Origin of the sequence: Pseudidiomarina donghaiensis, from assembly GCF_900116895.1 — a bacterium.
In the GTDB taxonomy this organism is placed as follows: domain Bacteria; phylum Pseudomonadota; class Gammaproteobacteria; order Enterobacterales; family Alteromonadaceae; genus Pseudidiomarina; species Pseudidiomarina donghaiensis.
In genome coordinates, this window is the sequence record NZ_FPCF01000003.1 from 57672 (window position 1) to 228008 (window position 170337).

Annotated in this window: 146 protein-coding genes, 2 tRNA genes and 1 other RNA gene (1 of these 149 cut by a window edge); 99 read left to right on the forward strand and 50 right to left on the reverse strand. The window is 47.8% G+C overall.

The genetic code is table 11. The annotated features are described in order from the left end of the window. From tkt to BM334_RS07385, 5 genes are all read left to right on the forward strand, one after another. On the forward strand, nucleotides 1-1704 hold the 3' portion of the coding sequence (gene tkt, locus BM334_RS07365; protein ID WP_092840209.1) for a transketolase. 309 nt of this gene lie to the left of the window's left edge; only the last 1704 of its 2013 coding nucleotides appear in the window; its start codon lies beyond the left edge, outside the window; it ends in the stop codon at nucleotides 1702-1704. Next, nucleotides 1701-2729, forward strand: coding sequence for an erythrose-4-phosphate dehydrogenase (gene epd / locus BM334_RS07370; RefSeq protein ID WP_092840212.1), 1029 nt, complete (start codon nucleotides 1701-1703; stop codon nucleotides 2727-2729). The genes tkt and epd overlap by 4 nt, the downstream gene beginning before the upstream one ends. Nucleotides 2730-2748: 19 nt before the next feature. Beyond that, nucleotides 2749-3933: a phosphoglycerate kinase gene (locus BM334_RS07375; RefSeq protein ID WP_092840215.1), complete on the forward strand. Its 1185-nt coding sequence runs from the start codon at nucleotides 2749-2751 to the stop codon at nucleotides 3931-3933. Between the two features lie 37 nt (nucleotides 3934-3970). Then, nucleotides 3971-5035 (forward strand): class II fructose-bisphosphate aldolase, encoded by a 1065-nt coding sequence (gene fba / locus BM334_RS07380; RefSeq protein ID WP_055439633.1) that lies wholly within the window; start codon nucleotides 3971-3973, stop codon nucleotides 5033-5035. Nucleotides 5036-5128: 93 nt separating this feature from the next. After that, nucleotides 5129-5926: a DUF481 domain-containing protein gene (locus tag BM334_RS07385; RefSeq protein ID WP_256209410.1), complete on the forward strand. Its 798-nt coding sequence runs from the start codon at nucleotides 5129-5131 to the stop codon at nucleotides 5924-5926. A 41-nt stretch (nucleotides 5927-5967) separates the two neighbouring features. Here the strand turns inward: BM334_RS07385 and BM334_RS07390 are convergent, their stop codons facing one another. Continuing rightward, entirely contained in the window at nucleotides 5968-6714 is a 747-nt protein-coding gene (locus BM334_RS07390) for a TerC family protein (protein WP_092840217.1), read from the reverse strand. 169 nt (nucleotides 6715-6883) lie between these two features. Here BM334_RS07390 and BM334_RS07395 point away from each other — a divergent pair, with 169 nt between their 5' ends. From BM334_RS07395 to tgt, 7 genes are all read left to right on the forward strand, one after another. After that, on the forward strand, nucleotides 6884-7564 hold the full coding sequence (locus BM334_RS07395) for a TIGR00153 family protein (protein ID WP_092840220.1): 681 nt from the start codon (nucleotides 6884-6886) through the stop codon (nucleotides 7562-7564). 15 nt (nucleotides 7565-7579) lie between these two features. Next, complete coding sequence (locus tag BM334_RS07400; RefSeq protein ID WP_092840225.1) at nucleotides 7580-8848, forward strand: inorganic phosphate transporter; 1269 nt, start codon at nucleotides 7580-7582, stop codon at nucleotides 8846-8848. A gap of 119 nt (nucleotides 8849-8967) precedes the next feature. Next, the gene (locus BM334_RS07405; protein WP_092840229.1) at nucleotides 8968-9510 is read left to right on the forward strand and encodes an RNA polymerase sigma factor; all 543 of its coding nucleotides are present in this window, start codon (nucleotides 8968-8970) and stop codon (nucleotides 9508-9510) included. Then, nucleotides 9507-10070, forward strand: coding sequence for a hypothetical protein (locus BM334_RS07410; RefSeq protein WP_092840233.1), 564 nt, complete (start codon nucleotides 9507-9509; stop codon nucleotides 10068-10070). The genes BM334_RS07405 and BM334_RS07410 overlap by 4 nt, the downstream gene beginning before the upstream one ends. Nucleotides 10071-10092: 22 nt before the next feature. Then, nucleotides 10093-10998, forward strand: coding sequence for a hypothetical protein (locus tag BM334_RS07415; protein WP_092840236.1), 906 nt, complete (start codon nucleotides 10093-10095; stop codon nucleotides 10996-10998). A gap of 154 nt (nucleotides 10999-11152) precedes the next feature. Then, complete coding sequence (gene queA / locus BM334_RS07420) at nucleotides 11153-12199, forward strand: tRNA preQ1(34) S-adenosylmethionine ribosyltransferase-isomerase QueA (protein WP_092840239.1); 1047 nt, start codon at nucleotides 11153-11155, stop codon at nucleotides 12197-12199. 54 nt (nucleotides 12200-12253) lie between these two features. Then, nucleotides 12254-13369 (forward strand): tRNA guanosine(34) transglycosylase Tgt, encoded by a 1116-nt coding sequence (tgt, locus tag BM334_RS07425; protein WP_092840242.1) that lies wholly within the window; start codon nucleotides 12254-12256, stop codon nucleotides 13367-13369. On the opposite strand, the gene BM334_RS07430 is transcribed toward tgt, so the two are convergent. After that, the gene (locus tag BM334_RS07430) at nucleotides 13362-13991 is read right to left on the reverse strand and encodes a MarC family protein (RefSeq protein ID WP_092840245.1); all 630 of its coding nucleotides are present in this window, start codon (nucleotides 13989-13991) and stop codon (nucleotides 13362-13364) included. The two genes, tgt and BM334_RS07430, sit on opposite strands and share 8 nt — an antisense overlap. A gap of 352 nt (nucleotides 13992-14343) precedes the next feature. On the opposite strand from BM334_RS07430, the gene rpsU reads away from it, so the two are divergent. From rpsU to BM334_RS07480, 10 genes are all read left to right on the forward strand, one after another. Next, entirely contained in the window at nucleotides 14344-14559 is a 216-nt protein-coding gene (rpsU, locus tag BM334_RS07435) for a 30S ribosomal protein S21 (RefSeq protein WP_034733010.1), read from the forward strand. A 153-nt stretch (nucleotides 14560-14712) separates the two neighbouring features. After that, on the forward strand, nucleotides 14713-16464 hold the full coding sequence (dnaG, locus tag BM334_RS07440; protein WP_092840249.1) for a DNA primase: 1752 nt from the start codon (nucleotides 14713-14715) through the stop codon (nucleotides 16462-16464). 167 nt (nucleotides 16465-16631) lie between these two features. Next, entirely contained in the window at nucleotides 16632-17015 is a 384-nt protein-coding gene (locus BM334_RS07445) for a DUF3192 domain-containing protein (RefSeq protein WP_241970948.1), read from the forward strand. A 159-nt stretch (nucleotides 17016-17174) separates the two neighbouring features. Next, complete coding sequence (rpoD, locus tag BM334_RS07450) at nucleotides 17175-19019, forward strand: RNA polymerase sigma factor RpoD (protein ID WP_092840252.1); 1845 nt, start codon at nucleotides 17175-17177, stop codon at nucleotides 19017-19019. A 131-nt stretch (nucleotides 19020-19150) separates the two neighbouring features. Beyond that, complete coding sequence (locus tag BM334_RS07455) at nucleotides 19151-19945, forward strand: amidohydrolase family protein (protein ID WP_092840255.1); 795 nt, start codon at nucleotides 19151-19153, stop codon at nucleotides 19943-19945. A gap of 93 nt (nucleotides 19946-20038) precedes the next feature. Continuing rightward, nucleotides 20039-20114 (forward strand) — tRNA-Ile (locus BM334_RS07460). Nucleotides 20115-20138: 24 nt separating this feature from the next. Then, nucleotides 20139-20690 (forward strand): YaeQ family protein, encoded by a 552-nt coding sequence (locus tag BM334_RS07465; RefSeq protein ID WP_092840258.1) that lies wholly within the window; start codon nucleotides 20139-20141, stop codon nucleotides 20688-20690. Nucleotides 20691-20844: 154 nt separating this feature from the next. Next, nucleotides 20845-21267 carry a hypothetical protein gene (locus BM334_RS07470; protein WP_092840261.1) on the forward strand — a complete coding sequence of 141 codons (423 nt, stop codon included), beginning with the start codon at nucleotides 20845-20847 and terminating at the stop codon, nucleotides 21265-21267. A gap of 6 nt (nucleotides 21268-21273) precedes the next feature. Then, a complete protein-coding gene (locus BM334_RS07475; protein WP_055439520.1) occupies nucleotides 21274-21582 on the forward strand; it encodes a helix-turn-helix transcriptional regulator in 309 nt (102 codons plus the stop codon). Between the two features lie 161 nt (nucleotides 21583-21743). Beyond that, nucleotides 21744-23090, forward strand: a complete 1347-nt coding sequence (locus BM334_RS07480; protein ID WP_198677368.1) for a sodium-dependent transporter — start codon at nucleotides 21744-21746, stop codon at nucleotides 23088-23090. Nucleotides 23091-23138: 48 nt separating this feature from the next. On the opposite strand, the gene BM334_RS07485 is transcribed toward BM334_RS07480, so the two are convergent. From BM334_RS07485 to BM334_RS07495, 3 genes are all read right to left on the reverse strand, one after another. Then, nucleotides 23139-25325 carry an OsmC domain/YcaO domain-containing protein gene (locus tag BM334_RS07485; RefSeq protein WP_092840265.1) on the reverse strand — a complete coding sequence of 729 codons (2187 nt, stop codon included), beginning with the start codon at nucleotides 25323-25325 and terminating at the stop codon, nucleotides 23139-23141. Between the two features lie 236 nt (nucleotides 25326-25561). Beyond that, complete coding sequence (locus BM334_RS07490) at nucleotides 25562-26221, reverse strand: LiaF domain-containing protein (RefSeq protein ID WP_092840268.1); 660 nt, start codon at nucleotides 26219-26221, stop codon at nucleotides 25562-25564. Between the two features lie 154 nt (nucleotides 26222-26375). Further along, nucleotides 26376-26915, reverse strand: a complete 540-nt coding sequence (locus BM334_RS07495; RefSeq protein WP_092840271.1) for a DUF3750 domain-containing protein — start codon at nucleotides 26913-26915, stop codon at nucleotides 26376-26378. Nucleotides 26916-27049: 134 nt separating this feature from the next. On the opposite strand from BM334_RS07495, the gene BM334_RS07500 reads away from it, so the two are divergent. Beyond that, on the forward strand, nucleotides 27050-27241 hold the full coding sequence (locus BM334_RS07500) for a hypothetical protein (protein WP_092840274.1): 192 nt from the start codon (nucleotides 27050-27052) through the stop codon (nucleotides 27239-27241). A 42-nt stretch (nucleotides 27242-27283) separates the two neighbouring features. On the opposite strand, the gene BM334_RS07505 is transcribed toward BM334_RS07500, so the two are convergent. Continuing rightward, nucleotides 27284-27778, reverse strand: coding sequence for an Mpo1 family 2-hydroxy fatty acid dioxygenase (locus BM334_RS07505; RefSeq protein WP_092840278.1), 495 nt, complete (start codon nucleotides 27776-27778; stop codon nucleotides 27284-27286). 64 nt (nucleotides 27779-27842) lie between these two features. On the opposite strand from BM334_RS07505, the gene BM334_RS07510 reads away from it, so the two are divergent. Then, nucleotides 27843-28898: an AI-2E family transporter gene (locus BM334_RS07510; protein ID WP_092840282.1), complete on the forward strand. Its 1056-nt coding sequence runs from the start codon at nucleotides 27843-27845 to the stop codon at nucleotides 28896-28898. A gap of 46 nt (nucleotides 28899-28944) precedes the next feature. Here the strand turns inward: BM334_RS07510 and BM334_RS07515 are convergent, their stop codons facing one another. Continuing rightward, nucleotides 28945-30117, reverse strand: a complete 1173-nt coding sequence (locus tag BM334_RS07515) for an ammonium transporter family protein (RefSeq protein ID WP_092840285.1) — start codon at nucleotides 30115-30117, stop codon at nucleotides 28945-28947. A gap of 9 nt (nucleotides 30118-30126) precedes the next feature. Beyond that, nucleotides 30127-30465 (reverse strand): P-II family nitrogen regulator, encoded by a 339-nt coding sequence (locus BM334_RS07520; RefSeq protein WP_092840288.1) that lies wholly within the window; start codon nucleotides 30463-30465, stop codon nucleotides 30127-30129. A 286-nt stretch (nucleotides 30466-30751) separates the two neighbouring features. Here BM334_RS07520 and rcsF point away from each other — a divergent pair, with 286 nt between their 5' ends. Genes rcsF through glpQ form a run of 3 tightly spaced genes read left to right on the forward strand, consistent with a single transcriptional unit; the run spans nucleotide 30752 to nucleotide 33255 of the window. Continuing rightward, nucleotides 30752-31114: an Rcs stress response system protein RcsF gene (gene rcsF, locus BM334_RS07525; RefSeq protein ID WP_092840291.1), complete on the forward strand. Its 363-nt coding sequence runs from the start codon at nucleotides 30752-30754 to the stop codon at nucleotides 31112-31114. 12 nt (nucleotides 31115-31126) lie between these two features. Next, nucleotides 31127-32170, forward strand: coding sequence for a cysteine synthase A (locus BM334_RS07530; protein WP_092840295.1), 1044 nt, complete (start codon nucleotides 31127-31129; stop codon nucleotides 32168-32170). Then, complete coding sequence (gene glpQ, locus BM334_RS07535; RefSeq protein WP_198677369.1) at nucleotides 32152-33255, forward strand: glycerophosphodiester phosphodiesterase; 1104 nt, start codon at nucleotides 32152-32154, stop codon at nucleotides 33253-33255. Before BM334_RS07530 ends, glpQ begins: the two co-directional genes overlap by 19 nt. Here the strand turns inward: glpQ and BM334_RS07540 are convergent. Both BM334_RS07540 and BM334_RS07545 read right to left on the reverse strand, forming a co-directional pair. Beyond that, complete coding sequence (locus tag BM334_RS07540) at nucleotides 33233-33724, reverse strand: GNAT family N-acetyltransferase (protein ID WP_092840298.1); 492 nt, start codon at nucleotides 33722-33724, stop codon at nucleotides 33233-33235. The two genes, glpQ and BM334_RS07540, sit on opposite strands and share 23 nt — an antisense overlap. Before the next feature lies 1 nt (nucleotide 33725). Then, nucleotides 33726-35189, reverse strand: a complete 1464-nt coding sequence (locus BM334_RS07545; RefSeq protein WP_092840301.1) for a RimK family ATP-grasp domain-containing protein — start codon at nucleotides 35187-35189, stop codon at nucleotides 33726-33728. A 163-nt stretch (nucleotides 35190-35352) separates the two neighbouring features. On the opposite strand from BM334_RS07545, the gene BM334_RS07550 reads away from it, so the two are divergent. Both BM334_RS07550 and BM334_RS07555 read left to right on the forward strand, forming a co-directional pair. Beyond that, on the forward strand, nucleotides 35353-35859 hold the full coding sequence (locus BM334_RS07550; RefSeq protein WP_092840304.1) for a TIGR03546 family protein: 507 nt from the start codon (nucleotides 35353-35355) through the stop codon (nucleotides 35857-35859). Nucleotides 35860-35864: 5 nt separating this feature from the next. Beyond that, complete coding sequence (locus BM334_RS07555; RefSeq protein ID WP_241970949.1) at nucleotides 35865-37652, forward strand: TIGR03545 family protein; 1788 nt, start codon at nucleotides 35865-35867, stop codon at nucleotides 37650-37652. A gap of 40 nt (nucleotides 37653-37692) precedes the next feature. Here the strand turns inward: BM334_RS07555 and BM334_RS07560 are convergent, their stop codons facing one another. Genes BM334_RS07560 through BM334_RS07570 form a run of 3 tightly spaced genes read right to left on the reverse strand, consistent with a single transcriptional unit; the run spans nucleotide 37693 to nucleotide 41846 of the window. Continuing rightward, entirely contained in the window at nucleotides 37693-38871 is a 1179-nt protein-coding gene (locus tag BM334_RS07560; RefSeq protein ID WP_092840307.1) for an E22 family MetX-like putative esterase, read from the reverse strand. After that, nucleotides 38868-40535 carry a long-chain fatty acid--CoA ligase gene (locus BM334_RS07565; RefSeq protein WP_092840310.1) on the reverse strand — a complete coding sequence of 556 codons (1668 nt, stop codon included), beginning with the start codon at nucleotides 40533-40535 and terminating at the stop codon, nucleotides 38868-38870. The genes BM334_RS07560 and BM334_RS07565 overlap by 4 nt, the downstream gene beginning before the upstream one ends. A gap of 15 nt (nucleotides 40536-40550) precedes the next feature. Beyond that, the gene (locus BM334_RS07570; protein ID WP_092840313.1) at nucleotides 40551-41846 is read right to left on the reverse strand and encodes a GntP family permease; all 1296 of its coding nucleotides are present in this window, start codon (nucleotides 41844-41846) and stop codon (nucleotides 40551-40553) included. Between the two features lie 243 nt (nucleotides 41847-42089). Here BM334_RS07570 and BM334_RS07575 point away from each other — a divergent pair, with 243 nt between their 5' ends. Together BM334_RS07575 and BM334_RS07580 are read left to right on the forward strand one after the other, a co-directional pair. Beyond that, the gene (locus BM334_RS07575) at nucleotides 42090-44321 is read left to right on the forward strand and encodes a TonB-dependent receptor (RefSeq protein ID WP_092840316.1); all 2232 of its coding nucleotides are present in this window, start codon (nucleotides 42090-42092) and stop codon (nucleotides 44319-44321) included. A 103-nt stretch (nucleotides 44322-44424) separates the two neighbouring features. Further along, a complete protein-coding gene (locus BM334_RS07580) occupies nucleotides 44425-45087 on the forward strand; it encodes a response regulator (protein ID WP_092840637.1) in 663 nt (220 codons plus the stop codon). Here BM334_RS07580 and BM334_RS07585 read toward each other — a convergent pair. Both BM334_RS07585 and BM334_RS07590 read right to left on the reverse strand, forming a co-directional pair. Beyond that, nucleotides 45065-48442 carry a hybrid sensor histidine kinase/response regulator gene (locus BM334_RS07585; RefSeq protein WP_092840319.1) on the reverse strand — a complete coding sequence of 1126 codons (3378 nt, stop codon included), beginning with the start codon at nucleotides 48440-48442 and terminating at the stop codon, nucleotides 45065-45067. The two genes, BM334_RS07580 and BM334_RS07585, sit on opposite strands and share 23 nt — an antisense overlap. Nucleotides 48443-48445: 3 nt before the next feature. Continuing rightward, on the reverse strand, nucleotides 48446-49072 hold the full coding sequence (locus BM334_RS07590; RefSeq protein ID WP_092840322.1) for a trimeric intracellular cation channel family protein: 627 nt from the start codon (nucleotides 49070-49072) through the stop codon (nucleotides 48446-48448). A 197-nt stretch (nucleotides 49073-49269) separates the two neighbouring features. Here BM334_RS07590 and yajC point away from each other — a divergent pair, with 197 nt between their 5' ends. From yajC to BM334_RS07640, 10 genes are read left to right on the forward strand one after another with little or no spacing between them, the layout of a single operon-like run. Beyond that, the gene (yajC, locus tag BM334_RS07595) at nucleotides 49270-49605 is read left to right on the forward strand and encodes a preprotein translocase subunit YajC (protein ID WP_055439540.1); all 336 of its coding nucleotides are present in this window, start codon (nucleotides 49270-49272) and stop codon (nucleotides 49603-49605) included. 19 nt (nucleotides 49606-49624) lie between these two features. Further along, on the forward strand, nucleotides 49625-51472 hold the full coding sequence (secD, locus tag BM334_RS07600; RefSeq protein WP_092840325.1) for a protein translocase subunit SecD: 1848 nt from the start codon (nucleotides 49625-49627) through the stop codon (nucleotides 51470-51472). A gap of 10 nt (nucleotides 51473-51482) precedes the next feature. Further along, entirely contained in the window at nucleotides 51483-52430 is a 948-nt protein-coding gene (secF, locus tag BM334_RS07605) for a protein translocase subunit SecF (protein WP_092840328.1), read from the forward strand. 38 nt (nucleotides 52431-52468) lie between these two features. Then, the gene (yaaA, locus tag BM334_RS07610; RefSeq protein WP_092840331.1) at nucleotides 52469-53248 is read left to right on the forward strand and encodes a peroxide stress protein YaaA; all 780 of its coding nucleotides are present in this window, start codon (nucleotides 52469-52471) and stop codon (nucleotides 53246-53248) included. A 20-nt stretch (nucleotides 53249-53268) separates the two neighbouring features. Next, nucleotides 53269-54123 (forward strand): DUF3014 domain-containing protein, encoded by an 855-nt coding sequence (locus BM334_RS07615; protein ID WP_092840334.1) that lies wholly within the window; start codon nucleotides 53269-53271, stop codon nucleotides 54121-54123. Continuing rightward, entirely contained in the window at nucleotides 54123-54728 is a 606-nt protein-coding gene (locus BM334_RS07620; RefSeq protein ID WP_092840337.1) for a lysophospholipid acyltransferase family protein, read from the forward strand. Before BM334_RS07615 ends, BM334_RS07620 begins: the two co-directional genes overlap by 1 nt. Before the next feature lie 50 nt (nucleotides 54729-54778). Then, entirely contained in the window at nucleotides 54779-55243 is a 465-nt protein-coding gene (gene ribH, locus BM334_RS07625) for a 6,7-dimethyl-8-ribityllumazine synthase (RefSeq protein WP_092840340.1), read from the forward strand. 12 nt (nucleotides 55244-55255) lie between these two features. Further along, nucleotides 55256-55675: a transcription antitermination factor NusB gene (nusB, locus tag BM334_RS07630; RefSeq protein WP_092840343.1), complete on the forward strand. Its 420-nt coding sequence runs from the start codon at nucleotides 55256-55258 to the stop codon at nucleotides 55673-55675. Between the two features lie 10 nt (nucleotides 55676-55685). After that, on the forward strand, nucleotides 55686-56678 hold the full coding sequence (gene thiL, locus BM334_RS07635) for a thiamine-phosphate kinase (protein WP_092840346.1): 993 nt from the start codon (nucleotides 55686-55688) through the stop codon (nucleotides 56676-56678). After that, entirely contained in the window at nucleotides 56675-57151 is a 477-nt protein-coding gene (locus tag BM334_RS07640) for a phosphatidylglycerophosphatase A family protein (RefSeq protein ID WP_092840349.1), read from the forward strand. The genes thiL and BM334_RS07640 overlap by 4 nt, the downstream gene beginning before the upstream one ends. On the opposite strand, the gene dxs is transcribed toward BM334_RS07640, so the two are convergent. Genes dxs through xseB form a run of 3 tightly spaced genes read right to left on the reverse strand, consistent with a single transcriptional unit; the run spans nucleotide 57113 to nucleotide 60147 of the window. After that, complete coding sequence (gene dxs / locus BM334_RS07645) at nucleotides 57113-58993, reverse strand: 1-deoxy-D-xylulose-5-phosphate synthase (protein ID WP_092840352.1); 1881 nt, start codon at nucleotides 58991-58993, stop codon at nucleotides 57113-57115. The two genes, BM334_RS07640 and dxs, sit on opposite strands and share 39 nt — an antisense overlap. A gap of 3 nt (nucleotides 58994-58996) precedes the next feature. Then, a complete protein-coding gene (gene ispA / locus BM334_RS07650) occupies nucleotides 58997-59908 on the reverse strand; it encodes a (2E,6E)-farnesyl diphosphate synthase (RefSeq protein WP_241970951.1) in 912 nt (303 codons plus the stop codon). Beyond that, nucleotides 59905-60147 (reverse strand): exodeoxyribonuclease VII small subunit, encoded by a 243-nt coding sequence (gene xseB, locus BM334_RS07655; protein ID WP_092840355.1) that lies wholly within the window; start codon nucleotides 60145-60147, stop codon nucleotides 59905-59907. Before xseB ends, ispA begins: the two co-directional genes overlap by 4 nt. 126 nt (nucleotides 60148-60273) lie before the next feature. Between xseB and thiI the strand changes: the two genes are divergently transcribed. Further along, the gene (thiI, locus tag BM334_RS07660) at nucleotides 60274-61797 is read left to right on the forward strand and encodes a tRNA uracil 4-sulfurtransferase ThiI (RefSeq protein WP_092840358.1); all 1524 of its coding nucleotides are present in this window, start codon (nucleotides 60274-60276) and stop codon (nucleotides 61795-61797) included. 9 nt (nucleotides 61798-61806) lie between these two features. Further along, on the forward strand, nucleotides 61807-62172 hold the full coding sequence (locus BM334_RS07665) for a VanZ family protein (RefSeq protein ID WP_092840361.1): 366 nt from the start codon (nucleotides 61807-61809) through the stop codon (nucleotides 62170-62172). Between the two features lie 4 nt (nucleotides 62173-62176). Here the strand turns inward: BM334_RS07665 and srmB are convergent, their stop codons facing one another. Further along, nucleotides 62177-63379 (reverse strand): ATP-dependent RNA helicase SrmB, encoded by a 1203-nt coding sequence (srmB, locus tag BM334_RS07670; protein ID WP_092840364.1) that lies wholly within the window; start codon nucleotides 63377-63379, stop codon nucleotides 62177-62179. 47 nt (nucleotides 63380-63426) lie between these two features. Here srmB and BM334_RS07675 point away from each other — a divergent pair, with 47 nt between their 5' ends. Then, complete coding sequence (locus BM334_RS07675) at nucleotides 63427-64152, forward strand: tRNA1(Val) (adenine(37)-N6)-methyltransferase (protein WP_092840368.1); 726 nt, start codon at nucleotides 63427-63429, stop codon at nucleotides 64150-64152. Nucleotides 64153-64154: 2 nt separating this feature from the next. Here BM334_RS07675 and BM334_RS07680 read toward each other — a convergent pair whose 3' ends face one another. The 3 genes from BM334_RS07680 to BM334_RS07690 are packed head-to-tail and all read right to left on the reverse strand — an operon-like array spanning nucleotide 64155 to nucleotide 68486. Beyond that, nucleotides 64155-65828: a DUF8614 domain-containing protein gene (locus tag BM334_RS07680; protein WP_092840371.1), complete on the reverse strand. Its 1674-nt coding sequence runs from the start codon at nucleotides 65826-65828 to the stop codon at nucleotides 64155-64157. Between the two features lie 17 nt (nucleotides 65829-65845). Then, nucleotides 65846-66745, reverse strand: coding sequence for a recombination-associated protein RdgC (gene rdgC, locus BM334_RS07685; RefSeq protein ID WP_092840374.1), 900 nt, complete (start codon nucleotides 66743-66745; stop codon nucleotides 65846-65848). Nucleotides 66746-66755: 10 nt separating this feature from the next. Beyond that, the gene (locus tag BM334_RS07690; RefSeq protein ID WP_092840377.1) at nucleotides 66756-68486 is read right to left on the reverse strand and encodes a sensor histidine kinase; all 1731 of its coding nucleotides are present in this window, start codon (nucleotides 68484-68486) and stop codon (nucleotides 66756-66758) included. A 134-nt stretch (nucleotides 68487-68620) separates the two neighbouring features. On the opposite strand from BM334_RS07690, the gene BM334_RS07695 reads away from it, so the two are divergent. The 9 genes from BM334_RS07695 to BM334_RS07735 all read left to right on the forward strand — a co-directional run bounded on the left by BM334_RS07695 (nucleotide 68621) and on the right by BM334_RS07735 (nucleotide 77041). Beyond that, the gene (locus BM334_RS07695) at nucleotides 68621-69883 is read left to right on the forward strand and encodes a mechanosensitive ion channel family protein (protein WP_092840380.1); all 1263 of its coding nucleotides are present in this window, start codon (nucleotides 68621-68623) and stop codon (nucleotides 69881-69883) included. Between the two features lie 81 nt (nucleotides 69884-69964). Beyond that, the gene (locus tag BM334_RS07700) at nucleotides 69965-70753 is read left to right on the forward strand and encodes a DUF3450 domain-containing protein (RefSeq protein WP_092840383.1); all 789 of its coding nucleotides are present in this window, start codon (nucleotides 69965-69967) and stop codon (nucleotides 70751-70753) included. Nucleotides 70754-70755: 2 nt separating this feature from the next. Continuing rightward, the gene (locus tag BM334_RS07705; RefSeq protein WP_092840387.1) at nucleotides 70756-72123 is read left to right on the forward strand and encodes a MotA/TolQ/ExbB proton channel family protein; all 1368 of its coding nucleotides are present in this window, start codon (nucleotides 70756-70758) and stop codon (nucleotides 72121-72123) included. Between the two features lie 8 nt (nucleotides 72124-72131). Next, the gene (locus BM334_RS07710) at nucleotides 72132-72677 is read left to right on the forward strand and encodes a MotA/TolQ/ExbB proton channel family protein (protein WP_420849456.1); all 546 of its coding nucleotides are present in this window, start codon (nucleotides 72132-72134) and stop codon (nucleotides 72675-72677) included. A gap of 12 nt (nucleotides 72678-72689) precedes the next feature. Further along, on the forward strand, nucleotides 72690-73097 hold the full coding sequence (locus BM334_RS07715) for an ExbD/TolR family protein (RefSeq protein ID WP_055439561.1): 408 nt from the start codon (nucleotides 72690-72692) through the stop codon (nucleotides 73095-73097). 2 nt (nucleotides 73098-73099) lie between these two features. Further along, nucleotides 73100-73708 (forward strand): energy transducer TonB, encoded by a 609-nt coding sequence (locus BM334_RS07720; protein WP_092840390.1) that lies wholly within the window; start codon nucleotides 73100-73102, stop codon nucleotides 73706-73708. 10 nt (nucleotides 73709-73718) lie between these two features. Continuing rightward, nucleotides 73719-74990: a tetratricopeptide repeat protein gene (locus BM334_RS07725; RefSeq protein WP_092840393.1), complete on the forward strand. Its 1272-nt coding sequence runs from the start codon at nucleotides 73719-73721 to the stop codon at nucleotides 74988-74990. Between the two features lie 137 nt (nucleotides 74991-75127). After that, nucleotides 75128-76072, forward strand: a complete 945-nt coding sequence (locus BM334_RS07730) for a porin (protein WP_092840396.1) — start codon at nucleotides 75128-75130, stop codon at nucleotides 76070-76072. Nucleotides 76073-76114: 42 nt separating this feature from the next. Next, nucleotides 76115-77041 (forward strand): AEC family transporter, encoded by a 927-nt coding sequence (locus BM334_RS07735; RefSeq protein ID WP_092840399.1) that lies wholly within the window; start codon nucleotides 76115-76117, stop codon nucleotides 77039-77041. Here the strand turns inward: BM334_RS07735 and xseA are convergent. After that, nucleotides 77019-78344: an exodeoxyribonuclease VII large subunit gene (xseA, locus tag BM334_RS07740; protein ID WP_092840402.1), complete on the reverse strand. Its 1326-nt coding sequence runs from the start codon at nucleotides 78342-78344 to the stop codon at nucleotides 77019-77021. The two genes, BM334_RS07735 and xseA, sit on opposite strands and share 23 nt — an antisense overlap. A gap of 98 nt (nucleotides 78345-78442) precedes the next feature. Here xseA and guaB point away from each other — a divergent pair, with 98 nt between their 5' ends. The 5 genes from guaB to purL are packed head-to-tail and all read left to right on the forward strand — an operon-like array spanning nucleotide 78443 to nucleotide 86960. Next, nucleotides 78443-79912 carry an IMP dehydrogenase gene (guaB, locus tag BM334_RS07745; protein WP_092840406.1) on the forward strand — a complete coding sequence of 490 codons (1470 nt, stop codon included), beginning with the start codon at nucleotides 78443-78445 and terminating at the stop codon, nucleotides 79910-79912. 6 nt (nucleotides 79913-79918) lie between these two features. Continuing rightward, on the forward strand, nucleotides 79919-81493 hold the full coding sequence (guaA, locus tag BM334_RS07750) for a glutamine-hydrolyzing GMP synthase (protein WP_092840409.1): 1575 nt from the start codon (nucleotides 79919-79921) through the stop codon (nucleotides 81491-81493). Nucleotides 81494-81532: 39 nt separating this feature from the next. Then, a complete protein-coding gene (gene mltF / locus BM334_RS07755) occupies nucleotides 81533-82900 on the forward strand; it encodes a membrane-bound lytic murein transglycosylase MltF (RefSeq protein ID WP_417663827.1) in 1368 nt (455 codons plus the stop codon). Beyond that, nucleotides 82900-83022: a hypothetical protein gene (locus BM334_RS12825; protein WP_256209411.1), complete on the forward strand. Its 123-nt coding sequence runs from the start codon at nucleotides 82900-82902 to the stop codon at nucleotides 83020-83022. Before mltF ends, BM334_RS12825 begins: the two co-directional genes overlap by 1 nt. Before the next feature lie 41 nt (nucleotides 83023-83063). After that, nucleotides 83064-86960 carry a phosphoribosylformylglycinamidine synthase gene (purL, locus tag BM334_RS07760; protein ID WP_092840415.1) on the forward strand — a complete coding sequence of 1299 codons (3897 nt, stop codon included), beginning with the start codon at nucleotides 83064-83066 and terminating at the stop codon, nucleotides 86958-86960. 79 nt (nucleotides 86961-87039) lie between these two features. Here purL and tadA read toward each other — a convergent pair whose 3' ends face one another. The 3 genes from tadA to BM334_RS07775 all read right to left on the reverse strand — a co-directional run bounded on the left by tadA (nucleotide 87040) and on the right by BM334_RS07775 (nucleotide 94200). Continuing rightward, on the reverse strand, nucleotides 87040-87495 hold the full coding sequence (gene tadA, locus BM334_RS07765; RefSeq protein WP_198677370.1) for a tRNA adenosine(34) deaminase TadA: 456 nt from the start codon (nucleotides 87493-87495) through the stop codon (nucleotides 87040-87042). Nucleotides 87496-87617: 122 nt separating this feature from the next. After that, on the reverse strand, nucleotides 87618-90734 hold the full coding sequence (locus BM334_RS07770; protein WP_092840421.1) for a TonB-dependent receptor: 3117 nt from the start codon (nucleotides 90732-90734) through the stop codon (nucleotides 87618-87620). Between the two features lie 220 nt (nucleotides 90735-90954). After that, nucleotides 90955-94200 (reverse strand): TonB-dependent receptor, encoded by a 3246-nt coding sequence (locus tag BM334_RS07775; protein WP_092840425.1) that lies wholly within the window; start codon nucleotides 94198-94200, stop codon nucleotides 90955-90957. A gap of 277 nt (nucleotides 94201-94477) precedes the next feature. Here BM334_RS07775 and BM334_RS07780 point away from each other — a divergent pair, with 277 nt between their 5' ends. From BM334_RS07780 to BM334_RS07805, 6 genes are all read left to right on the forward strand, one after another. After that, complete coding sequence (locus BM334_RS07780) at nucleotides 94478-95614, forward strand: endonuclease/exonuclease/phosphatase family protein (protein ID WP_241970952.1); 1137 nt, start codon at nucleotides 94478-94480, stop codon at nucleotides 95612-95614. Between the two features lie 84 nt (nucleotides 95615-95698). Beyond that, nucleotides 95699-96385, forward strand: coding sequence for a phosphate regulon transcriptional regulator PhoB (gene phoB / locus BM334_RS07785; protein WP_092840431.1), 687 nt, complete (start codon nucleotides 95699-95701; stop codon nucleotides 96383-96385). A gap of 18 nt (nucleotides 96386-96403) precedes the next feature. After that, nucleotides 96404-97705, forward strand: coding sequence for a phosphate regulon sensor histidine kinase PhoR (gene phoR, locus BM334_RS07790; RefSeq protein WP_092840435.1), 1302 nt, complete (start codon nucleotides 96404-96406; stop codon nucleotides 97703-97705). Between the two features lie 157 nt (nucleotides 97706-97862). Continuing rightward, nucleotides 97863-98858, forward strand: coding sequence for a PstS family phosphate ABC transporter substrate-binding protein (locus BM334_RS07795; RefSeq protein WP_092840438.1), 996 nt, complete (start codon nucleotides 97863-97865; stop codon nucleotides 98856-98858). A gap of 127 nt (nucleotides 98859-98985) precedes the next feature. Next, nucleotides 98986-99159, forward strand: a complete 174-nt coding sequence (locus BM334_RS07800) for a type II toxin-antitoxin system HicA family toxin (RefSeq protein WP_092840442.1) — start codon at nucleotides 98986-98988, stop codon at nucleotides 99157-99159. A 36-nt stretch (nucleotides 99160-99195) separates the two neighbouring features. Beyond that, entirely contained in the window at nucleotides 99196-99606 is a 411-nt protein-coding gene (locus tag BM334_RS07805) for a type II toxin-antitoxin system HicB family antitoxin (protein ID WP_092840445.1), read from the forward strand. A gap of 15 nt (nucleotides 99607-99621) precedes the next feature. Here the strand turns inward: BM334_RS07805 and asnC are convergent, their stop codons facing one another. Beyond that, nucleotides 99622-100068, reverse strand: a complete 447-nt coding sequence (gene asnC / locus BM334_RS07810) for a transcriptional regulator AsnC (RefSeq protein ID WP_092840448.1) — start codon at nucleotides 100066-100068, stop codon at nucleotides 99622-99624. Nucleotides 100069-100302: 234 nt separating this feature from the next. Between asnC and asnA the strand changes: the two genes are divergently transcribed. From asnA to phoU, 5 genes are all read left to right on the forward strand, one after another. After that, a complete protein-coding gene (asnA, locus tag BM334_RS07815; protein WP_092840452.1) occupies nucleotides 100303-101298 on the forward strand; it encodes an aspartate--ammonia ligase in 996 nt (331 codons plus the stop codon). 111 nt (nucleotides 101299-101409) lie between these two features. After that, nucleotides 101410-103653: an ABC transporter permease subunit gene (locus BM334_RS07820; RefSeq protein WP_092840455.1), complete on the forward strand. Its 2244-nt coding sequence runs from the start codon at nucleotides 101410-101412 to the stop codon at nucleotides 103651-103653. 14 nt (nucleotides 103654-103667) lie between these two features. Beyond that, nucleotides 103668-105323, forward strand: coding sequence for a phosphate ABC transporter permease PstA (gene pstA / locus BM334_RS07825; protein ID WP_092840458.1), 1656 nt, complete (start codon nucleotides 103668-103670; stop codon nucleotides 105321-105323). An 11-nt stretch (nucleotides 105324-105334) separates the two neighbouring features. After that, nucleotides 105335-106153, forward strand: a complete 819-nt coding sequence (pstB, locus tag BM334_RS07830) for a phosphate ABC transporter ATP-binding protein PstB (protein WP_092840461.1) — start codon at nucleotides 105335-105337, stop codon at nucleotides 106151-106153. 14 nt (nucleotides 106154-106167) lie between these two features. Beyond that, complete coding sequence (phoU, locus tag BM334_RS07835; RefSeq protein ID WP_055439581.1) at nucleotides 106168-106884, forward strand: phosphate signaling complex protein PhoU; 717 nt, start codon at nucleotides 106168-106170, stop codon at nucleotides 106882-106884. A gap of 9 nt (nucleotides 106885-106893) precedes the next feature. Here the strand turns inward: phoU and serA are convergent, their stop codons facing one another. The 3 genes from serA to BM334_RS07850 are packed head-to-tail and all read right to left on the reverse strand — an operon-like array spanning nucleotide 106894 to nucleotide 109439. Beyond that, the gene (serA, locus tag BM334_RS07840; protein ID WP_092840464.1) at nucleotides 106894-108141 is read right to left on the reverse strand and encodes a phosphoglycerate dehydrogenase; all 1248 of its coding nucleotides are present in this window, start codon (nucleotides 108139-108141) and stop codon (nucleotides 106894-106896) included. Nucleotides 108142-108143: 2 nt separating this feature from the next. Beyond that, on the reverse strand, nucleotides 108144-108806 hold the full coding sequence (gene rpiA / locus BM334_RS07845; RefSeq protein WP_092840467.1) for a ribose-5-phosphate isomerase RpiA: 663 nt from the start codon (nucleotides 108804-108806) through the stop codon (nucleotides 108144-108146). Between the two features lie 45 nt (nucleotides 108807-108851). Then, the gene (locus BM334_RS07850; protein WP_198677371.1) at nucleotides 108852-109439 is read right to left on the reverse strand and encodes a 5-formyltetrahydrofolate cyclo-ligase; all 588 of its coding nucleotides are present in this window, start codon (nucleotides 109437-109439) and stop codon (nucleotides 108852-108854) included. Between the two features lie 70 nt (nucleotides 109440-109509). On the opposite strand from BM334_RS07850, the gene BM334_RS07855 reads away from it, so the two are divergent. Beyond that, nucleotides 109510-111090 carry an amidohydrolase family protein gene (locus tag BM334_RS07855; protein ID WP_092840470.1) on the forward strand — a complete coding sequence of 527 codons (1581 nt, stop codon included), beginning with the start codon at nucleotides 109510-109512 and terminating at the stop codon, nucleotides 111088-111090. Nucleotides 111091-111194: 104 nt separating this feature from the next. On the opposite strand, the gene ssrS is transcribed toward BM334_RS07855, so the two are convergent. Both ssrS and BM334_RS07865 read right to left on the reverse strand, forming a co-directional pair. Next, nucleotides 111195-111378: non-coding RNA, 6S RNA (gene ssrS, locus BM334_RS07860), on the reverse strand. 12 nt (nucleotides 111379-111390) lie between these two features. Further along, a complete protein-coding gene (locus tag BM334_RS07865; RefSeq protein ID WP_241970953.1) occupies nucleotides 111391-111708 on the reverse strand; it encodes a cell division protein ZapA in 318 nt (105 codons plus the stop codon). Between the two features lie 137 nt (nucleotides 111709-111845). On the opposite strand from BM334_RS07865, the gene BM334_RS07870 reads away from it, so the two are divergent. From BM334_RS07870 to BM334_RS07885, 4 genes are read left to right on the forward strand one after another with little or no spacing between them, the layout of a single operon-like run. Continuing rightward, a complete protein-coding gene (locus BM334_RS07870; protein ID WP_092840473.1) occupies nucleotides 111846-112433 on the forward strand; it encodes a UPF0149 family protein in 588 nt (195 codons plus the stop codon). A 25-nt stretch (nucleotides 112434-112458) separates the two neighbouring features. Continuing rightward, nucleotides 112459-113781, forward strand: a complete 1323-nt coding sequence (gene pepP / locus BM334_RS07875; RefSeq protein WP_092840477.1) for a Xaa-Pro aminopeptidase — start codon at nucleotides 112459-112461, stop codon at nucleotides 113779-113781. Beyond that, on the forward strand, nucleotides 113766-114968 hold the full coding sequence (gene ubiH, locus BM334_RS07880) for a 2-octaprenyl-6-methoxyphenyl hydroxylase (RefSeq protein ID WP_092840480.1): 1203 nt from the start codon (nucleotides 113766-113768) through the stop codon (nucleotides 114966-114968). The genes pepP and ubiH overlap by 16 nt, the downstream gene beginning before the upstream one ends. 3 nt (nucleotides 114969-114971) lie before the next feature. Beyond that, nucleotides 114972-116120: a UbiH/UbiF/VisC/COQ6 family ubiquinone biosynthesis hydroxylase gene (locus BM334_RS07885; RefSeq protein WP_092840483.1), complete on the forward strand. Its 1149-nt coding sequence runs from the start codon at nucleotides 114972-114974 to the stop codon at nucleotides 116118-116120. Here the strand turns inward: BM334_RS07885 and BM334_RS07890 are convergent, their stop codons facing one another. Then, nucleotides 116121-116978 (reverse strand): LysR family transcriptional regulator, encoded by an 858-nt coding sequence (locus BM334_RS07890; RefSeq protein WP_092840486.1) that lies wholly within the window; start codon nucleotides 116976-116978, stop codon nucleotides 116121-116123. It lies immediately after the preceding gene. A gap of 208 nt (nucleotides 116979-117186) precedes the next feature. On the opposite strand from BM334_RS07890, the gene gcvT reads away from it, so the two are divergent. The 8 genes from gcvT (at nucleotide 117187) to BM334_RS07930 (ending at nucleotide 124842) form a co-directional block, all read left to right on the forward strand. After that, on the forward strand, nucleotides 117187-118269 hold the full coding sequence (gene gcvT / locus BM334_RS07900) for a glycine cleavage system aminomethyltransferase GcvT (RefSeq protein ID WP_092840492.1): 1083 nt from the start codon (nucleotides 117187-117189) through the stop codon (nucleotides 118267-118269). Nucleotides 118270-118336: 67 nt separating this feature from the next. Continuing rightward, nucleotides 118337-118726, forward strand: a complete 390-nt coding sequence (gene gcvH, locus BM334_RS07905; RefSeq protein ID WP_055439592.1) for a glycine cleavage system protein GcvH — start codon at nucleotides 118337-118339, stop codon at nucleotides 118724-118726. Between the two features lie 94 nt (nucleotides 118727-118820). After that, a complete protein-coding gene (gene gcvP, locus BM334_RS07910) occupies nucleotides 118821-121706 on the forward strand; it encodes an aminomethyl-transferring glycine dehydrogenase (RefSeq protein ID WP_092840496.1) in 2886 nt (961 codons plus the stop codon). Between the two features lie 161 nt (nucleotides 121707-121867). Further along, nucleotides 121868-122119, forward strand: a complete 252-nt coding sequence (gene brnA / locus BM334_RS07915) for a type II toxin-antitoxin system BrnA family antitoxin (RefSeq protein WP_092840499.1) — start codon at nucleotides 121868-121870, stop codon at nucleotides 122117-122119. Between the two features lie 107 nt (nucleotides 122120-122226). Then, the gene (locus tag BM334_RS07920) at nucleotides 122227-122793 is read left to right on the forward strand and encodes a DUF7010 family protein (protein ID WP_241970954.1); all 567 of its coding nucleotides are present in this window, start codon (nucleotides 122227-122229) and stop codon (nucleotides 122791-122793) included. 177 nt (nucleotides 122794-122970) lie between these two features. Beyond that, nucleotides 122971-123153, forward strand: a complete 183-nt coding sequence (locus BM334_RS13030) for a hypothetical protein (protein WP_110076781.1) — start codon at nucleotides 122971-122973, stop codon at nucleotides 123151-123153. A gap of 130 nt (nucleotides 123154-123283) precedes the next feature. After that, a complete protein-coding gene (locus BM334_RS07925) occupies nucleotides 123284-123568 on the forward strand; it encodes a helix-turn-helix domain-containing protein (RefSeq protein WP_092840502.1) in 285 nt (94 codons plus the stop codon). 5 nt (nucleotides 123569-123573) lie between these two features. After that, nucleotides 123574-124842, forward strand: a complete 1269-nt coding sequence (locus BM334_RS07930; protein WP_092840505.1) for a type II toxin-antitoxin system HipA family toxin — start codon at nucleotides 123574-123576, stop codon at nucleotides 124840-124842. Nucleotides 124843-124882: 40 nt separating this feature from the next. On the opposite strand, the gene BM334_RS07935 is transcribed toward BM334_RS07930, so the two are convergent. The 4 genes from BM334_RS07935 to BM334_RS07950 form a co-directional block, all read right to left on the reverse strand. Continuing rightward, nucleotides 124883-125710, reverse strand: a complete 828-nt coding sequence (locus BM334_RS07935) for a MipA/OmpV family protein (RefSeq protein ID WP_092840507.1) — start codon at nucleotides 125708-125710, stop codon at nucleotides 124883-124885. Nucleotides 125711-125857: 147 nt separating this feature from the next. Continuing rightward, nucleotides 125858-126781 carry a histone deacetylase family protein gene (locus BM334_RS07940; protein WP_092840511.1) on the reverse strand — a complete coding sequence of 308 codons (924 nt, stop codon included), beginning with the start codon at nucleotides 126779-126781 and terminating at the stop codon, nucleotides 125858-125860. 5 nt (nucleotides 126782-126786) lie between these two features. Further along, on the reverse strand, nucleotides 126787-128649 hold the full coding sequence (locus BM334_RS07945) for a GNAT family N-acetyltransferase (protein ID WP_241970955.1): 1863 nt from the start codon (nucleotides 128647-128649) through the stop codon (nucleotides 126787-126789). An 81-nt stretch (nucleotides 128650-128730) separates the two neighbouring features. Further along, complete coding sequence (locus tag BM334_RS07950) at nucleotides 128731-131646, reverse strand: ligand-binding sensor domain-containing diguanylate cyclase (protein WP_092840514.1); 2916 nt, start codon at nucleotides 131644-131646, stop codon at nucleotides 128731-128733. Between the two features lie 170 nt (nucleotides 131647-131816). Between BM334_RS07950 and BM334_RS07960 the strand changes: the two genes are divergently transcribed. The 5 genes from BM334_RS07960 to aceK all read left to right on the forward strand — a co-directional run bounded on the left by BM334_RS07960 (nucleotide 131817) and on the right by aceK (nucleotide 139499). Beyond that, nucleotides 131817-133352 carry a S10 family peptidase gene (locus tag BM334_RS07960; RefSeq protein ID WP_417664773.1) on the forward strand — a complete coding sequence of 512 codons (1536 nt, stop codon included), beginning with the start codon at nucleotides 131817-131819 and terminating at the stop codon, nucleotides 133350-133352. 17 nt (nucleotides 133353-133369) lie between these two features. Then, nucleotides 133370-133531, forward strand: coding sequence for a YqaE/Pmp3 family membrane protein (locus BM334_RS07965; RefSeq protein WP_092840520.1), 162 nt, complete (start codon nucleotides 133370-133372; stop codon nucleotides 133529-133531). 17 nt (nucleotides 133532-133548) lie between these two features. Beyond that, nucleotides 133549-136731, forward strand: a complete 3183-nt coding sequence (locus tag BM334_RS07970) for an amidohydrolase family protein (protein ID WP_092840523.1) — start codon at nucleotides 133549-133551, stop codon at nucleotides 136729-136731. An 87-nt stretch (nucleotides 136732-136818) separates the two neighbouring features. After that, nucleotides 136819-137760, forward strand: a complete 942-nt coding sequence (locus BM334_RS07975; protein WP_092840526.1) for a LysR family transcriptional regulator — start codon at nucleotides 136819-136821, stop codon at nucleotides 137758-137760. Next, complete coding sequence (aceK, locus tag BM334_RS07980; protein ID WP_092840530.1) at nucleotides 137757-139499, forward strand: bifunctional isocitrate dehydrogenase kinase/phosphatase; 1743 nt, start codon at nucleotides 137757-137759, stop codon at nucleotides 139497-139499. The genes BM334_RS07975 and aceK overlap by 4 nt, the downstream gene beginning before the upstream one ends. Nucleotides 139500-139522: 23 nt before the next feature. Here the strand turns inward: aceK and nhaD are convergent, their stop codons facing one another. The 3 genes from nhaD to aceB form a co-directional block, all read right to left on the reverse strand. Continuing rightward, complete coding sequence (gene nhaD, locus BM334_RS07985; protein WP_092840533.1) at nucleotides 139523-140962, reverse strand: sodium:proton antiporter NhaD; 1440 nt, start codon at nucleotides 140960-140962, stop codon at nucleotides 139523-139525. A gap of 173 nt (nucleotides 140963-141135) precedes the next feature. Continuing rightward, the gene (gene aceA / locus BM334_RS07990; RefSeq protein WP_092840536.1) at nucleotides 141136-142473 is read right to left on the reverse strand and encodes an isocitrate lyase; all 1338 of its coding nucleotides are present in this window, start codon (nucleotides 142471-142473) and stop codon (nucleotides 141136-141138) included. A gap of 50 nt (nucleotides 142474-142523) precedes the next feature. Further along, complete coding sequence (gene aceB / locus BM334_RS07995; RefSeq protein WP_241970960.1) at nucleotides 142524-144086, reverse strand: malate synthase A; 1563 nt, start codon at nucleotides 144084-144086, stop codon at nucleotides 142524-142526. A gap of 163 nt (nucleotides 144087-144249) precedes the next feature. Here aceB and BM334_RS08000 point away from each other — a divergent pair, with 163 nt between their 5' ends. Further along, nucleotides 144250-145593: a M24 family metallopeptidase gene (locus BM334_RS08000; RefSeq protein ID WP_198677372.1), complete on the forward strand. Its 1344-nt coding sequence runs from the start codon at nucleotides 144250-144252 to the stop codon at nucleotides 145591-145593. On the opposite strand, the gene BM334_RS08005 is transcribed toward BM334_RS08000, so the two are convergent. Further along, entirely contained in the window at nucleotides 145575-146366 is a 792-nt protein-coding gene (locus BM334_RS08005) for an SDR family oxidoreductase (RefSeq protein ID WP_092840542.1), read from the reverse strand. The two genes, BM334_RS08000 and BM334_RS08005, sit on opposite strands and share 19 nt — an antisense overlap. 9 nt (nucleotides 146367-146375) lie before the next feature. Next, nucleotides 146376-147656, reverse strand: a complete 1281-nt coding sequence (locus tag BM334_RS08010) for a gluzincin family metallopeptidase (RefSeq protein WP_092840545.1) — start codon at nucleotides 147654-147656, stop codon at nucleotides 146376-146378. 213 nt (nucleotides 147657-147869) lie between these two features. On the opposite strand from BM334_RS08010, the gene BM334_RS08015 reads away from it, so the two are divergent. After that, the gene (locus BM334_RS08015; RefSeq protein ID WP_092840548.1) at nucleotides 147870-149477 is read left to right on the forward strand and encodes a beta-helix domain-containing protein; all 1608 of its coding nucleotides are present in this window, start codon (nucleotides 147870-147872) and stop codon (nucleotides 149475-149477) included. Between the two features lie 79 nt (nucleotides 149478-149556). Further along, nucleotides 149557-152274 carry a TonB-dependent receptor domain-containing protein gene (locus tag BM334_RS08020; RefSeq protein ID WP_092840552.1) on the forward strand — a complete coding sequence of 906 codons (2718 nt, stop codon included), beginning with the start codon at nucleotides 149557-149559 and terminating at the stop codon, nucleotides 152272-152274. Nucleotides 152275-152341: 67 nt separating this feature from the next. Here BM334_RS08020 and BM334_RS08025 read toward each other — a convergent pair whose 3' ends face one another. From BM334_RS08025 to BM334_RS08045, 5 genes are all read right to left on the reverse strand, one after another. Continuing rightward, complete coding sequence (locus BM334_RS08025; protein WP_092840555.1) at nucleotides 152342-152614, reverse strand: YebG family protein; 273 nt, start codon at nucleotides 152612-152614, stop codon at nucleotides 152342-152344. Nucleotides 152615-152734: 120 nt separating this feature from the next. After that, nucleotides 152735-152810, reverse strand: a tRNA-Phe gene (locus BM334_RS08030). A 105-nt stretch (nucleotides 152811-152915) separates the two neighbouring features. Beyond that, complete coding sequence (gene speA, locus BM334_RS08035) at nucleotides 152916-154823, reverse strand: biosynthetic arginine decarboxylase (RefSeq protein ID WP_092840558.1); 1908 nt, start codon at nucleotides 154821-154823, stop codon at nucleotides 152916-152918. Further along, nucleotides 154823-155758: an agmatinase gene (gene speB / locus BM334_RS08040; protein WP_241970956.1), complete on the reverse strand. Its 936-nt coding sequence runs from the start codon at nucleotides 155756-155758 to the stop codon at nucleotides 154823-154825. Before speB ends, speA begins: the two co-directional genes overlap by 1 nt. 112 nt (nucleotides 155759-155870) lie before the next feature. After that, on the reverse strand, nucleotides 155871-156905 hold the full coding sequence (locus tag BM334_RS08045) for an ATP-dependent 6-phosphofructokinase (protein WP_092840564.1): 1035 nt from the start codon (nucleotides 156903-156905) through the stop codon (nucleotides 155871-155873). 98 nt (nucleotides 156906-157003) lie between these two features. On the opposite strand from BM334_RS08045, the gene BM334_RS08050 reads away from it, so the two are divergent. Further along, nucleotides 157004-158068 (forward strand): Ldh family oxidoreductase, encoded by a 1065-nt coding sequence (locus tag BM334_RS08050; protein ID WP_092840567.1) that lies wholly within the window; start codon nucleotides 157004-157006, stop codon nucleotides 158066-158068. A gap of 10 nt (nucleotides 158069-158078) precedes the next feature. Here the strand turns inward: BM334_RS08050 and pdxH are convergent, their stop codons facing one another. Together pdxH and BM334_RS08060 are read right to left on the reverse strand one after the other, a co-directional pair. Beyond that, nucleotides 158079-158717 (reverse strand): pyridoxamine 5'-phosphate oxidase, encoded by a 639-nt coding sequence (gene pdxH, locus BM334_RS08055; protein WP_092840570.1) that lies wholly within the window; start codon nucleotides 158715-158717, stop codon nucleotides 158079-158081. 14 nt (nucleotides 158718-158731) lie between these two features. Further along, nucleotides 158732-160408, reverse strand: a complete 1677-nt coding sequence (locus BM334_RS08060; RefSeq protein ID WP_092840573.1) for an amidohydrolase — start codon at nucleotides 160406-160408, stop codon at nucleotides 158732-158734. A 192-nt stretch (nucleotides 160409-160600) separates the two neighbouring features. On the opposite strand from BM334_RS08060, the gene BM334_RS08065 reads away from it, so the two are divergent. From BM334_RS08065 to glnB, 4 genes are all read left to right on the forward strand, one after another. After that, nucleotides 160601-161227, forward strand: a complete 627-nt coding sequence (locus BM334_RS08065) for a LuxR C-terminal-related transcriptional regulator (protein ID WP_092840576.1) — start codon at nucleotides 160601-160603, stop codon at nucleotides 161225-161227. 1 nt (nucleotide 161228) lies between these two features. Continuing rightward, nucleotides 161229-161750: a DUF1285 domain-containing protein gene (locus BM334_RS08070; RefSeq protein WP_092840579.1), complete on the forward strand. Its 522-nt coding sequence runs from the start codon at nucleotides 161229-161231 to the stop codon at nucleotides 161748-161750. Nucleotides 161751-161827: 77 nt separating this feature from the next. Then, the gene (locus BM334_RS08075; protein WP_092840583.1) at nucleotides 161828-163483 is read left to right on the forward strand and encodes an NAD+ synthase; all 1656 of its coding nucleotides are present in this window, start codon (nucleotides 161828-161830) and stop codon (nucleotides 163481-163483) included. Further along, a complete protein-coding gene (glnB, locus tag BM334_RS08080) occupies nucleotides 163470-163808 on the forward strand; it encodes a nitrogen regulatory protein P-II (RefSeq protein WP_055439864.1) in 339 nt (112 codons plus the stop codon). The genes BM334_RS08075 and glnB overlap by 14 nt, the downstream gene beginning before the upstream one ends. Before the next feature lie 21 nt (nucleotides 163809-163829). Here glnB and BM334_RS08085 read toward each other — a convergent pair whose 3' ends face one another. Next, nucleotides 163830-164582, reverse strand: a complete 753-nt coding sequence (locus tag BM334_RS08085; protein WP_092840586.1) for an outer membrane protein assembly factor BamD — start codon at nucleotides 164580-164582, stop codon at nucleotides 163830-163832. Nucleotides 164583-164701: 119 nt separating this feature from the next. Between BM334_RS08085 and rluD the strand changes: the two genes are divergently transcribed. The 4 genes from rluD (at nucleotide 164702) to pssA (ending at nucleotide 169969) form a co-directional block, all read left to right on the forward strand. Then, a complete protein-coding gene (gene rluD, locus BM334_RS08090; protein WP_092840589.1) occupies nucleotides 164702-165670 on the forward strand; it encodes a 23S rRNA pseudouridine(1911/1915/1917) synthase RluD in 969 nt (322 codons plus the stop codon). 2 nt (nucleotides 165671-165672) lie between these two features. Then, a complete protein-coding gene (pgeF, locus tag BM334_RS08095) occupies nucleotides 165673-166368 on the forward strand; it encodes a peptidoglycan editing factor PgeF (RefSeq protein WP_241970957.1) in 696 nt (231 codons plus the stop codon). A gap of 75 nt (nucleotides 166369-166443) precedes the next feature. Further along, nucleotides 166444-169017, forward strand: a complete 2574-nt coding sequence (gene clpB / locus BM334_RS08100; protein WP_092840595.1) for an ATP-dependent chaperone ClpB — start codon at nucleotides 166444-166446, stop codon at nucleotides 169015-169017. Nucleotides 169018-169120: 103 nt separating this feature from the next. Further along, nucleotides 169121-169969 carry a CDP-diacylglycerol--serine O-phosphatidyltransferase gene (gene pssA, locus BM334_RS08105; RefSeq protein WP_092840598.1) on the forward strand — a complete coding sequence of 283 codons (849 nt, stop codon included), beginning with the start codon at nucleotides 169121-169123 and terminating at the stop codon, nucleotides 169967-169969. Nucleotides 169970-170337: the final 368 nt, after the last annotated feature.

Consider the following 170337-nt stretch of genomic DNA (forward strand, 5'->3'; position numbering starts at 1 on the left):
CACCCAGAATACGGCTATGCACCCGGTATTGAAACCACCACCGGGCCGTTAGGCCAAGGTGTCACCAATGCAGTAGGCATGGCGTTAGCAGAAAAAGTTCTTGCCGCGCAGTTTAATCGTCCAGAGCACGACATTGTCGATCATTATACCTACACCTTTTTGGGTGACGGTTGCTTAATGGAAGGTATTTCGCATGAAGCCTGTTCACTGGCGGGTACCTTAGGCCTTGGCAAATTAATTGCGTTTTATGACGACAATGGCATTTCGATTGATGGCGAAGTCGAAGGCTGGTTTAGCGATGACACGGTGAAGCGTTTTGAAGCCTATAACTGGCACGTTATCGCCGATGTTGATGGCCACGATACTGGCGCCGTAAAAGCCGCTATTGAGGCTGCACGCCAAGTGACCGACAAGCCAACCTTGATCATTTGTAAAACCATCATTGGCTTCGGCGCACCAAACAAACAAGGCACAGAAAGCTGTCATGGCGCCCCCTTAGGTGCTGACGAAATTGCTGCCGCACGCAAGCAATTAGGTTGGCAGCATGGTCCATTTGAAGTGCCAGCCGATGTTTACGCTGCTTGGTCGGCTAAAGAGCAAGGCAATGCGCTTGAACAAGACTGGAATAAGCGCTTTGAGGCCTATGCAGCGGTGTATCCAGAGCTTGCAGCTGAACTTAAGCGCCGTTTAAGCGGTGAGCTGCCAGCTGATTTTGCGCAGCAAGCCAACGACTACATTGCCAAATTACAGGCTGAGCCGGCAGATATTGCCAGCCGCAAAGCATCACAGAACGCCTTGAACGCTTATGGCCCGTTATTGCCAGAATTATTAGGCGGTTCAGCTGACTTAGCGGGCTCGAACTTAACCTTATGGAGCGGTTCAAAAGGTGTCAGTAAAGACGACGCCAATGGTAATTATATTTTCTATGGCGTTCGTGAATTTGGTATGTCAGCCATTATGAACGGTATTGCGTTGCATGGTGGTTTTGCGCCGTACGGCGCGACCTTTTTAATGTTTATGGAATACGCCCGTAATGCAGTGCGCATGGCCGCACTCATGAAGCAGCGCAGTATTTTTGTCTATACCCACGACTCTATTGGCTTGGGTGAAGATGGCCCGACCCATCAGCCGGTGGAACAAATTGCTAGCCTGCGTATGACACCAAACATGAGCACTTGGCGTCCGTGTGACCAAGTTGAGTCTGCAGTGGCATGGAAATATGCAGTGCAACGTCAAGATGGCCCAACGGCGTTAATTTTTAGCCGTCAAAACCTGGCGCAACAACAGCGCACGACTCAGCAAGTGGCCAACATTGAACGTGGTGGTTACGTGCTGGTTGATTGCTCGGGCACCCCAGAGCTTATTTTAATTGCCACCGGTTCAGAAGTGGCATTAGCCGTGCAAGCGGCGAATACCTTGCAACAGCAAGGAACACAGGTGCGCGTGGTATCTATGCCAGCAACCGATGTGTTCGACCAGCAAGACGCCGAATACCGTGAAAGCGTGCTCCCAAGTTCAGTGGCTAAGCGTATCGCGATTGAGGCCGGTATTGCCGATTACTGGTTCAAGTATGTTGGCTTGCAGGGGCGTATTGTCGGTATGACTACCTTTGGTGAGTCGGCACCGGCTAATGAATTGTTTAAGCACTTTGGTTTCACGGAAGAAAACATCGTGACCATTGCTCAGGAATTACTAAACGCATGAGTCAAGCTCCCGCAAAAATAGCGATAAATGGATTTGGTCGTATTGGCCGGAACATTCTGCGGGCGCTTTACGAGCGAGGTTATCGCCAGCACATTGAAGTGGTTGCAATTAACGAGCTTGCGCCGGTAGAGGCGATGACCCATTTGCTGAAGTACGACACCAGCCATGGTCGTTTCCAATACCCGGTAGTGGTTGAAAGTGCACACCACATGCGCGTTTGTGATGACCTTATTCGCGTGTCTGCGGATAGTGAAATTCGTGACCTTGAGTGGGCTCAATTGAATGTTGATATGGTGCTTGATTGCACCGGCGTGCACGGCACCCGGGAGCATGGTCAAGCCTATGAGGATATTGGCGTGCCACGCGTCTTATTCTCGCAGCCAGGCGCGCCAGATTTAGACTTTACTGCAATTTTCGGGGTGAATAGCGACGACTTGTCGGCAGAGCACCGTTGGGTATCGAATGGCTCTTGCACCACCAACTGCATAGTGCCGGTTATTCAGGTACTCGACCAAGCGTTTGGTATCGACAGTGGAGCTATTACCACCATTCACGCGGCGATGCATGACCAGCAAGTGATTGATGCTTATCATAGCGATCCGCGCTTAGCGCGCGCCGCAGGGCGTTCTATTATTCCAGTGGATACCCGCTTAGCGCGCGGCATTGAGCGCATTCTGCCGAAGTTTGCTGGGCGCTTTGAGGCCATACAAGTACGCGTACCAACCACCAACGTCACGGCGATGGACTTAAGCGTGACCGTGAACACGCCAGTGACCGTTGAGCAGGTCAATCAGGTGTTGGCCGAAGCCGCGCGTGGGCACCAGGCGCAAATTCTCGGGTTTGTAGACGAGCCCCTAGTATCGATAGATTTTAACCATGATCCGCGCTCAAGCATTGTTGATGGTACGCAGACGCGCGTAGCAGACAAGCGCCTGATTAAAGTGTTGTGTTGGTGCGACAATGAGTGGGGATTTGCAAACCGAATGTTAGACACTGCGCAAGTCATGCTTGCGCAGAACAATTAATCAGCGACGAGGCAAAGGTATGTCATCCGTTATTACAATGTCAGATTTAGATCTTGAAGGCTTGCGCGTATTAATTCGCGAAGACCTGAACGTGCCGATTAAACAGGGCAAGGTCACTTCCGATGCGCGTTTACGTGCGGCAATCCCAACTATTCAAGCGGCATTAGACGGCGGCGCAAAAGTGATGGTGATGTCGCATTTAGGCCGACCAGAAGAAGGCTCTTTCGATGCTGAAGCGTCATTGCAGCCGGTTGTTGATTACTTAAACAATGCTTTAGACGTTCCTGTGCGCCTAGTGAGTGATTATCTAAATGGCGTTGAAGTGAATAGCAACGAAGTGGTGGTATTCGAGAACGTTCGTTTTAACAAAGGCGAAAAGAAAAACGACGACACGCTGGCACAGCAGCTAGCGGCCTTGTGTGACGTGTTCGTCATGGACGCATTTGGTACTGCGCATCGCGCCCAAGCGTCAACCCACGGTGTGGCGAAATATGCCGATGTGGCCTGTGCGGGGCCACTACTTGCGGCTGAACTTGATGCATTAGGTAAGGCACTGGCGAACCCTGCGCGTCCGTTGGTGGCTATTGTGGGTGGTTCGAAAGTTTCGACTAAACTAACGGTGTTAGAGTCGCTTTCAGGCGTTGTTGACCAGCTTATTGTCGGTGGCGGCATTGCCAATACCTTTATTGCAGCCGCTGGCCATAATGTTGGCAAATCATTGTATGAAGAAGACTTAATCGATGAAGCCAAGCGTTTGGTTGCTGCCGCACAGGCTAAAGGTGGCGATATTCCGCTACCCAGCGATGTGGTTACCGGTAAAGAGTTTAGCGAAGCAGCCGTAGCCGAAACCAAAGCTGTCAACACCATCGCAAATGACGATATGGTGTTTGATATCGGGCCAGATACCGCCGCAGCCTTTGCTAAAATTTTAGAGCAAGCCGGTACAATTGTATGGAATGGCCCGGTGGGCGTCTTTGAATTTGACCAATTTGGTGCAGGCACAAAAGCCCTAGCTAACGCCATTGCGAATAGTAAGGCATTTTCAATAGCCGGCGGCGGTGATACCCTTGCAGCCATTGATAAGTATGGTATCGCTGATAAAATCAGTTATATCTCAACCGGTGGCGGCGCATTTTTAGAGTTTTTAGAAGGTAAAAAATTACCTGCAGTCGCGATTCTGGAAGAACGCGCATTAAATGGCTAACTAGCCAAACCCAATAGGATATTAGGAGAACCTACAGATGGCATTAATTTCATTACGTCAGTTGCTCGACCACGCAGCTGAAAACAACTACGGTGTTCCAGCATTCAATGTGAACAACCTTGAGCAAATGCGCGCCATTATGGAAGCAGCAGATGCAACAGATAGCCCAGTAATCGTGCAGGCTTCAGCTGGCGCACGTAGCTACGCGGGCGCACCATTTTTGCGTCACCTTATTTTGGCTGCCATTGAAGAGTGGCCGCACATTCCTGTGGTTATGCACCAAGATCACGGTACCTCACCAGCCATTTGTCAGCGTTCAATTCAATTGGGCTTTAGCTCGGTTATGATGGACGGTTCATTAAAAGAAGACGGCAAAACGCCTGCTGACTATGATTACAACGTACGCGTTACGCGCGAAGCCGTCGCCATGGCCCATGCTTGCGGCGTGTCTGTGGAAGGCGAAATTGGCGTGCTTGGCTCACTTGAAACCGGTGAAGCTGGTGAAGAAGACGGCGTTGGTGCGGAAGGCAAGTTAACCCATGACCAATTGTTAACCGACCCAGAAGAAGCAGCAGAATTTGTGCGTGCAACCAATGTTGATGCCTTAGCGATTGCATGTGGTACTTCGCACGGTGCATACAAGTTCTCACGCCCACCAACCGGTGACATTTTGGCCATTGACCGCATTAAAGAAATCCACAAGCGTATTCCAAACACCCATTTGGTGATGCATGGTTCTTCATCAGTACCACAAGAGTGGTTGAAAGTGATCAACGAGTTTGGTGGTGAAATTCCAGAAACCTACGGCGTTCCGGTTGAGCAAATCGCCGAAGGCATCAAGCATGGCGTACGTAAGGTCAACATTGATACCGACTTGCGTTTAGCATCAACCGGTGCCATTCGTCGCCACTTGGCGCAGAACACCAGTAACTTTGACCCACGCAAATATTTGAAAGCATCAACCGATGCTATGTACGAAATTTGTAAAGCACGCTACGAAGCGTTTGGCTGTGCCGGACAAGCCAGCAAAATTAAGCCGGTGTCGCTTGAAGAAATGTTCAAGCGCTACGAACGGGGCGAATTAGACGCTAAAGTGAATTAATTCAGGGTTAGTTAATGGCGTCTTATCGGTTATAATTGCACCAATAAGGCGTCTTTTGGCGTTTACAAACGAAAAAGAATTAGGGGGAATCGCGTGCGCTTCAAAAATTCAGTCATTGCCGTAGCGGCAACTCTTACAGTTTGTGCAGTAATGCCTGCCTCTGCAAGTATCTTCATGTATGACGACGCGAGCGATCTAGACACCACAGAGAAAAAAGAGTGGGATGCTAGCGCGGAAGTGGGGTTATTATTTACTTCGGGTAACACTGAAACTGAAACCTTTAAAGCCAAATTGAATTTGGCCCGTGACTTTGAGAACTGGCGTCACAAAGGTGTCATTGATTATTATCGCTCTGAGCAAGAAGATCAGGCTACCGGTGATACTATATTGACCGGTGACCGTACCTTCGTGTCGGGTCAAAGCAACTATAAATTTGAGCCTGACAGCCGTTCGTCAGTCTTTATTTTCGGCTCGTACGAAGAAGACAAATTTAGCGGTTATGAATATCAAGGTACCTTAGCTGTGAGTTATGGTGCGCGCTACCGTTATAGCGAAAGCTTATATGCCGATTATGAGGTGGGCCCTGGTTACTCAGTCAATAAGCCGATAGTAAACGGAGTACCGCAAGAACAAGAAAGTAGTGTGATTGTTCGTGTTGCTGGAAACTTGGTTTGGGATATCAGTAAAAACTCAAAATTCAATGCATTGGCTTCATCTGAAGTTGGTGAAGATAATACGAAAACACGTGCAGAAGTATCCATTTCTGCAAACGTGAATTCGTCTTTAGCGTTAAAATTTTCAGTGGCAGGAAATCACAACTCGTATCTTGAAGATTCGAGCAAAGAGAAGCTTGATACTGAAACAGCGGTTACTTTGGTATATTCGTTCTAAAATTCTCGCAATAAAGCGTGAACGCAACGCGGGCGGCGAGATTATTTCTCGTCGCCTAAGCGTTTCTTCAAATGCACCGGCTGGCGCTGCTTGCGTATCTTCAAGTTCAATAACTCTACGCCCAAACTAAATGCCATGGCGAAGTACACATAGCCTTTTGGCACGTGGAAGCCTAGGCCTTCCCCCACCAATGTAAAGCCAATAAGTATTAAGAAACTGAGCGCTAACATTTTTATGGTTGGGTGTGCATCAACAAAGTCGCCAATAGCTTTTGCTGCGAACAACATCACCAATACTGCCACAACAACTGCAATAATCATGACGCTGACATGCTCTACTAAACCCACAGCGGTAATGACAGAGTCTAATGAAAAGACAATATCTATTACGGCAATTTGCGTGATAATTGCGCCGAAGGTTGCCGCCTTACCAGAGCTTTTTTGCTCTTCAGAACCTTCCAATGAATGGTGAATTTCGAGGGTACTTTTGGCCAGTAAGAACATGCCACCGGCAAGCAGTATCAAATCGCGCCCTGAAAAGTCTAATTCAAAGACTGAAAATAACGGTTTCGTTAAGCCCATAACCCAAACAATAGCGAGTAACAGAGCAATACGCATGCCCATGGCAAGCATTAAGCCAAGTTGCCGTGCTTTTTGCCGTTGCGACTCAGGTAGTCGGCCGACCAATATCGAGATAAAAATTATATTGTCGATACCTAAGACTATTTCGAGCAAAGTTAAGGTAAGTAGGGCGAGCCAAGCTTCGGGCATCATTATCCATTCAAACATGAGTGAACATCCTTAATTTTTTCATGACTCTAATACAGTAATTAGGTTATTGTTTAACCACAATACGTAATTTAGGCTTTGCGTGAGAAAAAAATCTTCGTTAGTATTCGCGCACCTGAATTCAGGTTAAAATTTACGTTAATTTCCGCAGCAACAAAGGCGAACTTTTATGTCTGCAAATTCGTTTCTTGGTATGTTTGCCAAGTCTCCGATTAAACCGATGATCGAACATATTGATCAGGTTCATGATTGTGCAATGACGCTAAAACCATTCTTCCAGGCGGTATACAATGAAGACTGGAGTGAAGCAGAAATTCACCGCAAAGAAATTGTCAAAAAAGAAAAAGCAGCTGATGATTTAAAACGCGAAATACGATTGAACCTACCTGGTGGCTTGTTTATGCCGGTTGAGCGTACTGACTTATTAGAGTTAGTTTCTCAGCAAGACCGCATAGCGAATAAAGCCAAAGACATTTCTGGCTTGATGACCGGCCGCGAAATGCAAATTCCTAAATCAATGATTGAAGGCTTTGATGCCTATTTGGCGCGTTGCTTAGATGCAACCGATAAAGCCAAGGAAACCATTGGTGAATTCGACGATTTGCTTGAAGTGGGCTTTAAAGGCCGTGAGCGCGACATCGTTGACAGAATGATTTCAGAATTAGACGAAATTGAACAAGACACTGATGCTTTACAAGTAAAATTGCGTCGTCAATTACGCGCGCTCGAAAATGATATGAGCCCGCTGGATGTGATGTTCTTGTATCAAATTTTAGATTGGGTTGGTGATCTAGCTGACCTAGCCGAGCGCGTGGGTGCCCGTTTCGAGCTCATGCTTGCACGAGTCTAAGTCGGAGTAGATAGAATGGATATTTTAAGCACATATAGCATGACTTTGATCGTGCTGGCTGCGGTATTTGGTTTATTTATGGCCTGGGGTATTGGTGCCAATGACGTCGCCAATGCCATGGGTACGTCGGTTGGCTCAAAAGCTCTAACCATCAAACAAGCCATTATTGTGGCGATGATTTTCGAATTTGCCGGCGCCTATTTAGCTGGTGGCGAAGTAACATCAACCATTCGCAAGGGCATTATTGAGTCAGCATACTTTGTCGACACACCTGAATTGCTCGTGTTCGGTATGATTGGCTCACTGCTTGCTGCCGGCACGTGGTTGTTGATGGCCTCGTGGGCGGGTTGGCCGGTGTCAACAACTCACTCAATCATTGGTGCTATCGTCGGTTTCTCGGCGGTTGGTGTTGGTGTTGAAGCCGTGAATTGGGGCTCGGTGCTGGGTATTATTGGTAGCTGGGTTATCACGCCAATGATTGCTGGTCTCATTGCTTATTTTGTGTTCTTAAGTGCGCAAAAACTGATATTTGACAGTGAAAAGCCACTCGATATGGCGAAGCGTTATGTGCCGTTTTATATGGCTCTAACTGGCTTCATGATCTCGCTAGTGACCATTAAAAAAGGCCTGAAACATGTCGGTATTGAATTAACCAGCTTTGAAGGTTATTCGCTAGCAATTGGTATCGGTATTGCAGTTGGTATTTTGGGCAAAATTTTAATCATGCGATTGAAATTTGATCCTGCTGCCGACAAAAATATGCATTACACCAACGTGGAAAAAGTTTTTGCAATATTAATGATCGTTACTGCCTGTGCAATGGCATTCGCGCACGGTTCAAACGACGTTGCGAACGCCATAGGGCCATTAGCAGCGGTGGTAAGTATTGTTGAAAGCGGTGGTGAAATATCATCGAAAGCGAAACTTGCTTGGTGGGTACTACCTGTTGGTGCGTTCGGTATCGTACTTGGTTTAGCAATGCTGGGGCGTCGTGTTATTGCAACCATTGGTAAAGGCATTACGCACTTGACCCCAAGCCGCGGTTTCGCAGCTGAGTTGGCTGCAGCAACGACCGTAGTTATTGCTTCGGGTACTGGTTTACCAATTTCAACCACCCAAACATTAGTTGGCGCAGTGCTAGGTGTTGGTATGGCTCGTGGTATTGCGGCACTGAACTTAGGCGTGGTGCGTAATATAGTTGTGTCGTGGGTAGTAACCCTGCCAGCGGGTGCAATTATGTCGATTATATTCTTCTTTATTATCAAAGCGGCGTTCGGTGCTTAGCCAACAGCTGTAATAAAGTCGCAAAAAGAGCACTTCGGTGCTCTTTTTTTTGCGCTTAGAAAACTTTTTTGCGGCCTTGTGCGACTATATAAGCAACAACATTATGGGAATTACTTACTGTGTTCGCACCATCAGACCAACGTTTGGTAAAGCAAGCGTTGATAAATAACAAGAAAGCTTGGTTGCAGCTGATAAGTCGTTATGAGCGGTTAGTCTATAACTATGCGCTGCGTATGGTTGGTAACCGTGAAGACGCCCTGGATTTAATGCAGGATGTGTTTTTGTCGGTGTTTCGCAACTTAGCAACTTGGCGTGGCGAAAGCTCTTTTAAGAACTGGCTGATGAGCATTGCGCATTATCGTTGCATTGAACATTATCGGCGGCGCAAGTTTGCCACTGATGACTCTGAAGTAGCTGACCAAGCCAGTGACGACGATTGGCATAACCCAGAGCAAGTATATGCCGGCCAACAACGCGGCATGCAGCTATTTAGAGCCATGCAAAAATTGCCGTTGGACCAGCGTTTAGTGGTGGAGCTGAAATTTTTCCAACACATGCACTTGGCAGATATTGCCCAACAATTAGAGATTCCCCTGAGTACCGTGAAGTCGCGACTGTACGGGGCGGTGAGTAAGTTACAAGAATGGGTGGAGGTTGTATGAGTAAGCCACAAGACTTTCAACAATGGCTAGAGGAAACCACAGCCGAGTTGCGTGAAGAACCTGTTCCGCACTGGCCACGCGAATCAACATTTCGGGCGAACCCTACCCACAGTCAGCCCTGGTGGCAGAAACCATGGCTTTCGCTGACCTCTTTGGGTGCATCAGCTATTGCTGTGATATTGGTCGTGGGGCAGGTGCAATTTAACAGCAATCAACATGGCTTCTCGGTTAGCTTTGGCGGTGCCGATGAAGCGAAATTAGAAGCTATGATTGCCGAGCGGTTAAGTCAATATGGTGCGCAACAGCAGGTTGTTCTGGCCAATTACGCCAACACCTTGCGGAGTGACTTTAGACAAGATTTTCGTACCGAAATGGCGCAAGCCAATCAACAACTCGCTGATTATATGCTGGCAGTAAATCGCCAAGAACGTGAAAGCGATCTAGCCGAGCTGATTCGCTATGTGAATGAGCAACGCCAGAGTGATCAGTATTATTTTGCTAATCAACTGCAGCAGTACGCAGATGGTTGGGTACAACAAGTCAATTACAGTGAGCAATAGAGGCCATTGTTAGGAGCTACTTATGTTACGCAAACAAGCACTTTCATTATCACTTTTGGCGTTAACTGTTGCCGGCTGTGCAACGGTAGTGGCGCAAGCTCAGCAAAATAGTGCCGCAACGCGCGATGCTTTAAAGCAAGAGCTTGAAGTAATGAATAGTATTTTTGAAACTAAATTAGCGCAGCAAAACGAAGCGAAGCAGCAGCGTCGTGGGCATTTTCGGTCGCAACGACTGAGCTACAATTACTTGGCTGGTCAAGGTGTTGTGTACCGGGTTAGTTTTGGCCGTCAGTTTGAAATTGATTTCGACGTTGATTTTGATTTTGATTTCGACGCGCCAATGCCGCCTGATGCACCAATGTCGGAAGTGATCATTGAACGACAAGTTATTGAAGGCGACATAGAAGAAATGGAAATGGCCTATCACCAAGTTGCGGAAGCCGGCCTAGAAGTGGGCGATTTGGTTCGTGACATGCATGATAAACGTCGAAAAGTTCGCGACCTTGAATTTGCCCTCAATAGTGCCGATGGCGCTGGGCGCAAAACCATCGAAGAGCAACTGAGCGCAGCCAAAGAGCAATTAGCGGCGGCGCGAACTAAATTGGAAGAACGCAAACAAGCATTGCGCGCTGCAAGTTCGGAAATACGTGAAAAACAAGCGCAACGTCGTGCTGAACGGGCGCAGAAACTGCAACAACAAGTCGATACGTTTGAACAAACGTTAGCAAACACGCTGTGTACCTATGGCTCAACGCTCAAATCGTTGCCTAATAATGAGCACATCAGTTTTGTACTGCAAGGAGCAGGCAAGCAAGACGCGGGAGGACGAGATAAAATTTATATTTTTAGCAAGTCGAGCCTAGTTGCTTGTCAAAAAAATAATGCAGCGAGTGATCTGTTGTCACAAGCGGTGACGTATTCATTTTAACCGATCTCCCTGATCGGTTGTCATCTCGTTTTTTGCGCGCCTACCTAGGCGCGCTTTTTTTTGTCTTTCATGATGCAAGCGACACCTTCAGTGCTTTTTTTCGACAGTTAAAAACGGTAAAGTACGCGCCAACTGAATAAGCGATGAAACTTCCATGAATGTAAAAGACTTTAGCTTTGACTTACCCGATGAATTAATTGCCCGCTACCCTCAGGCCGAGCGCAGTGCTAGCCGCTTGCTGTGTCTCAATGGCACCACGGGTGAGCTGGCGCATGAACAATTTAAAGATATTATCGCGCATATTAATTCGGGCGATTTATTGGTGTTCAATGATACTCGGGTTATTCCTGCGCGCTTGTTAGGCGAAAAGGTGTCGGGCGGTAAAGTTGAAGTATTAGTCGAACGCATTATTAACGAGCAGCGCGTGTTGGCGCACCTACGCAGCAATCGGTCACCAAAACCAGGTGCTAAGATGATTCTTGAAGGTGCAGTAGAAGTTGAAATGGTAGGACGCCAGGATGCACTGTTTGAATTGCAATTTAATACTGCAGAGCCGGTACTTCAAGTACTTGAGCAGTACGGCCATATGCCGTTGCCGCCGTATATTGACCGGCCTGACGAAGACAGCGACCGTGAGCGCTATCAGACGGTATACAACAAGAAACCTGGCGCTGTTGCAGCGCCAACGGCGGGTTTACACTTTGACGACGCTATATTAAGCGAGCTACAAGCCAAAGGTGTCGAATTTGCTTACGTAACGCTGCACGTGGGCGCGGGTACGTTTCAGCCGGTGCGTGTGGACAATATCGAAGAGCACCACATGCACAGCGAGTATGCTGAAGTGCCACAAGAAACAGTTGATGCCATCGCTGCTGCGCATGCACGCGGTAATCGCGTTATTGCTGTGGGCACGACCTCGGTTCGCTCGTTGGAGTCGGCGGCACAAGCGGCTAAACAGCAAGGGCTGTCGTTGCAACCATTCTTTGCTGACACCGATATATTTATTTATCCAGGGTACGAGTTTCAGCTAGTAGATGCCATGATCACGAATTTTCACTTGCCTGAGTCGACACTGATTATGCTGGTATCAGCCTTTGCGGGTCGTGACCATGTATTGAATGCATATCAACAAGCCGTGCAAGAGCGCTATCGTTTCTTTAGTTACGGCGATGCAATGTTTGTGACCCGAACTGCGCGCTAAGGTATACTAGGCGCCTCGGACTGTTTTTCCGTGAATTGATAAATCGGTGAATAAATGAAATTTGAATTATTAAAAACCTCGGGCAAAGCGCGCCGAGGTCGTATGGTCTTTGATCGTGGCGTGGTAGAAACGCCAGCCTTTATGCCGGTAGGCACAGCCGGTACTGTGAAAGGTATGACCCCTGAAGAAGTGAAAGCAACCGGTGCGCAAATTTGTTTGGGCAACACCTTTCACTTAATGCTGCGTCCAGGTACGTCAATTATTAAGCAGCATGGCGATTTGCATGACTTTATGAATTGGGACAAACCCATTCTGACCGATTCAGGCGGCTTCCAAGTATTCAGCCTAGGCGAATTGCGTAAAATCACTGAGGAAGGCGTTACCTTTCGTTCACCAATCAATGGCGAAAAGATTTTACTGACCCCTGAAAAATCGATGGAAGTGCAGCGTGATCTTGGTTCCGATATTGTCATGATATTTGATGAGTGCACACCGTATCCTGCAACCCAAGCCGAAGCTCGTAGCTCAATGGAGTTATCATTACGTTGGGCTGAGCGCTCAAAGGCGGCGCATGGCGACAACCCGTCTGCATTGTTTGGTATTATTCAAGGTGGCATGTACGAAGAGCTACGAACCATTTCCTTAGAAGGCCTGACCAACATTGGTTTTGATGGCTATGCCATTGGTGGTTTGTCAGTCGGTGAGCCAAAAGAAGACATGATGCGGGTACTGGATTACATTACGCCGCAAATGCCTACCGATAAACCACGCTATTTAATGGGCGTCGGTAAACCAGAGGATTTGGTTGAAGCTGTGCGCCGTGGTGTTGATATGTTCGACTGTGTTATGCCGACTCGTAACGCCCGCAATGGTCATTTGTTTGTCAGCAATGGCGTGGTAAAAATTCGCAATGCAGTTCACCGCACAGATACTGGGCCGCTAGACCCTGAATGTGATTGCTATACCTGCCAAAATTACTCACGGGCCTATTTGCATCATTTAGACCGTTCAAATGAAATGCTCGGTGGACGTTTGAACACCATTCATAACTTGCACTTTTATCAGAAAGTCATGCAAGACTTGCGCGATGCCATTGAAAACGATCGCCTAGAAGATCACGTCGCTGAATTTTATGCGAAACGTGGTTTGGAAGTACCCGCGCTTAAATAGCGCGGGCAATATCTAAAATGTAAGGCTTGATGCCGGCGAAGAAAAACTCGACGGCAATCAACATCACAATTAAACCCATCAAGCGCATTAAAATCTTACTTCCACTGCGACCGAGCTTTGCCAGTAATTGGCGGCCAGTAGCCAACACAAACGCGGTTAAAATACATACCGCAATAATTGCCGCAAATAAACTGACGGTGTTTGAGGTTGCGGGGCTTTCCTGAATAAACAAGATAACCATTGTAATGGCGCCGGGGCCTGCGACCATAGGAATGCCAATGGGGGTTACCGCCACGTCTGAGCCAAAGTCACTCTCGGTTTCGCCATCTACGCGTTTTGGTACCGTCCGCCCGCGTAACATTTCAAAGCCCATCACGAAAAATAAAATACCGCCGGCCACACGAAGACCATTCACCGAAATACTAAAAAAGCTAAAAATAGCCTCGCCAATTAAGGCAAACACACAGAGCGCAATACATGCCGTAATAGAAGCGCGCATGGCAACCCAGCGAGCAGCCTTAGGCGTCATTGCTTCTGTTAGCGCAATGTATATAGGAATGGCAGCGATGGGGTTAATCATTGTGAATAATGACGTGAATTGGAATAAAAAGGTATCTAGCATCGTAGGCTCCGGTCAAAGATGCGGCGGTGAGAGGCATATAGTGTACAAATTAATCACCGAAACTGCATGATTTTTATTATTATTTTAGACCACGCTAAAGTAAGCGACAATAACTGTCGCAGGGGTGTGGCATACTGATATTGTTATGTTTTCATAACGCTCTTAGAGGCGTTGCCGCACCCCATGCAAGTCCTGTTTCAGCCTGTCTTGCAGTGGCAACGCCTCTATCCCACCAAATTGGCATACTTCCCTTATTAAAATTGATCTTAGGCTTTACATCAGGATCTGAAGTCGCTACAATTCAGCACCAATTTTAACCCAACAACCGAATTTTCATTGAGGTGAGATTTTAATGCCAGTTGTTAAAGTAAAAGAAAACGAGCCGTTTGACGTAGCTTTGCGTCGCTTTAAGCGCTCTTGCGAGAAAGCAGGTGTATTATCAGAAGTTCGTCGTCGTGAATTCTACGAGAAGCCAACTTCAGAGCGTAAGCGTAAGAAAGCAGCTGCAGTTAAACGTCACGCGAAAAAATTGTCGCGTGAAAATGCACGTCGCACTCGTCTGTATTAAGACACTGGTACCGTAGCGGCACAGCCGACAGCGGTGTCACTACAACACAGACCTCGAAGAGCCGGATTGAGTTTTCTCATTCCGGCTTTTTCTTTATAATCAGTTCATATTTATTCAATTTGAACTTATGTGCACCTAAGCACCGGGCAGGCCATGGCAGGTTTAATTCCTAAGAGCTTTATTCACGATTTAATTGAGCGCGCAGACGTTGTTGAACTTGTGGATAGCCGTGTGCCATTGAAAAAAGCAGGCCGAAATTACCAAGCTTGTTGCCCATTTCATAATGAAAAATCGCCAAGCTTCACGGTTGCGCCCGACAAACAGTTTTATCATTGCTTCGGTTGCGGCGAGCATGGTAATGCGCTTGATTTTTTGATGAAGTTTGACGGCTTAGAATTTCCGGAAGCCGTGGAAGAACTGGCACACATGCTGGGCCTTGAAGTACCCCGAGAAACCAGTTCAAATCCGGCTGCAGATGCGCGCAAGCGTGCTCAAGAAAGCAGTGATTATGAACAAATGGAGCTTGCTGCGAAATTTTTCGCACACCAACTGCGGCAACATTCAAACAGCACTCGTGTTATTGAGTATTTGAAAGGCCGCGGTTTAAGCGGTGAAATTGTGAAGCAATTTCAAATTGGCTACGCGCCAGATGGCTGGGACAGTCTCTTAAGTTCGCTAGGCAAAGATCAGCGCAGCAAAGATCAGTTAGTGGCTCTAAAGCTTGTGAATCGTAATGATCAAGGCCGCTATTATGATTTCTTCCGCGATCGGGTGATGTTCCCTATACGTGATCGCCGTGGTCGTGTGGTTGGTTTTGGCGGACGTATTCTTGAAGGCGACGGCCCCAAATATTTAAACTCTCCAGAAACACGTATCTTCCATAAAGGCCGCGAATTATACGGCTTTTATGAAGCTCGTCAGGCCAACCGAGAGCTGCAACAAGTGGTTATTGTGGAAGGGTATATGGACGTGGTGGCGTTGGCGCAGGCTGGCATTAGCTACGCAGTAGCCTCACTCGGAACAGCAACCACAACCGAGCAACTGCAAATGTTGTTTCGCGCCACCAGAAAGGTCGTTTGCTGCTACGACGGCGATCGCGCCGGTCGAGATGCTGCCTGGCGAGCCTTAGAGAACGCCTTACCATTGCTAAACGACGGTATTGAGCTGAGCTTTTTGTTTTTACCGGACGGAGAAGACCCTGACACCTTAGTGCGCAAAGAGGGTGCTTCAGCTTTTACGGAACGTTTAAACCAGGCGCAAAGTTTTACGGATTACTTTTTTGCTCACCTAACAGAAACCATTGATGTGCAGTCAGACGCAGGTAAGTCACTATTATTAAAGCAGGCTAAGCCGCTGATAGAACGTGTAGCTAGTGAGTTTTACCGCGACACGCTCATGGAGCGTTTAGCGCGCTTGTTACGGCGTGAAACCTCGCAACTTGCAAGCCAGATTAAAGCGCCAACGGCCGCCAAGGCACCGCAAGATGGACTGAAAATGACGCCCATGCGAAGAGCTATCGGGTTATTGGTACAGCACCCCTACCTAGGCCAAGAAATTCCGCTGCATCATGAACTTCGCGGCTTAAAACAGCCCGGTATTGAGTTGTTGCTTAAACTACACGAACAAACCCAAGCACAAGCTTTAACCAGTGCTCAGTTGCTCGAATTGTGGCGCGGCGAGCCTGAAGAAAAAGCACTGCGTCAACTCGCTCGTTGGCAACATCACCTAGAGACCGACCGGGTCAATCAAGAATTTTTTGATATTTTTGCGTACTTCATTGATCAATTTGTTGAACAGCGAGCCAATGAACTTCTTGAGAAAGAACGCACAGCACCTCTCAACCGCACGGAAAAGCAAGAGTATTTAACCTTGCTGCAATACCTAAAAGATCGTGAAAAACGCTAATTAGTTGTGATTTACGAAATTCCAAGGCGCGCAGCAATCTATAAAAAGACTTTATAAACAACAAGATACAATATTGGCACATGGTTTGCATTAAACCACATGAAGACTAAATGAAATAACCATTTAAAATTCAACAGTGCTAATTAAATTAACAACAGGAGTACCCCATGCACTATATGAAGAGTTTAGCTGTCGCGTCGGTCGCAGTGTTATCGCTAGGTTTGCAAGGTTGTGTTATTGCCGTCAACGGCGATGGTGAAGAATACACGACAAGCAGTTATGAAAGCCAGGAAGAGAATAACCGCGAAGCCATTGCTTCATTTACCGATGGTATTGAGTTAGCGGCCGTGCAAAAAGAGATGGGCACACCTAACTTTTCAGACTTGGTTACGGTAGACGGTGTTCGTTACCGCGTGCTTTATTATCGTACGCACCGTAAGCATGCTGATGGCAATACCACCCGTGATGAATGTACGCCATTAGTGTTTGCAGACGGCGTGTTAATTGGTACGGGTGAACTTGCGTTAGAGCGTATTCCACAGAATAACTGATTAAATTCTGGCTCAAATCGACAGTATCTGCTACAATTTCCGGTCTTGAATTTTATACCTCACGCACTTATATAAAGGCTGAGCTAAAAAGTCTTTTCATTAAGTCGCCGTAAGTTTAAGACCGGTTACTTTTCTATTTAAAACAGGTGGTAGATCTGTATGCAGCAGAGTCGTCAATCACAGCTCAGGCTTCTTATTGCCAAAGGCAAGGAGCAAGGTTATCTCACTTTCTCGGAAGTGAACGATCACCTACCTTCTGAGATCGTTGATTCGGATCAAATCGAAGACATCATCAGCATGATCAATGACATGGGTATTAAGGTGTTTGAAAACGCACCTGATGCTGATGAATTGATGATGAGCGAAGATACAGCTGATGAAGACGCAGCTGAAGCCGCCGCGCAAGCATTGGCGAGCGTGGATGGTGAGTTGGGTCGCACCACAGACCCAGTGCGTATGTATATGCGCGAAATGGGTACCGTTGAGCTGTTGACTCGCGAAGGTGAAATCGACATTGCGAAGCGCATTGAAGATGGTATTAATCAGGTTCAATGTTCGGTTGCGGAATATCCAGAAGCAATCAATTTCTTATTAGATCAGTGGGACACTTGTGAAGCCGAAGAAATGCGTCTAACCGACATCATTTCAGGCTTTATCGATCCTAACGAAGTAGACGAAGCCCCTGTTGCAGCGACGCACATCGGTTCAGAACTCAGCGAAGATCAACTTGAAGACGAAGATGATGACGTTGATGACGACGACGACGATAGTGATGATGATGCGAACGAAGGTGGTATTGACCCAGAATTTGCCCGCCAAAAATTTGGCGAGCTACGCGATCAGTATGAAAAAACCCGTAAAGCGATAAGCAAGCATGGTCGTGATCACGCAAAAGCACGCACTGAAATCGAAGCGCTAAGCGACTTGTTTAAACAGTTCCGTTTGGTACCAAAGCAGTTTGATCGCTTGGTGAAAGATATGCGCGACATGATGCATCGTGTGCGTGTGCAAGAGCGTTTAATCATGAAAATGTGCGTTGAGCAGGCGAACATGCCAAAACGTAATTTCATGAAGCTGTTCGCAGGTAATGAAAATAGCGTGGCATGGCTTGATCAAGCCATTGCCGATGGCGAAGCTTATTCTGAGTCATTAAGCACTCTGAAGCCAGAGCTTGAGCGCTGCATTCATAAGCTTGCAGAAGTTGAAGTTGAAACTGGCTTAACCATTGCGAAAGTTAAAGATATCAACCGTCGTATGTCTATCGGTGAAGCGAAAGCACGCCGAGCGAAAAAAGAAATGGTTGAAGCAAACTTGCGTTTGGTTATCTCCATTGCGAAAAAATACACCAACCGTGGCTTACAATTCTTGGACTTAATTCAAGAAGGTAACATTGGTTTGATGAAAGCCGTTGATAAGTTTGAATACCGTCGCGGTTATAAGTTCTCAACCTATGCAACTTGGTGGATTCGTCAGGCGATTACTCGTTCAATTGCAGACCAAGCGCGTACCATTCGTATTCCGGTGCACATGATCGAAACGATCAACAAGTTGAATCGTATTTCGCGTCAAATGCTACAGGAAATGGGCCGTGAGCCAACGCCAGAGGAATTATCTGAGCGTATGGTGATGCCAGAAGACAAAATTCGCAAAGTATTGAAAATTGCTAAAGAGCCTATCTCAATGGAGACACCGATTGGTGACGACGAAGATTCGCATCTTGGTGATTTCATTGAGGACACAACCCTCGACTTGCCAGTTGATTCTGCCACCGCAGAAAGCTTGCGTAATGCCGTTCGCGAGGTACTTGGTGGCTTAACTCAACGTGAAGCAAAAGTGCTACGTATGCGTTTCGGTATTGATATGAATACCGACCACACTTTGGAAGAAGTTGGTAAGCAATTTGACGTCACCCGTGAACGAATTCGTCAGATTGAAGCGAAAGCATTACGTAAATTGCGTCACCCAAGCCGTTCAGAGCAGCTCAAGTCGTTCCTCGACGAATAAGCCTGTAAATAATCTGAACGTTTGTAGGTAAAAAACGTCTTAAGAAGCTCTAGCCCTTGCGGTTAGGGCTTTTTTATTTTTAGCGCGAATTTTGTTAAAATAACGCCTAACTTCGCTGAAAAGGATGAAATATGATCGCAGTTGATCAGAACAACACCGAAAAACAGCAACCGCGTCGAATTATCGATGCCCATTTTCATATCTACAACGACTCGTTTCCGTTGATAGAGAATCAAGGCTTTCTGCCTGCACCGTTTTCCATTGAAGATTATAAGTATCGTACGCAAAACCTAAACGTCGTAGGTGGCGTGATAGTTTCTGGCTCTGTGCAGGGCTTTGACCAAAGCTATTTGAAGTCAGCATTGGCCGACATGGGCGATCAGTTTGTCGGAATAACAAACTTACCGAGTAGCGTATCAGACGAAGAAATTCTGAAGCTTCGCGATCACGGCATTCGTGGTATTCGGGTAAATCTCAAACGTGGCGTTGTGAGTGGTTTAGATAACTTGGTCGATTTTGGTCTGCGCATCTGGGACTTAGCCGGTTGGCACCTCGAAATGTACGTCGACAGTCGTGAACTTGACGAAGTGGTTCCTAAGCTACTAAAACTTCCGAAGGCCTCCGTTGATCACTTGGGTATGGCGCGCTCAGGTTTGTCGCAAGTGCAAAAACTGGCCGAGAATGGTGTACACATTAAGGCGAGTGGCTTTGGGCGTACCGAAGTTGATGTTGCGAAGGCGGTAAAGTCGCTGTACGCCATTAATCCAGACTGTTTGATGTTCGGTACCGATTTACCATCAACGCGCGCTGAGCGTCCGTTCAATGTGCGTGACATTGAAACTGTGTGCGAAGCCTTAGCCGATGACCAGGCTATTGATAAAGTGTTTGCCGGCAATGCGGCAGACTTTTACCATATAAACCTGTAAAAAAACCCCGTTTGGGGTCATGACAAGCGGGCCGAAATTTCATATACTTGCGCCCGCTTTGTTAATCCGAAGGGATTAACCACCTTCCTGAATGGCCCCTTAGCTCAGTGGTTAGAGCAGCCGACTCATAATCGGTTGGTCCCCAGTTCAAATCTGGGAGGGGCCACCATGAATCCAACCTCTTGGAACTCAAATGGCACTGCAAGCAACTCCATATAAAATCACTCTCGATATTTCTGATACCGATCGTGGCGTTTATGAAAGCGTAAAGTTTACCGTTGCCCGTCATCCGTCTGAGACAGAAATTAGACTCGCCTCGCGTATATTAGCTTACGCAATTTTCTACCACCCACAGCTAGCTTTTGGGCGCGGCCTTTCTGATAGTGATGAAGCTGCTTTGTGGGAGATTGATTTAACGGGAGAGATACAGCATTGGATTGATGTTGGTCAACCCGATGCGGAGCGTGTCATTAAAGCTAGCCGCCGAGCACCACAAATGTCGGTGGTCGTTTATGGCAACGCACGATTATGGCGAGAAAAAACAATCCTACAGTTTGGACATTTAGATAATGTGCGTGTGCTAGCTTTAGCACAAGAAGAATTAGCCATTATTGCTGCCAAGTTGACACGATCAACACATTGGGGCGTAATGATTAGCGATGCCCAGTTGTATATTAGCGACGGTGATCAACAAATGCCCCTGCCGTTAGAGTGTTGGCATGGTGAACTACCAACTGCGCCATAATATTGCCAACGTCACTTGTGAACAGTAAAACCGAGCAGTGTCGTGTCACTGTCATACGACAATGGTGCAACTGACGCTTAACTGTCGTCACACATTGCAGTAGGCCATGCTGTAATACGGTTATCTAAACTTGATAACTGCGAAGGAAATACCTATGACCACTTCAGATATGACCAAACCCAATCACAGTGTTAGCTTCTTTGATATTGGCGACCATGTTATTCGCGTGGAAGCATCCTATTTAACCGGCAAAGAATCTGTTTATGTCGACGATAAGCTAATTTCTGAAAAACTAACCTGGCGCTTTACCTCAGAACACAACTTTGAGTTAGAGGGCAAGCAGATAAGAGTACGCTTGAAAGTAGGGAACCTATTCACGGGGCCAGTTTCAATTACCTTGTGGGTAAATGGCGAAGAAATTGACTCAGATGTTTGGAATATGAAGCGTATTCTAAAAACCACAGGCAGCAGCCAAAATTGGTGGAAAACCATACTTACTATTTTTGTCTTAGGGCTTATTGGCGGTGTTATCGGCTATTTTATTGGCGGCGCTTTAGCCACTGCGTTAAAAGGGTAAGTTACCATGCAATTGAACGGTTCATTTATTCGTGAAACGCGCACTGAGCGAGGCTGGACGCAGCAACAGCTCGCCGATATTTGTGGTTTGAGTTTACGTACTATTCAACGGGTCGAGCTGCATGGTATTGCCTCGCTTGAAACCAGTAAGGCGCTAGCGAGTGCTTTTGAAATTGAGCGTACTGAGCTTGAACAATTGGAGCCAACTAACGTTCAGCCGAAAGCGAATTTGTCTGCGATGCCAATGTGGTTATTAGCCATGACATTTATATCCGGCCTTTTAACTGGGATGGTTGCTATTAAGTTGCTGACATAGCCCTCCTTACACTTGAGCAGCCATGAACGGCTGCTCACCCTTTTTTCTTTGATATCTGTCAAACAAGTCTATTCATTCGGTTAAAAAATCTCTAAAGTGTAGCCACGACTTTTTTCGGGTCTGTTTCATATTATAAAAAGATAATAACGAGCTAATAAATTATGACGGCAATGACAGAGAACCGTGGATCTTGGGGATCAAAAATCGGGTTTATTTTCGCTGCAGCAGGTTCTGCAGTTGGGTTGGGTGCTATTTGGAAGTTTCCATACATTGCTGGTGAGAACGGCGGTGGGGTGTTTCTTCTGGTTTATTTAGCCTGCGTATTTAGTGTGGGCGCTGTCATGATGTTGTCAGAAATGATGATTGGCCGACATGCCAACAAATCAGCGACATCAGCATATCGCGCACTTGGTGGCGGTAAGTGGCATTACGCCGGTTGGATTTCGGTGTTGTGTGTGTTTCTTATTCTTGGCTTTTATTCGGTTGTCGGCGGCTGGACTATCGCCTATGTGTTCGAAGCTGTACGCGGTGATGTCTTGACTACTGACGGAGCCGAGCTAGAAGCGGCGTTCACCAGCTTCATTGGCGCGCCATTACCGGCCATGGTTTATACCTTCTTATTCTTGTCGATCACCGCGGGTATTGTTATTGCCGGTGTGCAATCAGGCATTGAGCGTATTTGTAAAATTCTCATGCCGACCTTGTTTGTGCTGATGCTATTTTTAGTGGTGCGCAGCTTAATGCTACCGGGTGCCATTGACGGCTTGATGTATTTAATTACGCCAGAGTGGTCAAAGCTAAGCATGCGTATGGTGCTTGATGCACTGGGCCTAGCGGTATTTTCATTGTCAGTGGGTGCTGGCTTGATGATTGCCTATGGCTCATACTTGGGTAAAGAAACACGGGTGATCAACTCAGGTCTGTGGATTGCCTTTCTAGCGATTATGGCGTCAATTCTGGCTGGCTTAATGATTTTGCCGGCGGTATTTGCCTTTGACGTTGACCCAGCGGCAGGCCCAGGTTTGACCTTTATCACCATGCCAGCGTTGTTTGCGCAAATGGCTGGTGGCCAGTTCTTAGCCATCGTCTTTTTCTTATTGTTGTTGTTTGCTGCAATTACCTCGTCTATTTCTATTCTTGAGCCGGTGGTTGCTTTCTTGATTGACGAATACAACATTGCCCGCAAAAAAGCCACGTTATGGGTCGCTGGCACTAACTTTTTAGTGCTAGGTATTCCAGCCGCGTTGAGCTTTGGTGCTATGGCCGAAGGCATTAGTATTTTTGGTAAAACGCCGTTTGATATTATGGACTTTATCGCCTCGAATATTCTCATGCCGTTAGGCGGCATGCTCGCGGCAGTATTTGTCGGCTGGCGCATTTGGCCGGTTATTCGTGGTGAACTTGAAAAAGAGTGCCCGAACTGGTGTATCAAAGTCTTCCGTTTTATTGCCGGTATTATGTCGCCGGTATTAATTGCGGCGGTAGCTTATTTCTTAATCTTTGCCTAAGCGTACTTAGGGTTAAAAAAAACGGGCCTATTTGAAAGGCCCGTTTTTTTATGCAGTTGCTTTTGCTGCGCGTGCAGCATGTAGTTTTTTATAGCTTTCAATCAACCGCAAATGTCGATCTAATCCTTCAAGCTTCATGCTGGTTGGGGTTAGGCCTGGGAAGCGCACGCTGCCGTCTACCGCGCCGACCACTTCTGCCATGGTGTGTTCACCAAACATGCGGCGGAAATTCGGCAAATAGTCATCTAACTGCATCTCATCATCTAATTCAATTTCTAACACGGCACTGACTGCACGATAGAATAAACCGCGCGCAACGGTGTTCTCGTTATACTGCAAGAACGCTTCAACCAGCTCGTAGGCTTCTTCATGGCGGCCTAAGGCTAAGTAAATTAACAGCTTCAGTTCAAGAATGGTTAGCTGGCCCCAAACCGTATTCTCATCAAACTCAATACCAATTAAGGTAATAATATCAATGTAGTTATCCAACTGGCTTTCTTCGAGGCGCTCAACCAGTGAACTTAACTGCTCGTTGTTTAAACGATGCAGATTGAGAATATCTTCGCGGTAATCCAGAGCTTTGTTGGTGTTATCCCAAACTAAGTCTTCAATTGGGTAAACTTCTGAGTAACCTGGCACCAAAATGCGGCATACGGGGGCACCAAGCTCGGTATAAACTGCCATGTAAGCTTCTAAGCCGAGCTGGCTTAAAATACCAAATAAGTTATCGGCTTCTTCTTGGTTTGTGCCTGAGAAATCCCATTGGCAAAATTCGTAATCGCTACGCGCGCTGAAGAAGCGCCATGAAATCACTCCAGAGGAGTCAATAAAGTGTTCGACAAAGTTATTGGGCTCGGTAACCGCCATACTATTGAACGTCGGTGGCATAAAGTCGTTTAGCCCCTCAAAACTCCGGCCTTGTAGCAGTTCGGTAAGGCTTCGCTCTAATGCCACATGAAAGCTTGGGTGTGCGCCAAAAGAAGCAAATACACCACCCGTGCGAGGGTTCATCAATGTGACACATGCTACCGGGAACTGGCCACCTAATGACGCGTCTTTCACTAATACAGGAAAGCCTTGCGCCTCAAGTGCTGCCACAGCCTCGACAATTTCTGGATACTGCGCTAAAACCTCGGCGGGAACATCCGGCAAAGCAATCTCTTGCTCAATAATTTGCTTTTTTACCGCGCGCTCAAAAATCTCCGACAAACATTGTACTTGCGCTTCAGGCAAGGTGTTGCCGGCACTCATCCCGTTACTTAAATAGAGGTTCTCAATAAGATTTGACGGAAAATAAACCGTTTCACCGTCAGATTGGCGCACAAACGGAAGCGCACAAATACCGCGGTCGCTGCGCCCCGAGTTGGTGTCAATTAAGTGAGAACCTTGCAGCTCATCATCGGGATTGTAAATGGGCAAGCAGTAGTCATCTAATAGCCCCTCTGGAAGGCTATCTTCGTCGTTTAACGCAAACCATTTTTCATTCGGATAATGAACAAATTCGGCGTTGGCAATGTCTTGCCCAAAAAACTGATCGTTATAGAAGAAATTACAGTTTAGCCGCTCAATAAACTCGCCAAGCGCAGATGCCAAGGCGGCCTCTTTGGTAGCGCCTTTGCCGTTGGTGAAGCACATCGGCGAGGCCGCGTCGCGTATATGCAGTGACCATACGTGCGGGACGATATTGCGCCATGACGCGATTTCAATTTTCATGCCTAAATCGGCAAGTATTTGCGTCATATTGGCGATGGTTTTTTCAAGCGGTAGGTCTTTGCCTTCAATGTAAGTTAATGAGCTGCCTTCTGGCTTGCCCATGAGCAAGGCCTGCGCGTCTTCATCAAGGTTCTCGACGACCTCGATTTGGAATTCTGGGCCCGTTTGCACAACTTTCTTTACGGTACAGCGGTCAATTGAACGCAATATGCCTTGACGATCTTTCTCTGAAATATCTTCCGGCAATTCGACCTGAATTTTAAAAATTTGGTTGTAGCGGTTTTCCGGGTCAACAATGTTGTTTTGTGACAGACGAATATTCTCGGTTGGAATATCGCGCGATAAACAATAAACCTTCACGAAATAAGCGGCGCACATAGCCGATGACGCCAAAAAATAGTCAAACGGGCTTGGCGCGGAGCCGTCGCCTTTATAGCGAATAGGCTGATCGGTGATGACCGTAAAGTCATCAAACTTCGCTTCAAGACGCAGGTTATCGAGAAAGTTTACTTTTATTTCCATGACAAAATAGACCACTGATTGAAAATTCGGCGGCTATTATCGCGTTTTTAGCGGCAATTGTCTTGGTCAATTATTTATTTGCAAATGAGAATCGTTCTCATTAGGCTGTGTGTTGGACACGGGGGATGTATGCAACACACACGTATTAAGTTAACTCTATTTGCATTAATGGCTTTGCCGCTGGCATTTCATATTGTGCTTATTGTTGGCACGGTTCTACTTAGCGGCAACTCGCATTAATTGTTCGCTTTAGGCATACCTAAAGCTTCACGCATGCTATTGGCAAAGGCGACAAACTTTTCTTTCATGGTGCGTTTTACCGACACTTCTAGCGAGCCCAATACAGAATAGCCAGTAATGGTTATTTGTGGTGCCTGACGGTTAGCAATAGATGGTGCACGGTTTTCAGATGAACCAATAATATTGAACATGCGAGTCGTTACATTCACGTTTTCGGGAACATAAATATCTAGACTGCCTAAAACGTTGGCGACATTAACTTCAACGTGCTGGTGCTGAAAAATAGCATCAGTAAAGTCTAATTTTGCCGAGCCGACAATATCAACCACGTGAATTTTCTTTGGCACAACCCATTGTCCTTCGCGCACATTTGAGCCCAAAATACTGATGAGCTTGTCATCTTCCTCGGCTTGGCCTGCACTATAGTTTGGGGTAAACGAACGCTCTTTTTGCGCGTCATATTTTGAATCCGCTTCCAGCGGTAGGTCTTCAACAAGGTCAACTAATTGCCGATGTGACTCGGTTGCCATGGCTTCATCAAGCCGGCGCTCGAAAGCTTCGGCAGAGATAATGGCGTGGCTGTAGTTCACTATAAGTTTATCAACTGTTTCTTCGCGAACTTGTTCGATAGGGCGATCTTCTAACTTCACTGGCATGATGAATTCCTTGTGTTCGTTGTTATTGACTATAGCGGAATACCATGCAATTTCTAGACCATATTTTTTATGCTTTATAATTCAATGAGTTATATTCTTAAAGATTATTTCGTTTAGCGTGTTTTGCAAAAAAGTGGCGAAAACAACGACCATATCATAGGTCGTTGTCTGCATAGCCGCTACCAATAGCACTAAACGGTAATTGCAGCCCAAGCTCTGGCACTTGCAGGCCTATCCAGGCTGGAAATGTGTTGCTGTTAGGGCCGGGTACCGCTTCGTATTCATTAGCCCAAGGGTATCGAGTTACGGCTTCGTTAATTCTCGGAATTAGCGCTGCTGCTTGCTCGCCTTGAAGCGATAATATTTTTTCGGGCTTGGCACCATACCAATAGCGATCCGGCGTTGCAGTTTGGTAACTATATAGCGCTGGCTGTCCACGATTGACGCGCCAACCCACCACTTCATGAACGGTATATTCAGCCGCACCTTCTGGTTTTACGGCAATCCATGTGTGCACGGCAAACCAACCACGCCACCCAAAGGCATCTGCAGCGTATACTTCGATAACAGCTGCTTTTTCAGTCGTTGGGTGTGGAGCAATACCTGCCGGTTCTCGTGACGCGGTGCGCCAGTCTCCAGACGAGCATGCGATAAGTAGCGCACAACTGATGAATATAATTAAATTTTTTACCATTAACATTCCTATAAAAGCGTTCAATGTAATACTGCTACGTTGCAATCGTCACATTTGTTCAATTCGTGAACTATACTTATTCCTGCTTAGGGTGCATTTGATTATTTGTGCTTTAGCCTAAGTGGAGGTGAATTATGCGCATTGCAATGATAATAATCATCGGACTATTTTTGCTTGGATGCTCACAAACACCTAGCTCAAATGCAGGTACCAAAACTGTGGTTGATGCAACTTATATTGCGTCGGTAGAGCAAGCAGCTCAGAAGTCTGCTGTTGATGTCATATGGGTAAACCCACCAACCAAACAAGTGAAAGAAAACAACTAAACGTTAGAAGCCACAACAACAGATGTTGTGGCTTCTATTTTTTTATTTTGCGAATCGCGCCTCAATATCGCGGTGTAGTTGCTTTTTGCCACCCAAAAAGAATACGACTTCGGCAACGACAAACAGGGGGCCTATGGCTAGTCCCATAATATCATCAACAAAGGCTGGTTTTTTGCCTTCGAAATAATGACCGACAAATTGAAATATCCAACCAACAACAAACAGGCCAATACCCCAAATTAGCCATGTACCGGTTGGTAGCAACGCAATATGGCTGGCAAGCCAAACCGCGAGACCAAGGAGTACCGTCATAAGTATGCCAAGCATGACATCAAGTTTTAAGTAAAACAGCGCGGCAGCGGCACTAACTAAGATAGCTGGAGATAGCATCACATCTAGAACGGTCCATGAGGGGCGTGACAATAAGATGAGTATGGCGACGACAATCATGGGTATGCCGATTAAATGGGTCATAATATTACGGCTATCGCGGTGATAAGCAGCATAACCCGCTAAATGATCTGTGATTGTTTTCATAACTTGCTCACTGGTTGTTTTGTTGACAATATTAACCCGATTCTAACAAAGAACAAGGACTCCCATGCGAGAACAACTTGAACGTCGTTCGTTTTTGATTTTATTAGCAGCGGTAACCATCGCTTTTGGCTTTATTCTGGAGCCATTTTGGTCGGCCATCTTTTGGGCCTGTGCGGTGGCTGTCATTTTTTCACCGCTACAAAGTTTCCTTTCGAAAAAAATTGGTGAGCGGCCCAATCTTAATGCGCTGATAACCTTAACCATTTGCATGCTGATTGTTGTAATTCCAGTTATCTTTCTCAGTATGGCGTTTGTGCAAGAAGGTATTCAGTTGTATCAGCGCATCGACTCAGGGGAAATTGATCCGAAGCAGATGTTATTGCAATTGCGAGATGCTTTTCCGGTGGTTGATAAACTACTAGTTGAGTTAGGTATTAATCCCAATGACATTCGTGAACAAGTGACTTCTGCAGTTCAGGCTGCTTCGAAATTTTTAGCAAAAGAAACCTTGGCGATAGGGCAGAACACCTTTAGCTTTTTTATTAGCTTAGCGTTAATGATGTACCTTACGTTTTTCTTATTACGCGATGGCTCAAAACTGAAAGAGCTGCTCATTAAAGCCCTACCAATTGGTGATGAGCGCGAGCATGCACTATTTCAAAAGTTCGTTGAAGTCACCCGAGCGACAGTCAAAGGGAACCTAGTTGTAGCTATTGTGCAAGGTGCTTTAGGCGGCATTATATTCTGGATTTTAGATATTCCAGCCCCCTTGCTGTGGGGCGTGATTATGGCCTTTTTATCGCTGATACCAGCGGTTGGCGCGGCACTTGTTTGGTTTCCTGCAGGTTTGTATTTATATGCAACCGGGGCATGGGTTAGCGCGACGGTATTAATGGCTTACGGGGCTATTATTATTGGTTTAGCTGATAATGTATTGCGGCCCATTTTGGTTGGTCGCGACACAAAGTTACCGGACTATGTGGTGCTGTTTTCAACCATCGGTGGTATATCGTTATTTGGTATTAATGGTTTTGTTATTGGGCCCTTGGTCGCAGCATTGTTTATGGCTATGTGGCAGATTTTTATGACCGATTTTAATCACCACACCACCGACAATTAAACATAGATGAAGGGCTGCCGTGGCAGCCCTCATTTGCTTGAACAAGTTATCGGCCCTTGGCTGAAACAAACTCCGGATAGGCTTCGACACCGCACTCGGCGATGTCAGCCCCCGTATATTCATGTTCGACACCTAGGCGAATGCCGAATGCTCTATTTAGAAACCACCAAATAATTAAACTGCAGCTAAATACCCAAGTAAAGATAACTGCGGCGCCAATAAGCTGACTGGTTAAACTTGCACTCGCCGAAGTTAGAGCAACACAGACTAAGCCGTAAATGCCCACCACGCCATGCACTGAAATTGCACCCACTGGGTCATCTATTTTTAATCTATCTAAAGCAACAATGGACAACACAACAATGACACCAGCGCCGCAACCAATAAGGGTTGCACTAAGCGCACTTGGCGCGGCCGGCTCTGCAGTAATCGCAACAAGGCCGGCAAGCACGCCATTTAATATCATGGTTAAATCTGCTTTTCGCCAAATGAGTCGGGTTATCAAAAACGCTGCTAAAGCGCCGCCAGCTGCCGCCATATTTGTATTGAGAAAGATAGTTGCAACGCTATCGGCATTCTCAATGTTATGAATGGTTAACTGCGAGCCGCCATTAAAGCCAAGCCAGCCAAACCACAAAATGAGGGTGCCTAAGCTTGCCAGCGGCATGTTAGCGCCAGGTATCGGGTAAATTGCGCCACTATGACCGTATTTGCCTTTCCGTGGGCCAAGTATAAGCACCCCAGCCAGCGCCGCCGCGGCGCCGGCCATATGTACCACACCTGCGCCAGCAAAATCGATAAATCCTAGCTGGCTGAGGAATCCACCGCCCCATACCCAGCTGCCCGAAACTGGGTATATAACGGCTGTCATGATGACCGCGAAAATAAGAAACATCGATAGCTTCATGCGCTCGGCAACTGCGCCTGAAACAATTGACATTGCCGTTGCAACAAAGACTAACTGGAAAAAAATGTAAGCCTTGGGAGCATAGCCAGAAGGCGTACTGTCGCCATACATAATTTGATAACCGACGTTGAGAAAGCAAATACACGCCAAAGCGTATAGCAAAATATTCTTCACCAAAATTTCAGTGGTGTTTTTGCTACGAACGAGCCCGGCTTCGAGCATCGAAAAACCAGCCGCCATCCACATCACTAAGGCGGCGCTGACTAAAATGAAAAGCGTATCGATTGCATAGTTAAGTTCTGTTAAAGACATGATGAACTCCTAAACTGCAAAACGGTCGATTTCGCCGGTGCGAATACGTATGACCTTGGAAAGTGGCGTAACAAATATTTTGCCGTCACCGGTGTTGCCGGTATGGGCCGACTCTTGAATGGCATCAATAACGGCTTCAACTTGCTCATCAATGACGGCAATATCAATGCGAATTTTAGGGAGAAAATCGATACGGTATTCGGCTCCGCGATAGAGTTCTGTGTGGCCCTTCTGGCGACCAAATCCCCGTACTTCAGTAATAGTCATACCTTGGCATCCAAGTTCTTCAAGTGCTGCGCGCACGTCACTTAGCTTTGCGGGCTTTATAATGGCGATAATAAGTTGCATAGTGGCTCCTAAGTTTGATCATGACCTAAGCATGGTCCAGACTTAGTCAAGCAATTGCCGTGCCAATAAATTTCGTCGAAAAGTGACTAAAAAAACCGGAAATGCACAAATTTTGCACTGATTTGGTGCATGAATGCACGATATTGGGTAAGTTTTTGCGGCGGCTTAGTTTGTTGCCCGAGGCATGTGGTTTAAGCGCAGATAACTTATAATAAATCAATCTTTACAAGATGCTGCAAGCCCCGTAATGTATGGATCATACACGCTCGAGCTTTAAGGTTGCGCCATGAAAATCGTTTCTGTTGTTCTCGTTATTTTTGCCTTAGTGGGCTGTGCAACGAATCAGCCAAGTGAGCGAGGTTCAAATACCGCCGCGGCCGATTCAGTTGAATTTATGCGGCCGTATGAATTGTCTCGCACAGATGTCAGCGTAATTAGCCTTGGTGACGTGGAAGGGCGATCGTGCCAAGCAAATATCTTTGACGATAAACCAAGCCAAGAACAAGCTATTGTGCTGCTGAAAGTTGCAGCAGCAGAATTAAGCGCAAATCGTGTCGTCTTACGTACATGCCGTGAAGAAAAAACAGACTCGTGCCGCGCTAGCTGGGTTTGTCATGGACAAGCTTTGCAAGTTGAACCGTTACGTTAGGAAGGAGTTTTCATGCAAGTAGCCAAGCGTTCTGCTGAGTTAATTGGGCAAACAGACTTATTGCGATTGAACGCATTATCTGACCTAACTGGCTGCGAAATTTTCGTGAAATTAGAGTCACAAAACCCGGGTGGCTCGATTAAAGATCGCGCCGCCCTGCAAATTATTACCGACGCGTTAAAAAGTGGCGAACTTGAGCCAGGCATGACGGTGGTGGAGGGCACTGCGGGGAACACTGGTATTGGCTTAGCTTTGGTTGCACGGTCGTTTGGTTTGAACATGTTGGCGGTGATGCCAAATGATCAGAGCAAAGAAAAAGAACGCATGATCACCTTGCATGGGGCGCAGCTAAAAACTGTTGACCCAGTGCCGTTCAAAAACGAAAACCATTTTTACCACACGGCGCGGCGCTTGGCTGAGCAACGCGATGACTACTGGTGGGCAAACCAATTTGAGAATACCAGCAATGCTCAAGCGCATTATCTCACAACCGGCCCAGAAATATGGGACCAGACCAAAGGAGAGGTCGATATTTTCGTTTCGGTTGCAGGAACAGGCGGAACTATTGCTGGTAACTCGAGATATTTAAAAGAGCGGAATCCTGATCTGCAAGTGTGGCTGGCCGATCCTGATGGTTCCGGTATATATAGCTATTTAAAAACCGGCGAGTATGTAAGCCAAGGCAGTTCGTTTACCGAAGGCATTGGCATCATGCGTTTGGTTGAGAATTTCAAACAAGCGCACATTGATGCGGCTGTTAACTTACCTGATGCCGATCTGGTCACCTTATCGCGTTATATGGTTGAACAAGAAGGTTTGGTGCTAGGTAGTAGTTCGTGCTTAAACGTGGCGGGAGCCTTGCAAGCAGCGCTGCTGCATGGCCCGGGTAAAACCATTGTTACTTTTGCTTGTGACTTAGGTGAACGTTCGGCCAGCAAGCTATACAATAAAGAGTACTTGCAACAGCGTGGTGTTCGTACCGAGCCTGAACCCATTCAAGAGCTGTTAGCGCGTTATCGAGATCAAGGTGAGCAGGTTTGGTACAAGCAATCTTAAAACCCGGTAAGATGACAGTCGTTTTTGCAGCCTTAATAGTTTGGGCAACGACTTCACTTGCTGCTGCGCAAGAAACTGCGCAAGAAATACTTGAGTTACCAACACGTGAGCAGCCTTCTCGCGAGCAAACAATACCGGAGCTTTCAAAGCCGGAGTCGTTACGTCACTCGCTAACTATTATTGCGCATCGTGGGGCATCTGGGTATGCCCCTGAACACACCCTTCCTGCTGTGGCTATAGCTCACGCGCAACATGCAGACTTCATTGAACAAGACGTGGTACTAACGCGAGATCACGTGCCTGTTGTACTGCACGACTTGCGGTTAGATGCAGTGACCAATGTAGCTGATGTTTTTCCGGAAAAATATCGTCCAGATGGTCATTATTATGTCATGGATTTTTCGTTTGCAGAGTTACAACAATTGAAGGTAAACGAGCGGCGCAATAAAGACGGTAAGCAGCGTTACCCAGATCGATTTAGCAGCAAACTCGGTCATTTCCATATCATGTCGTTAGCGCAGCAAATAGAACTTATTCTTGGGCTTAACGCGAGCAGCGGTCGTGATACGGGAATTTATGTTGAGATGAAAAGTGCTCGCTGGCACAAAAAACAAAATTATGACCTCGTGGAATCAACTATGGGTGTGTTGGCTCGCTATGATTTTACCCAAGTTGATACGCCAGCACCGATATATTTGCAAAGCTTTGACCCAGAAGTGTTACGCCGGTTAAAGCGGGAGTTTCGAACTGAAATTCCGCTGATTCAGCTAGTTGCTGAGAATAGTTGGAATGAAAGTGACATTGATTACGATATGATGCGCACTGCAGCTGGTTTGGAGACATTGCGAAGCTATGCGTCCGGAGTTGGAGTGTGGTTAAATCATATTTTTTTAGGTTTTGATGATCACGGCAATCCGCAGTTTTCAGATATTGTCAAACATGCTCATGCTGCCGGGTTACTCGTTCATGTTTACACCCTGCGCGCAGATGACTTACCTGAAGGTGTTGCAAGTTATCAACAGCTTAAAACGTGGTTAACTGAGCTTGGCGTAGACGGTATTTTTACCGATTTTCCAGACCGTTAGCCTCTGACCACAAGCTTAAGCGCATGCGGTAGCCGTCGGTGCCGTCATCATAGTAGTCGGGAAGCACGTCAACGACCGCAAAATCATACTTCTCATAAAGCTTTATCGCAGGAGTATTATCTGTTTTCACTTCAAGGCTGAGCGCACTAGCACCGTGCTGTTTGGCGGTAAAAATAGCGAATTCAAGCAACTGTTTACCAATACCTAAACCACGAGCTGCTGGCGCGGTAGCTATTGAGTAAAGTCGCCAGATACGACTGTTGCGGCGTGTAAGCAGTAGTAAGTAGCCCATTAAGGTGCCATCGCACTCACATAAATAAACATGTGCTGAGTGGGCGTTTATTAATCGCTTGAAGCTTTTGGGCCCCATTCGGCTGTAATCAAAACAACGACTTTCAAGAGCAACAAGCGCTGCGACATCAGCGCTTGTTGCTTCGCGAAAGTGACAGTTTGTGGTTACTGTACTCATGTTATTTTTCATCAAGGCGACGGGCAAAGTCGCGCATAATAATGTGGTATAGCTCGTCACCTAACAGCAAATCTTCAACCCCAGCGTCAATCGAAGGGTTGTCGTTTATCTCAATGATAACTGGACCTTTGGGTGTGACCTTCATGTCGACACCATACAAACCATCACCAATAAGACGCGTGGCTTGTAACGCCGTGCGCACTACGTCTTTCGGTACCTGATGCACACCTACAGTTTCAAAACCACCAGACTTAGCTCGGCTGGTTGAGCTCGCATGGTTGTATATTTGCCAATGATTACGCGCCATAAAATATTTACAGGCATAAATTGGTCGGTTGTTTAAAATACCGATACGCCAGTCAAAGTCAGTTTTTACAAACTCTTGCGCAAGCAAAATCGTTGATTTATTAAATAACTCTGCAGCAACGCGACGAAATTCTTGCTCATTTTCGGCTTTTTCAACGCCAATAGAAAATGAACCATCTGGAATTTTTAGAACCACTGGATAGCCTAAACGCTCACCAATTTTTGCGTAGTCAAGTTCTTGTTGGCTAAGCAGCAATTCGGTGCGTGGTGTAGGAATATGGTGCTTGTCTAAAAGTTCTTTCAAAAATACTTTGTTGGCACATTGCAAAATAGAATGCGGTGCGTCAATAACCACCATGCCATTGGCTTCTGCTTTTTTTGCAAAATGGTAGGTGTAATGGTTTATTCGTGTTGTTTCACGAATAAATAAGGCGTCAAACTCCAATAATCGATTGTAGTCTTCAGCCGTAATCAGCTCGGCTTCAATATCAGCCTCTTTGGCTGCTTTAATAAATTTTTGCAGCGCTTTCTTATCGCTCGTAGGAATCGGTTCATTAGGGTCATGCAAAATTGCCAAATCGTAGCGGTACTCTTTGGGTGCGCGTGCTTTGCGCCAAACGCGTTTGCTAAAACTATCCAAGGCATCACCAAAAAAGGTTTGTTGGTCGTCAGACAAGTCTGGTAGTGCGCCTGCAATCAATTGATTAATAAACCAACGGCCTTGATAACTAAACTCCACCCAAATGATGGGGCATGGGTAGCGGTCAAATATCTGTCGTGCAAAGTTACTCAGCAATGGTTGTTCTGTTTGTCCAAAGCAAATCAGCACACGAACGGACTTTTCTTTGTCTGCGGCGCTTAGAAATTTATTCAGTGCTTTGTCAGTATTCGCCAGTAACAACTGATAATGGTTGAAGTTGGCTAAGTCGTTAATTGTTGTCACCGACGGCAGTACGCGCTGCCCCCTAGCTTCTGCTAACAAGCTAACGTAATAGCCGGTCGATAAATAGCTTAAATCGCCGCATAAATTGAGGATTTGAGTGCGACTTTTACTTGATGTTTGAAGTAAGTATTCACTAGCGGTAACGGTTGACTGGCTAGGGTAATACGGCTGCCAGTCGGTGATGTCATCAAGAATGATTAAAGCTGAGTTTTGCATGATTGCTCCAATGCTAATTTGCCGCGCATTTTTAGCTTAATTTAACCAAAACACAATAGCCCTACGAAATATATTTTTCGGTAAATTTTTACCTTGAAAAATAGCTCTATCGGTTCATGTAAGCTATTCTTGTTGTTACAAATATAGCGTGGAGTTTATTGATATGCTCACTTTGCTGGCAAAGTTTTTTAAAGCACTCAACTCTGAGTCTGGTGCATGGGCGTTAGCTTTTGCATTTGTGCTTGGTATGGTGATGGGTTTTACGCCATTATGGCGAGTGCACAATCTAGTTATCTTGCTGATTGCGTTATTATTTCGAATTAACCTAACTGGGTTTATTTTGAGTTTTGCCGTCTGTTCAGCGATAGCTTATTTACTAGACCCATGGTTTCATCAAGTAGGCTTTTACTTACTGTCGCATGAAAGCTGGCAACCGTTGTGGCAGTCGTTATATCAGTCAGCCTTTTGGCGGGTCATGCAATTCCACCACACTATTACCCTCGGTAGCTTTCTTCTAAGTATCGCATTTGCCCCTGTCTTATTAGGGGTGAGCTTCTATATCATCACGCAATATCGACGTCGAATTCAAACTTGGTTTAATAAACTTAAAATTGTACAAATGCTTAAGGCCAACAGGTTCTGGGCTATTTATTCAGAGTTACGAGGCTAATCATTATGACTGATACAACATCAAAGCCGCAGATGCGCCGCAGTGCTATTCGCTGGCCTGGCTTGGCTGCATTTGTCATTATTTGTGCGTTGTTAGCAGCGTTTACCTGGTTGCTGTTAGACACCATTTTAAAATGGACCTTTGAAACCTCGGTAGGCACGTTAAACGGAGCGGAAGTTAACATTGAGTCGGTTGAGCATAGCTGGAGTCCTTTAGGTGTCAAAATATCTGGAGTACAGGTAACCGACCCAGCTAAGCCAGAGATGAATCGGCTGGTGATTGGTGAAGTAACCGCACAACTAAACCTAGAGCAATTACTATTGGGGCGCCTACACTTTGAAAATGTGGTTAGTTCAGGTATTCGCGCGTTTCAACCGCGCCAAGCGCCGGGTGAGGTTTATGCCGCACCAACTAAAGAGGATGCGAAAGCCTGGGCTAAACAGGGGCTGGAGTCGCTTAATTTAAGCTTGCCTAGTGCCGATGATATTGTCGCGCGCCTTGATTTAAAAACGCCTGCGGCAATTGAACAAGCAAAAACATCTATTGCGCAGAGCAAAGCAACGCTTGAAGACATTAAGGCGAAGCTACCAACTCGTGAAAAGCTAGCTGAATATGAACAGCAATTGAAAGCACTTAGCGAAAGCAAAATTGAAACACCAACACAGTTACAGCAAAAGCGAGAAGAATTTGCAGCATTGAAGAAAAAGTTTGAGGCTGACAAAGCACAAATCAATGAGATAAAAGTATCTGCGCAAGAATCCTTGTCGCAGTTAAAGTCTGCATTTGCAGTAGTAAAAGCTGCGCCAGCTGCGGATATGGAACGCGCGCAGCAACTCATGCAGCTAAATAGCGAAGGTTTAAGCGAAATTACTGCGGTATTGTTCGGTGAACAAATGCGCCAATGGAGCGAATATATGCTACTTGCTTATGAGCAACTGGCTCCAATGTTGGCGCGCTCAGCTGACGAAAAGCTGATTAAACCACAACGCGGTGAAGGTATTTGGTTTGAGTTCAGCAATACGCAACAACCACCGTCATTTTTAATAAAAAAAGCCAAAACCGAATTTGCTTGGGGCGAATCGCTGTTGGACGTAGACTGGACAAATATCACTCATCAGCATGAGCAATTAGGCCAGCCTACGACATTTGTGGCGCGGGCAGCCAATTCGGCTTTATGGCAGCTGTTAAACCTGAATGGTGAGCTTGCTTTAACGGCGGATGGTATAGATGCAAAACAGCAGTGGCAAGTTCAAGGTATTCGGTTGAATAACCTTAAGCTGAGCGAGCAAACTCAGTTTACAGCAACCTTATTAGCGTCGTTGCTAGACTCTGAAGGTACAGTAACCTTGCAGAACAGTGTATTCGATGGTGGCGGAACGGTTCGGCTATCAGATATGAAGGTGTCAGCCAATGCCGATAATAAGTGGGCAGCAGTCGTTGCCGATGCGCTGACTCAGCTAAACCGATTAGATATTAATGCGGATATTGCAGGCCAGCTAACACAGCCATCGTTCAGCTTTGCTTCTGATTTAGATCGTCAGTTAGGTAACGCATTGAAAACGGCGGCTTTAGACGCTGGCAAAGCTGAGTTGTCTGGCCTGCAGAACCGTCTGCAAGAACAGTCAAGTGGCTTTTTAGGTGCCAACCAAGACGACTTGGCAGCATTTGAAGGCTTGCTGTCTGATGCTGAGCAACGAGACAAGAAGCTTCAAGACTTATTAAAAGCCAAGTTCGAAGGTGCTATTGAAGACAAACTAAAAGACAAGCTAAAAGGTATTTTGGGTGGTAATTAAACCGCAGAGAACACCGGTTGAACCGGTGTTCTCGACCCCATTAGTTATTGATAAACTCTGCTAACTCTTCTGCTTTAGACTGAATATTATAAACACCGTCCAAATGCCCGAAGGTTCCATCAATTTCAGCGTACTTAGGTTGCTTGCCTTGCTCTTCTAAAACATCCACGGCTTGCTTCGCTAAATAAGGTTGTAGCAACAAATCATTTTTTGCCGGTAGGAACAGTGTTTTTGCTTTTACTTGTGCAAGTCCCGTTGCTAAGTCTTTGTCATGACCGGCGACAAAAAGCTGATTTGCGCGAACTAAATAAAGAATATGATTTGCGTCCGCAAGCGGTGCACGCTGCGCAGCGCCACCGAACCAAAAGTCGGTTGCAGGTAAGCCATTTAATACACTTTCGAGTGCCGATTTAGGTAATACCTCTTGTGCCGGAGACATAGCGTTAAAGGCCACTGGATGCATGGCTTGCTGAGTAATCATGACTAAACTGTTGGTAACGCCAACTAATGGTGCTGGTCCACTGTAGTAATCCCCACCATTCCAGTTCGGGTCTAAACGAATAGGCCGTGCCCAATGTTCAAGAGCGGTTATAGTCCATGCGTCCATTGCTCCGGCACCAATTACCGACACCATGCGCTCGACCATGTCGGGGTAAGCTGCTGCCCACTCAATGGCTTGTAATGATCCCATTGATGCACCAACGACAGCATGCAGCTTCTTGATGCCTAAACTTTGCAGCAGGGCGTGTTGAACGTTGACAAAATCTCGAATAGTCACCACCGGAAAGTCTAAACCGTATGGTTTGCCGGTTTCAGGGTTAATAGATGCAGGGCCCGTAGTAACAACATGTGGTAAGTTGGGAAAAGCATTCACCAAAGTGTCAGAACTAATAACGTAGTATTTATTGGTATCAATCGCTTTGCCTGGCCCAATAATCGCGTCCCAGTACCCTGGTTGTGGGTCGTCTGGCGTGTACTTGCCAGCAGCATGACTATTACCCGAGAAAAAGTGGGTAATGAGAATAACATTGTCTCTATTTTCATTGAGCTTGCCGTAGGCTTCCCAGCCGACATTGACTTCAGCAATGGTTTCGCCGCTTACGGTACTAAAGTTTTTGCTGCTGAAGGTCTTCTTTTCAACAAGTAAGTCAGCATAAGCCGCAGAGCTACACGCAATACATGCAGCAACTAAAAAAGTTGTTAATAAACGCGAAATCATGATGATTGCTCCATCAGGTAATTAAAGTACTGCTTGCGCAGTTCATTCTTGATTAGCTTGCCGGTGCCGGTATGTGGCAATTCATCGACAATTAAAATGTCGTCGGGGGTCCACCACTTGGCTATTTTTCCAGCTAAAAACTCATAAATATCCTGCTTATTGATGGCTGCGCTGGTATTTAATACAACCAGAAGCAGAGGTCGCTCATCCCATTTAGGGTGTTTCACACCAATGACGCAGCTTTCTTTCACCGCGGGGTGTTGACTCGTAATGCTTTCAATTTCGAGCGAACTTATCCACTCGCCACCGCTTTTAATCACATCCTTCTTACGATCAACAACCTTCATGTATCCGTGACTATCGATAACGGCAATGTCACCCGTTGCTAACCAGCCATCGGGAAATGTTTCTGGATCATCACGCTGAAAATAGCGCTGTGTTATCCAAGGTCCGCGGACACGCAGCTCGCCAGAAGTTTCGCCATCATGTGGCAGTGGATTCCCGTTCGCATCGGCAATCATCATATCGACCCCATAGCAGGCTCGCCCAGCAGTGGTTTGAATGGCATATCTTTCGGTTTTAGGTAATGCCATTAGCTTAGCTGTTGGCGGTGCCGAACATGCTAAAGGACCAGTCTCGGTCATCCCCCAGATAGGCTGCCAATAAATGTTGTAGCACTCGTCATAAATTTTTACGAGCCCCAAAGGTGACGCTGCTCCACCGACACAAACCCGCTGCAATGAAGGAACCCGTTGCTTAGTTTCACTTAAATAGCTGTGTAGGGTTAACCAAATAGTCGGCACTCCAAGACTAACCGTAACCTGTTCTGAATGAATGAGCTCATACATCGCGTCACCCGACATGCCAGACCCTGGAAGTACCAATTTGCAGCCGGCTAATGGCGCTGCGTATGGAGCACCCCAGGCCCCCACATGGTACATCGCTACCATCGGCATGAGCACGGTGTCCTCACGTAAGTCTAGTAGCTCTGCGCTAGCGGTTGCTTGAGCGTGTAACACGGTTGAACGGTGAGAAGTTAACACGCCTTTTGGGTTGCCGGTTGTGCCCGAGGTATAACAGAGAAGCGCTGCCGTATTTTCGGAGAATACTGGCCAGTTAAACTGTTGCGGCTTATTTGCCAATAGCGCTTCGTAGTTGTGCACCGGTAAGGCTAAGTGATCAACGTTAGGTTGTGCTGTTTCGTCACATAACACAATAATGCCTTTGACCGTTTTTAGGTCAGTAGCAAACTCTTCAAGCAATGGCATGAAGCTAATGTCAATAAACAGCCAAGTCGCTTCAGCGTCGTTAATAATCCATCGAATTTGATCGGCAATCAAACGCGGATTTACGGTGTGAATAACCGCACCAACACCGCTTACCGCGTAATACAGCTCCATATGGCGATAAGTATTCCACGCTAAAGTGGCAACGCGATCACCCGGTTCTATATTCAGCTCAGTTAAGGCGTGAGCCAGCTGACTAGTGCGCTGGTAACAGTCAGCATAGGTGTAGCGATGAATATCTCCCTCTAAACGACGCGAGACGATTTCTTGCGTTGGATGTCGGCGTACTGCATGTCGCAATAGATCAATGATCAGCAGCTGACTTGATTGTGCATCACCTGGTAAGACTGGGTGTGTCTGCTGTGAGGTTTCAAACATACTGGTGTACTCCTTTTACCACCAAATGAACAAGCCAATGGCAACGGCCAAACCAACAAAAGGAACCACCACGGTTACGGCCGCAACTGGCCAATAAGCAGCCTGATGCGTTTCTTTACAGATACCGCGAATGGTTGTTACCACATAGCCGTTGTGCGGCAATGAGTCGAGCGCACCCGATGAAATTGCAACAATGCGGTGGAGCTGATCTGGGTTCACGCCGGCATCAATATAGTGAGGCCCTAACACGGGTAACGCGATGGCTTGCCCGCCTGACGCAGAACCGGTTAAACCCGCAATGACACTTACTGCAACGGCAGCACCGACAAGTTCATTGCCTGGTAGGTTTGTCATAACAGCCACAGCTTGCTCAAAAGCGGGAGTTACTTTGGCGATGCTACCAAAGCCGACCACTGCAGCGGTGTTACCAATGGCCACTAAAGCTCCGGTTGATGCTTCAGTTAGAGCTTGCGATATGTTGTGGAAATAGTTGCGGTTAATTATCGCAATGGCTAAGACACCACCTGATAATGCAATAATAAGAGCGTTTTGTTTAAGTTCTTCATGAAACAAGAAGCTCAAAGTTAACACCACAATGAGAGGTACCAAACCACTAATTGGGGACGGCAATTCGCGCTCAAGATTTTTGGGATCATCAGCACGAGATTCAAAAGTTTCACCATTAGCAACGGCTTTACCAATTAATCGGTTCAACCACCAATAACCGAACAAGGCCATAAGTACAGCAACGAAAAGACTAACTTCCCATGCTGCATATGGTGATGTGCCCAAGTATTGAATAGGTATCCAGTTTTGAATTTCTGGTGAGCCTGCTGAAGTCATCGTGAAGGTAACCGAGCCAAAGGCCAAGGCGGCTGGGATAAATCGTCGTGGCAGGTTGGCATCTTTAAACAAAGACAAGGCCATCGGGTAAACCGAAAACGCCACTACAAACACGCTAACCCCGCCGTAGGTCAAAATAGCGCAGGCCAGCACGACTGCAAGCATGGCTTGTTTGCGACCAAGCTTATTAATAATCCACTTTGCCACACTGTCAGCGGCGCCGGTATCTTCCATGAACTTACCAAAGATAGAGCCGAGCAAGAACATGAAAAACCATGCTGCGACGAATGCAGCAAAACCGTCCATGTAAGCACTGACAAAATTAAGTTCACCCTGAAATAGGGGCACGTTGCTACACAATGCAACAATGACGGCGCACAGCGGCGCACTAATAAATAAGTTCATTCCGCGTAACGTCAGAATGATAAGCAGGGCAAGCCCACCCACAAGACCAATCATGCTTAACATGCATTACCTCTTTAACCGGTTCGTTTCAGATGTGCCATGACCCGAAGCGCCGTGTTGGTGTTTGTATGATGCGTTAATCGTTTATTTTTTTACATAGTACTAACGTACAGAATACAAACACAAAACTTTCAGCTAGGGTACATAGGCCATGACAAAAGAATCGTTTGAGTTGCAGTATTGCAACAGAGATAACAACAAAACTAGACAGATACAACAACTTAACCATCTCGGGAGATTGACATCATGAATCAACCCATGTTTCGCCGCTCATTGTTAGCCGCAACTATTGCTTCAGTAATGGCAATGCCGGCTTATGCGCAGCAAGAAGATAGTAGCACCAGTGACGAGCTGAAAGGCCTAGAACGAATTCAAGTAACCGCACGCCGCAAAACAGAGAGCATTCAGGATGTGCCTGTTTCGGTGTCATCGTTTGGTGCCGGCGACCTTGAGTCTGTTGGTGTGGAAGATATTACAGAGCTACAACAGCGCATTCCAAACGCCACAATTCAAGTAAGTCGAGGAACTAACTCTACTCTAACCGCGTATATTCGTGGTGTTGGTCAGCAAGACCCATTATGGGGCTTTGAGCCAGGTGTTGGTGTTTATATTGATGATGTTTATGTCGCACGCCCTCAAGGCGCGGTATTAGAAGTATTTGATATAGAACGTATTGAAGTTTTGCGTGGGCCGCAAGGTACCTTGTACGGCAAAAACACCATTGGTGGCGCACTTAAATATGTCACCAAAGAACTGACCGGATATAACGAACTGTCAGTACAAGGAACAATTGGTAGCTACAATCAGCGCGATATCAAAATTTCAGGTCAGACAGCATTGACTGATAATTTTTATGTAGGCGCAGCTGTTGCCTCATTGAACCGTGATGGTTTTGGCGAGTACGTTAATACTGGCGAGGAAAACTACAATAAAGATCTCATGACCTATCGGTTATCAGCCAAGTGGCTCATTAATGACGACATGGATCTGAAGTTTTCATACGATAATACCGATGATAGCTCGAATTCCAAAGGTGGTTATCGATTATTAACCAGTGCTGTAACTGGTCAAGAACCTTATGCCGACGTTTATAATTCAAACACAGCGATGCCGGTTGATAACACCGTTGAAACCGAAGGTTGGTCATTAACCTACAACTGGAATATCAATGATGATTGGGCCTTCAAGTCAATTACCGCAAGCCGTGAAGGTTATACCAACACAAACATCGATTTTAACTCAACTGGCGAACCTATTTTTATGGTGCCAGCAATTTACGAAGACGAGCAGTTCACCCAAGAATTCCAGGTGAGTTATTCCAACAATAGAAACTTTGACTTCGTTGGTGGCGTTTACTTGTACGATGGTGAAGCCTGTGGCGTGTTCGGCACTGTGCTACCTATGTACCTAGCAGCTTTGGGTGGCGTAACCGTTGATAATGGCGGCTGCGTAGACACCGATAGCTTGGCGGTATACGGCCAAGGTAACTACGCAATATCGGATGACTTAACGTTAACCGTGGGTGGTCGTCTAACTAAAGACGAAAAAGAAGCAGATGTTTTCCGTTATACCTACTTGGGTGTTCATTATATTAACCAAGACCCGAATGCGGATTACGGTACACCGTTTGCGGTTAACTCTGAATTCACGACTAAGGCTGACTGGAGTAAGTTCTCGCCACATGTGGCATTGAACTACAAGTTATCTGAAGACGTCATGGTTTATGGTAGCTATAGCAATGGCTTTAAGTCTGGCGGCGTAGATATGCGAGCTGATCAGTCGCTTAACCCAACCATCAATGAACCCTACGATCCAGAAATTGTGGATACCGTGGAATTTGGTATGAAAACCGAATTAATGGATGGTCGTATGCGTTTGAACACCGCCGTGTTCTACTCTGATTACCAAGACATGCAAGTGACAGTGCAACGTGTTGTGCCAGCAGGTATTTCGTCACAAGTATTGAATGCGGGTGAGTCAACGGTTAAAGGCTTTGAGTTTGAAACCGTATTCGCCGCAACAGATAGCTTAAATGTGACTGCGATGTTGGGCTACATAGATGCCGAGTTCGATTCGGTGATTTATACAGAGCCAGCTACTGGCGACACAACCGACGTCACCAATGCGTGGTCGTTCCAAAATACACCTGAGTTAACCTATAACGTAGGCTTCAATCAAACATTTGATACATCGTTCGGTCAAATTGTTTGGTCTGGTAATTACGCCTACCGTGATGATACACAGATGTTTGAGGCACCGTCGGCGTTAGATCAAGAAGGTTATGGTCTGCTTAATACCAGTGTGGTGTGGTACTCCAACAACAGCAATTGGTCGGTCGGCTTGCACGGCAAGAACCTTACTGATGAAGAGTATCGCGTAGGTGGCTATAACTTCGGACCAACTTTCGGCGACGATGCTGTGGTTGGTTATTATGGCGACCCACGTACTGTTTCCCTGGCTGTGGGGTACAAGTTTTAACCCCACGCAGTGGTTACCTGATTTTCATTTCAGGTAACCACTGACTTTTCCCTTTGGACGCGCTAGCATGAGTCAATTGAATTCCACTGAATCAGGTTTAGTTATGGCGCGTGCAGTTATTGCCGATGATCACCCGTTATTTCGAGCCGCTTTAAAACAGGCACTAGGTGAAACCCTAGACGCTCCTATTCTTGAAGTCGCATCGTTTGAGCAGTTACTTGAATTGATTCGGCGCGAACCGCAAATTGAGTTGGTTCTACTAGATTTAACCATGCCGGGTAATCGCGGATTAACCGGCTTAACGTCGTTACGCAGTCGCTACCCCGACATATTGGTGGTGATTGTTTCGGCCAATGAGCAAGTGCCAACCATTCGTCAAGCAATGGCCTTCGGCGCTAGTGCCTACATACCAAAGTCGATGCCTTTAGCAGAGTTACAACAAGCAGTGCACACGGTGTTAGCGGGCGATACCTGGTTACCTGAACACTTGCGGGATGATGTCGAAGCGAGTGATGCCGGGGCGCATGCAGAGTTTGCGAGTCGTTTGGAACAATTAACACCTCAGCAGTTTCGTGTTCTTGAGTGTTTAGCCGATGGGTTACTCAATAAACAAATTGCTTATGAGCTCAATGTGCAAGAAACCACAATTAAACAGCATGTTTCAGCCATATTACGCAAATTAAATGTGATTAATCGCACACAAGCCGGTATTGTTTTCAAACAAATGCTCAATGCCAATGAATTTAGTCACGAAGCAGACGCTTAATTAAGCGTTTTAAGGCCGCCACCTTTATTGGCTTGGGAATAAACAGAGCCTGCTCACTAATAACTTGTTCACGCACGGTTTCGTCAGGATCTGCCGAATTAATTATTGCCGGAATGTGGTCATTTGCAAAAGCCTTTCGAACCACACGCAGCACGTCTATCCCCGTATCGTATTGTTCTAAGTGGTAGTCAAATACTAGTAAATCCGGACAGCTTAGCTGCCAAGGCAACTGCTCGCGGTTGGCTGCACTATGCACTGTAGCGCCCCAGCTTTCGAGTAACTGCGTCATGGCCTGTAATACTGCCGCGTCATTGTCGAGTAACCAAATTGTGCGATGTCGGAGAAAACTATCGTTTGCACCAATAGCCGTACGTCGCGGTTTAGCCAATTGCTGTTGCCAAGCAACCTTGGTAAAAGTTAGGCTAAAAGTTGTGCCGTGGCCAACTTCGGACTTGAGTGAGATAGGTATGTTAAGTAATCGACACATACGTTCAACAATAGCAAGGCCGAGCCCGAGGCCCGGATTTTCACCAGCTTGTTCTACCTGATGAAACTCTTTAAATATTTTATCTTTTTGATCGCTCGGAATGCCGCAACCGGTATCGATGACGTGTAATTGCGCACCCTGTTTATTGCGGCGTACACCAATAAGTACTTTACCGTGCTCGGTATAGCGCACCGCGTTGGAAATTAAGTTCTGCACGATGCGACTAATCATTTTACGGTCAGTTTGAAGTGTTAACCGTGTGGGTACATAGTCGATGCTCACGCCTTTTTCGGCAGCGATTATTCGTTGACTCTCAACTAATGGCTGAATAACTTCATGCAAATGAACTTGCTGATAATTTACTGGGAGATTTCCGGCTTCTAAACGCGTCATTTCTAACAGCATGGTTAATAATTCTTCCGCGTTAGCTAACGACTGTTGAATTTGTCGTGCCAATTTTGCCGGCTCATCATGCAAACGCTGGGTCAGCATGTCGCAGAATAAGGTTGCGGCATTAAACGGTTGCATCAAGTCGTGACTTACCGCGGCAAAAAAACGGCTTTTACTTTGGTGAGCTTGTTCTTCTGCTTGCTTCGCTACGACTAGTTCTGAGGTGCGTTCTGCCACGCGTTGCTCAAGCTCCGCATTGGCTTGCTCTAGCGCTCGTTGCGCTTGCACTAAATCGGTGATGTCTGTGTAGGTTGTAACAAAGCCTCCACCGGGCATCGGCGCCCCTTGCAATTCAATAACATGGTCACCTTGTTGGCGTTGATACCGGTAGGCGCTGCCTTGGCGCAGGTAGTCTAAACGCTTGCTGACTTCATCTTCTAAGTCTGCAGAAATATCGGCTTGAATGAGGCCGCGCTGCGCATTGTAACGCAACAGGTCAGCCACTGGCATGCCAGCTTGTAAAAAGCCGGCGGGGTATTGAAATACTTCAACATAGCGGCGATTCCAAGCGACTAAGCGTAGGTCTTGGTCAATAACACTAATACCCTGTGGAATATTCTCGACCGAGGCTTGCAGTAGCTCACGGTTAAACTTATACAGTTGCGAGGCTTCGGTGGCCCAGGTCACTACTTGGGCGATGGGCACACTGGGTTGCTGGGTGACAGTATCAAGCAAAATACGACTCGCAGCCGTTCCAATAACGGCTGAGAGCTCCCGTTCAATGCGGGCTAAGAGTGCGCTCGGGACGAGCTCATCGGCAGGTGCGGTCGATAAATCTTGATGTAAACGCTCACTTAACCGCTCAAGTTCGAGCGAGTCAAAAAAGCGCGCTAACAATTGCCGTAGGCGGCCCCAACTAATCGGTTGATGCTGATAAAGTTCTGGGTGCCCGCCGGTGGGGTCAGTAAACAAGCGGCGTTGCTGTTGGTCAATGGTGCTAACTGGGCTTAACCATGAAACCAACATGTAAAGTGCTAAGTTGGCGCCAAGACTCAGCAGCACGCCATAGCTTAATTGTAAATCGGACAGCCCCCGATTTAGTTGAATAGACGGCAGAAACAATAGCCATACCCACAAGCTTGTGCCGACTAAAATACCTAAACTTGCGCCAAGCCTGCTACCGCGTAACCACACAAGGCCACCCAACAAAGCAGGGGCAAGTTGGGCTAATAATGCCAATGAAAGCAAGCCAGCATTCACTAACGGTAGCGTGCTTTCGGTTAACTTGTGAAAGCCAAAAGCTAAAATGATGATAAGCGAAATAGTGGTACGGCGGATACGAAGAATGCGTTTGGGCGTAAAAGTGACATTTCTTAGCTTTCGTCGGGTATTGCGCAACCAAATTGGCATGACGACGTCGTTCGACATCATAATACTCAAGGCCAAGGTTGCAATAATGACCATGCTAGTGGCTGAAGCTAAGCCACCGATAAAGGCGATAACGGTCATTATTGCTGAGTCCGACTGTTGCAAAATAACGAGCATAAAGGCGTCTGAACTGGCCGCTTCTGGAACCAAAAGCAGGCCTGCAAGTGCTATCGGCAAGATAAATAAGTTAATGGCGAACAGGTATAATGGAAACGCCCAGCGCGCGGTGCGCAACTCTTCTGGGTCAGTGTTCTCAATATAGCTAACATGAAATTGTCGGGGCAGACAAAACATTGAAATCGCCCCCAGTAAAATATGCGTCAAGTAAACAAAACCGCCGCTTGTTTGACCTTGCAACACGGGGCTGACATCTTTAGCCTGGGCCGCCTGCAAAAATATGTCAGCCACACCATCGAACATGTTGTAGCTAATAAAAATACCCACTGCCATAAAAGCTAGTAATTTTACCACCGACTCAAAAGCGACAGCGTCCATGAGACCAGAATGCTGTTCAGCTAGGCTCATGCGCCGCGTGCCAAATAGAATGGCAAACATCATCATGGCAAGAGCCACTAATGCCGCCACGTCGCCAAACCAAGGCACTGGTTTATCAGCAAGCCCAGTTACAGTGGCAAAGCTGCCGCTAATAGCGCGTAACTGCAAAGCGATATATGGCACGATACCGATTAACGCAATTAACGCGACCGCAACGGCTAAACTAGGCGATTTGCCATAGCGGTGGCTGATAACATCGGCAATCGAGGTGAGGTTTTGTTGCTTACAAACGTGCAGTAACCGCATTTGAATACGGTGGGCAAACAAGAATACCGCCATAGCGCCAATATAAGTTGGCGCCACAGACCAGCCATAGAAAGCTGACTGGGTTATGGTGCCGTAAAAGGCCCATGTGGTGCAGTGAATGCCTTGCGCTAAGGCATAGCGGTAGGGTTTGACTTGGTTCGGCGGTTTACGCTCGCCGCGGTAGGCAATACTGTACAATACGGCAATGTATGCAATGGCCAATAATATTGCCGTACCGGTGCTTAACATGGGTTAACGATGCCCATCGTGATGTTCATGAAAAACAATGAGAGACCATTGCCATCGCAGTGCTCCTAAACGCAGCAGTACGGTGGTAATGCCGCCCACTAAAATAGCTAGCAGCTGTGAATAGGGGGCAATAAACACAAACACAGTGCCTCCAATTAAGCAGGCCGTAGCGTATAATTCCCCTTTTAGTACCATGGGAATATCTCGAGCCAATACGTCGCGTAACATACCGCCAAAGCAGGCTGTCATGGTTCCCATAATGATACAAATAAGCGGTGAGAAGCCTGCTTCTAAAGCTTTCAGAGCTCCCATAACGGTGAAAAAACCAATACCGACGGCATCGGCAAGTAATAACGTTTTTTGGTGAATGTAAGCTTTGTAGCGTAGCCATAAAATTGTGGTCAGTGCGGCCAAGGCAACGGTATATAAATAATTTGGGTCATATACCCAAAACACAGGCATATCAAGAATTAGGTCGCGCGTGGTACCGCCGCCAATGGCCGTGACTGTGGCTAGAACAATAACGCCGAAGCCATCCATGTTTTTGCGAAACGCCAACAAGGTCCCCGATATCGCAAACACAGCGACACCTAAGTGATCAATCCAATAAAATAAAGTGGTGAGTTCCATATTATCGTTGCGCTTCTTTAGCCGTTCCAATCGGTTACGTTTTGTACTTGTTCAGTGTACGTCAATTTTCTCCCTATTTAAGCAGAAATTCGTTAGAATGCCTGCCATTCATTAAAAATTGGAGAAAAGGGCTTGTTTGCTTTAAATTGAGCCCCATCTTTAACCTCAATAACTTAAAAATACATAAGGGGATACACATGGATTTCTTAATTCCAACAGCATACGCACAAGAAGCTGGCGCACCACAAGGTGGCGGCATGGAGCTTATTTTTATGCTGGTTATGTTCGGTTTGATCTTTTATTTCATGATCTACCGTCCACAAGCAAAACGTGTCAAAGCACACAAAGAGTTAGTTTCTAGCATTAGTAAAGGCGACGAAGTATTAATGAATGGTGGTTTTGTTGGTCGCATTACTAAAATCTCAGAAGACAAAGATTTTATGGTTATCGCGGTTGCTGAAGGTATGGAAGTCACTGTACAGAAATCAGCAGTTACTGCAGTTCTGCCTAAGGGTACGATGAAATCTCTGTAACAAGAGATAAGGATTTAACGTGTTAAATAAGTTTCCGCTATGGAAAAATCTGATGGTCATCGTCATTTTGGCGATGGCCGCGCTGTATGCATTACCAAATATTTATGGTGAAGATTATGCAGTGCAGATTTCGGCTAGCCGTAACGCAACCGTAGACACTCAAACCTTGGGTACGGTTGAACAAACGCTTGAAGATATCGCAATTCAACCTAAGGGTGTGGTGTTAGAAGAAGGCCAAATTTTAGTTCGGGTCAATTCTGATGCTGAGCAGCTACAAGCGCGTGACGCCTTGCTGCGAGCCTTAGGCACCAACTACATTGTGGCGTTGAACTTGGCCCCAGCAACGCCAGATTGGCTTGCTGATATTGGCGGCACGCCAATGAAGTTAGGCCTTGATTTACGTGGTGGTGTGCATTTCTTAATGGAAGTGGACATGGCCGAAGCTACCCGAAAAATTCAAGACCAAATGCGCGATACGGTGCGCGGTGAACTCCGTGAAGAGCGAATTCGTTCAACCAGTATTCGCCGTGATGATAGTGATGTCGTTGTTCAGCTGCGCACAGACGAAGACTACGCCGCCGCTGAGAGTTACTTAAATAATCGTTATCCTGGCTATACCCTTGTTGAAGACGAAGCGACTCGGACACTGCGTTTACGCATGACTGAGGCCAAATTAAAAGAAACGCAAGACTACGCGATTTCACAAAACGTCACTATTTTGCGTAACCGTGTTAACGAGCTGGGTGTTGCTGAACCAGTAGTTCAACGCCAAGGCGCAGACCGTATTGTGGTGCAGCTACCTGGTGTTCAAGACACTGCGCGTGCGAAAGAAATTTTGGGCGCTACAGCAACGCTTGAGTTTCGCATGGTTGATGACGAAAACAGCGTGTATGAAGCAGAGCAAGGCCGAGTGCCTTTTGGCTCAGAATTATTTCCGAACCGAAACGGCGGTAATACGCTGTTAAAAGAAGATGTTATTCTTACCGGTGATCATATTGTCAATGCCACGTCAGGTTTTGATGAGAATCAGCGTCCGCAGGTAAGTATTTCACTTGACGGTGCCGGTGGTGACAAAATGTCACTGGCTACGCGCGACAACGTCGGCAAACCTATGGCGACGTTGTTCATTGAGTTTAAAGCAACCGGTGAGCGCGACGAAAATGATCGTATTATTTTTGAGCGCAATGCCGAAGTTATTAACGTAGCGACCATTCAGTCACGCTTAGGCAATAACTTCCGTATTACCGGTATTAACTCGCAGCAAGAAGCACAAAACCTAGCGCTGTTATTACGTGCCGGTGCATTAATCGCGCCTATTCAAATTGTTGAAGAGCGCACCTTGGGGCCAAGCTTGGGTAAGGAGAATATCGAGCTAGGTACGCAAGCGATTATTTGGGGCTTTTTGCTGGTTATCATATTTATGGTGATTTACTACAAAAAGTTTGGCTTGGTGGCAAATCTAGCTTTGACAGCAAACCTAGTGCTTATTATTGGCGTGATGTCGATGATTCCGGGGGCAACCTTAACCTTACCGGGCATGGCGGGTATTGTATTAACTGTTGGTATGGCGGTTGATGCGAACGTGCTGATATTTGAGCGTATACGTGAAGAAATTAAAGCCAAACGTAGTCCACAACAAGCGATTCACCATGGTTATGATAGTGCGTTTTCAACCATTATGGACGCTAACGTGACCACGTTAATTGTCGCCATTATTTTGTTTGCTATTGGTACCGGCCCAGTGAAAGGGTTCGCGGTTACTTTAGCAATTGGCATTATCACCTCGATGTTTACCGCAATTGTCGGTACCCGTGCAGTTATTAATGCTGTGTGGGGTGGCAAGCGCATCGATAAGTTGTCGGTATAAGGGGAGAATTATGCACGAGATTATAAAAACCGATAAAACCCTGCCATTCATGCGCTTTCGGTTCGGCGCATGGGTGTTAAGCGCTGTTTTAGTCATTGCCTCAATTGTAAGCCTTAGTGTTAACCAATTGAACTGGGGGTTAGACTTCACTGGCGGAACCGTCATTGAAGTTGGCTACGAGAATTCGGCTGATTTACCAGCAATTCGTGACACCTTAGATGCCAATGGTTTTGGTGGCGCTGTTGTACAAAACTTTGGTACCCAGCAAGACGTGCTTATTCGTATTGAGCCGCAAGAGGGTGTGAAAGCCCAAGAGCTGGGGAATCAAATACTTAGCCTGTTACGGCAAAGTAGCGACGACCAAATTGAAATGCGGCGTATTGAGTTTGTTGGTCCGCAAGTAGGCGATGAACTGACTGAGCAAGGCGGTTTAGCCATGCTCACCGCATTATTGTGTATTTTGGTCTATATCGCGTTACGGTTTGAATGGCGTTTAGCTCTAGGTGCCGTGGGCGCATTGGCACACGATGTTATTTTGACGCTTGGGTTATTCTCGTTTTTAGGGCTTGAGTTCGACTTAACCGTATTAGCGGCGTTGTTGGCCGTTATTGGTTACTCGATCAACGATACCGTGGTTGTGTGTGACCGAATTCGGGAAAACTTCCGTAAGTATCACAAGTATACAGCGCAAGAAACCATTGATGGAGCCTTAACGGATACCATGAGCCGCACGGTCATCACCTCATTAACGACAATTCTGGTGTTACTTGCGTTGTTCTTTTTAGGCGGTCAGCTTATTCATGGTTTTGCAACGGCATTGTTGTTTGGTGTCATTATTGGTACCTACTCATCAATTTATATTGCGAGCTCGTTGGCATTTGCCTTAGGCGTAAGTCGTGAAGACTTAATGCCGCCGGAAATTGAGAAAGAAGGCGAAGACCTCGAGCCGTTGCCATAAGTTGCCACAAAGCAAACCAACGTTAATGGAGATAACCGATGCTAGTTGTCATTTCACCAGCTAAAAATTTGGACTACGACAGCCCTTTGCCGACTGAGCAACACAGCCAGCCGCGCATGTTGGAACGCGCCCAAGAGCTAGTGGATAGATGCCAAGCTCTATCGCCTCAGGAGCTTAGTCAGCTCATGAAAATTAGCGATAAATTAGCCGGTTTAAATGCCGCTCGGTTTGCCGAGTGGCATACGCCATTTTCACCTGATAACGCACGTCCGGCGATTTATGCGTTTGATGGTGATGTATATTCTGGGTTAGCCGCTGAGAAACTTTCTGAAGATGCGATTGCTTATGCTCAGGAACATTTACGTATATTGTCTGGTCTATATGGCGTATTACGACCATTAGATTTGATGCAGCCCTACCGTTTAGAAATGGGTACCAAGCTAGATACCGCCCGCGGCCATAATCTTTATGAGTTTTGGCGTGACGAAATAACCGATATGCTCAATGAAGATTTAGCCGCTATCGATTCTGACGTGGTGGTCAACTTGGCGTCGCAGGAGTATTTTTCGAGTGTGCAGCCAAAGCGGTTGAATGCTCGTGTTGTTACTCCAGTTTTCAAGGACGAAAAAAATGGTCAGTTTAAAGTCATCAGTTTTTGGGCGAAAAAAGCACGTGGCATGATGGCTCGTTTCATCATGAACGAACAGCCCACAACGGTGAGCGACTTACGTCAATTTAATGCCGCTGGATATCGGTTCAATGCCGATGAGTCGAGTGAAAACGAATTGGTGTTTTATCGTGCAGAACGTGATCAGTAGTTAGGTAAAAGGAGAGCCGAATGAGAGACTTTGGGCAAGACCAAGCACCAGCAGAAAACACGACCAATAAATTGAAGCTTATTGTGAGTGTTATTGTGGTGCTTGCGGTAGCGATAGTGGTTGTATTTTGGTTAGCCAAGCAGCAGTCACCTCAGCCTTTGCCGCAACCGTCGGTAGAACCTGAAGTGGCGCAGCCGGTCGCTGAAGAACCTGAACCCGCTCTGCCTGAAGTTAGCGAAACCGTTGAAATTGAAGACGAACCCGTCGCTGAACCAGTATCGGAACCCGAGCCTGTCAAACCATTGCCGACATTAAACAATAGTTCGAGTGCTGTGCTCGAAGAGTTGGCGGAGTTGGAGCAAGACACGGCACCACTAAAGGGTGAGCAACTAATTCGTGATACCGTTGTATTCGCCGACAACTTACGCCAAGGCATTGTGGTTCGCGATAAAGCCGTTATTGAGCCTCCTAAAGGGCAATTTCGAGTATTAGAACAAAACGGTAAGGTTTATATTGACCCGCGCAGCTATGATCGCTACAACACGGTTGTCGACTGGTTTGTTAGTTTAGACAGCAACGTCTTGGCTGAGCTCTTTACCCGCTATAAACCATTAAGCCAATCAGCTCTTGCCGAAGTTGGCTATCCAGATGAAAACCCTGAAAACGTGTTGCTTGACGCGATTGACGTCTTGTTAGCAACCCCGTCAGTAGGTACCGTCATTGAATTAAACGATGATTCGGTGATGTATCGTTATGCCGATCCGACACTTGAAGCATTACCGGCTGCACAAAAGCAAATGTTGCGAATGGGGCCAGATAACATTCGTCGGGTAAAATTGAAGCTTGAAGAGTTACAACAAGCCCTGCAGCAATAATGACAAACCATCAGAACATGATTCCGCCGGAATTAGTCGGTGATTTTCCGCTTCGTGGCAATGCCTTCAGCCGTTGGGTTGGGCGCGCTGGTATGCGTTTGCTTGGTGGTTGGCGTATAGAAGGCGAATTGCCGAACGTACGTAAGGCCATCATTCCCGTGGCGCCACACACCTCGAATTGGGACTTTTTTATTGGCGTGTTTGTCATGCTTGCGCTAGGGCTTAACTTAAGCTATCTCGGTAAGCACACCATATTTCGTTTCCCAGTGAACGGCTTATTACGCTGGCTAGGCGGCATTCCGGTTGACCGCCGGGCTGCAGCGGGTGTTGTTGAGCAAATGGTTCAGCAATTTGAACAACGTGAACAGCTGATATTAGCGCTTTCACCAGAGGGAACCCGCAAAAAAGTAGCCGAATGGAAGAAAGGTTTTCTACATATTGCAAAAGCCGCGCAAGTACCGGTGGTGCCGGTTGCGCTCGATTTTTCACGTAAAGTAGTCGACATTACCGCGCCGCTCATGATTACTGGCGACATTGATGCTGAGCTCGCTCGCGTTAAAGCAGCGCTGGCTCATGCGGTCGGAAAACATCCAGAACATGCCTGATTGGCAAAATTGTGCTATTATCGCGCCGATTTTAAGAAAAGGATTCAACCATGAACGTAATTGAAGGCGGAATTGCCGCTCCAGGTAAGAAATTTGCGATTGTCGTCTCGCGGTTTAACCACTTTGTGGTTGATAGCTTATTGGACGGCGCGTTAACCACGTTAAAGCATTATGGCCAAGTGAGCAGTGACGACATCACCGTGGTGCGTGTGCCTGGTGCGTACGAAATTCCGTTAACAGCTAAGCTGCTGGCAAAGTCAGGCAAATATGACGCGATTATCGCTATTGGTGCGGTCATTCGTGGTGGTACGCCACACTTTGACTTCGTCGCCGGCGAAAGCAACAGTGGCTTGGGCCGTGTTGCGTTAGAACATGAAGTGCCAGTTGCCTTTGGTATTATTACTACCGACAGCATTGAGCAAGCCATTGAACGCAGTGGCACCAAGGCCGGTAATAAAGGTTCAGAAGCGGCGCTAAGTGCGCTTGAAATGGTTAATGTACTGAGCCAAATTTAAGAGAGTTTATCAATGAAACCAGCTGCACGCCGCAAGGCACGTAAGCTCGCCGTACAGGCGATTTACTCATGGCAATTGTCGCAAAATAGCATGAGTGATATTGAAGCCCAGTTTTTGACCGACAACGATACCAGTAAAGTCGACGTTGACTACTTTTTAGCGTTAGTACGCGGTGTTGCTGGCCAGTCGTCAATGCTTGACGAAGCTTTAGAGCCGTTTCTCGATCGCCCGCTGAAAGATCTGGATCAAGTTGAACGTGCGGTTCTGCGCTTAGCGGCATATGAGCTGCGTGAACGTTTAGACGTGCCGTACAAAGTGGCTATTAACGAAGCCATTGAACTTGCGAAGTCATTTGGTGCTGACGACAGCCACCGCTTTGTTAACGGTGTACTTGATAAAGCCATTGATTCATTGCGCCCTGCGCGTAAATAAGTAGCCCAACATGGCCTTTGGCGAATTCGATCTCATCGAAACCTACTTTACTCATCGTCTGCCGCAACGGGACGATGTAACCGTTGGTATTGGTGATGACGGCGCAGTAGCTAGTGTGCCTGAAAAGTCTGACTTAGTGGTTGTCACCGACACCATGGTGCAAGGTGTGCACTTCGATCAAGACACACCTGCGCGCGCCATTGGCCATAAAATAGTTGCTGTTAATTTGAGTGACTTAGCAGCAATGGGGGCTGAACCCGCTTGGATTAGTCTCGCTCTTACCCTGCCAGAAATTAATGACGAATGGCTAACAGGGTTTGCGCATGGCTTGCGCGAAATTTGTGAGTATTACAATTGCCAACTTATTGGTGGTGACACAACCCAAGGGCCGTTATCGATTACCGTAACAGCGCACGGGTTTGTGCCTAATGGTAAAGCGATTCGCCGCAGTGGAGCGAAACCCGGCGACTGGCTCTATGTCAGCGGCACCTTAGGTGATGCCGGTTTAGCCTTAGCTGCGCGTCAGCATCGGCAAAAGCTCAACCCAGATTACGAACGCCGCCTAACCGAGCGTTTGTACTTCCCATCAGCACGAGTTGCGCTTGGCCAGTCGTTACGAGGCATAGCCAGTAGCGCTATTGATGTATCAGATGGTTTATTGGCGGATGTCGGGCATATCTTAAAAGCGTCGCATGTTGGTGCTCGTATTAGTGTCGACGAACTACCGTTGTCGCTTGCGGTAACCGAAAGCTTAAGTGCTGAGCAAGCCATTACTTATGCATTAACCAGCGGTGATGATTACGAACTACTGTTTACCGTGCCCGAAGCACAACGTGGGTTGTTTGACACGGTGACGGCTCATAGTCCGAGCAAACCGGTTTGTATTGGCCGCATTACCAATGAACCAGAACTTGTGCAATTGCGCTTTGGTGACGAAGCGTGGGAGCTCCCCGAAGGTCTTGCTGGTTTTGAGCATTTTCGTAAAACCGAGCTAAGCCAATGAAAAAAATGCTGCTTAACCCCGTGCATTTGTTTGCATTTGGATTTGGCAGCGGGCTGATGCCAAAGGCGCCGGGCACATTTGGTACCTTAGTCGCTATTCCTATCGTTTTTTTGCTACAACACTACTTCTCGCTAACCACCTATGTGGTCGTAACGGCAGTCGCCAGCATTTGTGGATTATGGATTTGCGGCTATACCGCAAAAGCACTTGGTGTGCATGACCACCCAGCCATTGTATGGGATGAAATTGCAGGCTACATGATTGCCATGATTGCGCTACCTTTCACCTGGTACAACGTACTTGGGGCGTTTGTGTTATTTCGCTTTTTCGATATTTATAAGCCAGGCCCAATAGGTTGGTGCGATAAGAATTTACATGGTGGGGCGGGGATCATGGTAGATGACTTGCTGGCCGGGGCGGCCAGCGCCATCGTTTTACATCTTCTGCATGCGGGCTTTAATTTGCTGTTCTAGCCCGGCCGCATCAAGCTTCAATTCAGCGCGAATTTCTTCTTGGCTACCGTGTTTAATAAACACATCAGGCAAACCAATGTGCAATACCGGTGTGGAAAGTGCTTGTGCTGCCAAATATTCACTCACAGCGCTGCCTGCGCCGCCTGCTATGGCATTTTCTTCAACGGTCACTAATAGGTCATGGCTAGCCGCTAACTCACTCACCAATGCCTCATCAAGCGGTTTAACGAAACGCATATCGGCAACCGAAGCATCAAGTTGTTCAGCACAGGCTTCTACGTCTTGTAATAAGGTACCGAAGTTTAAAATCGCAACCTTTTTGCCCTGGCGCGTCATACGTCCTTTGCCTATCGGTAACGCTTGCATTGTTTCGTCTAGCGCCACCCCAGTACCATTGCCGCGAGGGTAACGAACTGCAGCAGGGCCTTGATGCATATGGCCGGTATAAAGCATATTGCGACATTCGTTTTCATCGCTTGGCACCATAATAACCATGTTTGGTATGCAGCGCATAAAGCTGATATCGAATGCGCCTTGGTGCGTCGGGCCGTCGGCACCGACAATACCGGCACGGTCTATCGCAAACAATACGGGAAGTTCTTGCAAGGCGACGTCGTGAATCAGTTGATCATAACCACGCTGCAAAAAGGTGGAGTAAATAGCGACCACTGGGTGGTAACCACCAATAGCTAAGCCGGCGCCAAAGGTTACCGCATGTTGTTCAGCAATGGCGACGTCAAAGTATTGTGCTGGATATTTTTGGGAAAACTCAACCATGCCTGAGCCTTCACGCATAGCTGGAGTAACCGCCATCAGCTTGTCATCTTGCGCAGCCATGTCACACAGCCAGTCGCCAAACACCTGAGAGTAAGACGGTGTGGTTGGTTTTTTACTTGGCAGTGAGGTTTGGCTTGGGTCAAATTTGGGCACGCCATGGTAGCCAATTGGGTCTTTTTCAGCCGGCGCGTAGCCTTTACCTTTGCGTGTAACAACATGCAAAAACTGCGGGCCCTTAAGGCTACGCATGTTGCGCAGCGTATCAACCAGCAAGTTCACATCATGGCCATCAATTGGGCCAATGTAGTTAAAACCAAGCTCTTCAAAAATAGTGCCAGGGGCCACCATGCCTTTAACGTGCTCTTCGGCACGGCTAGCAATGTGTGAAATACCCGGCATGCCCTGCAGAAGCTTTTTGCCGCTTTCACGAATGGAAGTGTATACCTTGCCAGAGAGCACGCGTGCTAAATGGTTGTTTAGCGCGCCAACGTTTTCTGAAATAGACATGTCGTTGTCATTCAGAATAACCAGCATGTCAGGTTTTATGTCACCGGCATGATTAAGCGCTTCAAAGGCCATACCCGCCGTAATGGCGCCGTCGCCAATAATAGATACCACTTTTTGTTGAGTGTTATTGCGTTCGGCCGCAATCGCCATGCCAAGAGCGGCACTAATAGAGGTGCTTGAATGACCAACACTAAGGGTGTCGTACTCACTTTCTGGGCGCCATGGGAAAGGGTGCAAACCATCTTTTTGGCGAATGCTGTGCAGTTGTTCTTTACGACCGGTCAAAATTTTATGTGGGTAGGCCTGATGGCCCACATCCCAAACCAATTGGTCATATGGCGTTGCATAAACATAGTGCAACGCCACGGTTAGCTCTACAGTGCCAAGCCCTGACGCCAAGTGGCCACTACTTTGGCTAACCGAATTAAGCAGGAACTCACGTACTTCGGCACAAACCTGCGGTAGCTGCCGCTCGTTTAACAAGCGCAAGTCTGCAGGTGTATGAATGGCCTCTAGTAATGCAGGCGAAGACGTTGAGTGACTACGGTTTGACGACATGTATTAATGATCCCGATTCAGCAGATGATCTGCGAAAGCTTCCAGTGTTTCCGTATTGTAAGGAATTTTGGCTAAGGCATGAAGCGCTTTATGATGTAAATCGTGTAAGCGTTGCTGCGCACCATCAAGCCCAAGCAAACTCACATAAGTCGCTTTGTTGGCGTTGATATCGCTGCCTTGGGTTTTGCCAAGGGCTGAAGTTTCGCCAATCACATCAAGAATATCGTCGCGTACTTGGAAAGCGAGCCCTAGATAATGGGCAAAAGCGTCGAAATTGGCGCGATGCGCTTGCGCGCTATCATGGCCGGCTAGCACACCTAGCTGAACCGCGGCACGAATAAGTGCACCGGTTTTATGAATATGCACCTGTGCTAACTCGGACTCAGGTAGTTGCTGACCTGTAGCGGCTAAGTCGAGTGCTTGGCCACCGCACATGCCACGGTCACCACTTGCCTCTGCAAGCACATGAATCATTTCTAATTGGCGCCGCGGGTTGAGTGTCGCATCGGGGCGACTAATTAACTCAAACGCTAGAGTTTGCAATGAATCACCGGCAAGAATGGCGGTCGCTTCGTCAAACGCAATGTGACAGGTGGGTTGGCCACGACGTAAAGTGTCGTTATCCATAGCTGGCAAGTCGTCGTGAATAAGCGAGTAGGCATGCACACATTCGATAGCCGCTGCGGCATGATTCAAACTGGTTTCGCTGGCACCACAAAGCTGCCCCACTTGCAGCGTCAAAAAGGGGCGAACGCGTTTACCACCAAGCACCAGCGCATAGCGCATAGCCTCATTCAAACGCGGCGCTACGGCTTTGCGTTGCTCTAATATGCGCTCAAGTAACGCATTGATGTGTTCTTTAGAGTCATTGAGCAATGCGTTTATTGGCGTGGTTACCGGCGCAGTGGAGCTCACGCTTCGTCCTCATCCGTATTGTTGGTTTGGAAAGTGCCTAGCTGCTCACCATGTTGTTGCTGCAGCAATTGACTAACTTTCTGTTCAGCTTGTTGCAGTTTTTGTTGGCTAAGTCGCGATAACTTAACCGCTTCTTCAAATTGTTCAAGCGCCTTTTCTAGCGGTAATTCACCTTGCTCCAACTGCACCACAATGCGTTCGAGTTGTTGCATAGCTTGTTCAAAAGATAAATCGCTCATAGGGGTCGTGTATCCAGTACGGTGCCGAGATATGGCGGACAAGTTACCTTGATTCCGCAGCGCGGTCAAATCAGGTATAATGCCGCGTTTAAATACGATGTAACACTAACGGCCGTAAAAAATCTCATGAAATTTATTGTTCGACTCCACGCAGAAATCACCATTAAAAGTAAAGGCGTTCGTAAACGCTACGGTAAGGTACTGGTAAATAATCTGAAAAGTATCTTGCGCCGCAATGAAGTAAACGCCAAGGTCATTTGGTGTTGGGATCGAATTGAAGTGATTGTCCCAGAACAAAGCAGCGAAGCTCACAGTGAATTCGCGCCAAAAAGCGCTGAATTTGTCAGTGAGTTGCTACAGCGAGTTCCGGGTATTTCATGGTTTAGCCGCTCGTATGAATTACCGTTGCCCGAGGGTGAGCCAACCGACTTTGAGCCTATCATGGCGCAAGTTTTGAATCTTTGGCAGCCAACTATTAGCGGGCGTAAATTTGCCGTCCGAGTCAAGCGCAAGGGAACACATCCGTTTCGGTCACTTGATCTTGAGCGCTACTTAGGCGGCGGTATTTTAAAACATTGCGAAGGTACTCGCGTTGACTTACGTCGCCCAGATGTTGAAGTGCGCGTTGAAATAGACCATGACACGGTGCGTGTATTTGGAGATAAGCAACAAGGCTTGGGCGGATTTCCGTTACCCACCCAAGAAACCGTGCTGAGTCTGCTGTCAGGTGGCTTTGACTCGAGTGTAGCCAGCTTTCAAATGCTGCGCCGTGGTGCGCGTGTGCATTTTTGCTTTTTCAATTTGGGCGGAGCACAACACGAAACAGGAGTGCGGCAAACTGCGTATTACTTGTGGCAGCAGTATGCAAGCTCGCATCCACTGAAGTTTATAAGCGTTGATTTCGCGCCGGTGGTGGAAGAAATTCTCACAAAAATTGATAACGGCCTAATGGGCGTGGTGTTGAAACGCCAAATGTTACGCGCCGCAGAAATGGTTGCCGATAAGTTACATACCGCAGCTGTTGTCACCGGCGAGGCGCTTGGGCAAGTGTCTAGTCAAACGTTAAGTAACCTCAGTGTTATCGACGAAGCGACCAACAAGTTAGTGCTACGTCCGTTGATTACTATGGATAAGCAAGAAATCATTAACATTGCGCAACAAATTGGTACTGCGGATTTTGCCCGAAGCATGCCAGAATACTGTGGTGTTATTTCCAACAAGCCAACGGTAAAAGCACAACGTGATGTGTTGGCTGAAGCAGAACAATTGTTAGACAAGGCGCTGTTGGAACAAGTTGTTCGCCAATCGCGCGTAGAAGATGTAAGCCAGATTGGAGAGACCACCGAGGCACGTGTTACTAAGTTAGATACTGTTGCTGCGGTACAGCCAGAGCAGCATGAAATTATTGATATTCGCAGTAGCGATGAAGTGGAACGTAAAGCATTTAATGCGCCGAACGCGGCTGTCACTGTACGCCATATACCGTTTTTTAAATTAGCGACAGCCTTTGCCGAACTTGATCCAAACAAGACTTATTTGCTGTATTGCGAAAAAGGTGTGATGAGCAAGTTACAAGCTTTATATTTACAAGAACAAGGGTACACCAACGTGGCGGTTTATCAGCCATCAGCAGTAGCCGCCGCTGAATAAGGATTATTCATGACGTCAAGAAATGTCGCGCGATTAGTGTTTTTAGTGGTTCTTGTCGGTTCGACAATTGCATTCTTAGTGCAAATTTCTACCGGCACAGTGCCACGTTTTCAGCATTTAGACAAAGTGGTGCATTTTGCCGCGTTTTTTATTTTGGCGTTGACCTTTCATCGTGCCTTCCCAATTCCAATCTGGGTGGCGTTATTGTTGTTGATAGGCTACGGGTTAGTGATTGAGTGGGTGCAAGACATGCTGCCATATCGGTCATCAAGTGTCGGCGACTTGATTGCTGATGCAGCGGGTGCCACAAGTTACTACACCTATGTTTTTGTTCGCTTTCAATGGCGCCGACGGCAACAAAAGAAGTCGAAGTAGCGAACTACTTCGACTTTTTCTTCTTGGCTTTCTTTTTCTTTGATTTACCTGGTGTTGGAAACTTAAACTGCGGGCGCAAATCGTCAACAACGCGACGTTCAATTTTTGTTTTTGTATAACGCTCAATACGGCCTAGTAACTCAGCATCATGGGCCTCTACCAAAGCAATAGCTTGTCCGGTTTTGCCTGCGCGACCAGTACGACCTATGCGGTGCAAGTACACATCAGCTTGCTTCGGCATGTCATAGTTGACCACCAGCTCTATATCCTCAATATCAATGCCACGGGCGGCAACGTCGGTGGCAATTAATGTGCTGTCGGAAAACTTTTCCATGCGCGCAATAATGCGCTGGCGGTCAGCTTGTGGCATATCGCCACGCAAGGTCATGGTTTTGATGCCAGCAGATTGTAGTTTGCTTGCCAGTTCTTCAACGCGTTCACGGGTACGCACGAAAATAACCCGGCGGCCAGGGTACTGGCCGAGCAGGCGCTCAAGCAACTTAAATTTATGCTCGGCCGTGTCTGCTTGGTACCAGCGTTGCAAAATTTTGCCGCGTTCACGCTTTGGCGGCTCAATCGTGATAGCTTGCGGCTCTTTTTGAATGTCGGCCGAGAAGCGTTGCACACCGGTGCTATCAAGCGTGGCAGAGAACAGCAAAGTTTGCTGCAAATTGCGAGCTTCGTTGACTAATTGCTTCACCGCGCTACTAAAGCCCATATCAAGCATGCGGTCGGCTTCATCAATAATCAGCCATTCTACTTTTTCTAGTTCGTATTGGTCTGCGCCAATAAGATCGAGCAAGCGCCCCGGCGTTGCCACTAAAATATCATGGTTAGCTTGCAAGGCTTCGTGCTGTGAGCCGTAATTCACACCGCCAGTAATGAGCACGGTTTTCAGCTCTGTCGTTTCGCCAAAAGCATCGGCTTGCTCAGCAATTTGCTGGGCTAACTCACGGGTTGGCGCTAAAATAAGCACGCGTGCTGAGCCCGGGTGCCGGCGCGGAAAATCCAATAAATGCTGAAGCGCCGGCAATAAAAACGCTAGGGTTTTGCCGGTACCTGTTGGTGAGTTGACTAATAAGTCATGGCCTTCAAGCGCTGCTGGAATAACTGCTTGCTGTACTTTAGCGGGTTTGTTAAGTTCCGCTGCGCGAAGAACATCGATAAGTTCGTCATCGAGTTCAAGTTGTTCCCAATCGGGTGTCATGCTTATTTCCTGTTTAAAATACACTGTCACAAAAGGACAAATAGCCTATGGGCTTTCAATGTCGGCAATTTTACCTGAAAGATGATCGTTGTGCGATGAAAGTTAGCACCGACAGTTTGTTGCTTGGCGGCTGGGTGCGCACTGCGGGGGTAAACTATGCTGCTGACTTTGGTTGTGGCTGCGGTATTTTGGCGTTAATGCTAGCGCAACGCACCGATGCCAATGCCCGCATTGATGCCTATGAATATGACGCGGCAGCGACACAACAAGCGACTGAAAATGTGCATAACTCGCCTTGGCCAGACAAAGTGAGCGTGCAACAAACCGATGTATTGACCTTTGCAGATCCCAGTTACCGCTATGACTTGGTGATCATGAATCCGCCATACTTTGCCGCGCACTTAAGCAGTGCCAACAGTCAACGGCAATTAGCTCGGCAGGGCGCGGAACAAGAAATATGGCAGCCCTGGCTGGCACGTGCGGCGCAGTTACTCGCGCCTCATGGTCGTATTGCCTTGGTTGCTCCACAGCAGGCGCTAGCAAGAATCATTGACGCCACGCACTCCATTCAAACGCCGTTAGCGATTATTCGACGTTGTAACGTACGCAGTGTGCCACAGCGCCCCCCTTACTTGGTGCTACTTGAATTAACCAGACAAGGTTGTGAACAAGAATTGGAGCTTGAAGAGCTAACTATACGAGAAGAGAACAAATACACCGATGCATTTTTGCAATACACCGGTGCATTTTATCTAAAGGGTACGGGTAATTAAGCTTATATACCTAGTACGTCTTTACCTTGGCGGAAGGTAATATCGACTGGAATATCGGCTGCTGATAGGCGGTCTAGGTCGGCCTGTAACTCAGGGCCAATATTACCCATGGTGTCAAATAACTCGCCTACGCCTTGATAGTCGCCATCGCCTTGCAGAGTCAGAATTTTCTCTGACAGGCTATTCATGGCGGCGCGCATGGCGTCCATATTCACTGAGTATTGGCCTGCTTCATTGCGTGAAAACGCACCGGCTTGTTCAAAATAGTTGAAGCGAATCATATTCGCTTTACCGTGTGCGCTAGAAGCGCCAAAGCGCACTGAACGGAAAATACCGGCCAAGAAAGTGGTGTAGTAATCTTCCAATACGCCCTCAGTAATAACGCCAGCTTCAAGCAATTGGGTAACCATGTACAAACCTAAAATATCGGCTTTGCCTTCTTCCAACGCAGAAGCATGCTCTTTCAGCGCCTCACGCACGGTGCCTTCTTTACCAACTAGGTTTTTAATACCTAAGCCGTGAGCCACTTCGTGGAACATGGTGTTGGCAAAAAACGCATCAAAGGTAATGTGTTGGCGTTGTTCCGGCACAATCAGCTCATTGGCAATGGGGACCAAAATGGCATCAAACTTGGCGCGCATCGCATTTTTCAGCTGTAAGCGACGAGTCCCTTTTTGCAACTGCACTTCTTCATCGTTAGGCAGGTTAATCGCGATGGTTTTACTACCGGCGTTTGAGTGCCCTGCGTAATAAACCACATCATAGGCGTTTAACTGTGCGCCCGAGCCAGGCACTTCGGCTTTATAGGCATCGGCAACCGGCAAGTTGCGCTGCAATTCAGGCAGATGTTGAGCGTACATGGCTAGCTTCTCGCTCCACGCCATGTCTTTGATAAGCACATATGACTCGAATGCTGCTCGGTAGCCGTAAAGTTGATCTTCATAACTTTCAATAGGCCCAATAACCACGTCGATTTCGTTGTTGGTCATGTCCATCCAAGCAAAGTCAGAAGGCTGATATTGGTTACTTAAAAAGGCGTCTGCGCGCATGGTTAAGTAATTTTTAAAACCTTCGTCTTCGGCAAATTCAGCAGCTTCACGCAGCAGAGCAGCAGCGCGCTCAAGCTCACTCCGGTACGCTTCGTTGTATGGAATTGCGTAAAGCTCGCCTTGGTCGTTACGACGCACTAATGTGTATAAATCAATCTTGCCCGGGAACTCAGCGGCCTCAAATTCGGCTTTCGTCATGTCAGCCGGGTAAAAGTTAGCCCCAGCCGGCTTGGCGTCGAAACCTGTTAAGAACGGCTTATTGTTGTTTAAGCGGTCCCAAGGGCCGTAGTTAATATCAGCAAATTTAACCACGCGCTGGTCTTCAATACGACTTAACAAGCTCGATTTACTGGCGCCATAAGCTTGATGCCAGAACAAGTTGTCCATGATCTCAGAGGCTTCAATCAGTAACTCTACAACGTGCCGCTGACGGTCGGATAAGTGGCTTAGATCAGCAGTTAAATCAACTGGATAATAAATATCTAAGCGAGACTCAGCACTAGCGACCAAATTAGTTGGTGCCATCTCCACCTGAGCTGACTCAACCGGGGCTGGCTCTTGGCCACAGCCAGCCAGAATAAGGCTAAGTGCAGCAGCAGACAGCGTTGTTTTTAATGTGTTGTTCATGAGTAGTCCTTATCGTTCTAATTTGACTCGGTAAACAAACCAACAAGTTGCGGATAAAACGCGTGAATTTCGCCGGCAAGTAGGGCGAAATCAGCATCAATTTTTTGTTCCGGTGTAGCATCGACCAGCTTGTCTTGATCATCCAACAGAATATCAGTGGGTTTAAAGCGCTTTACCGCTAAGTCGTGCTCAAGTACAAACGAAACGCGTTCGTTCCAGTTTAGTCCTATTTTGGTGGCTTGTTTACCATGTGCTAAGTGCGTTTCTATTTCAGTGCCTGTCAATGCATGTTGACGCAAACGCACGATGCCGCCGTCTTCGGCACCGTCACGCAACTCAACTTCGTCACCCAACTCAAACTGCCCTGGGGCGCGGCCGGCTTTTAGCCATTGAGTAAAATACAATTCGGATGGGTTTTCGCTAAATAACGGCTTAACCGGTAGTGAACTGAAACTACTGCGTAGCATGCCTAAAAAGTCTTCGGCGCGATTGGCTGCTGAGGCGTCAACCACGACAATGTTTAATTCGGTGTCTAGCATGCCCCAAGTTGAACGAAAGCGGGTGAACGCTTGCGGCATCAGACGGTGCACAATGTCTTCTTTTAAATTTTGTTTTTCTTTGCCGCCGACTTTGCGACCTTGCTCGGCTTCAATTTGCAAAACGGCCTCGTCAAGCTCTGCGTTAACCACGGCGGCTGGTAGTACCTTCTCTTCTTTTCGTGCACAAAACAAATAGCTCGAGCCAACTTGGTGCGATAGCAATTCGCTGTGTGCACCAAACGGTGACGCCCAACCAAAGCTTGCCAGCTCTTGGCGGCCGCAAGGGCGAAAAGCGTTATCTTGTAGACGTTGTTCAATATTTTCAGGTACGACAAAATCTTCTGCCAGCGTATAAATACGCAAGTTTTTAAACCACATGAAAAATTCCCTAAATAAATGTGACGGCCAGAGCCATACGATAGGTCAGGCCTTGACCAGGTTCACTGTGTGCGTCAATGGTGCCGTTCAGTGTTTGGGTCACCAAATTGCGAATGATATGGGTGCCTAGGCCACTGCCACCTTGTTGCACTTTGGTGGTAAAGAATGGGTCGAATAACTGCTCTAATTGCTTTTTATCTAAGCCTTTACCGTTGTCTGAATAAGTAATCAATAGTTGGTTATCTTCACGCTCTACAGTAATCTTAATTTCACCATCTTGCTTGTTTTCAAAGCCATGAATCAATGAGTTAATGATTAAGTTTGTGAAAATTTGCGCTACTGCACCGGCCGGACAACGTACATCTAAGTCGTCCGCGCAAATCACCTCAATGTTGGGTTTCAGTGGCTTAAAGCGTGGTTTTAAGGTTTGAATAACCCCCTGAATATACTGTTTGATATTAATATCGCGCACGGCTTCTGAGGTTTGATCAACCGCCACTTGTTTAAAGCTACTAATCAGGTCAGACGCACGCGCTAAATTGCTTTCTAACAAGTCGAGCGACTCTTTGCTTAATTTAAATACTTTTTTCAATTGGGCTTGGGTGAGCTTCTTAGTGCTTAGTGCTTGCTCGGCGTCGGCGAGTTGATCACGAATATAAGTTGCTGCGGTAACCGAAATACCTATTGGTGTGTTTACATCATGGGTCATACCGGCTACTAAACCACCTAATGAAGCCATTTTTTCTGATTCAATCAATTGATCTTGTGCCCGCTCGAGCGCACTCAAAGACTCCTGCAAGCGGGTATTGATGTCACGCAAGTCGGACTCAATGAGGCGCCGCTGACGAACCTCATTTTCTAATGAACCCTGGCGCACCTCTAAGTCATTTTTCTGCCGCTCAATATCCACCAAAACGCGGCTTAAACTACTGGTTTTACGAGCCACTTCTTGCTCAAGAATATTATTGTGTTCATCAAGCTTTTGGTTGGCATGTAATAATTGTTTTTGCGTTTTTTCAAGGTTCTGCTGGTACTCTTTTAAGTTCTCGACAAGCTGGTTGTAAGCCTGTTCAAGCAACACAAACTCGGTGCTTCTGAGGTTGCGTAAATGTAATTTGGAGTGTTCTAAGTCGTCTAATCGAAAGTTCTTTATTTGCCCGATAAGATCACGCATGGGTCTGTTTAGCATGCGATGAAAAGCAAAACTAAACAGCATGATCAAAAACGTGCTTTTAATAATCGCTGAGCCAATAATGAAATATAAACTGACTTTAATACGTTCAATGGCAATATCGCGGGTTGTATACAGAGTTACGTCGCCGACCTGAGTAGAATTACCTGAGAATTCAAAAACTAATTTCGCGTAATAACCGAAAACGCCTTCGCGTTCGGGTAATTCGTAGCTGTCTGCGGCAACTGAAGGAAAGGTTCGTAATGGTGGTGTACGCCCAAGTTGACTGACAATGCGCCCAGTATCATCGCGAATCACCAAGCCGGCAATAGCCGGTATGTTAATCAGCCCGTCGGCAATAGCGTCAATTTGGGGGGTATTATATTCCCACAGCGAGCGGGCTAGGGAATGGCTAAAGGTACTTTGCTGGTTGTTGAGCTCTTGCACCAACATTTTTTTGGTATCGTAGTATTCACCGACCACCTGCACTGACGTCACTACCAGTGTCAATACGAAGTACACTGAAAGTACATTAGTAAGCAGCGATTTTGAAATACTCGACGTTGCCATGCGGGGTCCTTGAAAGCTTTCAAACAAGGTACTGGAATTTAGCGCGTTGCGCAATATTTACGGCGTTGTGAATAGTGCATAATTCCGCTATGTTAAAAGCCGCGTTGGGCAAAATATGGAAACCAAAGACACCTATGCAAGAGCAATTTGAACAGTGGCAGAAATTGCTGTCAGAACACCCCGATATGGACACTATCGTCAAGCTTGCGTTGTTATTGTTAGGCGCGTGGATAGCTAATTTTGTGGTCAAGAAAATTCTCATGCGGGGGGTGTTAACGGTTATTTCGTACACGCCAGCAGGGCATGATAAGCAATTATTTGAGCGCAACATTATTGCGCGCTTAGCAAATGTCGTTCCTGCGTTAGTGATTACCTATGGCGTTAGCTCGGTACCCAACTTACCGGAAGAAGTTGTGGTGGTGGTAAACAACGTATGTACAGCATTTATTATTCTCACCATCGGTCGTGCCATTAGCGGCGTTTTAACCGTGGTCAATACCGTATACGAACGTCAACCCGATGCGCATGAGAAGCCTATTAAGGGTTATATTCAAGTTGTAAAAATTGCAATTTATGCGGTCGCCACCATTTTGGTGGTGGCAGCGCTTATTGATAAGTCGCCGGTGATTTTGTTGTCAGGCTTAGGCGCTATGGCAGCGGTGCTCATGTTGGTGTTTCAAGACACGCTGCTGTCGTTGGTGGCAAGCGTGCAGATTACCTCCAATGACATTATTCGTGTTGGTGACTGGGTTGAAATGCCTAACCTAAGTGTTGACGGCGATGTAATTGATATCGCATTACACACCGTCAAAGTGCAAAACTGGGATAAAACCATCTCGACAATTCCGACCAAACGCTTTATTTCTGACCCATTTAAAAATTGGCGGGGCATGCAAGAATCGGGCGGGCGCCGAGTAAAGCGTAGTCTTATGCTTGATCAAAATAGTGTGCACTTTTTGTCTGATGACGAACGCGAGAAACTCAATCGGTTTCGTTTGCTTAAAGACTATCTCGCGAGCAAACAAAAAGAAATAGACGAGTGGAATCAAAAATTAAAAGATGAAGGAAAAGAGCCGGTAAATACCCGCCGTATTAGTAATATTGGTACCTTTCGGGCTTATGTACGTGCGTATCTGCAAAGTCACCCCCGCGTACATCAAGAAATGACGCTGATGGTGCGTCAATTGAACCCCACGGCGGACGGCTTACCATTAGAAATATATTGCTTTACGGCGACCACAGAATGGGTTGAGTACGAAGGCATTCAGTCAGATATTTTTGACCATCTTATTTCCATACTTCCAGAGTTCGGGCTGCGTGTTTTCCAGCATCCAAGCGGGGTGGATATGCGTGAAATGGTCACACAAATCAAACAAAACCGTCATATTGACACATAACTGACATCTTTCAGTCACCAAGCTGTCACATAACTGCAGTATCTTGCGCATCAACATTCATTAGATGCGCAAGGTATTGTTATGAAGCATTCCTTAATTTCTTCGGTAGTTCTAATCGCGCTCTGCAGCGCGCCGCTTTTCTCTCATTCGCTTGCTGCGCAAGAAACCTCATTAGAGCCTGTTGTTGATGCGGCAAATAAAATCAATAGCGCGGCTAAATCATCACAGCTAACCGTTGAGAAAATTGCTGACTTAACCCAAGAGCGAATTCAGCAGTACAAACAAATAACTCGCCAAATTCAAGGCCTAGAGGTTTATACCCAGCAGTTGCAAAAGCAAATCAATGCTCAGGTTGCAGAAAAAGACGAGCTGAACGCGTCGATTGATGAAGTGAGTGTTGTTGAACGTCAAATTACCCCACTGATGCTGCGCATGATTGACAGCCTAGATAAGTTTGTTCAGCTAGATGTGCCGTTTCTACCCGAAGAGCGCACTGAACGCGTAGCTAATTTGCGAGAGTTGATGGACCGCGCCGACGTAGATGTGTCAGAGAAGTTTCGCCGGGTTATGGAAGCGTTTCAGATAGAGGCTGATTACGGCCGTAACATTGAAGCCTATAACGGTGAAATGACAGTGGCTGGGCAACCGCAAGACGTTGAGTTCTTGCGGATGGGGCGCACGGTACTGCTCTACAAAACTCGTGATGGCTCGAGCATGGGCGTGTGGAATCAACAACAACGTGAATGGCAAGCTTTAGATTCAAGTTACGCCAGCAATGTCCAAGAGGCAATTCGTGTGGCGCGTAAACAGTTAGCGCCAGATTTGCTCATGTTGCCAGTATTCACCTCAACCTCTAGCACCGGAGAATAACCATGTTAAAGCAACTTTTAACCAGTATTTCAGCTGTTGCCTTGTTGCTAGTGGGGTCAAGCGCAAATGCAGCTATGCAAGAACCAATTAACTTGGACCAGCTACTGCAACAGTTACAACAAGGTCAGTTTGAGCAAACGGAAGAAAATAAACAGCGTGAGGCGCGCTTTCGCGCAGAAGCAAATGAGCAAGCGCGTATTTTGCGAGACACTATTGCCGAACGTGATCGTTTAGAAAAGCTCAGTGAAACCTTGGAAACGCAATTTGAGAGAAACGAAATTGAACTGGCGGAAGTCACCGACACCTTAACTCAGCGCATGGGTTCGTTACGAGAGTTGCTCGGCGTGCTGCAGCAAGTTGCTGGCGACACCAGCAGCAAACTGCAAACATCGTTTGTATCGGTCGAATATCCGGGCCGTAGCGAGCAGTTAAGTGCGCTAGCGCAAAAAATGGGTAGCAGTTCAAAACTAGCGTCAATTGCTGAAATTGAATCGGTTTGGTTGGCGTTACTGCAAGAAATGACTGAGTCGGGCAAGGTAAGCAAGTTCAACACCGAAGTGACTTTGGCAAACGGCGAAAAAGCCAATACGCAAGTAACTCGGGTCGGCACCTTTAACATGGTTGCTGATGGTCGTTATTTGGAATTAGTGCCGGGTACAGATACCGTTGCTGAGTTAATTCGTCAGCCCAGCGGCCGCTATTTAGATACAGTAAGCGCACTAGAAAATGCCGATAGCAACCCAGTTAAATTTGCCATGGACCCAACCGGTGGCTCAATTCTTGGTCTACTGGTACAAGCGCCTGACTTAGGCGAACGTATCGATCAAGGTGGTACCGTGGGGTACATCATTTTGGCCTTGGGAGCGATTGGACTCATCATCGCGTTAGAACGCTTTATTACGCTGACGCTTATGGGTGGTAAAGTGAAACGTCAAATGAAGCAAGACCAGCCAAACGACAACAACCCGTTAGGTCGCGTTATGGCCGTGCAGCGCAAGTACCCAGACGTTGATACCGAAACGCTGGAACTGAAACTTAGCGAAGCGATTTTGCGCGAAGTTCCCAAAATTCAACGTAACTTAACCTTTATTAAAATTATTTCGGTGGTTGCCCCGCTCATGGGTCTGTTAGGTACAGTAACTGGCATGATTAATACCTTCCAAGCCATCACGTTATTTGGTACCGGCGACCCGAAACTCATGGCCGGTGGTATTTCACAAGCTTTGGTGACCACGGTACTTGGTTTGGTGGTCGCTATTCCTATGACCCTATTGTTTGCCACGCTAAATACGCGTAGCCGCCATATTGTTCATATTTTGCAAGAACAAGCCTCGGGCATTATTGCGGAGCGCTCTGAGCGGAGTCACTAATTATGTTTCTGCTTGAATTCAGCAATGCCATTCAAGACTTCATCGAAACCGGCGGCAATGTGCTGCTGGTTATCGGGGTGCTCATATTTGTCATGTGGCTGATGATTCTTGAGCGGATTTTTTATTACCTGCGTGGTCATCGCCAAGCAACCAAAGCGGCGTTAACTAGCTGGAATAATCGCAGCGATAAATCGTCATGGCAAGCCGAGCAAATACGTGGCGCAATGATCTCGCGTGTGTCCTTAGCGTTAGGCGGTAACCTGCCTATTTTGCAAGCCATGGTGGCCTTGTGCCCGTTGTTAGGCCTGATGGGTACCGTTACCGGCATGATTGAAGTGTTTGACGTCATGGCCGTAGCCGGCACCGGAAACGCTCGCTCTATGGCGGCGGGGGTTTCTAAAGCAACTATTCCAACCATGGCAGGTATGGTCGGAGCCTTGTCAGGTGTGTTTGCCACCACCTGGTTACAACGCACCGCGAAACGTGAGCGGTTGAAATTAGAAGACCGTTTGTTACTCGATCATTCAGGCGAGCAACAGCTTGCTAAATCATAAAGGTAAAGCGCGATGAAACAGCATTTTGCAAATTTAGTTGACGAAGAAGAAGCGCAAATTGACATGACCCCCATGTTAGATGTGGTGTTCATTATGTTGATTTTCTTTATTGTCACCGCGTCTTTTGTGAAAGAGTCAGGTATTGACGTGAACCGCCCAGAAGCTGCCACCGCTGTGCAAAAAGACCGCGCCAATATTTTGGTTGCCATTAGCGATAGTGGCGAAATTTGGATTAACAAACGCCAAGTGGACGCGCGCGCTGTACAAGCCAACATTGAGCGTTTGTATGCCGAAAACCCGCAGGGTTCGGTGGTTATTCAAGCCGACAAAAAAGCCACCACAGAAACGCTGATTAAAGTGATGGACGCGGCTCGTGCGGCTGGTGTGTTTGATGTCTCAATTGCAACGCAAGAAGACTAGTTATGAAACGTTTATTGCTCGCACTAATTGTCGCGTTTGCCATTACCGCAGGGCTGTTTTATTTAATGCAGTCACTTATTGCGGGGGGCGAAGGGGCCATGTCTGAGCCGCCCAAGGGCAGCGTTCTTGATTTTGTACGGGTGAAACCTGAGGAAGTCGTTCAACAAAAAGAACGCAAGCCCCAGCGCCCACCAGAGCCTGAACAGCCGCCACCGGATATGCCGCAGCCACAAATGCAGAATGATGTTGCTGAGGCCGATGCTGCCGGGTTCGACTTTTCTGCCGAGGTGCAGGCCGATACCAGCCTTTCCGGAGGTATAGGCTTGGACACCAGTGACGGCGAATATTTACCGATTGTGAAAGTTCAGGCGGTCTATCCTCGGCGCGCGTTACAGCGTGGCATTGAAGGTTATGTGGTGGTTGGTTTCACCGTGACCAAACAAGGCACGGTGCGAAACCCGTATGTTATTGAAGCTCAGCCAGAAAATATTTTTGATCAAGCAGCCATGGACGCGGTATTGAAATTTAAATACAAACCTCGGGTCGTGAACGGTGAGCCGGTTGAAGTAGAAGGTGTACAAAACCGTTTAACCTTTGCGATTGACGGTTAGGAGAACAATCATGCGTTACTTACTTATTGGTGTAGCAGTGCTATCTATTTTCATGTCGAGCCCTACTGTTGGTGCTGAGCGCAAAAAGACACCTGCTTTGCGCGAGCAAGTGTATAGTCAGCTGGCTCGCGCGCAGCAACTTGCTGATGATGGTGACGTGAAAGCCGGGTTGGACGTACTCGCCAACGTTGAGGGCAAGCTAAGTAGCATGAATAGCTATGAACGCGCGATGCTGTGGAATTTTTACGCCTACATGTTTTATGGCCAAGACAATATTGCCAAAGCCATTGAGTATTTTGCCAAGGTGGTTGATGAAGAGGCTATTCCTGAGGCGCTTGAGCAAAATACCTTGTTTAGTTTAGCGCAGTTGTCCCTAGGCCAAGGCGAGTTTGAGCAGGCGATAGTGTTTTTAACGCGTTGGGAACAGCTCACCCCAGCTGACCAGCAACAAAAGGCCTGGGTTTTGAAGGCTCAAGCGTTGTATCAAAAAGGTGACTATCAAGCGGCATTGCCATCCATATCAAAAGCCATAGACGCGGTGGCCGCGCAGCAAAAAATTCCAGAAGAAAACTGGCTGGTATTGCAGCGAGCCATTTATTTTGAACTTGGGCAAACGGCTAAGGTTGCGAACGTGCTTGAAGACATGGTGCGTTATTACAATAAGCCAGAGTATTGGGTGCAGTTGGCTAGTGTTTACGGGCAGCTTGGCCAAGAAAACAAACAGTTGGCTATGCTTGAAACTGCTTTTCAGCAAGGTTTTTTAACCAAAGGCCAAGACTTGCTCAACTTAGCACAAACGTACTTCTTTAATGATTTGCCATACAAAGCAGGGCAAGTGATGGAAAAAGCCCTAACTACCAAAGCAGTTGAAAGCAATTTACGTAACTATAAACTGCTGGCGCAAGCCTGGGTTGCTGCTCGGGAAACTGATAAAGCGAACTTGGCGTTACAGCAGGCATCTGCACTTAGCAATGATGGTGAGTTTGACGCGCAACGTGCCACACTGTTATTAAACGCTGAACGGAATCAAGAAGCTCTTGTGGCTGCCAAAGCCGCGCTGGATAAAGGCGGGCTGAAGCAACCAGGAGCCATGTATTTGGTGATTGGTATGGCGGAGCTTAACTTGGAGAACTTCAATGCAGCTTTGCAAGCCTTTGCCAACGCGAAAAGTTATGAGGACGCCAAACAGTCTGCTAGCCAATGGGAACGTTATGCTAAAGCAGAGCAAGAGCAGCAGTCACGTTTACAAGAGCTGCGAGCTGACATGCAATCGTCATCTTAATGACATGTAAAAGCCATAAAACAATCAAAAAACTGACATATAGTCATGAAACTGTCACATTTCTGACATAACATACACGCCCATACTAAAGTGTGTACTACACTTTGCGAGTTTCCTTTACTTTAGTGGGGCAAGTTATGAACACCAAATTGACTGTGGCAGCAGTAGCGATAGCGGCAACTTTGTTTTCAGCGACAACATCTGCGCAAGACGAATCGGAATTATTCGATTTTTACGGCAAGATTAGTGTTGGCGTGCAGTTCAGCGATCTTGACGACGGCACCGACAACGATCGCGAGCTTGAATCTTACGCTTCCCGCTTTGGCGTAAAAGGCAGCAGTAACCTCGATGGGGGCTTAGAAGTCATCTACCAACTGGAGTGGGAAGTCGATGTTGCCGACCTTGGTGGGTCAGACAATATTAAGTCTCGTAATCAGTTTGTAGGTTTGCGCGGTAACTTTGGTGAAGTGACTGTTGGCCGTCGCGATACAGCATTGAAACTATTGCAAAGTGGATTTGACCCGTTTTCTAACTATGAAGGTGACATGAAACACATCTTCGCGGGTAAAAACCGTACAAAAAATACCATTAGTTATTTCTCACCTAAGTTTGATGAATTCCAACTTGCCGCTAGTTACGTTTTCTCTGAGGACGACTTGGTTGATGACGGTGTCTCAATGACCGCTACTTATGGCGATAAAAGCATGAAGAGCACTGTCTTCTACGCTGGCGTAGGTGTTGATGACAGTGTTAATGGCAAAGATATTGTTCGTGCTGTGGTTATGACTAAAGTAGGCTCCACAAAACTTGGCTTATTGTACCAAGACCAAGAAAACGTGGATGGCACTGGTCAAGCTGACGGCTTTGTGGCGAACGCGGTGCAACCGTGGAACGACTTTACCTTCAAGCTGCAATACCAAATGATGGAATTTTCGAATGGTGATGAAAGTTCGTTAGCAGCAGGCGTTGATTACAAGTTAGGTAAAAACACCAAGCTTTTCAGCTGGTACACTGGCCGCGACTTGGATAACGTCGACGCACAGCAACGTTACGTCGCAGTCGGTATCGAACATAAGTTCTAAGCAAGGTACACTAAGGCCATCTTTAAAACGGAAGTGTTATTGATGGCTAACTTCATATTTATTGCCGGATACGTCGTTATTGGATTACTGCTACAACGCAGCCGGCAATTTCCCCAAAACACCGGGCAAATTCTGAATGCTTACGTGATCTACGTGGCTTTGCCGGCTGTTGTGTTGCAAAAAATTCCGAGCCTGACCTTTGGCAAAGAACTGCTATACCCAGCATTAATGCCTTGGCTATTACTAGCGCTGACGGTACCGGTGTTATTGGCGTTAAGCAAATGGCTTAAGTGGTCGCGCTTAACCACGGGAGCCATGCTTATTGTGGTTCCACTGGGCAATACCTCGTTTGTTGGCTTTCCTATGGTCGAGGCGTTTTTTGGACCACAGGGCATACCCTACGCGCTGCTATATGACCAACTAGGCTCTTTTTTTATTTTGTCTATTTACGCCACCATTATTGCGGCAGTATACAGTCATGAGCCTGGCGCTGAAGCAAAACGGCCAAGCGCTGGGGCTATCGCGTTGCGAATTGCTAAGTTTCCGCCCTTTGTGGCACTGGTTGTTGCGTTATTACTGCGCGGTATTGAGTATCCTGCGGTGCTGAGCCAGTTTGTTGATTCCTTAGCGATTACGTTAGTGCCGGTGATTATGGTCGCCGTGGGTTATCAGCTGAAATTTCGTTTACCACAAGAAGACAGAGGCCCTTTGTATTGGGCGCTCGGGTTAAAGTTGGTGGCAACGCCCGTAGTGGCATTGGCGCTGTTATATAGCTTTGGTTTAGAACAACTGGCGGTGCAAGTAACCATTATGGAAGCAGCGATGCCGGCCATGATTTCTGCCGGCGCTCTGGCCATTATGGCAGGGTTAGCACCGACGCTCTCGGCCGCCATTGTGGGGTATGGCGTGTTACTGTGCTTTGTAACACTGCCATTGTGGTACGCGTTTATTCAGTTTTTGCTGCCGTAAAATCACCTTCAGCAACTTTAATTTGAAACGACTCACCAGCGGCCAACTGTTTAGGGTTGCGCACCACGGCACCGTCGTTTTTACGCACCACGGCATAACCACGCTCAATGGTTTGTAATGGGCTGACCATGTGCAACCCTTGGGTGAGCGCTTGAAATTGTTGACGCTGTTGCTTCAATAATTGCTGCATCGCCAACTGTAGCCGCTGTTGCAGCTGCTGCTGTTGTTGTTGCAAAGGCGCCAAACGACGTTCAGGGTGAACCGTTTGCAAACGGTTCGACAGCTGTAGCTGAGCGCGCTGCTGTTGTTGCAGTGCCCGCTGCACGCTTTGCTGCGCGCGCATGCTTAACTCATCAAGGCGCTGACCGTTTTGTTGTAACTGTCGTTGTGGATGTTGTTGTTGCAAGCGGACAGTGAAATGCTGCTGTTGTTGCTGGTGCTGACGAAAAAAGCGCGCCCAGGCTTGCTCAACGCGATGGCTTAAATGACTAATTCGGTGCAGGGTTTCGCGCTGGTCGCGACTAACAAGTTCAGCTGCAGCCGATGGGGTTGGCGCGCGTACATCAGCGACAAAGTCACAAATGGTAAAATCAACTTCATGGCCGACCGCCGAAATTGTTGGAATAGGGCAACTATGCAGTGCATAAGCTAATTGCTCGTCGTTGAAACACCATAAATCTTCCAATGAACCGCCGCCGCGCGCCATAATCAGAACATCAACTTCGTTGCGCGCAATGGCACGTTGTAACATGTGTAGTAGTTCGCCGGTAGCCGCTTGGCCTTGCACGGCGCTCGGGTAAATCACCACCTCGATACTGGGGTCGCGGCGCTGCAATACGGCTAAAATGTCGCGCACAGCAGCGCCTGTGGGCGAGGTAATCACCCCAACTTTTTTGATCGACTCAGGTAGCGGCTGCTTATGCGCGGGGTCGAACAGCCCTTCGGCCTGTAACTTGGCTTTCAGTTGTTCGTATTTTTGCTGCAGCAAACCAGCACCAGCGTCTTCCATATGCTCAATAATGAGCTGGTAGTCGCCGCGTGGTTCGTAAACGGTCAGTTTGGCTCGCACCAACACTTGCATACCGTGCTGGGGCCTAATTCGTACCCGCTGATTGGCATTGCGAAACATGGCTGCGCGAATTTGTGCACGCTCATCTTTCAGAGTGAAATACCAGTGGCCCGAGCTTGGTGCCGCGAAGTTTGAAATTTCGCCAACCAGCCAAACCGAGCCGAAACCTTGCTCAAGTACTTGTCGTACCTCGGTGTTTAATCCATAAACGGTAAAAATATGGGGCTGCTGCATGCGAAAACCTCGTGGTATAGTTGAAAAAACAGTTTACTGAAAAGCCGTTTGCGAGTAAAATCTGCCCGCAACATTAAGTCAGCCAGTGAGATGTTGCCATGCTACGAATTGCTCAAGAAGCCCTTACCTTTGACGACGTTTTACTCGTCCCCGGTCATTCAACTGTTTTACCCCATACTGCCGATTTGCGCACGCGCTTAACTCGCGGAATTGAACTCAATATTCCGATGGTTTCTGCAGCCATGGACACGGTTACCGAAGCAGCATTAGCAATTGCCCTCGCACAGGAAGGCGGGCTTGGTTTTGTGCATAAAAACATGACCATCGCCGAACAGGCCGCGCACGTTCGCAAAGTGAAAAAATACGAAAGTGGTATGGTGTCAGATCCTATCACCGTTAGCCCAGACACGACCTTAGGTGAAATTCGTGCGTTAGCCGTGGAACATGGCTTTCATGGTTTTCCAGTGGTCGAGAAGTCAGGTGAGTTGGTCGGCATTATTACTGGCCGTGACACGCGAGCAGAGCGTGACGACAAGCGTTTGGTTAGCTCCATCATGACCGCCAAAGAAAAATTAGTCACCGTAAAAGAAAACGCCAAGAGCGAAGAAATTCTTAACTTAATGCACCAACATCGCATTGAAAAAATCTTGGTGGTTGATGATGCGTTTCATCTACGCGGCATGATTACCCTCAAAGATTTCACCAAAGCCGAAAATAAACCAAATGCTTGTAAAGACGAACTTGGCCGTTTGCGCGTCGGTGCTGCCGTGGGTGTCGGCCCAGGCACTGAAGAGCGGGTTGAAGCTCTCGTTGAAGCGGGTGTTGACGTCTTGTTGATTGATACCTCACACGGCCATTCGCAAGGCGTGATTGACCGTGTTACTTGGGCCCGTAAAACCTATCCAGACCTTCAAATTATTGCCGGTAACGTTGCCACCGGTGCTGGCGCCAAAGCACTCGCCGATGCCGGCGTTGATGCGGTAAAGGTAGGCATTGGCCCAGGCTCAATTTGTACTACGCGTATTGTTACCGGTTGCGGTGTGCCGCAAATTACCGCCATTAGCGACGCTGTGGATGCGCTAAAAGGTACAAACATTCCAGTGATCGCTGACGGTGGAATCCGCTTCTCGGGTGATATCGCCAAAGCGATTGCCGCTGGAGCAGACTGCGTAATGGTTGGCAGTATGCTGGCCGGTACCGAAGAGTCGCCAGGTGAAGTTGAGTTGTATCAAGGTCGCTACTACAAGTCATACCGCGGTATGGGCAGCATTGGCGCCATGAATCAGCGCCACGGTTCGTCAGATCGTTATTTTCAAGCGTCCAATGAAGCGGAAAAATTAGTGCCAGAGGGAATTGAAGGCCGAGTGGCTTATAAGGGCCCAATCGCAACCATTATTCACCAGCAAATGGGCGGTTTACGCTCAGCTATGGGGTTAACAGGCTGTGCCACCATTAAAGAAATGCGTACTAAACCACAGTTTGTCAAAGTAACCGCTGCGGGTATGGGCGAATCGCACGTGCACGATGTGCAAATCACCAAAGAAGCTCCAAACTATCGAATGGGTTAAGCCAACATGCAAGATATTCATGCACATCGTATATTGATTTTAGATTTTGGTTCGCAATACACGCAATTAATTGCGCGCCGCATTCGCGAGCTTGGGGTGTATTGTGAGTTATGGGCGTGGGACGTTAGCGCCGACGATATCAAAAACTTTAAGCCAAACGGCATTATTTTGTCAGGCGGCCCTGAGTCGGTTACTGAAGCAAATTCACCACGGGCACCCGAATATGTCTTTGAAGCCGGTGTGCCGGTGTTCGGTATTTGCTACGGCATGCAAACCATGGCCGAGCAACTGGGTGGTAAAGTTCAAGGCTCACTAGAGCGCGAGTTTGGCTATGCGCAAGTTGAGCGCATTGCACCTTGCCCATTGTTTCATCACATTGAAGACAGCGTGCACGATAACGGTAATCCGTTGCTTGACGTGTGGATGAGCCACGGCGATAAAGTTATTGAGGCGCCTGAAGGTTTCGACATTGTCGCACAAACCCCAACCTGCCCAATTGCCGCTATGGCCGACGATAAGCGCGACTTCTATGGCGTGCAGTTCCACCCTGAAGTAACCCATACGCGTCAAGGCATGCGTATGTTAGAGCACTTTGTCGTGGAAATTTGCGAATGTGAACGTAACTGGACACCTGCTCACATTATTGATGACGCAGTTGCTCGTATTCGTGAGCAAGTGGGAAATAACAAAGTTGTGCTGGGGTTATCTGGCGGCGTGGACAGTTCCGTAACCGCGATGTTGTTACACCGCGCCATTGGCGAACAGCTTACCTGCGTATTTGTTGATAACGGCTTATTGCGTTGGCAAGAAGCTGAGCAAGTGATGGAAATGTTCGGCGACCACTATGGTTTGAATATTGTTCATGTCGACGCTGAAAACCGTTTTCTTGATGCCTTAGCTGGCGAGCAAGACCCAGAAGCCAAGCGCAAAATTATTGGCCGCGTATTTATTGAAATATTCGACGAGCAAGCAAGCCGTATTAAAGACGTGTCGTTCTTAGCGCAGGGCACTATTTATCCCGACGTTATTGAATCGGCAGGCTCTAAAACCGGCAAAGCGCATGTGATTAAATCGCACCACAACGTTGGTGGCCTGCCAGAAGACATGAAGCTAAGTCTGGTTGAGCCTTTGCGAGAATTGTTCAAAGATGAAGTGCGTAAAATTGGCCTCGAGTTAGGCTTGCCGTATGACATGCTATATCGCCACCCATTCCCAGGCCCAGGCCTTGGTGTGAGGGTATTGGCTGAAGTAAAAAAAGAATACTGCGACTTACTGCGCCGTGCCGATCATATTTTTATCAGCGAGCTACGTCATGCCGGTATTTACCATGATGTTAGCCAAGCGTTTGCGGTATTTTTGCCGGTTCGCTCGGTAGGCGTTATGGGTGATGCGCGTAAATATGATTGGGTGATTGCGCTGCGTGCAGTTGAAACCATTGATTTTATGACAGCCCGTTGGGCACATTTGCCGTATGAGCTACTCGAAAAAGTATCGAACCGTATTATCAACGAAATCGATGGCATTTCGCGGGTTGTGTACGATATTTCGGGTAAGCCACCTGCCACCATTGAATGGGAATAACGCGTGCTGCGCTGGTTGGTAAGCTTTTTAGCATTAGGTTTGTTACTAGGCTGCGCACCAGAGCCGCAGCCTAGTCAGCTTGACGCCATTAAAGCGCGCGGTGTACTGCGTGTTGGCACGCTATTGGGCCCAACCAGTTATTACCTAGATGCCAATGGCGAGGCCGGTATTGAATATGTACTGGCAAAAAATTTCGCCGATGACTTGGGCGTGGAGCTAGAAATGGTTTCACGCTACAACGTCAAAAACCTCATGAATTTGCTAGAAACACGAGAAGTTGACTTGTTAGCCGCTGGATTGGACCGCACGGAACCTCGTGCGCAAAAATTTCGTTTTGGCCCCCCTTATTTGGAAGTTGAGCAGCGCGTGGTGTTTCGTCAAGGATCTCGTAATCGGCCTCGCAGCTTAGACGAACTTGACGCAGAACTGGTGGTGGTTGAAGGGTCTAGTCACCATGATTGGCTTCTAAGTATTGCTGCTGACTACCCAGATTTACAGTGGCGCGCAACCGAAGAGCAAGACACCGCCGGTTTGCTACAACAAGTGATTGACGGCGACATTGCCTACACTGTGGCCGATAGTAATACCTTAGATTTGCAACGTCGGTATTTCCCAAACTTAAGTGTTGCCTTCACGGTTCGAGACAACGTGGATATCGCTTGGATGCTGAATCAACACGTTGATGGCTCCTTGTATGCTGAGGTTATTCGCTATTTTGGCGACTTGCGCGAGTCGGGACAGTTAACCCAACTACTTGATCAACATTTTGGCCATGTTAGCTCCTTCAATTATGTCGATACCAGCCTATTCATTAACGCGGTACAATCTGTTTTGCCTAAGTACCGAGAGTTATTTGAACAGCACGCGGGCAGCCTAGATTGGCGTTTATTAGCAGCAATAAGTTATCAAGAAAGCCATTGGAATCCGCGGGCTGTTTCGCCGACCGGGGTGCGCGGCATGATGATGTTAACCCTGCCAACGGCAAAAGCCATGGGGGTGACCAGTCGGTTAAACCCGGCTCAAAGCATTGAAGGCGGTGCCCGTTATTTTGAACGTATGCTGCAGCGCATTCCAGCGCGAATACAGGAGCCAGACCGTATTTGGTTTGCCTTAGCGGCGTATAATATTGGCTATGGGCATTTAGAAGACGCACGTATATTAACGCAACAGCAAGGCGGTGATGCCGATCGTTGGATAGATGTGCGAAAACGACTACCTTTATTACGACAGAAAAAGTTTTATCGCCAAACCCGCTTTGGGTTTGCTCGTGGTGATGAACCGGTGCGATACGTAGGGAACATACGTCGCTACTATGACACTTTGGTTTGGCTTGATGAGCGAGGACGCATTCCAGCCAAACCAATGACGATCACCATTCCCGAAGGGAGTGGTGACGGAGCCGAATAATGCGCAAAAGCAACCGTCGATTAGTTTCACCCGAGCGCCGTCGCGCTTGGTTACGCAAACAACGCCATTTGCAAACCGAGCGACGACAAAAATGGTTTCGCTTAACTGAAAAGCAAGACTGAAAAACAAGATTAACAGCCCCTAAAATTTTGGAGACTTGTCTGTGGAAATAGTACGCGGTGCTCCCGCTTTGTCTGATTTTCGTACTGAAAAGTTGCTACAACGGCTGCGTGCGGCAGAATTGCCTGTTAGCGAACTCTACGCTGAATACATGCACTTTGTGGATGTTGAGCAGTCGCTCGATAGCGACGAAAATCAGGTATTAGCAAAATTGCTGACTTATGGCCCTACTGTTGCAGCGCACGCACCGCAAGGCCAATTAGTGGTTGTGGTACCCCGGCAAGGGACTATTTCTCCGTGGTCGTCAAAAGCGACAGATATTGCGCACAATTGTGGGTTAACCCAAATTCACCGTATCGAGCGTGGTGTTGCGTATTATTTAACGGGCGACCTTAGCGCAACGCAAATGCAGCAAGCTGCAGCGTTGTTACACGACCGTATGACGGAAATGGTGCTAGGCAGTCTTGAGCAGGCCTCGGTGCTCTTTAAAGAAGCAGAACCAGCGCCATTAGCAAGTATCGATATTTTAAGCGGCGGCCGCGAAGCCTTGCAGCGTGCAAACATTGAAATGGGGCTTGCGCTTGCAGATGATGAAATTGACTATTTGTATGACAATTTCACCGCGCTTGAGCGCAACCCAAATGACATTGAACTGTATATGTTTGCGCAGGCAAACTCAGAGCACTGTCGTCATAAAATCTTTAATGCCGACTGGACTATAGACGGCAAAGAACAGCTGAAATCGTTGTTCAAAATGATCAAGAATACCTATGAAGTGACTCCAGACAACGTGTTGTCGGCGTACAAAGACAACGCTGCCGTCATGGTGGGCTCAGAAGCTGGGCGTTTTTATCCATACCCGACGGGCAGCAATGCTGCCGGTGAGTACAGCTATTTTCATGAGCCTGTGCATATTCTCATGAAAGTGGAAACGCACAACCATCCTACCGCTATTTCGCCTTATCCTGGTGCCGCAACCGGCTCTGGTGGTGAAATTCGTGATGAGGGGGCTACAGGCCGTGGTTCGAAGCCAAAAGCCGGCTTGGTTGGTTTTAGCGTGTCTAACTTACGTATTCCAGGCTTTGAACAGCCATGGGAAGAAGACTTCGGTAAGCCCGATCGTATTGTCACGGCACTAGATATTATGCTTGAAGGCCCGTTAGGTGGCGCAGCATTTAATAATGAATTTGGCCGCCCAGCGCTAACCGGTTACTTCCGTACTTACGAAGAAAAAGTAAATAGCCACAACGGCGAAGAAATTCGTGGTTACCACAAGCCAATTATGATTGCTGGCGGTATGGGGAACATTCGCGAGCAACACGTTGAAAAAGGCGATATTCCAGTTGGTGCCAAATTAGTGGTATTAGGCGGCCCGGCGATGAATATTGGTTTAGGTGGCGGTGCGGCATCATCGATGGCATCAGGTACTTCCACCGAAGATCTCGACTTTGCCTCGGTGCAACGGGATAACCCTGAAATGGAACGTCGTTGCCAAGAAGTCATTGACCGCTGTTGGCAGCTGGGTGAGAAAAACCCCATTGCCTTTATTCACGATGTGGGCGCCGGTGGTTTATCTAACGCGATGCCGGAACTGGTGGGCGACGGTGGCCGCGGTGGTAAATTTGAACTGCGCAAAGTACCGAACGATGAGCCGGGCATGTCGCCACTGGAAATTTGGTGTAACGAGTCACAAGAACGTTACGTGATGGCGATAGCGCCAGAGCGCATGGACGTATTTGAAGAGATTTGTAAGCGCGAACGTGCACCGTTTGCAGTGATTGGTGAGGCGACCGAAGCTGAACACCTAACCATGACTGACGCGCACTTTGGCAATAACCCGATTGATTTGCCCCTGAACGTGCTCTTAGGCAAGCCGCCTAAGATGCATCGTGATGTGAAGTCGCAACGTGCCGACGGCGAGGCGTTAGTTCGTGATGAAATTAAACTCAACGAAGCGGCTAAGCGCCTGTTACGCCTACCATCTATTGCCGAAAAAACATTCTTAATCACCATTGGTGACCGCACGGTTACCGGTTTAGTGGCACGTGACCAAATGGTTGGTCCGTGGCAAATACCTGTCGCTGATGTTGCGGTGACTGCGGCAAGCTACGACACCTATGCGGGTGAAGCCATGGCAATGGGCGAGCGTACACCGCTGGCATTATTAAACTTCGCCGCTTCGGCCCGCATGGCGGTGGGTGAGTCTTTAACGAACTTAGTGGCTGCCGATATTGGCGATTTGAAATTTGTGAAATTGTCAGCGAATTGGATGGCTGCGGCAGGTCACCCAGGTGAAGATGCTGGCCTGTACGAAGCGGTTAAAGCCGTGGGTGAAGAGCTGTGTCCGGCGCTTGGAATCACCATTCCGGTGGGCAAAGATTCGATGTCAATGAAAACTCAGTGGCAAGACGAGCAGGGTGACAAATCCGTGACTGCGCCATTAAGTCTGGTCATTACGGCATTTGGCCGCGTGCGCGATGTGCGTCGCACACTGACGCCGCAGTTGCGCATGGACAAAGGTGACAGCAAACTTGTTTTAATTGATTTAGGCCGCGGACAAAACCGTTTAGGTGGCTCGTCGCTGGCGCAGGTTTATCGCCAGCTAGGCGACCTAACCCCAGATGTCGATAGCCCAGAGTTATTAAAAGGCTTCTTTGATGCCACCCAACAGCTTATTCACGAGAAAAAACTGTTGGCCTACCATGACCGTTCCGACGGTGGTTTATTCACCACCGTCGCGGAAATGGCCTTTGCTGGCCATTGTGGGGTGGAAGTTGCACTCGATGCATTAGGTGAAGACGACTTAGCGGCATTATTTAGCGAAGAGCTTGGTGCTGTAGTGCAAGTAAGTGTTGAAGAGCTTGACGCAGTAATTGAAGCCTATAAAGCACACGGCTTAGAAGACTGTGTGCATGTCATCGGTCGCCCGGTTCGTGAAGACGTGGTGCGCTTTAATCGCAATGGCGAAGAAGTATTGTCGCACTTGCGTAGCCATTACCGCGCTATTTGGGCGGAAACCACGCACCAAATGCAGCGTTTACGTGATAACCCAGAATGCGCAGACGAAGAGTTTGAAACCAAACAGAACTTGAATGATCCTGGCTTGTTCGCTGACTTAACCTTTGATATCAGTGAAGACATTGCCGCGCCATATATCAATACTGGGCGTGACCCATTGGTTGCGGTGTTGCGCGAACAGGGCGTGAACTCGCATGTGGAAATGGCGGCAGCCTTTGATCGGGCAGGTTTTGCGGCCATTGACGTGCACATGAGCGATATCTTGAGCGGCCGAGTCAGCTTGGAAAAATTCAATGGCTTAGTGGCCTGCGGTGGCTTCTCGTACGGTGACGTACTGGGTGCCGGCGAAGGCTGGGCAAAATCAATTTTGTTCAATAATCGTGCCCGCGATGAGTTTGCTGCGTTCTTTGAACGCAATAAAACCTTTGCGTTAGGCGTTTGTAACGGTTGTCAAATGCTCTCGAACCTTAAAGAGCTAATTCCGGGGGCGGAAGCATGGCCACACTTCGTTACTAACCGTTCAGAGCGCTTTGAAGCGCGTTTCAGTTTGGTTGAAGTGCAAAAGAACAACTCATTGTTCTTTGAAGGCATGGCTGGTTCACGCATGCCAATCGCCGTGTCACATGGCGAAGGCCGTGCTGAATTTAAGGGCAATGACTTAGCTACCGTGAATGCTGAAGGCTTAGTGACCATGCGTTATATTAATAACCGTGGTGACATTGCCGCTAGCTACCCTGCCAACCCGAATGGCTCGCCTGAAGGTATTACCGGCTTAACCACCGCCGACGGTCGGGTATCGATTATGATGCCGCATCCGGAGCGGGTATTCCGTACTGTAGCGAATAGCTGGCACCCAGACGAGTGGGGCGAAGATAGCCCATGGATGCGCATGTTCCGCAATGCGCGCGTTTATCTCGGCTAAGTGAGCCGAAATAGCAAAAGCCCAGCTTAACCGCTGGGCTTTTTGTTATGAATACTTGGTTGTTATCAGAGCCTGCTTGTTAGCGTCTTTTGCGAAAAAATTGGCGTAAAAGATCGCCGCACTCGTCGGCTAATATGCCGCCAATAACCTCCACCTGATGGTTCATGCTGGGGTGGTTTATCACCTCTATGGCCGTGCCTGTGGCCCCAGTGCGGGGATCGGTAGCGCCGAACACCAGTGTTTTAACCCGTGCATGAGTAATTAAACCGGCGCACATCGCACATGGCTCAAGCGTCACGTATAACGTGGTGTCAACTAATCGGTAGTTGCCAATGGCCGCGCCGGCCGCACGAATGGCTTGTGCTTCGGCATGCGCTGAGGGGTCATTTAACGTGATGACCTGGTTAAAACCTTCACCAATGATCTCGTCATTAAGCACTAACACCGCACCTACCGGCACCTCATTGTGCTGCTCGGCCATAGCTGCTAGCTCAAGCGCGCGGCGCATAAAAAAATCATGCTGGCTTTGTTCCATAAAATTCCTAATCGTCATTGGCCGTCAAGAAGTTGCCATTGTAACTAGAAATTACCCTTCGCGCTAAAAAAAAGCCCCCGTTTGAACGGGGGCTTGGCATAGTGTTGTGCTTGGGTTCAGGCTTAGAAGTCGTATTGGAAACCTAAGCGAACACTCCATAACGATGGCGCACCCGAACGTCCCTGAACCGAGGTGAGGCGATTCGTAAATGAATCGAATTGCCATTGGTTTTGGTCAGTAATGCTTACGTTAGCAAGTGATACTGTGCGAGGGAAGCTAGTTTCGTACAGAACGCCCCAGTCGTCATTGAGCAAGTTAGTCAGGTTATCAACTACAAAGTACACGCTCGATTGGTGGTTGTCTGCGAAACCTGGCAATTTTTGTTCGAACTTGAAGTCCACTTTATGCCACCAGTCACTGTAAAACTCGTTTCGTGGTGCAATACCGCCCGCATACTTGTCCAAGCCATAGTCGCTGATGAAGGCAAAGAATTGGTCAATTTGAGCGGCCGTTAAGTTTGGACCCCAAACCACGTTTGGATCGTTCACACCAGTTGGCACATATAACAGCTGGCGGTTACTGGTGATATCACCAACGGGTGCGTTCATGGTAAAGCTATACGGACGCCCTTTGTTGGCCGAGGCAAACAAGCTGAAGATAGAGTCATAGCCAGCTACGAATTCCGTGGTGTAGCTTGCACGGAACGTGAAACGATGCGGAATTTCGTAGTTAGACGTGGCGACGCCAGGGTTTTCAATGTCTGCTGTCGCTAAGTTGGTATAGTTTGAATAGGCTACCGAACTTGTCATTGGGTTGACGTCTTCGGCTTTGTTCCAAGCATAAGCAAGTGACCAGTCTAAGCCAAAGTCATGAGACTTCGATAGGGCAAAGCTAATACTTGTTTGCTCGCCTGAGTCGCCGTTGACGTTAGTAAGCATAAACGCGTCTGCACCGCTGCCGCTGTAAATAGGTCTGCCGTCTGGTGCTGTACCGGTTTGTTGGCGACGAAGATCGCTAATAATGGCTGCGTCTTCTTTGCGAGTGTGAAGGAAATCGGCCATGAATACATAGTCGTTTTCAAACACATAGGTTGCACCTAACGCAAACTTCCACTCTTTAGGCAATTTAAAGTTCGGGTCGAGTGCGTTAACTGGACCAGAGCCACTTGCGGCTAGTACTTCGTCAACCATTTCTTGTGGAATATCAATTAGCGGATTGCCGGTACCGTCATGCGGTAAACCAAACAAATTCACATTAAAACGGTTTGCTTCGTAAAGCTTTGTACCGTTGTTTGAGTAGTTGTTTGATAACCAAACGTTAGGGTTGCCGCCTGAGTACAGACCAATACCACCACGCACTTCAAGCTGGTCATCAACCACCCAATTTACACCTAAGCGAGGTTGTAACAAGCCTTCGCCATCAAGTGTTGCGGTATTGGCAAAGCCGTAAGTGTTGGCAAAGTTTTGATTTAGCGCTGGTTCGTCGCTGGTTGAGTACCAGTCATAACGCAAACCAAGCGTCAGGGTTAGGTCTTGATCAATAAAGTAGTATTCATCTTGTGCGTACAAAGTATTTACTGAATATTCAAATTGACCAGCGCCGTCTTGTGGGTTGTTGGTGCCAGCGGCATTTTCATAAATAACACGGCTAACATCACCGGCCTCAAAGGCATCAATTGAAGCAAACCGGAATTCCCCCTGCGCTTCTTGAATAAACAAGTTATATACGTCATAAGTCTCTTGTTCATAGCCAAAGGTCAAAGTGTGGTCATCAAGTAAGTAAGTACCAGAAAGCTTGAAGAACGTGGTGTCATATTTCAATTTATTAGCATGACGTGAATCGTCCGCACCTAAATAGATGGTATTGCCGTTGTGGCTAATTTGAACTTCACCAACTTCGGTGCCACCTAATGGATTAACGCGAGCATCAAGCTTCGAGAAACCAGCACGTAATTCGGTTGAGAAGTTATAAGTCCAGTCTGAGTATAATTGGCCAACATATGACTGGAACTCGGCGCCACGCTCATAGAAGTGGTTTGAAAACTCGAGTTCGTTGTCATCGCCATCAGACTCGGCAATTGAATAACCATCGTTATAGTTGTACGTAAATGATGCGCGATGCGAATCATTAATGTACCAGTCCAACTTGGCTAAGAATTTTTCATCTTCAACCGGAATGCTGGAAGGGAAATTACCTGGCTCAAAACCGTATACGTTACGCGCTATATTGCCGATTCGATCGAGGTCAGCTTGTGTAACACCAATAACTGGTGTTGCTACATTGCCATCTTCTGGCCCGCGGTCAAAGGTATCGGCGCCTTCAAGTTTTTCATAGGCAACAAAGGCGAATAGCTGGTCTTTTATCAAAGCACCACCGCCATTAAAGCCATAGCGACGCTCATTAAAGGCGCCGACGTTGATTGAGTCGCCTTCAAGTTTGTCACCTGACAATGAGTCGTTGGTGTAGTCAAAAAATACACTGCCGAATAGTTCGTTTTCGCCAGATTTAGTAACGGCGTTAATGTTACACGCAGTAAAACCACCGTATTGAACATCAAATGGAGCAAGTTCAACAGCTACCTGTTCAATAGCGTCATAACTAAATGGCATACGTTCGGTTGGATAACCACTTGAGTTCAAACCGAAGTTATCGTTGGTACGCACACCGTCAACCGTCAAGCTGTTAAAGCGTGGGTTAGCACCACCACACTGAATATCACGTGCGTTGGTTTCGTTGATATAAATACGCGGGTCAATTTGCACCACGTCTTTAATGTCACGATTAGCGCTAGGCTGAGTTTGTAAGTCGCTTAAGTTGAAGCTAGCGGTTGGGCCACTTGCGCCTGACGTCATGGTAAGTTGACGGCCACTCACTTGAATGCGTTCAACATCTTGCTGAGCAACTTGAACACTTACGTTTTCCGTTTCACCTAAAGTCAAATAAACGTTTTCTACAACTTCGACGTTTCCTGAAGCATCCGTAACCGTCAGTGTATAAGGGCCACCAACGGCTAAACCGCGGGCTGAAAATAAGCCGTTTTGGTTTGCAGAAATGTTGGTGCTGGTGCCGGTACGTTCGTCCCGTAACGTAACTGTGGCATTACTAATGGCTTCCCCTGTGGCTTGGCTAGTAACCACACCACGAATACTTGATGACGTTTCTTGCGCCATCGCGGTCGACGATAGGCCGATTGCTATGGCAATGGCTGCAGCAATACGATTTGGTTTACTTTGGAACATGACGTTGTTTTCCTTGGATTGTAGTGGAACACAGCTTTTATTGTCTTTAGGAACGAAAGTCTAAGTAGTTTGTGTGACAATTTAGTGTCATGCGAATTATAGTTTGTAATTTAAGTTTGGCTAGCTTTTGTTCGGATATTAAGGTGGCGGGTTCGAGCAGGGCATAAAAAAAGCCCCCGCAAAAAGCGAGGGCTTGCTCAGTATGTTTCTACAGCTCAAATTAGAAGCGGTAGCGAACACCAATTTTCGCCTGCCAAGTAGAACGCTCTGGCGTGTAGCGAGTTGGCGCTAAGTTCAATACATCAAAGTTGTCACCGCTGTTATACGGTTCGCCGTAGATGTAGCGACCTTGATCGTCTAAGTCGACTGATGCGATTTGACGCGCGTTGTCACCATATGGCAACACGTGCTTCTGGCCAGCATCTTTATCGAAGATAGCAATCAAGTTACGAATGTTGATGTAAAGCTCACCTTTGTGGCCTTCAGCGAAACCAGGGATTTCTTGTGAGAATTTGAAATCCACGTTGGTTGTCCAAGGTGCACGACGGTTGTTACGTGGTGCATAGCCACCGGCATATTGCAACAAATCAGCTTCTGCTAAGTAACCAGCGAAGGTCTCATAGTCTAAACCGTCGGTGTAAATGACGTTCGGGTCGTCAGCACCGGTTGGAATGTATGGCAAGTAACGAGCCGTACTATCGAACTGCTGTTGGTCACCAAACTTGTTGAAGCGGTAGGTGTCAAGTACGTAACCCCATGGGCGACCAGAGTAGCGTTCCCAGAACAAGCCGAAGGTTGACTTATAACCACTGAATAATTCAGTTTTATAAGTAATGTCGGCCATAAAGCGGTGCTCTACCATGTATGAGGCAGTACCAGCTTCTACGTTGTTCGGATCAATAGCTACTGGGTAACGGTAGTTTGATGTTGCAGTGCTTGAACTACCAGCAACCGCTTCTTCAACGTCTTGGTTGGTGTAGCTAGTACGCAAGCTTAAACCGTTATCCCATGCTTTACCTAAAGTGAAAGTGTAGATTTTGCTTGAGCCACCGTCGCCATTAGTTAGCATTAAGTCGTAACGATCAACGCCGTTGTCGTCACCAATGCCGCCAGGTACGTGATCGTCAATCGGATCGTCAACAACGTAGATGATACGACCGCCGTCGGCAGTAGTGACCACGTTGCCTTCAGAATCCAATAATGGACGACGTGCTAAATCAACCCACTGAACGTCGTCTTTGCGACGGCTGTAGATGTATTCGGCACTTGCGAACCAGTCGTGACCTAAGAATGGAATTTCAAAGCTGTGGAAATCAATACCCAAGCTTGCACGCCAGTCAGTTGGCAACTCAAAGTTCGGGTCAATCGCGTTAACATAGCCGTCGCGAGTCAATGAGTTTTGAACAGCCTCAGGGACTTGAGTAGGGTCTACGTTGTCGCGATAAACAGATGATGGCAAGCTGCGCGTGTCAAACTGCGAGAACGCCATGCCGCTGTTAGTGTATGAGTTTGATACCCAAACATTAGGACGGCCACCGCCGTAACGGCCAAAGCCACCACGTAATTGCGCATCGTCATTCAACTGATACTTAAAGCCAACACGAGGAAGGATTAAGTCTTTGCCGTCTAAGTTTTCAGTGTTAGCGAAGCCATAACGCTCAGCAAACAATGGGTTATAGGTTGGCTTGTCTTTTGCGAAAATACGCTCGTAACGAACACCGAAGGTTAATTCAAGATCCCACGTAGGAGCCCAAGTATCTTGTAGATAAAGAGCTTGCTGGCCTTGAGTAAAGTCAGCCGCGGCGTCGTTCACGTCACCGGTTAAGCTGCCAGCATAGTAGAACTGGTTAGCTTGACGATTTTCAAAGTTCTCAAGGCTCCAGAAAGTCCATGAACCCAAAGAGTTTTGAACGAACAAGTTATAAATATCAGTTGACTGATACATGTAACCGAATGACAACGCGTGGTCACCTAACAGGTATTCACCGTTAGCTTGGAATTCAAACGTTTGGTTTTCACCATAGTTTGCATGGCGTGAATAGTCAGGACCAAAGCTGACAGAGTTACGATTGTTGTCTACCTGAACAACAACTTCACCCATAGTGCGGCCATTCAATGGCTCTTGCAAAGCTTCTACATCTTTGTACGACAATTTAATGTCGCTTGAGAAGTTAGAGCTCCAGTTTGAATAGAACTGCAACGCGTAAGCGTTCAATGTCTGTTCGTTGTTATACCAGTTTGATGATAAAGCAATTGAACCATCACTACCGTAGTGGCCACGAATTGAGTTGCCAGTCGTGTTTTGATAAGTAAATGCTGCACGGTGTTCGTTGCTGATGTTCCAGTCCAACTTCACCAACAATTTCTCATCATCTTCTTCAGCTGGCATATTCCAATCACCAAGCTGTGCGTCAGTTAGGCCGTACACGTCTTTTGCAATACGAATAACTTCGTCTAGCTGGTCTTGCGAAATGTTAGCGATGTTAGAAGCATTTGAGCCGATAGGACCACGGTATGGTGCGTTGGTTTCTTCAGCTTTTTCGTAGTTTACGTAGAAGAACAACTCATCTTTGATGATTGGGCCGCCAACGCCAAAACCTAAGGTTTTCTCAGAGTAGTCAACGTTTGGAATGCCGGCACCAGCGTCATAAATTGATTCGCTTGGGTTACCCGCTAAGCTATCGCTAGTGTACTGATAGAACAAAGAAGTTTCGAACTCGTTGGTACCTGATTTGGTTACTGCGTTAACTTTTGCACCAGTAAAGTTACTGTCTTTCGCGTTGAAAGGCATAACGTCTACGTTCAACTGGGCAATAGCGTCAATTGAAATGGGTGAACCTTGAGTTGGGTAACCGTTGCTGTTCAAACCGAAGTCATCGTTCTGGCCGATACCGTCAACAGTGATTGAGTTGTATTTCGGGTTGTTACCCGCAACAACCAACTGGTCGCCATCGCCAAGCTGAGTGGCTAATGGGTTCAAACGAACGATTTCTTTTAAGTCACGGCCGTAAGTAGGCAGTGATGCAATTTGTTCTTCGCCGAATGAGCTTGATGAACCATTGTTCAGGGCTGCATAGTTAATCGCACTGCCAGTAACACTAATGCGTTCAACGTTCGCATCTTCAAGCTGTGCATTCAAACGGTAAGTTTCGCCAAGCTTTAAGAATACTTCTTGGTATTCGGCGTCACGGTATACGTCTGAGTCGATAGTTACGCGGTAAGGACCGCCAACACGAAGACCACTCGCAATGAATGAACCAGAATCGTCGGTTGTCACTTCTAAGCGGCTGCCTGAAGGCATGTGCTCAATGACAACTTTGGTATTGGCTGCGCCGTTACCTTGTGGACCGACAATAGAACCACGCATTGCTGCTGAGGTATCTTGTGCTACTGCAGTTGCAGAGGCCAAGCCTAAGGCAACTGCGATGGCACTCGCGGTGCGCGTTAATCGCAGAGATGTACTCATCTTTATTTCCTGGGTTGGTTGGTTGTAATAAAAATCGAGCCAAGGCGATACCGCAGTGTTGACGCCTTGATGACAAATTGACGGATGAAGTTATCACGTCCCTGTGTCAAAAATATGACAATATTTTACGCAATTTTTATTTGAATTGCATCGGTTAAATTGAACCTTTATGCTTTTGCCCAGTCTTATCTGCCCTTTTGAAGGACTCTTCTCGTCGATGAAAATCTATACAGCCCTTGCACTCTCTGTTCTTTCGCTTTTTATGGCTGGATGCGATATGCCCAAAGAAAAAATAAATGAACCTACAGCACTGCGCGTTGCGACCTTTAATGTCAGCATGGATGCAAGCAATTATTTATCTCATGAGGCAATTCCAGAACAAGGAGCAGGTGCCTTGCGTACGGCACTAGCCTCCCAACATCCGCAAATTAAAGCGGTGGCTGAAATTATTCAACACACCCGCCCCGATGTGTTGGTACTTAATGAGTTTGACTTTATTGACGCCTCTGAAGGCATTGATGTTTTTAGGCATGAGTATCTGCAAGTTAGTCAAAACGGAGAGTCACCGATTGCTTATCCCTATGTGTTTATTGCACCAGTTAATACCGGTGTGCCCAGCCCATATGACTTAAATGGCGACGGCGTTGCGCAAGGAACTGGCGACGATGCTTGGGGCTATGGTTTATACCCAGGCCAATACGGCATGGCTGTATTGTCAAAATATCCAATTGACTATTCTCGAGTACGAACGTTTCAGAAGTTCAAGTGGAAAGATATGCCAGGCGCTCTGGCGCCGTTAAAACCGGGCACAAGTGAACCATTTTACAGTACCGCAGCGTGGAATGAGTTGCCGCTAAGCTCAAAATCGCACTGGGACCTTCCTATTCAAGTCAAAGACCATGTGCTGCATTTGTTAGTCAGCCATCCAACACCGCCGGTCTTTGACGGAAAAGAGAATCGAAATGGTCGCCGTAATTTTGATGAAATTCGCTTTTGGTCTGATTATATTCAACCACACCTAAGTAACTATATTTATGATGATAAAGGCGAGAAAGGTGGATTGCCTGAACATGCCGCTTTTGTGATTGCCGGTGATCTTAATGCCTCAGTTGACGGAAAGGATAATGTTCCGGGCGCTATTCAACAGCTACTGAACCATCCGTTAATTCATGCGGAAAACCCGCCCACAAGTCGCGGCGGTGCAGCGCACACGCCTGATAACCCGATAGCTTCACAGCATACAGCTGGGTGGCGCAAGCGTGCCGACTACGTGCTGCCATCAACGGCGGGAATATCGCTCATTCAAAGCGGCGTGTTTTGGCCGATAGCCGGCGAGCCGAAGGCTGAATTGGTGCAAAATCGTAAGGCTTCGTCTGACCATCGCCTTGTTTGGATAGACATTCAGTTAAAATAAGTGACACAAATTTGGTTGTTTTCATAAAAGTGTCATAAAGTATCGTGATAATCAGCCGTGCCAAAAACAAATTAGGTGACGCAGATGTCCAGAAAGATACTGATTGTTGAAGATGAAGCACCCATTCGCGAAATGCTTAGCTTCGTCATGGAACAGCACGGCTATCAAGCTATTGAAGCAGGTGATTACCAAGCAGCCCTAGAAAAAGTGGTTGAGCCATTTCCTGATATGATTCTACTAGATTGGATGATTCCAGGTGGCTCAGGTATTCAGCTTGCTAAAAAACTCAAAGGCGATGACTTCACGCGCTCAATTCCCATCATTATGTTGACTGCCCGCGGCGAAGAAGAAGACAAAGTACGCGGCTTAGAAGTCGGTGCCGATGATTACATGACCAAGCCATTTTCGCCAAAAGAACTGATGGCACGGATGCGCGCGGTATTTCGCCGTGTCGCCCCAACTGCGCTTGATGAGCCATTAGAGGTTGAAGGCTTGCGGTTAGACCCAGTGTCACATCGTGTGACCGCGTTTAATGACCGTTTAGACATGGGCCCAACGGAATTTAAATTACTACACTTCTTTATGACACACCCTGATCGCGTGTATAGTCGAGAGCAGTTGCTAGACCACGTTTGGGGTACCAATGTTTATGTTGAAGACCGTACCGTTGATGTACATATTCGTCGGTTGCGTAAAGCATTGGAAGTTCACGGCCATGACCGCTTGGTGCAAACCGTTCGTGGCGTGGGTTATCGCTTCTCAAAGAATTAATAACGACGGGCGTTAAACATGGACCGTCGTTATTCTGTTTTATTTATTCTGAAAGGCCTACTGTGGTTTATTCTGCCAGTGGGCTTTGTCGGTTGGTTGCTTGGTTATTTTTGGGCAACTCTAGCTTTGGCCTTAATTGGGCTTGCAGCGTGGCATTATTACTACCAGTACAAACTTGTTGATTGGCTATGGCATCGCCGCACGATGTTGCCGCCCAGTGCCCCCGGTAGTTGGAGTTACATTTACGACGGTATTTACCGTACTCAACGGCGCAGTCAACAACGCCGTCGCGCGTTGGCTCGGCTGTTGCGTCGTTTTCGCGAGGCGTCTGAGGCCATCCCCGACGCCGCAATTGTGTTTCGCAAAGACGGCAGCCTAATTTGGTGCAACAAGCTGGGCCAGTTTTATTTTGGCTTAAAATGGCCGGCGGACACCGGAATTCGTTTATCTAACCTCATTCGTTATCCTGAATTCATAGCGTACTTACAGCAAGCTGACTTCAGTGAAGATATTCACTTGCCGTCGCCTGTGCGCGAAGATATTGAGCTTGAAATTCGGGTGATGCCGTACAGTGACGATCAGTTTCTGCTGATGGCGCGCGACGTGACTCAGTTGAAGCAGCTTGAGCAAATGCGCAAAGATTTTGTAGCGAACGTGTCGCATGAATTGAAAACGCCATTAACCGTGCTGCAAGGCTATTTAGAAATGCTCGATGAGCCAGCCGATTTGCCGCCTACCATGATGAAAAAAGCGGTCACCGACATGCAAGCGCAAAGCGATCGCATGCGCAACTTAGTTGATCAGTTGCTCAGCTTATCGCGCATGGATGTGCATCGTACGGATATTTTTGACCGTGTTGCTGATATCCCCAAACTTATTGCCGCAGTGGAGCAAGACGCACAACGCTTAAATCACGATAAACAACACACCATTAGCTTTGATATTGCGCCAATTAAAATACATGGCATTGAAGACGAAATGCGCAGTGCTATTTCTAATTTAGTCGCAAACGCAATTCACTACACGCAAGCGGGCGGCAATATTAAAGTGACCTGGAAAATGGCGGTTGGCGGTGGCGTTGAGTTTTCGGTACAGGATAACGGACCTGGCATTCCGGCTGAGCACGTTGGCCGTTTAACCGAACGTTTTTATCGCGTAGATAAAGACCGCAACAGTAAAAAAGGTGGTTCAGGGCTTGGCTTGGCGATTGTCCAGCAGGCACTAGAACACCACCATAGTCGTTTGAACATTGATTCGGTTGTTGGTCGCGGCTCGAAGTTTTCATTTCGAATTTCCGAAGAGCTCGTTATTCGCGACTAGCGAGCGCTTTGCAATCAACGCGTTAAATATGACTGCAATAAAAATGTCAGAATCGTCACAAATGTCACAATACTGTCACATTGACACACTAAACTTAGCTCCAGTTAATGATTAATCGACTGGCTTCGGCCAATCTCACTTAGGATTGGAGTTTCTCATGACAAACAAGACAATCACAGCGAAACGTTTTACCGCAACTTTAGCTACCGCAGCCGTTGCAAGTTTATTAAGCTTTTCAGCCGTTGCACAAAAAGCGACTGACGATTTACCAGAGTATGAAAAAGTCAGCGGTTTATCGGGCAACCTGTCTTCTGTAGGTTCAGATACGCTAGCCAACATGATGACTTTTTGGTCTGAAGAATTTAAGCGTTTGTACCCGAACGTGAATATGCAAATTCAAGCGGCTGGCTCTTCAACTGCGCCACCGGCATTAACTGAAGGTACTTCTAACTTTGGCCCAATGAGCCGAGCCATGAAAGCGAAAGAAATTGAAGCTTTCGAAAAACGCCATGGTTATAAGCCAACCCAAGTACGCGTAGCGATTGACGCATTAGCTGTATTCGCACACAAAGATAACCCGATTGAAGGCTTAACTATTGCCGAAGTGGACGCTATTTTCTCAAGCACTCGCTTGTGTGGCGCTACTGAAGAAGTTCGCCGTTGGGGTGATTTAGGTTTGACGGGTAGCTGGGGCAACCGCGACTTACAAATTTATGGTCGCAACTCGGTTTCTGGAACCTACGGTTATTTTAAAGAAGTCGCACTGTGTGACGGTGATTTCCGCAACAACGTGAACGAGCAACCAGGTTCAGCTTCGGTAGTACAGTCGGTATCAACGTCTTTGAACGCCATTGGTTACTCTGGCATTGGTTACATGACTTCTGGTGTAAAGACCGTCCCATTAGCAGTAGAAGCGGGCGCTGAATACGTTGACGCAACCACTGAAAATGCTTTGGCTGGTAAGTACCCACTATCACGTTTCTTGTACGTTTATGTGAACAAGCATCCAAATAAGCCGCTAGATCCAGCAACTGCTGAGTTCTTGAAAATGGTTTTATCAAAAACTGGCCAAGAAATTGTTGATAAAGACGGCTACATTGCATTACCACGTGTGGTTGTTGAGCAAGAGCTGAAGAAGCTTGGCTTGAACTAATTTAGACCACTTAAATAACTCAAAACGCCCTCGTGACGAAACAGCTACGAGGGCGTTTTTTTATGCATGAAAACTTGACGAGGTAATCATTTTTGTTTACTTTTGATCATGAAGGCAAGGAGGCCGCATGAAGCAAAGTGAATTTCGCCGATGGTTAGAAAAACAAGGCGTTGAAATTAAACAAGGAACAAATCATCTGAAGCTTTATTACCAAGGTCGGCAAAGTGTCATGCCAAGGCATCCAAGTAAGGAAATTGGTGAAAACTTAAGAAAAGCCATAATCAAACAACTTGGACTGTAAAAGATACCGCTTTGGGAACAACTTTGGAGTTAAACCATGAAATATCCAGTCATTATTGAAAAAGACGGCCAGACATTTATGTCGCGCTTTATAGATATACCAGAGGCATTAACCTGTGGAGATACTTATGAAGAGGCCCTAATAGAAGCGCAAGATGCACTTATAACTGCGTTTGAATTCTATTTTGAAGATCAACGTCCAGTACCAATGCCTTCGCCGGTAGGAAATAGCCCTTATGTGACAGTTCCGGCGAGCGTTTGGGCGAAAGTCTTATTGCTGAACACTATGCTGAGCGAACGTATCTCCCAAGCTGAGCTTGCCAAACGAATGGGCAGCCGTAAGCAGGAAATGCAACGTATCATTAATCTTGGTCACAACACTAAGATAGATACGCTAAACAAGGCGCTTGAAGCCATGGATAAGCACTTAACGTTATCTGTCTCTTAAAGTACATATTACAATTCAGACTTGAATTTGCCGCATAATCGGCTGCTGTAATGATATTAATGTTTCAGTGGCCTGAATTTCCTCTATGGGCTGAATTTTGTTGATGAGCAAATTCTGCAAATCATCAATTGAGCGCACCATCACTTTAATAAAAATGCTGTATTGGCCTGTGGTGTAATGGGCTTCTACCACTTCTGGAAGGGCGTTAAGTTGCGCGAGAGCGCTCGGGTAGTCGCCGGCGCGGGCCAAGTTAATGCCAATAAAGCAGCAGACATCGTAACCCAGCTTGCGTGGATCAACATGCACATGGGTGCCGGTGATAATTCCCGCCTGCCTTAATTTTTCAACACGTACGTGAATAGTGGCAGGGCTGACGCTGTGTTGCTTGGCTATTTCTGCATAAGAAATGCGCGCGTTGTCTTGCAGCGTGCTGATTATCGCTTTGTCTAAATTATCGATCATTTAATTTTCCTACCTGAATTCACGCTTATTTTAGATTTTATTCATCAAGAAGCCAAATATTATTGGTTAATTTATCATGTATTGATTTATTAGTTAAATGGTATTGAATATATTAGCTGTTAGGGTTTACTTTGTTGAATAACAATCACAGCGCGATGCGCTACCCGGCGTAGAACGCCGGGCTACGAACAACGAACAACGAACAATGAATAACGAACCCCGGAGATTTCAAACATGCTAAAACAACAACAAGATGTTGCGAGACTAAAGCAACGATTTACCGAGCTGCTTTGCGAAACACTGCAGTTAGCTGAAGTGCAGGCGCCGCTGATGGTGCCGAAAGACTCTGGGGTGCAAGATAACCTCAGCGGCACTGAGCGAGCGGTTGCCGTGCACATTCGGGCCGAGCAGCGCGATTATGAAATTGTGCACTCGTTGGCGAAGTGGAAGCGCAGCGTACTAGCGCATTATGGCTGCCAACCGGGCGAAGGTATTGTGGCGCTAATGAAAGCCATCCGTGCTGACGAAGAGCAACTGACCGAGCGTCATTCTGTGCTTGTTGAACAATGGGACTGGGAACGTGTTATTCAACCAGCAGAGCGTTCATTAGACACGCTGAAAGCCACGGTGCGTGACATTTATCAAGCCCTGCGGGCGCTATACCTGCAGTTTTCACCGGAAGCTGACGATCAGCTAGCATCAGAAGTGGTATTTATTCATGCAGAACAGCTGCGCCAAATGTTTCCACAATTATCGCCCAAACAACGCGAGCACGAAATTACCAAGCTGCATAAAGCCGTATTTCTTATGGGTATTGGGGGCGAACTTGCAGACGGCACACCACACGATGCCCGTGCCGCTGATTATGATGATTGGAGCACGCCAGTTGAGCACCCAGCCAGTGGCCAATGCTTGGCAGGCCTCAATGGCGACTTATTGGTTTGGCACGCTCCGATTAACGACGCGCTTGAGTTATCATCGATGGGAATTCGCGTAAACAGTGATGCCTTAAAGCGTCAAGTTGCAATGCGCAAAAGTTATGGCCTGCTGCAACAACCTTGGCACCAGCAACTCCTTCATGGCGAGTTGCCAGAGTGCATTGGTGGTGGCATAGGTCAGTCACGGGTTGCCATGTGGGTGCTGCAGTTGGCACACATTTCTGCCACCCAAGCGCCCCAGCTTTCGTGGCCGCAACGGTCAAAATTGAGCCCACAGCAGGCCGTTGCATGACAGAAAAATGTCAGCAATGTGACAGCGCTGTAACAATACTGTCATAGAATGCGTCTATACTCTGCTGCAGTAAATTCATGTTAGATCATTTTTAAACTTGAAGAGGCAGCAATGGCGGCATCACAACGTGCAGAGTTGGGAGCCAGTAATGTGCGATTAGTTAAAGACAAAGCTGCTCGCTGGGGGGTAACTCTTGGCGGCGGCTTAGTATTAATGGCACTGCTACTGATTTTCTTTTACTTGTTATATGTGGTTGAACCTATTTTTCGTGGTGTTGAGATTGAGCATCAGCAGTCATTTGCTGTGCCTGGTCAAGGTCACACCGTCGCGATGGGTATGGAGGAGCAGTCTGAAATTGGCTATCGCTTCTCGAACACCGGCGAGTTGAGCTTTTTTGCATTGAAGCAAAAGCCAGGCACCGACTGGCAACCAGGCCAAGTGCTGCTCACTGAACAAGTTGCTAACAACCCGACGGCTTTTACCAAAACTCAGCCGCAAAACAAGCGCTATGCCTACGCTGTTGCCGATGGCCAAGTACGCATTGTTGAACCAAAGTTTCGGTCACAATTTAAAAACGGACGTCGTTTAACCACACCTGTCGTTGGTTTTGCCAATGACGGTGAACTCATTCAAGTTGATCCGCAGCAACGCACGCTTACCCAGTTAGCCTACGAATACAAAGGCGAGTCACAGTTGTTTGCTGCGGTTACAGCCGACAACCAAGTGATTGTGAATTTTCTGCAGGCTAGCCGCAGCTTCTTAACGGGCACGGTAGAGCTTAAGTCAAAATTCGCAGAGCTGCCTATTACAGGGCCGGTTGATAATGTTGTGGTAACGCCAGACTTAACCCAAGTGTTTGTGCGCCAAGGTAATCGTTTTTACGTTTACGGTGTGTCACGCACTGGCGAACTGAGTGAACGGCAGTTACTGAGTATTGACCGCCGCCGCTATGATGACATTACCAGCATGCAGCTGCTAGCTGGCGCAAGCTCGGTGTTATTTGGCCATGCCAATGGTCGGGTGACGCAATGGTTTGAAGTGGCGGGCGAAAACGGTCGTCAGTACCAGTACATTCGTGAGTTCCAAGCGGGCAATTCAGCCATTAAAGACATTGTTGCGGAATACTATCGTCGTACTTTCTATACTGTGTCAGAAACTGGCGAAGTTGGGGTGTTTCACACCACTTCTGAAGCCGACCTTTATTTTTCGCATCTTGATCACGTGAAAGCAGAACGCGTGGTTATGGACCCGCGTGCCAATACCTTGTTAATGCAAAGTGGTAACGAGCTGCATTCGTTTAAGTTAGAAAACGAGCATCCAGAAGTAACCTGGAGCGGTATTTGGCAAGAAGTGTGGTACGAAGGTTACCCAGAGCCGCAGTACGTATGGCAGTCTACGTCAGGTTCAGACGACTTTGAGCCGAAATTCAGCTTGGTGCCCATTTCGTTCGGTACTATTAAAGCTGCCGCGTATGCCATGTTGTTTGCCGTACCTATTGGCTTAGCTGCAGCAGTTTATACGGCTTACTTTATGTCGCCAGGCGTACGCAAAGTGGTGAAGCCAACCGTAGAGATTATGGAAGCGTTGCCAACGGTAATCTTAGGTTTCTTAGCTGGCTTGTGGCTCGCGCCGCTGATTGAAGAATACTTGCCCGGTATTGTCGCCACCATTGTTCTGGTGCCACTCGCCATTATTGGTGTTGCAGCACTTACCGGCGTGCTGCCAAAAGCATGGCGAAATCGTTTTACGGACGGCCGTGCAGCCCTAATCTTGCTGCCTTTTGTCGCTTTTGTTGGTTGGCGGTCATTCGAATTATCGCCGTGGGTAGAGCAAGTGTTGTTTGACGGTAACGTGCGTCAATACATTACCAACGAGTTAGGCATTACCTTTGACCAACGTAACTCGCTGGTTGTGGGCATTGCCATGGGCTTTGCGGTTATCCCGACGATTTTCTCGATTGCAGAAGACGCCGTGTTTAGCGTGCCGAAACACTTATCCAATGGCTCGTTGGCGCTTGGTGCAACCACGTGGCAAACCTTAACCAAGGTGGTGCTGCTAACCGCTAGCCCAGGTATTTTCTCAGCAGTGATGATGGGCTTAGGCCGTGCCGTGGGCGAAACCATGATTGTGCTTATGGCCACCGGTAACACGCCGATTATGGACTGGAACATTTTTGAAGGCATGCGCACGCTGTCTGCCAATATTGCGGTAGAAATGCCAGAGTCAGAAGTGGGTAGTTCGCACTATCGCATTCTGTTCTTAGCGGCCTTTGTCTTGTTTATTTTCACTTTCGCGTTTAATACCGTTGCTGAACTTGTGCGTCAGCGTCTGCGCGACAAATATAGCTCGATGTAAGCGTGAGGATGTCCATGAATAAATGGTTTAAGTCAGGAAAACCTTATATTTGGCTTACTGCGGGCGCGGTAAGTGTCAGCTTAATTGCTGTGCTTGGGTTGTTAGCCTTAATTGCATGGCGTGGCCTGTCATTCTTTTGGCCAGCAGCCATTCACGAGGTTGAAGTACAAGCAAACGACGGTTCAACACGCGTCATTATTGGTGAAGTGTACGACCGCGAAGAAGTGCCGATTGCGCGTTTGCAGGAATCTGGCGTTACCCTTGAGGGTTTTGACGGTGAGTTTCTAGAGCGTCAGTTATTTAAAGTTGGTAACCGCGAGTTCGTGCCACTTGATTTTATGTGGGTGATGGAACCGCAAATTATTCGCGATGAAACGCCAGCAGACCTAGCCGTGCTTGAACGCTCAAAAGACGGTAATTTTTATGGTTACGTCGTTGATGTACTCGAAAACGGTGAGTCGGTAGCAACGCCTGAAAACGTGCGTGACGTGTTATTTGAACGCATTGAGCGAGCGGTTGACTTGAATGAGCAAGCGTCGGACTTGCAACAGGGTGAAATTGGTGCAATTAACTATGAGTTAAACCGTTTGCGCCTAGAAGCCCGAGCGTTAGATCTTGAAGGCAAGCTAACCGAGGCTGAAAAGCAGCGCTTAGCAGCGGAAGAAGAAGCGCTGAACGCGCAATACAAAGAACTTGAAAAAGAGCTCTTTGCTTATCGTGAAGCGGCTAGCCGCGACAGCGTTGTGATGCGTGACATGCGTGGTATGGAAGTGACTGTACCCATGTACCGTGTGTTAGACGCAACCTTCCCAAATGACATGGGGGTACTTAGCAAGCTAGGTCACTTCTTTGTGCAAATTGGCAAGTTTGTGTCTGAAGACCCGCGCGAGGCGAATACCGAAGGCGGCGTATTCCCAGCCATTTTTGGTACCGTATTTATGGTGCTGTTAATGTCGGTCATTGTGACGCCATTTGGGGTTATTGCTGCGGTTTATCTGCACGAATATGCCGGTAAAAATGCGATTACACGCTTAATTCGCATTGCGGTGATTAACCTAGCCGGTGTACCGTCTATTGTGTACGGCGTATTTGGTCTTGGCTTCTTTGTTTACATGGTGGGCGGCACGCTCGACCAAATCTTCTACCCTGAAGCGTTACCAAGCCCAACGTTTGGTACGCCAGGTGTTATGTGGTCAGCCATTACACTTGCTATTTTGACGCTGCCGGTCGTGATTGTTTCTACCGAAGAAGGTTTGTCGCGTATTCCTAGCACCTTGCGTGAGGGCAGCCTTGCCTTAGGTGCCACCAAAGCTGAAACCTTGTGGCGCATTATTTTACCCATGGCATCGCCAGCCATTATGACTGGCTTGATTCTCGCCGTTGCGCGTGCGGCCGGCGAAGTTGCACCGCTGATGTTGGTGGGGGTAGTGAAGTCAGCACCTATGCTACCGGTGGACGGCAACTTCCCGTACTTCCATTTAGATCGCAAATTTATGCACTTGGGCTTCCACATTTATGATGTTGGTTTCCAAAGCCCGAACGTTGAGGCCGCGCGACCGTTAGTGTACGCCACCTCATTCTTGCTGGTTACCGTGATTGTTGGGTTAAACCTAACCGCCATTGGCGTGCGTAACCATTTACGTGAAAAATATCGCTCTCTTGAACATTAAGGTTAAACATTATGATTTCGGTTACTCCGAACACTAGCAATGTCGAATCATTAGATTTAGCAAACTTAACGCCAGAGCAAACCGCGTTAGAAATTCGCAACCTCAACTTACATTATGGGGATGCGCAAGCATTGCACGATATTTCGATGAACATTCCGAAAAATCGTGTCACTGCGTTTATCGGTCCATCGGGTTGCGGTAAATCAACGTTATTGCGTTGCATTAATCGTATGAACGACTTGGTCGAAATTTGTAAGGTAAACGGTGAAATTCGTTTGCACGATAAAAACATTTACGACAAAAATGTCGACGTAGCTGAGCTGCGTCGTCAAGTTGGCATGGTGTTTCAGCGCCCAAACCCGTTCCCGAAATCAATTTACGAGAACGTGGTGTATGGTATGCGTTTGCAGGGCGTGAACGATCGCCGCACGTTAGATGAAGTGGTGGAGCGCTCACTTAAAGGCGCTGCGTTATGGGATGAAGTGAAAGATCGTCTGAATGCCTCAGCGTTTGGCTTGTCGGGTGGTCAGCAACAGCGTTTGGTTATTGCTCGCGCCATTGCCATTGAGCCAGAAGTACTGTTGTTAGATGAGCCGACGTCGGCGCTTGATCCTATTTCGACGTTAACCATTGAAGAGTTGATTACCGAGCTAAAAGAACAATACACCGTGGTTATTGTCACACACAACATGCAACAAGCAGCGCGTGTGTCTGACCAAACCGCATTTATGTATATGGGTAAGCTAATTGAGTATGCCGACACGAACACCTTGTTCACCACGCCAGCTCAAAAGCAAACTGAAGACTACATTACTGGTCGTTACGGTTAATAGGAGCGCAGGCAATGGATAAATTAAATATGAGCCGGCACATTTCCGGTAAGTTTAACGAAGAGCTTGAAGCGGTACGTAACCAAGTACTGAATATGGGCGGCTTGGTTGAACAACAATTGCGTGACTCGTTGCACGCTATTGAAAAGTCTGATCATGAAATGGCTGAGCAGATTTTGCAGCGCGACTACAAAATTAACGCGCTTGAAGTGCAAATTGATGAAGCTTGCGTGCAAATTATTGCCAAGCGTCAGCCAGCGGCCAGTGACTTGCGATTGATTATTGCTATTTTCAAGACCATTTCAGATCTTGAGCGCATTGGCGATGAAGCCGAGCGTATTGCACGTGTGGCGCTAGAAAGCTTCAACAATGACCAGCAGCAGTTCTTAGTAAGCCTAGAAAACCTTGGCCAGCAAGTTCTTGCCATGTTGCACGGCGTATTAGATGCGTTTGCGCGGATGGACTTAGACGCGGCATTTGAAGTGCACCAAATGGATGCTCAAGCCGACCGTCAGTACGAAGCATTAACGCGCCAGCTAATGACCTACATGATGGAAGACCCACGCGGCATTCCAAAGGTGATGAACGTACTCTGGTCAGCCCGTTCGCTTGAGCGTATTGGTGACCGGTGTCAGAACATTGCCGAGTACATTATTTTCTTCGTGAAAGGCAAAGACGTACGCCACGTATCGCCTGAGTCGATGGAGCAAACGGTTAAAGGCCCTCGCTAGGGCCATTAACTAGTACAACACGCGCGCCTTTATCGTGCCGTCGATAGCGCGCATTGCGACCAGTAGGTCGTCGGCAATGGTGCTTTTCGGCGGCGTTTCTATATCGATCACCACGTAACCGACTTTGTTGTCGGTTTGCAAATACTGGCCGGAAACGTTGATGTTTTGCTCAGCAAGTAATTGGTTAATGCGCGTGAGCATACCCGGGCGATTGTGGTGAATGTGCAGCAAGCGACGCGAGCCTTCGTGCGCCGGCAGCGCTACCTCTGGGAAGTTTACCGCCGACAAAGTCGAGCCATTGTCGGAATAACGCACTAGTTTACCCGCCACTTCGATGCCGATATTTTCTTGAGCTTCTTCTGTAGAGCCGCCAATATGCGGGGTCAAAATACAGTTATCTAAACCGCGTAACGGCGATTCAAATTGTTCATCGTTGCCTTTGGGCTCGACTGGAAATACGTCAATCGCAGCGCCCGCCAAGTGGCCTGACTTGAGTGCATCTGCGAGCGCATTAATTTTTACCACGGTGCCGCGTGAGGCGTTAATAAATACCGCGCCGGGTTTCATCTGAGCTAATTCATTTGGGCCAATCATCCACTGCGTTTGCGGTGTCTCTGGCACATGTAGCGTGACTACGTCAGCTTGTTTCAAGAGCTTGTTCAAACTGCCCACTTGCAGCGCGTTGCCTAACGACAACTTGGTTTCGATGTCGTAATAACGTACTTGCATACCAAGCTGTTCAGCCAAAATACCTAATTGCGTACCAATATGGCCATAACCAACAATGCCGAGTACTTTACCGCGCACTTCAAATGAGCCTTTGGCGGCTTTATCCCAGCCACCGCGATGCGCAGCCGCGTTTTTCTCGGGAATACGGCGTAGCAACATGATAATTTCCGCTAATACCAATTCAGCCACGCTACGGGTGTTTGAAAAAGGTGCGTTAAACACCACCACGCCGCTGTCACGCGCGGCTTCTAAATCAACTTGGTTGGTACCAATGCAAAAACAACCCACAGCAGCGAGCTTTTCCGCTGCCGCAAACACTTTCGCTGTTAATTGTGTGCGCGAGCGTATACCAATAAAGTGCACGTCTTTAATGGCTTCACACAGTTCGTCTTCGTTCAGTGACGTTTTCAGCGTCTTTATGTTGCTGTAGCCGTGTTGTTTCAGTACTTCAACGGCACTCTCGTGCACGCCTTCAAGTAACAGAATTTGAATACGCTCTTTGGCCAACGAAGTGGGTTGGTGGCTCATAACTACTCCATAAATTGCAGGCCACTTGGGCTTGCAATAATTGCGATATTGGCGCCACGTTTGGCGAATAAACCGTTGGTAACAACACCCACAATACTATTCAATTGTTGCTCTAGTTGAACAGGGTCTAAGATATCAAAGTTGTGAATATCCAAAATGACATTGCCGTTGTCGGTGACAAAGCCTTGGCGCCACACGGGGTCACCGCCAAGTTTGACAATTTCGCGGGCCACGTATGAACGTGCCATTGGAATGACTTCTATTGGAATTGGAAAGCTACCTAAGCGACCCACCACTTTGCTTTGGTCGGCAATACACACAAATTGATCAGCCACCGCGGCAATAATTTTTTCACGGGTTAACGCGCCGCCACCGCCTTTGACCATGCGCATGTGCTCATCAATTTCGTCAGCGCCGTCAATGTAAACCGGCAAATCAGCAACATTGTTGAGTTCAACCACATCAATACCGTGAGCTTTTAGGCGCTCGGTAGAAGCGTCTGAGCTTGAAACAGCGCCTTCAATGTCGTTTTTCATGGTGGCTAGGGCATCAATGAAAAAATTGACGGTTGAGCCGGTGCCTACACCAACAATGCTATTGGGTTGAACATACTTTAGGGCGGCTTCTGCGGCTTGCTTTTTGAGTTGGTCTTGCGAGGTGGACATAAGGGCTTCCATAGTCAGTGGTCTATGGCTTTTCAGTATACAGTTTTAGGGGCGAAAGTCCCACACTTTAGACGGGGTTATTACCATGGGAAGTGGTACATCCCAGGGTTGTCTAGGTAGTTGTTCAACCTGTTGGCAGTCAAGCGCCAAACCAATCGGCAGTAGCTGCGGATAATGGCCCTGGTACCAGCCGCTTAATGTGCGGTCATAAAACCCGCCGCCCATACCCATGCGGTTTCCTTGGCGGTCAAACCCGACCAAGGGCACTAGTAATACCTGCAACTGCTGCAACGGTACTATGTGCTGCGCATGCAATTCTGGCTCGGGAATTTGGTATTGGTTGTGCACCCAGCGGGTACTCTCCGATAAGCTTAAAAACAGCAAGTGGCCTTGATTTATCGGGTGCAGCACTGGTAAAGCAAGCTGGTGGCCAGCGTTTATCAACTGTTGATTCAAGGCTTGAGTAGGTAGTTCGGCGCGAATGCTAAAATAACTACCAACATGGGCTGAGTGCTGCAGTTGGGGCAATTGCATTAAATGCTCGGCAACTGCCTGCGCCGCTTCGTCACGTTGTGCGGCAGACATGCTGGCGCGCGCGTTCAATAGGTGCTGGCGTAATTGCTGTTGCGACACAGTGCTGATACCTTATGCGAATGCTTGTGTGAATACTTGCCTAAAACTAATAAAACAAGAGAGTTATATCATGATTCGCCAATTACTGACCACGCTTACCCTAAGTATTGCGCTTTCTACGGTGGCGCTTGCCGCACCGCCGAAAGCACCTGCCAGAGGCGAGCAAGGTGATGGCCCATACTCGCGACTTATTTTACGTGGAGTTACTTTAATTAACGGCGAAGGCGCACCAGCCCAAGGGCCGGTGGATATTGTCATTGAAAACGACCGAATTGTGAACGTGGTGAGTGTGGGTAACCCAGGGGTGCCGATTAAACCAGAGAAACGGCCGGTTGCGGGCGCCAACGATCGCGAATTAAACCTTGAAGGCAAATACGTGTTGCCAGGGTTTATTGATATGCACGGGCATATTGGCGGCTCAGCCGAAGGTATTCCGGCCGAATATGTGCTGAAGCTATGGTTGGCGCATGGCATTACCACAGTGCGCGAACCGGGTAGTTTCAATGGTTTAGACTGGACCAAGTGGCATGAACAACAAGCGGCAAAAAATGCCATCGTGTCGCCACGAATTGTTCCTTATGCGGGTTTTGGCATGGGCTCTGAGCAGCCTATTTTCGGAGCTAAGCAAGCGCGCGACTGGGTAAAAGGTATTAAAAAGCAGGGGGCTTCGGGTATCAAGTTCTTCGGCGCCACCCCGAAAGTAATGGCTGCGGCGCTTGATGAAGCCAATAAGCAAGGCCTTGGCACCATGATGCACCACGCCCAATTGAACGTGGTCGGCACCAATGTGGTTGACTCCGCACGGTTAGGTTTAGGCAGCATGGAGCATTGGTATGGCTTGCCAGAAGCCTTATTTACCGGCCAACGCATTCAAAACTATCCAGCTAATTACAACTACAACAACGAACAAGATCGCTTCCGTGAAGCAGGCAAGTTATGGGCCCAAGCGGCACAGCCAGGCTCAGAAAAGTGGAACCAAGTTCGTGACGAGTTGATTAAGCTCGACTTTACCATTAACCCAACGCTGACTATTTATGAAGCCAGCCGCGACTTAATGCGTGAGCGCCAAGCGATTTGGCACGAAGAATATACCCTGCCGCAACTGTGGGACTTCTTCACACCAAGCCGCTATGCCCATGGCTCGTATTGGTTTGACTGGACGACCGATGAAGAAGTGGCGTGGCGCAAAAACTACCAGTTGTGGATGGCTTTCTTAAACGACTTTAAAAACCACGGTGGTCGTGTAACGACAGGTTCTGACGCAGGCTATATCTATAAAATTTACGGCTTTGGTTATATTCGCGAGCTAGAGTTGCTGCGTGAAGCGGGCTTTAACGCGTTGGAGGTCATTCAGGCAGCGACATTGAATGGTGCTGAAGCGCTTGGCCTTGAAGATGAGATTGGTAGTGTTGTGCCGGGCAAAAAAGCCGACTTGATTGTGGTGGACGAAAACCCTCTAGCAAACTTCAAGGTGCTGTACGGCACAGGTCACTACAAGCTTGACGAGAATAATCAACCAATGCGCACCAAGGGCATTCGTTACACCATCAAAGACGGTATTGTCTACGACGCCCAACAGCTCCTTGCCGACGTCCGCCGCTTGGTGGACGTAGCCCGGCGTTCTACGCCGGGTGGTGCGCAGCACCGTTAATGTTGAATTCAACACTAACGGTTGATTTCAATAACGTCACGATTGAATTCAACACTAACCGTGATAAAGCCACGTCCCGGCGTAGAACGCCGGGCTACAAAGGGTGACCACCCAGAATGCCGCTGCGTGCCTTGGCCCTTGAACCCACTGGTTCAAGGCGGGGCGCAATTGAAACGACCGCAGGCTTCTCGATACGAGTCGAGCTTGCTCAATAGTCGCCCAGTGAGCCCCTTTACTGCTAGCATCGGCTCAGGGACATCGGCTTGCTGGCGCACATCCCAGGCAGTCATAATTTGCTGGTTAACGTCCGGGGCGTTGATCAGCCATCGCTTGTTCAAGTGTGGCTTGCAGTAATTGCAGTTTTTCTTCGAGATCAGCAATACGTTGTTGCTGTTGTTTCTCTTGCTGAGCAAACTCATGGCACAAGTTGAGTGCCGCCATGACTGCAATCTGCTCCGGATTCGACAATTTTGTCATACCACGAATAGTTTCAAGCTTGGTATTTAATCGATCAGCCGCTTGCTGCAAGGCAATTTCTTGCCCCGGTGGGCAATTCACCTTGTAGTTACGATCCATTAATCGAATGTCCATACTTTTATGCATAGTCTGCTGACTCATGCCGCTTCCTCTGTGCTTGTACTATTCTTATGTGTAGCTGACCACTATTATGGCACGGGTAAGCGGTACTTGTCAGCTAGCCTGAGCAGCTTTGCAATGGTAGGATGTGCGTAAAGAACGTTAAGAGAACAAAAGCTATGCAACAAACCGGTGGCGCAGACGCTAACTTACTAAATTATGACCGTTTAACTGAGTTTTTTGAACAAAACGGTATGCTCTCCAATGGCGCGGAAGTGCACGGTATTTTAACCGGTATGATTGCCGGCGGTGCCAGCCTTAAGGGCGATGACTGGCTATTATTGCTCAGTGATCTGATTCACGAAGGGCAATCGTTTACACCTGCAGTTACCGAACGGTTAAAGGCACTCGCTGCCGATATATGCGCGAGCATGCGCGACCCCGATCTGGGCTTCAATTTAACCTTACCAAGTGATCATGAATCGTTAGGCGAACGTTTAACTAGCATGATTGGCTGGGTACAGTCGTTTTTAGTTGGGTTTGGGGTTAACCAAACCAACCTGACTGGTTTGTCAGACGATGTTCGCGAAGTGATTGACGACATGGTTGAAATTGCCAAGCTTGACTTTGCTGTGGACGAAGACGAAGAAGCCGAACGCGCTTTCTTTGAGGTTGTCGAGTACTTACGCATTTCAGCTATGTTATGTTTCAACGAGTTGGGGCTAAAGTCGGGCGCTGACTGTAAAACCAACCAAGTTCTGCATTAACTCACGCTATAAGTTGTAGGGTCATATGAAGCTTTCGCTGCCGTTAGACGAGTTCAAAAAGCGCCGTGCGCATATTTTAAAAAAGTTAACCAAGGCATCGCCAAATGCGATGGCGGTTATTCCCGGCGCGCAGCTGCAAACACGCAGCCGTGACACAGAATTTCCGTTTCGCCAAGACAGTGACTTCTTTTATTTAACTGGCTTTGACGAACCGAACGCCTTGTTGGTGTTAGCACCTAATGCGGACGACCCAGTACAAATATATTGCCAACCCACCAGCCCTAGCGAAGAAGTTTGGCATGGCCGTCGGCTTGGTGTCGATAATGCGGCTGACGCACTTGGCGTAGACTTCGCTGCCAGTATTGAGGATGCGGACGATTATTTGTTTGCCTTGCTCGATGGCGCCGAGCAGGTGTTTTATCCGCATGACAAACCGGAATTGGCAGCGCAACTTAGCATGATTGCTGATGAGCTTCGCGCGGCGCCGAAAAAGGGCCATCAAGCTCCGACCGCTTGGGTAGATATCAACCCATGGTTGGCGGACATGCGCATTATTAAAAGCGCTGCAGAGCTAGACTTGATGCGCCAAGCAGCAGCTATTAGTGTGGCCGCCCATAAACGCGCGATGCGCTTTGCGAAGCCCGGTAAATTTGAATACCAAGTCGCAGCAGAAATACATCATGAATTTGCCATGCACGGTGCGTTGTCAGCGGCCTACGGTACTATTTGTGGTGGCGGTGAAAATGCTTGCATTTTGCACTACACCGAAAACAAAAGTGAATTACGCGACGGCGATTTATTGCTGATTGATGCCGGCGCAGAATTTGCTGGTTATGCCGGTGACATTACCCGCACCTTCCCAGTCAACGGCCGCTTTAGCGCCGAGCAAAAAGCCCTGTATAACGTGGTGCTTGCGGCGCAAGAAGCGGCGCTTGCCACATTAAAGCCCGGTAGTGACATGGCCAAAGCATTTGAAGCCGCCGGTGACGTGCTAACCACGGGATTGCACGAGCTCGGCATATTGCAGGGCGACGCGCGTGACCTGATGGAAAACCACGCCTTCCGGCCGTTTATGATTCATGGTCTTGGCCATTGGTTAGGCCTTGATGTGCATGACGTGGGCACTTACACCCAAGCCGGTAAAAAGCGTAAGTTTGAACCTGGCATGGTGTTAACTATTGAGCCTGGCATTTATATTCCAACCGGCACCGAAGGTGTGGATAGTAAGTGGCACGGCATTGGTATTCGTATTGAAGACGACGTCATTATTACCGAAACGGGCCATGAAAACATGACCGCCAAGGTACCCAAAACGGTCGAAGAGATAGAGCAATGGATGGCCGGTTAAACGCAACTGAGCCGCAGATAGCGCCGGTGATTATTGCTGGCGGCGGGCTGGTTGGCGCCTTAACTGCGCTATTGATAGCCCGTGGTAGACCTGACTGGACCATTCACGTGCTTGAACCACAAGCGAATGGCCCAGCCATGGACAAGCGCACGATTGCCTTGGCGGCCGCCACAGTGAGGTTATTAGAGCGCATTGGCGTATGGCAACAGGTTGCTGATTTAGCCAGCCCAATTGAACATATTCATGTGAGCGATCGCGGACATTTAGGTATGACGCGCTTGCATGCCTCGCAACATGACGTTGCAGCTATGGGCCAAGTGATTGCTGCGGCAGCACTGAATACCGCACTGTATAAAGCGTGTTTAGCACAAACTAATATTACTTGGCATGGTGGCGCTTGGTTTAAAAGCGCTGAACGCCATGCCAATCATATTAACGTTGACTATCAAATTAAGCACAACGACAGCGAACAAACCCACACCATGGCCGCTCAGTTGCTGGTGGGGGCCGATGGCGCGCGCTCGCAAGTGCGTGCAGACGCCGGTATTGCGATGGCGCACACCGACTACCAGCAGTTCGGTATTATTGCCACGTTAACCTTGTCAGAAGACCTTCAAGGTTGGGCTTATGAGCGTTTTACAGACACCGGGCCCATTGCCTTATTACCCATGGCAGAACGCCAAGCCTCATTGGTGTGGAGCCTTGCACCAGAGCAAGCTAATAGCATATTGCAGCTGCCAGACCACGAGTTTTTAGCACAGTGCCAAAAGGCCTTTGGCTATCGGGCAGGGCGCTTTGTTGCGGTGAAAGACAAAGTGCAATACCCACTGCAACTGCACCTGGCGCAAACTAGCATTGCGCACCGCACTGTGCTTATTGGCAACGCGTCGCACACCTTACACCCCATAGCCGGGCAAGGCTTTAACTTGGGCGTGCGCGACGCCATTGCGCTTGCCGAGCAGTTAACTGGCGCGCAGGAACCGGGCAGTTACAAGGTGCTGAGCGCCTATAACAAGCAGCGCCAAAGTGACTACCAACGAATTATTGGCCTAACTGACAGCTTAGTGCGTGGCTTTTCGAACCAACATGTGCCCTTAGTCATGGGGCGCAATATCGCTTTATTTGGGCTCGATAATTTGCCGCCTTTGCGTGATATTTTCGCCAGACAAACCATGGGGTTTCAGTAACACATGAACCACCAAAAAATCATCATTGTCGGGGCCGGCATGATCGGCCTCAGTATGGCTTTGGGCCTACGCCAACAGGGGCATCAAGTTGATGTGATTGAACGTGGTTCACGCCCTGAGTATGGCCAAGAACCTGAATTACGCGTTAGTGCCTTAGCACATCACAGCCGCGACTTGTTGCAGCAACTTGGCGTGTGGCAACAGCTACCAAGTCAACGTTTAGGCCCTTATACCGCTATGGACGTGTGGGATCACGATAGCTTCGGGCGTATTGAGTTTGCCGCCAACGAAGTGAACGCCGATGACTTAGGCGCAATTGTTGAGAACCGCGTGTTAGAACAGGTGTTGTGGGACGCGGCATTACAGGCGGGGGTAACCATTCACGCCGGTGAAGCCGTTGCCGAACATAACGTTACCGAACAACAGGTGTCGATTCGCCTGGTCAATGGACAAAAATTCTATGGCGACTATCTTATTGCCGCTGACGGCAATCGTTCAACTATTCGTGAACGTGCGCGCTTGCCACTGAGCTTCTGGGACTACCAGCAAACCGGTATTGTCGCTGTTATTAACACCGAATTACCGCACCAAGGCATTGCCCGCCAAGTGTTTTTACCAAGCGGACCCATTGCATGGCTGCCGCTCAATAATCCGCATCAAGTGTCGTTAGTGTGGTCGGCAGACACTGAGCTAGCAGAACAACTGCAAGCGCTTGACGACAAAGCCTTTATGCAGCGCCTACAGGCTGCGAGTGATAGCTGCCTTGGGCAATTGCAGCTCGCTTCGCAACGCGCCGGGTTTCCGCTACGTATGCAATATGCCCAGCGCTGGTTGCAACAACGGCTTATGGTTATTGGTGACGCTGCGCACAGTATCCACCCGCTTGCAGGGCAGGGAGCAAACCTAGGTTTTGGCGACGTGATTGACTTGTTACAGGTGTTTGCAAACCAGCCATCGCATAAATCGCTACGGGCTTGGGAGCGCCAACGCAAAGCTGCCGCAGTGACCATGATTACAGCCATGGAAGCCTTCAAACATGGTTTCGGTAGCGCTAATCCGTTGCTAAAACTAGCCCGTGGTGTGGGTTTTCAGGTTGCCAATAACACCAAACCGCTCAAACGCATGCTAGTCAAAGCAGCGCTTGGTGAATAGTTAAATACGTTCTTGAATAAATTGTGCTAGTTGCCGCGCCGCTTGGTTGTCGGCATCGGCTTGCCACATGGCCACGTTCACTTCTCCTAATTCGGGCAGCGCCGTGGTGCCGCTGCGCTGCAGTCGCGCTAAATTATCGGGTACGGTGCTTTGGGCCAGTACGGTTAAACCAAGGCCGCTTTCAATAGCCGCAGTTAAGCCCGAAAAATCGGCATTGGTAAAGCTAATACGCGCCGCAATATTGGCCTGCCGTAGCGCGGTTAAAGCACGACGCCGATAAATGCAGCCTTCGGGTGCCACAACTAAAGGCAATGGCTCTTGGCCATGTTGTATTTCATGTTGCGCGCCCACCCAAACCAACGGCTCTTGTTTTAGAATAACCATACCAGAGCGCATGGTTCGCTTGTCGGGCTCTTTAAGGGCAATCACCAAATCAAAATGGGCTTGCTCGTCTTTCAGCAAATCTTTGCTTAGCGCTGAGGTAACTGAAAGCGACACATTGGGGTACGCCTGCGCAAATTGCCCCAAAACCTGCGGCAAAATTTTACTCGCAAATTCACTGGGAATACCTAAACGCACTTGCCCCGATACAGAAGGCTCGGTAAAGCGCGCAATAATTTGATCATTTAAGCCCAGCAGTTGGCGCGCTTGTTCAAGTAGTTCGCTGCCAGCTGGCGTTAAATGAATACGCCCACCGCTGCGGCTTAGCAGCGAAACCCCAAGTAGTTCTTCTAAGCGTTGTAACTGCAGGCTAATAGCAGGTTGCGAGCGATTTAACTGTTGCGCAGCTGCGGTATAACTTTGCAGCTCATAAATGCTAATAAAGGCGCGTAAAGCTTCTAACGGGAGGTGGTGCATGATTTTTGCTCATAAAACAGGCGTTTTTCGTTAATTTGATAACTGTAATTTATACGATTTACAAACTTATTTAAAATTTTTATGAAAGCATAAGTAATATTCATTTGTTGCGAGGGCTTTCGACCTCTATAATTCGCGGTAATTTTTTGAATGCGCGCAAGGTCTTTTTCCGGGCTGCGTATCCACAACAAAAAAGGACAATTAGGTCATGGCAAATCGTACTCCTTTATATGACGCGCACGTAAAAGCTGGCGCGAAAATGGTGGACTTTCACGGCTGGGACATGCCGCTAAATTATGGCTCGCAAATTGAAGAGCATAACGCGGTGCGTAACGACTCAGGCGTTTTTGATGTATCGCACATGACGATTGTTGATGTGTCTGGCATTGATGCAAAACCTTTCTTACGCCACTTATTAGCCAACGACGTGGCCAAATTAAGCATTCCTGGTAAAGCGCTCTACAGCGGCATGCTGAACGAGCAAGGCGGCGTAATTGACGACTTGATTGCCTATTTCTTCTCGGACGAGTCATACCGTTTGGTGGTTAACTCAGCCACCCGTGAACAAGACATGGCGTGGATCAACAAAGCCGCTGGCAGCTTCAAGGTCACTATTACCGAGCAACCAACCTTGGGTATGCTTGCGTTACAAGGCCCGAAAGCCGAAGAAAAACTTAAATTAGTACTGGGCGACGAAGCCTTTGCTGCAGTAGATGGCATGAAGCCATTTATGTCACAGCAAGTGGGCGATTATTTCATCGCAACCACCGGTTACACCGGCGAAAAAGGCTATGAAATTGCCGTGCCTGGCGACAAACTTGAGCCGTTATGGGACGCCTTATTGAATGTTGGCGTTCAGCCATGTGGTTTGGGCGCACGCGACACCTTGCGTTTAGAGGCTGGCATGAACTTGTACGGCCAAGATATGGACGAGGGCGTCACGCCATTAGAAGCCAACATGGGCTGGAGCGTAGCGTTTGAACCTGCTGATCGTCAATTTATCGGTCGTGAAGCATTAGAACAGCAAAAAGCAGCCGGCCACGCCAAGTTAGTTGGCTTAGTGATGAAAGACAAAGGCGTATTGCGCCACGGTCAAAAAGTGATCGTAGAAGGCGGTGAAGGCGTTATTACTTCGGGCACCTTCTCACCAACTTTAGGTTTCTCTATTGCTATGGCTCGTGTGCCTGCAACAGTGGGTGACACCGCCGAGGTGGAAATTCGCAAAAAATTAGTTACAGTAAGCGTGGTTAAACCTAGCTTCGTGCGTAACGGCAAGTCGGTACTTGTGTAAGTACAGGCCTAAGCGCTCTCAACCTTTTGATGAATTGAGTATCTGAATTACTAATAAGGAACAGAACATGAGCAATATTCCAAAGGAACTAAAGTACGCGTCAACGCACGAGTGGGTGCGCAATGAAGGCGACGGCATTTTCACGGTTGGTATTACTGAACACGCGCAAGACTTGTTAGGCGACATGGTGTTCGTTGAATTACCAGAAGTAGGCGACGCGGTTGCCGCTGGCGACGACGTAGCCGTGTGTGAATCGGTAAAAGCTGCGTCTGACATTTATGCGCCAATTGCTGGTGAAATTGTTGAAGTGAACGAAGAACTGGAAGACGCGCCAGAAACTGTAAACAACGATCCATTTGGTGACGGCTGGTTATTCAAAATTAAAGCCGAAGACCCAAGTGAAGTTGAAGGCTTGCTTGATGCCGAAGGTTATCAAGCAGTTATCGACGAAGACTAAGCGCTCGTTTTGTGAACAAGCCCCGGCCAATTTTGCCGGGGTTTTGTGTTTCAATTGTCTTGTATCAACCCGAAAGCTAGGGGACTTGAAGTAAATGACGACTACTACGCTGAAGCAGTTAGAAAATCACGGTGAATTCATTGCGCGCCACATTGGCCCAAGCGCAGACGAAGCAGCAGCTATGCTGGCTGAGTTGGGTGTTAACTCTCTTGAAGAGCTTACCCAAGACACCGTACCTGGCGCTATTCGCCGCGAACCGTTCTTGTCTATTGGTGCGCCAATGACCGAGCGTGACGCGTTGGCTCGTTTAAAAGCCATTGCCAGCAAAAACAAAGTTTATAAGTCATTTATCGGGTTAGGTTATTACGACACCCTAGTACCAAACGTTATTTTGCGTAACGTGTTGGAAAACCCAGGTTGGTACACCGCTTACACGCCTTATCAGCCAGAAATTGCCCAAGGCCGTTTGGAAGCCATTTTGAACTTCCAACAAATGACCATGGACTTAACTGGTCTTGAATTAGCAAGCGCCTCATTGCTTGACGAAGCGACCGCAGCAGCCGAAGCCATGGCGATGTCGAAGCGCGTCAGCAAAAGCAAGTCAAACACATATTACGTGGCTGACAACGTGTACCCACAAACCATTGATGTGGTGAAAACCCGCGCCGAGCAGTTTGGTTTTGAGGTCATTGTTGGGCCAGCACGCGAAGCAGACAACCACGACGTATTTGGTGCGTTGTTGCAATACCCAGACCGTAACGGCGAAATTCATAACATTGAAAAGCTAATTGCCGACATTCAAGCCAACAAAGGTATTGTTGCCGTAGCGGCCGACATTATGAGCTTGGTATTGTTGAAGTCGCCTGGCGAAATGGGCGCCGACATGGTATTCGGTTCAGCCCAGCGCTTTGGCGTACCTATGGGCTACGGCGGCCCACACGCGGCATTCTTTGCTACCCGTGACAAGTACAAGCGCTCGCTGCCAGGGCGTATTATTGGTGTGTCTAAAGACACCCGCGGCAACCAAGCATTGCGTATGGCCATGCAAACGCGCGAGCAACACATTCGCCGCGAAAAAGCCAACTCAAACATCTGTACCGCGCAGGTACTACTGGCCAACATGGCCTCGTTCTACGCGGTATACCACGGCCCACAAGGCCTAAAAACGATTGCCTCGCGCATTAACCGCTTAACCGACATTGTGGCGTTGGGCTTGAAAGAAAAAGGCGTGAAGCTGGTAAACAGCCACTGGTTTGACACCTTAACCTTTAAACTTGAAGGCAATACTGACGACGTTCTAGCGCGCGCAGACAAAGCTGAAATTAACTTGCGCGTAGACGGCAACGGCCAGTTTGGCGTGAGCTTAGACGAAGCCAAAACTCGCCATGACGTTGACGCCTTGTTCGCCGTACTGTTTGGCGATGACCACGGTTTAGAAGTTGACGTACTCGACTCACGCGCGGCTTCTGGCGACGTAGAATCTATTCCAGCTGCACTGCGCCGCGAAAGCGCAATTTTAGAGCACCCAGTGTTCAACAGCTACCACTCTGAAACCGAAATGCTGCGCTACATTAAGCAGCTAGAAAACAAAGACTTGTCGTTGAACCACAGCATGATCTCACTGGGTTCGTGCACCATGAAGCTCAACGCTACCGCAGAAATGATTCCGGTCACTTGGCCAGAGTTCGGCCAGTTGCACCCATTCTGCCCAGTAGACCAAGCGCAAGGCTACGCTGAATTGCTCAGCACCTTGTCAGAGTGGTTAGTGGATATTACCGGTTACGACGTGATGTCGATGCAACCAAACTCAGGCGCACAAGGCGAGTACGCTGGCTTGTTGGCGATTCAGAAGTACCATCAAAGCCGTGGCGATGCGCACCGCAACATCTGCTTAATTCCAAGCTCTGCGCACGGCACCAACCCAGCTTCAGCACAAATGATGAGCATGAACGTGGTGGTGGTTGACTGTGACAAGAACGGTAACGTTGACTTGGCCGACCTAAAAGCCAAAGCCGCCGAAGCGGGCGACAACTTGTCGTGCATTATGGTGACCTACCCGTCAACGCACGGTGTGTATGAAGAAGGCATTAAAGAAATTTGTGACATTGTGCACGCGCACGGTGGCCAAGTGTACCTAGACGGCGCCAACATGAACGCGCAAGTAGGCGTCACCTCGCCAGGTTACATTGGCGCAGACGTATCGCACCTGAACTTGCACAAAACCTTCTGTATTCCACATGGTGGCGGCGGCCCAGGCATGGGCCCAATTGGCGTGAAGCAGCACTTAGCGCCATTTTTGCCAAACCACAGCGTGATAAAAATTGAAGGTACAGGCGCCGACAACGGTGCGGTATCAGCAGCACCATTTGGTAGCGCGAGCATTTTGCCAATTTCGTGGATGTACATTGTCATGATGGGTTCACGCGGCCTGCGCGAAGCAACTGAAGTAGCGATTATGAACGCCAACTACATTGCTAAGCACTTAAGCAAGCACTACCCAATTCTGTACAAAGGCCGCAACGACCGCGTTGCGCACGAGTGCATTATTGATCTGCGCCCATTAAAAGACGCCTGTGGCGTGACCGAAATGGACGTGGCCAAGCGCTTACAAGACTTCGGCTTCCACAGCCCAACCATGAGCTTCCCAGTAGCGGGCACCTTAATGGTTGAGCCAACTGAGTCTGAGTCAAAAGCTGAACTGGATCGCTTTATTGAAGCCATGATCAGCATTCGCGAAGAAGCTAAACGCGTTGAAGCGGGTGACTGGCCAGAAGACAACAACCCACTGCACAACGCGCCGCACACCTTGGCCGACATTGTTGACGCCAACTGGGAACGCCCATACAGCCGTGAACTAGCTGCATACCCTGTGGCCGCTGTGAAGGTGAACAAGTTCTGGCCAAGCGTGAACCGCATTGACGACGTGTACGGCGACCGCAACCTGATGTGTAGCTGCCCAGCTGTGGATACTTATCGTTAATTGGTTGTGCTGTGATGAGGAAGGCGAGCTTTTTAGCTCGCCTTTTTTGTTTGTGTTAGTCAGCAAGTACATTTGCCAAGTGAGTAAAAAGGGAATAAATTATACTCAAACACGCGATTAAGTTTCGGTGCGACGCTCACGGAAAAAAGAGGTTGAGCTTTATGAAAACCAAGAAATTTGACGAAAAATTTGATGCCAATAAAGAAGATATTATCGACGATTTGGATCTTTCTACCGCACGGCGAGTAAATCAGGAATCTAAGCGCATTAATGTCGACTTCCCGCTGTGGATTGTTGAGTCATTAGATCGAGAAGCAGCCCGTATTGGCGTGACGCGGCAATCACTTATTAAAGTTTGGTTGGCAGAACGGCTGAGCCTTGAACAGAAAAATCAGCGAGACGCCGGTTGTTAATCGGCGTTCAAATCAAAATAGGATCTCTTGATTGCTTCCGCTAAGAGCGAGCAGCGGACCGTTTATCTCTTCGCGCGACTCGGCTATCATCGGAGACACTCAGTCAGATGTTAAAAAAGCGGGTTGCAAAGAAAATGGATTTCAACGAATCACAAAAAGATATGTCTCGTGCCTACTATGGCGGTGCAACCGGAGCGTTGGCTTCCGGAATAGTTTGGTTATCGGCTGGGCTGATTGGCCTTTATTCGTCGCCCTTTAATAGCATGCTAGCATTGCTTATTGGAGGGATGTTTATATTCCCTATATCCCTTTTATTCTCAAAGTTATTGGGAGCCACCGGTAAACATGACGCAACTAATGTGCTTGGTAAACTGGCTATCGAAAATCTAGGTATTCTATTCGGAGGCCTATTTATTGCTGTCATTGTGGCACAACTTAATAGCTTACTATTCTATCCAATCATGTTAGTGATTATTGGTGCCAGGTACTTAACCTTTCAAACACTTTATGGTTTGAAAGTGTATTGGGCGCTGGGTAGTGTACTCGTGATTTCTGGATTTTACCTTGCTATTTTCCCCTCGGATTTTACTTTTGCCGCTTTTGTGGGCGGGTTTATTGAAATAGCGTTTGCACTAATTATTTTTAGGCAAAGTAAAGAATGCTCGGCTAATTGAGAACGAATGCAAGCATCTGAGATGCTCACTTTTGCGTCCGCTCTTGGCACACAGCGGACATAGCTTCGTCGAATTTTAACTATTAAGTTTTTATCCTACACAATATTACGTTTGCCACTTTTACCAACTAACCATACTCTTCAAACCTCGTGTCAACGCACAGGTTGTTAACTGCAGTTGACAAACCCCGGGGTAGTTACATACACACAACACCTCGATAATGACGAAGCCATTCAAGCATACTTGGATGCATGCGTGGAGGAATCTGATGGAGATCCGACATTTTCAACTATCGCTAAGGTGGCATCTGCACTTGGTTTAACGTTAACCTTGCAGCCTAAATCAACGAGCACATACTAAGCTAACTTTATCCGTAATCTTTTTCCTACAGCCAATGGAGTTAAATCGAACCACAACATAAAAGTTGTTTTTTGTAATATAACAGCGTATAAGTTGTATATTTCTATAGAAACAATATTTAGGTTGTTTTATGAAGGCATTAAATGAGCTGAGTGAAAAATTAATTAGCGAGCGCAAGAAAAGAGGTTTGTCGCAAAAAGACATGCGGATGCTTATTGGCATGTCGCAACAACAGTACCAACGCGTAGAGTCAGGGCAAGATCTAAAGGTCTCGACCTTGTTGCGCATTCTCGTTGGTTTGGGCTTGGAGCTATCGATAGCCGACCCGTTAAACCTAGAAAATGAACCCATAACGGTAACTGACGCCGAGCGAGAAAATATTTGGGCTAGCAAACACAAGCATCTCGAGGATTAGGCACTATGAACACAAAGCGCATAGAGCACGTTGAAGGTCTAAGTCTGAGTATTAATAACCAAGAAATTGGTGTCGTATCTCACTATTCGGGTGGCAAAAACATCTTTGTATTCTCGCCTGAATACACAGCGCTGCCTAGCAATAAACGCAATACATTCACTATGTCGCAATTAATTGATGAGCGTTACCTTCATCAGCCGCTGATTAGTGCACAGCGTCTGCCGCCCGTGCTTTCTAACCTGTTACCTGAAGGGGTATTACGAGACTGGATGTCACAGTCGCTTAAAGCGCATGTGGACAACGAATTTCCGTTGCTGGCGCATATGGGTAAAGGTTTGCCGGGGGGAATTATTGCGACGCCGATAGTTGCAGGTCAGTTGCCGACATGGGCGCTGGATCATCGAGAACAAGTTGAAGCTGTGCAAATTGACGTTGAACACCAACAAAATAGGTTTTCTCTTGCCGGCGTACAAATGAAGTTCTCGTCAGTTCGTAATCAAGATGGGCGCTTCAATATAGGCACGGATGCTAATCACGATAGTTGGATTATCAAAACACCGTCCACAGTGCATAAATTTGTGCCTTATAATGAGTTCTCAGCCATGCGCCTTGCTGAAGTTGTCGGTGTTAATATTCCAGAAATAAAGCTGGTTGAATTGTCTAAGCTAGATAACTTGCCGGATATTCAATTGCCAAATGAGCAGCATGCCTACGCGATCAAGCGATTTGATCGAAAAGATGGACAACGAGTACACACGGAAGATTTCGCGCAGATATTCCAGGTGCACTCGCGAGAGAAATATAAGAAGTATAATTACGAACAAATTGCCGATGCTTTATATTCATACAGCCATCAAGCTTTGAAAGACGTGCAACAAATGGCCCGGCGTTTACTCGTTAACATATTACTTGCCAATGGCGATGCGCACCTTAAAAACTGGTCAGTGATATACTCCAATCCGCAGCGGCCTATGTTGTCCCCCGCTTACGATATCGTTTCTACGCGACCTTACGTACAAGGTGAGACAGAGTTCGCACTGAACTTGGGCAAAAATAAAAACTGGTACCAGGCGAACATGGCTTCATTTGAGACTTGGTCTAATCGTGTCGATGTGCCATGGCAGGCCGTAAAAGTGCATATCATTGACACATTAGATAAAGCCCGAAATATTTGGCCGCAATTATTGACCGAATTGCCAATGCATGATGAACACAAGAATGCGTTAAGGCTGCATTGGGCTCAATTACATGAAGACTTTAGGTTACGAAGCTAATGGGTATCTGCTCGTAATTACGAGCAAATACCCGAGTCATTTAAAAGAACATATAAATAAACCCGACGCCAAGCTCGGCTTCATAGTCGCCACGGGCAATTGGGCTGTTACGAACGTCGCTACTGTAGTGCTCGTATAGGCCTTCAACGAACACTAACCAGTTGTCGTTAATGTAAGTACGATAATTGTAGTGCAGGCCAACCGAGCGAATACCGCTGTCGATGTAGGTTTGGTTATACCCCGATGCAGCAGCTTGCGCGGCGTTCACACCGAAATCTTTATTGGCACGATCGCTGTCGTGGTATACCGCAACCACAGATAGCTCGTGACCGGTACCGTCGAGTTGCTCACCGAAGCGTGTGCCGACGCCGAAAATACCAATGTTTCCGTCTTCACTAGCAATCACGCGGCCATCAAGCCAGTAACGCCAGTCGGCGTCGAATGCACGGCGTGCTTGCAGCACAAATTCGGCACCTTCGTCAGAATCGCCCATGCCGTTCAAATAGCCGTCATCAGAGTCTGCTTCTTCACGGCCTTCATCAAAGCCAACAGTGGCCTCGAATAGCCATACGTCGTCACGTAGGCCGCGCCAACCTAGGGCTTCACCGGCAAAGTAGAAAATATTATCGCCGCTGCGCCATTGCAGGGCGCCAGCAGGGTCAGCTTCGAAGCCGAATTCGTCTGAGCCTTCATAGGCTGATTCATATTCAACACCCGCGCCCAAGCCTAAAGCCCAACCGTCTTGTCCTTTGGTAAAGTCATCAAGAGAAGGCAAAGGCACTAATGCTGTTTTTTCTTGAGCAACTGTTGCGGGCGCGAAACTTGCAGCTACAGCCAGTGGTAGCAGTAGAGCGATAAATTTTTTCATGGTGATTCTCCAACTACACAAACAGACAAAACAATTTTGTCTGAACATGCTGCTACTACGTTATTAAGTGTAGCTTGGATTTGACATCACCCTGGAATATTTATGTTGAGTAAAAACAAGCTGGCTTACCGCTAACGGCTTCAGTTGTTACTGCATGCCCTTCAAAAACGCCACCACGCTTCGCCCCAGCGAGCTATGTTCGTAGCCGCCTTCTAAGGTGGCCACAATACGGCCGTCGCAATGGCGCTCAGCCAGTTCTTTCAGTTCGCGGCCTATCCAGTGGTAGTCGGTTTCGGTGAGTTTAAACTGCGCCATGTCGTCTTCTAAATGGCCGTCAAAACCAGCGGACACCATAATCAACTGCGGTGCGAAGGCATCAATGGCGGGGAACCAGCGCTCGCGCACGGCAGCTTGCCATGTCGGGCCGTCACAGCCGGCGGGTAAAGGTATATTCACCACTTCATGGCTAATGGTCTCGGCGCCAGAATTCGGGTACAAAGGGTGTTGGAACGAGCTGCAAAACAGCACGCGCTCGTCGTTTAAGAAAATATCTTCGGTGCCGTTGCCGTGGTGTACGTCAAAATCCACAATAGCGACGCGCTCAATGCCGTAAGTATGCATGGCGTAAGCCGTGGCCACCGCAATATTGTTGAAAATACAAAAACCCATGGCGGCGTCCCAGGTGGCGTGGTGGCCGGGCGGGCGCACCATGCAAAAGGCTCGGCGGTTTTCAGCGGTAAACACTTCGTCAACCGCGCACATACCACTGCCTGCGGCATACAACGCTGCGCGCAAGGTGCCGGCAGTCATCATGGTGTCGGGGTCTAACCATATATGTTGGTCGGGCTCGGTGGGGGCACGTTCAAACACGTCGTCTATGTAATTCGCGGCGTGCACACGCAGTAAGTCTTCACGTTCAGCGGGCTTAGCGTCTTTTTGGGTGAGTGCGAATTCCATGCCTGAACGAATAATCTGGTCGTTAATGGCAGCAATACGCGCCGGCTCTTCGGGGTGCACTTCCGACACGCGGTGCATGCTGCAATAGGGGTGACTAAATACGGTGATGGACATCTAACTCACTCACTTTTTTCAATTAGATCGAGCTGCAAGTAAACTTCGCCGGGTTCTTCCGAAGGCTTGCGCACAAACCCGGCGCGCTCAAACACGGCCAACATTTTGCCGTTCTCGGCACGTACGTACGCCAACATGCGCTCAAGCCCACGTTCACGGGCAATACGCTTCATTTCTTCTAGCAGACGCGTGGCCATGCCTTTACCATGTTGAGTTTCGCGCGTAACGAAGGCAACTTCACAGCTTTTTTCGTCGTGTAGCAGATAATAGCGACCAACGGCTTGAATCTGCGCCATAGAACCCTTTTGCCGAACAATGCATAACGCCAGGTCACGTGATTGGTCCACGCTCACTAACGTACAGGACTTTTCGCGACTCATGCTGGTGGGCACTGTGTTGTAGCGCATTTGCAAGGTTTCTTTGGTGTGCGAATAAAAGAACTCTTGCAGACGCCGCTCGTCGCTTGGGTTCAGTGGCCGCAAGTCAAAAAATTCGCCGTTAATAGATATTTCTTTAAAGCCCACCGGCCCTAGCTCAGGCACTTCTACAGAGTGCAAAATTTGGTAGTGGGGCACGTAATAATGTTTGCGTACTTCTTCCAATAGTTGCTGACGAAACTTCGGGTGTGCCACCCGTATGAGTTCTAATGCCCGTTCGCGTATGCTTTTACCGCGTAGCGAAGCCACGCCAAACTCGGTCACCACGTAATACACATGTGCCCGTGAGGTGGCGACGCCGCTGCCTTCGCTAATAAAGGGCACAATGCGCGACACGGTGCCATTTTTGGCAGTGGAGGGCAGGGCAATGACTGGCTTACCGCCAGAGCTCATGCTGGCGCCCCGGCTAAAATCCACATGGCCACCTATGCCACTGTAAAAATGGTGGCCAATAGAGTCCGACACCACTTGGCCGGTTAAATCCACTTCAATGGCGCTGTTAATTGACACCATTTTGTCGTTTCGCGCAATGTTCGCTGGCGAGTTCACGTATTCCGACGGGTAAAAACCAATGTGCGGGTTGTTGTTCACAAAGTCGTAGAGTTTTTTGCTACCAATACAGAAGCTAGTTACCGCTTTGTGTTGGTGATAGGTTTTGCGGCGGTTATTAATCACGCCACTCAGCATAAGTTCCATTATGCCGTCGGTTATCAGCTCGCTGTGCACGCCTAAGTCTTTATGGTTTACCAAATAGCGCAGTACCGCGTCACAAATTTTGCCAAAGCCAATTTGAATGGTGGCACCGTCTTCCACTAGCAGCGACACATACTGGCCAATACGCTCGGTGACGGCATCGAGTTCAGGCGCCGTTATTTCGGGTAGGTCTTGCTCGGCTTCAAAAAACGCATCAATTTGACCTTTGTGAATAAACGCTTGGCCAAAAGTTACCGGCATTTTGGGGTTTACTTGGGCAATCACCTTTTTCGCTGAGCGCAAAGCCGAAGACACAATATCGACCGACACACCTAACGAATGATAGCCGTATTGATCGGGCGGGCTGACCATAATCAGCGCCGCATCAAGCGGTAGTATGTCTTCGCTAAATAACGATGGAATGTCGGACATAAATGCAGGGGTGTAATCTGCACGGCCTTCAGCCACGGCGCGGCGTACTTTCTCGCCCCCAATAAACAGCGAGTTTACTTTAAAGGTTTCACTGTACTCTGGGTTGACCCAATGGTTATCGCCTAGCGCGTAAATTTGTACAATCTCGATATCATGAAAGTGTTGGCTGTGGTCGGCAAGATCATGCATTAGGGCGTGTGGCACTGCTGCGTGGGTACCAATAAAAATTCGGTCACCCGATTTCAACAGCTGTTGCCATTTCGCGGGTTGCCCGTTAACCATGAGTTGCCGATGTTCTGCGCTCATTGTTCCATCCTTAAGCAGCGTATGCGTACCTTCAGTATAAACACAACTTAGCGGCAGTCTAAATACCTACTTGTTGGGTTGCTAATTCGGCGTCGGGTAGCGACAAACGCGGTTGCGACCGTTAGATTTAGCGGTGTAAAGCGCCCGGTCAGCGTGTGACAACAACGAGTCTATTGAGTCGACGCTAGCAAGCGATGATAAACCAATACTGACCGTTAATTGTTCAATCGGCACTTGAGCGGGCGGAGGCGTTTGCATAATGTGTTCGCGTAATCGATTACACATTATTTCTGCTGTTTCTATAGTCGTGTCGGTCATCAAAATTGTGAATTCCTCACCACCCCAACGAGCGATTTTATCTTCTTGTCGTGTGTGCTGTTTCAACAAATCAGCTAACCACTGTAAAACAATGTCACCCGATGAATGGCTAAAGTTATCATTGATTCGTTTGAAATTATCGACATCAATAATGGCGAGCGTCAATGGCTTTTTATGCCGCGTTGCTGCGGCAAATTCAGCGGCTAAATCCCGATTAAAGCTGCGCCGATTTGGCAAATTAGTCAGTTCATCAAATTGCGCCAAGTGCTCAAACCGTTCAGCTTGGGTACGCAAGGCTTCTGTTTTTTCCGCAACCTGTTGTTCCAACTCAGCAGCACGGCGCGCCAATACGTTCAGCCGAACTCGAACAAAGGTCATAATAGCTAGCAGCAGTGCCACTGAAGCTATAATCCAGAACCAAAGCTGCTGATAGTAACGTGGCGGCACACTAAAGCTAAATTCTGCGGTGCGCCCAAGTTGATCGCTGTTGCTGTACGCGGCTTGTACTCTAAAGGTGTAGTCGCCGGGCGGTAAGTTGGTAAATTCTGCATAACGCGCTGAGGTGGTGCGCCAATTGTCGTCGTAACCAAGCAACTGAGTACGGTAACGAATTTGGTTATTCATAGTAAAGCCAAGGCCAGCGTAGCTAATGCTAATACGCTCACCATCGAAGCGGCTTGGTGCTCTGCCAGACGCAACAAATTCACCGTTTATTTCAACATTTTCAATAACCGCAGGCGGTGGGTAATCGGTAAACTGCGCAAGTTGATTTGGTGCAATACGAGCTATTCCGTTTGCGGTAGGCACCCAGATGGTATCGTCGGTTGCGTGTAAAATAGCTGGGTTTGAACCGCCATTAGCTTGACTGCTAACTAAACCGTCGCTTTCACGAAAAACTTCTACGGTAGTTAAGCCGCTGCTTTGCTGAGTTTGCACAGCACGAATATCGTCAACTGTAGTGCGCATAATGCCGCGATTTGAGGTCAACCAAACATTGTTGTTTTCGTCAATTGTGAACTGAAAAACTTTCTCGACAATTAAACCTTGAGGGCGACCAATGACAATGCCTTGCTGCTGCTCGGGTTGGTAAATAATCAAACCGCGATCGGTGGCAAGCCACAGTTCATCGCCAACGGATTGGATATTAAAAACATACTGAGCATGATTAAATTTGCTGATATCAACACTGACAAAGCGGTCGCTAACATATTTAAATAGCCCGCGAGCTGTGCCTAGCCACAACTGATCATTTTTGTCTTCATGCAGTGACACGCTAAACCGAGCATGATCAACCTGCTCATTTGGCTCGCCTATACCCTTTCCGGGCTCATAAAAATTAATACCATTTGGGGTGGCAAGCCAAATTCTGCCGGTATGCGTTGCGGCCATTGCACGAATTTCGTTGGCTAGCAGTCCGTCGCTTCGAGTCCAATGCTGTATTACTTCGCCATTTTTCCAAAGCAATAAACCGTCGGTGTAGGTGCCGATATAAATGCCATGCTCGGGGTGCTCGTAAAGACTAAGCACAGAGGCTTGAAGGCCCAGCTCAAGGTTACGCCATTGGTTATTACTGTAGACGCTAACGCCGCCTGCAGAGCCAACCCAAACGTCACCATTTTCACGCTGAATTACTGTGCGGACAAAGTTATCGGCCAACCCGTCTTTTGCCGTATAAGTTCGAAACGGGGTGTTACGCAGACGCATGAGCCCGCCGTTGGTGCCAATCCAAATGCTACGTTCAGCATCTTGATAAATCGCAAGCACACGTGAATTGGGCAGACCATCAGCCATGCTTAGGTTTTCCAAACCATGCGCCTTGCTCAATCGAAACAAACCTTTATCAATAGAGCCCAGCCAAATATCGCCAATGTCATCAACCATCACCCGAATAATACTTACGTTGTCGAGTTTTGGATGAATGAGCTTGAACCCAGTTTCTTGGCGACCAATAAAGGCGCCTTGCTCGGTGCCCACAATAAAATCATCGCCATATTGGGTAACGGAAAACACACCGAGTTTGGGTAGGCCATAGTCGCTATTGATGAAATACAAATCGTCTTTAGTTACCCGAACCAACCCTAAATTGGTGGCAACATATAGCTGTGAATCATCGGGCTTAGCAATATCGTAGGCGTGCATTACATTATTGTTCGGCGCGACTTGGTCGAAAAAAGATTCAACGTTGTCAGGGCTATAGTATTTTAATAGCCCGAGCTCTTCGGTAGCCAACCAATAGCTATTATCTTGGTTATAAATTGCTTTATTAACAAGGGTTAAAGGGGTTTCCAAGGTGCGCCATTCGGTAGTTCCGGCTGCCCCCTGTTCGCGTAAGACAACCGTTCCTCGCGCACCCACCACAATCAACTGCCCCGATTCTGCCACGCGAACATTTTGTAGGCCGGCGTCTCGTAGACCAATGTTGCTGTATAAATCGAAATTTTTAAATTCGGCGCCATTGTAGCGAGTTAAGCCTTCCCACGTTGCAAGCCAGATGTAACCTTCTTCGGTTTGGGTAACGCTATTGATGGTGTTATGCGGTAGACCGTCTCGCGTGGTCCATAACTCTTGAAAGTAGTTCGTTAGCTCAGGCGGCGCAGTTTCGTTGGCTTTGGCAGGAACAGCAACATGTAATGCAGCGCACAAAAACAATATATTTACCCAAACTCTACAACCGCGCATTACCAGTCCACCTTTTGGTCATTTTGATAACTTTTATATCACATTTTTTCGTGTATTCACTAGCGTAATAAGTAACCATCTTGAAATTTAGTGCATTTAGCTCACACCCCTTGAGCTTCTTAGCTACATTGCATTTAATGGAAGCACGATAAAAACCAGAGGAAGTATCTATGAAGGGCATGAAACAGCTTGTTTTAGCCGCAATGATGGGCGTAAGCCTTGGCACTAGTTTTATTGCGACAGCTGCTGTCGCAGAAGAATTGCCACAGGCAAAAATTGCTGCAGATGATGTGGTTGTGACAGAACATAGCGCCAATATTAATGGTCAACGTTTTAAATATACCGCAACCACGGGTACGCAACCGGTTTTCAATGAAAACGGCGAAGCCACTGCAGCGTTATTCTTTACGTACTATGAGCGCCAAGGCGTTAAAAACCGTGAAGAACGTCCATTATTAATTTCTTTCAATGGCGGCCCGGGCTCTGCTTCGGTATGGATGCACATTGCCTACACTGGCCCGAAGTCACTTCGTGTTGATGACGAAGGCTTTCCAATTATGCCGTACGGCGTGAAAGACAACCCACATTCGGTACTTGATGTGGCTGATATTGTTTTTGTAAACCCAGTAAATACGGGGTATTCGCGCCCATTGCCAAAGAAAGATGGCAGTGCTTATTCGCGTGACGAGCTACAAAAAATGTTTTTCGGTGTGAATGCCGATGTGAAATACCTAGCTGACTGGGTCAATACCTTTGTAACGCGTCACGAACGCTGGCGCTCACCGAAGTATCTGATTGGTGAAAGCTACGGAACCACACGTGTTTCTGGTTTAGCACTTGAGCTGCAAAATCGTCAATGGATGTACCTGAATGGTGTGGTGTTAGTGTCGCCGACCGATATTGGTATTGAGCGTAATGGCCCTGTCAAAGCAGCTAACCGCTTACCGTATTTTGCTGCAGCAGCTTGGTATCACAATGCGCTAGACAGTGACTTGCTGAAAAAAGACTTGCTTGAGCTATTGCCTGAAGTGGAGCAGTACACGTTGAACGTTTACTTGCCTGCGTTAGCGAAAGGGGCCATGTTGCCGCAAGCTGAAAAAGAACAAATTGCTGAGCAAGTGGCGAAATACTCAGGTATTGATAAGCAAACTGTTTTGCGTGCGAACTTAGATATTAGTACGTCGTTTTTCTGGAAAGAGCTTCTGCGTGACCGCCAGCTGACTGTTGGCCGTTTGGATTCACGCTATTTGGGCATCGACCGTGATGATGTGGGTTCACGCCCAGACTACAACTCAGAGCTAACTTCTTGGTTGCATTCATTTACGCCGGCCATTAATTATTACTTGCGGGAAGAGCTGAACTACAAAACCGACGTGAAATACAACATGTTTGGTCCGGTTCATCCGTGGGACCGCAGCAACAACAATACTGGTGAAAACTTACGTCAAGCTATGGCGCAAAACCCATACTTAAATGTGTTAATTCAGTCAGGTTATTACGACGGTGCCACCAACTATTTCGATGCGAAATACAATATGTGGCACATTGATCCAAGCGGTAAAATGGCCGATCGCATTGGCTTCAAAGGATATCGTAGTGGCCATATGATGTATTTGCGCGCTGAAGACTTGAAGTTATCGAATGACGACTTGCGTGAATTCATTAAAGCGACTATTCCTGCTAAAGGCGAAGCCGCTAAATATTAATAACAAGGAGATGACCCATGGCTGACTTTATTCGCATAATAATTGCAATTTTACTGCCGCCACTTGGCGTGTTTTTACAAGTCGGTATTGGTAAGCATTTTTGGATCAATATCATTTTGACCATTCTGGGTTATATACCAGGCATTGTGCACGCTGTATGGGTCATTGCTAAAAAATAACTAAAAAGGTTTCCCTCATGAAAAATTTATCTACGCTGGCCCTTGCGGTCAGCGTTGCCCTCTCTTGTTCTGTTTATTCGGCCAATGCATTAGCACAGTCAGAAAATGGCTGGGATGTGAATAGCCCGCAAGGCGAGTTTAAAGACATTCAAATTAACACCACCGAAGGCACATGGATGAACGTCGATATGAGCCCTGATGGCAAGTATATTGTGTTCGACATGCTCGGTGATATTTATCGTATTCCTGCTACTGGCGGCGACGCAGAACTATTAGTCGGCGGCATTGCTTGGAATATGCAGCCGGTTTATTCACCCGATGGTAAATACATTGCGTACACCTCCGATGCTGATGGTGGCGATAACATTTGGGTGATGAACGCTGATGGTAGCAACCCACGCCAAGTCACCGATGAAACCTTTCGGTTGTTAAACAGCCCAGCCTGGAGCCCTGACAGCGAATTTATTGTTGCGCGTAAGCACTTCACAGCACGCCGTTCGTTGGGTGCCGGTGAAGTATGGATGTATCACCGCTCTGGCGGTTCAGGCGTTATGCTAACTGAGCGCCCGAACGACCAAAAAGACCTCGGTGAACCTGCTTTTTCACCAGACGGCCGCTACATTTATTTCTCGCAAGATGACACGCCAGGCAAAACCTTCCACTACAGCAAAGACTCGCTGGAAGGTATTTACAAAATTAAGCGATTTGACCGTGAAACCGGCGACATTGACGTTATTTTAAGTGGAGCCGGCGGCGCTATTCGTCCAACACCATCGCCAGACGGTAAATACTTGGCGTACATTAAACGCGAAGACTTCAACAGCGTTTTGTATTTGTATGACTTAGAGTCGGGCGAGCACACGCGTTTGTACAACCAGCTTGATCGCGATATGCAAGAAACGTGGGCGATTCATGGTGTGTACCCAACCATGGACTGGACACCAGACAGCAAGAAAATGGTGTTTTGGGCTGACGGTAAAATTATGCAGCTTGATGTTGCAAGCCGCAGCACTCGAGTCATTCCGTTTAGCGTAGAAACCACCAAGAAAGTGCAAACCGCATTGCACTTTGAGCAGAATCTTGACCAAAACCAGTTCAAAGTAAAAATGCTGCGTATGGTGCAAGTGGCACCATACGCCAAGCAAGTCGTTTTTGAAGCTTTAGGTAAATTGTATGTTCGCAGCCTACCTAATGGTGAACCTAAGCGTTTAACCAACCGTGATGGCGCCTGGGAGCTTTACCCAAGCTATTCGCGCGACGGCTCAAAACTGGTCTACGCCACTTGGGATGACCAACAGCAAGGCCAACTGATCGTTCGTGATGTGAAATCTGGCAAAGAAACAGTGCTAGCCACAGGTACGGGTAAATTTGTCGAGCCGGTATTCAGCCCAGACGGTAAATCAGTGGTTTACCGTAAGCTACGTGGCGGCTATATCACGCCAGACACCTACGGCTTAAACCCAGGTGTTTACCATGTATCACTAAGCAAAAGCGCCAAACCACGGTTAATTAGTGAAAGTGGCAGCTCACCACAATTTGGTGCACGCAGTGACCGCGTTTACTTGATGGCGTTCAACGGTAGCCCGTCGCTTATCAGCGTCGACCTAACCACCAAAGAAAAACGCACCTTGTATACCGCCGAGCATGCAACGGAGTTTCGTGTGTCACCCACAGGCGAACACTTGGCCTTCGCTGAGCGCTTTAAAGTGTTTGTCACGCCATTTGTTGAGCGCGGTGCGCCAATTAAAATTGGCCCGAATGACAAACAATTCCCTGTTGAGCAGTTATCGGTTCGTGCCGGTGAAAACATTTCGTGGAGCGGCAACGGTGGCGCACTGTATTGGTCGTTAGGGCCAGAGCTCTATCATGCTTCAGTGAAAGGTTTGTTTGGTATTGACGGTGACAGCAGCTTTGAAAAAGTAGCGAATGGCCTTGATATCAGTTTTGAAGCAGACGCCGGTATTCATGATGAAACCGTTGCTTTTGTGGGTGGTCAAGTGATTACCATGAACGGTGACAAGGTGATTGAAAACGGCACTGTGGTGGTTAAAGGCAACAAAATTGTTGCTGTCGGTACGGTTGACGAGGTGAGTGTACCGCGTGGGGCTACGGTTGTTGATACCACCGGAAAAACCGTGATGCCTGGCTTGTTTGATGGCCACGCACATGGGCCACAAGGCGACAATGAGATTATTCCAGAGCAAAACTGGAAAACTTATGCCACCTTAGCCTTTGGTGTGACCTCAATTCATGATCCGTCGAACGACACCACCGAAATATTTGCCGCTAGCGAAATGCAAAAGGCCGGCCTCATTGCCGCGCCGCGTACTTTCTCGACCGGTACTATTTTGTACGGTGCCAACGGCCCGGGTTATACCGCGCACGTAGATGACTTAGACGACGCCAAGTTCCATCTTGAGCGCCTGAAAAAAGTCGGTGCCTTCTCAGTGAAAAGCTACAACCAACCACGCCGTAATCAGCGTCAGCAGATTATTCAGGCGGGTCGTGAGCTTGAAATGATGGTGGTGCCTGAAGGTGGCTCATTGTTGCAGCATAACTTGAGTATGATTGCTGACGGCCACACCACGGTTGAGCACTCTATTCCAGTTGCCAAAATTTATGACGATATTGAGCAATTCTGGAGCCAAACTGACGTGAATTACACGCCAACATTGGGTGTCGCTTACGGCGGTATTTGGGGCGAGAACTATTGGTATGCAGAAACCGACGTGTGGAAGCATCCGAAGTTATCGAAGTTTGTTCCTCAAGAGGCCCTAGTTGGCTCGGTGCGTCGTGAAAAAGCGCCGCACAACCACTACAACCACTTTAATAACGCCGATGTTGCGAAACAACTGCAAGACTTAGGCGTTGATGTAGTGGCTGGCGCTCACGGTCAACGTGAAGGCTTAGCGCAGCACTGGGAAATTTGGATGATGGCGCAAGGCGGTATGACGCCGTTACAAGCCCTTGCCACAGCAACCATTAATCCGGCCAAAGAATTTGGTATGGATAAATATATTGGTTCATTAGAGCGGGGTAAGTTGGCAGATATCATCGTGATTGATGGCAACCCATTGGTTGATATTTCTGTTACCGATAGGGTTACCCATACCATGGTGAATGGCCGTTTGTTTGATGCCGAAAGCATGAATCAGTTGGTTCCAAAAACCGAGCCACGTCAGCCATTTTTCTGGGAATAGACCATAGTCGCACACCTAAACAGGTGTAACTCAGAAAAAACCTGTCTATAATCCCGCTATATTCTTATAGCGGGATTTATTTTTTCTATGAATAACATTAAAGATATCGACCTGAACCTGTTGGTTTATTTAGATGTGCTGCTGCGCGAACGCAATGTCACCAAAGCCGCAGCCCAACTGAACATTACTCAGCCCGCGATGAGTAACGGGTTAAAGCGCTTACGCACGCTGCTCAATGACCCAATTTTGGTGCGCACCAGTGAAGGTATGCTGCCCACTGAAACCGCTCTTAGAATGCAAGAGCCGGTGCGCCAAATTCTTTATTCAGTTGAAGAAATGGTGCAACCAGCTCGCGAGTTTGATGCCGCAACCAGCGACCGCGTATTTCGCATTATGGCGTCAGACTATGCAGCATCGACTTTAATGCCACGGTTACTCGAAAAACTACACCAACAGGCGCCCTATGTGGCGCTAGATATCATGACGCCCAGTGATATTAGTTTTCATGACGTTGAAAATGGCAAAGTGGACTTAGCCATAAACCGTTTTGAGAAATTACCGCAGTCATTTCACCAAAAGAACCTATGGGAAGACGATTTCAGTTGCCTAGTGCGTAAAGACCACCCGTTAGTGGCCGACTATACCCTGAAAAACTACCTTGAGGGTGAACACGTGTGGGTGAGTAAAACCGGCTTTGGTGTAGGTGTAGGTATGGACCCCCACGACGTACAAAAGCTTGGCTGGGTAGATGAAGCCTTAGGTAAACTGGGCCATAAGCGCAGCATTCGCGTGTTTACTCGAAATTATCATGTTGCCATGCATTTAGCCCGACAGGGGCTTATCGCAACCTTACCAACCCAAGCAGCAACGTTATACCAAGATGACGACGAGCTAGTCATGCTCAAACCGCCGTTTGATATTCCGGCGTTAGAGCTGACCATGATTTGGAGCCCGTTGTTACAGCATGATGCTGGCCACCGTTGGTTCCGCCAATTAATAACTGATACCGCAGCACATCACGACTTATGAGTGATAATAAGCGCGCTGGCGTTCTCGCTCGCAAAATTCTGCAAGGCTTCCACAAGCACTATGCGGTGTTTCAGGACGTTACCCAACAGGCCAAAACACGCTTTGCTGAAGGTGACTGGCATGCAGGGCAGTATGCTGCCACGGCGCGGATCAGTTTTTATGATCAACGGGTGCGTGAAACTACAGCTAGTTTGCGAAAGCTCACCCAAGGCAAGCTTGATGAAGACTTGTGGCTAGCAACGCGAAAGCTATATCACCAATTTTTGCAGTTTCATCCGCAAGCAGAACTTGCCGAAACCTTTTATAACTCGGTGTTTTGCAACTTGTTTCATCGGCGCTATTTCAATAATGCCTATATTTTTGTTGAAACCACCTTAAGTGACAGCATTCCGCTGGCGTTGGAAACCGAGTTTCGTTCTTATTTCCCAGTCGTTCAAGGCATGCGCCGCACGCTCGCCCGTATTATGGGCGACATAGATTTTGGTGCGCCGTATGACGACCTCTCAGAAGATATTCGTTTACTGCGCAAGGCGTTTAGACAGCAAACCTCAGCCGGTGAATTGTCCACCTACCAACTGCGCATTGATGTGCTGAAAGAGCCGTTTTTTCGCAACAAAGCTGCGTACGTAGTGGGGCGCATCGTTAGCGCCAATCGTATTTATCCGTTTATTGTACCGGTACTGCGCAATGCCAGCGGCAAGCTCTACCTTGATGCACTCATTACCGATACCGACCAAATGGCGATTATTTTCGCCTTTGCCCGTTCATACTTTATGGTGCATACCCGCGCGCCATCGGCATTGGTACGGTTCTTAAAAGGCTTGATGCCGAAGAAGACCATTGCGGAGCTGTATTCTGCCATTGGCCTGCACAAACAAAGTAAAACCGAGTTTTACCGCGATTTTTTGCACCACCTGGAAGCGAGTAATGACCAGCTAGTTGCCGCCGCCGGTATTAAAGGTATGGTGATGACGGTATTTACGCTGCCATCTTACCCTTATGTGTTTAAAGTGATTAAAGACGAGTTTGGCGGCGGCAAACAAATGAGTCGGCAAACGGTTATCGACCGATACCGCATGGTTAAGCGTCATGACCGAGCTGGTCGCATGGCCGATACCTATGAATTTGCCAATGTAGCTATTCCATTAGACCGTATTGCCCCCGATTTGCTTGACGAGCTGAAACAAACCGTGGCCGGCAGCCTCACCATAGAAAACGAGCAATTGGTGATTAGCCAGTTGTTTGTTGAGCGCCGCATGACACCGCTGAATATTTTCCTTGAGTACGCCAGTGAAGCCGAAATAGAAGCGGTGATGAACGACTACGGGCAGGCCATTAAAGACATGATGGCGGCAAATATTTTCCCTGGCGACATGCTGCTGAAGAACTTTGGTTTAACGCGTCACAAGCGGGTGGTTTTTTATGACTATGATGAAGTTCAGTATTTAACTGAAATGAACTTTCGGCCGTTACCGAAAGCTGAAACATACGAACAAATGATGGCGCCGGAGCCATGGTATGCGGTTGCGCCGAATGATGTTTTTCCGGAGCAGTTGGCCACCTTTGCGGTGCCGCAACCGGCATTACGTAAGATACTATTGCAGCATCATCCAGAGTTAATTGATGCCAAATATTGGCAGCAGCAACAAGAAAACTTACGCCAAGGGGTGATTACGGATGTATTTCCGTACCCTGAATCCGTGCGCTTTATGCGTTGTGTGCGCACGGCTGCGGGTTAGTTCGTTGTTCCCTACGTTATTCGTTAGTGGTTAAACACGGTGAATAGGTGTTCGTTTAACCACATGTGGGCAAGAATACTGACCAGATAGCCCAGAGCAATCACTGGGGTCCACTTCAAGTGGCTAGCGAAGGTGTAGTAGCCACGAGCTTGGCCCATAAGCGCCACACCTGCAGCAGAACCAATCGACAGCAAGCTACCGCCAGTACCCGCGGTTAGGGTAATCAACAGCCATTGACCGTGCGACATGTCCGGTTGCATTGAAAGCACCGCGAACATAACCGGAATGTTGTCGATAACCGCTGACATGACACCTAATGTTACGTTAGCGATGGTTGGGTTCCAGCCCAAATACAGTGTGTTTGATAGCAGCGACAAATAGCCCATAAAGCCTAAACCGCCGACACAAATTACGATGCCGTAGAAGAACAACAAGGTGTCCCACTCGGCGCGCTGAACGCGGCTAAATACGTCAAAGGGTACTACCGAGCCTAAGCGCTCTAAGCGTGCCATATCACCAGCACGTTCAGCCATGGCCCGTTTGCGCGCCAAAGAACCTGGCAGGGTCATGCGTAAGAAGTAACCAAAGAACTGCAAGTAGCCTAAACCCATCATCATGCCCAGTACCGGCGGCAAGTGTAGCCACATGTGGCAGGCTACCGCGGTGGCAATGGTGAGCAGGAATAAGGTGGTGATACGTAAAGCGCCACGCTTTAATTCAACTTCTTCGTATACCGCTGAAGGCTTACGGTTTTCAATAAAGAAGCTCATGATCACCGCTGGCACTAAGTAGTTCAGCAGTGATGGGATAAACAGCACAAAGAACTCTTGGAATTCAACCATGCCGGCTTGCCATACCATCAGCGTGGTAATGTCGCCAAACGGGCTGAAAGCCCCACCAGCGTTGGCTGCAATAACGATACTAACGCATGACACGCTAATGAATTTCTTATCGCCATCGGCAACTTTCATCACCACGGCACACATCAGTAGCGCGGTAGTTAAGTTGTCAGCAACGGGTGAAATAAAGAATGCTAAGAAGCCTGAAAGCCAGAATAACTGTTTGTAGCTAAACCCTTTTTTAATCATCCATGCGCGCAATGCGTCAAATAACCGGCGCTCTTCCATGGCGTTGATGTACGTCATCGCCACCAACAAGAACAACATCAATTCGGCAAATTCGAGCAAGTTGTGACGAAATGCGTCTTCTGCCACCCCTGGTAAATCGTTTTGCATGTACACAAAGCCGATCATAATCCAGATTAAGCCGGCGGCAACCAATACCGGTTTAGACTTACGCATGTGCAGGCGCTCTTCGCCCATAACCAGAATATACGCAACGGTAAAAATGATAATGGCGGCAATGCCAACATTTGCGGTGGTTAGGTCAAGTTGACCGGCGGCTGCAAATGCAGCAGGAGAGAAAAGGCTTGCGCCCAAAAGCAATAACAGTAGTTTCCACATGAGTCGCTATTCCTTCAACATGTGAGGCTTCAGGAGACGAACAGTCAAATTTTTAGGGTGAGCTGTTCAGGCGCGCGCATACTAACACAAAAAAACCGCCAAGAGCCCTTACTTGGCGGCTTATACTCATTATTTTCTGTGGTAATCCTAATGAGGTATTTGTAAACCAAAGCTTACGCCGGCTTTTTGAACTGATCCTCTTCGGTTGAGCCGGTAAGCGCCGTTACAGAAGACTTGCCGCCTTGAATAACATTGGTCACTTCATCAAAGTAGCCGGTACCAACTTCTTGTTGGTGCGCCACAAAGGTGTAGCCTTTGTCGGCCGCCCCAAATTCTTGCTGTTGTAGCTTCACATAGGCCGACATGTCGTTGCGTGCGTAGTCATAGGCAAGTTCAAACATGTGGTACCACATGTTGTGCACGCCAGCGAGTGTGATGAACTGGAACTTATAACCCATGGCAGCCAATTCACGTTGGAACTTCGCAATAGTGGCGTCATCTAAGTTGCGTTTCCAGTTAAAGCTTGGCGAGCAGTTGTAGGCTAATAGTTTGCCAGGATATTTGGCGTGAATGGCTTCGGCAAATTTGCGCGCTTCGTCCAAATCAGGCTTCGCTGTTTCACACCACAGTAAGTCAGCATATGGCGCATAGGCTAAACCACGCGATATGGCTTGATCAATGCCAGCGTTAACCCGATAAAAGCCTTCCGCGGTGCGCTCGCCGGTGCAGAACGGTTGGTCATTGGGGTCTACGTCAGAGGTTAATAAGTCAGCGGCATTGGCATCGGTGCGTGCAAGAATAAGTGTGGGTACGCCAGCAACGTCAGCAGCAAGGCGTGCCGCAATAAGTTTTTGCACAGCTTCTTGTGTTGGCACTAGTACTTTACCGCCCATATGGCCGCATTTTTTCACGCTGGCTAGCTGGTCTTCAAAATGCACACCGGCTGCCCCTGCACGGATCATGGCTTGCATCAATTCGTAGGCGTTCAATACGCCACCAAAGCCAGCCTCAGCATCGGCCACAATCGGCGCAAAATAGTCCACATAGCCTTCTTGTTCAGGGCCAATACCTTTCGACCACTGAATTTGGTCGGCGCGCGCGAAGCTGTTATTGATGCGCTCAACCACCGTAGGCACTGAGTCGACTGGATAGAGTGACTGGTCTGGGTACATGCTTAAACTGGTGTTGTTGTCGGCAGCAACTTGCCAACCTGAAAGGTAAATGGCCTGCAGGCCGGCTTTCACTTGCTGTACTGCTTGGCCGCCGGTTAGCGCGCCTAGGGCGTTAACATAGTTCTTGCCAAACTTCTCTTGCGCGGCGCCGTTGACTAGGCGCCAGAGTTTGGCCGCACCGTTTTGTGCATAGGTGCACTCAGGCTGCACACTACCGCGCAAGCGCACCACGTCTAGCGCAGAATAGGTGCGCTCAACGCCTTTCCAGCGGGGGTTGGTTTGCCAATCGTGTTCAAGCTGTTTCGCCGCTTCTGCGTGGTTTAAGTTGACTGTAGTCATGGGTGTTGTCCTGTAAGTTTGTGTTGTTTTATGTTTAGTGTTCGCCTGAATTAATTCAGTAACTGGTAACCAGGTAGCGTGAGAAACTCGACGAGTTCGTCCGCTGTGGTGATGTCTTCAAGTAGCTGTGTGGCTTTGGCAAAGTTCTCATCTGCCCAACGCTGTTCGCCCACTTCTTTGCGAACCACCGCTGCCTCTTGTTGCAAGTAGTCGCGAAACAGCTGTTTGGTGACAACGTTGCCGTTATCGAGGGTTTTGCCGTGTTTAATCCACTGCCAAATAGAGGTACGAGAAATTTCGGCGGTCGCGGCGTCTTCCATTAAGCCGTAGATAGGTACACAGCCTTTGCCAGAAATCCATGCCGCAATATATTGCAACGCCACGCGAATGTTGGTGCGCATGCCTTGCTCAGTGCGCTGGCCTTGGCTTGGTTCTAGAAGGTCATGCGCGGTAATTGGTGCATCGGCTTCGCGCAGAATGTGCGACTGATTATCGCCGGGTAATCCATCAACAAACACTTCACGAACCGTATCGGCAAGACCGGGGTGTGCAATCCATGTGCCGTCGTGGCCGTTATCGCGCTCAAGTTCTTTGTCGGCTTTCACTTTGGCGAGAATGGTGGCGTTTTCTTGTGGATCTTTGCTGGGAATAAACGCGGCCATACCGCCCATAGCTAAGGCACCACGGCGGTGGCAAGTTTTGACCAATAGCCGTGAGTAGGCATTCAGAAATGGCTGGCTCATGGTCACGACTTGACGGTCTGGCAGCACACGGTCGGCATGATTTTTAAGGGTTTTGATGTAGCTAAAAATGTAATCCCAACGGCCGCAATTAAGCGCCGCAATATGCTCGCGCATGGCATGTAAAATTTCATGCATTTGGAACACTGCTGGTAGGGTTTCAATTAAAATGGTGGCGCGAATAGTGCCGCGAGGCTGTTTGAAGTAGTCTTCGGTAAAGGTGAATACGTCAGCCCACCATTTGGCTTCGTCGCTGTGCTCAAGTTTGGGTACGTAGTAGTACACACCGGTACCATTGGCAATCCGCTGTTGATAGTTCAAATAAAAATATAGGGCAAAGTCGAACAGCCCACCCGGTATCGGATCTCCGTCAACGAGTACATGTTTTTCAGGTAAGTGCAGGCCGCGTACGCGGGCAATCAGCAAGGCGGGATTGGGTTTCAATTGGTAGTGCTTGCCGCTAGCTGGGTCAGTGTACTCAAGCTCACATCTATTGGCGTCATACAAGTTTACTTGGCCTTGCAACACACCGTCCCATGTGGGTGACTGGGAATCTTCAAAGTCGGCCATGTAGCAGTCAACGTTAGCGTTCAGCGCGTTGATGACCATTTTGCGGTCAACGGGGCCGGTGATTTCCAAGCGCCGCTTGGTCAAGTCTTTTGGTAGGTCAGCTATGCGCCATTCGCTTTCGCGAATATTCTTAGTCGTTGGATCAAAATCTGGCAGAGTACCTTGATCAATCTTAGCTTGGCGTTGTGCCCGTAACTTAAGAACGTGCTCTAGTTGTGGGCGAAACCGGCGGACCAATTCAACTAAAAATTGTTGCGCTTGTGCATCAATCAACTGTTGTGCAACACCATCAAGTGACGGCATAGTAAGTGCAGCGTGTGGCGCGTTGTCATGGTTTAAATGGGTCATAATCTGTCCGTTTGTTGTTCATGTGTTAATAATTCAAGGCTAGAACGCGCAGCGATATTCGGCAAATTTATTAAATAAATTACAGCCATTCATGACTATTATGTTTTTGGGGAAGATAATGAGTATTCACAACACTAATCGATTAGTCACTTTGATATTTATGGCGTGTCTAATGGTGCCGTTCTCGATTGCTGCCAAGCCATCATCACAGTACCTGCCTGCTGAGCAGCAAGCCAAGCTGATTGATCAGCTGTTGCAGCAACGGGTGAAGCAACTGTTACCTCAGCTAATGCGCCGTGCTGACATTGACATGTGGGTATTGATTAGCCGTGAATACAATGAAGACCCAGTACTTCGCACGTTATTGCCCAGTGACTGGTTCTCGGCGCGGCGGCGAACAATCTTGGTGTTTTTTGATCGTGGTATAGCTGCTAATGGTGTTGATCTCGGTGTGGAAGCACTTGCGGTTGCACGCTATGACGTAGGTAATGTGTTCCGCAAAGCGTGGAACCCTGAGCAACAACCAAATCAATGGCAGGCGTTGCAAGCCATAATTAGTGAACGTCAACCACGCCGCATTGGAATAAATACGTCAACGGACTTTGCCCAAGCCGATGGCTTAACCTTAACCGATTATCGTGAACTGATACTGAATCTCAAGCCAGAGCAGTCGCAACGTCTTGTCAGTGCCGAGGCATTGGCTGTGGGTTGGCTAGAGACACGCATTGCCGAAGAAATACCACATTACCAACAGGCGGTAAGCATTGCCCACGACATTATAGCCGAAGGCTTTTCTAATGCGGTGGTGCAGGTAGGTGAAACCACTACGAGCGATATTGAATGGTGGTTTTTAAATGCAATTAAACAGCGCGGCTTAAGCGCGTGGTTTCCTCCCACAGTTACCTTACAGCGTCAAGGCAATAAAACCCCGCGGTTAAGTAATCAGGTGGTGCAGGCAGGTGACTTACTGCATGTGGATTTAGGCTTAGTTTATTTACGCCTGAATACCGACACCCAGCAGCACGCTTACGTGCTGCCAAAAGGCCAGACAGAGGCGCCGGCTTCACTACGGCAGGCACTACAGAATGGCAACCGGTTGCAGGATATTCTTACCGCGCAATTCAACGTAGGGCTTACCGGTAATCAAGTGCTGGCGCAGGCCCGCTCAAAAGCGCTGGCTGAACAGTTACGGCCACTTATTTACAGTCACCCCATTGGGTACTACGGTCATGGTTCGGGCCCAACTATAGGTATGTGGGACAATCAAGCGGACACCAAAGGCACAGGGGACTACCCGTTGTTTGCTAATACGGCCTATTCAATAGAGTTAAGCAATACCACCTACAGTGAAAGCTGGCAGCAAGACGTGGTCATTATGTTGGAAGAAGACGCGTTCTTTGATGGTGAACGCGTACAGTATTTAAATGGCCGTCAACAAGCGTTTCATTTGATTCGCGAATAAAGCATTTTCTGGTACCAGCGGCGTGGCAACCAGCGTTTCAGGTACCACGCCACCCGCCCCTGGCGGTGCGGTAGCACCAAAAACTTCTTGCGCTCAACCGCTTTCATAATGAGCTGCGCAATGTCGACAGCATTGAGCTTACTCGAACTCATCAGTTTATCGAGTTTGGCATCCATACCGTCAATAGTTGAGCGCATGCCTTGGTTTAAATTGGTTCTAAAAAAGCTTGGGCAAACGGCTGTCACGTTAATATTGTCTTTGGCTAACTCGTTTTGCAGGGTTTCGGATAAACTTACCACAGCCGCTTTGGTGGCGTTATATGCACTCATGTTGGGAACATCTAGTAAGCCAGCCATAGACGCTACATTGACAAAATAACCATGGCCTTGCTGCTTAAATAGTGGCGTGAATACCTTGCAACCACGCACCACACCAAGCAAATTAATATCAATTATCCATTGCCAGTCACTTAATGTGGTGTCGGCAATTTTGCCAACTTGCGCTACCCCAGCATTGTTCACCACAACATCAACGCCGCCCCATTTTTCTTGTAACTGTTTGGCGACGCTTTCTAGATTATTCATGCGAGTGACATCGCACGGCACAAACAGCGCACTGGGTTGCCATTTTTGCAAACTACCAATCACCGCTTCACCGCGCTCAATATCGCGGTCGCCAATGCAAACCTGCCAACCACCTTTGGCGCAAATTTGCGCCAAAGCAAAGCCTAAACCGCTGGCACCGCCAGTGATAAATATACGTTGTGGTTTCATGTTACGTCCTTAGGGTGCAATAGATACCGAAACCGGTCTATCAATCAATTGTCGTAATGTCATTGAAGCATACCCCGTTAAACGCTCAAATGCAGCAAAGTAAGTGGTTGAATTTGCAGGTTCACCTTGGCGAATTAGGTCGGAATAGGTTTGCCATAATGTGAATATACCATGACTGACACCATTGGCTTGTAGCTGGGCGTGTAACTCGGCATTAGCGACTAAGCCACAGGTGTAGTGCGCACGAAAATCTACCCGACCTACATCAACAAAGGCCTCACTGATGGGCCAAACCGCGGCACATTTTTGTTGTGCTTCTTGCACGGCGTTTTGCAATATCGCACTGTTTTGACCCAATTTGTTGTCAGTATACAAATAGGCCATCATTTCCGCTGCACCTTCGTGAATCCACGCTTCTTCTGTCGATGAAAATCGTAAGCCGTTGCCTTGAAATAAATGCGCTATTTCATGTGCAAAAAACCACAAGGTGGTTTCTTCGTCTAACCGTTCTAATGCTGCTTCTCCGTACCAGTGCATAAACACTTGGTTTGGCAATACGCCACCTTGTTGTCCGTAGTAGCCGCCTTCATAGTCACTGTACGAGGCAAACAACGTCGGTGTACTACTCAAGCCTCCCAATTGCTTGGTAAAATAGCTCATGATCATGGGAAGCTCGCTAACTAAGCCATATTGCAATGACTGTGGTAATGCTGGGTCAATTAACGCCACCAGCGCGGCAAAATGCTCAGGCGGTTGCTGGCCTACATAAATAGCTCGGCCGCTGTCACTGTCTAACCACTCAAAAAAGCCCATTTGGCGGGTGCCGTTAATTAACAAATAGTCGTCGGTTGATACTTGCATGGCCATTGGCCATTCGTGATGGTGAGCCGTACATGTGTCGGCACAGGCAAAGAAACGCCCAGTGTGAACCAGCATGCCGCCATTGCTAAATGGCGAGAACGGCGCATAGTCTTTTGGCAGTGAAACGTAAGTGGCATCAAGAGCAAACGACACTTCACTAAATGGCTCGCCGTTCAAGCTAGTCACTACTTCGTTGCCGTCATGCCAGTGAATGGCAATGTTGCTATCGAGCGACTGCCAACGCTCAGCGCGGCTGCGGTCTGGTGAGCGCACAAACATTAAGCGTTCGGTAGGTTCATTCAGCGAATAGGTAACAGTCCAGCCCAACTGAGACTTGGTTAAGGTAATCAGCTGAATGCCCGAAGCGTCAGGTTTGGCCATCAGCAATACCGCTAAAATCACTGCCGCAATGGCAACAAAATAACGCATGACTCTTCTCCATAAACGTACACTTGATCAACTTTAGCACCGCAATGACAACTCAACCACGACTAATTGGTTTTACGTTTTAACATGACACTTCTGTTGCGCTTCGGTGAACCTTTCATGACATCGCTAATTTGTCACATTTCTGTCACGCGTTCTCACTAATCTGCCTGCGTCGTTTTTAATACTTACATTGTTCCTATCCGGGAGAACACCATGAAATTGCAAACTTTGTTTAAAGTAACCGCTATCGCTTCAGCTTTGGCTTTAGCTGGCTGTGGCGGCGACATTTCAGTAAATCCAACTGTAAATGACAACAGCACCAACAACTCAGGTAATACTGTTAATAACCCACCAGCAGAAGGTGGTGGCGGTGACTCAGGCACTGAAAATATCTGTGCTGTGCATAACGGTGTGCAAGGCGCATTCGACGGTCGCGACTGTGAATACAACCTTGAATTCGCTAGCCGCAACGTTGAGATTACTGAAGATGTTACTTTCGCAGAGTTGCCAGATGGCGGCGTGCACGTATTTGATGGCGCATTATTGATTGGTGAAGATTGTGATACCACCACAGCGTGTTCGATTGAAGAAAACGGCCCTGTGATGACTGTTGAGCCAGGTGCAACCTTAGCATTTACCAGTGGTGAAGCCATTATTCGTGTAGCGCGCGGCGCCAAGTTAAACGCGATAGGTACTTTTGATAAGCCAGTAACTTTCACTTCAGCGAACGCATTCACGCGTTTTGATGTTGTTGGTAATGGCCCACGCTTCGCTGACTGGGGCGGCATTATTGTGAATGGCCAAGGTATTACGAACCAATGTACCGACGCCCAGCGCGATGCCGATACCTGTAACGTTGCATCAGAAGGTATCGTGAGCTACTACGGCGGTAACGACAACGCTGATGACAGCGGCTCAATGAAGTATGCAAAAATTTGGTATGCCGGTTCTGGTCCACGTGCTGGCGGCGACGGTGACGACTTGAACTCGTTAACCTTAAACGCTGTGGGCTCTGGCTCTTCGTATGAGTTCGTACACATTCACCAAGGTTACGATGATGGTATCGAATTCTTCGGTGGTGCCGCAAACGTTAAGCACGTTGTGTTTACTGACACCCAAGATGACTCGATGGATATCGATGCGGGCTGGCAAGGTAACGCGCAGTTCTTGTTTATCAAGCACGGTACAGTTAACGTCGATGGTACTGACGTATTCATGGGTAACGGCGGCTTTGAAGCCGACGGCGAGAAAAACTCAGGCCCAGACTATTCGCAAGCACCAACGTCACGTCCAAACATTGCTAACGTAACTGTGGTAACCACTGACGGTTTGTCAACGCGTGACAATGACCCATCAACGGCAATGAAATTCGACGATAACTTCCAAGGCCAACTGTATAACTTCTTGTTAGTTAAAGACGATGTGTCGACCAACGACACCCGTTGTATCTTATTTACTGGTGACGGTGAATTGGGTGTAACTGGCGGTGACTTGAACTTCTTTAACTCAGCCATGGCTTGTGTAGCTGAAAACGAATTCACTTCAAGTGCTTTGTTTGCTGATGGCACATCACGTCAAGAATGGTTCGACAACGGCGGTGTGAATGCTCGTTTAGGTGGCAATGCCTCTGTCTTTGCGCCTGATGGTTTTTCAACCGATATGAGCTCAGCAGACATTACGGTAACCGCGAACGACTTAAGCACTTTAGGTAATAGCTTCTTTGATACAGTTGATTACATTGGTGCTGTATCAAGCACAGATACGTCGTCAGAGTGGTACCAGTGGGTGCAAACTGCGTTAACTGCGGCAGAACAAGACTAATACCAGCTTGTTGTTATGCAACGTATAGCGGGCGTGAATAACATCGCGCTTGCTGTTCACTAAAACGCAGGAGTTGACTATGAGCACCAATTATAAACTCAAGCCGCTAGCTCTCGCAGTTAGCCTTGCATTGCTGGCCAGTGGCCAAGCTTTTGCGCAACAGCAAGACGCTGAGCAAACCTCCCCAGAAACCGCTGCTGACACCGCTATTGAAGAAGTGGTAACCACTGGAACACGCCTGCAAGGAAGCGCAGCAGCCGTTGTTGATGAACGAAAAAACCAAGCGTTTGTTGCTGACATTCTTGGTGCTGAGCAGCTCTCTCGCACAGGCGATAGTGATGCCGCCTCAGCGTTACGCAGAGTGACAGGCCTAACCTTGGTTGACGGCAAGTATGTTTATGTTCGTGGTTTAGGTGAGCGTTATTCAAGCGCGCGCTTAAATGGCGCCAGTATTCCTAGCCCAGACTTAACCCGCAACGTTATTCCATTAGATATTATTCCATCTACCATTATTGAAAGCCTGGCGGTACAAAAGGTATTTTCGCCTGGTATGCCGGCAGCATTTGGCGGCGGTAATATTGATATTCGCACCAAGTCATTGCCAACCGACTTTCAGTTCAATTTAGAGGTTGGCGTTGGCCAAAACACCAATGCTACCGACGGCTATACCTACAATAGAAACGAAGCTGGTTTGCCACAGAACATTCGTGACGCGATAGTGCATTATCGTGGTGACTTTAGCTTGCGTAATATCATCAACAAAGACGGTTTAGTCGCAAATGACAGTGGCTCTGCCAGTGATCAGGCTCGTACCATCAATGCTGGGCTAGCACGCGCTTTACCACGTGATATTGCACTAAGCAGTGAGTCGTTAGATCCGAACTACAGCATTAAGGCTAGCATTGGTAACAGCTTTGATGAAGACTACTTCGGCGGTAGCATTGGCTTTTTATTAGCTGGCGCTTATGACACCAAATGGAATGTGTCAGAGCGTAAAAATGCGGTGTTAAGTGAAAACGCAACGGCGGGTTGCTCAACCAGCTTAGGTAGCGCAGAAGACGTGGCAAATTCGTGCTACAACACCTTAAGCGAAACCACGCTAACCACCGAAACCGAGCGTATGAATGGCGTGTTTAGTGTGGGCTATGAGTTAGACACGCACTCGGTCAGCTATACCAAGTTGTATTTAACCGACTCAGAAGACGAATCTGAATTCGGTATTATGCAAAGCCCGAACGGTAGTAACTTGAAAACTATTTATGGCTCTGGTCTTGCGAACCGTGAGCACGAGTTTAAATACGAAGAACGCACGCTCGATATCGACCAAATACGAGGGCAGCACACGTTTTTAGACTACTGGGGTATTGGTTTCGACTGGCAGTACACTGAGTCTACAGCGGAAACGGAAATTCCAACCGATATTTCATATCGTTTTGATGATATCTACGACGGCCAGGGTAACTACCAAAGCACTGTGGTCACCGGCGATGATAACCGCGCGGTGTACCAATATGTGGACATGGAAGATCATGTCAAGTCTTACAGCGGTAACTTCTCGCTGCCAACCACGTTACTGGGTATGGATATCGAGTTTCGTGCCGGCTATGACTTTACCGACAAAGCACGTTATTACACCACCGACCGCTTCGCCATGGATAATGGCTCAGGCTTACGGGTTACGGTAAATGAAGATTACAGCGATATTCTTGGTGTAACCAACTACTTAACCGACGAGCGTATTGACCAAAGTAACTTTATTTTGTCGTACCGTGAGCCAACAGCACCGGATGCTGATGACTATATCGCGGTGCAAAAAACCGATGCGTACTATGGTTCATTTGATGCGTTCTTAACCAACAATTGGCGGTTAGCTGGTGGTGTACGTTGGGAAGAATTCAAGCAAGTGTCATTAGCGACATCTAGCTTAATCTTTACTCGCGAAGACCTGGACACCTTCTACAACCCAGATCGTGTGTTAAACGGTACGACCATTGAAGATGATTTTTATCCGGCGTTGTCTTTAACCTACATCAGCGACGATAACTATCAATTGCGCTTTGGTTTTTCAGAAACCGTAGTACGTCCAGACATTCGTGAAACCGTACCGGTTGCTTATTTTGACCCAATCACCGACATTCGTACCATTGGTCGCGCTGGCCTAGAAAGCAGCCCAATGACCAACTTCGATGCGCGCTTTGAATATTTTGCAGACAATGGCGACAACTATACCGTTTCGTTATTCTACAAAGACATTACAAAGCCAATTGAGTCGGTACTTAGCGTTGGCGATGAAGAGTACACCCTAAACTACGTAAACGGGGAAACCGCAGAAGTATACGGTGTCGAGTTCGAATGGTTACATGACTTGGCTTATGTTACCGATGGCTTCTTTACCACGGGTAACTTAACCTTTAGTGACTCAGAAGCAGCCATCAACCCAGCACTAGCAGGAAACTTAACCAACCCGACGAAGCGCTTAACGGGCCACTCTAAGTACGTTGCCAACTTCCAGTTAGGTTATGACTCGCTGAATGGCAATCACTCAAGCTCGTTAGTTTACAACGTGTTTGGTGAGCGTATTTTAGCGGCTGGTATTGGCGGCCGCGGTGATGCTTACGAGCAGCCATTCCACTCGCTTGATTTGGTGTACAACTACTACCCAGACTTCAACTCGAAGCTTAGCTTCAAGGTGCAAAACTTGTTAGACGAAGACCAAGAAGTAACGCAGTCGGGAGTTCTAGTGCAGTCGCGTGAAGTAGGGCAAACGTTTAGCTTAAGCTACAGCTATCAGTTCTAAGCTAACGCTTTGAGGCAAACCAAGATAACGAAAAGAGTAGGGCGCAAGGATGCGCCCTTTTTTGTGGCTACTGCTCAGGCTCTTTGCTTTTTACGGCTTTCTTTTTGACTGGCTTCTTCGCACCAAGTGCAATCAACACCTGCTCGCGCTCACGCGCAAGAAAGAAAGCAAGATCTTCAAGTTGTTTCTCTTCAGTAATGGTTTCGCTGCGTTCAAGTAGGGGCAAAAGCTCATCCACCATGTCCAACATTTTGTCGTGGGCATCGGCTTCAGCTTTGGTGGTAAATGTCATTTTTTCTTCCCCATCTCGCACTACAACATATTGAGTGACTACTGCCATGGTTTGTCCTTATGTGCAATCAAATATACTGTTCATTTATACAGTATTTCGGGTGGGTAAGCAATCATTGGAGGCACAACGAAAAAAGCCTCGCAATTGCTTGCGAGGCTTTTCGAATAATGGTGCCCAGAGGCGGAATCGAACCACCGACACGGGGATTTTCAATCCCCTGCTCTACCGACTGAGCTATCTGGGCGTCGGGGCGTATTAAACGAGTTTTTCGGGTCTGAGTCAACCGCTTTTTTAAGGAAATTCGGTGAATTCAGTCCGTTTGCTCAGGAAATGCGCAATTTGCCGGTTTTTACACCTTTAAGTAGGTGCTACCGGCCAAACACTTCTCGTAATAGTCAGTCCACTTCACGCCTTCACGTGGTGCAATGTGGCCTTTGCGAACTTCACGGTCAATCGACTTCTTCACTGTTTTGGCCATGAAATCGGTGTTGTACTGCATGGTTTCAAGCACTTTCTCGGCTGAGGTGCCCGGAACCACTTCTTCAATGTAAAAATCGCCTGGCTCGTCATCGTGGCAGTAAATATGCACTTCGGTTAAACGGCCGAACAAGTTATGCATATCGCCCATTACGTCTTGATACGCACCGGTAAGGAACATGCCTACATGATAGTCTTCGCCTTTGCGCAAACTATGCATCGGAATGTTGTCACTAATTTCGGTGCCTTCAATGTATTTACTGAGCTTGCCGTCGCTGTCACAGGTAATATCAACAATGGAGCAGCGTACTTCTGGTTTCTCGTCTAAGCGGTTAATTGGCACAATTGGCAGCACTTGGCCAATGGCCCAAGTATCCGCCGCTGACTGGAAAATCGAGAAGTTACACAGGTATTGGCTGGCTAACATGTCTTCAAGTTCTTCAAGTTCTTGGAACACGAAGCTTTCGCGATCAAGCGACGAGTGGATCTCGCTTAATATGCGCCAATACATGGTGTCGAGTTTGGCCATTTCGTCTAACGACAAAATACCTAGTTTAAACGCCTCATAGGCGCTCTGTTTAAACGAAGCGGCGTCGTTGTAGCGTTCCTGCGGGTGCATGTCTGAACCGTTGACTAGCTCGCGCATGTTGCTGACAAGAATGTGTTCGCCTTCAGTTGGCGTAATGTCAAATTGCGCGCCCGTGTTTTTAATCTCACCGACAATATTGGTTACCACACAACTGTGGTGTGCTGTAATCGCTCGGCCACTTTCGCTGACTAAGTTCGGATGAGGTACTTCTTCTAAGTCACAAATCTGCTTCACGCCGTAAACAACGTCGGCAACGTACTCATCGGTAGAGTAGTTACGTGACGAGTCGGTGGTTGAGCTAGTGCCGTCGTAGTCGATACCTAAACCACCACCAATGTCGAGATACTCAAGTGGTACACCAATTTGGACCAACTTGGCATACAAGCGAGCGCCTTCAGAAACCGCTTCTTTAACCTTGCGGATATCTGACATTTGGCTACCAATATGGAAGTGCAGTAGCTTAGCGCAGTGCAGCATGTCTTCTTTTTTCAAGAGCTCAACAATGTTGAGAATTTCGGTAATGCTCAAGCCGAACTTTGCACGATCGCCACTCGAGCCGGCCCATTTACCGGCACTGCGAACCATCATTTTGCTGCGTAAGCCAATCATCGGCTCAACGCCTAGCTTTTTCGCGAGTGGAATAAGCATTTCCAGTTCACTGTATTTTTCAATAACAATGATCATTTTGCGGCGCAGCTGACGGCCCAGCAGGGCAAGCGTCAGGTAGTCTTCGTCTTTGTAGCCGTTCAGTACAGTAAGCGCGTTCGGGTTTTCGTTGTACGCTAACACCGCCATGAGTTCAGGCTTTGAGCCGGCCTCTAAGCCGTAGTCATAAGGTTCGCCAGCGTCGATGATTTCTTCAACTACTTCGCGCATTTGGTTCACTTTAATAGGGAACACACCAATGTAGCGGGCATTGTAGCCAGCGTCTTCAATGGTTTTGGCGAAGGTTTCGTTCAAAATCTCAACTTGCGAACGCAAAATGTCGTGAAAACGAATAACTGCAGGCAATTGAATGCCTTCCGCTAAAATTTCGTCAACCACGTCTTTCATATCAATGGTCACGTCTGGCAAACGGTGGTTTGGCGCAATTTGAATGCTACCGTTGGCGCCAATTGAAAAATAGCCAGCGCCCCAACGGTTTACACCATAAAGCTCTTCGGCGTCGTCAATCGTCCAGTTCTCAGCCATTATAGAGCTCCTTTTTCGTTCAAAATAATCAGTAGTTCGCGCACAATTTTAGCGGCGAACACGTCAGAATTACCGGTTGGGTCAATTTCTGGCGATAGCTCAACAACGTCTGCGCCCACTAGGTTTTTCTCGCGCAGAATTTTCATCAAGCTCACGTACGAGTGGAAATCTTCGCCACCTGGCTCAGGGGTGCCAGTGCCTGGTAAAAACGCCGGGTCGAAGTAGTCCAAATCAAGTGTGAGGTAAATAGGGCGGTCGGCCGGAATGGCAGCCACACTATCTAAAAAGTCTTTGCGCGACTTACGTACCGTACCGTGCTCGTTCATGTATTGGTATTCTTCGCGGGTACCCGAGCGAATGCCGTACTGAATTAACTGATGGCCAGGGCCGAAATGATCGAGCGAGCGACGAATAATTGACGCGTGCGAATAGTGATAGCCCAAAAAGCCATCGCGTAAATCGGCGTGCGCATCTAAATGTAGCAACACCAGCTCTGGGTATTGCTGCAGATATTTGCGAATTGGCGCATACGAAATAGAGTGTTCGCCACCTAGGGTGAGCACCCGTACTTTGTTTGCGGCCAAATCAATTGGGCCAAATGCCGCGTCAAACTGATCGGTTGCGTGTTGCCACTGTGCTTCAACGTCATCACTTGTGCCAAGCGACAAATTACCTAAGTCATAAAACGGTAGATCGAAAAGATCAGCGTCTAAATACGGCGAGTAACTCTCGATGTCTTCTGATACCGAACGCAGGCCGTCAGGGCCGTTGCGCGTACCTTTGCGAAAACACGCAGTACCGTCAAAACCAAACCCGATAATATGAGTGCCATTGGCATAAATTGCGGCATCGGTTTGGGCGCCAAAAAACTCCCGTACCGGAGTTTCCGTTTGCACTGACAAAGCAGTAATTTGGTGCATTGTTTGTTGGCTCAAGGTGAATCACCTCCATCGCTTCAACAGGGTTGAATTGGGCAGAATAAAAAAGGGGCATATTATCGTCGTAATTGCCCCAAATTGCCACTATCGAATCGCCTAAATATACGGCTTATTCTTGCTCGTCACGTGCTGGCTTTTTCACTGGATTAAAAATCTCGTGCTGAATACGCAGTAAGTTCACATCTAGCGGACTTTTCTTGGTCCAAGTTTCTTCTAGCGGTACTTCCACCAACTCACCTGCGCGCAGGCCGGCCATCACGCCAGTCACGCCGTCACGAATCAGTTCAACGGCGTGCACGCCAAGCTCCGAAGCCAGTACACGGTCGGTTGCAGTCGGCGGTCCACCACGTTGAATGTGGCCAAGTAAGCAGGGGCGACACGGCATGCTGTATTCGGCTTCAAGCTGCTCTGACAAGGCAACAGCGCCGCCGGGCCATTGATGCTCGCTTAAGACCATGACATAACTACCGGCCCCACGCACGGCTTCAACCCGTTTTATGTGTTTCACAATTGCGGCAATGGTTAGCGGCTTGTCTTTTTGTAGCTCAGGCAAGATCATACGCTCTGCGCCGGCGGCCATGGCACTTTTCAGGCCAATAAAGCCAGCATGGCGGCCCATGACTTCAACAATAAATACGCGGTCCATGGCGTCTGCGGTATCACGAATTTTATCCAGCGCGTCCATCGCAATCGCAACTGCTGTGGAGTAACCAATAGTGGCATCGGTACCATATAAGTCATTATCGATGGTGCCCGGCACGCCAATAATTTTGCCGTTCCAATGTTTACCTAAGTGGTGCGCGCCGCGAAACGAACCGTCACCGCCAATAACAACCAACCCTTGAATGTTCAGTGCATCAAGATTCTTGGCGGCCAGTTTCGCGCTTTCTTCTTCTTTAAAGCGTGGGCAACGAGCACTTTTAATAATGGTTCCTGAGTACTGCAAAATATGCAGTACATCGGGCGCATTCAGTGAAATATGCTCGTTATTTAACAAGCCTTTGTAGCCATGTCGAAAAGCGACGACTTCCATGCCGTAATGTTCGGCAGCTAATACCACGGCGCGTAGCGCGGCGTTCATTCCTGGCGCATCACCACCGCTGGTTATTACTCCAATCCTTTGTGTTACTGTTGCTATCGACACTTATGTACTCCTCTTAATTCCTTTGTCTTATAAGCATTGTCTGACAAGTTTAGTCTGATAAGCTTATCGAATTGATTCCAATTTACAACGAACAGAGCATGACTGAGCAGAAAAATATTCGAATTAACGTGGAATTAATACGCGATTGGGCACAAAACTGCCTCCAGCAAGCCGGTGCGGCCACAGAATTAGCCCAAGCCATGGCCGAAAATTTAGTTGCAGCCGATCTTATGGGGTTTCGTACTCACGGCCTAATGCGTTTGCGTTATAACTTAACCTGTTTGCAGGACGGTAGTTCACGGGCAAATGGCCAAGTTAAAGTGCTAAGTCAGCGCGCTGCAGTTCAATTGTGGGATGCTGATTTGTTATCTGGCTTGTATGTAATGCCCAAGGCGGTGGATGCAGCGATGACGATGGCGCGCCAATGCGGAACCGGCACGGTGGTGGTGAAGCGTGCGCAGCACGTTGCTGCGCTGGCGGTGTATTTAGAACAAGCAACAGCGCAGGGCATGTTAGTGCAAATGATGTGTGCAACCCCAGGGCAACAAGTGGTTGCACCTTATGGTGCCAAGACAGCTTGGTTCTCTCCCAACCCCTTTGCCATCGGCGCGCCCACGCAGGGGCACCCTATCTTATTTGATGTGAGTTTGTCGATGACTGCTGCCGGCAAAGTGCGTAAAGCGATCGCAGAGGGGCAGCCATTGCCATACCCAGCGCTGATTACGGCTGAGGGCAACTACACCACCGACGCCACCACATTTTTAGCAGACCCAGCTAGCGTACTTGCGCCGCTTGGTGGCGAGCAATTGGGTTACAAAGGCTCGGGCCTGTGTTTGTTTAGTGAACTGTGGACACTTGGCTTAAGTCAGCTTGGGCGGCATCAAGAGCAAGCTGGGCTTGATGCGAATACAGTGTGGGTGCAGGTGGTAGACCCAGCGGCGTTTGGCGACCCAGAAGAATTTAAACATCAAGCACAAGCTATGGTCGATGGTATTCGAGCAACCACTCCGATTGACCCAAACCGACCGGTTCGCGTGCCTGGCGAAGGGGCTTTTAAAATCCGCCAAGAGCAGTCAAAACATGGGATTGAATACAGTGCCGCACTGTGGCGGCAACTGGAGAAGGTGGCTCTGAGCACCGGTATTCCGTTACCCAATAGCTAATGCTTACTAGTTAGGGCTGGATACGCTCAATGTGCCATTGCTGCTGTTGCTGGGTGAACGTGAAACGGTCATGCAAACGGTAACGGCCCCCTTGCCAAAACTCGAACTTTTCAGGAACGATTAAATAGCCGCCCCATTGTTCGGGCATAGGTACCTGTTGGTCTTTATAGGTTGCTTCTAAGTCATGAAAGCGCTGTTCAAGTTCGGCGCGTGAAGCAATAGGGTGACTTTGCGCTGAAGCTAAAGCACCCAGTTGACTTTCACGCGGCCGTGAATAGAAATATTCTGCACTCGCTTCACGTGAAATTTTCCGCGCAAAACCTTCAATACGAACCTGCTGCTCAATAGCAAGCCAACCAAAATGCATCGACACGCGGCTGTTGGCTGCAATGTCGTGACCTTTTTGACTGTCGTAGTTCGTGAAAAAGACAAAACCATTTGGCTCAATGTCTTTGAGCAACACGACGCGTTGATGAGGCTGACCATCGCTACCCACGCTGGCCAGCACAAACGCAGTTGGATCAGTTTGTGACGGATGATCTTTCGCCGCTTGGAACCATGTCGCAAATTGCTGCATGGGGTCGTTGTTTAACGACTCGCGGCACAAACGCCCTTGTTCATAATCACGACGAACATTTTTTAAATCCATACTGCGTTGTCTTCCTATCGTTTAAATACTTGTTTACCTGCAACATAAGTTGCGTTGACGGTGTTCTGCCATAGTATAGCTGCGTCGCGTGCAAAGGGATCATGATCTAACACAATGAAGTCAGCCCATTTGCCGGGTTCTAAGCTGCCGAGAATTTGTTCTTGGCCAGCTGCATAGGCAGCGTCTAGTGTGAACGCACGTAAAGCTTGTTCAAGGGTTAAACTTTCATGTGCATACCAACCGCCTGCTGGTTGATTGTCACGGTCTTGGCGAGTCACCGCCGCATGTAAACCAAAAAACGGATCGGCCAGTTCAACAGGAAAATCCGACCCCGCGGCAATGATAGTCTCTTGCTTGGCAAATGTTTGCCATGCGTAGGCTCCTTTCATACGCGCCTTACCTAAACGATCTTCAGCCATGTTTTTGTCACTGGTGGCGTGAGTCGGCTGCATTGACGCAATAATATTCAGCTGTTTGAAGCGCGGTATATCATCCGGATGCACAATTTGCGCATGCTCAATACGGTGACGTAAGTTACGGCCGCCAATGGTTTCAAAGGCATGCTCGTATTCATCTAGCGCAATACGGTTGGCGCGATCGCCAATGGCATGGGTGTTAATTTGAAATCCATGCGGAATAATAAGTTGGTAAAGCTCGCGAATACGTTCTTGCGACGTCACCATTAAGCCCTGCGTGTGGTGTGCATCATGGTAAGGCTTAAGAAGGGCGGCACCGCGGCTACCTAGTGCACCGTCACCATATATTTTCACACTACGAACCGCGAGTTTATCATCCGCAGTGGTATAGGGGCCCTCGGCCATCAATTCTGCCAATTTTGGCTCAGTTGCAGATAGCATGGCGTAAATTCGCAATGGTAACTCTTTGTTCTGCGCAAGGCTTTTATACACTTCAAGGTTCGTCGCATCCACGCCGGCGTCATGAACACCAGTAATGCCGCGTTCTAGCAAATGGGCAAAAGCCAATTCAAGCGCATGTTTTTGATCCGCCTTGGTTGGTGCTGGAATCATCTTTTCAACCAGCATCATGGCATTATCAATAAGCACGCCGGTAGGCTTGCCTTCGCTGTCACGAATAATATCGCCGCCATCTGGGCTAACCGTATTGGCGCTAATACCCGCTAACTCTAGCGCTTTGCTGTTCGCCCAAGCGGCGTGGCCATCAACCCGAGTTAAATACACGGGGCGGTCAGCAATGAGCTCGTCAAGCGAGTCGGCTTTTGGGAAGTTACGAACTTGCCAATTCTCTTGGTTCCAACCACGGCCTAAAATCCATTTAGCTGTAGGGTTTTGCTCGGCAAACTTAGCTACTGTTTGTGCGGCTTGAGTTTCTGAACTCGAATCGCGCAAGTCAGCGAGCATTAGGTTTTGGCCTAAGCCCAGCACGTGTCCATGAGCATCAATAATGCCAGGCAACATAAACTTGCCGTTTAGGTCGACCTTTTTCTGCGCAATTTTACTGCCATAAATTGACTCAATATCGGCTAGATTACCGGCGGCGACCACCTTGCCATCGCGAACGAGCATGGCATTAAATTGTTGCAATACAGCACCGTTACCGGGTGATCCGCTTAGCGTGTACCCGTTAAAGTTATGAAATAAAGTTGTTTGCGCAATACTGGCACTTGAAAGCAACAATATTGAAACAACTGCAAATAAACGTAAAAATCGCATAAATTTCTCTTTGTCGTTGAATTTAATGCTCTATACCTAAGTCATAGGACGAACAAACTGTTTAGATGAATTTGGGCATTTTCCGTCAATGTCACACATTTTTACAAATTAGTAACACCTAAACTTCAAACATTCGTTAAACCGTGTACAATACGTTCAATGTTAGGGAATACTTAAAGCGCGTGGACTCACATGAAAATATTAATAATCGACTCTCAATTTTTTGTACGTGCTGGTCTTGTTCAAGTATTAACGAGCTTCTCGGATGAGCTTGCTATTTATGAGGCCCCCACCTTTGATATCGCCCAAGAATATCTGAATCATCAAAGTGACTATAACTTAATTTTTCTGGATATGGATATTCCTGATGCGGAAATTCGGCCGACCTTACAAACGTTAAAGAAAATGGCACCGGCCTCGCACATTGTTTTGTTCAGTTGGCCGCGGCCATTGTCTGAAATTCGTCAAGCCTTAAGCAATGGTGTTCGCAGCTATTTGCCAAAAGACGCAAGTGGCGAAGAAGCGAAACAAGCCGTTCGTATCTTGCTTCAAAACGACCGTTATTTACCAGAAGAGTCGCGACTAAACGACAATTTGAGTCGACAAGGAAGCGCTGAGCACTTTTTGTCACCGCGTCAGCTAGAAATTATGCAGTTATTGGCACAAGGTTTATCCAATAAAGAAATCGCGACAATTTTGGGGATAACAGAGGGGACTATACGGGTGCATTTGTCGGCAATTTTTAAAGCGATCAAAGTATCCAACCGCACCGAAGCAACGTTGTGGTATCTGCTGCGACAAAAACGCTTGGTAAGTTAATATGAAGTTGGAGCAACTGCTAGCATCAATTGAGCAAGGGCAGCATGCGCCAACGGAAAAATGGAACCCGCCATATTGCGGCGAATTGCCCATTCGTATAGATACAAATGGGCAATGGCTGTATCAAGAATCGCCGATTAAGCGACTCCCCCTGGTAAAACTTTTCGCCAGTGTATTAGTGCATGAGAATAACGAATTCTTTCTGGTGACGCCTGCTGAAAAAGTCAAAATAACCGTCGATGATGCGCCTTTTATGGTAACGACTTGGTCTGAGTACCGAGAGTCAAATATGTCAGTCATTCAGGTAACGACCAATATCGAGCAACAGTTTGGCCTCTCCAAGCAACATCCACTATTTCTTAAAAACCAACAATTATATGTTGATTGCGGTCGCGGTTTATTGGCAAAAGTGCATCGCAACGTGGTGTATCAATGGGCTGAAATTGCGTGCAGTAGGTGCGAAGGTGACCGAGAAATCTGGTTTATTGAGAGTGCTGGTTGTGCGTTTGATTTAAACCTGTAACGCTTGAGTATTTGCGCGGCGCAAAACCCTGCTCTATCATACGCATCCTATTTGTAGCAACGCTTGAGAATGAATTCATGAAGCCAATGACGGTTACACTCGCTCAACTAGACTTTACTGTGGGCGCTGTGCAACGTAATACAGATCTTATTGTGACGACTATCGGCAAGTATTCAGACAGCGACATTGTCGTGTTTCCTGAATTGGCTATAACAGGCTATCCGCCAGAAGATTTATTGTTTCGAGAAGACCTTGAAGCCTTAGTGGAGCAAGCGTTAACGCGAATTGCAGAAGCCGCACAGTTGAATATTGCCGTGGTCGGCCACCCTCAGCGCGTTGGCAATGAACTATACAACAGCGTGTCAGTACTGCACCGCGGTAAGTGCCTTACGCGTTACCACAAGCAGCGCTTGCCACAATATGGTGTGTTTGACGAACAACGTTATTTTATTCCTGGCCATGAAAACGGTATTTTCGAATGGCAAGGCCATCGCATTGGTCTATTAGTGTGTGAAGACCTCTGGCATCGTGAACCATTACATCGTTTACAAGCCGAACGCGTCGACTTTGTGTTGTCACTCAACGCTTCGCCATATGAAATTGATAAACACCAGCAGCGCCTGCATATTCTGCAACAACGGGTTAGCGAAACTCAGTTGCCGATTATATATGTGAACAATTGCGGTGGGCAGGATGAGCTCGTTTTTGATGGCCACTCTCTTGTTATGGATGGGCAAGGGCAGTTGATTGCTGAATTACCACATTGTCAGCCGCTTTGCGCTCAGGTTCATGTCGATGCGACCGGAAAGTTCACCGCAGGTGCCGAGTTTTCAGCGTATTCATTAGATACCCTTGAAGCTGCTTATCAAGCGCTGATTTTGGCGGTGCGTGACTATGTGACAAAAAATGGTTTTCAAGGAATTACGCTTGGTCTGTCGGGCGGTATTGATTCAGCATTGACGCTAGCTATTGCTGTCGATGCATTAGGCGCAGATAAGTGCCATGCAATCATGATGCCGTTTCGTTATACCTCGCAAATGAGTCAAGATGATGCGCGCGAGCAAGCTGCGCGTATGGGGGTTTCTTATGACGTTGTTGCGATAGAACCCATGTACGAGGCATTTATTGGTCAGTTAGCGCCTATGTTTGCAGGGAAGCCGGCCGATACCACGGAAGAAAATTTACAAGCGCGTATACGCGGTACCTTACTGATGGCGGTTTCTAATAAGAATCGTTCGTTAGTTTTAACAACGGGTAATAAAAGTGAATTAGCCGTGGGTTATTGTACGCTTTATGGCGATATGAATGGTGGTTTTGCGCCGTTAAAAGATGTTCCTAAAACGCTGGTTTTTGAGTTAGCGCGGTATCGAAATCGTGAACACGAAGTGATTCCTAATCGAGTCATTACCAGACCACCGTCTGCTGAATTGGCACCGGACCAAAAAGATCAGGACAGCCTGCCGCCATATGAAGATTTAGACAAAATATTAACGCTTTATGTCGAACAGGACTGGTCGCCAACTGCTATTATTGACTGTGGTTTCAACGCCGCGGATGTATTGCGCGTTGTGCGATTGGTTGATATTAATGAATATAAACGTCGACAAGGTGCTATTGGGCCTAAAATTACTAGTCGAAACTTTAGCAAAGATAGACGCTATCCAATTACCAATCACTTTCGCTATGAATTAGAACGACAAGTGCAAGCGCGGGGAAGTTATGAAAAAAATTGAAGCCATCATTAAGCCTTTTAAATTAGATGATGTTCGTGAGGCGTTATCTGAAATTGGTATTGCTGGAATGACTGTGGCTGAAGTAAAAGGTTTTGGCCGACAAAAGGGCCATACCGAACTTTACCGTGGTGCTGAGTACATGGTTGATTTTTTGCCTAAGGTAAAATTAGAAATTGTCGTTGCGGATAATCAAGTAGAGCAGTGCATAGACACTATTTTAGAAACCGCTCAAACTGGGAAAATTGGTGACGGGAAAATTTTTGTAACCAACGTTGAGCGCGTTGTACGTATTCGTACAGGTGAGGAAAATGAAGACGCGGTGTAAGTCACCACGTCTTCCCTTCAATTATTTTAAGTAAGCGCTTTGCGGAAAGTTTTGTTGCAGCGTTGCTCTCGCGTCTGCTGCTAATTCAGAAAGATTTAAGCTGTTGTACGCTTCAATCATAATACCTAACGCATATTCCGTTTCTGGTAAACCCCCAAAATTCTCGAGCACATATTTACTGCGATTCGCAGCTGCTAAATAAGCTTCTCGCTTCATATAATACTGTGCCACGGCTAATTCATGGCGAGCCAAACGACTTTTTAAGCCAAGCATTCTTTGCCGCGCGTCAGCAGCATATTTGCTATCAGGGAAGCGACGCACAAGTTCGGCGTAGTCGTCAAAAGCTTCGCGAGCTTTGGTTGCATCGCGATCGGCTCTATCAATTCCGACTAATTCTTGAAAGAAATTTTCTAACGCACGCTCGTTGGTTAAGCCGCGCATATACAATGCGTAATCAATTGACTGGTGATTCGGGTTTAAGCGAGTAAACCTGTCAATGGTGGTCAATGCCTTGTCGATATCCCCAGTTTTGTAATAAAGATATATCAAGTCTAATTGAATCTGATTGGTCAGCGGGCCAAATGGATATTGGGTACTTAAGGCTTGCATCGTTTGCAGAGCCATATTGAAGTTACCGCTTTGCATAGCACTTTGAGCGCGAGCGTAACCGGCTTCAACATCACTTACGCGAGACGTATCTACGTCTTCTGGAGAACTTGAGCAGGCACTAATGGTTACTGCGGCAACGCAGGCTAAGATAAGACGAAATTTCATAATTAGTTTTTGTTCTCTGTTGATTTAACTTTGGTGCAGCGCACCAAACAGGTACACTATACATATTCACGCATTCTAGCGCAGCGTTGGCTGCTTTCACAGGTCCGAATACTATATTTATGAGCGAACAGATTTCTTTAACAGGTCAAGTCCCACAATCTGCCAACGGTAAGCGCTTGGACCAAGCGCTGGCTGAGATGTTCCCCGATTATTCACGGTCGCGGTTAAAAACTTGGATAACCGACGGTCAAGTTCAAGTTGAGGGGCAAGTTGTCGACAAGCCGCGCGAAAAAGTGCTGGCAGGCATGACGATTGATATTGCAGCTGAATTACTCGAAGAAAAGCGCTTTGAGGCGCAGCCAATTGCTTTAAATATTGTGTACGAAGACGACGATATTTTGGTGATTAATAAGCCAGCAGGTTTGGTTGTTCACCCTGGTGCCGGCACTCCAGATGGCACCCTGTTAAATGCTTTATTGCACCATTTTCCGGCGATTGATCAAGTGCCAAGAGCCGGTATCATTCACCGTTTAGACAAAGACACAACGGGCTTAATGGTTGTTGCCAAAACAATTCCTGCACAAACGCATTTAGTTGCAGCCATGCAAGAGCGTGAAATTACACGTGAATATGAAGCTGTCTGTAACGGCCCAATGACTGCAGGCGGCATGATAGATGAGCCGATTGCGCGGCATCCAACAAAGCGTACGCATATGGCTGTTGTGGCAACCGGTAAACCGGCGGTGACGCATTATCGGGTGGTTGAGCGTTTTCGTGCACATACGCATTTGCGTTTGCGTTTGGAAACTGGGCGTACACACCAAATCCGCGTGCACATGGCACATTTGCGCCATCCTTTGGTCGGTGATATGACTTATGGAGGTCGCCCACGGCCACCACAAAAAGCGAGTGCTGAGTTACTTGAAACATTGCGTGGCTTTCGTCGCCAAGCATTGCATGCTGCAAAGCTATCATTGCATCATCCAATAACCGGCGAATGGATGAGTTGGGAAGCGGCCACTCCGGACGATATGGTTGCGTTAATTGAGGTATTGCGCGCTGATCGCCGGGAGCATCCGGTCGATTAATTGTGTTGACGTTAAACTGGCAGCTTCCAGCTGGTGTTGCAGCGACAGTAACCACGGTTGAACAACCGGGTAACTTAGCTGCACATGTCAATGCCGACCCAGCGCAGGTTATACGTCAGCGCCGCCAACTTATTCAACATGCGTCATTGCCTTGTGCACCTCGCTGGTTGCAGCAAGTACATGGTAATCATGTCGTCACATTTTCCCAAGCCCGCCCTACACAGGTTGCTGACGCAATCTATTCTGCGCAACCAAGTTCAGTGTGTGCCGTTCTAACCGCTGACTGTTTACCCATTTTGTTATGCAGTGACGACGGCAGTGAAATAGCCGCTGTACATGCCGGCTGGCGCGGCTTGGTGAATGGCGTCATTGAGAACACGCTACAGCACTTCCATCATAACGCGAAGAATGTTCAAGCCTACATTGGCCCTGCTATTTCTCAAGCAGCGTTTGAAGTCGGGGTTGATGTCTATCAAGCTTTTAGTTCATTAGAGCTCGTTGATTCTGCGACATTTTATCCCCACATTGAGAACAAGTGGATGGCCAATTTACCGTTAATGGCGCAACGTCTCTTGCACCGCGCAGGCTGTATCAAGGTGACGCTTAGCAACATGTGTACGTATAGTGATGCACGATTCTATTCATATCGTAAAGACCCACATTGCGGACGAATAGCAACGTTGATTTGGAAAAAATAATAATCATCTCTTGAAATCGTTCAATTAATACCCACATTAAATATCAGGATATAACTGTATTTTTCGAGGGTAATCATGCGATTCGATAAGTTAACGAACAAATTTCAACAGGCTATTGCTGATGCTCAATCATTAGCGTTAGGCCGTGATCACCAATTTATTGAACCGGTGCACGTTATGCACGCACTGCTCACGCAGGACGGCGGTTCAATTCGTCCAATCATGACGCTACTGCAGGTAGATACCAATAGTCTGCGTGCTCAATTGTCAGCTGCTTTAGACAAACTGCCAAAAGTTGAAGGCACTGGGGGTGACGTACAAGTTTCGGCGGCAACCGGCACTCTTTTGAATTTGTGCGATAAGTTCGCGCAAAAGCGCAACGACCAATTTATTTCATCTGAGTTGTTTTTATTAGCTGCCACGGAAGACAAAGGTGCGCTTGGCGAAATTTTGAAACAACTTGGCGTTACCCGTGACAAATTAGAACAGGCCATACAGAAAGTTCGAGGTGGTGAAGCAGTGCAAGATCAAAATGCTGAAGATCAACGCCAAGCGTTGACAAAATATACCATCGATTTAACTGAGCGTGCTGAACTTGGGAAATTGGACCCAGTTATCGGTCGCGACGAGGAGATTCGTCGCACTATTCAAGTATTGCAGCGTCGTACCAAAAACAATCCGGTACTAATTGGTGAGCCAGGGGTTGGTAAAACCGCGATAGTTGAAGGCCTTGCACAACGCATTGTTAATGGTGAGGTGCCAGAAGGCTTGAAGCACAAACGCGTGTTATCTCTTGATTTAGGGGCTTTGCTAGCTGGTGCTAAGTATCGTGGTGAGTTTGAGGAACGCTTAAAAGCCGTACTCAACGAGCTTAGCAAGGAAGAAGGCCGCATTATTTTATTTATTGATGAATTGCACACTATGGTTGGTGCGGGTAAAGCCGACGGCGCCATGGACGCCGGCAACATGTTGAAGCCTGCTCTAGCACGTGGCGAGTTGCACTGTGTTGGCGCGACCACGCTTGATGAGTATCGCCAGTATATTGAAAAAGATGCTGCGCTTGAGCGTCGTTTCCAGAAAGTATTGGTAGATGAACCGTCAGTGGAAGATACCATTGCGATATTACGTGGCTTGAAAGAGCGTTACGAAGTGCATCACTCGGTGCAAATTACAGACCCAGCGATTGTCGCAGCAGCTGCGCTTTCACATCGCTACATCAGCGACCGCCAGTTGCCAGATAAAGCGATTGATTTGATTGACGAAGCAGCGTCAAGTATTCGCATGCAAATTGACTCAAAACCGGAAGACTTAGACCGTCTTGAGCGTCGTATCATTCAGCTGCAACTTGAACAGAAAGCATTACAGAAAGAAAAAGACGAAGCGAGTAAGAAGCGTCTTGACTTACTTGAGTCTGAATTGAAAGAGCAACAGCAGAAATATGCTGAACTCGAAGAGGTTTGGTTATCAGAAAAAGCTGTCGTACAGGGCGAGCAAAACATTAAAGCTCAACTGGAGCAGGCTAAAACGGATCTTGAAATTGCACGCCGAGCAGGCGACTTGAATCGTATGTCTGAGTTGCAATATGGACACATACCTGAACTTGAGCGTCAATTGAAAGCGGCCGCGGAGGCTGACGAGCAGGGTATGTCATTACTCAAGAACAAAGTGACTGATGAGCAGATTGCCGATGTACTGTCTCGGTGGACTGGCATCCCGGTAAGCAAAATGCTTGAGGGCGAACGAGATAAGTTACTGGCGATGGAGCAACAACTGCACCAGCGCGTGGTTGGGCAAGATGAAGCAGTTACGTCAGTGGCGAATGCGATTCGTCGTTCGCGTGCTGGACTGTCCGATCCACAGCGACCTATTGGTTCGTTCTTATTCTTAGGGCCAACAGGTGTGGGTAAAACCGAGCTTTGTAAAGCGCTGGCACACTTCATGTTTGATACCGATGAAGCGATGGTGCGCATTGATATGTCCGAATTTATGGAGAAACATTCGGTTGCCCGCTTAGTCGGTGCGCCTCCGGGCTATGTCGGTTACGAAGAAGGCGGATATTTAACTGAAGCTGTGCGTCGCCGCCCTTATTCGGTGGTGCTGCTTGATGAAGTTGAGAAGGCGCATCCCGATGTATTTAATATATTACTGCAAGTATTGGATGACGGCCGATTGACGGATGGCCAAGGGCGCACAGTTGATTTTCGCAATACGGTGATCATTATGACGTCAAACTTAGGCTCAGATATCATCCAAGAAAAAGCACATGAGCATACTTATGAGCAGATGAAAGCTGAAGTGATGGGTATTTTATCGCATCATTTCCGCCCTGAGTTCTTGAACCGAGTGGATGAAACGGTTGTGTTCCACCCGCTAGCGAAAGAGCACATTAAAAATATTGCGCAAATTCAGCTACAACGATTGCATCAACGGCTAGCTGAGCGTGATTACAGTATTGAGCTCACAGATGCTGCACTAGCTCACTTAGCTGCAGCTGGTTTTGACCCAGTGTTTGGTGCTCGGCCCTTGAAGCGCGCCATTCAACACGAGTTAGAAAACCCGTTAGCGCAGCGAATACTTTCGGGCAAATTACTGCCTAAACAGCTAATCAAAGTTGATTTCAACAATGAGCAACTTGTGATTACACAGTAGCCCAAGCTAATGTAATAGCCGAGCTAAGTACAAGCTCGGCTATTTATTGCGCCGAATAAGCTATGTTATGCTATGCGGCCACATTATATAAGGGAACCAAAATATGCCTGATAACAAAGAACAGTCATTATCCACCGCAAAGAGCCGTGGGATTTTTCTGTTGCCAAACCTTTTGACAACAGCAGGGCTGTTTTCAGGGTTCTTTGCTATTGTCGCGTCTATGAACAATATGTTCGAGTCTGCAGCCGTTGCGATATTCGTCGCTATGGTATTTGACGGTCTTGACGGTCGTGTTGCGCGCATGACCAATACTGAGAGTGCCTTTGGCGCAGAATATGACAGCATGGCAGATATCGTTTCTTTCGGAATGGCGCCGGCATTAGTTATGTATAACTGGGCCTTAAGCGACTTAGGAAAGCTTGGTTGGTTAGCTGCATTTATTTTTGTTGCTGGCGGCGCCTTACGTCTCGCACGTTTCAACACTAACTTGGGTACGTCCGATAAGCGCTATTTCCAAGGCTTAGCTATTCCGAGTGCCGCTGCCATTGTTTCCGGCTTTGTATGGGTTGGCAGTAAATATGAAATCGATCCAAATAGCGTTAGTTATATTGCTGCGGTTTTAACTATTGCCGCCGGCTTATTAATGGTAAGCAACTTTCGCTATCACTCGTTTAAAGATGTCGATTGGCGTGGCCGAGTGTCTTTTATCGCTATTTTGGCAATTGTGCTTGCATTTGTCGTGGTCGCAACAGAGCCATCGCTTGTGTTGTTCTCAATATTCTTCTTATATGCAATCTCGGGTCCGATTACGACATTCCGTACTGTAAAGAATATTAAATTAGAGCATGTGGTTGGTGATGCCGACGACGAAATCGACTTAGACGCAACTAAAAAGCAACAAAACGATCAAGAAAAAACTGAAAAATCGAGTGATAAACCATCAGTTGATTAAAAACTCTGCAGTCAGTTCGTTTTTAGCAAAAAAGATCTTGCGCCGCTGGCCATGATCCTTATAATTCGCCGCCGTTGTCACCAAGTGATGACGGCGGTTCAAGTCTAAATAGACGGTGATGAAAATCACAAAAAAAAGATCCAAAAGGATCTTGACCTGAACCACGGATAGCGTAGAATACGCATCCCGCTTCAAGAGAAGCGAACGTTCTTTAACAATATACCAAGCCAAGCAAACTGTGTGGGCACTTACCGGATTCAGGCAGAGACGCATCTTCGGATGCAAAAAAGGTCATTAAATTGACCACCTGACTGATTGGAAAAGTGCTTAACAAATTAGATTTATTAAGTCATTGATTCAATGGGTCG

What these genes read in the sequence shown, in the direction of transcription:
- epd (WP_092840212.1), top strand. Translation starts at nt 1,701, where the DNA reads ATGAGTCAAGCTCCCGCAAAAATAGCGATAAATGGATTTGGTCGTATT.
- BM334_RS07375 (WP_092840215.1), top strand. Translation starts at nt 2,749, where the DNA reads ATGTCATCCGTTATTACAATGTCAGATTTAGATCTTGAAGGCTTGCGC.
- fba (WP_055439633.1), top strand. Translation starts at nt 3,971, where the DNA reads ATGGCATTAATTTCATTACGTCAGTTGCTCGACCACGCAGCTGAAAAC.
- BM334_RS07390 (WP_092840217.1), bottom strand. Translation starts at nt 6,714, where the DNA reads ATGTTTGAATGGATAATGATGCCCGAAGCTTGGCTCGCCCTACTTACC.
- BM334_RS07395 (WP_092840220.1), top strand. Translation starts at nt 6,884, where the DNA reads ATGTCTGCAAATTCGTTTCTTGGTATGTTTGCCAAGTCTCCGATTAAA.
- BM334_RS07400 (WP_092840225.1), top strand. Translation starts at nt 7,580, where the DNA reads ATGGATATTTTAAGCACATATAGCATGACTTTGATCGTGCTGGCTGCG.
- BM334_RS07410 (WP_092840233.1), top strand. Translation starts at nt 9,507, where the DNA reads ATGAGTAAGCCACAAGACTTTCAACAATGGCTAGAGGAAACCACAGCC.
- BM334_RS07415 (WP_092840236.1), top strand. Translation starts at nt 10,093, where the DNA reads ATGTTACGCAAACAAGCACTTTCATTATCACTTTTGGCGTTAACTGTT.
- queA (WP_092840239.1), top strand. Translation starts at nt 11,153, where the DNA reads ATGAATGTAAAAGACTTTAGCTTTGACTTACCCGATGAATTAATTGCC.
- tgt (WP_092840242.1), top strand. Translation starts at nt 12,254, where the DNA reads ATGAAATTTGAATTATTAAAAACCTCGGGCAAAGCGCGCCGAGGTCGT.
- BM334_RS07430 (WP_092840245.1), bottom strand. Translation starts at nt 13,991, where the DNA reads ATGCTAGATACCTTTTTATTCCAATTCACGTCATTATTCACAATGATT.
- rpsU (WP_034733010.1), top strand. Translation starts at nt 14,344, where the DNA reads ATGCCAGTTGTTAAAGTAAAAGAAAACGAGCCGTTTGACGTAGCTTTG.
- dnaG (WP_092840249.1), top strand. Translation starts at nt 14,713, where the DNA reads ATGGCAGGTTTAATTCCTAAGAGCTTTATTCACGATTTAATTGAGCGC.
- BM334_RS07445 (WP_241970948.1), top strand. Translation starts at nt 16,632, where the DNA reads ATGCACTATATGAAGAGTTTAGCTGTCGCGTCGGTCGCAGTGTTATCG.
- rpoD (WP_092840252.1), top strand. Translation starts at nt 17,175, where the DNA reads ATGCAGCAGAGTCGTCAATCACAGCTCAGGCTTCTTATTGCCAAAGGC.
- BM334_RS07455 (WP_092840255.1), top strand. Translation starts at nt 19,151, where the DNA reads ATGATCGCAGTTGATCAGAACAACACCGAAAAACAGCAACCGCGTCGA.
- BM334_RS07465 (WP_092840258.1), top strand. Translation starts at nt 20,139, where the DNA reads ATGGCACTGCAAGCAACTCCATATAAAATCACTCTCGATATTTCTGAT.
- BM334_RS07470 (WP_092840261.1), top strand. Translation starts at nt 20,845, where the DNA reads ATGACCACTTCAGATATGACCAAACCCAATCACAGTGTTAGCTTCTTT.
- BM334_RS07475 (WP_055439520.1), top strand. Translation starts at nt 21,274, where the DNA reads ATGCAATTGAACGGTTCATTTATTCGTGAAACGCGCACTGAGCGAGGC.
- BM334_RS07480 (WP_198677368.1), top strand. Translation starts at nt 21,744, where the DNA reads ATGACGGCAATGACAGAGAACCGTGGATCTTGGGGATCAAAAATCGGG.
- BM334_RS07485 (WP_092840265.1), bottom strand. Translation starts at nt 25,325, where the DNA reads ATGGAAATAAAAGTAAACTTTCTCGATAACCTGCGTCTTGAAGCGAAG.
- BM334_RS07490 (WP_092840268.1), bottom strand. Translation starts at nt 26,221, where the DNA reads ATGCCAGTGAAGTTAGAAGATCGCCCTATCGAACAAGTTCGCGAAGAA.
- BM334_RS07495 (WP_092840271.1), bottom strand. Translation starts at nt 26,915, where the DNA reads ATGGTAAAAAATTTAATTATATTCATCAGTTGTGCGCTACTTATCGCA.
- BM334_RS07500 (WP_092840274.1), top strand. Translation starts at nt 27,050, where the DNA reads ATGCGCATTGCAATGATAATAATCATCGGACTATTTTTGCTTGGATGC.
- BM334_RS07505 (WP_092840278.1), bottom strand. Translation starts at nt 27,778, where the DNA reads ATGAAAACAATCACAGATCATTTAGCGGGTTATGCTGCTTATCACCGC.
- BM334_RS07510 (WP_092840282.1), top strand. Translation starts at nt 27,843, where the DNA reads ATGCGAGAACAACTTGAACGTCGTTCGTTTTTGATTTTATTAGCAGCG.
- BM334_RS07515 (WP_092840285.1), bottom strand. Translation starts at nt 30,117, where the DNA reads ATGTCTTTAACAGAACTTAACTATGCAATCGATACGCTTTTCATTTTA.
- BM334_RS07520 (WP_092840288.1), bottom strand. Translation starts at nt 30,465, where the DNA reads ATGCAACTTATTATCGCCATTATAAAGCCCGCAAAGCTAAGTGACGTG.
- rcsF (WP_092840291.1), top strand. Translation starts at nt 30,752, where the DNA reads ATGAAAATCGTTTCTGTTGTTCTCGTTATTTTTGCCTTAGTGGGCTGT.
- BM334_RS07530 (WP_092840295.1), top strand. Translation starts at nt 31,127, where the DNA reads ATGCAAGTAGCCAAGCGTTCTGCTGAGTTAATTGGGCAAACAGACTTA.
- BM334_RS07540 (WP_092840298.1), bottom strand. Translation starts at nt 33,724, where the DNA reads ATGAGTACAGTAACCACAAACTGTCACTTTCGCGAAGCAACAAGCGCT.
- BM334_RS07545 (WP_092840301.1), bottom strand. Translation starts at nt 35,189, where the DNA reads ATGCAAAACTCAGCTTTAATCATTCTTGATGACATCACCGACTGGCAG.
- BM334_RS07550 (WP_092840304.1), top strand. Translation starts at nt 35,353, where the DNA reads ATGCTCACTTTGCTGGCAAAGTTTTTTAAAGCACTCAACTCTGAGTCT.
- BM334_RS07555 (WP_241970949.1), top strand. Translation starts at nt 35,865, where the DNA reads ATGACTGATACAACATCAAAGCCGCAGATGCGCCGCAGTGCTATTCGC.
- BM334_RS07560 (WP_092840307.1), bottom strand. Translation starts at nt 38,871, where the DNA reads ATGATTTCGCGTTTATTAACAACTTTTTTAGTTGCTGCATGTATTGCG.
- BM334_RS07565 (WP_092840310.1), bottom strand. Translation starts at nt 40,535, where the DNA reads ATGTTTGAAACCTCACAGCAGACACACCCAGTCTTACCAGGTGATGCA.
- BM334_RS07570 (WP_092840313.1), bottom strand. Translation starts at nt 41,846, where the DNA reads ATGTTAAGCATGATTGGTCTTGTGGGTGGGCTTGCCCTGCTTATCATT.
- BM334_RS07575 (WP_092840316.1), top strand. Translation starts at nt 42,090, where the DNA reads ATGAATCAACCCATGTTTCGCCGCTCATTGTTAGCCGCAACTATTGCT.
- BM334_RS07580 (WP_092840637.1), top strand. Translation starts at nt 44,425, where the DNA reads ATGGCGCGTGCAGTTATTGCCGATGATCACCCGTTATTTCGAGCCGCT.
- BM334_RS07585 (WP_092840319.1), bottom strand. Translation starts at nt 48,442, where the DNA reads ATGTTAAGCACCGGTACGGCAATATTATTGGCCATTGCATACATTGCC.
- BM334_RS07590 (WP_092840322.1), bottom strand. Translation starts at nt 49,072, where the DNA reads ATGGAACTCACCACTTTATTTTATTGGATTGATCACTTAGGTGTCGCT.
- yajC (WP_055439540.1), top strand. Translation starts at nt 49,270, where the DNA reads ATGGATTTCTTAATTCCAACAGCATACGCACAAGAAGCTGGCGCACCA.
- secF (WP_092840328.1), top strand. Translation starts at nt 51,483, where the DNA reads ATGCACGAGATTATAAAAACCGATAAAACCCTGCCATTCATGCGCTTT.
- yaaA (WP_092840331.1), top strand. Translation starts at nt 52,469, where the DNA reads ATGCTAGTTGTCATTTCACCAGCTAAAAATTTGGACTACGACAGCCCT.
- BM334_RS07615 (WP_092840334.1), top strand. Translation starts at nt 53,269, where the DNA reads ATGAGAGACTTTGGGCAAGACCAAGCACCAGCAGAAAACACGACCAAT.
- BM334_RS07620 (WP_092840337.1), top strand. Translation starts at nt 54,123, where the DNA reads ATGACAAACCATCAGAACATGATTCCGCCGGAATTAGTCGGTGATTTT.
- ribH (WP_092840340.1), top strand. Translation starts at nt 54,779, where the DNA reads ATGAACGTAATTGAAGGCGGAATTGCCGCTCCAGGTAAGAAATTTGCG.
- nusB (WP_092840343.1), top strand. Translation starts at nt 55,256, where the DNA reads ATGAAACCAGCTGCACGCCGCAAGGCACGTAAGCTCGCCGTACAGGCG.
- thiL (WP_092840346.1), top strand. Translation starts at nt 55,686, where the DNA reads ATGGCCTTTGGCGAATTCGATCTCATCGAAACCTACTTTACTCATCGT.
- BM334_RS07640 (WP_092840349.1), top strand. Translation starts at nt 56,675, where the DNA reads ATGAAAAAAATGCTGCTTAACCCCGTGCATTTGTTTGCATTTGGATTT.
- dxs (WP_092840352.1), bottom strand. Translation starts at nt 58,993, where the DNA reads ATGTCGTCAAACCGTAGTCACTCAACGTCTTCGCCTGCATTACTAGAG.
- xseB (WP_092840355.1), bottom strand. Translation starts at nt 60,147, where the DNA reads ATGAGCGATTTATCTTTTGAACAAGCTATGCAACAACTCGAACGCATT.
- thiI (WP_092840358.1), top strand. Translation starts at nt 60,274, where the DNA reads ATGAAATTTATTGTTCGACTCCACGCAGAAATCACCATTAAAAGTAAA.
- BM334_RS07665 (WP_092840361.1), top strand. Translation starts at nt 61,807, where the DNA reads ATGACGTCAAGAAATGTCGCGCGATTAGTGTTTTTAGTGGTTCTTGTC.
- srmB (WP_092840364.1), bottom strand. Translation starts at nt 63,379, where the DNA reads ATGACACCCGATTGGGAACAACTTGAACTCGATGACGAACTTATCGAT.
- BM334_RS07675 (WP_092840368.1), top strand. Translation starts at nt 63,427, where the DNA reads ATGGGCTTTCAATGTCGGCAATTTTACCTGAAAGATGATCGTTGTGCG.
- BM334_RS07680 (WP_092840371.1), bottom strand. Translation starts at nt 65,828, where the DNA reads ATGAACAACACATTAAAAACAACGCTGTCTGCTGCTGCACTTAGCCTT.
- rdgC (WP_092840374.1), bottom strand. Translation starts at nt 66,745, where the DNA reads ATGTGGTTTAAAAACTTGCGTATTTATACGCTGGCAGAAGATTTTGTC.
- BM334_RS07690 (WP_092840377.1), bottom strand. Translation starts at nt 68,486, where the DNA reads ATGGCAACGTCGAGTATTTCAAAATCGCTGCTTACTAATGTACTTTCA.
- BM334_RS07695 (WP_092840380.1), top strand. Translation starts at nt 68,621, where the DNA reads ATGCAAGAGCAATTTGAACAGTGGCAGAAATTGCTGTCAGAACACCCC.
- BM334_RS07700 (WP_092840383.1), top strand. Translation starts at nt 69,965, where the DNA reads ATGAAGCATTCCTTAATTTCTTCGGTAGTTCTAATCGCGCTCTGCAGC.
- BM334_RS07705 (WP_092840387.1), top strand. Translation starts at nt 70,756, where the DNA reads ATGTTAAAGCAACTTTTAACCAGTATTTCAGCTGTTGCCTTGTTGCTA.
- BM334_RS07715 (WP_055439561.1), top strand. Translation starts at nt 72,690, where the DNA reads ATGAAACAGCATTTTGCAAATTTAGTTGACGAAGAAGAAGCGCAAATT.
- BM334_RS07720 (WP_092840390.1), top strand. Translation starts at nt 73,100, where the DNA reads ATGAAACGTTTATTGCTCGCACTAATTGTCGCGTTTGCCATTACCGCA.
- BM334_RS07725 (WP_092840393.1), top strand. Translation starts at nt 73,719, where the DNA reads ATGCGTTACTTACTTATTGGTGTAGCAGTGCTATCTATTTTCATGTCG.
- BM334_RS07730 (WP_092840396.1), top strand. Translation starts at nt 75,128, where the DNA reads ATGAACACCAAATTGACTGTGGCAGCAGTAGCGATAGCGGCAACTTTG.
- BM334_RS07735 (WP_092840399.1), top strand. Translation starts at nt 76,115, where the DNA reads ATGGCTAACTTCATATTTATTGCCGGATACGTCGTTATTGGATTACTG.
- xseA (WP_092840402.1), bottom strand. Translation starts at nt 78,344, where the DNA reads ATGCAGCAGCCCCATATTTTTACCGTTTATGGATTAAACACCGAGGTA.
- guaB (WP_092840406.1), top strand. Translation starts at nt 78,443, where the DNA reads ATGCTACGAATTGCTCAAGAAGCCCTTACCTTTGACGACGTTTTACTC.
- guaA (WP_092840409.1), top strand. Translation starts at nt 79,919, where the DNA reads ATGCAAGATATTCATGCACATCGTATATTGATTTTAGATTTTGGTTCG.
- BM334_RS12825 (WP_256209411.1), top strand. Translation starts at nt 82,900, where the DNA reads ATGCGCAAAAGCAACCGTCGATTAGTTTCACCCGAGCGCCGTCGCGCT.
- tadA (WP_198677370.1), bottom strand. Translation starts at nt 87,495, where the DNA reads ATGGAACAAAGCCAGCATGATTTTTTTATGCGCCGCGCGCTTGAGCTA.
- BM334_RS07770 (WP_092840421.1), bottom strand. Translation starts at nt 90,734, where the DNA reads ATGTTCCAAAGTAAACCAAATCGTATTGCTGCAGCCATTGCCATAGCA.
- BM334_RS07775 (WP_092840425.1), bottom strand. Translation starts at nt 94,200, where the DNA reads ATGAGTACATCTCTGCGATTAACGCGCACCGCGAGTGCCATCGCAGTT.
- BM334_RS07780 (WP_241970952.1), top strand. Translation starts at nt 94,478, where the DNA reads ATGCCCAAAGAAAAAATAAATGAACCTACAGCACTGCGCGTTGCGACC.
- phoB (WP_092840431.1), top strand. Translation starts at nt 95,699, where the DNA reads ATGTCCAGAAAGATACTGATTGTTGAAGATGAAGCACCCATTCGCGAA.
- phoR (WP_092840435.1), top strand. Translation starts at nt 96,404, where the DNA reads ATGGACCGTCGTTATTCTGTTTTATTTATTCTGAAAGGCCTACTGTGG.
- BM334_RS07795 (WP_092840438.1), top strand. Translation starts at nt 97,863, where the DNA reads ATGACAAACAAGACAATCACAGCGAAACGTTTTACCGCAACTTTAGCT.
- BM334_RS07800 (WP_092840442.1), top strand. Translation starts at nt 98,986, where the DNA reads ATGAAGCAAAGTGAATTTCGCCGATGGTTAGAAAAACAAGGCGTTGAA.
- BM334_RS07805 (WP_092840445.1), top strand. Translation starts at nt 99,196, where the DNA reads ATGAAATATCCAGTCATTATTGAAAAAGACGGCCAGACATTTATGTCG.
- asnC (WP_092840448.1), bottom strand. Translation starts at nt 100,068, where the DNA reads ATGATCGATAATTTAGACAAAGCGATAATCAGCACGCTGCAAGACAAC.
- asnA (WP_092840452.1), top strand. Translation starts at nt 100,303, where the DNA reads ATGCTAAAACAACAACAAGATGTTGCGAGACTAAAGCAACGATTTACC.
- BM334_RS07820 (WP_092840455.1), top strand. Translation starts at nt 101,410, where the DNA reads ATGGCGGCATCACAACGTGCAGAGTTGGGAGCCAGTAATGTGCGATTA.
- pstA (WP_092840458.1), top strand. Translation starts at nt 103,668, where the DNA reads ATGAATAAATGGTTTAAGTCAGGAAAACCTTATATTTGGCTTACTGCG.
- pstB (WP_092840461.1), top strand. Translation starts at nt 105,335, where the DNA reads ATGATTTCGGTTACTCCGAACACTAGCAATGTCGAATCATTAGATTTA.
- phoU (WP_055439581.1), top strand. Translation starts at nt 106,168, where the DNA reads ATGGATAAATTAAATATGAGCCGGCACATTTCCGGTAAGTTTAACGAA.
- serA (WP_092840464.1), bottom strand. Translation starts at nt 108,141, where the DNA reads ATGAGCCACCAACCCACTTCGTTGGCCAAAGAGCGTATTCAAATTCTG.
- rpiA (WP_092840467.1), bottom strand. Translation starts at nt 108,806, where the DNA reads ATGTCCACCTCGCAAGACCAACTCAAAAAGCAAGCCGCAGAAGCCGCC.
- BM334_RS07855 (WP_092840470.1), top strand. Translation starts at nt 109,510, where the DNA reads ATGATTCGCCAATTACTGACCACGCTTACCCTAAGTATTGCGCTTTCT.
- BM334_RS07865 (WP_241970953.1), bottom strand. Translation starts at nt 111,708, where the DNA reads ATGAGTCAGCAGACTATGCATAAAAGTATGGACATTCGATTAATGGAT.
- BM334_RS07870 (WP_092840473.1), top strand. Translation starts at nt 111,846, where the DNA reads ATGCAACAAACCGGTGGCGCAGACGCTAACTTACTAAATTATGACCGT.
- pepP (WP_092840477.1), top strand. Translation starts at nt 112,459, where the DNA reads ATGAAGCTTTCGCTGCCGTTAGACGAGTTCAAAAAGCGCCGTGCGCAT.
- ubiH (WP_092840480.1), top strand. Translation starts at nt 113,766, where the DNA reads ATGGATGGCCGGTTAAACGCAACTGAGCCGCAGATAGCGCCGGTGATT.
- BM334_RS07885 (WP_092840483.1), top strand. Translation starts at nt 114,972, where the DNA reads ATGAACCACCAAAAAATCATCATTGTCGGGGCCGGCATGATCGGCCTC.
- BM334_RS07890 (WP_092840486.1), bottom strand. Translation starts at nt 116,978, where the DNA reads ATGCACCACCTCCCGTTAGAAGCTTTACGCGCCTTTATTAGCATTTAT.
- gcvT (WP_092840492.1), top strand. Translation starts at nt 117,187, where the DNA reads ATGGCAAATCGTACTCCTTTATATGACGCGCACGTAAAAGCTGGCGCG.
- gcvH (WP_055439592.1), top strand. Translation starts at nt 118,337, where the DNA reads ATGAGCAATATTCCAAAGGAACTAAAGTACGCGTCAACGCACGAGTGG.
- gcvP (WP_092840496.1), top strand. Translation starts at nt 118,821, where the DNA reads ATGACGACTACTACGCTGAAGCAGTTAGAAAATCACGGTGAATTCATT.
- brnA (WP_092840499.1), top strand. Translation starts at nt 121,868, where the DNA reads ATGAAAACCAAGAAATTTGACGAAAAATTTGATGCCAATAAAGAAGAT.
- BM334_RS07920 (WP_241970954.1), top strand. Translation starts at nt 122,227, where the DNA reads ATGTTAAAAAAGCGGGTTGCAAAGAAAATGGATTTCAACGAATCACAA.
- BM334_RS07925 (WP_092840502.1), top strand. Translation starts at nt 123,284, where the DNA reads ATGAAGGCATTAAATGAGCTGAGTGAAAAATTAATTAGCGAGCGCAAG.
- BM334_RS07930 (WP_092840505.1), top strand. Translation starts at nt 123,574, where the DNA reads ATGAACACAAAGCGCATAGAGCACGTTGAAGGTCTAAGTCTGAGTATT.
- BM334_RS07935 (WP_092840507.1), bottom strand. Translation starts at nt 125,710, where the DNA reads ATGAAAAAATTTATCGCTCTACTGCTACCACTGGCTGTAGCTGCAAGT.
- BM334_RS07940 (WP_092840511.1), bottom strand. Translation starts at nt 126,781, where the DNA reads ATGTCCATCACCGTATTTAGTCACCCCTATTGCAGCATGCACCGCGTG.
- BM334_RS07945 (WP_241970955.1), bottom strand. Translation starts at nt 128,649, where the DNA reads ATGAGCGCAGAACATCGGCAACTCATGGTTAACGGGCAACCCGCGAAA.
- BM334_RS07950 (WP_092840514.1), bottom strand. Translation starts at nt 131,646, where the DNA reads ATGCGCGGTTGTAGAGTTTGGGTAAATATATTGTTTTTGTGCGCTGCA.
- BM334_RS07960 (WP_417664773.1), top strand. Translation starts at nt 131,817, where the DNA reads ATGAAGGGCATGAAACAGCTTGTTTTAGCCGCAATGATGGGCGTAAGC.
- BM334_RS07965 (WP_092840520.1), top strand. Translation starts at nt 133,370, where the DNA reads ATGGCTGACTTTATTCGCATAATAATTGCAATTTTACTGCCGCCACTT.
- BM334_RS07970 (WP_092840523.1), top strand. Translation starts at nt 133,549, where the DNA reads ATGAAAAATTTATCTACGCTGGCCCTTGCGGTCAGCGTTGCCCTCTCT.
- BM334_RS07975 (WP_092840526.1), top strand. Translation starts at nt 136,819, where the DNA reads ATGAATAACATTAAAGATATCGACCTGAACCTGTTGGTTTATTTAGAT.
- aceK (WP_092840530.1), top strand. Translation starts at nt 137,757, where the DNA reads ATGAGTGATAATAAGCGCGCTGGCGTTCTCGCTCGCAAAATTCTGCAA.
- nhaD (WP_092840533.1), bottom strand. Translation starts at nt 140,962, where the DNA reads ATGTGGAAACTACTGTTATTGCTTTTGGGCGCAAGCCTTTTCTCTCCT.
- aceA (WP_092840536.1), bottom strand. Translation starts at nt 142,473, where the DNA reads ATGACTACAGTCAACTTAAACCACGCAGAAGCGGCGAAACAGCTTGAA.
- aceB (WP_241970960.1), bottom strand. Translation starts at nt 144,086, where the DNA reads ATGCCGTCACTTGATGGTGTTGCACAACAGTTGATTGATGCACAAGCG.
- BM334_RS08000 (WP_198677372.1), top strand. Translation starts at nt 144,250, where the DNA reads ATGAGTATTCACAACACTAATCGATTAGTCACTTTGATATTTATGGCG.
- BM334_RS08005 (WP_092840542.1), bottom strand. Translation starts at nt 146,366, where the DNA reads ATGAAACCACAACGTATATTTATCACTGGCGGTGCCAGCGGTTTAGGC.
- BM334_RS08010 (WP_092840545.1), bottom strand. Translation starts at nt 147,656, where the DNA reads ATGCGTTATTTTGTTGCCATTGCGGCAGTGATTTTAGCGGTATTGCTG.
- BM334_RS08015 (WP_092840548.1), top strand. Translation starts at nt 147,870, where the DNA reads ATGAAATTGCAAACTTTGTTTAAAGTAACCGCTATCGCTTCAGCTTTG.
- BM334_RS08020 (WP_092840552.1), top strand. Translation starts at nt 149,557, where the DNA reads ATGAGCACCAATTATAAACTCAAGCCGCTAGCTCTCGCAGTTAGCCTT.
- BM334_RS08025 (WP_092840555.1), bottom strand. Translation starts at nt 152,614, where the DNA reads ATGGCAGTAGTCACTCAATATGTTGTAGTGCGAGATGGGGAAGAAAAA.
- speA (WP_092840558.1), bottom strand. Translation starts at nt 154,823, where the DNA reads ATGGCTGAGAACTGGACGATTGACGACGCCGAAGAGCTTTATGGTGTA.
- BM334_RS08050 (WP_092840567.1), top strand. Translation starts at nt 157,004, where the DNA reads ATGACTGAGCAGAAAAATATTCGAATTAACGTGGAATTAATACGCGAT.
- pdxH (WP_092840570.1), bottom strand. Translation starts at nt 158,717, where the DNA reads ATGGATTTAAAAAATGTTCGTCGTGATTATGAACAAGGGCGTTTGTGC.
- BM334_RS08060 (WP_092840573.1), bottom strand. Translation starts at nt 160,408, where the DNA reads ATGCGATTTTTACGTTTATTTGCAGTTGTTTCAATATTGTTGCTTTCA.
- BM334_RS08065 (WP_092840576.1), top strand. Translation starts at nt 160,601, where the DNA reads ATGAAAATATTAATAATCGACTCTCAATTTTTTGTACGTGCTGGTCTT.
- BM334_RS08070 (WP_092840579.1), top strand. Translation starts at nt 161,229, where the DNA reads ATGAAGTTGGAGCAACTGCTAGCATCAATTGAGCAAGGGCAGCATGCG.
- BM334_RS08075 (WP_092840583.1), top strand. Translation starts at nt 161,828, where the DNA reads ATGAAGCCAATGACGGTTACACTCGCTCAACTAGACTTTACTGTGGGC.
- glnB (WP_055439864.1), top strand. Translation starts at nt 163,470, where the DNA reads ATGAAAAAAATTGAAGCCATCATTAAGCCTTTTAAATTAGATGATGTT.
- BM334_RS08085 (WP_092840586.1), bottom strand. Translation starts at nt 164,582, where the DNA reads ATGAAATTTCGTCTTATCTTAGCCTGCGTTGCCGCAGTAACCATTAGT.
- rluD (WP_092840589.1), top strand. Translation starts at nt 164,702, where the DNA reads ATGAGCGAACAGATTTCTTTAACAGGTCAAGTCCCACAATCTGCCAAC.
- clpB (WP_092840595.1), top strand. Translation starts at nt 166,444, where the DNA reads ATGCGATTCGATAAGTTAACGAACAAATTTCAACAGGCTATTGCTGAT.
- pssA (WP_092840598.1), top strand. Translation starts at nt 169,121, where the DNA reads ATGCCTGATAACAAAGAACAGTCATTATCCACCGCAAAGAGCCGTGGG.